185 protein-coding genes, 1 tRNA gene, 2 pseudogenes and 1 riboswitch (2 of these 189 running past the window's edge) are annotated in these 230,686 nt (G+C 71.3%); of the genes and pseudogenes, 121 read left to right on the top strand and 67 right to left on the bottom strand.

The window, feature by feature from the left end; translation table 11 throughout:
• Positions 1-751: the 3' portion of a non-homologous end joining protein Ku gene (gene ku / locus ACWCQM_RS02225; protein ID WP_450913473.1), read on the top strand. The gene continues 356 nt to the left of window position 1, outside the view; the window shows 751 of its 1,107 coding nt (coding positions 357-1,107); the start codon falls outside the window, past its left edge; it ends in the stop codon at positions 749-751.
• Between the two features lie 33 nt (positions 752-784).
• Here ku and ACWCQM_RS02220 read toward each other — a convergent pair whose 3' ends face one another.
• Entirely contained in the window at positions 785-2,443 is a 1,659-nt protein-coding gene (locus tag ACWCQM_RS02220) for a hypothetical protein (RefSeq protein ID WP_450913472.1), read from the bottom strand.
• Between the two features lie 297 nt (positions 2,444-2,740).
• Between ACWCQM_RS02220 and ACWCQM_RS02215 the strand changes: the two genes are divergently transcribed.
• The 7 genes from ACWCQM_RS02215 (at position 2,741) to ACWCQM_RS02185 (ending at position 10,914) form a co-directional block, all read left to right on the top strand.
• The gene (locus ACWCQM_RS02215) at positions 2,741-4,057 is read left to right on the top strand and encodes a serine hydroxymethyltransferase (protein ID WP_450913471.1); all 1,317 of its coding nucleotides are present in this window, start codon (positions 2,741-2,743) and stop codon (positions 4,055-4,057) included.
• A 175-nt stretch (positions 4,058-4,232) separates the two neighbouring features.
• Positions 4,233-5,441, top strand: a complete 1,209-nt coding sequence (locus ACWCQM_RS02210; RefSeq protein WP_450913470.1) for a nuclease-related domain-containing protein — start codon at positions 4,233-4,235, stop codon at positions 5,439-5,441.
• A gap of 82 nt (positions 5,442-5,523) precedes the next feature.
• On the top strand, positions 5,524-6,483 hold the full coding sequence (locus tag ACWCQM_RS02205; protein ID WP_450913469.1) for a D-2-hydroxyacid dehydrogenase family protein: 960 nt from the start codon (positions 5,524-5,526) through the stop codon (positions 6,481-6,483).
• 108 nt (positions 6,484-6,591) lie between these two features.
• Positions 6,592-7,299, top strand: coding sequence for a formylglycine-generating enzyme family protein (locus tag ACWCQM_RS02200; RefSeq protein WP_450913468.1), 708 nt, complete (start codon positions 6,592-6,594; stop codon positions 7,297-7,299).
• A 44-nt stretch (positions 7,300-7,343) separates the two neighbouring features.
• Positions 7,344-8,075 carry a DUF7873 family protein gene (locus ACWCQM_RS02195; RefSeq protein WP_267079716.1) on the top strand — a complete coding sequence of 244 codons (732 nt, stop codon included), beginning with the start codon at positions 7,344-7,346 and terminating at the stop codon, positions 8,073-8,075.
• 591 nt (positions 8,076-8,666) lie between these two features.
• Entirely contained in the window at positions 8,667-9,524 is an 858-nt protein-coding gene (locus ACWCQM_RS02190; RefSeq protein ID WP_450913467.1) for a hypothetical protein, read from the top strand.
• A 430-nt stretch (positions 9,525-9,954) separates the two neighbouring features.
• Positions 9,955-10,914 (top strand): MarR family transcriptional regulator, encoded by a 960-nt coding sequence (locus ACWCQM_RS02185; RefSeq protein ID WP_450913466.1) that lies wholly within the window; start codon positions 9,955-9,957, stop codon positions 10,912-10,914.
• Positions 10,915-11,469: 555 nt separating this feature from the next.
• On the opposite strand, the gene ACWCQM_RS02180 is transcribed toward ACWCQM_RS02185, so the two are convergent.
• A tRNA-Arg gene (locus tag ACWCQM_RS02180) sits at positions 11,470-11,541 on the bottom strand.
• 137 nt (positions 11,542-11,678) lie between these two features.
• Here ACWCQM_RS02180 and ACWCQM_RS02175 point away from each other — a divergent pair.
• From ACWCQM_RS02175 to ACWCQM_RS02050, 26 genes are all read left to right on the top strand, one after another.
• Entirely contained in the window at positions 11,679-12,161 is a 483-nt protein-coding gene (locus ACWCQM_RS02175; protein WP_267079720.1) for a response regulator, read from the top strand.
• 91 nt (positions 12,162-12,252) lie between these two features.
• A complete protein-coding gene (gene nrtL / locus ACWCQM_RS02170) occupies positions 12,253-13,308 on the top strand; it encodes an ArgS-related anticodon-binding protein NrtL (protein ID WP_450913465.1) in 1,056 nt (351 codons plus the stop codon).
• 25 nt (positions 13,309-13,333) lie between these two features.
• Positions 13,334-14,725, top strand: coding sequence for a diaminopimelate decarboxylase (gene lysA, locus ACWCQM_RS02165; protein WP_450913464.1), 1,392 nt, complete (start codon positions 13,334-13,336; stop codon positions 14,723-14,725).
• A 95-nt stretch (positions 14,726-14,820) separates the two neighbouring features.
• The gene (locus tag ACWCQM_RS02160) at positions 14,821-16,131 is read left to right on the top strand and encodes a homoserine dehydrogenase (RefSeq protein ID WP_267079723.1); all 1,311 of its coding nucleotides are present in this window, start codon (positions 14,821-14,823) and stop codon (positions 16,129-16,131) included.
• A gap of 6 nt (positions 16,132-16,137) precedes the next feature.
• Entirely contained in the window at positions 16,138-17,208 is a 1,071-nt protein-coding gene (thrC, locus tag ACWCQM_RS02155; protein ID WP_267079724.1) for a threonine synthase, read from the top strand.
• A 264-nt stretch (positions 17,209-17,472) separates the two neighbouring features.
• Complete coding sequence (gene thrB / locus ACWCQM_RS02150; protein WP_450913463.1) at positions 17,473-18,390, top strand: homoserine kinase; 918 nt, start codon at positions 17,473-17,475, stop codon at positions 18,388-18,390.
• Between the two features lie 388 nt (positions 18,391-18,778).
• A complete protein-coding gene (gene rho, locus ACWCQM_RS02145) occupies positions 18,779-20,836 on the top strand; it encodes a transcription termination factor Rho (protein ID WP_450913462.1) in 2,058 nt (685 codons plus the stop codon).
• Positions 20,837-21,090: 254 nt separating this feature from the next.
• A complete protein-coding gene (locus ACWCQM_RS02140; protein ID WP_450913461.1) occupies positions 21,091-22,917 on the top strand; it encodes a trypsin-like serine protease in 1,827 nt (608 codons plus the stop codon).
• A 181-nt stretch (positions 22,918-23,098) separates the two neighbouring features.
• Positions 23,099-24,202, top strand: coding sequence for an LCP family protein (locus ACWCQM_RS02135; RefSeq protein ID WP_450913460.1), 1,104 nt, complete (start codon positions 23,099-23,101; stop codon positions 24,200-24,202).
• Positions 24,203-24,382: 180 nt separating this feature from the next.
• On the top strand, positions 24,383-24,607 hold the full coding sequence (rpmE, locus tag ACWCQM_RS02130; RefSeq protein ID WP_450913459.1) for a 50S ribosomal protein L31: 225 nt from the start codon (positions 24,383-24,385) through the stop codon (positions 24,605-24,607).
• Positions 24,608-24,765: 158 nt separating this feature from the next.
• Positions 24,766-25,842 carry a peptide chain release factor 1 gene (prfA, locus tag ACWCQM_RS02125; RefSeq protein WP_450913458.1) on the top strand — a complete coding sequence of 359 codons (1,077 nt, stop codon included), beginning with the start codon at positions 24,766-24,768 and terminating at the stop codon, positions 25,840-25,842.
• A 45-nt stretch (positions 25,843-25,887) separates the two neighbouring features.
• Positions 25,888-26,733, top strand: coding sequence for a peptide chain release factor N(5)-glutamine methyltransferase (gene prmC / locus ACWCQM_RS02120; protein WP_450913457.1), 846 nt, complete (start codon positions 25,888-25,890; stop codon positions 26,731-26,733).
• A gap of 67 nt (positions 26,734-26,800) precedes the next feature.
• Entirely contained in the window at positions 26,801-27,448 is a 648-nt protein-coding gene (locus ACWCQM_RS02115) for an L-threonylcarbamoyladenylate synthase (RefSeq protein ID WP_450913456.1), read from the top strand.
• The gene (locus ACWCQM_RS02110) at positions 27,445-28,086 is read left to right on the top strand and encodes an arsenate reductase/protein-tyrosine-phosphatase family protein (RefSeq protein ID WP_073745241.1); all 642 of its coding nucleotides are present in this window, start codon (positions 27,445-27,447) and stop codon (positions 28,084-28,086) included. The genes ACWCQM_RS02115 and ACWCQM_RS02110 overlap by 4 nt, the downstream gene beginning before the upstream one ends.
• A 111-nt stretch (positions 28,087-28,197) precedes the next feature.
• Positions 28,198-29,484, top strand: a complete 1,287-nt coding sequence (locus tag ACWCQM_RS02105) for a serine hydroxymethyltransferase (RefSeq protein ID WP_450913455.1) — start codon at positions 28,198-28,200, stop codon at positions 29,482-29,484.
• A 94-nt stretch (positions 29,485-29,578) separates the two neighbouring features.
• The gene (locus ACWCQM_RS02100; protein ID WP_450913454.1) at positions 29,579-30,934 is read left to right on the top strand and encodes an MraY family glycosyltransferase; all 1,356 of its coding nucleotides are present in this window, start codon (positions 29,579-29,581) and stop codon (positions 30,932-30,934) included.
• A 263-nt stretch (positions 30,935-31,197) separates the two neighbouring features.
• Positions 31,198-31,635 carry a hypothetical protein gene (locus tag ACWCQM_RS02095; protein WP_450913453.1) on the top strand — a complete coding sequence of 146 codons (438 nt, stop codon included), beginning with the start codon at positions 31,198-31,200 and terminating at the stop codon, positions 31,633-31,635.
• Between the two features lie 222 nt (positions 31,636-31,857).
• Positions 31,858-32,673 carry a F0F1 ATP synthase subunit A gene (gene atpB, locus ACWCQM_RS02090; RefSeq protein ID WP_329232899.1) on the top strand — a complete coding sequence of 272 codons (816 nt, stop codon included), beginning with the start codon at positions 31,858-31,860 and terminating at the stop codon, positions 32,671-32,673.
• Positions 32,674-32,749: 76 nt separating this feature from the next.
• A complete protein-coding gene (gene atpE, locus ACWCQM_RS02085; RefSeq protein WP_014048348.1) occupies positions 32,750-32,995 on the top strand; it encodes an ATP synthase F0 subunit C in 246 nt (81 codons plus the stop codon).
• A 42-nt stretch (positions 32,996-33,037) separates the two neighbouring features.
• Positions 33,038-33,583: a F0F1 ATP synthase subunit B gene (locus ACWCQM_RS02080; RefSeq protein WP_450913452.1), complete on the top strand. Its 546-nt coding sequence runs from the start codon at positions 33,038-33,040 to the stop codon at positions 33,581-33,583.
• Positions 33,580-34,395 (top strand): F0F1 ATP synthase subunit delta, encoded by an 816-nt coding sequence (locus ACWCQM_RS02075; protein WP_450913451.1) that lies wholly within the window; start codon positions 33,580-33,582, stop codon positions 34,393-34,395. Before ACWCQM_RS02080 ends, ACWCQM_RS02075 begins: the two co-directional genes overlap by 4 nt.
• A gap of 147 nt (positions 34,396-34,542) precedes the next feature.
• Positions 34,543-36,114, top strand: a complete 1,572-nt coding sequence (gene atpA, locus ACWCQM_RS02070) for a F0F1 ATP synthase subunit alpha (protein ID WP_073745255.1) — start codon at positions 34,543-34,545, stop codon at positions 36,112-36,114.
• A 3-nt stretch (positions 36,115-36,117) separates the two neighbouring features.
• On the top strand, positions 36,118-37,035 hold the full coding sequence (locus tag ACWCQM_RS02065) for a F0F1 ATP synthase subunit gamma (RefSeq protein WP_450913450.1): 918 nt from the start codon (positions 36,118-36,120) through the stop codon (positions 37,033-37,035).
• Positions 37,035-38,477: a F0F1 ATP synthase subunit beta gene (gene atpD, locus ACWCQM_RS02060; protein WP_450913449.1), complete on the top strand. Its 1,443-nt coding sequence runs from the start codon at positions 37,035-37,037 to the stop codon at positions 38,475-38,477. Before ACWCQM_RS02065 ends, atpD begins: the two co-directional genes overlap by 1 nt.
• A 109-nt stretch (positions 38,478-38,586) precedes the next feature.
• Entirely contained in the window at positions 38,587-38,961 is a 375-nt protein-coding gene (locus tag ACWCQM_RS02055; RefSeq protein WP_069170672.1) for a F0F1 ATP synthase subunit epsilon, read from the top strand.
• 141 nt (positions 38,962-39,102) lie between these two features.
• Positions 39,103-39,549, top strand: coding sequence for a DUF2550 domain-containing protein (locus tag ACWCQM_RS02050; protein ID WP_073745261.1), 447 nt, complete (start codon positions 39,103-39,105; stop codon positions 39,547-39,549).
• A gap of 196 nt (positions 39,550-39,745) precedes the next feature.
• Here the strand turns inward: ACWCQM_RS02050 and ACWCQM_RS02045 are convergent, their stop codons facing one another.
• From ACWCQM_RS02045 to ACWCQM_RS02030, 4 genes are all read right to left on the bottom strand, one after another.
• On the bottom strand, positions 39,746-40,324 hold the full coding sequence (locus tag ACWCQM_RS02045) for a maltokinase N-terminal cap-like domain-containing protein (protein ID WP_450913448.1): 579 nt from the start codon (positions 40,322-40,324) through the stop codon (positions 39,746-39,748).
• Between the two features lie 190 nt (positions 40,325-40,514).
• The gene (locus tag ACWCQM_RS02040) at positions 40,515-42,401 is read right to left on the bottom strand and encodes a glycosyl hydrolase family 18 protein (RefSeq protein ID WP_450913447.1); all 1,887 of its coding nucleotides are present in this window, start codon (positions 42,399-42,401) and stop codon (positions 40,515-40,517) included.
• Between the two features lie 192 nt (positions 42,402-42,593).
• Positions 42,594-43,241, bottom strand: coding sequence for a response regulator (locus tag ACWCQM_RS02035; protein WP_450913446.1), 648 nt, complete (start codon positions 43,239-43,241; stop codon positions 42,594-42,596).
• Positions 43,238-44,434: a sensor histidine kinase gene (locus tag ACWCQM_RS02030; protein WP_450913445.1), complete on the bottom strand. Its 1,197-nt coding sequence runs from the start codon at positions 44,432-44,434 to the stop codon at positions 43,238-43,240. Before ACWCQM_RS02030 ends, ACWCQM_RS02035 begins: the two co-directional genes overlap by 4 nt.
• A 151-nt stretch (positions 44,435-44,585) precedes the next feature.
• Between ACWCQM_RS02030 and ACWCQM_RS02025 the strand changes: the two genes are divergently transcribed.
• The gene (locus ACWCQM_RS02025) at positions 44,586-45,143 is read left to right on the top strand and encodes a hypothetical protein (protein ID WP_450913444.1); all 558 of its coding nucleotides are present in this window, start codon (positions 44,586-44,588) and stop codon (positions 45,141-45,143) included.
• Between the two features lies 1 nt (position 45,144).
• On the opposite strand, the gene ACWCQM_RS02020 is transcribed toward ACWCQM_RS02025, so the two are convergent.
• Positions 45,145-45,717 (bottom strand): cob(I)yrinic acid a,c-diamide adenosyltransferase, encoded by a 573-nt coding sequence (locus tag ACWCQM_RS02020; protein WP_267079742.1) that lies wholly within the window; start codon positions 45,715-45,717, stop codon positions 45,145-45,147.
• A 214-nt stretch (positions 45,718-45,931) separates the two neighbouring features.
• Between ACWCQM_RS02020 and ACWCQM_RS02015 the strand changes: the two genes are divergently transcribed.
• From ACWCQM_RS02015 to ACWCQM_RS02005, 3 genes are all read left to right on the top strand, one after another.
• The gene (locus ACWCQM_RS02015) at positions 45,932-46,780 is read left to right on the top strand and encodes a 3-hydroxyacyl-CoA dehydrogenase family protein (RefSeq protein ID WP_450913443.1); all 849 of its coding nucleotides are present in this window, start codon (positions 45,932-45,934) and stop codon (positions 46,778-46,780) included.
• A gap of 243 nt (positions 46,781-47,023) precedes the next feature.
• Positions 47,024-47,347, top strand: coding sequence for an STAS domain-containing protein (locus tag ACWCQM_RS02010; RefSeq protein WP_073745281.1), 324 nt, complete (start codon positions 47,024-47,026; stop codon positions 47,345-47,347).
• A 291-nt stretch (positions 47,348-47,638) separates the two neighbouring features.
• Positions 47,639-50,101 (top strand): ATP-binding protein, encoded by a 2,463-nt coding sequence (locus ACWCQM_RS02005; RefSeq protein ID WP_450913442.1) that lies wholly within the window; start codon positions 47,639-47,641, stop codon positions 50,099-50,101.
• A gap of 66 nt (positions 50,102-50,167) precedes the next feature.
• Here ACWCQM_RS02005 and nucS read toward each other — a convergent pair whose 3' ends face one another.
• Positions 50,168-50,839, bottom strand: coding sequence for an endonuclease NucS (gene nucS / locus ACWCQM_RS02000; protein ID WP_073745283.1), 672 nt, complete (start codon positions 50,837-50,839; stop codon positions 50,168-50,170).
• 260 nt (positions 50,840-51,099) lie between these two features.
• Between nucS and ACWCQM_RS01995 the strand changes: the two genes are divergently transcribed.
• Complete coding sequence (locus ACWCQM_RS01995; RefSeq protein WP_073745285.1) at positions 51,100-51,492, top strand: SCO5389 family protein; 393 nt, start codon at positions 51,100-51,102, stop codon at positions 51,490-51,492.
• A gap of 97 nt (positions 51,493-51,589) precedes the next feature.
• On the opposite strand, the gene ACWCQM_RS01990 is transcribed toward ACWCQM_RS01995, so the two are convergent.
• A complete protein-coding gene (locus ACWCQM_RS01990) occupies positions 51,590-52,621 on the bottom strand; it encodes an LLM class flavin-dependent oxidoreductase (protein ID WP_450913441.1) in 1,032 nt (343 codons plus the stop codon).
• A gap of 213 nt (positions 52,622-52,834) precedes the next feature.
• Between ACWCQM_RS01990 and ACWCQM_RS01985 the strand changes: the two genes are divergently transcribed.
• Complete coding sequence (locus tag ACWCQM_RS01985; RefSeq protein ID WP_450913440.1) at positions 52,835-53,164, top strand: ATP/GTP-binding protein; 330 nt, start codon at positions 52,835-52,837, stop codon at positions 53,162-53,164.
• Positions 53,165-53,174: 10 nt separating this feature from the next.
• Here ACWCQM_RS01985 and ACWCQM_RS01980 read toward each other — a convergent pair whose 3' ends face one another.
• From ACWCQM_RS01980 to mce, 7 genes are all read right to left on the bottom strand, one after another.
• The gene (locus tag ACWCQM_RS01980; protein ID WP_450913439.1) at positions 53,175-54,053 is read right to left on the bottom strand and encodes an ABC transporter permease; all 879 of its coding nucleotides are present in this window, start codon (positions 54,051-54,053) and stop codon (positions 53,175-53,177) included.
• Positions 54,050-55,180, bottom strand: coding sequence for an ABC transporter ATP-binding protein (locus tag ACWCQM_RS01975; protein WP_450913438.1), 1,131 nt, complete (start codon positions 55,178-55,180; stop codon positions 54,050-54,052). Before ACWCQM_RS01975 ends, ACWCQM_RS01980 begins: the two co-directional genes overlap by 4 nt.
• A gap of 266 nt (positions 55,181-55,446) precedes the next feature.
• The gene (locus ACWCQM_RS01970) at positions 55,447-56,226 is read right to left on the bottom strand and encodes an ABC transporter permease subunit (RefSeq protein ID WP_450913437.1); all 780 of its coding nucleotides are present in this window, start codon (positions 56,224-56,226) and stop codon (positions 55,447-55,449) included.
• A 5-nt stretch (positions 56,227-56,231) separates the two neighbouring features.
• Positions 56,232-57,302 carry an ATP-binding cassette domain-containing protein gene (locus ACWCQM_RS01965; protein ID WP_450913436.1) on the bottom strand — a complete coding sequence of 357 codons (1,071 nt, stop codon included), beginning with the start codon at positions 57,300-57,302 and terminating at the stop codon, positions 56,232-56,234.
• A gap of 88 nt (positions 57,303-57,390) precedes the next feature.
• Positions 57,391-58,329 (bottom strand): coiled-coil domain-containing protein, encoded by a 939-nt coding sequence (locus ACWCQM_RS01960; RefSeq protein WP_073745298.1) that lies wholly within the window; start codon positions 58,327-58,329, stop codon positions 57,391-57,393.
• Between the two features lie 175 nt (positions 58,330-58,504).
• Complete coding sequence (gene scy / locus ACWCQM_RS01955; protein ID WP_450913435.1) at positions 58,505-62,299, bottom strand: polarized growth protein Scy; 3,795 nt, start codon at positions 62,297-62,299, stop codon at positions 58,505-58,507.
• Between the two features lie 243 nt (positions 62,300-62,542).
• The gene (mce, locus tag ACWCQM_RS01950) at positions 62,543-62,971 is read right to left on the bottom strand and encodes a methylmalonyl-CoA epimerase (protein WP_450913434.1); all 429 of its coding nucleotides are present in this window, start codon (positions 62,969-62,971) and stop codon (positions 62,543-62,545) included.
• 296 nt (positions 62,972-63,267) lie between these two features.
• On the opposite strand from mce, the gene ACWCQM_RS01945 reads away from it, so the two are divergent.
• The 4 genes from ACWCQM_RS01945 to ACWCQM_RS01930 all read left to right on the top strand — a co-directional run bounded on the left by ACWCQM_RS01945 (position 63,268) and on the right by ACWCQM_RS01930 (position 70,347).
• Positions 63,268-64,470 carry an acetyl-CoA C-acetyltransferase gene (locus ACWCQM_RS01945; protein WP_450913433.1) on the top strand — a complete coding sequence of 401 codons (1,203 nt, stop codon included), beginning with the start codon at positions 63,268-63,270 and terminating at the stop codon, positions 64,468-64,470.
• Between the two features lie 28 nt (positions 64,471-64,498).
• Complete coding sequence (gene meaB, locus ACWCQM_RS01940) at positions 64,499-65,461, top strand: methylmalonyl Co-A mutase-associated GTPase MeaB (RefSeq protein ID WP_450913432.1); 963 nt, start codon at positions 64,499-64,501, stop codon at positions 65,459-65,461.
• Between the two features lie 189 nt (positions 65,462-65,650).
• Entirely contained in the window at positions 65,651-68,089 is a 2,439-nt protein-coding gene (locus tag ACWCQM_RS01935) for a protein kinase domain-containing protein (protein WP_450913431.1), read from the top strand.
• Positions 68,086-70,347, top strand: coding sequence for a serine/threonine-protein kinase (locus ACWCQM_RS01930; protein ID WP_450913430.1), 2,262 nt, complete (start codon positions 68,086-68,088; stop codon positions 70,345-70,347). The genes ACWCQM_RS01935 and ACWCQM_RS01930 overlap by 4 nt, the downstream gene beginning before the upstream one ends.
• A 39-nt stretch (positions 70,348-70,386) precedes the next feature.
• Here ACWCQM_RS01930 and ACWCQM_RS01925 read toward each other — a convergent pair whose 3' ends face one another.
• Entirely contained in the window at positions 70,387-71,013 is a 627-nt protein-coding gene (locus tag ACWCQM_RS01925; RefSeq protein WP_450913429.1) for a PepSY domain-containing protein, read from the bottom strand.
• A 118-nt stretch (positions 71,014-71,131) separates the two neighbouring features.
• Here ACWCQM_RS01925 and ACWCQM_RS01920 point away from each other — a divergent pair, with 118 nt between their 5' ends.
• Positions 71,132-71,791: a response regulator transcription factor gene (locus ACWCQM_RS01920; protein ID WP_450913428.1), complete on the top strand. Its 660-nt coding sequence runs from the start codon at positions 71,132-71,134 to the stop codon at positions 71,789-71,791.
• On the top strand, positions 71,788-73,236 hold the full coding sequence (locus ACWCQM_RS01915; protein WP_450913427.1) for an ATP-binding protein: 1,449 nt from the start codon (positions 71,788-71,790) through the stop codon (positions 73,234-73,236). The genes ACWCQM_RS01920 and ACWCQM_RS01915 overlap by 4 nt, the downstream gene beginning before the upstream one ends.
• 12 nt (positions 73,237-73,248) lie before the next feature.
• Here the strand turns inward: ACWCQM_RS01915 and ACWCQM_RS01910 are convergent, their stop codons facing one another.
• The 4 genes from ACWCQM_RS01910 to ACWCQM_RS01895 all read right to left on the bottom strand — a co-directional run bounded on the left by ACWCQM_RS01910 (position 73,249) and on the right by ACWCQM_RS01895 (position 75,876).
• On the bottom strand, positions 73,249-73,725 hold the full coding sequence (locus tag ACWCQM_RS01910; RefSeq protein WP_073745311.1) for a MarR family winged helix-turn-helix transcriptional regulator: 477 nt from the start codon (positions 73,723-73,725) through the stop codon (positions 73,249-73,251).
• Positions 73,726-73,820: 95 nt separating this feature from the next.
• Positions 73,821-74,597 (bottom strand): AIM24 family protein, encoded by a 777-nt coding sequence (locus ACWCQM_RS01905; RefSeq protein ID WP_450913426.1) that lies wholly within the window; start codon positions 74,595-74,597, stop codon positions 73,821-73,823.
• A complete protein-coding gene (locus tag ACWCQM_RS01900; RefSeq protein WP_450913425.1) occupies positions 74,594-75,244 on the bottom strand; it encodes an AIM24 family protein in 651 nt (216 codons plus the stop codon). The genes ACWCQM_RS01905 and ACWCQM_RS01900 overlap by 4 nt, the downstream gene beginning before the upstream one ends.
• Positions 75,244-75,876 carry an AIM24 family protein gene (locus ACWCQM_RS01895; protein ID WP_450913634.1) on the bottom strand — a complete coding sequence of 211 codons (633 nt, stop codon included), beginning with the start codon at positions 75,874-75,876 and terminating at the stop codon, positions 75,244-75,246. Before ACWCQM_RS01895 ends, ACWCQM_RS01900 begins: the two co-directional genes overlap by 1 nt.
• A 209-nt stretch (positions 75,877-76,085) precedes the next feature.
• Here ACWCQM_RS01895 and ACWCQM_RS01890 point away from each other — a divergent pair, with 209 nt between their 5' ends.
• The 3 genes from ACWCQM_RS01890 (at position 76,086) to ACWCQM_RS01880 (ending at position 78,286) form a co-directional block, all read left to right on the top strand.
• On the top strand, positions 76,086-76,436 hold the full coding sequence (locus tag ACWCQM_RS01890) for a DUF3817 domain-containing protein (RefSeq protein WP_203182514.1): 351 nt from the start codon (positions 76,086-76,088) through the stop codon (positions 76,434-76,436).
• The gene (locus tag ACWCQM_RS01885; RefSeq protein ID WP_450913424.1) at positions 76,433-76,726 is read left to right on the top strand and encodes an MTH1187 family thiamine-binding protein; all 294 of its coding nucleotides are present in this window, start codon (positions 76,433-76,435) and stop codon (positions 76,724-76,726) included. The genes ACWCQM_RS01890 and ACWCQM_RS01885 overlap by 4 nt, the downstream gene beginning before the upstream one ends.
• 252 nt (positions 76,727-76,978) lie before the next feature.
• Positions 76,979-78,286 (top strand): glycosyl transferase, encoded by a 1,308-nt coding sequence (locus ACWCQM_RS01880; RefSeq protein ID WP_450913423.1) that lies wholly within the window; start codon positions 76,979-76,981, stop codon positions 78,284-78,286.
• 5 nt (positions 78,287-78,291) lie between these two features.
• Here the strand turns inward: ACWCQM_RS01880 and ACWCQM_RS01875 are convergent, their stop codons facing one another.
• A complete protein-coding gene (locus ACWCQM_RS01875; RefSeq protein ID WP_450913422.1) occupies positions 78,292-79,278 on the bottom strand; it encodes a DUF5937 family protein in 987 nt (328 codons plus the stop codon).
• A 68-nt stretch (positions 79,279-79,346) separates the two neighbouring features.
• On the opposite strand from ACWCQM_RS01875, the gene ACWCQM_RS01870 reads away from it, so the two are divergent.
• The 4 genes from ACWCQM_RS01870 to ACWCQM_RS01855 all read left to right on the top strand — a co-directional run bounded on the left by ACWCQM_RS01870 (position 79,347) and on the right by ACWCQM_RS01855 (position 83,471).
• On the top strand, positions 79,347-80,699 hold the full coding sequence (locus ACWCQM_RS01870; RefSeq protein WP_450913421.1) for an MFS transporter: 1,353 nt from the start codon (positions 79,347-79,349) through the stop codon (positions 80,697-80,699).
• Between the two features lie 31 nt (positions 80,700-80,730).
• A complete protein-coding gene (locus tag ACWCQM_RS01865) occupies positions 80,731-81,243 on the top strand; it encodes a MarR family winged helix-turn-helix transcriptional regulator (RefSeq protein ID WP_073745321.1) in 513 nt (170 codons plus the stop codon).
• Positions 81,244-81,332: 89 nt separating this feature from the next.
• Positions 81,333-81,665, top strand: a complete 333-nt coding sequence (locus tag ACWCQM_RS01860; protein WP_450913420.1) for a DUF3817 domain-containing protein — start codon at positions 81,333-81,335, stop codon at positions 81,663-81,665.
• Positions 81,666-81,770: 105 nt separating this feature from the next.
• Positions 81,771-83,471: an acyl-CoA mutase large subunit family protein gene (locus ACWCQM_RS01855; protein WP_450913419.1), complete on the top strand. Its 1,701-nt coding sequence runs from the start codon at positions 81,771-81,773 to the stop codon at positions 83,469-83,471.
• A 14-nt stretch (positions 83,472-83,485) separates the two neighbouring features.
• On the opposite strand, the gene ACWCQM_RS01850 is transcribed toward ACWCQM_RS01855, so the two are convergent.
• Positions 83,486-84,121: a TetR/AcrR family transcriptional regulator gene (locus tag ACWCQM_RS01850; protein ID WP_450913418.1), complete on the bottom strand. Its 636-nt coding sequence runs from the start codon at positions 84,119-84,121 to the stop codon at positions 83,486-83,488.
• Between the two features lie 317 nt (positions 84,122-84,438).
• Between ACWCQM_RS01850 and ACWCQM_RS01845 the strand changes: the two genes are divergently transcribed.
• From ACWCQM_RS01845 to ACWCQM_RS01820, 6 genes are all read left to right on the top strand, one after another.
• A complete protein-coding gene (locus ACWCQM_RS01845) occupies positions 84,439-85,407 on the top strand; it encodes a tetratricopeptide repeat protein (RefSeq protein ID WP_450913417.1) in 969 nt (322 codons plus the stop codon).
• A gap of 599 nt (positions 85,408-86,006) precedes the next feature.
• Positions 86,007-86,651, top strand: coding sequence for a DUF6230 family protein (locus ACWCQM_RS01840; protein WP_450913416.1), 645 nt, complete (start codon positions 86,007-86,009; stop codon positions 86,649-86,651).
• A gap of 97 nt (positions 86,652-86,748) precedes the next feature.
• Positions 86,749-87,306 carry a DUF6114 domain-containing protein gene (locus ACWCQM_RS01835; protein WP_450913415.1) on the top strand — a complete coding sequence of 186 codons (558 nt, stop codon included), beginning with the start codon at positions 86,749-86,751 and terminating at the stop codon, positions 87,304-87,306.
• On the top strand, positions 87,296-88,621 hold the full coding sequence (locus ACWCQM_RS01830) for a hypothetical protein (protein ID WP_450913414.1): 1,326 nt from the start codon (positions 87,296-87,298) through the stop codon (positions 88,619-88,621). The genes ACWCQM_RS01835 and ACWCQM_RS01830 overlap by 11 nt, the downstream gene beginning before the upstream one ends.
• A 310-nt stretch (positions 88,622-88,931) precedes the next feature.
• On the top strand, positions 88,932-95,984 hold the full coding sequence (locus tag ACWCQM_RS01825; protein ID WP_450913413.1) for a polymorphic toxin type 27 domain-containing protein: 7,053 nt from the start codon (positions 88,932-88,934) through the stop codon (positions 95,982-95,984).
• A gap of 24 nt (positions 95,985-96,008) precedes the next feature.
• Positions 96,009-96,299, top strand: a complete 291-nt coding sequence (locus tag ACWCQM_RS01820) for a hypothetical protein (RefSeq protein WP_450913412.1) — start codon at positions 96,009-96,011, stop codon at positions 96,297-96,299.
• Between the two features lie 66 nt (positions 96,300-96,365).
• On the opposite strand, the gene ACWCQM_RS01815 is transcribed toward ACWCQM_RS01820, so the two are convergent.
• The 4 genes from ACWCQM_RS01815 to pta form a co-directional block, all read right to left on the bottom strand.
• Complete coding sequence (locus ACWCQM_RS01815) at positions 96,366-97,091, bottom strand: hypothetical protein (RefSeq protein ID WP_450913411.1); 726 nt, start codon at positions 97,089-97,091, stop codon at positions 96,366-96,368.
• 209 nt (positions 97,092-97,300) lie between these two features.
• Positions 97,301-98,734, bottom strand: coding sequence for a pyruvate kinase (gene pyk / locus ACWCQM_RS01810; protein WP_450913410.1), 1,434 nt, complete (start codon positions 98,732-98,734; stop codon positions 97,301-97,303).
• A gap of 74 nt (positions 98,735-98,808) precedes the next feature.
• A complete protein-coding gene (locus ACWCQM_RS01805) occupies positions 98,809-100,059 on the bottom strand; it encodes an acetate kinase (protein WP_450913409.1) in 1,251 nt (416 codons plus the stop codon).
• Entirely contained in the window at positions 100,056-102,128 is a 2,073-nt protein-coding gene (gene pta / locus ACWCQM_RS01800) for a phosphate acetyltransferase (RefSeq protein WP_450913408.1), read from the bottom strand. The genes ACWCQM_RS01805 and pta overlap by 4 nt, the downstream gene beginning before the upstream one ends.
• 242 nt (positions 102,129-102,370) lie before the next feature.
• On the opposite strand from pta, the gene ACWCQM_RS01795 reads away from it, so the two are divergent.
• Positions 102,371-103,396, top strand: coding sequence for an ATP-dependent 6-phosphofructokinase (locus ACWCQM_RS01795; protein ID WP_073745343.1), 1,026 nt, complete (start codon positions 102,371-102,373; stop codon positions 103,394-103,396).
• A gap of 199 nt (positions 103,397-103,595) precedes the next feature.
• Positions 103,596-104,567, top strand: a complete 972-nt coding sequence (locus tag ACWCQM_RS01790; protein ID WP_450913407.1) for a helix-turn-helix domain-containing protein — start codon at positions 103,596-103,598, stop codon at positions 104,565-104,567.
• 172 nt (positions 104,568-104,739) lie between these two features.
• Here ACWCQM_RS01790 and ACWCQM_RS01785 read toward each other — a convergent pair whose 3' ends face one another.
• The 3 genes from ACWCQM_RS01785 to ACWCQM_RS01775 all read right to left on the bottom strand — a co-directional run bounded on the left by ACWCQM_RS01785 (position 104,740) and on the right by ACWCQM_RS01775 (position 107,993).
• Entirely contained in the window at positions 104,740-105,363 is a 624-nt protein-coding gene (locus tag ACWCQM_RS01785; RefSeq protein WP_450913633.1) for a helix-turn-helix domain-containing protein, read from the bottom strand.
• 165 nt (positions 105,364-105,528) lie between these two features.
• Positions 105,529-106,338, bottom strand: a complete 810-nt coding sequence (locus tag ACWCQM_RS01780) for a response regulator (RefSeq protein WP_450913406.1) — start codon at positions 106,336-106,338, stop codon at positions 105,529-105,531.
• Positions 106,335-107,993: a sensor histidine kinase gene (locus tag ACWCQM_RS01775; RefSeq protein ID WP_450913405.1), complete on the bottom strand. Its 1,659-nt coding sequence runs from the start codon at positions 107,991-107,993 to the stop codon at positions 106,335-106,337. Before ACWCQM_RS01775 ends, ACWCQM_RS01780 begins: the two co-directional genes overlap by 4 nt.
• 154 nt (positions 107,994-108,147) lie before the next feature.
• Between ACWCQM_RS01775 and ACWCQM_RS01770 the strand changes: the two genes are divergently transcribed.
• Positions 108,148-109,512 carry a cation:dicarboxylate symporter family transporter gene (locus ACWCQM_RS01770; RefSeq protein WP_450913404.1) on the top strand — a complete coding sequence of 455 codons (1,365 nt, stop codon included), beginning with the start codon at positions 108,148-108,150 and terminating at the stop codon, positions 109,510-109,512.
• A gap of 226 nt (positions 109,513-109,738) precedes the next feature.
• Here ACWCQM_RS01770 and ACWCQM_RS01765 read toward each other — a convergent pair.
• A pseudogene (locus ACWCQM_RS01765) lies at positions 109,739-111,198 on the bottom strand (glycoside hydrolase family 16 protein).
• Between the two features lie 179 nt (positions 111,199-111,377).
• Between ACWCQM_RS01765 and ACWCQM_RS01760 the strand changes: the two are divergent.
• Positions 111,378-111,797 (top strand): MerR family transcriptional regulator, encoded by a 420-nt coding sequence (locus ACWCQM_RS01760; RefSeq protein ID WP_450913403.1) that lies wholly within the window; start codon positions 111,378-111,380, stop codon positions 111,795-111,797.
• Positions 111,794-112,138, top strand: a complete 345-nt coding sequence (trxA, locus tag ACWCQM_RS01755; RefSeq protein WP_450913402.1) for a thioredoxin — start codon at positions 111,794-111,796, stop codon at positions 112,136-112,138. The genes ACWCQM_RS01760 and trxA overlap by 4 nt, the downstream gene beginning before the upstream one ends.
• Before the next feature lie 123 nt (positions 112,139-112,261).
• Here trxA and ACWCQM_RS01750 read toward each other — a convergent pair whose 3' ends face one another.
• The 9 genes from ACWCQM_RS01750 to ACWCQM_RS01710 all read right to left on the bottom strand — a co-directional run bounded on the left by ACWCQM_RS01750 (position 112,262) and on the right by ACWCQM_RS01710 (position 123,149).
• Positions 112,262-113,320, bottom strand: a complete 1,059-nt coding sequence (locus tag ACWCQM_RS01750) for an ABC transporter ATP-binding protein (protein WP_450913401.1) — start codon at positions 113,318-113,320, stop codon at positions 112,262-112,264.
• Positions 113,317-114,561: an ABC transporter ATP-binding protein gene (locus ACWCQM_RS01745; protein ID WP_450913400.1), complete on the bottom strand. Its 1,245-nt coding sequence runs from the start codon at positions 114,559-114,561 to the stop codon at positions 113,317-113,319. The genes ACWCQM_RS01750 and ACWCQM_RS01745 overlap by 4 nt, the downstream gene beginning before the upstream one ends.
• Positions 114,561-115,448: an ABC transporter permease gene (locus tag ACWCQM_RS01740; protein WP_450913399.1), complete on the bottom strand. Its 888-nt coding sequence runs from the start codon at positions 115,446-115,448 to the stop codon at positions 114,561-114,563. The genes ACWCQM_RS01745 and ACWCQM_RS01740 overlap by 1 nt, the downstream gene beginning before the upstream one ends.
• A complete protein-coding gene (locus ACWCQM_RS01735) occupies positions 115,445-116,542 on the bottom strand; it encodes an ABC transporter permease (RefSeq protein WP_450913398.1) in 1,098 nt (365 codons plus the stop codon). Before ACWCQM_RS01735 ends, ACWCQM_RS01740 begins: the two co-directional genes overlap by 4 nt.
• A 4-nt stretch (positions 116,543-116,546) precedes the next feature.
• Positions 116,547-118,175, bottom strand: a complete 1,629-nt coding sequence (locus ACWCQM_RS01730; RefSeq protein ID WP_450913397.1) for an ABC transporter substrate-binding protein — start codon at positions 118,173-118,175, stop codon at positions 116,547-116,549.
• A gap of 258 nt (positions 118,176-118,433) precedes the next feature.
• Entirely contained in the window at positions 118,434-119,453 is a 1,020-nt protein-coding gene (locus ACWCQM_RS01725; RefSeq protein ID WP_450913396.1) for a dipeptidase, read from the bottom strand.
• Complete coding sequence (locus ACWCQM_RS01720; RefSeq protein WP_450913395.1) at positions 119,453-120,304, bottom strand: hypothetical protein; 852 nt, start codon at positions 120,302-120,304, stop codon at positions 119,453-119,455. Before ACWCQM_RS01720 ends, ACWCQM_RS01725 begins: the two co-directional genes overlap by 1 nt.
• Positions 120,301-122,055, bottom strand: coding sequence for a hypothetical protein (locus ACWCQM_RS01715; protein WP_450913394.1), 1,755 nt, complete (start codon positions 122,053-122,055; stop codon positions 120,301-120,303). Before ACWCQM_RS01715 ends, ACWCQM_RS01720 begins: the two co-directional genes overlap by 4 nt.
• A 374-nt stretch (positions 122,056-122,429) precedes the next feature.
• A complete protein-coding gene (locus tag ACWCQM_RS01710; RefSeq protein WP_450913393.1) occupies positions 122,430-123,149 on the bottom strand; it encodes an IclR family transcriptional regulator in 720 nt (239 codons plus the stop codon).
• A gap of 528 nt (positions 123,150-123,677) precedes the next feature.
• On the opposite strand from ACWCQM_RS01710, the gene ACWCQM_RS01705 reads away from it, so the two are divergent.
• Positions 123,678-124,742, top strand: coding sequence for an RICIN domain-containing protein (locus tag ACWCQM_RS01705; RefSeq protein ID WP_450913392.1), 1,065 nt, complete (start codon positions 123,678-123,680; stop codon positions 124,740-124,742).
• Between the two features lie 58 nt (positions 124,743-124,800).
• Here the strand turns inward: ACWCQM_RS01705 and glgB are convergent, their stop codons facing one another.
• From glgB to ACWCQM_RS01685, 4 genes are all read right to left on the bottom strand, one after another.
• A complete protein-coding gene (glgB, locus tag ACWCQM_RS01700; protein ID WP_450913391.1) occupies positions 124,801-127,230 on the bottom strand; it encodes a 1,4-alpha-glucan branching enzyme in 2,430 nt (809 codons plus the stop codon).
• A gap of 47 nt (positions 127,231-127,277) precedes the next feature.
• Entirely contained in the window at positions 127,278-128,720 is a 1,443-nt protein-coding gene (locus ACWCQM_RS01695; protein ID WP_450913390.1) for a maltokinase N-terminal cap-like domain-containing protein, read from the bottom strand.
• A 271-nt stretch (positions 128,721-128,991) separates the two neighbouring features.
• Positions 128,992-130,698 carry a maltose alpha-D-glucosyltransferase gene (gene treS / locus ACWCQM_RS01690; RefSeq protein WP_450913389.1) on the bottom strand — a complete coding sequence of 569 codons (1,707 nt, stop codon included), beginning with the start codon at positions 130,696-130,698 and terminating at the stop codon, positions 128,992-128,994.
• Positions 130,695-132,800 carry an alpha-1,4-glucan--maltose-1-phosphate maltosyltransferase gene (locus ACWCQM_RS01685; protein ID WP_450913388.1) on the bottom strand — a complete coding sequence of 702 codons (2,106 nt, stop codon included), beginning with the start codon at positions 132,798-132,800 and terminating at the stop codon, positions 130,695-130,697. Before ACWCQM_RS01685 ends, treS begins: the two co-directional genes overlap by 4 nt.
• Positions 132,801-133,508: 708 nt before the next feature.
• Here ACWCQM_RS01685 and glgP point away from each other — a divergent pair.
• Together glgP and ACWCQM_RS01675 are read left to right on the top strand one after the other, a co-directional pair.
• A complete protein-coding gene (gene glgP / locus ACWCQM_RS01680; protein WP_450913387.1) occupies positions 133,509-136,187 on the top strand; it encodes an alpha-glucan family phosphorylase in 2,679 nt (892 codons plus the stop codon).
• A gap of 191 nt (positions 136,188-136,378) precedes the next feature.
• Positions 136,379-138,166 carry an ATP-binding SpoIIE family protein phosphatase gene (locus ACWCQM_RS01675; RefSeq protein WP_450913632.1) on the top strand — a complete coding sequence of 596 codons (1,788 nt, stop codon included), beginning with the start codon at positions 136,379-136,381 and terminating at the stop codon, positions 138,164-138,166.
• Between the two features lie 97 nt (positions 138,167-138,263).
• Here ACWCQM_RS01675 and ACWCQM_RS01670 read toward each other — a convergent pair whose 3' ends face one another.
• From ACWCQM_RS01670 to ACWCQM_RS01660, 3 genes are all read right to left on the bottom strand, one after another.
• On the bottom strand, positions 138,264-139,487 hold the full coding sequence (locus tag ACWCQM_RS01670; RefSeq protein ID WP_450913386.1) for an IS30 family transposase: 1,224 nt from the start codon (positions 139,485-139,487) through the stop codon (positions 138,264-138,266).
• A gap of 87 nt (positions 139,488-139,574) precedes the next feature.
• A complete protein-coding gene (locus tag ACWCQM_RS01665) occupies positions 139,575-141,623 on the bottom strand; it encodes a M4 family metallopeptidase (RefSeq protein WP_450913385.1) in 2,049 nt (682 codons plus the stop codon).
• Positions 141,624-142,015: 392 nt separating this feature from the next.
• The gene (locus ACWCQM_RS01660) at positions 142,016-142,423 is read right to left on the bottom strand and encodes a Dabb family protein (RefSeq protein ID WP_450913384.1); all 408 of its coding nucleotides are present in this window, start codon (positions 142,421-142,423) and stop codon (positions 142,016-142,018) included.
• Positions 142,424-142,529: 106 nt separating this feature from the next.
• Here ACWCQM_RS01660 and ACWCQM_RS01655 point away from each other — a divergent pair, with 106 nt between their 5' ends.
• The gene (locus ACWCQM_RS01655) at positions 142,530-143,180 is read left to right on the top strand and encodes a TetR/AcrR family transcriptional regulator (protein ID WP_450913383.1); all 651 of its coding nucleotides are present in this window, start codon (positions 142,530-142,532) and stop codon (positions 143,178-143,180) included.
• A 197-nt stretch (positions 143,181-143,377) separates the two neighbouring features.
• Here the strand turns inward: ACWCQM_RS01655 and ACWCQM_RS01650 are convergent, their stop codons facing one another.
• Together ACWCQM_RS01650 and ACWCQM_RS01645 are read right to left on the bottom strand one after the other, a co-directional pair.
• Positions 143,378-145,249, bottom strand: a complete 1,872-nt coding sequence (locus ACWCQM_RS01650) for an ABC transporter ATP-binding protein (RefSeq protein WP_450913382.1) — start codon at positions 145,247-145,249, stop codon at positions 143,378-143,380.
• The gene (locus ACWCQM_RS01645; RefSeq protein ID WP_450913381.1) at positions 145,246-147,048 is read right to left on the bottom strand and encodes an ABC transporter ATP-binding protein; all 1,803 of its coding nucleotides are present in this window, start codon (positions 147,046-147,048) and stop codon (positions 145,246-145,248) included. The genes ACWCQM_RS01650 and ACWCQM_RS01645 overlap by 4 nt, the downstream gene beginning before the upstream one ends.
• A gap of 153 nt (positions 147,049-147,201) precedes the next feature.
• Between ACWCQM_RS01645 and ACWCQM_RS01640 the strand changes: the two genes are divergently transcribed.
• Genes ACWCQM_RS01640 through ACWCQM_RS01625 form a run of 4 tightly spaced genes read left to right on the top strand, consistent with a single transcriptional unit; the run spans position 147,202 to position 150,876 of the window.
• Positions 147,202-148,113: an ABC transporter ATP-binding protein gene (locus ACWCQM_RS01640; protein WP_450913380.1), complete on the top strand. Its 912-nt coding sequence runs from the start codon at positions 147,202-147,204 to the stop codon at positions 148,111-148,113.
• Between the two features lies 1 nt (position 148,114).
• On the top strand, positions 148,115-148,897 hold the full coding sequence (locus tag ACWCQM_RS01635; RefSeq protein ID WP_450913379.1) for an ABC transporter permease: 783 nt from the start codon (positions 148,115-148,117) through the stop codon (positions 148,895-148,897).
• A gap of 49 nt (positions 148,898-148,946) precedes the next feature.
• Complete coding sequence (locus ACWCQM_RS01630; protein ID WP_450913378.1) at positions 148,947-150,200, top strand: sensor histidine kinase; 1,254 nt, start codon at positions 148,947-148,949, stop codon at positions 150,198-150,200.
• 22 nt (positions 150,201-150,222) lie between these two features.
• The gene (locus ACWCQM_RS01625; RefSeq protein WP_450913377.1) at positions 150,223-150,876 is read left to right on the top strand and encodes a response regulator; all 654 of its coding nucleotides are present in this window, start codon (positions 150,223-150,225) and stop codon (positions 150,874-150,876) included.
• A 16-nt stretch (positions 150,877-150,892) separates the two neighbouring features.
• Here the strand turns inward: ACWCQM_RS01625 and glgX are convergent, their stop codons facing one another.
• The gene (gene glgX / locus ACWCQM_RS01620) at positions 150,893-153,013 is read right to left on the bottom strand and encodes a glycogen debranching protein GlgX (protein ID WP_450913376.1); all 2,121 of its coding nucleotides are present in this window, start codon (positions 153,011-153,013) and stop codon (positions 150,893-150,895) included.
• A gap of 268 nt (positions 153,014-153,281) precedes the next feature.
• Here glgX and ACWCQM_RS01615 point away from each other — a divergent pair, with 268 nt between their 5' ends.
• The 5 genes from ACWCQM_RS01615 (at position 153,282) to ACWCQM_RS01595 (ending at position 158,328) form a co-directional block, all read left to right on the top strand.
• Positions 153,282-154,502, top strand: a complete 1,221-nt coding sequence (locus ACWCQM_RS01615; protein WP_450913375.1) for an Ig-like domain-containing protein — start codon at positions 153,282-153,284, stop codon at positions 154,500-154,502.
• 204 nt (positions 154,503-154,706) lie between these two features.
• Complete coding sequence (locus ACWCQM_RS01610) at positions 154,707-155,966, top strand: L,D-transpeptidase (RefSeq protein WP_450913374.1); 1,260 nt, start codon at positions 154,707-154,709, stop codon at positions 155,964-155,966.
• 87 nt (positions 155,967-156,053) lie between these two features.
• Positions 156,054-156,821, top strand: a complete 768-nt coding sequence (locus ACWCQM_RS01605; protein ID WP_450913373.1) for an enoyl-CoA hydratase/isomerase family protein — start codon at positions 156,054-156,056, stop codon at positions 156,819-156,821.
• A gap of 251 nt (positions 156,822-157,072) precedes the next feature.
• The gene (locus ACWCQM_RS01600) at positions 157,073-157,588 is read left to right on the top strand and encodes an ATP-binding protein (RefSeq protein WP_450913372.1); all 516 of its coding nucleotides are present in this window, start codon (positions 157,073-157,075) and stop codon (positions 157,586-157,588) included.
• Between the two features lie 524 nt (positions 157,589-158,112).
• Positions 158,113-158,328 (top strand): EF-hand domain-containing protein, encoded by a 216-nt coding sequence (locus tag ACWCQM_RS01595; RefSeq protein ID WP_329233029.1) that lies wholly within the window; start codon positions 158,113-158,115, stop codon positions 158,326-158,328.
• A 45-nt stretch (positions 158,329-158,373) separates the two neighbouring features.
• Here ACWCQM_RS01595 and ACWCQM_RS01590 read toward each other — a convergent pair whose 3' ends face one another.
• The 4 genes from ACWCQM_RS01590 to ACWCQM_RS01575 all read right to left on the bottom strand — a co-directional run bounded on the left by ACWCQM_RS01590 (position 158,374) and on the right by ACWCQM_RS01575 (position 163,438).
• The gene (locus tag ACWCQM_RS01590; protein ID WP_450913371.1) at positions 158,374-160,662 is read right to left on the bottom strand and encodes an N-acetylmuramoyl-L-alanine amidase; all 2,289 of its coding nucleotides are present in this window, start codon (positions 160,660-160,662) and stop codon (positions 158,374-158,376) included.
• Positions 160,663-160,843: 181 nt separating this feature from the next.
• Complete coding sequence (locus ACWCQM_RS01585) at positions 160,844-161,851, bottom strand: terpene synthase family protein (protein ID WP_450913370.1); 1,008 nt, start codon at positions 161,849-161,851, stop codon at positions 160,844-160,846.
• A 289-nt stretch (positions 161,852-162,140) separates the two neighbouring features.
• On the bottom strand, positions 162,141-162,614 hold the full coding sequence (locus ACWCQM_RS01580) for a carboxymuconolactone decarboxylase family protein (RefSeq protein ID WP_450913369.1): 474 nt from the start codon (positions 162,612-162,614) through the stop codon (positions 162,141-162,143).
• Between the two features lie 104 nt (positions 162,615-162,718).
• Entirely contained in the window at positions 162,719-163,438 is a 720-nt protein-coding gene (locus tag ACWCQM_RS01575; RefSeq protein ID WP_450913368.1) for a CPBP family intramembrane glutamic endopeptidase, read from the bottom strand.
• Positions 163,439-163,646: 208 nt separating this feature from the next.
• On the opposite strand from ACWCQM_RS01575, the gene ACWCQM_RS01570 reads away from it, so the two are divergent.
• The 4 genes and pseudogenes from ACWCQM_RS01570 to ACWCQM_RS01555 all read left to right on the top strand — a co-directional run bounded on the left by ACWCQM_RS01570 (position 163,647) and on the right by ACWCQM_RS01555 (position 169,481).
• A complete protein-coding gene (locus ACWCQM_RS01570) occupies positions 163,647-165,359 on the top strand; it encodes an alpha/beta hydrolase (protein ID WP_450913367.1) in 1,713 nt (570 codons plus the stop codon).
• 94 nt (positions 165,360-165,453) lie between these two features.
• Positions 165,454-166,977: an amino acid permease gene (locus ACWCQM_RS01565; RefSeq protein ID WP_450913366.1), complete on the top strand. Its 1,524-nt coding sequence runs from the start codon at positions 165,454-165,456 to the stop codon at positions 166,975-166,977.
• Positions 166,974-168,059, top strand: coding sequence for a succinyl-diaminopimelate desuccinylase (gene dapE, locus ACWCQM_RS01560; RefSeq protein WP_450913365.1), 1,086 nt, complete (start codon positions 166,974-166,976; stop codon positions 168,057-168,059). Before ACWCQM_RS01565 ends, dapE begins: the two co-directional genes overlap by 4 nt.
• Before the next feature lie 580 nt (positions 168,060-168,639).
• Positions 168,640-169,481, top strand: a pseudogene (locus ACWCQM_RS01555) (hypothetical protein).
• A gap of 49 nt (positions 169,482-169,530) precedes the next feature.
• Here the strand turns inward: ACWCQM_RS01555 and ACWCQM_RS01550 are convergent.
• The gene (locus ACWCQM_RS01550; protein ID WP_450913364.1) at positions 169,531-171,108 is read right to left on the bottom strand and encodes a PucR family transcriptional regulator; all 1,578 of its coding nucleotides are present in this window, start codon (positions 171,106-171,108) and stop codon (positions 169,531-169,533) included.
• A gap of 148 nt (positions 171,109-171,256) precedes the next feature.
• On the opposite strand from ACWCQM_RS01550, the gene ACWCQM_RS01545 reads away from it, so the two are divergent.
• The gene (locus ACWCQM_RS01545; RefSeq protein ID WP_450913363.1) at positions 171,257-172,102 is read left to right on the top strand and encodes a chorismate synthase; all 846 of its coding nucleotides are present in this window, start codon (positions 171,257-171,259) and stop codon (positions 172,100-172,102) included.
• Entirely contained in the window at positions 172,099-173,220 is a 1,122-nt protein-coding gene (menC, locus tag ACWCQM_RS01540; protein WP_450913362.1) for an o-succinylbenzoate synthase, read from the top strand. Before ACWCQM_RS01545 ends, menC begins: the two co-directional genes overlap by 4 nt.
• A gap of 84 nt (positions 173,221-173,304) precedes the next feature.
• On the opposite strand, the gene ACWCQM_RS01535 is transcribed toward menC, so the two are convergent.
• From ACWCQM_RS01535 to gcvT, 4 genes are all read right to left on the bottom strand, one after another.
• Positions 173,305-174,690, bottom strand: coding sequence for an L-serine ammonia-lyase (locus tag ACWCQM_RS01535; protein WP_450913361.1), 1,386 nt, complete (start codon positions 174,688-174,690; stop codon positions 173,305-173,307).
• A gap of 155 nt (positions 174,691-174,845) precedes the next feature.
• A complete protein-coding gene (gene glyA, locus ACWCQM_RS01530) occupies positions 174,846-176,105 on the bottom strand; it encodes a serine hydroxymethyltransferase (RefSeq protein WP_450913360.1) in 1,260 nt (419 codons plus the stop codon).
• 18 nt (positions 176,106-176,123) lie between these two features.
• Positions 176,124-176,501, bottom strand: a complete 378-nt coding sequence (gene gcvH, locus ACWCQM_RS01525; RefSeq protein ID WP_450913359.1) for a glycine cleavage system protein GcvH — start codon at positions 176,499-176,501, stop codon at positions 176,124-176,126.
• Positions 176,502-176,591: 90 nt separating this feature from the next.
• Positions 176,592-177,719, bottom strand: coding sequence for a glycine cleavage system aminomethyltransferase GcvT (gcvT, locus tag ACWCQM_RS01520; protein ID WP_450913358.1), 1,128 nt, complete (start codon positions 177,717-177,719; stop codon positions 176,592-176,594).
• A 167-nt stretch (positions 177,720-177,886) separates the two neighbouring features.
• A riboswitch (glycine riboswitch) is annotated at positions 177,887-177,984 on the bottom strand.
• Positions 177,985-178,156: 172 nt separating this feature from the next.
• Here gcvT and ACWCQM_RS01515 point away from each other — a divergent pair.
• The 11 genes from ACWCQM_RS01515 (at position 178,157) to ACWCQM_RS01465 (ending at position 190,162) form a co-directional block, all read left to right on the top strand.
• On the top strand, positions 178,157-178,846 hold the full coding sequence (locus tag ACWCQM_RS01515) for an AAA family ATPase (protein WP_450913357.1): 690 nt from the start codon (positions 178,157-178,159) through the stop codon (positions 178,844-178,846).
• A gap of 217 nt (positions 178,847-179,063) precedes the next feature.
• Positions 179,064-179,840 (top strand): enhanced serine sensitivity protein SseB, encoded by a 777-nt coding sequence (locus tag ACWCQM_RS01510; RefSeq protein WP_450913356.1) that lies wholly within the window; start codon positions 179,064-179,066, stop codon positions 179,838-179,840.
• 237 nt (positions 179,841-180,077) lie between these two features.
• On the top strand, positions 180,078-180,830 hold the full coding sequence (locus ACWCQM_RS01505; RefSeq protein ID WP_450913355.1) for an enhanced serine sensitivity protein SseB C-terminal domain-containing protein: 753 nt from the start codon (positions 180,078-180,080) through the stop codon (positions 180,828-180,830).
• A 430-nt stretch (positions 180,831-181,260) separates the two neighbouring features.
• Positions 181,261-182,253: an ABC transporter permease gene (locus ACWCQM_RS01500; RefSeq protein ID WP_267079834.1), complete on the top strand. Its 993-nt coding sequence runs from the start codon at positions 181,261-181,263 to the stop codon at positions 182,251-182,253.
• Positions 182,254-182,301: 48 nt separating this feature from the next.
• Entirely contained in the window at positions 182,302-184,062 is a 1,761-nt protein-coding gene (locus tag ACWCQM_RS01495; RefSeq protein WP_450913354.1) for an ABC transporter substrate-binding protein, read from the top strand.
• Positions 184,063-184,152: 90 nt separating this feature from the next.
• Positions 184,153-185,142 carry an ABC transporter permease gene (locus tag ACWCQM_RS01490; RefSeq protein WP_267079836.1) on the top strand — a complete coding sequence of 330 codons (990 nt, stop codon included), beginning with the start codon at positions 184,153-184,155 and terminating at the stop codon, positions 185,140-185,142.
• Positions 185,139-186,227 carry an ABC transporter ATP-binding protein gene (locus tag ACWCQM_RS01485; protein ID WP_450913353.1) on the top strand — a complete coding sequence of 363 codons (1,089 nt, stop codon included), beginning with the start codon at positions 185,139-185,141 and terminating at the stop codon, positions 186,225-186,227. Before ACWCQM_RS01490 ends, ACWCQM_RS01485 begins: the two co-directional genes overlap by 4 nt.
• Entirely contained in the window at positions 186,224-187,564 is a 1,341-nt protein-coding gene (locus ACWCQM_RS01480; RefSeq protein ID WP_450913352.1) for a dipeptide ABC transporter ATP-binding protein, read from the top strand. Before ACWCQM_RS01485 ends, ACWCQM_RS01480 begins: the two co-directional genes overlap by 4 nt.
• 18 nt (positions 187,565-187,582) lie before the next feature.
• Positions 187,583-188,254, top strand: a complete 672-nt coding sequence (locus tag ACWCQM_RS01475; RefSeq protein WP_450913351.1) for a trimeric intracellular cation channel family protein — start codon at positions 187,583-187,585, stop codon at positions 188,252-188,254.
• 51 nt (positions 188,255-188,305) lie between these two features.
• Positions 188,306-189,169 (top strand): thioesterase family protein, encoded by an 864-nt coding sequence (locus tag ACWCQM_RS01470; RefSeq protein WP_450913350.1) that lies wholly within the window; start codon positions 188,306-188,308, stop codon positions 189,167-189,169.
• A 21-nt stretch (positions 189,170-189,190) separates the two neighbouring features.
• A complete protein-coding gene (locus ACWCQM_RS01465) occupies positions 189,191-190,162 on the top strand; it encodes a helix-turn-helix transcriptional regulator (RefSeq protein ID WP_450913349.1) in 972 nt (323 codons plus the stop codon).
• On the opposite strand, the gene ACWCQM_RS01460 is transcribed toward ACWCQM_RS01465, so the two are convergent.
• Entirely contained in the window at positions 190,134-190,967 is an 834-nt protein-coding gene (locus ACWCQM_RS01460; protein WP_450913348.1) for an alpha/beta fold hydrolase, read from the bottom strand. The genes ACWCQM_RS01465 and ACWCQM_RS01460 overlap by 29 nt on opposite strands.
• A gap of 10 nt (positions 190,968-190,977) precedes the next feature.
• Positions 190,978-191,601, bottom strand: a complete 624-nt coding sequence (locus tag ACWCQM_RS01455; protein ID WP_450913347.1) for a TetR family transcriptional regulator — start codon at positions 191,599-191,601, stop codon at positions 190,978-190,980.
• Positions 191,602-191,665: 64 nt separating this feature from the next.
• Between ACWCQM_RS01455 and ACWCQM_RS01450 the strand changes: the two genes are divergently transcribed.
• Entirely contained in the window at positions 191,666-191,860 is a 195-nt protein-coding gene (locus tag ACWCQM_RS01450) for a hypothetical protein (RefSeq protein ID WP_450913641.1), read from the top strand.
• 111 nt (positions 191,861-191,971) lie between these two features.
• Positions 191,972-192,253 (top strand): DUF4190 domain-containing protein, encoded by a 282-nt coding sequence (locus ACWCQM_RS01445; RefSeq protein WP_267079844.1) that lies wholly within the window; start codon positions 191,972-191,974, stop codon positions 192,251-192,253.
• 27 nt (positions 192,254-192,280) lie between these two features.
• Here ACWCQM_RS01445 and ACWCQM_RS01440 read toward each other — a convergent pair whose 3' ends face one another.
• Positions 192,281-192,874 (bottom strand): TetR/AcrR family transcriptional regulator, encoded by a 594-nt coding sequence (locus ACWCQM_RS01440; protein WP_450913346.1) that lies wholly within the window; start codon positions 192,872-192,874, stop codon positions 192,281-192,283.
• Positions 192,875-193,038: 164 nt separating this feature from the next.
• Between ACWCQM_RS01440 and ACWCQM_RS01435 the strand changes: the two genes are divergently transcribed.
• Together ACWCQM_RS01435 and ACWCQM_RS01430 are read left to right on the top strand one after the other, a co-directional pair.
• Positions 193,039-194,796: a protein kinase domain-containing protein gene (locus tag ACWCQM_RS01435; protein ID WP_450913345.1), complete on the top strand. Its 1,758-nt coding sequence runs from the start codon at positions 193,039-193,041 to the stop codon at positions 194,794-194,796.
• 431 nt (positions 194,797-195,227) lie between these two features.
• The gene (locus ACWCQM_RS01430; protein ID WP_450913344.1) at positions 195,228-196,397 is read left to right on the top strand and encodes a cysteine desulfurase family protein; all 1,170 of its coding nucleotides are present in this window, start codon (positions 195,228-195,230) and stop codon (positions 196,395-196,397) included.
• Here the strand turns inward: ACWCQM_RS01430 and ACWCQM_RS01425 are convergent.
• The gene (locus ACWCQM_RS01425; protein ID WP_450913343.1) at positions 196,390-197,076 is read right to left on the bottom strand and encodes an N-acetylmuramoyl-L-alanine amidase; all 687 of its coding nucleotides are present in this window, start codon (positions 197,074-197,076) and stop codon (positions 196,390-196,392) included. The genes ACWCQM_RS01430 and ACWCQM_RS01425 overlap by 8 nt on opposite strands.
• A 61-nt stretch (positions 197,077-197,137) precedes the next feature.
• Here ACWCQM_RS01425 and mnmA point away from each other — a divergent pair, with 61 nt between their 5' ends.
• From mnmA to ACWCQM_RS01400, 5 genes are all read left to right on the top strand, one after another.
• Positions 197,138-198,268: a tRNA 2-thiouridine(34) synthase MnmA gene (gene mnmA / locus ACWCQM_RS01420; RefSeq protein WP_450913342.1), complete on the top strand. Its 1,131-nt coding sequence runs from the start codon at positions 197,138-197,140 to the stop codon at positions 198,266-198,268.
• A gap of 112 nt (positions 198,269-198,380) precedes the next feature.
• Positions 198,381-199,649, top strand: coding sequence for an AAA family ATPase (locus ACWCQM_RS01415; RefSeq protein WP_450913341.1), 1,269 nt, complete (start codon positions 198,381-198,383; stop codon positions 199,647-199,649).
• Positions 199,646-200,476 (top strand): RloB family protein, encoded by an 831-nt coding sequence (locus ACWCQM_RS01410; RefSeq protein WP_450913340.1) that lies wholly within the window; start codon positions 199,646-199,648, stop codon positions 200,474-200,476. Before ACWCQM_RS01415 ends, ACWCQM_RS01410 begins: the two co-directional genes overlap by 4 nt.
• A gap of 106 nt (positions 200,477-200,582) precedes the next feature.
• Complete coding sequence (locus tag ACWCQM_RS01405) at positions 200,583-203,174, top strand: N-6 DNA methylase (protein ID WP_450913339.1); 2,592 nt, start codon at positions 200,583-200,585, stop codon at positions 203,172-203,174.
• Positions 203,164-204,399, top strand: coding sequence for a restriction endonuclease subunit S (locus ACWCQM_RS01400; protein WP_450913338.1), 1,236 nt, complete (start codon positions 203,164-203,166; stop codon positions 204,397-204,399). Before ACWCQM_RS01405 ends, ACWCQM_RS01400 begins: the two co-directional genes overlap by 11 nt.
• A gap of 16 nt (positions 204,400-204,415) precedes the next feature.
• Here the strand turns inward: ACWCQM_RS01400 and ACWCQM_RS01395 are convergent, their stop codons facing one another.
• Positions 204,416-204,610: a DUF397 domain-containing protein gene (locus tag ACWCQM_RS01395; protein WP_450913337.1), complete on the bottom strand. Its 195-nt coding sequence runs from the start codon at positions 204,608-204,610 to the stop codon at positions 204,416-204,418.
• 12 nt (positions 204,611-204,622) lie between these two features.
• Positions 204,623-205,474, bottom strand: a complete 852-nt coding sequence (locus ACWCQM_RS01390) for a helix-turn-helix domain-containing protein (RefSeq protein WP_450913336.1) — start codon at positions 205,472-205,474, stop codon at positions 204,623-204,625.
• 278 nt (positions 205,475-205,752) lie between these two features.
• Between ACWCQM_RS01390 and ACWCQM_RS01385 the strand changes: the two genes are divergently transcribed.
• From ACWCQM_RS01385 to ACWCQM_RS01375, 3 genes are all read left to right on the top strand, one after another.
• Positions 205,753-206,229 (top strand): ATP-binding protein, encoded by a 477-nt coding sequence (locus tag ACWCQM_RS01385; protein ID WP_450913335.1) that lies wholly within the window; start codon positions 205,753-205,755, stop codon positions 206,227-206,229.
• A gap of 138 nt (positions 206,230-206,367) precedes the next feature.
• Entirely contained in the window at positions 206,368-209,931 is a 3,564-nt protein-coding gene (locus ACWCQM_RS01380; protein ID WP_450913334.1) for a type I restriction endonuclease subunit R, read from the top strand.
• A gap of 56 nt (positions 209,932-209,987) precedes the next feature.
• Positions 209,988-210,722, top strand: coding sequence for a M48 family metallopeptidase (locus ACWCQM_RS01375; protein WP_450913333.1), 735 nt, complete (start codon positions 209,988-209,990; stop codon positions 210,720-210,722).
• 78 nt (positions 210,723-210,800) lie between these two features.
• On the opposite strand, the gene ACWCQM_RS01370 is transcribed toward ACWCQM_RS01375, so the two are convergent.
• Both ACWCQM_RS01370 and ACWCQM_RS01365 read right to left on the bottom strand, forming a co-directional pair.
• Positions 210,801-211,604, bottom strand: coding sequence for an alpha/beta fold hydrolase (locus ACWCQM_RS01370; protein WP_450913332.1), 804 nt, complete (start codon positions 211,602-211,604; stop codon positions 210,801-210,803).
• A 62-nt stretch (positions 211,605-211,666) separates the two neighbouring features.
• Positions 211,667-212,002 carry a DUF427 domain-containing protein gene (locus ACWCQM_RS01365; RefSeq protein WP_450913331.1) on the bottom strand — a complete coding sequence of 112 codons (336 nt, stop codon included), beginning with the start codon at positions 212,000-212,002 and terminating at the stop codon, positions 211,667-211,669.
• A 65-nt stretch (positions 212,003-212,067) separates the two neighbouring features.
• On the opposite strand from ACWCQM_RS01365, the gene ACWCQM_RS01360 reads away from it, so the two are divergent.
• The 15 genes from ACWCQM_RS01360 to ACWCQM_RS01290 all read left to right on the top strand — a co-directional run.
• Positions 212,068-212,607, top strand: a complete 540-nt coding sequence (locus tag ACWCQM_RS01360) for an LOG family protein (RefSeq protein ID WP_450913330.1) — start codon at positions 212,068-212,070, stop codon at positions 212,605-212,607.
• A gap of 15 nt (positions 212,608-212,622) precedes the next feature.
• Positions 212,623-213,312, top strand: coding sequence for an SDR family oxidoreductase (locus tag ACWCQM_RS01355; RefSeq protein ID WP_450913329.1), 690 nt, complete (start codon positions 212,623-212,625; stop codon positions 213,310-213,312).
• Positions 213,313-213,345: 33 nt separating this feature from the next.
• The gene (locus ACWCQM_RS01350) at positions 213,346-214,371 is read left to right on the top strand and encodes a methionine synthase (protein ID WP_450913328.1); all 1,026 of its coding nucleotides are present in this window, start codon (positions 213,346-213,348) and stop codon (positions 214,369-214,371) included.
• Between the two features lie 40 nt (positions 214,372-214,411).
• Positions 214,412-216,607 carry an NAD-dependent DNA ligase LigA gene (gene ligA, locus ACWCQM_RS01345; protein ID WP_450913327.1) on the top strand — a complete coding sequence of 732 codons (2,196 nt, stop codon included), beginning with the start codon at positions 214,412-214,414 and terminating at the stop codon, positions 216,605-216,607.
• A gap of 314 nt (positions 216,608-216,921) precedes the next feature.
• Entirely contained in the window at positions 216,922-219,075 is a 2,154-nt protein-coding gene (locus tag ACWCQM_RS01340) for a putative bifunctional diguanylate cyclase/phosphodiesterase (RefSeq protein WP_450913326.1), read from the top strand.
• A gap of 229 nt (positions 219,076-219,304) precedes the next feature.
• Positions 219,305-219,601, top strand: coding sequence for an Asp-tRNA(Asn)/Glu-tRNA(Gln) amidotransferase subunit GatC (gene gatC / locus ACWCQM_RS01335; RefSeq protein WP_014153935.1), 297 nt, complete (start codon positions 219,305-219,307; stop codon positions 219,599-219,601).
• Positions 219,602-219,606: 5 nt separating this feature from the next.
• Entirely contained in the window at positions 219,607-221,109 is a 1,503-nt protein-coding gene (gatA, locus tag ACWCQM_RS01330) for an Asp-tRNA(Asn)/Glu-tRNA(Gln) amidotransferase subunit GatA (RefSeq protein ID WP_450913325.1), read from the top strand.
• Positions 221,106-221,348, top strand: a complete 243-nt coding sequence (locus ACWCQM_RS01325) for a hypothetical protein (protein WP_450913324.1) — start codon at positions 221,106-221,108, stop codon at positions 221,346-221,348. The genes gatA and ACWCQM_RS01325 overlap by 4 nt, the downstream gene beginning before the upstream one ends.
• 16 nt (positions 221,349-221,364) lie before the next feature.
• Positions 221,365-222,873 carry an Asp-tRNA(Asn)/Glu-tRNA(Gln) amidotransferase subunit GatB gene (gene gatB, locus ACWCQM_RS01320; protein WP_267079859.1) on the top strand — a complete coding sequence of 503 codons (1,509 nt, stop codon included), beginning with the start codon at positions 221,365-221,367 and terminating at the stop codon, positions 222,871-222,873.
• 301 nt (positions 222,874-223,174) lie between these two features.
• Complete coding sequence (locus tag ACWCQM_RS01315) at positions 223,175-225,286, top strand: phosphocholine-specific phospholipase C (RefSeq protein WP_450913323.1); 2,112 nt, start codon at positions 223,175-223,177, stop codon at positions 225,284-225,286.
• Between the two features lie 189 nt (positions 225,287-225,475).
• Complete coding sequence (locus ACWCQM_RS01310; protein ID WP_450913322.1) at positions 225,476-227,695, top strand: MMPL family transporter; 2,220 nt, start codon at positions 225,476-225,478, stop codon at positions 227,693-227,695.
• 48 nt (positions 227,696-227,743) lie between these two features.
• Positions 227,744-228,313, top strand: coding sequence for a GNAT family N-acetyltransferase (locus ACWCQM_RS01305; protein ID WP_450913321.1), 570 nt, complete (start codon positions 227,744-227,746; stop codon positions 228,311-228,313).
• A 35-nt stretch (positions 228,314-228,348) separates the two neighbouring features.
• Complete coding sequence (locus tag ACWCQM_RS01300; RefSeq protein ID WP_450913320.1) at positions 228,349-229,002, top strand: hypothetical protein; 654 nt, start codon at positions 228,349-228,351, stop codon at positions 229,000-229,002.
• A gap of 157 nt (positions 229,003-229,159) precedes the next feature.
• Positions 229,160-229,339 (top strand): hypothetical protein, encoded by a 180-nt coding sequence (locus tag ACWCQM_RS01295; RefSeq protein WP_450913319.1) that lies wholly within the window; start codon positions 229,160-229,162, stop codon positions 229,337-229,339.
• 50 nt (positions 229,340-229,389) lie between these two features.
• Positions 229,390-230,686, top strand: partial view of a helix-turn-helix transcriptional regulator gene (locus ACWCQM_RS01290; protein ID WP_450913631.1) — the 5' portion only. 1,754 nt of this gene lie beyond the right edge of the window; 1,297 of the gene's 3,051 nt are visible here — the first part of the coding sequence; the start codon lies at positions 229,390-229,392; the stop codon falls past the right edge of the window.

Raw genomic sequence — 230,686 nt, 5'->3', positions numbered from 1 at the left:
GGCGAAGCCGTACGCCCTGCTGCGTGAGGCCCTGAGGCGCAGCGGAAAGGTCGCCGTCGCCAAATACGCGCTGCGCGGGCGGGAACGGCTCGGCATGCTGCGGGTGGTCGACGACGTCATCGCCATGCACGGTCTGCTGTGGCCGGACGAGATCCGCGCCCCGGAAGGCGTCGCCCCCGATTCCGGCGTCAAGATCCGTGACGCCGAACTCGACCTGGCGGACGCACTCATGAACACCCTGGGCGACGCCGACCTGGGCGCGCTCCGCGACGACTACCGCGAGGCCGTCGAGGAACTCGTCACGGCGAAGGCTGCCGGCGAGCCTGTCGGTGAGGCGGAGGGCGAGGAGCCCGAGGGCAAGGTCATCGACCTGATGGCGGCGCTGGAGAGCAGCGTGCGGGCGGCGAAGGAGTCCCACGGGGAGGGCGAGGGGCGCGAGGGCGAGGTGGCGGACGTCCACCCCATCGGGTCCGGCCGGGGCGGCGGCGCGAAGAAGTCCGGGGGGTCGGCGCCGAGGAAGAAGACGGCGGCGAAGAAGGCGGCGGCGAAGAAGACGGCACCGAAGAAGACGACGGCGAAGAAGAGCGCGCCGAAGAAGTCAGCCGCGAAGAAGACCACCGCGAAGAAGGCCACGGCCAGGAAGACGGAGGCGAAGGGGACGGCGGGCAAGTCGGCGGACACGGGGGGCGCCGCGAAGAAGGGTGCCCCGAAGAAGACCACCGGGGGCGCGCGGAGGCGCACCTCGGCCTGACGCGCCGCGCCCGCGCCGGCCGAGGCGCGTGCCTCAGGAAGCGGACGCGGGCTTCAGCAGGTCCGGCAGCGTGGGCAGGTCCAGTCCGAACTCGTCCCGCTCCACGACATACGTGCAGCTCGTGTACGTGTAGCCGGGGGCGACCTTCGAGCCCGAGGTGTAGTTGTCCACAGCCGTCGTCGCGTCCGAACCGCGCTTGTACAGGAAGTGGTACTCGCCCGCCGGGAGCCGCAGCTTCGCCTTCGGGTACGACGTGCCGCTCGCCTTGCAGGCGCGTGCGGCGCCGGCGGCCTCGCTGCTGTACCGCTCGCAGCCGCCGCAGGCCTTCAGCCTCACCGTGCCCGTGACCGGGCCCGTGTAGAGCACCTCGACGTCGTTGGGCGCGTCGTTGCTGATGACGAGCTCCATGCGCGCCCCGCCCGGCCTGCCGCTCGGGGGCAGCCGCTTGCCCGCCGCGGGACGGTCCTCGGCTATCTCGGCCGCTATGGCGATGTTCCGCGCCTGCTGGCGGCGCCCGTCGTCCTTGTAGGTGTCCGCGAAGTCCGTCAGGGTCGTCCGCGCCTCGGTGAACTCCTTGTCCTTGAACTCGTCCACGCCACAGGCGAACACGCCGTCCCGCACCCCGGCCTCGGCCTGCCGCTCCAGGGTGGGCACGGAGGTCTCGGGGAGCTCCGCGACGAGCGTGCGCGTCCCGCGCAACTGCTCGGTCACGGCGCAGGGTTCCGCGCCCTTCAGGCCCGCGACCTGCCGCCGTATCGTCGCGCTGACGGCCGGGCCCACCTGCCCGGCCTGCGAGGACTCGGGGAACGTGCGCAGCAGTGTGCCCAGCTCCTCGCCGCCCGTGCCCGTGCCCGTACCGCCGAGACGGGAGACACCGCAGCCGTACAGCGACTCCGCGAGCGGGGTGTCCGGATAGCCGGCGAGATCACCGAGCAGCTTCCGGTCCACGGTGCGCGGCAGCGTCCGCAGATAGGTCAGGGGATCGATCGCCTCGCAGTGCCGCTTCGCGCTGTACGGCGTGGCCACGGCGGCGTAGTACGCCTCCAGGTGCTCGGGCACGAGCGCGGCGGCACGCGAGCCGGGATGGTCCTCGCCCAGCTCCCGGTAGAGCGTGAGCGCATGGCCGTAATCGGCCTTGGAGAGCGCGAACGGGCTCTTCGCCGCCTTCGCGACCAGATCGTCCCCCTCCTTCAGCCGGCCGAGCAGCTCCTGCTCCACCGCCTCGTCCCGCGCGGAACCGTAGGCGAAGGTGCCGGCGACGGGAACGGCCAGCAGCAGCAGTCCGAGCGCCCCCGCCAGGACCGGCCGGACCCACCGGAGGGTGTCCGCGCGCCAGGCGATACGGGCCGCGTCGGCGGCGGCGAGGACGAGCAGCAGGAGACAGACGGCGACCAGCGCGGCGGGCACGCCGTCCGGGTCGGCGGGCAGGGCGACGAACAGGAAGACCGCCGTGACCCCCCAGCTCACCGCGGCCCTGCGCCAGTTGCCCACCAGGACATGGCCGAGCCCCAGGCCCGAGAGGTTCAGCAGCCCGGCGGCGACGGCGCGCGTCGCGGCCCCGGGCGGCGGCGGGCCCGCTGCCGGAGGTGTGGCAGGGGGTGGCTGGAAACCACCCCAGGTGTACTCGACTCCGGGCTCCTGCCCGGACCCGGGTCCGGACTCGGGCATGCCCGGCTGATCACGCGATTCCATCACGGCCCCCCACCGCCGAACCTCGTCAGGTCGCCGGGAAACTGCCCACTTTCGTACGCCTTCACTCGTCCTTGCGGAAGTGCGGACGGATTGGCTGGAAAGATCCCCGGGATGCTCCGACCCGAACGGCCCACGGCACGCTGTCGGATCGGCCCGCCGCGCAGTAAAGTGCCGAATGCCGCGACTGGCGCGCACCCCGCGGGGTGCTCCGTGGAACCGACCACGAGGGAGCGGCACACTCCGGGCACGCCCGGGGCGTCATCGCCGGAGGGCCGTCCGCCTGGGCAATCCGGGTCCATGTCGCCCCCGTGCGACCGACCCGGGAGGAACCCCGTGGCCGTACAGCCGTCCGATGCCCGCCGCCCCGCTCTGAAGGCCGCCGATCCTGAGCTCGCCGCACTGGTGAACGCCGAGGAGAGGCTCCAGGCGGACACCCTGCGCCTGATCCCCAGCGAGAACTACGTCTCCGCCGCCGTGCTGGAGGCGTCCGGCACCGTCCTCCAGAACAAGTACTCCGAGGGCTACCCCGGGAAGCGCTACTACGAGGGCCAGCAGGTCATCGACCAGGTCGAGACCCTCGCCGTCGAGCGCGCGAAGGCGCTGTTCCGCATGGAACACGCCAATGTGCAGCCGTACTCGGGCTCCCCGGCCAACCTCGCCGTCTACATGGCGTTCCTGGAACCCGGCGACACCGTGCTCGGGATGTCCCTGCCGATGGGCGGCCACCTGACGCACGGCTGGGGTGTCTCGGCGACGGGCACCTGGTTCCGGGGCGTGCGGTACGGGGTGCGCCGGGACACCGGGCGCATCGACCTGGACGAGGTGCGCGACCTGGCGCGCGCCGAGCGGCCCAAGCTGATCTTCTGCGGCGGCACGGCCGTGCCCAGGGTCATCGACTTCGCCGGGTTCGCCGAGATCGCCCGTGAGGTGGGCGCCGTGCTGGTCGCCGACGTCGCCCACATCGCGGGGCTGATCGCCGGTGGCGCGCACCCCTCGCCCGCCCCGTACGCCGACGTGGTGTCCACCACCACCCACAAGACCCTGCGCGGGCCGCGTGGGGCGATGCTGCTGACCACCGCCGAGCACGCCAAGGCGGTCGACCGGGCCGTGTTCCCCGGGCTCCAGGGCGGCCCGCACAACCAGACGACGGCCGCCATCGCGGTCGCGCTGAAGGAGGCGGCGGGGGAGGACTTCGCGGGGTACGCCCACCAGGTCGTCGCCAACGCCCGTGCGCTGGGCGAGGAACTGTCGGCACGCGGCTTCGACCTCGTGTCCGGCGGCACGGACAACCACCTGCTGCTCGCCGACCTCACGGGCAAGGGCGTCTCCGGGAAGATCGCCGCCAAGGCGCTCGACCGGGCCGGGATCGTCGTCAACTACAACACCGTCCCCTACGACCCCCGTAAGCCCTTCGACCCGTCCGGCATCCGCATCGGCACCCCCGCCCTCACGTCCCGGGGCATCCCCGCCTCCGAGATGGGCGCGGTCGCACAGTGGATCGATCTTGTGGTCGATGCCGCTCGTACAGGTGACGAAGCGACCGTTTCCAAGGTGCGCGACGAAGTCAGGACGATGATGGACGCCTATCCGGCGCCGGGTCTCCCCCTCGTCTGACGGAGCGCGTCCGACGGGGGCGCCGGAGCAGTCCGGTCCGGGGCACACCGGGCCCGGACTGCTCCGGAACGCCGGGCTCCCGATTCCACGCGCCCGCTCTGCGCCCTGTGCGGCGGCCGGACCGCCGTACAGGCTGGGGGAGACGGACGCCGGAGCTGTGAACAGAGGGGGCACGATGCAGGATCTCAAGGTCACGTCATGGCAGCTCTTCGGGCACGACCGGCTCTATGTGAACCTGCCGGACGGCACCGCGATCGGATGGGCGGACCGGGGCAGCGGCACGATCACGGTGCTGCACCCGCGCTACCGCGACGCCGTGACCGACGCGCTGGCGCGCCAGGTCCCGGACCTGCCGGCACTCGTGGGCGAGGACGCGCCGCCCGGGCCGCCGGCACCGCGCACCCCGCCGTCGGCCCCGAGGATTCCGCCGCTGAGGGGGATGCGGAAGCGGGGCGCCACGGTGGACAAGGTGCCGACGCAGAAGCCGCCACCCGCGGCGGAGGCGATGCCGTCGCCGGTGCCTGCGGGGGAGGCGTCGCAGGCCGAGCGGGTGGCGGAGCCGGTGGGGGAGACCGCCCTCGCCCCTGGGCACACGACCGCGCCCTCGCACACGGCTGTCCCCGGGCCCGCGCCGGAACCCACGGCGGCTCCAGCGAACGGGCCCGAGCCCACGCGCGCCCCCACGCCCACGACCCTGCCCACGACCGCCCCCGAGCCCGGAACGCAGCCCACCGGCTCCCGCAGGCCGCCCGTCCTGCCCGCCCTGACACCCCGGAGCGACCTCGCGACGCGCCGGCCGGGCGCCGCGCTGCGTGAGCAGCTCGGCGAGTCCGCGACCGGGACGCTCGTACGGGCGGCCACCGGAGCCCTGCGACGGCACAAGGGCGAGGACCCGCGCCGGGGTGCCCTGGTGGGGGAGCGGCGGGTGGGTGCCGAGCTCAAGCGGCTCACCCGGCACGGCTGGCGGGTCCTGCACTCCGTGCCCCTGCCGGACGGAACCGAGATCGGGCATCTGCTCATCGGGCCCGGCGGGGTGTTCGCCGTCAGCACCGAGCACCACCCCGGTGCGTCGGTACTGATCGCCGACGGCACCCTGCGAACCGGCGACGGGACCCCACAGCCGTACGAGCTCGACGACCGGCCGGGGACGCGATGGGCGCGGACCGTGCTGGAGACGCACTGCGCCTTCGACGTCCCCGTCCAGACCGTGCTGGTCTTCACCGGCGTCACCGAGCTGGAGGTGGTCACGACCCCGGCGGGCGTCCGGGTCTGCCGCGAGCGCGAGGTGTCCGCCCTCGCCCCGCTGACCGGCGTACTCACCCCCACCCAGGTGGAGAGGGTCTACGACGTCGCGCGGAACGGGGAGGCCTGGCCGACGGCATGACCCCGGTAAACGGCCGGTAGATTTCCCGGTGCTGCCGCAAGGCGGACGCCGTGCCATCGCCGCCGCCGAAGGGGAAGACGTCATGAAACTCCGCTGTGCCGTGCTCGACGACTACCAGTCCGTGGCCCTCACCGCCGCCGACTGGTCTCCCGTCGCCGACGACGTGGAGGTGGTCTCCTTCGGTGGTCACTGCGTCACGGAGGACGAACTGGCCGCGCGCCTGGCGGAGTTCGACATCGTCGTCACGCTCAGGGAGCGTGTGCCGTTCCCCGCGACGCTGATCGAGCGGCTGCCGCGCCTGCGGCTGATCGTCGCCTCCGGCATGCGCAACACGTCCATCGACTACGCCGCCGCCGAGCGCCGGGGGATCACCGTCTGCGGCACGGCGAGCACGGCCACCCCGCCCGTCGAGCTCACCTGGGCCCTGCTCCTCGGGCTGGCGCGCGGGATCGTGACCGAGGCCAACGCGCTGCGGGACGGCGGCCCCTGGCAGTCCACCGTCGGTGCCGATCTGCACGGGCGCAGGCTCGGCATCCTCGGGCTGGGCAAGATCGGCACCAGGGTCGCGGCAGTCGGCCGCGCCTTCGGCATGGACGTCGTGGCCTGGAGCCAGAACCTCACCCCGGAGCGCGCCGAGGAAGCCGGGGCCGGCTTCGCCGCGTCCAAGGAAGAACTGCTGGAGACCAGCGACTTCGTCTCCGTACACCTGGTGCTGAGCGAGCGCACCAGGGGACTGCTGGGGACCAGGGAGCTCGGGCTGATGCGGCCGGGCAGCTATCTGGTCAACACCTCACGGGCGGCGATCGTCGACCAGGACGCCCTGCTCGACGTCCTGCGCAGGGGAGCCATCGCGGGCGCGGGCGTCGACGTGTTCGACGTCGAGCCCCTCCCCGCCGGCCACCCGATGCGCACCGCACCGCGCCTGCTGGCCACACCGCACCTGGGCTATGTCTCGCAGGCCAACTACGCGGCGTACTACGGGGACGCCGTCGAGGACATCCGCGCCTATCTCGACGGGAAGCCGGTCCGACTGCTCGGCTGAGGCGGTGCCGTGCCCCCTCCGAAGGGCCGGGTTCACCGGCGGTCGCACACCGGCCGAAGTAGCCTGTGCGCGGGGGTACTTCGGCCCTCCGGAGAGGGAGGACGCCGCGTGAGCCTGCTCGACGACGAGACGGCGGCAGGCATGGTCCGGATACCGGCCGGCACCGTCGACCTCCGCGACGACCGCCGCGGAGCACAGTGGCAGGAGACCGTCGAGCCCTTCCGGCTTGCCCGTCTCCCCGTCACCCTCGGACAGTACTGGGCCCTCACGGACACGACCCCCGATCCCGCCGTGTCCCATGCCCTGCCGGTGACGAACATCAGCTGGCTCGACGCCGTCGACCTGTGCAACCGCTTCTCGGCCCGCATCGGACTGGACCCGGTCTACTCCCGCGAGGAGGGGAGCGGCGAGGTCGTCCGCGACCCGGCCGCCGACGGCTACCGCCTGCCCACGGAGGCGGAGTGGCAGTACGCGTGCAAGGCGGGGACCACCGGCTACCGCTACGGCGAACTCGACAGCATCGCCTGGTACGAGGGCAACTCGGACGGCAGGCTCCACGACGTCGGCGGCAGGCACCCGAACGCCTGGGGTCTGTACGACATGCTGGGCAACGTCTGGGAGTGGTGCTGGGACCTCTACGACGAGGAGGTCTACGGCGCCTACCGCACTTTCCGCGGCGGTGGCTGGGCCGAGACGGAGCGCGGCTGCGGTGCCACGGTGCGCCGTCGCAGCCACCCCACGTTCGCGATCGACGACCTCGGCTTCCGGATGGCCCGTGGCCGCACGAGCGCACCCGACGGAAATTCGTGCGACTGATCGAAACGGGTGCGGTACGGTCCTGATCACTCGAAGGGGGCGAAGTGACGAAGCTCAACCAGATCATCGCCGTGGAGAAGGGTGTCAAGAGCAAGTCGCTCCAGGACATCACCGCGGCCCACCACAAGGTGCAGAAGCCGGCGCTGCTGGCAGGCATCTCGCGTACGTACCAGCCGAAGGACGAGGAGGGCGAGCAGCTTCCGCCCGAGTCCGCGCGGGTACAGGTCAAGGCCGAGGACGCGCTGCGCGACATGTCCGCCTCGCTGACCCGGCTGTTCGACGTGACCGCGACGAAGGACTGGGCGAACTGCTCGGCCCGCGCGGACGTCACCGTCGACGGACGCACCATCGTCCCCGAGGTCCCGGTCAGCTACCTGCTCTTCCTGGAGAAGCAGCTCACCGACCTGCACACCTTCGTGAAGAAGCTTCCGGTCCTGGACGCCTCGGAGTCCTGGTCGCTCGACCCGTCGACGGACTGGTGGAAGACCGACCCGGTCCGCACCATCCGGACGAAGAAGGTCCCGCGCAACCACGTCAAGGCCGAGGCGACCGAGAAGCACCCCGCCCAGGTCGACGTGTACTACGAGGACGTGCCGATCGGGTACTGGACGACCGTGAAGTTCTCCGGAGCGCTTCCGGCGCGACGGGTGAACGAACTGCTGGAGCGCGTCGAGAAGCTCCAGCACGCGGTGAAGTTCGCCCGCGAGGAGGCCAACGGCGCCGAGGTCACCGACCGGCGCGTCGGAGACGCGGTCTTCGGCTACCTGTTCGGCTGACGCCGGACGCGCCAGGCGGCACACCCCAAGAACGCCCCCGCGCCAATGCCGTGGGGGCTGCGCACCCTGCACGAGGCGGAATTGAGGTCCGCCCCGTGTGATGAGCGCAAGCTGAAACTGATCGTTCAGCCTGAAGACGCGGTAACGGTGGAGGTTCGAGTCCTCCCCCCGGCACCACTTGCCGGGGTGGCCCAACATGGCAGAGGCAGCCGCGATCAATCTCAGACTCTCGCTCCAGCTTCAGTATCGCCGCCGATTGCCAGATCGACCGAGTACGGACGAACACCGTTGAATGCTGGTTCGAATCCGGCCTGCGCCTCTACGCGGCGCGGTAGTTCAAAGGAAGAACGCGACGGTATGACGACTGATCCGCACTCTTAAACGGCGCTGGCAAGCGCAATTGGGTGGCAACCCCAGGGGCCCGGGAGCTGGATACGACTCCCGGGCTCCGCCACGTCCGGGGCGGTTGCGGGATGCGTCGGCCTCGCCGGGAGGGTCCGGTCGGCCAACTCCGGCGTCCAGGGCCCCAATCCGCGATCACAATGACTGATTCGAGCGATACGCGTCACCCGTCTGCTGTACGTTCCTGACATGGGCACGGGTGAAATGGGCGAGAACGCGGAGTCGCGCTTCTCCGCCCTTCTGGTGGGCGCGGCAAGGCTTCCGGGTGTGCGGGTCGACAGGGAGGCGTACCTTCGAGCGGCGCTGGCCCGTCATTGCTCGGAGGACCAACTGCGCCTGGTGATGGAAGAGAGTCCCGCAGCGGCGGGTATCCCTCTGGACGTTCTGGACCGGGCGGCCGACGCCTCCATTCGCTACGAGACCGCCAAGGTGAGCGCCGCCTCAGCGGCTGCCGGTCTTCCCGGAGTCCTCGCCCTCCCCGCCACGGTGCCGGCCGATCTGGCCCAGTACGTCGCCCACATGCTGCGTGTCGCGCAGAAGCTCGCCTACCTCTACAGCTGGCCCGAGCTCTTCTCCGCCGACAAGGACGACCTCGACGACGCCACCAAGGGAGTGCTCACGCTCTTCTTCGGGGTGATGTTCGGGACCCAGTCCGCGAACGCCGCCGTGGGCAAGGTGGCGGGGATGATGGCCGAGCAGATGGCCAAGAAGCTGCCTCGGCAGGCGCTGACCAAGGGTGTCGTCTACCCGATCGTGAAGAGGGTCGCCCAGCACCTCGGCGTCAGGATGACGACGGAGACCTTCGCCAAGTCCGTCTCGAAGGCGATTCCCGTGGTCGGGGCCGCAGTGTCCGGCGGGCTCACCTATGCGACCTTCCGCCCCATGTCCAAGAGGCTCAAGACGCATCTCTCCGGCCTGGAACTCGCCAAGCCGGTCGGTGGTCAGGTCATCCCGGGAGAGGTCATCCAGGACGAGGACCGTCCGGCCGCGGATGAGGCGAAGATCCCGAAGCCGGGTCGTGACTGGCGTGTCCTGAAGCGTCGATAGGTCGCGGCTCGGGTCTGCGCAAGGACGGTCGGGCGTCGTCGAATTCACCACCCTCCCGTCGTGGTGGTGTGGTGGCCGTTCCGGCGCTCGGGTCTCGGATCTCGGGGTTCGAGCGTCGTGGAGCCCTCCTTCACTCGTTCGGGGGCCCGGGGAGGGCGCCCAGGCCGACGCTTGAGCTTCGGGTTTCGAGGGCCGAGGTTCGAGCTCCGGGATTCGAGCGGTGTTGTTCATCCGGGGGGTAGGTAAGGGCTTTTGGGGAAACCTCCCCTCCCTCCCACCCCGTCACGGCCAGCAAGTATGACTAATCGTGATCGAGTTGCAGCGGAGAGTCGCTGCTGCTTACGGTGCCCACAACGAGACGACCCCGACACGGTGTTCACTGCACCGGCCGGGGTCTGACCCAAGATCGCTACCCAAGAAAGACGATCTCGTGGCTATCCAGCAGCCTAGCTCCGCCCCGCCCGCTCCCGCAGCCTCGCGCCCGTACACCAAGGCTCCCACCGGCTACGGAAAGCAGACCGTCCCGGCCCAAGGCCCCTCCAGCGCGGGCGCCTGCGCCCTCCTGCCCGAGCGGGAGCGTTATGTCGCCGGGTATGTCGACCACCTGCCCGACGGTGCCGCCATGGACATCAAGTCGCTGGCCAAGGACCTGCCCCTGTACGGCCAGATGGCCATCGGCACCGCTCTGCGCGCCCTCGCCGTGGCCGGGCATCTGCGCCGCGTTCGCTGCCGGGTGGAAGGCGCCGGTCAGTGCCGGTGGGTGACGCTCACCTACTGGTCCCGTACCGCCCATGACAACGAGTGGTGGACCGCCAGGCTCGCAGGCGAGGCGGCCACCGCCCCGGAGCAGGCACCCGTACCGGTGGTCGTGCCCCAGCAGCGCACAGTGGAACGACCCGCAGTGGACGTGCCGACCCCGGACGCAGGGGCGCCGTCCCCCGCCTACCTCGCCCTCGCCGAACTCGGCCGCAGGGAACCCCGCCTGGCGCTCTCCGCCGCCGACTGCGCAGCTCTGGAACCGCTCGCCGCCGCATGGTTCGCGCGAGGTGTGAGCGCCGACTACCTGACCTCGGCGCTCACCGCCGGACTGCCCGAGCCCATCGGATCACCCATCGGCCTGGTACGCCGCCGCCTCACCGACAAGATGCCGCCCCACCTGCCCACAGCACCCGCACCGGCCCAAAGCCCGCCCGGCACCCCCGTGCGCGCTCTCCTGGTCGAGTGCACCGAATGCGGCCGCCCCGGCCCGTCAGGAGCCCTCCCGGACGGCCTCTGCAAGCCGTGCCGCCATGCACCGGACCCGCAAGGCGCGGAGGAGGCCCCGGAGCAAGGTGAACGCGACGTGGCAGCCCTTGTCGGCAGCCTCCGTAACCTGATGCGCACCCCGTGAACGGGGGACGTGTCAAGGTCTGTGCTGCTTTACGCCTGGTCTGTCCCGGTACTTCCGAAGCCGGGCGAACCTGAGCGCTCCACCCCTTCGAGGAGCGGCGGGAGGTGCTCCAGGAGCACATTGCCGCGGCGATGGGCAAGCCTGACGTCGACGATCACATTCCGGGGCAGCGGCCCGGGGAGGCTATCCAGGCTGCGGAAGACGGCTTGCAAGCCGACGCTCCGGTTTCTGTGGAGTCGTGACACCCCCATCCGCGGCCGAACGCCAGGGAGTCGCACTGCCGTCCGTCATCACCAGAAGCGCCCTCCGGGGCGCGAGGTCGTCCGGGCACCGGCTGGTCCTCGCCAGGCCCGTGACGACGCTCCTGTTTCGGACAGTCCGAGGTGGCCCAAGGCCGTTGCGGGCAGTAGTCCTTCGCCATGGGATGCCGTTCCGGTCATCTCGGCGGTGCGGTGGGCCGGAGAGCCGACGCCCTCTGGACTCCGGGCACAAGAAAAAGACCCCCTGCTCAGTGTCTCCACTGACCAGAAGGTCTTTTCGGCACTTCCTGCGAAGTGCCCCCGGCAGGATTCGAACCTGCGCACCCGGCTCCGGAGGCCGATGCTCTATCCCCTGAGCTACGGGGGCGATGTCGCTGCGCTCGGCTGCGACAGGTGAAACCCTACCAGCTCCGACGGGGTGTCCGGGAACAGGTATTTCCGCGTCGCCGGCGTCCGCCGGACGGTGTCCCCGCAGAGGCGCCGGCCACCCCTCCGGGGGCGGAAGTGGGCAAAACCCGGACGCAGCCACTCCGCCCGACCTACCCTCGAAGGGTGTCAGGGGCGTACGGCCGCGTGCTTGTTGTGGACGACAACAAGGTCATCCGGCAGCTGATCAGGGTCAATCTCGAGCTGGAGGGCTTCGAGGTCGTGACCGCGGCCGACGGTGTCGAGTGCCTGGACCTGGTGCACGAGGTCTGCCCGGATGTGATCACCCTCGATGTCGTGATGCCCCGGCTCGACGGAATCCAGACCGCCGCCCGGCTGCGCGCCGATCCGCGGACCGGCCATCTGCCCGTCGCCGTCGTGAGCGCCTGCACGCCGTACGAGGTGGAGTCCGGGGTCGCCGCCGGGGTCGACGCCTTCCTGGCGAAGCCGTTCGAGCCGAGCGAGCTGGTGCGCATGGTGCGGCGGCTCGCGCACCGCGAGAGCGCCGTGCCGTTGGACGGCAGGCGCGGGGCGGGGACGGCCGGGAGCGCGGCAGGCTGACGGGGTGGCCGTGCGCACGGGCCGCGGGGTCGCTGCCCGTATGTCGAAACCGGTTGGCGAGGTGCCCCCCTTCCTCCCATACGCTTGTCCCGTGACCCCCGCAGATCTCTCCAGGACCGTGCTGCACGCTGTGCGCCGCGCGGTCGACGAGGATGCCCTGCGCGCGCCCGTGCCCGCGCGCGTGCGGGTGGAGAGGACGCGGCCCGGGGGGAGCGGGGACTACGCCTGCGCGGTGGCGCTGCAGCTGGCGGGGCCCGCGGGGCTCCCGGCGCGGGGCGTGGCCGAGATCCTGCGGGAGCGGGTCGTCGGCGCACCCGGGATCGGCCGGGTCGAGATCACCGGACCCGGCTTTCTGAACTTCACGATCGACGCCCCCGCAGACGGCGCCGCCCGCGTACGCGAGGTGCTCGCGCAGGGCATCCGGTACGGGTGGGGCGCCGAGTGCGCCGGGCAGGTCCACCAGCTCCACCACCGGCGCGAGGTCCGGGCCGCTGTCCTGGCGGGCGCCGTGGCGAAGCTGTTGCGCGCGCAGGGCGCCCTGGTGCGCGTCACCTGCGAGGAGGCGCCCGACCCCGACTGGGCGCGCCTCGGTGTCACCGTCGACGCGTACGGGCATCCCCCCACGCCGCTCACGGAGGTCCGGCCCGTTCCCGCCGGAGCCATGGCCGGTGAACTGCTGGAACGGCTCGGCGCCGACGCCACCCGCTGGGGCCTGCTGCGCGCCGCGGGGCACGACCGCGCGGCCCTCGGCGACGAACTCCTCGTACAGGGGGAGGGCAACGGGCTCTTCCACGTCCGCTACGCCCACGCCCGCGCCCGCGCGCTCACCCGCGAGGGCGCGCGCCTCGGTCTCACCGGCGCGTACGGGGCCGAGAGCGACGCGCCCGCCCTGCACGCCGCCCTCGCCGACCATCCCGGCGTTCTCGCCGCCGCCGCCCGCCACCGGGCGCCCGACCGGCTCGCCCGGCATCTCGAAACGGTGGCGAACGCCTTCTTCGACTTCCACGACACCTGCCCGCCGCTCCCCGTCGGCGACGAGAAACCCTCGGCCGCCCACCGTTCCCGGCTGGCCCTTGCCGAAGCCGCCGGGACGGTGCTGGCAGGCGGCCTGTCCCTGCTCGGCATCAGCGCGCCCGAACACCTCTGAGACCATAAGAGAGCAGAGCAGAACGATGAGCCGATCCGCACACCCCGCCGGGCCCCGTCACGCCGATGTCCTTCCGGAGGGCCACTACGCCGCCCCGGCCACCGACCTGAACGAGCTGGACGCCAAGGTCTGGTCCCGCACCGTCACCCGTGACGAGGACGGCGCGCTCACCGTCGGAGGGATCGAAGTCGCCCGGCTGGCCGAGGAGTTCGGCACCCCGGCGTACTTCCTGGACGAGGCCGACTTCCGGGCCCGCTGCCGCGCCTGGGCGGATGCCTTCGGTCAGGACGCCGATGTGTTCTACGCCGGGAAGGCCTTCCTCTCGCGCGCCGTGGTGCGCTGGCTCAAGGAGGAGGGGCTGAACCTGGACGTGTGCTCCGGCGGCGAGCTCGCCACCGCCCTGGACGCCGGGATGCCCGCCGAGCGGATCGCCTTCCACGGCAACAACAAGACGGTCGCCGAGATCGAGCGGGCCATCGAGGCGGGCGTCGGGCGGATCGTGCTCGACTCCTTCCAGGAGATCGTCCGTGTGGCCCACACCGCGCAGCGGCTCGGCAAGCGCCAGCGCGTGCAGATCAGGGTCACCGTCGGCGTCGAGGCCCACACCCACGAGTTCATCGCCACCGCCCACGAGGACCAGAAGTTCGGCATCGCACTCGCCGACGGACAGGCCGCCGAGGCGGTCCGCAGGGCGCTCAGCCTGGACGGCCTCGAACTGATCGGCATCCACTCGCACATCGGCTCGCAGATCTTCGACATGGCCGGCTTCGAGGTCTCCGCCCGGCGTGTCGTGCAGCTGCTCGCCGAGGTCCGTGACGAGCACGGCGTCGAGCTCCCCGAGATCGACCTCGGAGGCGGCCTCGGCATCGCGTACACCAGCGAGGACGACCCCCGCGAGCCGCACGAGATCGCCAAGGCACTCGGCGACATCGTGACCCGGGAGTGCGAGTCGGCCGGACTGCGGACCCCGCGCATCTCCGTCGAGCCCGGCCGCGCGATCGTCGGCCCGACGGCCTTCACGCTGTACGAGGTCGGCACCATCAAGCCCCTGGAGGGCCTGCGGACGTACGTGAGCGTCGACGGCGGGATGTCGGACAACATCCGCACCGCGCTGTACGACGCCGAGTACAGCGTCGCGCTCGTCTCGCGCAGCTCGGACGCCGAGCCCATGCTCGTACGCGTCGTCGGCAAGCACTGCGAGAGTGGTGACATCGTGGTCAAGGACGCGTTCCTGCCGGCCGATCTGGCCCCCGGTGACCTGATCGCGGTGCCCGCCACCGGCGCGTACTGCCGTTCCATGGCGAGCAACTACAACCATGCCCTGCGCCCGCCCGTCGTCGCTGTGCGTGACGGTGAGGCGCGGGTCATCGTCCGGCGCGAGACGGAGGAAGATCTCCTGCGTCTTGATGTCGGCTGATGAAATTCATATCTCAAAATCCGGACGGGTGGCAGAAACCCCCGTCCGGTGAGTGAGACTGGTCCACACATCAGAAGTATGAGAAACGAGGTCGGATGATGCGTACGCGTCCGCTGAAGGTGGCGCTGCTGGGCTGTGGAGTGGTCGGCTCAGAGGTGGCGCGCATCATGACGACGCACGCCGACGACCTCGCCGCGCGCATCGGCGCGCCGGTCGAGCTCGCCGGTGTCGCCGTCCGCCGGCCCTCCAGGGTGCGCGAGGGCATCGACCCCGCGCTGATCACCACCGACGCGACCGCCCTGGTCAAACGGGGCGACATCGACGTCGTCGTCGAGGTCATCGGGGGCATCGAGCCCGCCCGCACACTCATCACGACCGCCTTCGAGCACGGCGCGGGCGTCGTCTCGGCCAACAAGGCGCTGCTCGCCGAGGACGGCTCCGCGCTCCACGCCGCCGCCGAGCAGCACGGCAGGGACCTCTACTACGAGGCGGCCGTCGCCGGCGCCATCCCGCTCGTACGGCCGCTGCGCGAGTCCCTCGCGGGGGACAAGGTCAACCGGGTGCTCGGCATCGTCAACGGCACGACGAACTTCATCCTCGACAAGATGGACACCAGCGGAGCCGGATACTCCGAGGCGCTCGACGAGGCCACCGCCCTCGGGTACGCCGAGGCGGACCCGACCGCCGACGTCGAGGGCTTCGACGCCGCCGCGAAGGCCGCCATCCTCGCCGGGATCGCCTTCCACACCCGCGTGAAGATCGGCGAGGTGCACCGCGAGGGGATCACCGAGGTCACCGCCGCGGACATCGCCTCCGCCCGCCGCATGGGCTGTACGGTCAAGCTCCTCGCGATCTGCGAGCGCGCCGCCGACGGCAGGTCCGTCACCGCCCGCGTGCACCCCGCGATGATCCCGCTCAGCCACCCGCTGGCCTCGGTCCGCGAGGCGTACAACGCGGTCTTCGTCGAGGCGGAGGCCGCCGGGCAGCTGATGTTCTACGGCCCCGGCGCCGGCGGCGCCCCGACCGCGTCCGCGGTCCTCGGCGACCTGGTCGCCGTCTGCCGCAACATCATCGGGGCGACCACCGGCCCCGGTGAGTCCGCGTACACGCGCCTGCCCGTCAGCCCCATGGGCGATGTCGTCACGCGCTACCACATCAGTCTCGACGTGGCCGACAAGCCTGGCGTACTCGCCCAGGTCGCGACGGTCTTCGCCGAACAGGGCGTATCGATCGATACGGTCCGACAGCAGAGCCGGCCGGACAGTCAGGAAACCGGCGGCGAGGCATCTCTCGTCGTCGTCACCCACCGCGCGCCCGACGCAGCCCTCTCCGGGACCGTCGAAGCGCTGCGCAAGCTGGACACCGTGCGCGGTGTCGCCAGCATCATGCGTGTTGAAGGGGAGTAAGGACCCATGACCAGCAAGGGCACCCACCAGTGGCGCGGCATCATCGAGGAGTACCGGGACCGGCTTCCGGTCACGAGCACGACGCCGGTCGTCACACTCCGTGAGGGCGGTACGCCGCTCGTTCCGGCGCAGGTCCTCTCCGAGCGCACGGGCTGCGAGGTGCACCTCAAGGTCGAGGGCGCCAACCCCACCGGTTCGTTCAAGGACCGCGGCATGACCATGGCGATCACCCGTGCCAAGGAGGAGGGCGCGCAGGCCGTCATCTGCGCCTCCACGGGCAACACCTCCGCGTCCGCCGCCGCGTACGCCGTGCGCGCCGGCATGGTCTGCGCGGTCCTCGTTCCGCGCGGCAAGATCGCGCTCGGCAAGATGGGGCAGGCGCTCGTCCACGGCGCCAAGATCCTCCAGGTCGACGGCAACTTCGACGACTGCCTGACCCTGGCCCGCAGCCTCTCGGACAACTACCCGGTGGCGCTGGTCAATTCGGTCAACCCGGTCCGCATCGAGGGCCAGAAGACCGCCGCGTTCGAGATCGTCGACGCGCTCGGCGACGCCCCCGACATCCATGTGCTGCCGGTGGGCAACGCGGGCAACATCACGGCCTACTGGAAGGGCTACAAGGAGTACGCGGGCGACGCGCTCTCCACGCACACCCCGCGCATGTGGGGCTTCCAGGCATCGGGTTCCGCGCCCATCGTGCGCGGCGAGATCGTCAAGGACCCGGCGACCATCGCCACCGCGATCCGTATCGGCAACCCGGCCTCCTGGCAGTTCGCGCTGGACGCCCGGGACGAGTCGGGCGGCTTCATCGACGAGGTGACGGACCGTCAGATCCTGTCCGCCTACCGCCTGCTGGCCTCGCAGGAGGGTGTCTTCGTGGAGCCCGCGTCGGCCGCTTCGGTGGCCGGTCTGCTCAAGGCCGCCGAAGAGGGCAAGGTCGACCCCGGCCAGAAGATCGTCTGCACCGTCACGGGCAACGGCCTGAAGGACCCCGACTGGGCCGTCGCGGGCGCCCCGCAGCCGGTCACGGTCCCGGTCGACGCGGTCACCGCGGCCGAGAAGCTGGGCCTCGCGTAACCAGCCGTACGGGGGCTCCCCGCCCTTCCTGGGCGGAGAGCGCATAGGAGGCGTGCGACACGCATCGTGCGCCTCCTGTGCGCCCTATGTCGCCACAGAACCTTCCTTCGATAAGCTGTACTCAACCCGCCCCGCCGCAACCGCCGCGGTGCAGCAGCCGTCGTGACTGCCGGGTCCCCGATCCCCCGCACAACGGCGACCCACGCACGTCGAAGTACCCTGCTCCACACTCCCCGCCGCCGTACAGGAAGAGTCGTCCAACCGATGGCCGGTCCCGCGTTCCGAGCCGCCGCCGTCCGGGTGCGCGTCCCCGCAACCAGCGCCAACCTGGGCCCGGGTTTCGACGCCCTCGGCCTCTCGCTGGGGCTCTACGACGATGTCGTCGTCCGGGTCGCCGACTCCGGGCTGCACATCGACATCGCGGGTGAGGGCGCCGAAACGCTTCCCCGCGACGAGAGCCATCTGCTCGTACGCTCCCTGCGCACGGCCTTCGACCTGCTCGGCGGACAGCCCCGCGGCCTGGAGATCGTCTGCGCCAACCGCATCCCGCACGGCCGCGGCCTGGGTTCCTCCTCCGCCGCCATCTGCGCCGGGATCGTCGCCGCCCGCGCCGTGACGACGGGCGGCGAGGCCCGTCTCGACGACGCCGCGCTGCTGGAGCTGGCGACCGAGATCGAGGGGCACCCCGACAACGTCGCCGCCTGTCTCCTCGGCGGATTCACCCTCGCCTGGATGGACGGCGGAGCCGCCAGGGCGATCAGGATGGACCCCGCCGAGTCCGTCGTGCCCGTCGTCTTCGTCCCGGCCACGCCGGTGCTCACCGAGACCGCCCGCGGCCTGCTGCCGCGCACCGTCCCCCATGTGGACGCCGCGGCCAACGCCGGCCGTGCGGCCCTGCTCGTCGAGGCCCTGACCAGGCGCCCCGAGCTGCTGCTCGCCGCCACCGAGGACCGGATCCACCAGGAGTACCGGGGTCCGGCGATGCCGCAGAGCGTGGAGCTGGTGAACCGGCTGCGCGCCGACGGCGTCCCGGCTGTCATCTCCGGCGCGGGGCCCACGGTGCTCGCGCTGACGGAGAAAGGTTCGGCCGACAAGGTCGCCCGGCTGGCGGGCGAGGGATGGGCCGCGAACAGGCTCGCTCTCGACGCCTCCGGCGCGAGCGTGCTGCCGCTCGCCGCGTAATCGCACGTGATTGCCGGTGCACGAGAGGGGGAATGTTTGTTGGAGCCGGTAGTGTTAACCTCAAGTCAGCAATCGACGTCTTCGTGGCGCGTTGCTTCGTGTCCCCCTCCGGGACCACCACTCTTCCGGGAGCCTCCCCGACTGCCTGAGCATCCTGCCTGAGCTTTCGAGCACGCTCCGGAACCGGCACGACACCCTCTTGCTCGTCCAGGAGTGGGCCGAGCAGGGGGATCTCGCGCCGGAACCCCGCACATTCGTCTCTCCGCCGTACCCGGCGGACCACCGCCCCGGCAAGGTCCGCGATCGACACGATCAACAGACCGCAGTCGGACAGCACAACCGGTCGCCGAGCCAGAAGGCCGACGTCCGCTCCAGGGAAGGACCCTTCGTGAGCGACACCACCGATCTGATGGGCGTGACTGCCGACAAGAGCGTCGACAGCTCCGTGCCCGCCGAAGGTGCTGCCACTGGCACCACCGCACGGCGCCGCCGCTCCGGCACCGGCCTCGAGGGCATGGTCCTGGCCGAGCTGCAGCAGGTCGCGTCCGGCCTCGGCATCAGGGGAACTGCGCGGATGCGCAAGAGCCAGCTGATCGAGGTCATCAAGGAGGCGCAGGCCGGAGGCTCCTCCGCGCCCGCCCCCAAGGCCGCCGCGTCCGCAGGTGCGGACACCGCGAGCAAGCCGAAGCGGCGTGCCACGTCGAAGGCGCGCACCGGTGACGAGACCGCAGCCGCGTCGGCCGCCGACAAGGCCGCCGCCCAGCAGCAGATCGACATCCCCGGTCAGCCGGCCAGCGACGACCAGCCCACGGGCGAGCGCCGCCGCCGCCGTGCCACCGCGCAGGCGGGCAGCCCCGACACCAAGGCCGAGTCCAAGGCGGAGCCGCAGGCCGAGCCGAAGTCCGAGCCGAAGGGCGAGAGCCGCCAGGACCGCGCCGAGGAGCGCGGCGAGGCGAAGGCCGACACGAAGGCGGAGTCCGCCGCGGACACCGCCGAGGGACGCCGCGGAGACCGCCAGGACGGCCGTCGGGGCGACCGCCAGGAGCGCGGCGACCGCGGTGACCGCCGGGAGCGCCAGCGCGACCGCCGGGGCAAGGGCGACGACCAGGGCCAGCAGGGCGGCGGACGCCGTCAGGGCCAGCAGGGCGGCGGCCAGCAGCAGGGCCAGCAGGGTGGCGGCCAGCAGCAGGACGACGGTTACGACGACGAGGGCGGCCGGCGCGGACGCAGGGGCCGCTACCGCGACCGCCGCGGCCGTCGTGGCCGCGACGACTTCGCGACCGACGTGCAGGTGGCCGACGACGACGTCCTGATCCCCGTCGCGGGCATCCTCGACATCCTCGACAACTACGCGTTCATCCGGACCTCCGGCTACCTGCCGGGCCCGAACGACGTGTACGTCTCGCTCGCCCAGGTCCGCAAGAACGGCCTGCGCAAGGGTGACCACGTCACCGGTGCGGTGCGCCAGCCCAAGGACGGCGAGCGCCGCGAGAAGTTCAACGCGCTGGTCCGCCTCGACTCCGTCAACGGCATGGCGCCGGAGACCGGCCGCGGCCGTCCCGAGTTCCAGAAGCTGACCCCGCTGTACCCGCAGGACAGGCTCCGTCTGGAGACCGACTCCAACGTCCTGACCACCCGGATCATCGACCTGGTCGCACCGATCGGCAAGGGCCAGCGAGGCCTGATCGTGGCCCCGCCGAAGACCGGTAAGACCATGATCCTCCAGGCCATCGCCAACGCGATCACGGTCAACAGCCCCGAGTGCCACCTGATGGTCGTCCTGGTCGACGAGCGTCCGGAAGAGGTCACCGACATGCAGCGGTCGGTGAAGGGCGAGGTCATCTCCTCGACCTTCGACCGTCCCGCCGAGGACCACACCACGGTCGCCGAGCTCGCCATCGAGCGCGCGAAGCGCCTCGTGGAGCTGGGCCACGACGTCGTGGTCCTGCTGGACTCGATCACCCGCCTGGGCCGCGCCTACAACCTGGCGGCACCGGCCTCCGGCCGCATCCTGTCCGGTGGTGTCGACTCGACCGCGCTCTACCCGCCGAAGCGCTTCTTCGGTGCGGCGCGGAACATCGAGGACGGCGGCTCGCTGACCATCCTGGCCACCGCGCTCGTCGAGACCGGCTCGCGCATGGACGAGGTGATCTTCGAGGAGTTCAAGGGCACCGGCAACATGGAGCTCAAGCTCGACCGGAAGCTCTCCGACAAGCGCATCTTCCCGGCGGTGGACGTCGACGCGTCCAGCACCCGTAAGGAAGAAATCCTTCTCGGAAGCGACGAGTTGGCCATCGTCTGGAAGCTGCGCAGGGTGCTGCACGCACTCGACCAGCAGCAGGCCATCGAGCTGCTCCTGGACCGCATGAAGAAGACGCAGTCCAACGCGGAGTTCCTGCTCCAGATCCAGAAGACGACGCCGGCGCCGGGCAACGGCAACGACTGACGCCGCCGCTCCGCAGCCAGCCGGCAGATGCCCCGTTACGGAAGTGACGGGGCATCTGCCGTTTCTCAGCTCTGGTGAGTTGTGTTGTCACCTGAGTAACATGGGTCGGTCGAGGTGGGGGGTATCCACCGCAGCGCCGGCTACCAGGGGGGCCTTGTACCGCGCTGCCCGCATGTCCTCGTACCCCACCGGGACTCACATCTCACTTACGGCAGGGCTGTGTGCCCAGCCGTACACAAGCAGGGGGTTTTCGAGTGCAGATACGCACCCGAGGTGGTCGGTGCAGACGCCGTCTGAGCGTGATACTGCCGACCATGGCGGTGGTGGCCGGAATGATCGGGGCCGGGCTCACCGCCACAGGTGCGCAGGCCGCCGAACCCGGCGGCAAGCCGCACCTCGACAGGGCCGCCGACCGGGCAGGCGCCCCGTCGCAGTCCGAGCTCCGTACTCGGGCGTCCCGGTCGATGCAGACCGACCAGAAGGCCAAGGGCTCGCTCGCACCGTCCGCGCTCGCTGCGGGCACCACGGGCGCGATGAAGCCCGACGCGAAGATCATCGGCGGCTCCGAGACCACGATCTCGGCTGCCCCGTGGATGGCGCAGCTCCACTTCTTCGACGACAAGGACACGGACGACACCAGCGACGACGTCGGCTACTTCTGCGGCGGCTCCGTCGTCGCTCCGACGAAGGTCGTCACCGCGGCGCACTGCGTCAAGGGCCTCAAGTGGTACCTCGACAGCACGGTCATCGTGGGCACGGACCAACTGCCCACGGACACCGGCCAGATCGATGCCGACGGCTACCACGTCTACGACTTCCACGGGGGCCAGCTGCGCGGTGCCTACCGTCAGTGGAACCACCCCGCGTACGACGCCGTCACGATCGACAACGACGTCGCCGTCCTGACGCTGACGTCCCCCGTGAACGTCAAGCCGCTTCCGATCATGCGCAACACCGACACCGCGGTCTACAACCCGGGCACGGCCGCGAAGGTCTACGGGTGGGGGCGTACGAGCTCGACCGAGGAGGGGCTCGCCCAGACCCTCAAGGTCGCACAGGCCGACATCAACGCCAACGCCGACTGCCGAGCCGCGTGGGGCTCGTACTACGTTGTCGGGCACATGGTCTGCGCCGGAGCCCCGGCCACGGGCAGCGACACCGACACGACGACGGCCTGCAACGGCGACTCGGGTGGCCCGCTGGTCGCCAACGGGATGCTCGTCGGAGTGGTTTCCTGGGGTGCGGAGGACTGCTCCGCACAGGGCGCCTACTCGGTGTACGCGAAGATGAGCACGTACTCCGCACCGGTCAAGGCCAGGGTCTACGACACGAACCTCAGCAACGACCACACGGCCGACCTCTTCGCCCGGCTGACGTCCTCCGGCTCCCTGTACGAGTGGGACTCGTCGGTGACGAAGCTGACCCGCACGTACGACTGGGGCAACGTCGGTGGCATGAACCTACTGGTCCAGACGGACCTGGACCGGGACGACAACCAGGATCTGCTGTACCGGGTGGCCAACGGCGACGTCTACTGGGACCACTGGGTCCCCTCGACAGGGTCCTGGGGAAGCAAGCTGGTCGCCAAGGCGTGGAAGGCGCACAAGCAGATCCTGGCTCCCGGTGACCTCACCAACGACGGGCTGACCGACATGCTCGCCGTCAACTCGTCCGGCAACCTGTACCTCTATGCCGGAAAGGGCGACGGAGGGTTCCAGGCCCCGATCCTGATCGGCGGAGGCTGGGGGCAGTACACCATGGTCCGCGGTCACGGTGACTTCACCAACGACGGCAAGGCTGACGTGCTGGCGCGCGGCTCCGACGGTTCCACCTACCTGTACAAGGGCACGAGCAACGCTGCGAAGCCCTTCGAGCCCAGGGTGAAGGTGGCCACCTTCAGCGGCCTCAACATGCTCGCCACCACCGGCGACGTGAACAGCGACGGCCACGCCGACCTGCTGGGCCGGGACACCGCCGGGAAGCTCTGGCTGTACCCCGGCAACGGCAAGTCCTCGGGTGCGATCTTCGCCACACGGGTCGCGTTCGGCTCCGGCTGGAACAGCTACAACCTGTTCGGCTGAATTGCCTGGTGAGCGGCGGGTTGCCGGCCCGCTCACCCGCTCGTTCTGAGGCCCCCGTCCGCGGACGGGGGCCTCAGCTCGTTGTGCAACGCTTCTCGCTGCTCCGGCCGTCCCGCCCAGGGGCGCCGGACCACGCCCGTGCACCACGGCAGGGGGTCACGAGAAGCGGAAGAGGGAGCGCATGAGCGAGCAGAGCAGGAGCACCGGCCGAATACGCGGCACCGGCAGCCGCCGGAGGAAGCCCTCCCGGGGGCGCCGGATCAAGAGGATCGCCCTGTGGGGCGCCGCCGCCCTGGTGGTCGTCGGAGGGTCCGGGCTCGGCTACGCCTACGTCACGCTCAACGGGAACCTGAAGGGCGTCGACATCGACGCCGCCCTCGGGACCGAGCGTCCCGACGACGTGGACGACGGCTCGCAGGACATCCTCGTGCTCGGATCGGACTCCCGCTCCGGCGCCAACGCGAAGTACGGCGACGACCAGGGCTCCGCGCGGTCGGACACCGCGATGGTCGTCCACGTCAACAAGGGCCACACGTCCGCGAGCGTGGTCTCCGTCCCGAGAGACACCCTCGTCCAGCGGCCCGCCTGCACGAGCGACACGACCGGTGAACAGGTCGAAGGGGCCCGGCAGGCGATGTTCAACACGGCGTACGCCGTCGGCGGGCCCGCCTGTGCGGTGAAGACCGTCGAGGCCATGTCCGGCATCCGCATGGACCACTACGTCGAGGTCGACTTCACCGGCTTCAAGAAGCTCATCGACGAACTGGGCGGCGTGAGGATCACCACCTTGCAGGCGATCGACGACCCCAACAGCCATCTCGCCCTGAAGCCCGGCACCCACACCCTGAGCGGCGAGCAGTCGCTCGGCCTCGTCCGTACGCGTGAGAGCGTCGGCGACGGCAGTGACCTGGGCCGCATCCAGCTCCAGCAGGCGTTCGTGAAGGCGCTGATGGACCAGGCGAAGAGCGTCGGGGTGTTCTCCGAGCCGAAGACCCTCTTCGGCCTCGCCGACGCCGCGACCAAGGCCGTCACCACCGACTCCGAGCTGGCCTCCGTCAGCGAGCTCACCAGCTTCGCGAACGGGCTCAAGGGCCTCGGCTCCTCGCGCGTCGACATGGTCACCCTGCCCGTCCAGTACGACCCCCAGGACCCCAACCGCGTGCTGCCCCAGAAGAAGGCCGGCAACCAGGTGTGGGCGGCGCTCAAGCAGGACAAGGCCATCCCGGAGTCCGCCACCGCCGGCTCGGCGGGCGACAAGGGCGACGCGGGGAAGATCGTGCGGTAGCGGGGCACCTCGTGTGACCGGCCGGTCGCGGAGCGTTCCCCGGAACGCACGGGAATACGCGGGGCAGGGTCCTCGTTTTGGGAGATACGGCCGGTCCTGGCAGACTGGTACGTCGGCCCCGGTTCACGGACGCGCAATCCGCGCGAACGACCCGGAGCCCTCCCGAAACTAGGAGACACCTTGAAGCGCGACATCCACCCCCAGTACGTCGAGACGCAGGTCAGCTGCACCTGCGGTGCGTCGTTCACCACCCGGAGCACCCTCGAGGGCGGCACCATCCGCGCCGACGTCTGCTCCGAGTGCCACCCGTTCTACACGGGCAAGCAGAAGATCCTCGACACCGGCGGCCGCGTGGCCCGCTTCGAGGCCCGCTTCGGCAAGGCTGCCGGCTCCGCCAGCAAGTAGCGAGCCACTGCGCCGGTTCCCGGCGCCCTCCAGCGGGGGGCACCGGGGGCCGGCGTTTTTTCCGGCTGCGCTGCCGGTACGCGCCCCCTCGGCGCGTACCGGCAGCACACCGTCCAGCAGGCCCGCAGACGTATGACGCAGAAACCAGGAGCCCGAAGATGTTCGAGGCGGTCGAGGAACTGATCGGCGAACACGCCGAACTCGAGAAGAAGCTCGCCGACCCGTCGGTCCACGCCGACCAGGCCAACGCGCGCAAGCTCAACAAGCGCTACGCGGAGCTGACCCCGATCGTCTCCACGTACCGGACCTGGAAGCAGACCGGCGACGACATCGGGACGGCCCGCGAATTCGCCGCCGACGACCCGGACTTCGCCGCCGAGGTCAAGGTCCTGGAGAAGCAGCGCGAGGAGATCACCGAGAAGCTCCGCCTTCTCCTGGTCCCGCGCGACCCCAGCGACGACAAGGACGTGCTCCTGGAGATCAAGGCGGGCGCGGGCGGCGACGAGTCCGCCCTCTTCGCCGGCGACCTCCTGCGGATGTATCTGCGCTACGCCGAGCGCGTCGGCTGGAAGACCGAGATCATCGACTCCACCGAGTCCGAGCTCGGCGGCTACAAGGACGTCCAGGTCGCCGTGAAGACCAAGGGCGGCAACGGCGCCACCGAGCCCGGCCAGGGCGTCTGGGCGCGGATGAAGTACGAGGGCGGCGTGCACCGTGTGCAGCGCGTGCCCTCCACCGAGTCCCAGGGCCGCATCCACACCTCGGCCGCCGGTGTGCTCGTCACCCCCGAGGCGGAGGAGGTCGACGTCGAGATCCACGCCAACGATCTCCGTATCGACGTCTACCGCTCCTCGGGCCCCGGCGGGCAGTCCGTCAACACCACGGACTCCGCCGTCCGCATCACGCACCTGCCGACCGGCGTCGTCGCCTCCTGCCAGAACGAGAAGAGCCAGCTCCAGAACAAGGAGCAGGCCATGCGCATCCTGCGGTCCCGGCTGCTGGCCGCCGCCCAGGAAGCCGCCGAGCAGGAAGCCTCCGACGTGCGCCGCAGCCAGGTGCGCACCGTGGACCGCTCCGAGAAGATCCGGACGTACAACTTCCCGGAAAACCGGATCTCGGACCACCGGGTCGGCTTCAAGGCGTACAACTTGGACCAGGTGCTCGACGGTGACCTCGACGCCGTCATCCAGGCCTGCGTCGACGCCGACTCCGCCGCCAAGCTCGCCGCCGCATAGGCACAACCGCCCCGCCCCGCTCGTGAACCCGTACGGAGAACCGCGATGAACCTGCTGCTCGCCGAGGTGGCCCAGGCCACCCAGCGGCTGGCCGACGCCGGTGTCCCCTCACCGCGATTCGACGCCGAGGAACTCGCCGCGTTCGTGCACGACGTCAAGCGGGGCGAACTGCACCATGTGCCGGACGCCGACTTCGACGCCCGCTACTGGGAGACGATCGCCCGCCGCGAGAACCGCGAGCCGCTCCAGCACATCACCGGCCGCGCCTTCTTCCGCTATCTGGAACTCCAGGTGGGCCCCGGCGTCTTCGTGCCCAGGCCCGAGACCGAGTCGGTCGTCGGCTGGGCGATAGACGCCGTCCGCGCGATGGACGTCGTCGAACCGCTGATCGTCGACCTCTGCACCGGATCGGGCGCGATCGCGCTCGCCATGGCGCAGGAGGTGCCGCGCTCGCGCGTGCACGGCGTGGAGCTGTCCGAGGACGCCCTGAGGTGGACCCGGAAGAACGCCGAGGGGTCACGGGTCACCATCCACAAGGGAGACGCCCTGAGCGCCCTCCCCGAGCTCGACGGCCAGGTCGACCTGGTGATCTCCAACCCGCCGTACATCCCGCTCACCGAGTGGGAGTACGTAGCGCCCGAGGCCCGCGACCACGACCCGCAGATGGCGCTGTTCTCCGGCGAGGACGGCCTCGACACCATCCGCGGCATCGAGCGCACCGCGCACCGTCTGCTGCGCCCCGGCGGGCTCGTCGTCATCGAGCACGCCGACACCCAGGGCGGCCAGGTGCCGTGGATCTTCACCGAGGAGCGTGGCTGGGCCGACGCGGCCGACCACCCCGACCTGAACAAGCGGCCCCGGTTCGCGACGGCCCGCAAGGCCATGCCGTGACCACCGGCGCACCGGCACCGCGCGATTCCCACCCTTCCCACCCGTACACGTCCGAGGAGGCCGGCTGATGGCACGGCGATACGACTGCAACGACGCGACCGACCGTACGACCGGCCTGCGTGAAGCCGCGTCCGCCGTCCGCCGCGGCGAACTGGTCGTGCTGCCCACCGACACCGTCTACGGGATCGGCGCGGACGCCTTCAGCTCGGAGGGCGTCGCCGACCTCCTCGACGCCAAGGGCCGCGGCCGCAACATGCCGACCCCCGTGCTGATCGGCTCCCCGAACACCCTGCACGGCCTGGTCACCGACTTCTCCGAGCAGGCCTGGGAGCTCGTCGACGCGTTCTGGCCCGGCGCCCTCACGCTCGTCGCCCGGCACCAGCCGTCGCTCCAGTGGGACCTCGGCGACACCCGCGGCACCGTCGCCGTCCGGATGCCCCTGCACCCGGTCGCCATCGAGCTCCTCACGGAGACCGGCCCGATGGCCGTCTCCAGCGCCAACCTCACCGGACACCCCTCGCCCGAGGACTGCGACGCCGCGCAGGAGATGCTCGGCGACAGCGTCTCCGTCTACCTCGACGGCGGCCCGACCCCTGGGATCGTCCCGTCCTCGATCGTCGACGTCACCGGCAAGGTCCCGGTCCTGCTGCGGGCCGGCGCCCTCTCGGTCGAGGAACTCCGCAAGGTGGTACCCGACCTCGAGGTGGCCAATTGACCGCCCCTGAGGGGCGTGGCATAGCGGGGCAGCACGACACTTTCCGCATCCTCCACGTCAGCACCGGCAACGTCTGCCGCTCGCCCATCACCGAGCGGCTGACCCGCCATGCCCTGGTGGACCGCCTGGGCGATCCGCTCAGCGGCGGCCTGATCGTGGAGAGCGCGGGCACCTGGGGGCACGAGGGCGCGCCCATGGAGGCCAATGCCGAGGTCGTCCTCGCCGACTTCGGCGCCGACGCCACCGGCTTCGTGGGCCGCGAGCTCCTCGACGAGCACGTGATCCGCGCCGACCTCGTGCTCACCGCCACCCGCGATCACCGCGCCCAGGTGATCTCCATGGGCCACTCGGCGGGCCTGCGGACCTTCACGCTCAAGGAGTTCACCCGGCTGGTACGGGCCATAGACCCCGCCACCCTGCCGGACGCCCGCGAGGAGGGCGTCGTCGAACGCGCCCGCGCACTGGTGCGCGCCGCGGCAGCCCTGCGCGGGTGGCTGCTGGCCCCCACCGCGGAGGCGGACGAGGTCTACGACCCGTACGGCGCCCCGATCACGTTCTTCCGTTCCATCGGCGACGAGATCAGCCAGGCGCTCGATCCGGTCATGACCGCCCTGACCGGAGTACGCGCCCCGCACTGAGGTGCGCCGACCGGCGTAGAGGGCCGCACGGCAGCGGGCAGGCGGCCCGGGGCGGGCCTACATTGGATCTGACGCCACGCACCCCCCCACCCTCAGGTCCGGAGCCGTCAGATGCCGGTCACCACTCCCGCCGCACCCGCCGCCGCGCCGCTCTCCCCGTCCGGGACCGCCATGCCGCAGGGCTCCGGCGCCCTGCTCCGCCAGGACCCCGAGATCGGGGGCATCCTGCTGGCCGAGGCGGGCCGGCAGGCGAGCACCCTCCAGCTCATCGCCGCCGAGAACTTCACCTCGCCCGCCGTGCTCGCCGCCCTCGGCTCCCCGCTCGCCAACAAGTACGCCGAGGGCTACCCCGGCGCCCGTCACCACGGCGGCTGCGAGCAGGCGGACGCGGCCGAACGCGTCGCCGTCCGGCGGGCGACGGCACTCTTCGGCGCCGAGCACGCCAACGTCCAGCCGCACTCCGGCTCCTCCGCCGTGCTCGCCGCCTACGCGGCGCTGCTGCGGCCCGGCGACACCGTGCTGGCCATGGGCCTTCCGTACGGCGGGCATCTGACCCACGGCGCCCCGGGCAACTTCTCCGGACGCTGGTTCGAATTCGCCGGGTACGGCGTCGACCCCGACAGCGGACTCATCGACTACGCCCAGGTGCGCGCCCTCGCCAGGGCGCGGCGCCCCAAGGCGATCGTCTGCGGCTCCATCTCCTACCCGCGCCACCCCGACTACGAGCAGTTCAGGGCCATCGCCGACGAGGTGGGCGCCTACCTGATCGCGGACGCCGCCCATCCCATGGGACTGATCGCCGGGGGAGCGGCGCCCAGCCCGGTCCCGTACGCCGACGTGGTGTGCGCGACGACGCACAAGGTGCTGCGCGGGCCGCGCGGCGGCATGATCCTCTGCGGTGTCGAACTGGCGGAGCGCATCGACCGCGCGGTGTTCCCCTTCACCCAGGGCGGCGCCCAGATGCACACGGTCGCGGCGAAGGCGGTCGCCTTCGGGGAGGCCGCGTCGCCCTCGTACGCGGTCTACGCCCACCGCGTCGTCGCCCACGCCCGGGTCCTCGCCGCCGCACTGGAGTCCGAGGGCTTCGAGATCACCACGGGCGGCACCGACACCCACATCGTCGTCGCCGACCCCGCGCCCCTCGGCGTCGACGGCCGCGTCGCCCGCGAGCGGCTCATGGCCGCCGGAATGGTCCTGGACACCTGCGCCCTGCCGTACGGGGACGCGCGCGGCATCCGGCTCGGCACCGCCGCCGTCACCACCCAGGGCATGGACGAGGACGACATGCCGCGGATCGCCGGGCTGTTCGGCGCCGCCGTGCGCGCGGAGGGCGACACGGGCCGGCTGCGGGCGGAGGTACGGGAACTGGCCGAGCGGAATCCGCCGTATCCCGGGTAGGCGGTAGGCGCCAGGCATGTGCAACCAAACACCCGTGGCTCGATGTCCTTGCCCATGAGACTAGGGTGTGGGGCTGAGATGGCCGGCGAAATCTGTGGGGCAGCCCGTGCGTGATTACCTGCTGACGCTCTGTGTCACGGCCGCAGTTACCTATCTGCTGACCGGACCGGTGCGGAAGTTCGCCATCGTGATCGGGGCGATGCCCGCGATCCGGGCGCGTGACGTACACCGGGAACCGACACCTCGGCTCGGTGGCATCGCCATGTTCGGCGGACTGTGCGCGGGGCTGATCGTCGCGGACCATCTGTTCAACCTGAACGGGGTCTTCGAACTCTCCAACGAACCCAGGGCGCTGCTCTCCGGAGCCGCCCTGATCTGGCTGATCGGCGTCCTGGACGACAAGTTCGAGATCGACGCCCTGATCAAGCTCGGCGGGCAGATGATCGCCGCCGCCGTCATGGTCATCCAGGGTCTGACGATCCTGTGGCTGCCCATCCCCGGCATCGGCACGGTCGCGCTCACCCAGTGGCAGGGCACGCTCCTCACGGTCGCCCTCGTCGTGATCACCATCAACGCGGTCAACTTCGTCGACGGCCTGGACGGCCTCGCGGCCGGCATGGTCTGCATCGCCTCCGCGGCGTTCTTCCTGTACACCTACCGCCTCTGGTACGGGTACGGCATCGAGGCGGCGGCCCCCGCGACGCTCTTCGCCGCGATCCTCATGGGGATGTGCCTCGGCTTCCTGCCGCACAACATGCACCCGGCCCGGATCTTCATGGGGGACTCGGGCTCGATGCTCATCGGCCTAGTGCTGGCCGCCGGCGCCATCTCGATCACCGGCCAGGTCGACCCCGACACGATGAAGATCTTCGAGGGAGGCAGCGAGCGGGCGGCGACCCACGCGGCCCTGCCCGTCTTCATGCCGCTGCTGCTGCCGCTGACGATCATCGCTATCCCGGCCGCCGACCTCGTGCTGGCCATCGTGCGGCGCACCTGGAACGGCCAGTCGCCGTTCGCGGCCGACCGGGGTCACCTGCACCACAGGCTGCTGGAGATCGGGCACTCGCACAGCAGGTCCGTGCTGATCATGTACTTCTGGTCCGCGCTGATCGCCTTCGGCGCCGTGGGTTACTCCGTGCACTCCGCGTCCCTCTGGATCGTGCTGGTGATCGTGGGGCTCAGCGCCGTCGGCCTGGTCCTGCTGCTGATGCCGCGCTTCACCCCGCGCGCACCGCACTGGGCGGAGTCCTTCGTGCCGCCGCGCTACCGGCGCCGCCTGCCGGAGGAGGACGCCCCGGAGGCCCAACACGCGTCCGAGGGCGCGCAGATGACCTCCCCGGCTCCCGAACGGGCCTCTGTAGCCGTCGGCGTCTCCGGTGTCAACGGAGCGACAGCGATCGGCCCCCGTTCGCGGTTCACGGATCGGGATCACGCCGACTCGTCGCGTTAGCGGCGACCGTACAGAATCCCCCATACCAGACGGACGCCCGTGACGTTCTGCACACACGCGCGGATTAACTCTCATGTGTGACAGCTGGCACACGTTCTGAGTAAAGACCTCATCAAATAGTTTGTGATACCGTTCACGAAGCCCGGTGAGGAGCCGAAGGACCTGAGTAGCACGGTCCTTTGGCCCGAGGCATCGACTCGGACCGGGCCTACGCTCGTCCCTGACGACCACCGCCCCATCCCCTGCAACGCGGAGTAACCGCCATGCCGTCCAACGACGTCCGGACTCTCCTTCACACCGCCGTGCCCACTGCCGCCGTCGGTGTCATCACCGTTGCCGTCAGCGCCGCGCTCGCGGGCGGCAAGGGAGCGGTCGGCGCGACGGTCGGGACGCTGGTGGTGATTCTCTTCATGGGGATCGGACTCGGCGTCCTGCAGCGCACCGCGAAGTCCCTGCCGCATCTGTTCCAGTCCATGGGCCTGTTGCTCTACACGACCGAACTGCTGCTGCTGTTCGTCTTCGTCGCCGCGTTCAAGGACACGACGCTGTTCAATCCCAGGGCTTTCGCCGCAGGGGTGATGGTCGCGACGCTCTCCTGGGTCGCGGCCCAGATCCGCGTGCACATGAAAGCCAAGATCCTTTACGTCGAACCGGACTCGTCCGCGGGCAAGAAGCCCGAGAACATGGGGTCCACGACGTGAGGGGTAGGGCCGGGATAAGCGAGCGTTCGAGACCCTGCTATCGTCCGGTGCCAACTGCGGCACTGCGGGCGCGGGCATCAAAATCGGCGCCTGCTTCATCGCGAGGCGTAATGCCTGAGCCGCCCCCCATCCGTAAGACCAGTCCAGTGCCGACCAGCGGCTGCCTGCCGCGCCGACACAACGAGGTTGCCGTACCTATGCGCCACGCTGAAGGAGCCCGCGGTGAGTGCTGACCCGACGACGGTGCTCGCCTTCGAGACCGACTGCCACATCTTCGACGGATGCGGCTTCCCGGCTCCTGGCCTGCACTCCTTTGTTTTCGAGCCGATGTTCACGGTCGGCGGCATCGAGATCAACAAGCCGATGCTGCTGGCGGTCCTGAGCACCGTTGTCGTCGTCGGCTTCTTCTGGGCGGCTTTCAACAAGCCGAAGGTGGTGCCCGGAAAGCTCCAGATGGTCGCCGAGGCGGGTTACGACTTCATCCGCACCGGTGTGGTGTACGAGACGCTCGGCAAGCGCGAGGGCAAGAAGTACGTGCCCCTCATGGTCTCGCTGTTCTTCTTCATCTGGATCATGAACCTCTGGGCCATCATTCCGTTCGCCCAGTTCCCGGTGGTCTCGGTCATCGGTTTCCCGGTGGCGCTGGCCGCGATCGTCTACATCCTCTGGGTCAGCCTGACCTTCAAGCGGCACGGCTTCGTCGGCGGCTGGAAGAACATCTCCGGCTACGACCCGTCGATCGGCCCGGCTCTGCCCTTCGTCATGCTCATCGAGATCATGTCGAACCTGCTGATCCGGCCCTTCACGCACGCCGTGCGACTGTTCGCGAACATGTTCGCCGGCCACGTGCTGCTGCTGATCTTCACGATCGCCAGCTGGTACCTGCTGAACGGCATCGGTATCGCCTACGCCGGTGTGTCGTTCGTGATGACCATCCTGATGACCGCCTTCGAGCTGTTCATCCAGGCGCTGCAGGCCTATGTGTTCGTCCTTCTGGCCTGCAACTACATTCAGGGCGCTCTCGCAGAGAACCACTGAGCAGCACCCGGCACCACCCCCGATAGTCGTCCGGTGGCCAACCCCCACCGGTTCTGAAAGAGAAGGAAGAAACGGCATGTCCGCTCTTGAGACCCTCGCCGCCGTCAACATCACGGGCAACCTCGGTTCCATCGGCTACGGCCTCGCCGCGATCGGCCCCGGCGTCGGCGTCGGCATCATCTTCGGTAACGGCACGCAGGCGCTCGCCCGTCAGCCCGAAGCTGCCGGCCTGATCCGCTCGAACCAGATCCTCGGCTTCGTCCTCTGTGAGGCGCTCGCCCTGATCGGTCTCGTCATGCCCTTCGTCTACCCGGTCGACTAAGTCGCGGCATTCCGACTGCCCGATGCGACGAAAGGCATTGATGTGAACGCCCTACAGCTGGCGGCCGAGGAAGAGATCCAGAACCCGCTGCTTCCGGCGATCCCCGAGATCGTCATCGGCCTGATCGCCTTCGCCATCGTCTTCGGTTTCCTCGCCAAGAAGCTCCTCCCGAACATCAACAAGGTTCTGGAAGAGCGCCGCGAGGCCATCGAAGGCGGTATCGAGAAGGCCGACGCGGCCCAGACCGAGGCCCAGAGCGTTCTTGAGCAGTACAAGGCTCAGCTCGCCGAGGCCCGGCACGAGGCCGCCCGTCTGCGCCAGGAGGCGCAGGAGCAGGGTGCCGTCATCATCCAGGAGATGAGGGCGGAAGGTCAGCGGCAGCGCGAGGAGATCATCGCCGCAGGCCACGCCCAGATCGAGGCGGACCGCAAGGCCGCTGCCTCGGCGCTGCGCCAGGACGTGGGCTCCCTCGCCACCGCCCTGGCCGGCAAGCTCGTCGGCGAGTCCCTCGAGGACCACGTCCGGCAGAGCGGCACCGTCGACCGTTTCCTCGACGAGCTCGAGGCGAAGGCCGAGGCCGTCCGATGAACGGAGCGAGCCGCGAGGCGCTGGCCGCCGCACGCGAGCGTCTCGACGCACTGACCGACTCCACGTCGGTCGACGCGGCGAAGCTCGCCGAGGAGCTGGCAGCCGTCACCGCGCTGCTCCACCGCGAGGTGTCGCTGCGCCGGGTCCTCACCGACCCGTCGCAGGGCGGCGAGGCCAAGGCCGAGCTGGCCGGACGACTGCTGAGCGGACAGGTGGGCGGCGAAGCCGTGGACCTGGTCTCCGGCATGGTCCGGTCCCGCTGGTCGCAGTCGCGTGACCTGGTCGACGCGGCCGAGGAGCTGGCGAACACCGCCGACCTCACCGCTGCCCAGCGCGCGGGTGCCCTCGACGACGTCGAGGACGAGCTGTTCCGGTTCGGCCGGATCGTCGCCTCCGACGTGGCACTGCGGTCGGCCCTGACCAGCAAGTCGGCCACGGCCTCCGCCAAGAGCGAGCTGCTCCGCAGCCTGCTCGGCGGCAAGGTCCAGCCCGTCACGGAGCGTGTGATCACGCGCCTCGTGACGCAGCCCCGAGGACGTAGCCTGGAAGCGGGACTCGATTCCCTGTCCAGGCTCGCCGCGGAGCGCCGGGACCGCATGGTCGCCGTCGTCACCTCGGCGGTGCCGCTGTCCGATCGCCAGAAGCAGCGCCTCGGCGCAGCCCTGGCGAAGATCTACGGCCGGCAGATGCACCTGAACCTGGACGTGGACCCCGAGGTCCTCGGTGGGATCTCGGTGCGCGTCGGTGACGAGGTCATCAACGGCACGATCGCGGAGCGCCTCGAAGAGGTCACCCGCAGGATGGCCGGCTGACGGCGCGCAGCGCCCACACCGCACCAACTGAACGAGCAAGAATTGCGGCCCGGTTGGGCCGTGCAGAAATTGCGGAAGATTCCTGGGGGTCGCCCCCAGACCCCTTTGAGAAACTTCGGGCCCAACAAGGAGAGCAGGGAACCCCAGATGGCGGAGCTTACGATCCGGCCGGAGGAGATCCGGGACGCACTGGATAACTTTGTCCAGTCGTACCAGCCGGACGCGGCCTCGCGCGAGGAGGTCGGGACGGTCAGCGTTGCCGGCGACGGCATCGCGAAGGTGGAGGGCCTGCCCTCCGCCATGGCGAACGAGCTGCTGAAGTTCGAGGACGGCACCCTCGGTCTCGCCCTCAACCTCGAGGAGCGCGAGATCGGTGCGATCGTCCTCGGCGAGTTCAGCGGAATCGAGGAGGGCCAGCCGGTGCAGCGCACCGGTGAGGTGCTCTCCGTCGGCGTCGGCGAGGGCTACCTCGGCCGCGTCGTCGACCCGCTCGGCAACCCGATCGACGGTCTCGGCGAGATCGCGACCGAAGGCCGTCGCGCCCTCGAGCTGCAGGCCCCTGGCGTCATGGTCCGCAAGTCGGTGCACGAGCCGATGCAGACCGGCTACAAGGCCGTCGACGCCATGGTGCCGATCGGCCGCGGCCAGCGTCAGCTGATCATCGGCGACCGTCAGACGGGTAAGACCGCTCTGGCCGTCGACACGATCATCAACCAGCGCGACAACTGGCGCTCGGGCGACGTGAACAAGCAGGTGCGCTGCATCTACGTCGCCATCGGTCAGAAGGGCTCCACCATCGCCTCCGTGCGCGGTGCCCTCGAAGAGGCCGGCGCGCTCGAGTACACGACCATCGTCGCCGCCCCGGCGTCCGACCCGGCCGGCTTCAAGTACCTGGCGCCGTACACCGGTTCGGCCATCGGCCAGCACTGGATGTACGACGGCAAGCACGTCCTCATCATCTTCGACGACCTCTCGAAGCAGGCCGACGCCTACCGCGCCGTGTCGCTGCTGCTGCGCCGTCCGCCGGGCCGCGAGGCCTACCCGGGCGACGTCTTCTACCTGCACTCGCGTCTGCTGGAGCGCTGCGCCAAGCTCTCCGACGACATGGGCGCCGGTTCGATGACGGGCCTCCCGATCGTCGAGACCAAGGCGAACGACGTGTCGGCGTTCATCCCGACCAACGTCATCTCCATCACCGACGGCCAGTGCTTCCTGGAGTCCGACCTGTTCAACGCGGGTCAGCGTCCGGCGCTCAACGTCGGTATCTCGGTCTCCCGAGTCGGTGGCTCCGCCCAGCACAAGGCCATGAAGCAGGTCTCCGGCCGTCTTCGTGTGGACCTCGCCCAGTTCCGTGAGCTGGAGGCGTTCGCCGCCTTCGGTTCCGACCTGGACGCGGCCTCCAAGGCGTCGCTGGAGCGCGGTAAGCGCATGGTCGAGCTGCTGAAGCAGCCCCAGTACGCCCCGTTCCCGATGGAGGAGCAGGTCGTCTCCGTCTGGGCCGGCACCACGGGCAAGATGGACGACGTCCCGGTCGAGGACATCCGCCGCTTCGAGAGCGAGCTGCTCGAGTTCCTGCGCCGCGAGCGCAAGGACCTGCTGACCAGCATCGCCGAGGGCGGCAAGATGTCCGACGACACGCTGCAGTCGATCGCGGACGCGATCGCCGCCTTCAAGCAGCAGTTCGAGACCTCGGACGGCAAGCTCCTGGGCGAGGGCTGATCGATGGGCGCTCAGCTTCGCGTTTACAAGCGCCGCATCCAAGCCGTCACCGCGACCAAGAAGATCACCAAGGCGATGGAGATGATCGCCGCCTCGCGCATCGTCAAGGCGCAGCGCAAGGTGGCGGCGTCGATGCCGTACGCGACCGAGCTCACCCGTGCGGTGACCGCGGTGGCGACCGGCTCGAACACCAACCATCCGCTCACCACCGAGGCCGAGGCTCCGGCCCGGGCGGCGGTCCTGCTCCTCACGAGCGACCGCGGTCTGGCCGGCGGCTACTCCTCCAACGCCATCAAGGCGGCGGAGCGGCTTCGGGAGCGGCTGGCGGCCGAGGGCAAGGAGGTCGACACGTACATCGTCGGCCGCAAGGGTGTCGCGTACTACGGCTTCCGTGAGCGCAAGGTCTCGGAGTCCTGGACCGGCTTCACCGACAGCCCCGAGTACTCGGATGCCAAGAAGATCGCCGAGCCCCTCATCGAGGCCATCCAGAAGGACACGGCCGAGGGCGGGGTCGACGAGCTGCACATCGTCTTCACCGAGTTCGTGTCGATGATGACGCAGAACGCGGTCGACGGCCGGATGCTGCCGCTGTCGCTCGACAAGGGCGAGGAGGAGAGCACCGAGAAGGGCGAGATCCTTCCGCTGTTCGAGTTCGAGCCGTCGGCGGAGGACGTCCTCGACGCCCTTCTGCCGCGCTACGTCGAGAGCCGTATCTACAACGCACTGCTGCAGGCCGCCGCTTCCGAGCACGCCGCCCGCCGCCGTGCGATGAAGTCGGCGACCGACAACGCCGGGGATCTGATCAAGAGCCTTTCCCGGCTTGCCAACGCGGCCCGCCAGGCCGAAATCACCCAGGAAATCAGCGAGATCGTCGGCGGTGCAGGTGCGCTGGCCGACGCGTCCGCGGGGAGTGACAAGTAATGACGACGACAGTTGAGACGGCCGCTGCCACGGGCCGCGTCGCCCGGGTCATCGGCCCGGTCGTCGACGTGGAGTTCCCCGTCGACGCGATGCCGGAGATCTACAACGCCCTGCACATCGACGTCGACGACCCGGCCGAGGCCGGCGCTCGTAAGACGCTGACCCTCGAGGTCGCCCAGCACCTGGGTGACGGCATGGTCCGCGCGATCTCGATGCAGCCCACCGACGGCGTGGTCCGCCAGGCCCCGGTGACCGACACGGGCACGGGCATCACCGTCCCCGTCGGTGACATCACCAAGGGCAAGGTGTTCAACACCCTCGGCCAGATCCTGAACGAGCCGGAGGCCGAGGCGCAGATCACCGAGCGCTGGCCGATCCACCGCAAGGCCCCGGCCTTCGACCAGCTCGAGTCGAAGACCGAGATGTTCGAGACCGGCCTGAAGGTCGTCGACCTGCTGACCCCGTACGTCAAGGGCGGCAAGATCGGTCTGTTCGGTGGTGCGGGCGTCGGCAAGACGGTCCTCATCCAGGAAATGATCATGCGTGTGGCGAAGCTGCACGACGGTGTGTCGGTGTTCGCCGGTGTCGGCGAGCGCACCCGTGAGGGCAACGACCTCATCGACGAGATGACCGACTCGGGCGTCCTGGAGAAGACCGCGCTGGTCTTCGGCCAGATGGACGAGCCGCCGGGCACCCGTCTCCGGGTCGCGCTGTCCGCCCTGACCATGGCGGAGTACTTCCGCGATGTGCAGAAGCAGGACGTGCTGCTCTTCATCGACAACATCTTCCGCTTCACGCAGGCCGGTTCCGAGGTCTCCACGCTGCTCGGCCGCATGCCGTCCGCGGTGGGTTACCAGCCGACCCTGGCCGACGAGATGGGTGTGCTCCAGGAGCGCATCACCTCGACGCGTGGTCACTCGATCACCTCGATGCAGGCGATCTACGTCCCCGCGGACGACCTGACCGACCCGGCCCCGGCCACCACGTTCGCCCACCTCGACGCGACGACGGTTCTCTCCCGTCCGATCTCCGAGAAGGGCATCTACCCGGCCGTGGACCCGCTGGACTCCACGTCCCGCATCCTGGACCCGCGCTACATCGCGCAGGACCACTACGACACGGCCAGCCGCGTCAAGGGGATCCTGCAGAAGTACAAGGACCTCCAGGACATCATCGCGATCCTCGGTATCGACGAGCTGGGCGAGGAGGACAAGCTCGTTGTCCACCGTGCCCGTCGCGTCGAGCGCTTCCTGTCGCAGAACACCCACGCCGCCAAGCAGTTCACCGGCCTGGACGGTTCGGACGTTCCGCTCGACGAGTCGATCGCCGCGTTCAACGCGATCTGCGACGGGGAGTACGACCACTTCCCCGAGCAGGCGTTCTTCATGTGCGGTGGCATCGAGGACCTCAAGGCCAACGCCAAGGAGCTCGGCGTCTCCTGAGCCTCCGGCTCACCGAGGGGGGTGGGTGTGTCCCACCCCCCTCACCACGCCCCGTAGAATTGAACCGACACCCGGCACGACCGCCGGGTGGTGACCCGAGGAGCCACCCTTGGCTGCTGAGCTGCATGTCGAGCTGGTCGCCGCGGACCGCAGTGTCTGGTCCGGCGAGGCCACCCTCGTTGTCGCACGTACCACGTCCGGCGACATCGGCGTCATGCCCGGTCACCAGCCGCTTCTGGGTGTGCTGGAATCGGGCCCCGTGACGATCCGTACGAGCGACGGCGGGACTGTTGTCGCCGCTGTGCACGGCGGTTTCATCTCGTTCGCGGACAACAAGCTCTCGCTGCTGGCGGAGATCGCCGAGCTTGCTGACGAGATCGACGTCCAGCGCGCCGAGCGTGCGCTGGAGCGCGCGAAGTCGGACACGGACGCCGCCGCCGAGCGGCGCGCCGATGTGCGACTGCGTGCGGTGGCGGCGCACTGAGCGTCCCCACGAGCAGTTTTTACTCAGCCGCGGCCCGAGCTGGAGCGATCCAGACCGTGTCGCGGCTGAGGCGATGCAGGTGCAGTTCTGTTCGGCTCGGTTCGGTATCCGTAACTCGACGATGCGAGGAGGTCGGTGGAGATGGTCCTCGCTCTGTGGGTTGGCGGTCTGGTCGTCGTACTGGTCGCGGTGGGTCTGTTCGTCTTCGGCCTCCGCAGGCGGCTGATCCAGCGCTCGGGCGGAACGTTCGACTGCAGCCTGCGCTGGGACGTCTCCGAGGAACCGGACCCGTCGGGCAAGGGCTGGGTGTACGGCGTCGCCCGCTACAGCGGTGACCGCGTCGACTGGTTCCGGGTCTTCTCCTACTCGCCCCGTCCCCGCCGAGGGCTGGAGCGTGCCGCCATCGAGGTGGTCGCCCGCCGGCTGCCCGAGGGTGAGGAGGAGCTGGCGCTCCTGTCCGACTCCGTCGTGCTCGGCTGTCTCCATCGGGGGACACGCCTGGAGCTGGCGATGAGCGAGGACGCTCTGACGGGTTTCCTCGCCTGGCTGGAAGCGGCGCCGCCCGGCCAGCGAGTCAATGTGGCTTGAGTAGGGTCTCGCTGGTTGGGGGTCCCCCCGGACGGAGTCTGGGGGAGGGTCAATGTGGCTTGAGTAGGGTCTCGCTGGTTGGGGGTCCCCCCGGACGGAGTCTGGGGGAGGGTCAATGTGGCGTGAACAGAGGCTTGTCGCCGGTCGAGGCCCCTCGGACTGAGATCCGGGGGGCCTCTGCCGTCCGCGCGGTTGTCTACCGCGAGGCGGAGGTGGCGACCACGCCCCGGGCGGGCGTTCCGTCGGGCCAGGTCCACCCCGCGACGATGCCCGCGGACGAGGTCTCCGCCGCCCCGGCCGGTCGCAGGACGCGGTTGACCCGTACGTCCGCCCCGTCCTCGGGCCCGCCCGGGTGTACGACGACGGAGGGGTCGGGGGTGTCGCTCTCGCTCCGGTGCTGCGGAGTCGCCTCACCGCGCAGAAGCGCTCGCAGCTGTTCCACGGCCACGGGGTCCCGCACGCCGTCGTAGATCCACCGCGTCCCGAGCACACCGTGCTCGGAGGTGCCGATCAGGGCCGCGCCGGGGACGGCCTCCGCGGCGGCGCCCCGGTAGCTCAGGGGCACCAGGTACGCCACCGGCCGCTGCGCGGAGCTGTCCACCACGATCATGATCTCGATCCCGACCTCCCCCTCCGGATCGTCCAGACGGAAGCCGCCGGCCACGGCGAGCTCGGATGCCCTCCCGTCACCCGCGTACCAACTCTGCTGGGGGAGCCATCCGGCGAGCAGTTCCAGCTTGGTGGGTGCCATGGTCGTGCGGTGGATGGATGCCACATGAGCTCCTTCGACGGTCCGGGTCCGCCCTTCGGCAGGACATGATCGAACCTATCGGAACCCATCACGCCCTCCGGGGGGCGGGAACGCGAAAACCGGGGAGACAGGGGGCGGTCCTGTCTCCCCGGCGCTTTTCCGGGGGGTGGCGTCCGCCTCGTCGGGGCGGACCGGGGCGGCCGTCGTGGACGGGCTAGTTGAGGCCGCTGTCCATCGCGCTCACGAGCTCACCGTTCGCGGTGTCACCGCTGAACTCCCAGAAGAACGCACCGCCCAGACCCTGGCTGTTCGCCCAGGCCATCTTGGACGTGATCGTCGCCGGGGTGTCGTAGCTCCACCAGTTGGTGCCGCAGTGGGCGTAGGCGGTGCCGGCGATCGTGCCGGTGGCGGGGCAGCTGTTCTTCAGGACCTTGTAGTCCTCGATGCCCGCCTCGTACGTGCCCGGCGCGGCACCGGTCGCCGTACCGCCGGGGGCGGCCTGGGTGACACCGGTCCAGCCGCGGCCGTAGAAGCCGATACCGAGGAGCAGCTTCGAGGCCGGGACGCCCTGGGCCTTCAGCTTGGCGATCGCGGCCGCGGAGTTGAAGCCCTCCTGCGGGATGCCGCTGTACGAGTTCAGCGGGGAGTGCGGGGCCGTCGGGCCCTTGGCCGCCCAGGCGCCGAAGAAGTCGTACGTCATCACGTTGTACCAGTTCATGGACTGGGCCGCGCCGGCGTAGTCGGCCGCGTCGATCTTGCCACCGGTGGAGCCGTCCGCGGTGATGGCGGCGGTGACCAGGTTGCTCGATCCGAACTTCGACCGAAGGGCCGAGGCGACGTTCTTCAGTGCGGCCGGGCCGCTGGTGTCGCAGGTGAGACCACAGGCGTTCGGGTACTCCCAGTCGATGTCGATGCCGTCGAAGACATCGGCCCAGCGCGGGTCCTCGACCAGGTCGTAGCAGGACTGGGCGAAGGCCGCCGGGTTCTGGGCCGCCTGCGGGAAGCCGCCGGACCAGGTCCAGCCGCCGAAGGACCAGAGGACCTTGATGTGCGGGTACTTGGCCTTCAGCTTGCGCAGCTGGTTGAAGTTGCCGCGCAGCGGCTGGTCCCAAGTGTCGGCGACGCCGTCGACCGACTGGTCGGCGGTGTAGGCCTTGTCGTAGTCGGCGTACGCGTCACCGATGGTGCACTTGCCGTTCTGGACGTTGCCGAAGGCGTAGTTGATGTGCGTGATCTTCGCGGCGGAGCCCGAGGTCACGAGGTTCTTCACGTGGTAGTTGCGCCCGTAGACGCCCCACTCGGTGAAGTAGCCGAGGTTGATCTTGTCACCGGTGCCCGGGGTCCCCGGGTCGGTGGTGCCGGTGGTGCGCACCGCGACCGAGGCGCTGACCGGGCCGGTCTGGTCGGCGGTGTCACGGGCCTGCACCGTGTACGAGTAGTCGGTGCCCTTGGTGAGACCGGTGTCGGTGTACGTCGTCGTGGTGACCGTGGCGACCTTGGCGCCGTCGCGCAGGACGTCGTAGTTCTTGATGCCGTTGTCGTCCGTGGCGGCGCTCCAGCTGAGCTTCGCCGAGGTGTCCGTCACGTTGCTCGCGGTGGGGGTGCCGGGCTTGGACGGGGCGGAGTCACCGGGGACGGTGGGGCCGCCGTCACAGGAGGCGCCGTTCAGCTTGCAGCCGCTGGGCGAGCCGGAGCCGGTGCCGTTGAAGCCGAAACTGATGCTGGCGCCAGGGGCGACCGTGCCGTTCCAGCTGAGGTTCTTGGCCGTCCAGTGGGTCCCGGAGCTGGTCACGGAGGCGTCCCAGGCGGAGCCGACCGCGGTGCCGGAGGGGAAGTCCCACTCGATCGTCCAGGAGGAGAGCGAGGTGGTGCCGGTGTTCTTGACGGTCCACTGGCCCTCGAAGCCCGTGCCCCAGTCGGACTTCTTGACGTACGTGGCGGTCGCCGAGGTAGCGGCCTCGGCGGGGGAGGCGAGGCCGACCATCGCGGCCAGCGGCAGCAGCAGGGCCGTGAGGCCGGCGACCGTCCTCGATCTCGTGGCCGTGCCGGCTTCGCGTCTCCATCTGAGGCGGGAACGGCGTACGGGGTTGTCAGTGCTCAACGGTGCTCCTCGGGTGAGGTCCGGCAAACGGGGGGTGGTCCGTGGACTGCAAACCCTGCGTCGCCCTGAGCCCGCTTTGTCATGGCGTACTCACCGCAGTGTGTTCGGTGAGATTAGGAAGGTCTGGACCAATCGTCAAGAGGTCCAGACCAAAGATCCGCCGCCGGGCGCCCGCCCCGGACCCCTTCCGCGTCAGATCCCCAACTCCTTTATGCGCACCGCCGCTTGCACCCGGCTCCGCAGCCCGAGCTTCGCCAGCACCCTGCTGACGTGCGTCTTCACCGTCGCCTCGGCCATGGAGAGCCGCCCCGCGATCTCCGCGTTCGACAGCCCCTCGCCGAGACAGCCCAGGACCTCGCGCTCCCGGCGGGTCAGTGCGTCCAGCGCCTCACGGCCCGGCCCGTCCGCCCGGCGCGCGGACGACCCCGCGAACTCCGCGATGAGCCGCCGCGTCACCGCGGGGGCGATCAGCCCCTCCCCGCGCGCCACCGTCCGTACGGCGTCGAGCAGATCACCGGCGTCGGTGTTCTTCAGCAGGAAGCCCGAGGCGCCCGCGCGGAGCGCTCCGAAGACGTACTCGTCCAGGTCGAAGGTGGTCAGCACCAACACGTCCGCCAGCCGCTCCGCCACCACCTGGCGCGTCGCGGACACCCCGTCGAGCCGGGGCATCTGCACATCCATCAGCACCAGATCCGGGCGCAGTTCACGCGCCAGGCGCACAGCCTCCTCGCCGTCGCCGGCCTCGCCCACGACCTCGATGTCCGGCGCGCTGCGCAGGATCAGCACCAGCCCCGCGCGCACGGCCGACTGGTCCTCGGCCACCAGCACCCGAATCGTCATGTCCTCCACGCCCCTTCCTCGACGGGCAGTTCGGCCCGCACCCGCCAGATCTTCCCGCCGTCGTCACCGTCCGCCGGCCCCGCCTCGATCACCCCGCCCAGCAGCGCGACCCGCTCCCGCATCCCCACCAGGCCGGCCCCCGAACCGGGTGCGCGCGGCCCCGGCCGGTCGCCGGACACACTGCTCACCTCCACCGTCAGCAGCGCGCGCGAGCGCCGCAGCCGTACGGTCACGGGGCCCGGCGCCGCGTGCTTCAGCGCGTTCGTCAGCGACTCCTGGACGATGCGGTACGCCGCCAGCTCCACCGGTGCCGGCAGCGGCCCGGACTCCTCACGGCCGTCGTCCAGGGCGACGGTGAGCCCGCTGGACGCGGAGTTCGACCCCGCCTGTTCCACCAGCGCGTCCAGGGAGTCGAGAGCCGGCACCGGGCCCGGCGGGGTGGCCGCGCCGCTCTCCCGCAGCAGCCCGATCAGCCGTCGCATCTCCGCCAGGCCGTCCACGCTGTTCTGCCGGATCACCTTGAGGGCGTCCCGGGAGGTGTCCGGTTCGTCGATGGAGAGCGCGGCGGTGGAGTGGATGGCGATGGCGGAGAGGTGGTTGGCGACCATGTCGTGCAGTTCGCGGGCCATCCGGGACCGCTCGGCGGTCACCGCCTGGACGCGGTCCATCTCGGCGAGCAGGAGGGTCCGGTCGGCGCTCAGCCGGGCCGCCACGGCGGCCTCGCGGTGGTTGCGGACACTCGCGCCGGTGAGGGCGGGCCCGAAGGCGACCATGCCGACGACGATCCCGATGAGCACGGCGTCCGCCGACGGGGCCCAGGCGATGAAGCCGACCGTCGTGGCGACCGTGACGAGCAGCGTGATCACCGGAATGCGGCGCGAGGCCGCAGGTGCGCCGTACAGCACCGCGGCGTACACGAGGTCGGTGAACATCAGCAGGGTCGCCAGGCTGCCCACCGTGAACTGATCGGCCACCAGCGCGAGCGTGCCGGCCGTCAGGGCGGTGAGCGGCGCGGTGCGCCGCAGCAGTTCGAGGGCCGACATCACCACCAGCGGCAGCAGGGAGACCCAGGGGGCGTCGAAGAGCCGGCCGTTCTGGATGTGGATGCCGATCAGCCACAGGATCACACCGCCGGACAGGCCGGTGACCGCGAGCAGGACGTCGTCGCGATGCGGGCGCGCAGGGGAGAACACCCTTCCATCCAACACGGCTCCGGCCCGCGTCACGTCCGTACGCGGAGTGAGGCGTGGGTACATCGAAAGATGCAGTCACGTTTCGTCACTGCCGACGACGATCCGGCGCCGTGCGGGGGAGAGCCTGGAAGGGACCGGAAGGAGAAGTGCCGTGATCGTCACGCTGATCGTGCTCTGCGAAATCGGCTTCTGGGTGCTGCTGGCCGCCGGACTCGCGCTGCGCTACGCCGCCAGGAAGCCCCGGCTGGGCGCGGCCGTGCTGCTGTGCGAGCCCCTGCTGGAGGTCGTCCTGCTGGTGGTGACGGCCATCGACCTGAAGAACGGCGCCGAGCCGGACTGGAAGCACGGCCTGGCAGCGGTCTACATCGGCTTCACCGTGGGACTCGGCCACTCCACCGTCAAGTGGGTCGACGCCAGGGTCGCCCACCGCTTCGCGGGCGGCCCCCCGCCGGTGAGGCCCCCGAAGTACGGGACGGCGCGGGCCGTCCACGAGTGGCGCACCGCCGCCCGGTGGACCCTGGCCGCGGTGACGGCCATGGCCCTGCTCCAGGCGGCGGTCTGGTACGTCGGCGCGGACGGGGACACCGGCTCGCTGCGGATGTGGCAGCAGAAGATGCTCTGGGTGATCGGGATCAACCTGGTCATCGCCGGGTCCTACACACTCTTCCCCAAGCAGGAGCCGAAGAACCGCGTCGGCGCCGGGCGCTGACTCAGCGCTCGCCGCCCGGCACCCACAGCACGTCCCCGACCTCCTTGTTCGCCGTCCTCGCGAGGATGAACAGGAGGTCGGAGAGACGGTTGAGGTAGGTCGCCGTCAGCGCGTTCATGACCTCGCCGTGGACCTCCAGCGCCGCCCAGGTGGACCGCTCGGCGCGGCGGACGACCGTGCAGGCCTGGTGCAGCAGCGCCGCGCCCGGAGTACCGCCCGGAAGGATGAAGCTGCGCAGCTTCTCCAGCTCCTCCAGGAAGGTGTCGCAGTCCGCCTCCAGCTTGTCGACGTACGACTGCTCCACCCGCAGCGGCGGGTACTGCGGGTTCTCCACCACCGGCGTGGACAGGTCCGCGCCCACGTCGAACAGGTCGTTCTGCACACGGACGAGGACCTTCACGACGTCCTCGGAGAGGTTCCCCAGGGCGATGGCCGTGCCGATGACGGCATTGGCCTCGTTGGCGTCGGCGTAGGCCGAGATCCGCAGATCGGTCTTGGCGGTCCGGCTCATGTCGCCGAGGGCGGTGGTGCCCTTGTCGCCGGTACGGGTGTAGATGCGCGTCAGATTGACCATGGGCCCAGCGTAGTTACGCTCCGGCCCCGGGGAACACGCGCGTGCCGGTGGAGGCGCTCAACTACGCGCGGGGCGCCGCCGGGTGGCGCCGGCCGGTGTGATGTCCGTCATGTGAGACGTGACGCGCATCTCTTCGCGGCCTCAGGGCCCCTCACGGGTACTAATCTCCGCCGGAGAGCATGCGAACAACTGACAAGGCATTGGGGTGCGAATCGTGGCCAGGAAGCTCGCCGTCATCGGCGCCGGACTCATGGGGTCCGGTATCGCGCAGGTCTCCGCCCAGGCGGGCTGGGACGTGGTGCTGCGCGATGTGACCGACGAGGCCCTGGCCCGGGGACGCGCAGGCATCGAGTCCAGCTACGGCAAGTTCGTCGCCAAGGGCAAGCTGGAGGCCGCCGACGCCGAGGCCGCGCTCGCCCGGATCACCACGACCACCGATCTGGACGCCGTGGCGGACGCCGACGTCGTCGTCGAGGCCGTCTTCGAGAAGCTCGAGGTCAAGCACGAGATCTTCCGTACGCTCGACAAGGTCGTCCGGGAGGACACCGTCCTCGCCTCCAACACCTCCGCCATCCCGATCACCAAGATCGCGGCCGTGACGGAGCGCCCGGAGCGGGTCGTCGGTGTGCACTTCTTCTCGCCGGTCCCGATGATGCAGCTCTGCGAGCTGGTGCGCGGCTACAAGACGAGCGACGAAACCCTCGCCACCGCGAGGGAGTTCGCCGAGTCCGTCGGCAAGACCTGCATCGTCGTCAACCGCGACGTCGCGGGCTTCGTCACCACCCGGCTGATCTCGGCGCTCGTCGTCGAGGCCGCCAAGCTGTACGAGTCGGGCGTCGCCTCGGCCGAGGACATCGACACCGCGTGCAAGCTGGGCTTCGGCCACGCCATGGGCCCCCTCGCCACGGCCGACATGACCGGCGTCGACATCCTCCTGCACGCCACCGGCAACATCTACACCGAGTCCCAGGACGAGAAGTTCGCCGCTCCCGAGCTGATGCGCCGGATGGTCGACGCAGGTGACATCGGCCGCAAGAGCGGGCAGGGCTTCTACACCTACTGATCGCCACCGGGCCCCGGGCTGTCCGATGTGCCGTCAATCAGCCCCGGGGCACCGGGGATCCGGTGCCGCACGGCGCACGGTTCCTCACGCAAAGCGGTAGCCGCTTCACTCCTCGGGGTGAATTCGGTATCGGTTCGCTTACAGACGGCAACCTCCCTGTCGCTGCGGCAGTCAGTTGTGGCAGAGACGACAAGAGAATTCCAGACAGACGACCTATCTACGGGGTAAATCCGGGGAGCGCATATGCACATCAGGGGCGACCACGCCGAGCTGGTCGTCGGGGGCCGCCTCGACGTCCGTAGCGCGGCGGACGCCCGTACGGTTCTGCACTCCGCCGTCGACGACGGAGCCGGCGATCTCGTGCTGAACCTGACCGAGCTGGACTCGTGGGATGCCACCGGCCTCGGCGTGATCATGGGGGCGCACCGCAGAGCCGGCCGGGCGGGCCGGAGGCTGGTGCTGCGCGGAGTGCCTCCGCAGATGCAGCGCCTGCTGGTGGCGACGAGGCTGCACAGGATCCTGGCCATCGAGGGGGGAATCGCCGCGGACTCCCTGCCCAGGGTCTGAGGGCACTCCCGCGCCGGAGGCGCCGCGGGGGCGCTCCGGCACCGGAGGCGCCGCGGCGGCACTCCGGCACCGGAGGCGCCGCCGAGGGGCGATACGCGCACAATCCTCACGAGAATGTGACGTCGTGGGCGGCGCGGCCCCCCACTGGTTCGTAGATACTGTGCGAAGGTTTAGGGTTCGGCCGTCTGCCGATAGACAAGGACCCACTGGCGGACACCGGACCGGGAGCGACGACGGGCGTGCGAGGCCGGAGGGGGCGACCGCGCGCTGCGCGTCTGGGGGACTGTGACGATGGACCCGATCAACCCGGGACCGGAAGAGTACGGCCAGGGCAACGACCGGGCCGGTGACGACGCCGGACGGCGTCGGCAGTCCCGCGATCCCCTGACGCCCGACTTCGGGCACCAGACACCGCAGCAGGCCCGCACGGTGCAGCTGATATCGGGCGACTTCCTGCTCACCGTCAACCCGGTCGACGGCAGCGAGATCGAGCCCTGCAGACCGGGGGAGCAGCCCGGGACACCCGTGCGGCACACCGCCGCGCAGCGCGCGGACCGTGAGCGCGCCGGAGCGCCGCCCGTCCCGCCGGGGGCGCCCCCGGCTCCGCTGCCCCTGATGGAACGCCAGGAGGAGCGTGAGCGGCTGGTGCGGCTGCTCGCCCGCGGCCGCTCGGTCTGCCTCACCGGCCCCTCGGGGTCCGGCCGTACGGCCCTCCTGGACGCCGTCGCCGCCGACTGCGCGGACCTGGCGCCCGACGGGGTCGTACGCCTCTCCGGCTACAAGCGCAGCGTCACCGAGCTGCTGTACGGGCTCTTCGAGGCCGTCTTCAGCGCTCCGCTGCACCGCCCCGACCGTGAAGGGCTCCTCGCGCTCGTCCACGGCATCGGGGCCGTCGTCGTCGTCGACGACCTGGAGCTCGGCGGCGCCGCCCTCCAGGAACTCCTGGACGCGACGCCCGAGTGCGCGTTCCTCTTCGGGGCGACCGCCGACGTGCCCGCGCCCGCCGCCGAATCCGCCGTCGAGGAGGTCTTCCTCACCGGCCTCGGCCGCAGCGCCTCGATCGAGCTCCTGGAGCATGTCGTGGAGCGGGCGCTCACCGACGAGGAGGCGAACTGGGCGGGAGACCTCTGGTTCGAGTCCCAGGGGCTGCCCCTGCGCTTCGTCCAGGCGGGCGCCCTGCTGCGCCAGCGCGACGAACTGCGCGCCGGCCGGACCGTGTCCGACGACTACGACCAGGACCCCGACGACGCGCCCTTCGGCACGGCCGAGCCGCTGGAGCTGCCCCTGCCCAGCCTCGGCGACGGCGCGGCGCCCGCCGCCCTGCTCGCCTCCCGGCTGACCGAGGCCGCCCGCGAGACCCTGCGCTTCGCCGTCGCGCTCGGCGGCGAGGTGCCGCACCAGGCGCATCTGCCGGCCCTCGTGGGCGACACCCACGCCGACGCCGCGCTGGGGGAGCTCGCGCGCAGCGGGCTGCTCTCCCCGGCCGGCCCCCGCTACCGGCTGGCCGCCGGGGCGCTGGCCCAGCTGGAGGCGAGCGGATACGGCGAGAGCGCCGACGCGCACGCCCGCAGCGCCGCCCAGCACTACGCCTGGTGGGCCGGACACCCCTCCGTCACCCCGGAGCGGGCCGTCGCCGAGGCCGACGCCCTCCTCGCGTCCATGGCCCGCCTCGTCCCCGGCGACCAGGCGGGCCAGGCCAGCGCGGCCGTCCTGCTGGCCCGCAGCGCCGCCCCCGCCTTCGCGGCGGGCATGCAGTGGGGCGCCTGGGAGAAGGCGCTCAGGGCCGGCCAGGAGGCGGCCCGGATCGCCGGTGAGGTGGCGGAAGAGGCGTACTTCCACCATGAGCTGGGTGTCCTCGCGCTCTGCACCGGCCACCTGGACCGGGCCAGGGCCGAGCTGGAGGCGTCCGTCGGCATGCGCGGCGCGCTCGCCGACAAGCCCGGCGCGGTGGCGGGACGCAGGGCGCTGGCCCTCGTCGCCGACCGCTCCGGCGAGCCCGTGCTGAGCACCCCGGCGGGCGAGGAGGTGCCCGCACCCAGGCACGACGAGTCCGCCTCCCCGCCCGGCGGCGTACCGGCGGCCATGCCGCCCTTCCCGCGCGTGAGCGAGACGTCCGCCACCCTGATCACCCGTCAGAGCCCGATGCCCGCGGGCAAGCAGGGCGGGCGTACGGGCATCATCAGCGGAGCCCGTCGCAACATCGTCGCCGTGGGGGCCGGCGCGCTGCTGGCAGCCGTCCTCGGCACGGTGGTGACCCTGGGCGCCACCTCGGGGAGCGAGGAGCCGGAGGGGCAGAACGTCACCACCGAGCAGTCGGCGAACGAGGACGACAGCGAGAACGGCCTCTCCGCGGACGAGCCGGCCGAGGACACCGCCTCCGACGACGGCACACCCGGCAGCTCGCGGTCCCCCCGCCCTTCGGGTTCCGCCACTCCGTCCGCGAGCGGCTCCTCGTCGCCGGGCGCGTCCGCCACCTCGGCGGGCCCGGGCACAGGCAGCCCGTCGAGCGACGGGCCCAGCGGCCGTCCCACGTCCGGCAGCCCCACACCCACGAAGCGGCCGACGACGAAGCCACCCACGCCCAGCGAGTCCGAGACCCCGACCGAGACCCCGACCGACACCCCCACCCCGACGCCGACCCCGACGGAGACGGCGACGACGGACCCGGGCTCCTCCAACTCCGCGAGCGGACCGGCCGAGACCGTCACCGCGTCGGCCACCCAGGACGCCCCCGCCTCGCCCACGACGGCCTGAACACGAGAACGCCGTACCGGCCCGCTCTCCGGGCCGGTACGGCGTCACGGGGCGAGGGCCCCTGGGTCAGAACAGCCGCAGCTTGTCGTCCTCGATGCCGCGCATCGCGTCGTAGTCGAGGACCAGGCAGCCGATCCCGCGGTCCGTCGCGAGCACCCGGGCCTGCGGCTTGATCTCCTGCGCGGCGAACACGCCCCGCACCGGCGCGAGATGCGGGTCGCGGTTCAGCAGCTCCAGATAGCGGGTCAGCTGCTCCACGCCGTCGATGTCACCCCGCCGCTTCAGCTCCACGGCCACCGTCGCACCGTCCGCGTCCCTGCACAGGATGTCGACCGGGCCGATCGCGGTCGGGTACTCACGGCGGATCAGGGTGTAGCCCTCGCCCATCGTCTCGATGCGGTCGGCCAGCAGCTCCTGGAGGTGCGCCTCCACCCCGTCCTTGATGAGCCCCGGGTCCACACCCAGCTCGTGGGACGAGTCGTGGAGGATCTCCTCCATCGTGATGATCAGTTTCTCGCCCGCTTTGTTCACCACGGTCCAGATGCCCTCGTTCTCGTCGGCACCCTCCTTCAGGGTGCACGGCGGAGACATCCAGTTGAGCGGTTTGTACGCCCGGTCGTCGGCGTGGATCGAGACGCTGCCGTCCGCCTTCACCAGGATCAGACGGGGGGCGGAGGGCAGGTGGGCGGTGAGCCGGCCCGCGTAGTCGACGGAGCAACGGGCGATGACGAGACGCATGGTCGGCAACGCTACTCGACGACCACCGGTCCACGCGATTCCCGTCCCTGGCACCCCGTACGCCCCTTGACGTATGCCGATCGGGCTTGCCCCTCTTTGCGACCGTTCGTGATTGGCCGGTTGTGTTCCCAATCTCCTGGTGCGGCCCGGACTGCGCCCTTACCGTGGAAGCAGGAGGTCGCCGCCTGTGTACGCAGCGTCGCCGTCCTGCCCTGCCCGTAAGGCCCCGGCCACCCGTCGGGGTCGCGAGAGGAGAACCCATGTCGCTCGACGTCTCACCGGCGCTGTTGGAACAGGCCGAGCGAGGCGAGGTCGACGAAGCCGACTTCGTCGACTGCGTCCGGACCTCCCTGCCCTACGCATGGGAGATGATCAGCTCCCTGGTGGCCCAGCTGAAGGTGGACGGCGGAGAGTTCGCCGACAACCAGACGCCCCCGCCGGACGAGCAGGCACGTGGTCAGCTGCTGCGTGCGCTCGCGAGTGATGCGATACGCGGCGCGCTGCAGCGGCATTTCGGAGTGCGTCTGGCATTCCAGAACTGCCACCGCGTCGCGGTGTTCCCACTGGACGCCTCGGTAGACGACCGGCTGGCCCGCTTCACCTCGGTGAGAGGCCAGTTGCTCAACCAGTCGCCCGAACTGCGGGACTGCTGAACGCTTCTGCCGCCGCCCCGGGCCGCGGGAGGTGCAACTGGCCCCGGGGCGGCGGCGCCCGTACCACCGCACCACCAGGACGACCAGCGTGAACGCGTCACTCCAGCAACGGCAGCATTTCCGTGCCCAGCCGCTGAACATTCGTCTCCGTCGCCGCGAGATCGCCCGACCCCTCCACCATGAGGGCGAAGCGGGTGATGCCCGTGCGCTCCGCCGTGGCCGCCAGCCGGTCGGCGGCGAAACGCGGCGGGCCCACCGGATGCAGGCCGCAGAGGAACTCCGTGTACGCGACGGGATCGCGCATCACCCGGTGCCTGCCGTCGACCGTCACATGGGCGCCGAGCCCCTGCCGCAGCCAGCCCGGCATCGCCTTCACGAGCGTCTCCACGGCGTCGGCGGGACGGTCGGCGATCTGGGCCACCCCCGCGGACACATGTGCGACCCGCTCCACGACCTCCGCCGGCTGACCGGCCTCGCGGGCGGCCGAGCGCCAGAGCGCCACCATGCCGGCCTTCTCCTCGTCGCCGCAATGCATGCCGAGGAGCATCGGCAAACCCTTCTCAGCGGCGAGTTTCACGCTTTTCGGCGAGGTGCACGCGACGATCACCTCGGGGCCCGGCGGACCGTCCCCGAGGAGCTCGTCGGCCCGGGGCACGACGGCCACCTCGCGGAAGCCGAAACGCTCCCCGCGCCCCGCGACCCGGGGCTTGCCGAGCCAGTCGAGCAGCAGTTCCAGGGACTCGGGGAAGCCCTTCTCGTACGCGTCGAGGCCGGCTCCGAACACCTCCAGGTCGACCCAGGGGCCGCCCCGGCCCACGCCGAGCGTGAAGCGGCCTCCGCTGAGCAGATGCAGCAGGGCGGCCTGCTCGCCGAGCGCGACGGGGTGCTGGGTCGGCAGCACGCTCACCGCCGTGCCCACGCGGATTCTGCGGGTGCGGCCGAGCAGGAGCCCGGCCAGGGTCACGGCGGACGGACACACCCCGTACGGCACGAAATGATGTTCGGCCAGCCAGACGGAATCGAGTCCGGACTCCTCCGCGACCTCGGCGGAGCGGACGGCCCGGTGCAGGGCCTCACCCTGTCCCTGACCCGGAAACTGGGCTGCCAGTACGAACGTTCCTACGCGCATCGCCTCTTACCTCCTTGCAGCCGACGCGGCTGTCCCCCACTGGCAACAACGTCTGACACGTGCCAAAGGCACGGTCCATGAAGAAGTTGTTGCGATTTTCCGGTTACCCACCCGCCCCACCTGTGCACTCGCGCCACGCCCGGCACCTGCCGGCGGTCGATGCCTCTACGCTGGACGGGACGAACTGCCCGTACACACCCCGTGAGGTGTCCCGTGTCCCCGCGCCGCAACCGCCCCCGAGGCGGCGACAGCCCCACCGGAAACGCCCCGGATGCGGGGGACCGGTACGGCGGGGGAGGAGCCACGGAGAGCTGGCAGGGCGAGGAGTGGTCGGTGCGCCCGGTGAGCGGCGCGAGCGCGGTGGGCAAGCACTACCGATGCCCCGGCTGCGACCAGGAGATCCCGTCCGGGGTGCCGCACCTCGTCGCCTGGCCCGAATACGGCGGGGTCGACGACCGCAGGCACTGGCACAAGGCCTGCTGGAACGCGAAGGACCGCCGCACCACGAGGGTGCAGCGGTCCAGGAACGCTCCGCGCTACTGACGGACCGGGTTCAGACGTCCCGCCGGTCCAGCGAGACGAAGGCGCCGGCCATGGCCACGGCCGTCACACCGAGGATGACCCAGAGCGGCTCCCAGCCGGTCGGGCCCGAGCTGGTCACCGAGGCGTCGTACATCGCGCCCAGCTGGTTGGGGATCGAGTACTCGAAGAGGGCCTGCTGCACATCGGCCAGCGACGGCGAGAACATGAACATCGCGAGTACGAGCGGGAGCAGCACCAGCGCGATCATGATCGTGATGGCACCCGCCGAGTGCCGGATGAGCGTGCCGAGCGCGAGCGCGAGCAGCCCGAGCGTCGCGACGTAGAGGCCGACGCCCACCGTGGAGCGCACCCAGAAGGCGGTGTCGGGCGTGGCACCGTCCAGGATCGCGGTCTGGAGCACTCCGACGATCCCGGTGGTCACGGTGGTGATGGTGAAGGCCAGCAGGAAGAAGACCACCGACTTCGCGGTCAGCATCCGGCTGCGGCTCGGGCACGCGGTCAGCGTCGTACGGATCAGCCCGGTGCCGTACTCGGACGCGATGGTCAGCACGCCGAGGGTGATCACACAGATCGAGCCGAGCAGGACACCGAAGAAGCCGAGGCTGAGCACCGGGGTGCCGTCCAGATCGGAGTCCGACACGCTCACCGCGAGCGCGGTGAGCAGGCCGATGCCGATCAGCAGCACGACCATCACGCCGAGGGTCCACATGGTGGAGCGGACGGAGCGGATCTTCGTCCACTCGGACGCGATGGCGTCACCGAGACCGGGCGTGCGGACGGGGATCGGGGAGGCGTACGGGCCGGGCCGGCCGTCCCAGCCCTGCTGCGGCTGCTGGTACGGCTGGTGAACGGCCCCCGGCGTCTGCGGGAGCGGCGGAGGCGTCGTCATCGGGGGTCCTCGCTGGTGGTGCGCTCGGTCGGAAGCGGGGCGGGCGGGGCCGCCGGGGCGGCGTACGGGTTCTGTCCCGGAGGCGGCGGGGCGTACCAGCCCTGCTGCGGGACCTCCGGGGGCTGCCCGGCGCCCCCGAGACCGGGCTGCTGCCCGTATCCGGGCTGTCCGTAGCCGGGCGGCGGCACCTGGAGGCCCTCCTTGGCGTCCGCCGTCGAGCGGTAGTCCACGGCGCCCTGCGTCATCCGCATGTACGCCTCCTCCAGCGAGGCTTGGTGCGGGGAGAGCTCCCACAGCCGTACGTCCGACTCGTGCGCCAGATCGCTGATCCGGGGGAGGGCGAGCCCGGTGATGCGCAGGGCCCCGTCCGGCTCCGGCATGACCCGGCCGCCCGCCTCCGTCAGGGAGGCCGTCAGCTTCTCCCGCGCCTCAGGCCGGTCCGCCGGGACGCGCACCCTGGCGAAGTCGGCGGAGTTGGCCGAGATGAAGTCGGTGACGCTCATGTCGGAGAGCAGCTGCCCGCGGCCGATCACGATGAGATGGTCGGCGGTGAGCGCCATCTCGCTCATCAGGTGGCTGGAGACGAAGACCGTGCGCCCCTCGGAGGCCAGCTGCTTCATCAGGTTGCGGACCCAGAGGATGCCCTCGGGGTCGAGTCCGTTGACCGGCTCGTCGAAGAGCAGCACCTGCGGATCGCCCAGCAGGGCCGCCGCGATGCCGAGCCGCTGGCCCATGCCGAGGGAGAAGCCCTTGGACCGCCGCTTCGCCACCTCCTGGAGCCCCACGACACCGAGGACCTCGTCCACCCGGGCCGCCGGGATGCCGGCCAGCTGGGCCAGGGAGAGCAGGTGATTGCGGGCGCTGCGCCCGCCGTGCACGGCCTTGGCGTCGAGCAGTGCCCCCACCTGGCGCGGCGCGTTGGGAAGGCTGCGGAAGGCGTGGCCGCCGATCGTCACATGCCCCGACGTCGGCCGGTCGAGACCGAGCATCATCCGCATGGTGGTGGACTTGCCCGACCCGTTGGGACCGAGGAACCCGGTGACCGCACCGGGCCGCACCTGGAAGGAAAGGTTGTGCACGGCCGTCTTCGCGCCGTAGCGCTTGGTCAGGCCGACTGCCTCGATCATTCTCCAGCCCCATCGACTTATCTGTCGTCGGGGCCCAGGCCGCCGGCCGCACGCCCCCGTAAGAGTTAGGAGGATAACCAGGCGCCGGCGGTTCCGGCCAAAGCCGGACGCGGGGCGGGGACGTGACGGACGCCTCCCGGCGCTCCCCGGGGCAACGTGCTTCCCCGGGCATCGCGTCTCCCCGTGCGTCGCGTCTCCCCGTGCGTCGCGTCTCCGCGTGCGTGGCGCTTCCCCGTGCGTGGCGCTTCCCCGGGCGTCGCGCTTCTTCAGGCGTCGCGCTTCTTCAGTACGAGGAAGCCGCCGACGAGGGCCGCGACCACCCACAGCGCCATGATCCCGAGCCCCGCCCAGGGGCCGTAGGGGGCGGGGTCGCTGTTCATGGCGTCGGGGACCACCTGCATGATCTTCGACCCGGCCTGATCGGGGAAGTAGCGGGCCACGCTCTTGGCGCCCGGGACCGCGGAGAGGATCTGCGAGACGAGGAAGAAGAACGGCATCAGGATGCCGAGCGAGAGCATGGAGCTGCGCAGCATCGAGGCCACGCCCATGGAGAAGACCGCGATCAGGCCCATGTAGACGCCACCGCCGAAGACCGCGCGCAGCACGTTCTCCGCGCCGATGCCGGTGCTGTGGTCGCCCAGCAGGGACTGGCTGAGGAAGAAGGTCACGAAGCTGGTGGCGAGGCCGACCAGCAGGGCGAGGACGCCCGCCACCGCGATCTTGCTGAAGAGGAACGTCCCGCGCTGCGGCACCGCCGCGAGGGAGGTGCGGATCATGCCGGAGCTGTACTCCGTGCCCACCACCAGCACGCCGAAGACGACCATGGCCAGCTGTCCCAGGATCATCCCGGAGAAGCCGACGAACGTCGGGTCGAAGGTGGCCTGCTCGGCCTCGGAGAGGTCGTCGAACTGGCTGTTCAGCACGGCGCTGAGCACCGCGCCCATCGCGACGGTGACGGCGAACGCCGCGATCAGGGTCCAGGTGGTCGAGGAGACCGTACGGATCTTGGTCCACTCGGAGTTGAGGACCGCGGGTACCGATGCCATCGCCTTCACGCCCCCTTCGTGCCGTCGCCGGGAACGTCTGCCCCCGGAGTGCCCGCGCCGGGAACGTCTGCCCCCGTAGCGCCCGCGCCGGGAGCGCCCGCCCCGGACGACCGCTGGTTCCACTGGTCGCCCCAGTGCGGGCCCACCGCCGGTGGCGGGGCCGCGCCGCTGTCGGTGTGCGCGTGGTACTCCACCGAGGCCGCCGTCATCTGCATGAACGCCTCCTCCAGGGAGGCCCGCTGGGCGCTCAGCTCGTGCAGCACGATCCCGTGCCGGCCGGCGAGCTCACCGAGCCGCTCCGGGGTCTCGCCGTCGATCTCCAGCGTGCCGTTCCCCGACTCGACCGCGACGACGCCCTCCGCGTACAGCAGGTCGCGCAGACGCTCCTGCTCCGGGGAGCGCATCCGTACGAAGCTGCGCGAGTTCTCGCGGATGAAGTCGGCCATCGAGGTGTCGGCGAGCAGCTTGCCCTGCCCGATGACGATCAGGTGATCGGCGGTCAGGGCCATCTCACTCATCAGATGGGAGGAGACGAAGATCGTCCGGCCCTCCGCCGCGAGGGCCTTCATCAGATTGCGGATCCAGTGGATGCCCTCGGGGTCCAGACCGTTGACGGGTTCGTCGAACATCAGGATCTCGGGGTCACCGAGCAGGGCCGCCGCGATGCCGAGGCGCTGGCCCATGCCGAGGGAGAAGCCCTTGGACTTCTTCCTGGCCACCGCGGTCAGACCGACCGTGTCGAGCACGTGGGAGACCCGGCTCGCCGGGATGCGGTTGCTCTGGGCGAGGCACAGGAGGTTGTTGTACGCGGAGCGCCCGCCGTGCATCGACTTGGCGTCCAGCAGCGCACCGATGTGTTTGAGCGGCTCGTCGAGCTCCCGGTAGTGCCGGCCGTCGATGCGCACCGTGCCGCTGGTCGGGTTGTCGAGGTCGAGCATCATCCGCATGGTCGTGGACTTGCCCGCGCCGTTGGGGCCGAGGAAGCCCGTCACCATCCCCGGCCTGACCCGGCATGACAGATGGTCGACGGCAACCTTGTTGCCGAAGCGTTTGGTGAGACCGTCGAGCTCGATCATGCGTTCACGCTAGAACGGCCGCGCGCCCGGCGCCACCACTCAGGGCGGAACCGGGCGCGCAAGGGGTACAGCTGCTGTACGCGACCCGTCAGCGGGTCTGCTGGGCCGGGACCCCGCGGGTGGCGGGCTCGTCCTCCGCCGGGGAGCCGGCGGCGGCGACCGCGGCACCGGTCAGCGTGGCCAGCATCTCGCGGACGTTGGTCAGCTGGGCGTTGATCGAGTCGCGGCGGTTGGTGAGCGCCGCCAGCTCGCGCTCCGATTCGCTGCGGATCCGGTCGGCCTTGGCGTTCGCGTCGGCCACGATGTCCTCGGACTGCCGCTGGGCCGTCTCCACCGTCTGACGCGCGCGGCGCTCGGCGTCCGTACGGAGCTTCTCGGCCTCCAGGCGGAGCTGCTCCGCGCGGTGCTCGATCTCCGCGAGACGCTTCTCGGCCTTCGCCTGACGGGACGCGAGGTCGCGCTCCGACTGCTCGCGGCGCTTGGCGAGGTTCGTCTCGAAGTCCGCGGCGGCCTGGGCGGCCTTGGCGCGGGTCTCCTCGAAGAGGGCGTCGGCCTCCTCGCGCTTCTGCTGGGCGTCCTTCTGGGCCTCGGTGCGCAGCGTGCCCGCCTCGCCCTTGGCCTTCTCGACGATACGGACGCCCTCGTCCTCGGCCTTCGCCTTGCGCTCCGCGGCGAAGGTCTCCGCGTCGTTGCGCACCTGCTGGGCGGCCGACTCGGCCAGCTCGCGGTGCTGCTCGGCGGCGCGGCGGGCCTCCTCACGCAGGTCCTTCGCCTCCTCCTCGGCGAGGCGGAGGATCTTCTCGACGCGAGCGCCGAGCCCGGCGTACGACGGCTCGGCGTCGTTGACCTGGGCCTGGGCGTTCTGCGTTTCGAGGTGGAGCTCCTCGATGCGCTTTTCCAGAGAAGTGATACGTGCGAGAGCACTGTCACGGTCGGCGACGAGTTTGGTAATGCGGTCGTCCACCTGACCGCGGTCGTATCCACGTCGCACGAGCTCGAAGCCGAAGGGGGAGGAAGGGTCGCTCATGGGGTTCCTGTCGAATGAGACCGGTGAGGTGTTAGAGGGAATCCTAGGGGCCAGAGCGGCGTGTCAACGTGAAGATGCCGCTTTGGTATGGAGAATGACACCCCTTTTGAGTGGCTGACCCCCGCAGGGCTTGCGGCCCCACGGGTTGAATGTTCATGGCGAAATACGTGTCCGGCTATCCGTCCGACGCCTTGCCACCCGACCGGGTACCCGCCGACGCTCCCGCCTTGACGCCCCCGGCGCCGCCACCCGACGCCTTGCCCGTCCCGCCCGGAGCCTCGAAAGATTCCAACGCTTCGAGCACGTCCTGGACACGGGAGATCTCCGTATTGATGTCCTCGCGCCTGCGGACCAGCAGGTCCAGCTCGCGGCGGCCCTCGTCGACCATCTGCTTCGCCTCGGCCTCGGCGTCGGAACGCAGCTTCTCGGCCGCGCGGGTCAGTTCGGCCTTCTTGGTCTCGGCCTCCTTGAGCAGCGACTCGGCGCGCTTCACGGCGGCGATACGGACCTTGCTCGCCTCCGAATTGGCGTCCGAAATCAGCTCCTTGGCCTTCGCCTCGGCCTCCGCGCGCTGTTCGGTCGCCGCCTTCATCAGCTTGTCGACGCGCTCGCCCGCCGTCTTCATCTGCTCGGACGTCTCGCGCCGGGCGCGCTGGTGGAGTTCCTCGATCTCGCTCTCGATCCGTGCCCTGAGCTCCTCCGCGCGCTCCCGGGTGGCGGTGGCGTCCCGGCGGGCGCCGACGAGCAGCTCGTCCGCGTCCGTACGGGCCCGCTCCACCAGGGAGTTGCCCTCGACCGTGGCCTCCGAGGTGATCCGGACCGCCTCGTTGCGCGCGGCGCCGACCATCCTGTCGGCCTGCTCCTCGGCCTCGGTGGCGGCGCGCAGCGCCTCCTCCTGGGCCTTGTTGACGAGCTGGTCGGCCTGTTCGGCGGCGTCGGCACGGCGCTTGGCCGCCGCCTCGCGCGCCTCGTCCAGCACCCGGTCCGCCTCCTGGCGGGCCTCCGCGCGCAGTTGCTCCGCCTCGGCCTCGGCGTCGGAACGCAGCCGCGCCGCCTCCTCGCGGGTGCGGGCCGCGTGCTCCTGGGCCGAACCGACGGTCTGCGCCGCCTCCGCGCGCAGCCGCTCCGCCTCGTCGGTCGCCTCGCCGACGAAGCGCTCCGACTGCTCGGTGGCCTCGGCGCGGACGCGCTCGCTCTCGGTCGTCGCCTCCGCCATGAGCCGGTCGGCCTGCGCCGCCGCCTCGGAGCGGATCCTGTTGGCGTCCTCGCGGGCCTCGCCGCGGGCACGGGCCGCGTCCTGCTCCGCCGACGCGAGGGCGTCGGACGCCTCCGTACGGACCCGCTGGCTGTACTCGGAGGTGTCCGAGCGCAGCTTCTCCGACTCCGTGATCGCCTCGGACACGGTCCGCTCGGCGAGCGCCTTCGCCGCCTCCGCCTCCTCGTGCGCGACCTGGCGGACACGGTTGGCGTCCTCGGTGGCCCGCTCGCGCTCGGCGTAGGCGTCGGACCTGAGCCGGTCAGCCTCCTCCTGCGCCTCGGTCCTCGTCCGCTCCGCCGCGTGCTCGGCGGCGGAACGCAGCCCGGTGATCTCCTCCTCGGCCTGCTCGTGCAGCCCGGCGACAGCGTCCCGCACCTGCTGCGCGGTCTGCTCGGCGGCCGAGACCAGCTCGGAAGCCCGGCTCTCCGCCTCCTCGACCAGCCGCTGGGCCTCGGCCTGCGCCTCCTCGACCCGCTTGCGGGCGGACGCGAGGAGCTCCTCGCTCTGTTCGCGGGCGCGCTCGCGCTCCTGCTCCGCCTCGGCGCGCGCGGAACCGAGCGCCTCCTCGGCGGCCCGGCGGCGGCGGTTGGCCTCCTCCTGGGCGGCGGCCAGCGCCTCGGCCGCCTCGGCGCCGACCCGCTCGGCGGCGGCAGCCGCCTCGGCACGCACCCGGTCGGCGGTCTCCTGCGCCTCGGTCTTCAGCCGCTCCGCCTCGGCGGCGGCCTCGCTCCGCAGCCGTACGGCCACGGACTCGCCCTCGGCGCGGGACTGTGCGGCGTCGGCGGCGGCCTCGGTCCGCAGCCGCTCCGCCTCCGTCGTGGCCTGCTCCTGGAGCGTGCGCAGCCTTTCGGCGGCCTCCGCGCGGAGCCGCTCGGACTCCTCGCTCGTCTCGCGGCGGATCCGCTCCGCCTCCGTACGTGCCTCGCCGAGCGCCTCCTCCGCGGCGGCGACCCGCGACTGGGCCTCGGTATGCAGCCGGGCCAGCTCGTCGGCCGCCTCGGCCTTGCGGGCCTCTATGCCGCGCTCGGTCTCCTCGCGCAGGGCCGCGGCCGCGGTCTCCGCCGCCGCGGTCAGGGCGGTCGCCTGCTCCTCGGCCTCGGCGCGCAGCTTCTCCGCCTCGGCGCGGCTGCGTTCGAGCGCCTCCTCGGCCTGCTTGCGCAGGGCGGCGGCGCGCTCGGCGGCCTCGGTCCTGACCCGCTCGCTCTCGGCGCTCGCGGAGGTCCGCAGCTCCTCGGCGTCGGACTTCGCCTTGGTGAGCAGTTCCTCGGCGGTACGGGCGCCCTCCTCCAGCTGCTGGACGGCCTCCCTGCGGGCCTCGCCACGGATCCGCTCGCCCTCGGCGACCGCTTCGGAGCGCAACTGCTCGGCCTCGCCGCGGAGCCGGCGGGCCTCCTCCTGAAGCTCGACCGTCTTGGCCCGGTACTCCTTGGTGTCGTCCTTGGCCGCGCCCTTGAGCTGGTCGGCCTGCTCGGCTGCCTCGCCGCGCAGCTTCTCCGCCTCGGCCTCGGCCTCGCGGCGGATCCGGTCGGCCTCCTCGCCGGCGGCCCTGGTGGTGGACCTGGCGTCCTCGGAGGCCTTGGTCAGGACCTCCTCGGCACTGCGCGCCGCCTTCGCCAGCTGCGCCGCGGCGTCCTCGGCGGCCAGCGTGCGGGCCTTCTCGGCGGCCTCCGCGACCACCCGCTCGGCCTCGGCACGGGCGTCGGTGAGCGCCTGCTCGGCCTCTTCCTTCAGCGTCTCCGCCTGCTGGGTGGCCTCGCCGACCAGCCGGGCGATCTCGGACTTGGCCGTACGGGTGCGCTGCTCGTTCTGCGACTCGGCGCCGGCCAGCCGCTTGGCCGCGGCCTCCTTCGCCTCGGAGAGGACCTTCTCGGCCTCCAGACGGGCTTCGCGCAGCCGGGTCTCGGCCTCCTGCATGTGCTGCTCGGCGGCGCGGTTGAGCTCCGCCGTCTGCTGCCGGGTCTGATCGGTCTCGGCGGTGGCCGTCGAGCGCAGCTGCTCGGCGTGGCTGGTCGCCTCCTGGGCCTGCGAGGAGGCGGCCTCCAGCAGCCGTTCGGCGTCGCGGCGGGCCCGCAGCAGGGTCGCCTCGGCCTCGGCACGGGCCGACTCGGCCTCGGAGTTGAGGCGCCGGCGGGTCTCGTCGGCCAGCCTGGCGGCCTCGGCGCGGGCGGCGGAGAGCGACTGCTCGGCCTCGGTGCGCGACTCGTCCAGCAGACGGCGGGCCTGGGACTCGGTCCTGGCCCGCAGCTGTTCGGCCCAGGCGACGTTCTCGTTGACGTGGGACTCGACGGTCTGCCGGCGCTCCGCCAGCTCCTGGTCGAGCCGCTGGCGCCGCTGCACCGCCTCGGCGTGCAACTCGGCCTGCAGGCGCGCCTGGTGCTCCGCGTGCTCCTGGAGGATGCGCTGCGTCTGCGCCCTGGCCTCGCGCAGCTCGCGCTCCGCGTCGTTGCGCAGCTGGTCGGCCTGGATCTGGGCGTTCCGGAGCATCTGTTCGGCCTGGTAGCCGATGTCCGCGCTGTCGTGTGCGGGACGGGTCGCCAGATTGCGCCGCGCCTCGTGCAGCTTGGCGCGCAAGACCTCGACCTGGTAACCGAGGTCCTCGGCGTGCTGGACGGCCTTCTCCCGGTCGGTCTTCAGCCGGTCCATCTCGGCTTCGAACCGCGAGAGATGGTCGTCGTCAGCTCGGTGGCTCTGCTGGCTCTCGTAGCCCCGCACTGCGCGGTCCCATCCTTCCCCGAGCTCTCAACTTCTTCCCCAGCTCTCAACCTCGTGCGAGCTGGGGATGCCCCATTGAGCAGGGGGAGACCCCAACCCTGGTCGCAATTCTCCATGCGGGTACCGCTCGCCGGCGAACGGTCCCCCGGGGAATGGTGACAGATCAACGGCGAGGACGCGGCACGGCCCCGACCCGGCCCCGGCCCGGAACCGCCCACTCTACCGGGCCGGGTATCGGTCGGGTCAGTGCTCTGTCGCCGAGGTGACCAGTTCGGTCAGGACGCCGTGGCAGTCCTTGGGGTGCAGGAAGGTGATCCGCGAGCCCATGGACCCCGTCCTGGGCTCGTCGTACAGCACCCGGACGCCCTTCTCGCGGATGTCCGCGGCATCCGCGTCGACGTCCTCGGTCCCGAAGGCGATGTGGTGCACGCCCTCACCATTCTTTGCCAGCCACTTGCCGACGGCCGAGTCCTCACGGGTCGGTTCGAGCAGCTGGAGGTACGAAGCCCCGCCGTCCGAGGTGCCGTTGATCTTCAGCATGGCCTCCCGGACGCCCTGCTCCTCGTTGATCTCGGAGTGGTACACCTCGAAGCCGTAGGTCGCGCGATAGAACTCCACCGTCTTGTCGAGGTCGAAACAGGCGATTCCGATGTGGTCGATTCGCGTCAGCATGGAACCAGTGCAGCGCCCCGGCGATGGTTACGCAACGTGCGCGCGATCACACCGACAGCCGGATGACGGGTGCCGTACCGCTCAGTACATTCAGGCAGGAGGGACCGGCACATGAGGGGTGGAAGAAGGAGCAGGGCTGGGTGCGTGCAGCTGCAAGGCGGAGGAGGGAGGCATGGCGGAGCCATGCCGACTGACGACAACGCCGCAGATGGGCGTGGACAGCCCTGTGACGCCGCCCCTCATGTGCCGGTCCCTCCCTACCCTCGTTCACAACCGATCCCAAGGGGCTGCGCCTCATGTCAGGAACGACCGGAACCACCTCAGTGATCGTCGCGGGCGCCAGGACGCCCATGGGCCGGCTTCTCGGCTCGCTGAAGAGCTTCTCCGGAGCCGACCTCGGAGGCGTCGCCATCAAGGCGGCGCTGGACCGTGCCGGCATCGGCGGCGACCAGGTCGAGTACGTGATCATGGGCCAGGTGCTCCAGGCCGGGGCAGGGCAGATCCCGGCACGCCAGGCCGCCGTCAAGGCGGGAATCCCGCTGAACGTCCCGGCGCTCACCGTCAACAAGGTGTGCCTCTCGGGGCTCGACGCGATCGCGCTCGCGGACCAGCTGATCCGCGCCGGCGAGTTCGACGTCGTGGTGGCCGGCGGCCAGGAGTCCATGACGAACGCCCCGCACCTGCTGCCGAAGTCCCGTGAGGGATACAAGTACGGCGCGGTCGAGATGCTCGACTCCATGGCGTACGACGGCCTGACCGACGCCTACGAGAACATCCCGATGGGCGAGTCCACCGAGAAGCACAACACCCGCCTCGGCCTGGCCCGCGCCGAGCAGGACGAGATCGGCGCCCTCTCCCACCAGCGCGCCGCCGCCGCCCAGAAGAACGGGATCTTCGAGGCCGAGATCACCCCGGTCGAGATCCCGCAGCGCAAGGGCGACCCGGTCCTCTTCTCCAAGGACGAGGGCATCCGCCCCGAGACGACCGCCGAGTCGCTCGGGAAGCTGCGCCCGGCCTTCACCAAGGACGGCACGATCACGGCGGGGACCTCCTCGCAGATCTCCGACGGCGCCGCCGCCGTCGTCGTCATGAGCAGGGCCAAGGCCGAGGAGCTGGGCCTGGACTGGATCGCCGAGATCGGCGCCCACGGGAATGTGGCGGGCCCGGACAACTCGCTCCAGTCGCAGCCGTCCAACGCCATCCGGCACGCCCTGAAGAAGGAGGGCATCGGCGTCGAGGACCTCGACCTCATCGAGATCAACGAGGCCTTCGCGGCCGTCGCGGTCCAGTCCATGAAGGACCTCGGCGTCACCTCCGACAAGGTCAACGTCAACGGCGGCGCGATCGCCCTCGGCCACCCCATCGGCATGTCCGGCGCCCGTGTGGTGCTGCACCTGGCGCTGGAGCTGAAGCGGCGCGGCGGCGGCACCGGGGCGGCGGCGCTGTGCGGCGGCGGCGGTCAGGGCGACGCGTTGATCATCCGCGTACCGGGCAAGTAGTCGGTACGGGCGAGCGAGGAGGCCGAGCGTGAAGGTGGACGTCCCCACCCTGGTCGAGCAGGCACGAGAAGGCAGGCCACGTGCGGTGGCCCGGCTCATCTCCCTGGTGGAGGGTGCCTCGCCGCAGCTGCGCGAGGTGATGGCCGCCCTGGCACCGCTGGCGGGCCGCGCCTACGTCGTCGGCCTGACCGGATCGCCGGGTGTCGGCAAGTCCACCTCCACCTCGGCGCTGGTCTCCGCCTACCGCAAGGCCGGCAAGCGGGTCGGGGTGCTGGCCGTCGACCCGTCGTCGCCGTTCTCCGGGGGCGCGCTCCTCGGGGACCGGGTCCGGATGTCGGAGCACGCCTCCGACCCGGGCGTCTACATCCGCTCGATGGCCACCCGCGGCCATCTGGGCGGGCTCGCCTGGTCGGCACCGCAGGCCATCCGGGTGCTGGACGCGGCGGGCTGCGACGTGATCCTGGTGGAGACGGTCGGGGTCGGCCAGTCGGAGGTGGAGATCGCCTCCCAGGCCGACACCTCCGTCGTCCTCCTCGCCCCGGGCATGGGCGACGGCATCCAGGCGGCGAAGGCCGGAATCCTGGAGATCGGCGACGTCTACGTCGTGAACAAGGCCGACCGGGACGGCGCGGACGCCACCGCCCGCGAGCTCAACCACATGCTGGGCCTGGGCGAGTCCCGGGGGCCCGGCGACTGGCGGCCGCCGATCGTGAAGACGGTCGCCGCCCGGGGCGAGGGCATCGACGAGGTCGTCGAGGCCCTGGAGAAGCACCGGGCGTGGATGGAGGAGCACGGCGTCCTGGACGAGCGGCGCACGGCGCGTGCCGCCCGAGAGGTCGAGACGATCGCCGTCACCGCGCTCCGTGAGCGGATCGCCGATCTGCACGGCGACCGCCGGCTGGACTCTCTCGCCGAGCGGATCGTGGCCGGCGGCCTCGACCCGTACGCGGCGGCGGACGAGCTGGTCGCGGGTCTCACCAACGGGAGCTGACGGCTCCCGGGCGGCGTGCGGGCCGCCCGGGAGCCGTGCGGCGGCCTGCCCCGCCCCCTCCGGGCCGAGGGCGCGGGGTGCGCCGCTTCGTGCGGCCGTCTCCCCTTCCGGGGCTGACGGGGCGTGAGAACATGCGGCGGAAGGGTTGCGTGGGGTGCGCACCCGGAGCCGGGCACATCGGGGGGATACATGCTGGGGCCGCTGCGCGAGGACTCGCCGAGACACATCGGGCCCTACACGGTGCTGGCCAGGCTCGGTGCGGGCGGCATGGGAGAGGTCTTCCTCGGGCTCCGTGAGTACTCCGGGGATCCCGGCGGGCCCCCGGCTCCCGTCGCGGTCAAGACGGTCCGCCGCGACGTCGCCCAGGACCCCGGCTTCAGGCAGCGCTTCCGACGCGAGACCGAGGTCGCCCGGTCGGTGACCGGCCCCGCCCTCGCCCCGGTCCTGGACGCCGACGCCGACGCGGACGTGCCCTGGCTGGCCACCGGCTATGTCGCGGGCCCCACGCTCTCGGCCGCCGTACGCCGTTCGGGTGCGCTGGACGAGGAAGAGGTCCGGAAGCTCGGGGCGGAGCTCGCCCGCGCCCTGGAGACCGTCCACGCCGCCGGTGTGGTGCACCGGGACGTGAAGCCCGGCAACGTCCTGCTCGCCGCGGACGGGCCCCGTCTGATCGACTTCGGGATCGCGCGGGGCGCGGGCGCCACCCCGCTCACGACCACCAGCCGGATGATCGGCAGCCCCGCCTTCATGTCCCCGGAGCACGTGGCGGGCAGCGGACGCGTGGTGCCGGCGTCCGACGTCTTCTGCCTCGCGTCGGTCCTCTGTTTCGCCGCCACCGGCCGTGACCCGTTCGGCGACGGTCCGGTGGCCGCGGTGCTGTACCGCGTGAAGTACGTCGAGGCCGACCTCGACGGAGTGCCCGCCGCCCTGCGCGCGGTGCTCCAGGACTGCCTGGTGGCCGACCCCGCCGCCCGCCTCACACCCGCCCAGCTCGCCGCACGCCTCGCCCCGGAGGGCTCGGTGCGGTGGCCGGACCCGGTCGCCGCCCACATCGCCGAGTACGAGCGTGAACTGGCCTCCGTACGGGCGCTCGGCGGGCCGCTGCTGCCGGGGTACACCCCGACCGAGGCGGCGACCGGCAGCCGGGCGACGGTGGACCAACTGCCCACCCAGGGGCCCGGGCTGCCGCCGCCCGCCGTTCCCGCCCGTCCCGCCCGCCGCCGTCGCCTGCTCGGTGCGGCCCTGGCCGGGATCGTGCTGGTGGGGGCTGCCACGGGCGGTCTGCTGGCGCTGCGGGACGACGGGGGCGGGGGCGGGGGAGGAGAATCCGAGGGCGGGAAGACACCGGCCCGGATCGTGGCGGGCGTCGACACGGGCGGCGGCCCCGACGGATCCGGCACCCTGTCCTACGCCCGCGACGTCCTCCCGCCCGGGTGGAAGCCCTGGAAGGGCGCGTTCACCGGCACCCCGCTCGGCTGCGCGGCGGGCCGGGACGTGCTGGTGTGCCGTCGGACGGACGGCTCGTACGAGGCGGTGTCGGCGGCCGGCGGCAAGCGCTTGTGGGAGTACGCGACGGACGAGGAGCAGCCGGTGGGGGCCCGTTTCAGTCCCACCGGGCAGTTCTTCATGCCGGGCGGATCCACCCGCCCGGCGGTCCACGACGACTCCGTCTACTTCGCCACCGGGAACCGTCTCGTGGCGGTGGACGCCCTGACGGGGAAGCCCCGTTGGGACATCCGTTCCGGTGGGGCGTACATGCTGGAGAGTGCTCCGCTCATCGCCGACGGTCTGGTGTTCGCGAACATCGGCGATCGGCCCGAAAGCTCGGAGATCGCCGCCTTCGATCTGCGGACCGGCAAGGAGGTGTGGCGGAAGCCGCTCGTCGGAGGCGAGCTGGCCAAGGTGCAAGAAGGCAATTTCTGGCCGCTCGCGGTGAGGGACGGCGTGCTCCACATCCGCAACGAGGAGGGCTTGCGGGCCCTGCGGACGAAGACCGGAGCGGAGCTGGGCCGGATGGACGACGAGGACACCCTGTGCCAAGGGGCGATGGCGCGTCCCGACAGCGTGTACTGCGGCTCGTACTCCGCCGGAGGCGCCACGCTGAACCGGCTCGACACCCGCTCGTTGAAGGTCACCGGTCAGGTCTCCATCCCGTCCGCCGAGATCTACGAAGCGCCGCTTGTGGCGGTCGACGACCATGTGAGCGTCGTCGTACGCGGCAGCCTTCCCTGGGAGGACGACACCGGCAGCCCGGAGATCGTCCTGATGCGGAAGGACAGCGACAAGGTGCTGGGCCGCTACCCGCTGGACAAGAGGGTCGCGGGCGCCCCGACCAACCCGGCGTCCGTTCCCGTGATCATCGATGACACCCTCGTCTGGGCGGACACCACGACGCTGTACAGCGTTGCGCTGAACGGCGGAGCCGAGCCCGGCCCGGTCCGTCGGACCGCCCTGGCGGGTTCGCCCGGGCCCGTCGCCGAGCCGGATTACGACGTGCTCGAGTGGGGCGTGCTCATGGACAAGGAGATCCTGCCGCCCGAGGTCCTGCCCACGGGAGGAGCCGTCCACGTCGTGTACCACCAGGGCACCGTCCTCTCCGTCGCGCTGCCCCGCCCGGACGCCTCGTGATCGGGCCCCTGCCCCCCGGAAGCCGCACCCGCATCGGCCCGTACCGGCTCCTGGGGCTGCTCGGCGCGGGAGGCATGGGCGAGGTGTACCTGGCACGGGCGGACGACGCCCCGGTGGTTCCCGGTGCCCCGCTCGCCGGGCTGGTCGCGCTCAAGACCGTGCTCCCGGGACTCGACCTCGACGACGGCTTCCGGATCCGTTTCCGCCGGGAGATCACGGCGGCCGGAGCCGTGCGCAGCCCGCACTCGGCGGCCCTCGTGGCAGGGGACGCCACCGGGGCGACGCCCTGGCTCGCCACGGAGTACGTCCCCGGCCCGTCGCTCGCCGAAGCGGTCACCCGCACCGGCCCGCTGCCCGAGGCCGTGGTCCGGGCCGCCGGTTCGCGCCTCGCCCTGGCGCTCGCCGACATGCACGCCGTCCGGGTGCTGCACCGCGACCTCAAACCGGGCAACGTCCTGCTGGGCGCCGACGGGCCGAAGGTCATCGACTTCGGGATCGCCCAGGCCTTCGAGGCCACCCAGCTGACCCGGACCGGTGTGGTGGTCGGCAGCCCCGGCTACATCTCGCCCGAGCACGTCAACGGCTCACGGGCCCTGGTCCCGGCCTCCGACGTGTTCTGCCTGGGCGCGGTGCTCGCCTTCGCCGCCTGCGGGCGCGGGCCCTTCGACGACCCGGACATGGCGGCGGTCATCTTCAGGATCGCGCACGGGGAGCCCGAGCTGGACTCCGTACCGGCCGGTCTGCGAGGCGTGATCGAGCGGTGCCTCAGCAGTCGCCCCGAGGACCGGCCGGCCCCCGCCGAGCTGGCCCGGCTGCTGACGCCGGAGGACCTGCCCGAGCCGTTCCCGTGGAACGCCGGGGTGGAGCAGCAGCTCGTCGCCCACGCGGCGGCTGCCGCGGCCTGTGCCGAAGCGGCCACGGCGGCGGCTGTGCCCGGGCCGGTCCGCCCGGCCGCGTACGTGCCGACAGAGGTGCCCGCGGCCCCGGACCGAGGCCCGGGGCTACGGCCACGCCGGTGGTGGCCGGTGCTCGCGGCGGTGGTCGGCGCGGTCGGTGTGGTCCTCGGTGTCGTCCTGCTGCCGGGCCTCTTCGACGGAGAGGGCGGCAGCCCCCCGGCCGCGGGCGGCGGAGCCACGTCGCCGGGGCCCTCGGCGTCCCGGACCGGGGGGCCGGGTGTGGTGATCCCCGGCGCGGACGCAGGGCACACGGGCGACTTCGGGACCCGGGGTGCTGACGTGGCTTTCCGGCCGGAGGGCTGGCGGCCCTGGAAGCAGGAAAAGAAGGTCGCCGAGAACGGCTGCGTCCTGGCGGACGCCGTTCTCGTCTGCTCGGGCGGCCCGGGTGTCACCGGGCTGGACGCCTCCTCCGGCGAGCAGCTGTGGAACGTGCCGGAACCACGCGGCGCGGCGACCCTGGGCACCGCGGGCCATTCGATCGCCGCAGTCGAGGCGGGCACCGTCTACGCGTTCATGGGCGACGCGCTCGTCGGACTGAGCGTCGAGGCCGGCAAGGAGGTGTGGCGCAAGGCGCTGCCGGACGGGTACATCGGGATGGGGCCCGTGTACGCGGACGGAGTGCTCCACTACGTCGCACAGCGGGAGGGAGGCAGCGCCGGCACGCTCGTCGCCCAGCAGCTGACCGGCGCCCGACCCGAGAAGTGGCGGAGGCCGTACGCCGAGTTCGACTTCACGCTGATGACCGGAGGCGGCCGGCTGGTGGCCGTCGGCAGCGGCATCGACGTGTTCGACCCCGACACGGGCGAGCGGCAGGAATGGGATCCGGCCGGGTACACCGGTTGCGGATACCCGGTGCTGACGAAGAAGGAGCTGCTCTGCTCCGGTGAGGACGGGCTCACGGTGCTGGACCTGTCCGATCCGACGAAGCGCCGCACGATCGCGGAGGGGGTGCCGATCCGGGTCAGGCCCGCGCTCTCGGACGACGGCACCGTCGTGGTGTCGACCGGGGTGGAGGCGTATGCCTACGGGCTCGCCGACGGCAAGCAGCTCTGGAACACCGTGGAGAAGTACGACGTGGAGATCGAGATCGGCGATGTGCTGATCTCGGGCGACACCGTGCTGTTCGGCAGCGGGCCGAGCGTCGACGCCTATGACGTGGACGCGTCGGGGGAGGGCAGGCGGGAGACGGACTCGAAGTACTTCGACGGTCCCATGGACAGCGGGTCCGAGGTGCTCGCCACCGGTGACGTCCTCTTCCTGGCCTTCGACGACGGCACGGTCCTCTCCGGGTTCGCGCCCTGAGGCCGCGCCCGGCAGGACCGTGTCCGCCGGCCGGGGAGATCAGTCGTCGTCACCGTCGTTGTCGTCGTCGCGGTCCACGGTGACCTTGCCGCTCTTCGCGTCCACGCGCAGCTCGTGCTCCTTGCCGTCCTTGCCCGCGACATCGACGTCCCAGCGCAGCGCCCCGCGCCTGTCGTCGTCATCGTCGTCGTCGTCGTTCAGGTCCACCGACGTCACCGTGCCGGGCTGCTGGGCGAGTGCCGCCTTCACGGCCGCGTCCAGGGAGACGGTCGCGGAGCGGGGCGCGTGCCGGTCGCGGTCGTCGTTGTCGTCATCCTCGCGGTCGGACAGCACCGTGCCGTTCGAAGCGTTCACCGTCACGTCGTGCCAGACCTTGTCGGAGCCGTACACGTCGAGCTCCCAGACGGTACGGCCGCTGTCGTCGTCATCGCCCCGCTCGGCTTCGGTGACCGTTCCGGGGACGGCCTTGAGCGCGGCGGCGACGGCCTGGTCGACGGTGGTGCCTCCGGCGGACTGTTCCCCGGTGCCACCCGCCGGCTGTCCGGCCCCGGCCGTCCGGTCGTCCTTCGTTCCGCTGTCGGAGTCCGCGAACGCGGCCGTGGTGACGAGTCCGCCGCCGACGAGTACGGCCGCGGTGAGGGTGGCGATGGCGATGTTGCGCTTCATGGGTGTTCCTCCCCGATGGGATGTGCGGTGCGACGGGAACCACACTGGCCCGGCGATGCTGAACGCAGCCTGAAGGCGGCTGAAGGCTTCTTCAGGTTCGGTTTGGGAAGCTGTCCCCATGCGCCTGTTGATCGTGGAGGACGAGAAGCGTCTGGCGACGTCCCTGGCGAGGGGACTCACCGCCGAGGGCTTCGCCGTCGACGTCGTGCACGACGGTCTGGAGGGGCTGCACCTGGCGGGCCAGGGCGTCCACGACCTCGTGGTCCTCGACATCATGCTCCCCGGGATGAACGGCTACCGGATCTGCGCCGCCCTGCGCGCCGCCGGGCACGAGACGCCGATCCTGATGCTCACCGCGAAGGACGGGGAGTACGACGAGGCGGAGGGCCTCGACACCGGCGCCGACGACTATCTGACCAAACCGTTCTCGTACGTCGTGCTCGTCGCCAGGATCCGGGCGCTGCTGCGCCGGCGCGGTGGTTCCGCCTCCCCGGTACTGAGCGCGGGCACGCTGCGGATGGACACCGCCGCCCGCCGGGTGCACCGGGGCGAGGACGAGATCACGCTCACGGCCAAGGAGTTCGCCGTACTGGAACAGCTCGTGCGGCGCGCGGGCGAGGTGGTCAGCAAGGCGGACATCCTGGAGCACGTCTGGGACTTCGCGTACGACGGCGACCCGAACATCGTCGAGGTCTACATCAGCACCCTGCGCCGCAAGCTCGGTGCCGCGTCGATCCGTACGGTACGCGGCGCGGGCTACCGGCTGGAGGCGCTGTGAGGTCCGTACGCGCCAGGGCCTCGCTCGGCGCCACGCTGGTCGTCGCCGTCGCCCTGATCGCCGCGGGACTGGCCGTCCTGGCGGTGCTGCGCGGCAATCTGACGGACCGGGCGGGCCTGGAGGCGGAGGTCGCCGCCCGCGAGGTGGCGGGGCAGATCGCCCTGGGCGTGCCCTACGCGGACCTGGACCTGGGCGACGAGGACACCCATCCCGTCCAGGTGACCGACGAGGAGGGGCGCGTGGTGGCGGCGTCCGAGGACCTGGAGGCGGTCACGGGGACGGGTGCGGCCGGGGTCGTGCCGGCACCCTCCGCCCCCGTGCCGAGCCCGGGCGACGATGACGACGACCACGACGATGACGACGACCCGGCCCGCAGCCAGGTCTCCTCCGGGACACCGGACTTCGCGAACGGCACGGCCACCGTCGACGGGGAGCGCGGGGACTACCGCTTCGCCGCCGTCGAGGTCACCACGGCGCGCGACGTCACCCTGACCGTCCACGCGGGAGCCCCGCTCGCGGCCGAACAGGAGGCCGTGGACACCGTACGGACCGCCATGCTGACCGGGCTGCCCCTCATGCTGCTCGTCGTCGCCGGGGTGACCTGGCTGGTCACCAGGCGCGCGCTGCGCCCGGTGGAGGGCATCCGGCGGGAGCTGTCCGCGATCACCGCGTCCGAGGACCTCGGCCGCCGGGTCCCCGAACCGGACTCGCGCGACGAGATCGCCCGGCTGGCCCGGACGACCAACGAGACCCTGGCGGTGCTGGAGGCCTCGGTGGACCGGCAGCGGCGCTTCGTCGCCGACGCCTCGCACGAACTGCGCAGCCCCATCGCCTCGTTGCGGACCCAGCTGGAGGTCGGGGAGGCCCATCCCGAGCTGCTGGACGTGCCGGGCGCGGTCGCCGACACGGTACGGCTCCAGGTGCTGGCCGCCGATCTGCTGCTGCTGGCCCGGCTGGACGCGGGGGAGCGGCCGGGGAGTGCCGCGGTCGATCTGGGGGCGCTGGTGCGCGAGGAGGTCTCCCAGCGGGCCGGGGACCGGATCGTGCCGGAGGTGTCCGTCGCGGACACCGGAGCGCTCGAAGTGACGGGCTCGCGGGGGCAGTTGGCCCGGGTCGTCGGCAATCTGCTGGACAACGCCGAGCGCCACGCGGAGCGTTCGGTCGCCGTCTCGGTGAGGGCGGAGGGGGGCGGGGTCCTCGTGGAGGTCACCGACGACGGGGGCGGTGTGCCCGAGACCGAGCGGGAGCGCGTCTTCGAACGCTTCGTACGGCTGGACGACGCGCGCAGCCGGGACGACGGCGGAGCCGGCCTGGGACTGGCCATCGCCCGGGACGTCGCCACCCGGCACGGCGGCACGCTCACGGTGGCCGCGGCCCCGGGCGGCGGGGCACGCTTCACCCTGCGGCTGCCGGTGCCGCCCGGGACGGACTCCGGGCGGGGCTGAGGCCCTACCCCGCTACGGCTTGCCGCGCCGTCCGCGCAGATGGTCCGCGATCGGGGTCAGCGCCGAGTGCAGTGCGTCGAGCTGATCGGGGGAGAGCAGATCCATGAAGTGCCTGCGCACGGACTCGACATGGTGCGGAGCCACCTTGCGCATCGTCTCCGCACCGGTGTCCGTGAGCACGGCGAACAGTCCCCGCCGGTCCGACTCGCAGTGCTGGCGCCGTACGAACCCGGCGTTCTCCATGCGGGTGATCTGGTGCGAGAGCCTGCTCTTGGACTGAAGGGTGGCGGCGGCGAGATCGCTCATCCGCATCCGCTGGTCGTCCGACTCGGAGAGATTGACGAGGATCTCGTAGTCGTTCATGGTCAGGCCGAACGGCTGGAGGTCCTTCTCCAGCTGATGCGTCAGCAGCCTGCTGACGTCCAGGTGGGTGCGCCACGCGCACTGCTCGGCATCGGTAAGCCAGCGGGTGGCCGTCTCGGTCTCCATGTATGGATTCTACCTAAGAAGTTGAAAGACGGACGAAGTGGGGGAGTGTGACCCCCCGCACGTACGGCCGGGTGTCACACTCCGCAGACTACCGTTCACAGTCCGAAGCGTCGCTGGAGGTCCCCCAGCTGACCGGGCATGCGGGGTGTGGAGCCGTGTTGACCCCCGGTCCCGGGACCGCCCCCGGGCACCCCCGGCTGGTGCGGGACCGCGCCCGTCGCCTGCTCGGGCATCAGCACCTCGGTCGACTGGAGCAGCACCGTACCGGCCCCGACGAACTCGAACTGGTGCTCCTCGCCCGAGGTGCCCCCGATCCCGGTCAGCGAGCGCAGCCCGCCCATCACGCCTGTCATGTAGCCGTGGTCGTAGTGGTGGCACGGGGAGGGGCAGTCCGCCCAGCCCACCAGCGCCTGCGGGTCCACCCGCAGCGGCGGCTCCATGAAGACCACGGGGCCGTTGGAGGCGGCGACGAACTTCCCCGTGCCGATCAGGGTCAGGAAGCCCGGCACGATGGACTGCTTCAGCGCCAGCGTCGGCTGGTACGCCAGCAGGTTGCCGGACCGGATCGTGAGGTTGCCGTCCTCCAGGTCGAAGGAGTTCACGTCGAAGGCCCGGTCCGCGAGCAGCATCTTCCCGCTGCCCTCGGCCACCACCCAGTCGCTCGCGTGCAGCGGTGAGTGGAAGCTCGTACGGATCAGCCGCTCGAAGCGCCCGTGGCCGATGCCGTTGAAGTCGATCTGCCCGTAGTAGGCGATCATCTTGCCCTTCTGCAGGAACCACTGGCTCCCCTTGAGCTCCACGCAGAAGGTGTACGCGTTGACGTTGTCGTCCGACGGCAGCGTCATCGGGTCGAAAACCACCGGCGTGCTCACAGCTTCTCCTCCGACGCCTGGACGTACACCGCTCCGTTGCCGTTCAGCTCCAGCTGGAACGCCTCGCCGGAACCGCGCCCCACCATGTCGCGCCAGCCGAGCGCGGTGGACAGCTTGTTGGTCACCTCGCCGTGGTGGGCGACGTACGCCTGCGGGTCCACATGGACCGGCCGGCCCGGGGTGATCGGCAGCTCGATCACCCCGCCGTGGGCCATCACGGCCACCGCGCCGTGGCCCTTGAGCGTCGTCGTGAACAGGCCCTGCCCGGTCACCTGGCCGCGCACCATGCCCATCACCCCGCCCTGCGAGCCCATGAACATCGTGCCCTGGGTGAGCGTCCCGTCGAAGGCGAGCAGCCGGTCGGCCTCCACGTAGAGGGTGTCGCCGGCCAGGTTGATCACCTGGATGTGATGGCCCCCGTGGCCGAACATCACGGTGCCGCTGCCCTCGACCGTCATCAGCGGGGTCGCCTCGTTGGCCACCCGCCGCCCGATCATCGACCCCAGGCCGCCCTGTCCGCCCTGGATGTTCGGGGTGAACGAGACGTCGCCGCGGTACGCGAGCATCGCGCCGCGCTGGCTGTACATCTTCTGGCCGGGCCCCACGACGGCCTCGACCATCTTCGAGTTGATCTCACGGAACGGCATCAGACATCGCCCCCGACGGTGTTCCGCTCGCTGGGCTGCACATAGACGAGTCCGTCGCCCTCGAAGCGGATCTGGAAGGACTCGCCGGAGCCCTCGCCCATGAGGGTCCGGAAGTTCACCCCGGACTGGAAGTGCTGCTGAAGCCTGCCCTGGTGGGCTATGTAGGCACCGGGGTCGACGTTCAGCGGGTACTGGGGAGTCACCCGCAGCACCACGGCCGAGCCGTCCGACATGATCGCCGCCTGACCGGTGCCCTCGACGGTCGTGGTGAACAGGCCGTTGCCGCTCGCCCCGCCGCGCAGACCGGTGAAGGAGGTGCCGGTGCGCAGCCCGGCGTCGGTGGCCAGCAGATTGCTCGCCTCGACGTACAGCGTCTCGCCGTGCAGCGAGACGAGGTTGATCTCGCTCGCCCGGTCGGCGAAATAGCAGGTGCCCTGCCCCTTCACCTCCATCATCTCCATCTGCTCGCCGGTCAGCCGGCGGGTCACCATGCCGCGCAGGCCCTCACCGCCGCCGGACATCTTCTTGAAGGCCATCCGGCCGTCGTACGCGACCATCGAGCCGTTCTTCGCCTTGACGGCATCGCCTGTCAGGTCGACGGCGAGCGTCTTGCTGCCTTGGAGTCGGAACATCGCCACGGTGCGACGTTAGCCGCAGCGCCGCCCCGCGGACAGGGCCAGGCGGCCTGTCCCGGCCCTGAGAAGACCCTGATATGCGCCGTTACGTGCCTCGGGGGCCCGACGCGGACCCCCCGGCCGGAGGGGCCGGGCGCGATGCCACAATGGCTGTGCTTGTGCCTGCGTTCACAAGCCGACACGCCCCTCCCACCGAAGGTGCCCTCGTGGACATCAAGACCGCTTCCGCCCTGCACCGGCTGCGCCTCATCTCGCTTCCCGAGGCGCTCTCCTTCCCGGCGCTGCTCATCTTCGGCTCGCTGCTCATGCGGGTCTCGGACATCGACTTCCTGATGCCGCCGCTCGGCGCGCTGCACGGCCTCCTCTTCACGATCTACGTGGTGTTCCTGCTGGACGTCTGGGTCAAGGCCAAGTGGCCGCTCAAGCGTGTCGCCCTGTTCTTCCTCCTCGCGGTCGTCCCCTTCGGCGGGCTCTACGGCGAGAAGCTGCTCAAGAAGTACGAGGCCGACGGCGTCATCGCCGCCCGCGCCCGCGCGGAAGGCACGGTCAGCGCATGATCGTCGCCTTCTCCGTCAGCCCGCTGGGTGTCGGTGAGGACGTCGGCGAATACGTCGCCGACGCCGTCCGGGTCGTGCGCGAATCCGGGCTGCCCAACCGCACGGACGCGATGTTCACCTCCATCGAAGGTGAGTGGGACGAGGTCATGGCGGTCGTCAAGCGCGCCGTCGCCGCCGTCGAGGCCCGCGCCGGCCGGGTCTCCCTGGTGCTCAAGGCCGACATCCGGCCGGGCGTGACCGACGGTCTGACCTCCAAGGTCGAGACGGTGGAACGCCACCTGGCGGGCTGACGCCCCGTCCGGCCCCCGCCGCACGGACACAGGCCCCCGGAGCCGACCGGCGCCGGGGGTCTGCGCGTGACCGGGCCCTGTCTCCGGCGCCGGAGGTCTCTCGCGTACGCGGTCTCTCACGTCCGGGGCCTCACGGGCCCGCGTCCGTCGCGTTCGGGCGAAGAAATGCGCTCGCACGGACCTGCCAGGTCGACAACTTGCCGGATCTCCCCTTCTGTGGGCGTACCGGCATATTCGACCGTTGGAGGCGCGATGCCGTCGGACAGACTTGACCACGAGCCGCCCGCGGCCGGGTACCGGGTGCGCCACGGCGTCCCCCTCCGCACCGGATGGTGCCGAATACGAGCCGTCTCCCCGCTCGCGTTCGCCCCGGTGCCCGCGGGGCTGCTGCTGCTCCTGCTGGTGCTGCCCGCGCACCGGGCGGCCGGGCGTGAGGACGGCGGGGCCCTGCTCGTCGCCGACTCCGTGGCGCTGGTCTCCCTCGGCCTGACCGCGCTGCTCGCCCTGTCCTGGCTGGCCCTGACCGCGTACGCCGCGGCGGTCGCCCGGGACCCGGTCCCCGTGACGCCGGAGCCCGGCACCAGGGTCGCCTTCCTCGCCGCGTACGTCCCCGGCCGGGAGCCCCTCTCCGCCGTCCGGGCCACCCTGGAGGGCGCCGTACGCATGCGGCACCCCGGACCGCTGGACGTCTGGCTGCTCGACGAGGGCGACGACCCGGAGGCCCGGATGCTCTGTGCCGAACTGGGCGTGCACCACTTCACCCGCCTCGGGGTGCCCGAGTGGAACACGGAGGACGGCCCGCACCGGGCCGGGACGGAGCACGGCAACCTCAACGCCTGGATCGCCAAGCACGGTGACGGCTACGACTTCACCGCCTCCGTGGACACCGCGCACATCCCGCTGCCCGGCTTCCTGGAGCGGACGATGGGCTACTTCCGCGACCCGGACACCGCCTTCGTCGTCGGCCCGTCGGTCCGGGGCGACCAGGACTTCCACGCGCTGGTCCAGCACGCGGGCAACCGCTACGGGACGCCCGTGCTCGCGGGCCCCGGCAGCGTCGTACGCATCACCGCGCTGCGCCAGGCCGGGGGCTTCCAGGGTCCGGCCGCCCGGGAGCCGGCCACCGGCTTCGAGATCCACCGCCACCGCAACCCGCTGACCGGACGCCACTGGCGCTCCGTCCACACCCCGGACGTCCCGGCCGTCGGGCAGGACGCCGGACCCCTGGAGGACCGCTCCGGGGGAGCGCTGCTGCGGCGGTACGGGACGGCGCTGTTCCGGGTGCCGCCCGGCCGGCTCCTCAGCTACACGCTGGTGCTCGTCCACCGCCCCGTGGCGGCCCTCACCTGGCTGCTCGCCGTGCTGAGCTGTCTGTCGGCCGCCGTCCACCCGGCCGCCCGCCCCTGGGCGGTGACCGCGCTGGTGATCGTCCTCGCGCCGGCCGCCGCGCGTTCCTTCCCGCTGCCGCGTGTGCGCCGCGTCGCGAAGGGCCGGGCCCCCGCCGTCCGTCCCGTCCAGGAGACGGAGCACGCGCTCGCCGGACCCGCCGGCGGGAGCTGAGCAGCTCAGGTCTCCTGCGCCGCCAGCGCGATGCCCAGCGGTGTGCGCTCGTACAGCACCTGGTGCCCGTGACGCCGCGAGGTGAGCAGGCCCGCCCCGCGCAGCGCCGAGAGGTGCGCCGACACGGAGGACGGGGCGAGCGAGAGCAGATGCGCCAGCGTGCTCGTCCCGGCCGGTTCCGCGAGCGCGCACAGCACATCGGCACGGGCCCGCCCCAGCAGCCTGGCCAGCGCGTCCGGCGTACGGTCGGCGGACCGCGCCCAGAGGCCGCCGATGCCCCGCGCGGGGTAGATCACCGCGGGCTGCCAGGGAGCCTCGTAACCGCCCACGACATCCGGCCATACGAAGGCGCTGGGCATCAGCACGAGCCCCTGGCCGCCCAGCGCCCGGCTGTGGTTCCCCCGGGTGCCCACCACGGTCAGGGTCGAGCCGGCCCAGTGCAGCTGCGGGCTGATCTCGCCGAGCAGCCGCTCGAAGCCCACCTCGGCGAGGCGGCGCGAGTGGTACGCGACATCCGCCTCCAGCAGCGCGCGCAGCCGGGGCCAGTGCGGCTCGACCATCACCTCCCAGGCCCGCTCCAGCAGGTCCGCCAGCTCCTGGACCGTGCGTGCCGGGTCGGCCAGCATCCGCCGCCCGGCGGGGGAGTGCGGGCCGCCCGGGGTGTCGGCGAGGGCGAGCGCCATGTCGTCGCGGGCGGTCGCGGGGTCCGTCGCGCGCAGGGCCGCGATCTCCTCGGCGAAGGTGGCGAGCGGCCCCAGCGGAGGCGGGCAGATGAAGTCGGGGTTGTGGCCGCCGTCCGGCATCAGCGCCCACAGCGGCCGGAGGTCCAGCCCGGCGGCGTCCCGCGCGATGCGCCGCAGCCAGGGCAGGTGGTAGCCGTGCCGTCCGGGGCGGTTCAGGGTGCGCACCGCCTCCTGCGTCTCCCAGAGCGGCGAGAGGGCGAAGCGGCAGCGGAGCAGATCACGCTCCTCGAAGTGCAGATGGAACGGCATGGGCACTCAACTTTCGGCGTCAGCCGAAAGTCTACCGGCGGACCCGCCCTGGCCCCGAAGCTGCGTCCATGCCGAGCGACAGCACCACCACGGCGGGCACACCCCGCGACCGGTCCGCCGCCGAGGAGCCGTCCCCGGCCCTGCCTCCGGAGCCTGCCTCCTCCCGCGACCCGGGCCACGCTCCGGAGGCAGCCCCACGGCCCGGGGGCCCCGGGGGATACCGCGCGGTCTTCGCCGTACGGGAGTTCAGGGCCGTCTTCGCGGCCCATCTGCTCTCTCTCCTCGGCGTCGTGGTCAGCGAACTGGCCCTCACCGTGCTCGTCTACGACCTCACGGGCTCACCCCTGCTCTCCGCCCTCACCTTCGCGCTGGGCTTCCTCCCGTACATCGTCGGCGGCACGCTCTTCGCCGGGGTCGCCGACCGCTACCCCGCCCGTCGCGTCCTGGTCACCTGCGACCTGGTCTGCGCCGGCTGCGTCGCCGTGATGGTGGTTCCCGCGACACCCGTCTGGGGGCTCCTCGCGCTGCGCTGCGTGGTGGCCGCCGTGGCGCCCGTCTTCACCGGGACGCGGACGGCCGCCCTCGCGGACATCCTCGGCGAGGGCGATCTCTACGTCCTCGGGCGCTCGCTGCTGCGCCTCGTCTCGCAGAGCGCCCTGCTCGTCGGCTTCGGGGCCGGCGGGTTGCTGCTCGCCGCGCTGTCCCCGCGCGGGGCGATCACGGTCACCGTGCTCACCTTCCTCTGCTCGGCCGCGCTGCTGCGCCTGGGCACCCTGGACCGGCCCGCCCGCACCACCGAGGGCGGCGCGCTGCTCAAGGAGTCGCTCGCCGGGGCCCGCGCCGTCCTGGGGGACCGGCGCATCCGGGGACTGCTGCTCCTCTTCTGGGTGCCCGCCTTCTTCGTGGTCGCCCCGGAGGCGCTCGCCGCCCCGTACGCGGACGCGATCGGCGCGGGCCCGGCCGCGCTCGGGCTGCTGATGTGCGCGATGGCCGTCGGGCACATCGGCGCCGAACTGTACGTGGGCACGGCCCTCGGCCCCCGCGCCCGCTCCCGGATCGTCCTGCCGGTGGCCGCCCTCGGGCTGCTGCCGCTGGTGCTCTACGCCTTCCGCCCCGGCATGGCCCTGACCGTGGGCGCCCTCGCGCTGGCCGGGGCCGGTGCGGCGTACGTCATCGGGCTCGACCAGTGGTTCGTCGAGGCGGTGCCCGAGGAGCTGCGGGGCCGGGCCATGACCCTCCTCACCGCCGGTCTGATGACCGCCCAGGGCCTCGGCATGGCCCTCGCGGGCCTGGCCGCGGAATTCCTCCCGGTGCACCAGGTGGTCGCGTACTCCGGGGCGATCGGGACCGTCTGCACACTCCTGCTCGTCGTGGAGGTGCGTAGAACGCGTGTCCGGTACCGAAGTGCGAGACAGTGCTGACCGCCATGTGACCAGTGGGTAAGGTCGTCCCGTGCCGAAGCCGCTCAGCCTCCCCTTCGATCCCATCGCCCGCGCCGAGGAACTCTGGCACCGGCGCTGGGGGCCGGTGCCCTCCATGGGTGCGATCACCTCGATCATGCGTGCGCAGCAGATCCTGCTGGCCGAGGTGGACGCGGTGGTCAAACCGTACGGGCTGACCTTCGCCCGCTACGAGGCGCTCGTCCTGCTCACCTTCTCGCAGGCCGGTGAGCTGCCGATGTCCAAGATCGGCGAGCGCCTGATGGTGCACCCCACCTCCGTGACGAACACGGTGGACCGGCTCGTGCGCTCCGGGCTGGTAGACAAGCGCCCCAACCCCAACGACGGGCGCGGGACGCTCGCCTCCATCACGGACAAGGGCCGCGAGGTCGTCGAGGCGGCCAGCCAGGACCTCATGGCGATGGACTTCGGGCTCGGGGTGTACGACGACGAGGAGTGCGCCGAGATCTTCGCGATGCTCCGGCCGCTGCGGGTCGCGGCCCAGGACTTCGACGACAAGCCCTGACGGGCGGCTGGCGCGCTGCGGAAGCCGGCCGTCCGGCGGGAGCCGGGGCGCCGGAAGATCGCTCCGGCCCTGCGGTTACGCTCGATGCCATGAAACGCAGCGTGCTGACCCGCTATCGGGTGATGGCCTACGTCACCGCCGTCATGTTGATGATCCTGTGCGTGTGCATGGTCTTCAAGTACGGATTCGACACCGGTGAGGGCCTGACCCTCGTGGTCTCCCAGCTCCACGGTGTCCTCTTCATCATCTACCTGGTCTTCGCCTTCGACCTCGGCTCCAAGGCGAAGTGGCCGGTCGGCAAGCTGCTCTGGGTGCTGATCTCCGGCACGATCCCGACGGCCGCGTTCTTCGTCGAGCGCAAGGTCGTCCGCGAGGTCGAGCCGCTGATCGCCGAGGCCGGCCCGCAGGCCGTCAAGGTCTGATCCCCGGGCCTTCGAGGCCCGGTCCGCACGACCCGAACCGCCCCGCGCCTCGCGCCGGGCGGTTTGCCATCGACATGTACTAGGACGTCCTAGTAAATTTGATCCATGGACGCATCAGCGATCGAGGAAGGCCGCCGTCGCTGGCAGGCCCGTTACGACAAGGCCCGCAAGCGCGACGCGGACTTCACCACGCTCTCCGGTGACCCGGTGGAGCCGGCGTACGGGCCCCGCCCCGGCGACACGTACGAAGGCTTCGAACGGATCGGCTGGCCCGGCGAGTACCCCTTCACCCGGGGGCTCCACGCCACCGGCTACCGGGGCCGCACCTGGACCATCCGCCAGTTCGCCGGCTTCGGCAACGCCGAGCAGACCAACGAGCGGTACAAGACCATTCTGGCCAACGGTGGCGGCGGGCTCAGCGTCGCCTTCGACATGCCGACGCTCATGGGCCGGGACTCCGACGACGGCCGTGCGCTCGGCGAGGTCGGGCACTGCGGGGTCGCCATCGACTCCGCGGCCGACATGGAGGTCCTGTTCCGGGACATCCCGCTCGGCGACGTCACCACCTCGATGACGATCAGCGGGCCAGCCGTCCCCGTCTTCTGCATGTACCTGGTCGCCGCCGAGCGCCAGGGTGTCGATCCGGCGCTGCTCAACGGCACGCTCCAGACCGACATCTTCAAGGAGTACATCGCGCAGAAGGAGTGGCTCTTCCAGCCCGAGCCGCATCTGCGCCTCATCGGCGACCTGATGGAGCACTGCGCCCGCGACATCCCCGCCTACAAGCCGCTCTCCGTCTCCGGCTACCACATCCGTGAGGCCGGGGCCACGGCCGCGCAGGAGCTCGCGTACACCCTCGCCGACGGCTTCGGCTACGTGGAGCTCGGTCTCTCCCGGGGCCTGGACGTCGACACCTTCGCCCCCGGGCTCTCCTTCTTCTTCGACGCCCACCTCGACTTCTTCGAGGAGATCGCCAAATTCCGCGCGGCCCGGCGCATCTGGGCCCGCTGGATGAAGGAGACCTACGGGGCGAGGACCGACAAGGCGCAGTGGCTCCGCTTCCACACCCAGACCGCCGGGGTCTCGCTCACCGCCCAGCAGCCGTACAACAACGTCGTACGCACCGCCGTGGAGGCCCTGTCCGCCGTCCTCGGCGGGACCAACTCCCTGCACACCAACGCCCTGGACGAGACGCTCGCCCTGCCGTCCGAGCAGGCGGCCGAGATCGCCCTGCGCACCCAGCAGGTGCTGATGGAGGAGACCGGCGTCGCCAACGTCGCCGACCCGCTGGGTGGTTCGTGGTACGTCGAGCAGCTCACCGACCGCATCGAGGCCGACGCCGAGAAGATCTTCGAGCAGATCAGGGAGCGGGGCACCCGGGCGCATCCGGACGGCAGGCACCCCATCGGCCCGATGACCTCGGGCATCCTGCGCGGCATCGAGGACGGCTGGTTCACCGGGGAGATCGCCGAGTCCGCCTTCCGGTACCAGCAGGCGCTGGAGAAGGACGAGAAGCGGGTCGTCGGCGTCAACGTCCACCACGGCTCCGTCACCGGCGACCTGGAGATCCTGCGCGTCAGCCACGAGGTCGAGCGGGAGCAGGTGCGCGCGCTCGCCGAGCGCAAGCAGGGCAGGGACGACGCGAAGGTGCGCGGCGCGCTCGACGCGATGCTGGCCGCCGCGCGTGACGGCTCGAACATGATCGCCCCGATGCTCGACGCCGTACGGGCCGAGGCGACCCTCGGTGAGATCTGCGGGGTCCTGCGCGACGAGTGGGGCGTCTACACGGAGCCGCCCGGCTTCTGAGGGGCGGGCGGCGGTCAGTCCTCCGGAGGGGAGGCCGCCCCCAGCCCCGAGAGCAGCAGCAGGGTGAAGCGCTGGGCCCAGTCGGCGTCGACGGGCTCGGCGCTCACCAGCGCGCGGTGCACCACCGCGCCCGCGATCACGTCGAAGATCAGGTCGGCGGTGCGGGCCGCCATCTCGGGGTCCGGCTCGACGGGGAGCTCGCCGCGCTCCTGCGCGCGCTCCCGGCCCTGGAGCACGAGACGCTTCTGCCGGGCGACGATCGAATCGCGTATCCGGTCCCGCAGCGCCTCGTCGCGGGTGGACTCGGCGACGACCGCCATCAGCGCCGTCTTCGTCTCCGGCCGCTCCAGCAGCGCCGCGAACTGCAGCACCACGGCCTCCACATCGGCCCCCAGACTCCCCAGGTCGGGAAGCTCCAGCTCGTCGAAGAGCACCGCGACCGCGTCCACGACCAGCTCGTTCTTGCCCGCCCAGCGGCGGTAGAGCGTCGTCTTGGCGACCCCCGCCCGCGTCGCCACATCACCCATCGTCAGCTTCGACCAGCCGAGGTCGACCAGCGACGCACGGGTCGCCTCCAGGATCGCGGCATCGGCCTCGGCGCTGCGAGGACGTCCGGATCGGGCTGGTTCGGTAGGACTGCGGCTCAGCATGCGGCGACCATACCGGCCGGTAAGTACTGCTGACCGGGCCCGGAGCCCGTGAGACAGATCACCGGACGCTCTTGCCTCGCAGGGGGTGCGGACAGTTACGCTACGGGTCGTAGCGTAAGAAGCGACGGTCCGCCGTCGTGGCGCCACGACCGATCGACAGCCACAGGCGCCGGGTGGGGACCCGGTGCCGAACGCGGGGTATTTCAGGGCCCCGGGGCCGTTTCCGTCCACGCGCCGCGCACACCGGCGTGGCTGTGGGCGGAGGCGGTTCACGGATCGCTTTCCGGAACGGTGGGCTCAGGGGGGAGGATGTACGTATGCAGCCTAGGAACATGTCCATGAGCGGCGTCGTCGACCTCGCCGCTGTGAAGGCGGCCGGCGAGGCCAAGACGAAGGCGGAGCAGGCCCGAGCGGAGTCTGCCCGGCAGGGTGGCGGTGGCGCCGTGTCGCCCGCCTCCCTGGTGATCGACGTCGACGAGGCGGGCTTCGAGACCGACGTCCTCCAGCGCTCCACCGAAGTCCCCGTCGTCATCGACTTCTGGGCCGAGTGGTGCGAGCCGTGCAAGCAGCTCAGCCCCCTCCTGGAGCGCCTCGCCGTCGAGTACAACGGCCGCTTCGTGCTGGCCAAGGTCGATGTCGACGCCAACCAGATGCTGATGCAGCAGTTCGGTGTCCAGGGCATCCCGGCGGTCTTCGCCGTGGTGGCCGGGCAGGCGCTCCCGCTCTTCCAGGGCGCCGCCCCCGAGACCCAGATCCGCCAGACGCTGGACCAGCTGATCCAGGTCGGCGAGGAGCGCTTCGGGCTCACCGGGATCGTCGTGGACCAGGAGGCCGGAGCCGAGAGCGTCCCCGCCGAGGTGCCCGCCGGCCCGTACGACGCGCAGCTGGAGGCCGCCGCCCAGGCGCTGGACGCCAACGACTTCGACGGCGCGGTCGCCGCGTACAAGGGCGTCCTGTCCGACGACCCGGTCAACACCGAGGCGAAGCTCGGCCTCGCCCAGGCCGAACTGCTGGGCCGGGTGGCGGGCATGGACCCGCAGCAGGTCCGCAAGGAGGCCGCGGAGAACCCGGCCGAGCCGGTGGCGCAGATGGCCGCCGCCGACCTGGACCTCGTGGGCGGTCATGTGGAGGACGCCTTCGGCCGGCTCGTCGAGACGGTCCGCCGCAATTTCGGCGACGACCGTGACGCCGTGCGGGTGCGCCTGCTCGAACTCTTCGAGGTGATCGGCCCCGACGACCCGAGGGTCACGGCGGCCCGGACCGCGCTGGCACGCGTCTTGTTCTGATGTGACAACCCGGCCGTGGAGCCCGCCGGGCCCCACGGCCGTTTTCGCGGGTGAACGACAAGGCACGCCCTCGCTTTACCAAAACTTGATAAAAGTACGCCCTGTTACTCGCAGTAAATCGCCCTCTGGGGTCTGTCCTGTTTCGGGCAGCAATCTCCCCGTTCCGGTGTCCCTTTGATGCCACCCTGTGTGGCCGGACGGTACCCCCCTGTCGCGTCCCGGTTATCGGGTCGTTACTAGTCAGTAACGACCCCCCTTGTGTCACGGCCGCGAATGCACCACGATCGGCCACGCTCGGTCCAATACCCGCCAGCCCGACGGCCAGTCGGCGCATGCGGGTCCGTTGGGTCCCCACCGGGTGGTCGGCGGCAGTGGCGCCGATCGCGGACAGGGGGGTTCCTGCCCCTGGGCAGGGCCTGTCCGGACCGGCCGCGCAGACGCGCGGCCAGTGGTTGTCGCTCGGGGGTGATCGCCGGTGATTCGGATGCGGTACGCGCCTCCGGTCCGGGCGCTCTCCTTCCCGAGGACGTAGCACTTCTCCCATCCCAGGGCGGGCACATGCCCGTACCGGAGATGTACGTCCGAGAAGGAGGAAATTTATGAGTTCGCAGGTTCGCGGTGGTACCAGATGGAAGCGTTTCGCTCTGGTCATGGTGCCGAGCGTCGTCGCGACCGCGGCAGTCGGCGTCGGCCTGGCGCAGGGTGCGCTCGCGGCGTCGTTCAGCGTCTCCGGCCAGAGCTTCAAGGTCCGCACCGACAAGCTCGTCGGTGAGGACTTCATCCAGTACGGCAGCGTCGCTGTCGGTACGGACATCGAGGGCGAGAAGACCCAGGCCCACCCGGTGGCCGTGTCCGGGTTCAGCAAGGCCACGATCACGAACATGTGCCAGTCGGTCGTGACGCCGAACCTGCCCTTCGGCCTCGGCAGCGTCAGCCTCGAGCTGAACGCGGGTACCGACCCGGAGAAGCCGGTCGTGGCGACCAACCTCTACCTGGATGTCGCCCAGCTCGACGCGGACGCGTACTTCGAGCAGATCGACATCGGCGTCGGAGCCGGATCGGTCGGCACGCCCGGCATCCAGCCCGGCACCGAGAAGGCCGTCAAGAAGGGCGGCTTCGCGCAGCGCGCCAAGACGGCCACGCTCACCGACGTGAAGCAGACGGCGTGGGCGACCACCGCCGGCACGTTCAAGCTCAGCAACCTGAGCCTGAAGCTGCACAAGGGCGTCAAGGAGTGCTTCTAGCACTCGCCCGGGCGGCCGGAGCCCCGCGAGCGCGGGCCCTCCGGCCGCCCACCCCTTCTCTTCTCACAGCAGTACCGGTTCCAGGGAGCTGTTTTCCATGAGCCCCGAGTCCACAGGGCAGAACGAGCACTACCTCACCGTCTACCGGCGGGGATTCCGCACCTGGCGGGGTAACCGGCCGTTCTGGGCGGGCCTGTTCACCATCTTGGGTGGTCTACCCATCGCGTACTTCCCGTACGCGAACATGCACCTCGGCAACATGACGATCGCGATGTCCACCACTGCGGGTGCGGGGTCGCTGATCATCGGAATCCTGCTCATCACGCTGGGCATGACGATGTGGTTCCACCACATCGTGCGGGTGTTCGCCGGTGTCGCCGCGATCCTGCTCGCACTGATCTCCATACCTGTCGCCAACATCGGCGGCTTCATCATCGGCTTCCTGTTCTCCCTCCTCGGCGGAGCGCTCTCCATCGCCTGGGCACCGGGAGAGGCCAAGGGCACCCCGAAGTCCGAGGGGGCGCCCGCGCGGGCCCACGGGGACGAGGTGCCGGAGCAGAGCCTGGGTGACCACGACACCGCCCAGGCCCCGCGGAAGCCGCTGCTGTTCGACGTGGCGGCCGAGGGCGACGGCGGGAGGCATCGTGCGGGGTGACGAGACGCGGACGAACGACTTCGGCTCGGAGGACCTTCCGGAGCGAAGAGGGCCCCGCCACGCGGCGCCCAGGAAGTCGCTGCTGACGAAGCTGCACATGCCCGCGGGCAAGAAGGCGTTCGCGCTCGCCGCGATGCCGACGGCGGTCTTCGTGGGCATGGGACTCACCCCCAAGCTGGCCATGGCCGACGACAGCACGGACATCCCCTTCGCTCCCGGACCCTGTGTCACCCGCTCCGACGAGCCCGCCGAGTCGCAGGAGCCGGAGCCCACTCCGAGCGCCACCGCGTCCGAGGACGAGGACGCGGACAAGGGCGGGACCGACAAGGGCGGGACCGCCAAGGACGACGCCGGCAAGGACGACGCCGGCTCGGACGAGGAGACCGCGGCGCCGGAGCCCTCCGCGAGCCCGAGCGCCTCCGCGAAGGACTCGACGGCCCAGGCCACCGAGCAGAAGGCCGACGCCACCCCGACACCCACCAAGTCGACCAACCCCCTCGACCCGCTGGGTGTCGGCGACGCGCTCAAGGACCTCTTCGACGGCAAGGACGAGGAGACGGCCGAGCCGTCCGCGTCCGCGTCCGCCACCGCCGAGACCCCGGAGCCCTCCACGTCCGCCTCCGCCGGCGAGCCGGAGAAGGCGGCCGCGGACGAGGCGAAGGACACGGCGGGCGAGGCGAAGGACGCGGTCGACGAGACTACCGACGCCATCCGTGACGCGGCGGAGAAGGCCGGCGAGGACGTCGAGGAGCTCGACGAGGACATCAAGGGCCTCGACCCGGTGAAGGACGAGGACATCCCGGACGGCGCCAAGGAGCGCTTCCCCTGCCCGACCGCCGACCCCGAGGCGCTCGCCGCGGCCGACCTGGAGCAGGGCATCCCGCTGCTCCCGGACGCCCCGTGGACCCTGGAGACGTCGAAGCTCACGCTGACCGGGCTCGACTACAAGGGCATCGTCGAGGTGAAGACGGTCAACGGCACCGTCAAGAAGGCGCTGAAGTTCACCGCCGACACCGTCGACATCAAGGACCTGCACCAGCTGACGGAGGGTCCGACGGCCGGCACCACCGGCCACGTCAAGGCGGAGGCGGGCTCGACCTCCACCATCCGCAACGGCACGGTGACGATGTACACGGAGGAGCTGAAGGGCAACCTCTTCGGTATCATCCCCGTCACCTTCAGCCCGGAGACCCCGCCGCCGCTGAACGTGCCCTTCGCCTTCTTCACCGATGCCACGGTGAAGCAGGCGGGCCAGTTCGGAGGCTCGCTCAAGGTCCCCGGACTGCAGAACTATTTCACCGGCGGCAACAGCTAACCGCCACGGACCCGTTCGGGAGCCGCATGAAACGGCGGGCCGTGTCCCCCGAGGGACACGGCCCGCCGCCATGTGCGTGTTCTCGCTCGTCGCGGTGGCCTGCGAGGTCTCGCAGTCTGCCTGCTTCTGATCACTTCCCGCAGCACCCCCCTTATGTCATGATCATTTCGCCCTGGGGGGGTGCGCGAGGAACGCGTTAACAGACGGCCCGTCATGTCATGCCCGTGCAGGGCGACATGATCTTCGTGCGCTTCGCGCGTCCTTCTGCGGCTCTCCTGGACCATCCCCGATCCAGAAGTGAGTCGTAGACATGCCACAGAAGAGACCAAGGGGCGGTAAGCGCGGTACGCGCACCGCCCTGAGGAGAGGATTCGCCGGTACGGCGCTCCTCACCGCGACCGCCGTCCTCACCGGCCTGGTGTACGCGGTCCCGGCCACGGCCGACACAGCGCCGGAAGAGGACACCGGCCTCATCCGCAACAGCATCGGCGAAGACCCCCGCCTGGACCGTTGCGTAGCCGGTGTGGCACTCCACGTCGGTGGCGCCGCGATGAAGGCGAAGGCGATCGAGGGGCTCTCCGGTACCCGGGACGAGCTCAACGCGATCGTCGGCCAGGTCGGCTGGATCGGCCTGGAAGCGCTCGGCCAGGCGGGACGACTGGACGAGGAGGCCGGATTCGCGTACCGGGACCTCTCCCAGGAACGCAAGCTGGCGCTGGAGGCGTCCAACAAGGTCTACGCGCAGAGCTACTGGGGTGACGACGACGCGGTCACGCTCCACGCACCCGAGTTCGCCGCCGACGTACTCCAGTTCACCCTCTTCACGCAGGACGAGCTGGACGACAGCCTGGGCTCGGACGGCCACACCATGGCCAGTGCCGAGTCGATCGCGAGGGCCAGGGAACTGGCGGAGTCGCAGCGCGGCGAGGACAACTGGAACGACGCCGCTGTCGACATGATGCTGGACGACGCCGGCAACAAGTACTTCAACGGCACCTCCTCCAGTGATGTCGGCCGCTATCTGCGGCAGGGCGGGTTCCCCGCCGCCGCCCCGCCCGCCGGCTCGGCCGAGTTTCGGGTCGAGGTCGAGGACCTGAAGACCGCCTGGGCCGCGTGCGACCACCAGAACCCGGTGGACGCCCGCAAGGTCATGAACCCGGTCGTCCTCCAGGCGATGGCCGAGTGGGAGGGCGAGTACGCGGCCCAGTCGGCCCCCCGCAACGGGATCATCAAGGCTGAGGCGGACGCCGCGGCCCAGACCCGTATCGCCACGGACCACATGATCGTGGCGATCGGACAGGCGTGGCGCGCCGAGCAGATCCTGCTCTGGCAGAAGCACTGGGAGGGCGTCGAGGATTCGATCCTCCGCCCGGAGCCCGAGGTCTTCACGCAGGCCGTGACCGAGCTCGGCACCGCCCGGGCCAACGTCGCTGCCGAGGTGACCAAGGCCAAGGCCGCTTCGGCCGCCGCGGGAGAGGCCGCCCAGCGGGCCGCCACCGCGCAGGAGACCGCCTGGGAGATCGCGGACACCCAGAAGGTGCCGCGCGGCCGCGGTCTCATGTACGCCCAGCAGTCGGTGCAGGTGGCCCGAGCCTCGGCCGCGGCGGCCGAGGCCGCCTCCAAGGCCACAGAGACGGCCCTGCAGGCCGCCAACGCGACCGCCGCGGACTCGCAGGCGCTTCTCGCGCTGGCGCAGACCAAGGCGCACGCGATCGACACGGAGTTCCGCCGCATCGCCGCCCAGGAGGCCGCGTCGCAGGCGAAGGCCGCCGCGGACTCCGCCGAGGGGTACGCCACCGCCGCAGCCGAACAGGCCGCCCTGGCCGCCACCTCGCAGAAGAGGGCCGAGGCCGAGGAGAAGGCCGCGGGCACAGCCGCCGCCACCGCACAGGCGAAGAAGATCGAGGCCGGGACGGAGCGGGCCGCTGCCGCCGCCTCGCGCGCCACGGCCGCCGCCCAGCGTGGCAAGGCCGAGGAGGCCGAGGCCCGCGCGCAGACCGAGAAGACGGCCGCCGAGAGCGCGAAGTCCGCGGCGGCGGCCGCATCGGCGATCGCCGCGGCCAAGCGGACGTCGTCGGAGACCGCGGCGGAGAAGGCCCGTACGGCGCGTGAAGCCGCCGTCCTGGCCCTGCGCAAGAAGGAAGCGACGGCAGCCAGAGCAGCGGCCCTGAGGGCTGCCGCGGCAGCCGCCGAAGGAACGGCCGCAGCGGCCGAGACCCGCCAGGCCGCCGACGAGGCGGACACCGCCGCCTCGCAGGCGGCCACCGCGGCCACCAGCGCCCGCACGGCGGCCGACACCGCCACCGCGGCCTCGGTGACCGCGCGTGCGGCGGCGACACAGTCACACGGCGCCGCTCAGCGCGCACGCGCCGCGTCCGGCCAGGCATGGGCGGCCTACTGGGTGACCGCGGGATCCGCCGCGGCCTCCCGCGCGGCAGCGGCCGACGCCATCACCGCATCCGAGGACGCCGCACAGCGCGCCAAGGTCGCGGCCTGGAACTCGACCAAGGCCTCGGAGCAGGCCGCCCTGACCATCACGGAAGCGGAAGCCGCACGCAACGCCGCCCTGGCCACAGCGGCATCCGCCGCGGAGCCGGTGGGCCTGGCGTACGCGGCCGGCCAGGCCGCCGTGGCGGCCCGCGACACCGCGGACAAGGCCATCAACGCCGCCGACACCGCCATCGCGGTGGGCACCCCTTACCAGCAGACCGACGCGTCCGCGGCGTTCGCCGTACTGATCGGGCAGACGTCCAAGACGTACGCCGAGCAGCAGGCGGCGGCGGCGGGAGCCACGGCCGACGAGGCCGCGCAGTTCGCCGCGCTGGCACAGCAGCTCGCCGACCAGGCGAGCGGCGACGCGAAGATCGCCGCGCAGGCGGCGGCCGACGCGGCGGCTGACGCTTCCAGGGCGGTGGGCGCCGTGGAACGCGCCCAGGCATCCGCCAAGGCGGCGGACACCTCCGCGGGCGCCGCGGCCAAGGCGGCGGAAGGCGCCTCGGCCCATGCGTCGGACGCGGGCGAAGCCGCCGTGCACGCATCGGGGTCCGCCTCGGACGCGGAGAGCGACGCCGCGGCGGCCAACCTCGAAGCCACCGAGACGGAGCGGCAGGAGGAGGACGCACACAGCGCGGCCGACGACGCCGAGCGCGAAGCCGCCGCGGCCAAGGCGGCGGCGGCCGAGGCGGAACAGGACGCCGCAGCCGCCGAGTCCGACGTCGGCACGGCCCAGACCGATGCCGAGGCCGCCGAAGACGCCGCCGACGCGGCCGAGGAAGCGCGCAGGGACCAGAACGAGCAGGAGCGTGAGGAAGCCCTCGAGAACGGCGGTATGCCCGTCCTCGGCGGTGGCTCCAACTGGCCCGCCCTGGGCAGCGCCGAGGAGAAGATCCTCCTCGACGCATGCGGTCAGGACTGCGTCGACGACTACAGGGCGGCGCTGAAGGCCGCCTCGGTCGACATCCTCGAATGGACCTCCGCCAACGGGGGGCAGATCCTCCTCGACGAGTTCGGTACGGCCCAGGTGAAGAGCTGCCTGAGCCAGAACGACATCGAGAGCTGCCTCTGGGACCTGGCGGACGTTCCCAGCCTCGCCGTGATCGTCGGGAAGATCCCCGCGATCAACGCCGCGATCGTCAGGATCAGCGACGGTGTGGCGAAGCTGTACAGCGACGCCGACGAGGCGATGCGCACCCTTGAGCACCTCGTCAAGGTGGTCGACGGCGTACGCAGCGATCCGCGTCTGGACCGCTGCGTCGCGGGAGTCGCCCTGCACGCGGGCGGCGCCGAGATGAAGGCCAAGGCGATCGAGGGCCTGTCCGGCACCACGGCCACGCTCGACACGGTCGTCGGCCAGGTCGGCTGGATCGGCCTGGAGCCCCTGGGGCAGGCCGCACTGCGGGACGAGGAAGCCGCCCTGGCGTACCGGTCCCTGCTGAACGCCCGCGAAGAGGGTCTGGAGGACGCCAACCGGGTCTACGCGATGACGTCGTTCAGCGACGAAATCACCTTGCACGCACCGGAGTTCGGCAAGGACGTCCTGGGCTACACCCTCGCCACCCAGACTGAGCTCGCCAACCGGCTCGGCTCGGACGACCACAGCATGGCGGGACCCGAATCGGTCGCGCGCGCACGGGAGATAGCCGCCGCCAACAGCGGCAAGGACAGCTGGCACGACTTCGCCGCCGACGTGATGCTGGACGACGCCGGCAACAAGTACTTCAACGGCACGTCCTCCAGCGACGTCGCGCGCTATCTGCGGCACGGTGGTTTCCTCTCGAAGCCTCCGGCCGTCGACTCTCCCGAGTACCGCGTCGAGGTCGAGTCGCTCAAGGCATCGTGGGCGGCCTGCGACCACCGCAGTCCGGTGGACCCGCGCCACGCTCTGAACGCCGTCGTGGTCGACGCCTATGACGAGTGGGAGGCCGAGTACACCTCGCAGGCCGAGCCGCGCGGCCGGATCATCCGCGCCGAGGCGCAGGCCGCTGGTCTGGCCCGCACCGCCACCGACGACATGGTCGAGGCCATCGGACAGGCGTGGCTCGCCGAGCAGATCCTGCTCTGGCAGAAGTACTGGCAGGACCAGCCGAAGGACTCGATCCTGCGTCCCAAGGCGGCGGTTTTCACCAAGGCCGACTCCGACCTCGCCCGCGCCCGTACGAACGTCTCCGCCCTGGTGACCTCGTCGAAGGCCGCCGCCACCTCCGCCCAGGAGGCCGCGACCCGCGCGGTCACGGCGCAGCAGGACGCCTGGGCCATCGCCGACACCGGGCGCGTACCGCGCGGCCGGGGCCTGATGTACGCCCAGCAGTCGGTCCAGGTGGCCCGCGCGTCCGCGGCCGCCACGCTGGCCGCGAGTAAGGCGACCGAGACGGCGTTCCACGCCACGAACGCCACCGTCGAGGACGTCAAGGCCCTCCTGGCGCTGGCGAAGACCCGGACGCACGCGGTCAACACGGAGTTCCGCAGGATCGCCGCCCAGGAAGCCGCGTCGCAGGCCAAGGCCGCAGCGGACTCCGCCGACGCCTACGCCGCCGACGCGGCGAAGCAGGCGCTCATCGCGAAGGCGGCGCAGAAGACCGCCGAGGAAGAAAGGGAGGTGGCACGCAAGGCCGCCGAATCGGCAGCGGCCCAGCGCCTCACGGCGGAGGCCGAACGCGCCGTAGCCGCCGCCGAAGCGGCCACCGCGGCCGCTGAGCGCGGCAAGGCGGAGACCGCCGAGGCACGGGCGCAGCTGGAACTGACCAGTGCCAGCAGCTCACGGGCCGCCGCGGACACCGCGGGAGCCACCGCCTCCTCCAAGCGCACGGAAGCGGAGAACGCCGAGTCCCGGGCCAGGGTGGCGCGCAACCGCGCCGTCACCGCGGAGCAGGACGAGGACGCCGCTACCGCGAGGGCGGCGGCACTGGAAGCAGCGGCCGCCGCTGCCGAGGGCACGGACGCCGCCGAGGAGACCCGCGCGGCGGCGACCGAGGCCCGTACCGCGGCCAACGAGGCCACCGCAGCCGCGGGCAGAGCCCGTACGGCGGCCAACGAGGCGAGCACCGCGGCGATCGCCGCACGCGCCGCGGCCACCCGCGCGCACGGTGCGGCCACCCGTGCGCGGGCGTCGGCCGACTCGGCCTGGGCCTCGTACCTGACGGCGGCGGGCGCCGCGGCCTCGGCGCACGCCGCTGCCGCCGAGGCCATCGACGCCGCGGCAGTCGCCGCCCAGGACGTCAGGCTCGCGGAGGCCGAATCCAAGAAGGCATCCGCGGCGGCTCTCGTCGCAAAGCAGGAATCCGACGCGGCCAACAGCGAGGCGCTGCTGACAGCCGCCGCGGCGGCTGTCACGGCCGGTCATGCCTTCGCCGTGGCCCAAGCGGCTCTGGCGGCGCGGGACTCCGCGACGCAGACGGCGAACGCGGCGAACCAGGCGATCTCCATCGGCAGCCCGTACCAGGCGACCGATGCGGCGGCGGCGTTCGCCGTGCTGGCGGGGCAGAGCGCACTGACGCTGTCCGAGCAACTGGCGGCGGCCTCCGAGGCCATGGCAGTGGAGGCGGCCGCGTTCGCGGCCGAGGCCCAGGCCCTGGCGGGGCAGGCGGAAGGAGACGCCAAGCTCGCGGCGGAGGCAGCCGCGGCGGCAGCCGAGGACGCGCTCAGAGCCGCGGCGGCGGTGGAACGCGCACGCGTTTCCGCCAACGAGGCGGCCGCGGCGTCGAAGGCGGCGCAGAAGGCGGCCAAGGAGGCGTCCGGCTACGCCCAGCAGGCGGGCACCGACGCGGTGTACGCCTCCTTCGCGGCCAGTGACGCGGAGGGCTACGCAGCCGCCGCGGACCGGGACGCCACCGAAGCCGAACGCGACGCGTCCAGTGCGCGTGCGGCTGCGACCACGGCGGAGAGCGAGGCCAGCAGCGCCCGTAGCACGGCCACCCAGGCCGAGACGGACGCGACAGCGGCCGAGGCGTCCGCCGAGAACGCCCAGGGTCTCGCGGAGGAAGCGGACTCGGCGGCCACGCGGGCCGAAGAGGCCGAGCGCCAGCGCCTGCTGGAGGAGCGGGCGGCCCAGGTCGAGGCCGGTCACTACGACGGCCCGCAGCTCAGCACGGACGACGAGGATCTGCTTCGTCAGATGTGCGGACAGGTCTGTGTCGACGAGTACAACTCGCTCCGCGAGATGGCCACGCAGGACGTCATCGACTGGGTGATCGCCAACGGTGGACAGATCCTGCTCGACACCTTCGGGGTCACCGACATCCGCAACTGTCTCTCCACGTGGGACTTCGAGAGCTGCATGTGGGCGCTGGTGTCGATCGGATCGGTCGTCATCGCGGTCACGAAGATTCCGGCGGTGGCCAAGGCGCTCTACGTGATCGGCTCGGGAGCCAGGTCGTTCCTGACCGGGTCGAAGGTCGCGAAGCGCGTGATCGAGCGCTATCAGGACCTGCTGAGCAAGGCCAGGAAGTTCCCCCAGTGCCTGGTGGGACAGCAGCGGTCCGCGTTCACGCGCACCGCGTCGTCCGACGACGAGTTCAAGGGCGACGGCTGGAACATTCCCGGCCAGTGTCAGGCGGTCCAGCTCACCGCGGACTTCATCGACAACATCTTCGACTACCACTTCGACGACGGGTGGGCCTACAAGCCGAACAAGGGAGTGTTTGACGACGACGTCTCCGCGGCGAAGTTGATGCGCATCGCCGTGAAGGCGCAGAGCGCCTGCCAGGGCAAGTGGACCACCAGCCTGACGGAACCCAACTACCGTGTATGCAGGTTCTCGGCGGGCGAGGGGGTCATCGGAAAGAACAGGAGGGGCGGAGACCTGGTCACGCAGGTCGAGGTCGTGATCTCCGTCCACGGTGTTCCGATCACGATGTACCCGGTGTAGAGCGCGGAAGCGGAGAGGTACGGAATGGGAATCGGAGTCAACGTTCTCGATATCCGCCGTAAGGTGGAGTGGGAGATCACCGACGACGACGAGAATTCGATCCTGCGGTACTGCACGGAGGCCCCGGACACGACTGTGAGATGGGGAGTGATGGCCTATCAGCTCACTCTCTTCAACCACAGGCAACTTCGAAAGCTCGTGCAGGAGCTCGAAGAGACTCCTGATGAGCTGATGGTGCCCGTCCTGAAGCAACTGCTGGACGGGGCCAGGCACGCCTTCCGGCAGAGCGGTTACCTGCTCTTCATCGGAGACTGACACCGGAGCACGAGGAAGGGCCGGCCCCCGCCAGGGGCCGGCCCTTCGCCGTGCGCGCTCCGGAGGTCAGCCGGAGATCTTCTTCACCTGGGCCGTGACCACCGGCTCCGGGATCGAGCTCTTCTTCGGGGTCAGCATGTTGATGCCGTAGAAGGTGGCGACCACGGCACCCTCGCGTACCACCGTGTAGGAGGTGGTCATGTTCTGGTCCGCGATCTTGCCCGTGATCTGGAACGCGTACGACTCGTCCCCGAGCTCCGCGGTCTTCAGGGATTTCACCGAGGTGTACTTCAGGCCGACGGTCTCGAATCCCTTGGGGCAGTCGTCGACCGCCTTGCGCAGATTCTTCAGGACCAGCTTGGCGTCCGGCTCATCGAGGGCCGTCAGCCACATCGAGCCGATCGTCGCGTCGGTCTTCTCGACGGGCTTGAGCGACCGGTAGACCGCGACGGAGGAGGCCGGAAGCGTCTGTCCGCCCATCGCGGCGGTCAGCGGCTGGCACTCCTTCTTGTCTGCTTTCATTCCCTGGCCCGCGGCCACCTCGGCCTGGGGAATCGCTTTCGCAGTGAAACCTTCGACCTTGCCCGTGAGCGCGATCTTATCGAGCTCCTTCACCGTGAATCCGTTCTTCTCGCCCGACTTCTCATCGGCCGCAGGTGACTTCGAGTCGCTCGCCGCCGCATTGGAGTTCTTGTTCTCTTTTTCGGCCGTTCCGGAATCACTGGAACAGGCCGTGAGGATCAGGGCGAAAGGAAGGACGACAGCGGGCAGGGCAAGGCGTGCGAGTTTCATTTCTGTTCCCCATGGATATGGTCAGCCATTTGACGAGGGGATGAACGGAGTGTGATTCGTCATGCCCCGTACAACTTTTACACGCCATGATCAATAAGTCGATCGGCACCGGATCACAGCTTCATGACGGGGCGGGGGGTGCGGTGTGGCACGCCGAAGGGCCGGGCTGCGGCAGCCCGGCCCTTCGGTGAATTCCGTGCGACGGCGCGTCAGTCGCGCTCGACGACCTCGGCCAGGTGGTGCACCCGGACCATGTTGGTGGTGCCGGGGACGCCGGGGGGCGAACCGGCCGTGATGACCATCGTGTCGCCGTCGCTGTAGCGGTTCAGCTTCAGCAGCTCGGCGTCGACCAGGTCGACCATGGCGTCCGTGTTGTCCACGTGCGGCACGACGTAGGACTCGACGCCCCAGCTCAGCGCGAGCTGGTTGCGGGTCGACTCCTCCGTGGTGAAGGCCAGGATCGGCTGCGCGGTGCGGTAGCGGGACAGTCGGCGGGCGGTGTCACCGGACTTGGTGAAGGCCACCAGGGCCTTGCCGTCCAGGAAGTCCGCGATCTCGCAGGCCGCGCGGGCGACCGAACCGCCCTGAGTGCGGGGCTTCTTGCCCGGCACCAGCGGCTGGAGGCCCTTGGACAGGAGCTCCTCCTCGGCGGCGACGACGATCTTCGACATCGTCTTGACCGTCTCGATCGGGTACGCGCCGACGGAGGACTCCGCCGAGAGCATGACCGCGTCCGCGCCGTCCAGGATCGCGTTGGCGACGTCGGACGCCTCGGCGCGGGTCGGCCGCGAGTTGGTGATCATCGACTCCATCATCTGGGTCGCCACGATCACCGGCTTGGCGTTGCGGCGGCACAGCTCGATGAGGCGCTTCTGCACCATCGGGACCTTCTCGAGCGGATACTCGACGGCCAGGTCGCCGCGGGCGACCATCACGGCGTCGAAGGCGGCGACGACGCCCTCCATGTGCTCGACGGCCTGCGGCTTCTCGACCTTGGCGATGACGGGGACCCGGCGGCCCTCCTCGTCCATCACCTTGTGCACGTCCTTGATGTCCTCGGCGTCCCGGACGAAGGACAGCGCGACCATGTCGCAGCCCATCCGCAGGGCGAACCGCAGGTCCTCGACGTCCTTCTCGGACAGGGCCGGGACGTTGACCGCGGCACCCGGCAGGTTGATGCCCTTGTGGTCCGAGATGACACCGCCCTCGATGACGATGGTGGTGACCCGGGGGCCGTCGACCGAGACGACCTTCAGCTCGACGTTGCCGTCGTTGATCAGGATCGGGTCACCCTTGGCGACGTCGCCGGGCAGCCCCTTGTAGGTGGTGCCGCAGATGGACTTGTCGCCGGCGACGTCCTCGGAGGTGATGACGAACTCGTCCCCGCGGACCAGCTCGACAGGACCCTCGGCGAACTTCGCGAGGCGGATCTTGGGGCCCTGCAGGTCGGCGAGCACACCGACCGCGCGGCCGGTCTCGGCGGCGGCCTTGCGGACGCGGTCGTAACGGCCTTGGTGCTCCTCGTGGGAACCGTGACTGAAATTGAAACGGGCCACGCTCATGCCGGCCTCGATCAGAGCGACGAGCTGCTCATGGGAGTCGACGGCGGGACCGAGGGTGCAGACGATTTTGGAACGGCGCATGAGGCGGATCCTATCGGTTTGTTTCACTGCGGAATATTCCGTCTGGTGGAAGATACAAAGGGGCGCGGGTCCGCTCAGTTGTGGACCAGGGCGAAGGTCTGACCGGCGATCTCCAGCTCCTCGTCCGTCGGTACGACGGCGACCGCCACCCGCGCGCCGTCGGGCGAGATCAGCCGCGGTTCTCCGGACCGTACGGCGTTGCGGTCCGCGTCCACGGCCAGGCCGAAACCCTCCAGCCCCGCGAGCGCAGCCTCTCGCACCGGCGCCGAGTTCTCCCCGACCCCCGCCGTGAAGACGACGGCATCCACCCGGCCGAGGACGGCCGAATAGGCGCCGATGTACTTCTTCAGCCGGTGGATGTAGATGTCGAAGGCGAGCGCGGCACGCTCGTCGCCCTCGTCCACCCGGCGCCGGATCTCCCGCATGTCGTTGTCGCCGCACAGGCCGACCAGCCCGCTCTTCTTGTTCAGCAGGACGTCGATCTCGTCCGCCGACATTCCTGCCACCCGCTTCAGGTGGAAGGTGACGGCCGGGTCGATGTCTCCCGAACGCGTACCCATGACCAGCCCCTCCAAGGGGGTCAGTCCCATGGACGTCTCCACGCACCGGCCGCCCGCCACCGCGGAGGCCGACGCGCCGTTGCCCAGGTGCAGCACGATCACGTTCACATCGGCCACCGGCCGGCCCAGCAGCTCGGCCGTCCTGCGCGAGACGTACGCGTGCGAGGTGCCGTGGAAGCCGTAGCGGCGGATGCGGTGCGCGTCGGCGGTCTCCACGTCGATCGCGTACCGCGCTGCGGACTCCGGCATCGTCGTGTGGAACGCCGTGTCGAAGACGGCGACCTGCGGCAGGTCCGGGCGCAGTGCCTGTGCCGTACGGATGCCGGTGATGTTCGCCGGGTTGTGCAGGGGGGCCACCGGGACGAGCCGCTCGATCTCCTTCAGCACCTCGTCGGTGATCACGGTGGGCTCGCTGAACCTCAGCCCGCCGTGCACCACCCGGTGCCCGATCGCGGCCAGCTCGGGGGAGTCCAGGCCGAGCCCGTCGGCCGCCAGTTCGTCGGCCGCCGCCTTCAGGGCCTCCTCGTGGTCGGCGATCCTGCCGGTGCGCTCGCGGGGCTCCCCGCCCTTCAGCGGGGTGTGGACCAGCCGGGACGACGACTCGCCGATCCGCTCGACCAGGCCGGTGGCCAGCCGCGACCGGTCCCGCATGTCCAGCAGCTGGTACTTCACCGACGACGAGCCGGAGTTGAGTACGAGTACGCGGTGGGCGTCATTCATGGAGCGCGAACCTTCGCTGGTGGGGTCGGTGGTCATCGCGGTCATTCCTCGCCCTGCGCCTGGATCGCCGTGATGGCCACCGTGTTGACGATGTCCTGGACCAGCGCGCCGCGCGACAGGTCGTTGACGGGCTTCCGCAGCCCCTGGAGGACCGGGCCGACCGCGACCGCGCCCGCCGAGCGCTGGACCGCCTTGTAGGTGTTGTTGCCGGTGTTGAGGTCCGGGAAGATCAGCACCGTCGCCCGGCCCGCCACCTCCGAGGAGGGCAGCTTGGTCGCGGCGACGGACGGCTCGACCGCCGCGTCGTACTGGATCGGGCCTTCGATCCGCAGGTCGGGCCGTGAGGCGCGTACCCGCTCCGTGGCCTCCCGCACCTTGTCGACGTCCGCGCCCGTGCCGGAGGTTCCCGTCGAGTACGAGAGCATCGCGATCCGGGGGTCCACGCCGAAGCGGGCCGCGGTGACCGCCGACTGCACCGCGATGTCCGCGAGCTGCTCGGCGTCCGGGTCCGGGTTGACCGCGCAGTCGCCGTAGACCAGGACCTTGTCGGCGAGGCACATGAAGAAGACCGAGGAGACGATCGAGGCGTCCGGCTTGGTCTTGATGATCTCGAACGCCGGCCGGATCGTGGCCGCCGTGGAGTGCACCGAGCCCGAGACCATGCCGTCCGCCAGGCCCTCCTGGACCATCAGGGTGCCGAAGTAGTTCACGTCCGAGACGACGTCGTACGCCAGCTCCACCGTGACTCCGCGGTGCGCGCGCAGCGCCGCGTACCGTTCGGCGAAGCTCTGGCGCAGCTCCGAGGTCTGCGGGTCGACGAGCCGGGTCTCGCCGAGGTCGATGCCCAGGTCGGCGGCCTTCTTGCGGATGACGTCGGTGTCGCCGAGGAGGGTCAGGTCACAGACGTCGCGGCGCAGCAGCACGTCGGCGGCGCGCAGGACGCGCTCCTCGGTGCCCTCGGGCAGGACGACGCGGCGCCGGTCGGAGCGGGCCTGCTCCAGCAGTTCGTGCTCGAACATCATCGGGGTGACCCGGCCGCTGCGGGCCACCGAGACCCGCTCCAGCAGGGCGCCGGTGTCCACATGGCGCTCGAACAGGCCGAGGGCGGTCTCCGCCTTGCGGGGCGTCGCCGCATTCAGCTTGCCCTCCAGAGCGAAGAGTTCACCGGCCGTGGGGAAGGAGCCGCCGGAGACCGCGACGACCGGGGTGCCCGGCGCGAGGCGTGCCGCCAGCCGGAGTATCTCCTCGCCGGGGCGCTCGTCCAGGGTCAGCAGGACCCCCGCGATCGGCGGCGTGCCCGCGCTGTGTGCCGCGAGCGAACCGATGACCAGGTCCGCGCGGTCCCCGGGGGTGACGACCATGCAGCCGGGGGTCAGGGCCTTCAGGAGGTTCGGCAGCATCGCGCCGCCGAAGACGAAGTTCAGCGCGTCCCTGGCGAGACCGGAGTCGTCGCCGAGCAGAACCGTTCCGCCCAGTGCGGTGGTGATCTGGGCGACGGTCGGCGCGGAGAGCGCCGGGTCGTCGGGCAGGACGGAGCACGGGACCGGCAGCTGCGTCTTCAGCCGGTCCGCGATGTCCTCCCGGTCCTCGGAGGCCACCCGGTTCACGATCATCGCCAGGACGTCGCAGCCGAGGCCGGCGTACGCGCGGTAGGCGTTGCGCGTCTCGGCCCGTACGGACCCGGCGTCCTGGTCCTTGCCGCCGACCACCGCGATCACCGAGGCGCCGAACTCGTTGGCGAGCCGGGCGTTCAGGGCCAGCTCGTCGGGGAGCTGGGTGGCCGCGAAGTCGCTGCCCAGCACCAGCACGACCTCGTAGTCGCGGGCCACCCGGTGGAAGCGCTCGACGAGCAGGGAGACCAGCTCGTCGGTGCCCTTCTCCGCCTGGACCGCGGAGGCCTCCTGGTAGTCCAGGCCGAAGACGGTCTCCGGGCTCTGCGAGAGGCGGTAGCGCGCCCGCAGCAGTTCGAACAGGCGGTCGGGGCCGTCGTGGACCAGCGGCCGGAAGACGCCGACCCGGTCCACCTGACGCGTCAGTAGTTCCATGACTCCCAGATCGACGACCTGGCGGCCGTCCCCCCGGTCGATGCCGGTCACGTACACGCTGCGCGTCACGCGTGGTCTCCCGTCCTGTATGGCTGGCATTGTCCTTTTGACGATACCCACCGGGGCAGGTACGCCGCCCGCCGGGCCGAGCGCCCGCCCGGCAGCCGCCGGACCCCGAACGGTCCCGTACCGGCGAGGCCGGAAGCGCGGGGGTACGGCCCGGCGTGGGACAATCGTCGTGGCTCACGGTACGGGGGTTTCACGACGGGTCCCCGGAATGCATGGCACTAGCGAGCAGGAGACAGAGCAGGATGCGCATCGGAATTCTCACCGCAGGCGGCGACTGCCCAGGCCTGAATGCCGTGATCCGGTCGGTCGTGCACCGCGCCGTGGTGGGCCACGGCGATGAGGTCATCGGCTTCGAGGACGGCTTCAAAGGGCTGCTCGACGGCCACTTCCGGCCGCTCGACCTCAACGCCGTCAGCGGCATCCTGGCCCGCGGCGGCACGATCCTCGGCTCGGCACGACTGGAGCGGGACCGGCTGCGCGAGGCCGCGGAGAACTGCGCGGAGCTGTCCCTCCGTTACGGCATCGACGCGCTGATCCCGATCGGCGGAGAGGGCACCCTCACCGCGGCCCGCATGCTGTCCGACGCCGGTATGCCCGTCGTCGGCGTCCCGAAGACCATCGACAACGACATCTCCGCCACCGACCGGACCTTCGGCTTCGACACGGCCGTGGGCGTCGCGACCGAGGCCATAGACCGTCTCAAGACCACGGCCGAATCGCACCAGCGCGTCATGGTCGTGGAGGTCATGGGCCGCCACGCGGGCTGGATCGCCCTGGAGTCCGGCATGGCCGGCGGTGCCCACGGGATCTGCCTCCCCGAGCGCCCCTTCCAGGTCGACGACCTGGTCAAGATGGTCGAGGAGCGCTTCGCACGCGGCAAGAAGTTCGCCGTCATCTGCGTTGCCGAGGGCGCCCACCCGGCCGAGGGCTCCATGCCGTACGCCAAGGGCGAGATCGACCAGTTCGGCCACGAGCGCTTCAAGGGCATCGGCAACCGCCTCGCCGCCGAGCTCGAACTGCGCCTCGGCAAGGAGGCCAGGCCGGTCATTCTCGGCCATGTGCAGCGCGGTGGCACGCCGACGGCGTACGACCGGGTGCTCGCGACCCGCTTCGGGTGGAACGCCGTGGAGGCCGTGCACCGCGGCGACTTCGGCCGGATGACGGCCCTGCGCGGGACCGAGATCGTGATGGCCCCGCTGGCGGACGCCGTGACCCGGCTGAAGACCGTCCCCAGCGACCGGATGTACGAGGCGGAGTCGGTGTTCTGATCCCGCTGCCCCGATCCTCCCGCCGGTCCCGGGCCGGCGGTGCGCGCGGCCCCGGCCATCCCCCCGTGGATGGCCGGGGCCGCGCTGTTCCCCCGTGATGTTGCCGCAATCCACTCTTGAGCCGTCGGCCCGCGTCGACAAGGGTTGACCCTGTCCGGGACATGTCCCAGTCCCGGTCCGGACAGGGGGAGACGGTGAGATGGCGGACGGCGGCAGAGCTCCCGATCCTCAGGAGGCGCGGAGCCCGGAGGAGTTCGTCGAGCTGCTGCGGCGGCTCAAGGACGCCTCGGGGCTGACCTTCCGCGAACTGACCCAGCGGGCCGACGCGGTGGGTGACGTGCTGCCGCGCTCCACGATCGCCAACATGCTGTCCCGGACGACCGTCCCCCGCGAGGAGCTCCTCGCCGCCTTCGTACGCGCCTGCGGCTGCGGGCCCGCTGAGGTGGACGGCTGGCTCGCCGTGCGCAAGGAGATCGCGGTGCACGGGCGGCGCGCGGCCCCGGAGGGGGCGGGCCCGCCGGTGCGGGGGGAGCCGGGGCCGCGAACCGGCCCCGCGCCCGCGCCCGATTCCGGAAGGCCCGTGCCGCGCGTACGCCGCCTTCTGCTCGGGGCCCTGGTCGCGGTGGCCACGGGCGCGGTGGCCTTCGCCCTCTGGACGCCCGGCGGACCGGAGCGGCCCGGGGGCGGCGGGACGGCGTCCGCCGCCCCGGCCGTCACGGCGCCTGCCGAGGGGCCGGTGCGCATACGGTCGGTCCGCACGGGCCTGTGCCTGTCGGAGCGGCTCGGCTTCAAGAACGGCACCGTCTACCAGGCGCCCTGCGTCACCGCCGCCGTCCCCCGGTTCAGCCTGGTGCCCCTGGGCGAGGGCACCTGGCGCATCGCGACCGACCACCCCGACTACGGCGAGGGCTGCACAGGCGTCCTGCACGGAGGGACGGCCACCGGGGTGCCGCTGGAGGACACCGAATGCGGTCACCGGGGCCCCGCCGAGATCTTCCGCCTCGAAGCCGTCGGGGACCCCGTGCGCGGCTACCGGATCAGGCCGGCCCACACCGACCTCTGCCTGGGCGCCAGGGACCGCAGCACGAAGGAGCTGGCCAAGATCGTCCAGCTCGGGTGTGCGAAGGAGGGGACGGACCAGCTGTACTCCTTCGACCCGGTCAGGAGCTGAGACCGGCCGGGCGCCCACGGGGCCGGGACGCCGGGACCGGCCCAGGGCTCAGGGTCGGCCGGGGGCTCGGCTCCGTATGCTCGGATCCGCGCCGGCTCGGCTCCGTACGCTCGGATCCGCGCCGGCTCGGTTCCGTACGCTCGGATTCGCGCCGGCTCCGGTCCGCGCCGACTCAGATTCCCGCCGTCCGCCAGAATTCCTCGACCACCCGGTCCAGGAACTCCCGCCCCGCGTCGCCGCCGGTCCCCGCCCGGTCCCGGCCCGTGGTGTTCCAGCTCAGCGTCGACACCATCAGGGCCTGGTAATCGGCATGCAGTTGCTCCAGCACGTTCTGGAGGAGGATGCGGTCCAGCGGTACGAGCTTGTCCACCGGCCGCACGTACGCCTGCCAGCGCGTCGTCACCGCTCGCGTGAGCAGGTCGGCCAGCTCCTCGTTACGGCCGGTCGCCGTCAGGAACTGCGCCGCGGACATGTCCAGCGCGTCGCAGAGCGCCACCGCCTGGCGCTCGTTGCCCCGCCAGCGGCCGGACTCCTCGATCCGCTGGTACGCCGACGCCGTCATCCCGAGCGTCCGCGCCAGATCGTCCACCGCGATGTCCCTGGCCATCCGGTGCTCGCGCAACGTGCTGGCCGCGGAGAGCAGTTCGCCCGGGGCGCACCACAACACACCTGCCAGCGCCATCAGTTCGCGCTCGCCGGGCAGCGCCGTACCGCGCTCCCAGGCCATCACCGTCTCGGCCGTGATCTGAAGTCCGTACTGGGCGCCGAGACCGTACGCAACATGTCCGGGAGCCATTCCCAGAGCCTCGCGCAGGCGGCGCGCGGCGGGGGCGTTGAAGGGCGGGGTGGGGTGCACGGCCCCACCGTAGAAGCCCGGGAACCGCCTGGCTACAGGCTGTTCCTATCAGTTCACCCTTCGTATGATCCTCCTAGGGCACCCCTCGGCCGGCACCCCTGAGCATCAACGGGTTTCAGCCACCCAGTGGTAGTGCAGCTCAGGCCTGCCGACCTGACCGTAGCTGGGCCGCCGCACGGCCCGGCCGGCCGTCACCAGATGCTCCAGATAGCGGCGCGCGGTGATCCGGGAGATACCCAGCTCCTCCCCGGCCGCCGCCGCGGTGACCCCGTCGGGCGCCTTCCGGAGCGCCCCGGTGACCGCCTCCAGCGTCGGGCCGCTCAGCCCCTTGGGCAGCGTGGCGGGGTCCGGGACGCGCAGCGCGCCCAGCGCCCGGTCCACCTCGTCCTGACCGCTCGCCTCACCGGCCGCCGCCCGGAACTCGGCGTAGCGCACGAGCCGGTCCCGCAGGGTGGGGTAGGTGAACGGCTTCAGGACGTACTGCACGACGCCGAGGGACACGCCTTCCCGCACCACCGCCAGATCGCGGGCCGACGTCACGGCGATGACGTCGGCTCCGTGGCCCGCCGCCCGCAGCGAGCGCAGCAGCTGCAGACCGTGCCCGTCGGGCAGATACAGATCGAGCAGCAGCAGATCCACCTCCGTGCGCTCCAGCGCGCGCACGGCCTCCGCCCGGGAGTGGGCGACCGCGGCGACCTCGAAGCCCGGCACCCGGCCCACGTACAGCTGATGGGCGTCGGCGGCCACCGGGTCGTCCTCCACGACCAGTACGCGGATCGGGTCGCCGGGGCCGCCCGTGGCACCGGCGCCGGCCGTCCCGCCGGTGCTGCCTGTCCCGCCGGTGCTGCTCGTCCCGCCTGTGCTGCTCGTCCCGCCGGTGGCGGCCGTCCCGCCGGTGCTGCCCGTCCCGCTCATGCCGTGACCGCCCCGGTCTCCGCCACGCGGCCGCTGAGCGGCAGCCGCACCGTGAACTCCGCGCCGCCGTCCGGCGCCCGGCCGAGCGTCACCGTCCCGCCGTTGCGGTGGGCCGCCTGCCGCACGAGTGCCAGGCCCAGGCCGCGGCCCGCGCCGTGCGTGCTCCAGCCCCGGCGGAAGACCTCGTCCGCCTCGTCCGGGCCGATCCCGTCGCCGGTGTCCGCCACCTTCAGCAGCAGCTCGCCGGCCTCCGTGCGCGCGGTGACGGTGACCAGGGCGCGCGTCGCGGTGCGCTGCGCGGGGACCGGGCCGCCACCGTCGCCCCGCGCCGACTCCGACGCGGCGTCCACCGCGTTGTCGATCAGATTCCCGAGGATCGTGACCAGATCCCGCGCGGCCAGCGTCCGGGGCAGTGCCCCGTCGTCGATCAGGCTGTCCCGCGCGAGCACCAGCTCCACACCCCGCTCGTTGGCCTGCGCCGCCTTGCCGAGCAGCAGCGCCGCGAGCACCGGCTCGGCCACCGCTCCCACCACCCGGTCGGTGAGCTCCTGCGCGAGCTCCAGCTCGGCCGTCGCGAACTCCACCGCCTCGTCGACGCGGCCGAGCTCGATCAGCGACACCACGGTGTGCAGCCGGTTCGCCGCCTCATGGGCCTGCGAACGCAGCGCCTGGGTGAAGCCGCGCTCCGAGTCCAGCTCGCCCGACAGCGCCTGGAGCTCGGTGTGGTCCCGCAGGGTCACCACCGTGCCGCGCCGCTCGCCGCCGACCACCGGGCTGGTGTTGACGACGATCACCCGGTCCGCCGTCAGATGGACCTCGTCCACCCGCGGCTCGGAGTCCAGGAGCGCCCCGGTGAGCGGCGCGGGCAGCGCGAGTTCGTCGACCCCGCGCCCGACCGCCCCGGGCGCCAGGCCCAGGAGCTCCCGGCCCGCGTCGTTGATCAGGGCGACCCGGCGCTGTCCGTCCAGCATCAGCAGCCCCTCGCGCACCGCGTGCAGCGTCGCCTCGTGGTAGGTGTGCATCCGGCTCAGCTCCCGGGCGTTCATCCCGTGCGTATGCCTGCGCAGCCGGGCGTTGATGACGTACGTCCCGAGCGCGCCGATCAGCAGCGCGGCGCCCGCCGCCGTCCCCAGGGCGCCGAGCTGCTCCCGCACCTGGGTGGACACCCGCTCGACCGTGATGCCCGCGCTGACCAGGCCGACGATCCTGCCCTCGTCCCTGACCGGGGTGACGACCCGTATCGAGGGCCCCAGCGTGCCGGTGTAGGTCTCCTCGAAGGTCTCGCCGAGCAGCGCGCGCTCGGTGTGCCCGATGAAGCTCCTGCCGATCTCGCCGGGGTCGGGGTGGGTCCAGCGGACGCCCTGCGGATCCATGATCGTGACGAAGGCGATCCCGGTGTCCTCGCGGACCCGCTCCGCGTACGGCTGGAGCACGGCGGACGGGTCCGGCGTACGGATCGCCTCCCGCACGGACGGCGATCCGGCCATGGCGAGGGCGGCGGCCCGCACCTGGCGGGCAGCGGTCTCCTCCGCCTGGGACCGGCCGGAGGCGTACGCGAAGAAGGCGCACCCGGCCACCACCGCCGCCACGAGCAGGGCCTGCATCGCGAACAGCTGGCCGGCCAGGCTGCGGGGGAGGGTACGGGGCAGGCGCATGGCCACCAGTCTGCCTGCCGCCGACCTGCGGCCCAAGGTGGCTCGAAAACGTCCGTGAACGATATGAACGCAAGGGTGACGGCGGTCACAGGGAAGTGAATAGTCACCGGGGCCCCCAGGGACGGGGAGCCGTCGCATATCCGAGGAGACCCCCGTGGCAGAGAAAGCCGCTCGCCGGGACCGTACCCATTATCTCTACCTGGCCGTGATCGCCGCCGTGGTGCTGGGCATCACGGTGGGCCTCGTGGCTCCCGACTTCGCCGTCGAGCTCAAGCCGATCGGCACCGGCTTCGTCAACCTCATCAAGATGATGATCTCGCCGATCATCTTCTGCACGATCGTGCTGGGGGTCGGCTCCGTACGGAAGGCAGCCAAGGTCGGCGCCGTCGGCGGTCTCGCCCTCGGGTACTTCCTGGTCATGTCGACGGTCGCCCTGGCCATCGGCCTGGTCGTCGGCAACCTCCTGGAGCCCGGCTCCAGCCTCCACCTCACCGAGGCCGCCCGCGCCGCCGGTGAGGCGCAGGCGGGAGACAGCGAGTCCACCACGGACTTCCTGCTCGGTATCATCCCCACCACCATGGTGTCCGCCTTCACCGAGGGCGAGGTCCTCCAGACCCTGCTCATCGCCCTGCTCGCGGGCTTCGCGCTCCAGGCCATGGGCTCGGCCGGTGAACCGGTCCTGCGTGGCATCGGGCACATCCAGCGCCTCGTCTTCCGCATCCTCGCCATGATCATGTGGGCCGCCCCGGTCGGCGCGTTCGGCGCGATGGCGGCAGTGGTCGGCGAGACCGGCGTGGACGCGCTGAAGTCCCTCGCGATCATCATGATCGGCTTCTACGTCACCTGTGCGCTCTTCGTCTTCCTCATCCTGGGAGCGATCCTGCGCCTGGTGGCCGGGGTCAACATCCTCACGCTGCTGAAGTACCTGGGCCGTGAGTTCCTGCTGATCCTCTCCACCTCGTCGTCCGAGTCGGCCCTGCCGAGGCTTATCGCGAAGATGGAGCACATGGGCGTCAGCAAGCCCGTCGTCGGCATCACCGTGCCGACCGGCTACTCCTTCAACCTCGACGGCACCGCGATCTACCTCACGATGGCCTCGCTCTTCATCGCCAACGCGACGGGCGACCCGCTGACCATCGGGGAGCAGATCTCGCTGCTCGTCTTCATGGTGATCGCCTCCAAGGGCGCGGCGGGCGTCACCGGCGCCGGACTGGCCACCCTCGCCGGCGGCCTCCAGTCGCACCGGCCCGAACTGGTCGACGGCGTCGGCCTGATCGTCGGCATCGACCGCTTCATGAGCGAGGCCCGCGCTCTGACGAACTTCGCGGGCAACGCGGTCGCCACGGTGCTGGTCGGCACCTGGACCAAGGAGATCGACCGGGCCCGGGTGGACCAGGTCCTCTCCGGCGCTCTGCCCTTCGACGAGAAGACGATGACGGACGACGCCCACACCGGCGAGCCGCAGGTCCCCGACGCCAGGGACGGCGGCGAGGAGCAGCCCTCGCTGGTCAAGGTGTAGCGCGCGGGTACATCGGACGCGGCCGGTACGGGACCCCCGTACCGGCCGCGTCCGTGTTCGGGGTGACGGGGGTCCTTGGGTGTGAAGAGCCGGTACAGCGCCGGTACAGCGCGTTCGTGTCAGCGATCGGTACCGGCATGTCAGCCATCGATCGAGCCCACGCCGCGTAGCGCGGCGTCGGTCACGTCGTCGGTGAGCCCGGGGCCGCCCAGGCCGGGAAGGCTCCTCAGTCGAACGGGATGCGGACCACCGACTGGTTGCCGACTCCCACGGTGCTCGCCCCGTTGCCGATGGCGTTCCATATCTCCACCTTCACCGTGCCGTTCACGAGGTTCCCGTGGCTCCCGGTGGAGGCCTTGAGCCCCTTGGCCTGTGTGTAGTGCTCGTACCCGTTGACGGGGTCGGTGGCGAAGTAGTTGTACGTCTCCGTACGGTCCCAGGTCCCGTCGCCCGTACGGTCGTAACTCACCCTCACCTGCTGCCCGTTGGCAACTGTCGTACCCGAGTCCGTGAACAGGTCGAACTGGGTCGAGCCGCCGTCGTACGTCCGGGTGATGCCCGTGGCGGTGAAGGTCTGCGGGCTGTGCGGGGTGCCGTCGTAGTTGGCCCCGCCGGCCGACGCGACCGTCACCGACGAGGCGGCAGACTGGGCGGCCCCGAGGCCGCCGCCACTGCGCAGGACGAGGGTGGAGGAGCCGGTGGGCGGGTTCGTGGGCGGTTCGGTCGTCCCGCTGCCGCCCTTGGTCCAGACACCCACGTAGTCGACGAGCATGGGCCTGCCGGGGACGGTGTCGGCGGTCGGCGTCGAGCCGCCGAGCGCGTTCGGGAACGCCCGCCGATCGCGAGGTTCAGCAGGAGGAAGTACCCGGCGTGATCCGTCATGTCGGCCCACGTCGTGGCGTCCAGCTGGCTCTGCGTGACGTTGGGGAAGAGCTGGTCGTCGACGTACCAGCGCAGGGCGTTGGGGGTGACGGCGCGGTCCCACTCGAAGCGGTACGTGTGGAACGCCGACTGGCAGCTTGCGCCGGGGCAGGTGCGGCTGTTGCCGAGCCCGGTGGTCTCGTTGCAGGGGCCGCCCGGATTGACGCCGCAGTGGAGCACGCCCCAGACGGAGTTGATCCCGTTGACGTTCTCCATGATGTCGAACTCGCCGATGCCGGGCCAGTTCCAGTAGTTGCCCCGGTAGGGCGAGCCGAGGGCCCAGAACGCGGGCCAGTACCCCAGGGCCGCGTTGCCCGTGACGTTCGGCATCTGGACGCGGCCCTCGATGCGCAGGGTGCCGCCGACCGGGGCCTTGAAGTCGGCCCGCCTGGTCTCGATGCGGCCGGAGGTCCAGTTGCCCGCGCTGTCGCGGAGCGGGGTGATGCGGAGGTTGCCGCTGCCGTCGAGGCTGACGTTGTCGGGGCTGGCGGTGTAGTTCTGGATCTCTCCGGTGCCCCAGTTGCCCGGGCCGCCGGGATAGCCGTGGCCCGTGTCGATCTGCCAGTTCGCGGAGGACGGCAGGGAGCGGTACGCGCCGTTGAAGTCGTCGCTCCACTGGAGGTTCCAGCCGGGCGTGGAGGGCACGTCGCCTCGGGCGGGGCCGGAACCGGCGACGGTGACCACTCCGGCGAGGACCAGGGCCAGGGCGGTGAGGACCGCGAGGACGGTCGTACGTCTGTGGGGGATGGTGCGGCTCGTACGCAAGGGGACCTCCGGTGGGGACGGTGCCGGGAAGATACTTGTGAGAGCGCTCTCAGAGTTATGTAGGCGCACGCGGGGCGGCCGTCAATGGCCCCGGCCGTTCAACTTCCGGACGACGCGGGCACCTCGGCCCCTGCCGCACGGCTTGCCTTGACGCCGACGTCAAGGACTACGGTCGCGGTATGCGAATCGGGGAACTGGCCGAACGCGCCGGAACGACCACACGGACGCTGCGGTACTACGAGTCGCGCGGCCTGCTGCGGGCGCGCCGCGCGGAGAACGGCTACCGCACCTACGACGAGGGCGATCTGCGGCTGATCCAGCAGATCCGGACGCTCCAGGACTTCGGGTTCGACCTGGAGGAGACCCGCCCCTTCGTCGACTGCCTGCGCGCGGGCCACCCGGCGGGCGACTCCTGCCCGGCCTCACTGGCCGTCTACCGGCGCAAGATCGGCGAACTGGACGCGCTCATCGACCAGTTGCAGTCGGTCCGAGCCGAGGTGGGGGCCCAGCTGGCCCGCGCCGAACTGGAGGCGTCGGCCGAGGTGCCGGGCGGCCCCGAGCCACGATGCGAACTGAACTGGGAGGACGAGGACCGATGATCCACGCAGAGGGTGTAGCCGAGGTCACCGACACCACTTTCGACGAGGAGGTACGGGGGACGGGCCTCCCGGTCCTGGTCGAGTTCACCGCCGACTGGTGCGGCCCCTGCCGCCAGCTCGCCCCGGTGCTCAGCGCGATCGCCAGGGAGGAGGCCGGCCGGCTGAAGGTCGTCCAGATCGACGTGGACCACAACCCGGACATCACCAGCCGCTACGCGGTGCTGTCGATGCCGACGCTGATGGTCTTCCAGGACGGCGAACCGGTGAAGTCCATGGTCGGCGCCCGGCCGAAGCGGCGGTTGCTCCAGGAGCTGGAGGACGTGCTCCCGGCGGCGGTCTGACCCCTGACCGCGCTGAGCGCGCGGCCGCCGGGCACGGGGGCGTGTGGCCGCCGGGCACGGGGGTGTCCCCTCCGCGCCCGGCGGCCCGGCACACCGGCCCGTGGCCGGCGGCCCCACCGCACCTCAGTCCGTAGCCGTAACCGTAACTGGTGCCGTAACCGGTGCCGTGTGCGTGGCCGGACCGGACTCCTGCGCGACCCAGCAGGCCACCCCGGACTCCGCAGGTGCCCCCGGCGCCCGCAGCAGCACCGGTTCGTCGGTGCGGCAGCGGTCGACGGCGAGCGGGCAACGGGGGTGGAAGCGGCATCCGGGCGGCGGGCTGCTCGGGTCCGGGACCTCGCCGGTCAGCGCCCGGGGGCGGGTGCCGGAGCCGTCCGGCACCGGTACGGCCGCCAGCAGGGCCTGGGTGTAGGGGTGCTGTGGCGCGTTGAAGATCTGTTCGACGGTGCCCGTCTCGACGACACGGCCCAGATACATGACCACCACCCGGTCGGCGAGCGCGCCGACCACCGCCAGGTCGTGGGAGATGAACGCGAGGGCGATGCCCTCCTCGCGCGACAGGTCCCGCAGCAGATTCGCCACCGCGGCCTGCGCCGAGGCGTCCAGTGCGGACACCGGTTCGTCCGCGACGATCATCTTCGGACGGGAGGCGAGTGCCCGGGCGATCGCCGCCCGTTGCCGCTGGCCGCCGGAGAACTCGTGCGGATACTTCTCCGCCGCCCCGTCCGGAAGGCCGACGCGGCGCAGCGCCTCGACGGCCTCACGCGCGTTCTCCGGGTCGCCGCGGCGGCGCCCGGCGCCCCGCGCGCGCTCGCGCGCCACCACGACCTCCTGGATCTGCGCGCCGATGGTGCGCCGTGGGTTGAGCGAGGCGTTCGGATCCTGGAAGACCATCTGCAACGGCAGCAGACCGGGGGCGCGGCGACGCCGGCCCATCGCGCCGACCGGCGTGCCGTCGAAGGTGACCGACCCTGTGTGTGCCGGGGCGAGGCCGGTGACGGCGCGGGCCAGCGTGGACTTTCCGCAGCCCGACTCCCCGACGATGCCGACCACTTCTCCCGGCGCGATCTCCAGGCCGACGCCCGCCAGGGCGCGCATCGGAGGCAGTCCCTTGCGCGGGTACTCGACGACCACGTCCTCGACGCGGAGCAGGGGTGCCGGCCGGCTCGCGTTCACGCTCATGCCTTCCTCCTTACGGGGGCGCCGGCCGCGAGGACGGCGCCGGGGTTCGAGGGGACGCCTGCCCGGCGGGCGGTGCCGGGGCCCGGCGGGCCGTCGGCCGGACGGGCTGTGCCGGGCTCGGCCAGCAGGCAGGCGACCGTACGGGTGGGGCCGATGTGGACCGGCACCGGGCGCTCGCGGTCGCAGCCGTCGACGGCCGAGGAGCAGCGCGGCCGGAACGGGCAGCCGGGCCCGAGGGCGCCGGCGGCGGGCGCGGAGCCGGGGATGGGCCGCAGCGGCACGGCGTGCCCGACGGCGGAGCGCTCCCCGAGCGAGGCGTGCGGCAGCGCCTGCAACAGACCGCGTGTGTACGGATGCTGGGGCGCGCCGATGACCTCGCCGACGGTGCCGGTCTCGATGACACGGCCGGAGTAGAAGACGGCGATCCGGTCGGCGACCGAGGACAGCACGCCGAGGTCGTGGGTGACCATGAGGACGGCCATGCCCGTCTCGCGCCGTAGCTCGTCCAGGAGTTCCACGATCCCGGCCTGGACGGTGACGTCGAGGGCCGTGGTCGGCTCGTCGGCGATGAGCAGGCGTGGACCGCAGGCCAGGGCGGAGGCGATGGCGATGCGCTGGCGCATGCCACCGGAGAACTGGTGAGGGTAGCGGGCGGCGGCCGAGGCCCCACCGGGGATGCGCACCAGGTCCAGGAGCTCGACCGCGCGGGCCGCGGCCTGCTTGCGGCTGATGCCCTGGTGGCGGCGTACGTGGTCGGTGATCTGCCGTCCGACCGTGAGCATCGGGTGCAGGGCGGAGGAGGGGTCCTGGAAGACGACCGCGATGTCCCGGCCGCGCACCCGCGCCCACTCCCTGTCGGGCAGCCCGACCAGTTCCCGGCCGTCGAAGCGGACCGATCCGGTGACGGACGCCCGGTCGGGTCCGAGGCCGACCAGGGTCATGCCGGTCACCGTCTTGCCGCTGCCGGACTCCCCGGCGACACCGAGCACCTCCCCGGGGCGCACCTCCAGGTCCACGCCGTCCACCAGCGTGATGTCACGTCCGGCCCGGGGCAGCGTCACGGTCAGTCCACTGACGCGCAGCAGAGGTTCGGCCGTGTCCGCCGAGGCGGTCCCGGTGCGGGCGGTGCCGGTACCCGCACGGGATTCCAGTGGCAGGCCGGTGGCCGTACCGTCGACGACCGGGGCAGGGCCACCGGTGCCGCCGTCGTCGTGCGTGCCAAGGACGTTGTCCCCACTCATCACCGTTCTCCAGCCGTCGAGAGTTTGGGGTCGAGCCGGTCGCGCAGGGCGTCGCCCAGGACGTTGAAGGCGACCACGACCGAGACGATGGCGAGGCCGGGGACGACCGCGAGCCACCACTGGTTGAAGTACTGCGAGGCCTCGGAGATCATCGATCCCCATTCGGCGGCCGGTGGCCTGGCACCGAGCCCGAGGAAGGACAGCCCGGCGAGCAGCAGGATCGCGCCGCCGACGTCGAGCATGGCGAGGACGAGCAGCGAGCCGGCCACCCCGGGCACCAGGTCCACGAGGATCGAGCGGACCGAGCCGACCCCGGCGAGCCGGTTGGCGTGCACGAAGTCCGACTCGCGCAGCGAGAGCACGGTCGAGCGGACGGTGCGCGCGTAGCCCGGCCACCAGACCAGGGCACCCGCGAGGACGGAGTTGGGCAGGGACGGGCCGAGCGAGGCGGCCACGGCCATCGCCAGGATGATGACCGGGAAGGCGAACACGACGTCCGTGACGCGCATCAGGACCTCGTCGACCCAGCCGCCGAAGAAGCCCGCGACGAGACCGACCACCGTGCCGATCACGGCGGTCGCCGTGATGAGCAGCAGGCCGACGGGGACGGACAGCCGGGCTCCGTACAGGACGCGGGAGAGCACGTCGCGCCCGGCGGGGTCGGTCCCCAGCCAGTGCGCGGACGAGGCGCCCTCCAAGGGCACCGCGCTCTGGTCGAGCGGGTCGTACGGAGCGAGCAGCGGGGCGAGCGCGATGACGATCAGCCACAGGAGCAGCACACCTGCGGCGACGCCCTGTGCGGGGTTGCGGCGCGCCCAGCGCCAGGCGCCGGCCACCCGTCCCGTACGGCGGCCCGGTGCGGTGACCGGGGCGGGAGTGGCGGTCATGACAGTCGGATCCTCGGGTCGAAGGCGGCGTACAGCAGGTCGGCGACCAGGTTGACCACGACGAAGACCAGGGCGATGAGGATGGAGACACCCATCACGGCGGGAAGGTCGAGATTGGTCGAACTGCGGAAGGCGTACTGGCCGATGCCGTTCCAGGAGAACTGCTGCTCGATGTAGACGGTCGCGGCGAGCAGCAGGCTGAAGGAGAGGGTGGTGGCGGTGATCAGCTGGCCGGAGGCCGAGCGCACCGCGTAGCCCCACAGGACGCCACGGCCGCGAAGTCCCTTGGCGCGCCCCGCCTTGACGAAGTCGGACGACAGCGCCTCCAGCACGGCGCTGCGGGTGAAGCGCAGCACCATGCCGATGACCGACAGGGCGAGGACGGAGGCGGGGAGTACGAGATGGGCGGCGGCCGAGGCGAAGGCGCCCAGGTCGCCTCCCAGCAGGGCGTCGGCCGTGTAGAAGCCGGTGATCTGGTCCGGTGGGTCGAGGGCGGGGGAGAGCCGGCCGGAGCCCGGCAGGACACCGAGGTTCTTCACGAAGAGCACGGCGGCGACCATGCCGATCCAGAAGGTCGGCAGGGAGACCCCGGTGAGTGACAGGGTGCGGGCGATCCGGTCGAGCCGGCCGCCCCGCCCCTTCGCGGCGAGGACGCCGAACAGCACCCCGACGACGAGGGCCATCACGGTGGCGACCACGACGAGTTCGAGGGTGGCGGGCAGTTTCTCGGCGAGGTCGTCGAGGACCGGACGCTGGGTCTGCTGCGAGGTGCCCAGATCGCCGGTGACGAGATTGCCGAGGTAGGAGGCGTACTGCACCGGCAAGGAACGGTCCAGGCCCTGCTCGGCGCGGTAACGGGCGACGATCCCGGGGTCGTCCAGGGCACGCTGGCCGAGGTTGGCGGTGGCCGGGTCCGCCGGGACGACGGAGCTGAGCAGGAAGGTCACCAGGGTGACGCCGAAGACGATCAGCACCGAGGAGGCGACGCGGCGCAGGGCGTACGTCAGCAGGGGCGGCATCCTGCGGCGGACACGGGGAGTGACCTTCGCGGGGTCCGGTCCGGCGAGGACCGTGCCGGGGGCGGTGTCGGTCATGGATTCACCCCTCCGAGCGGCCGAGTGCGGCCAGATCGAGGTAGTAGAGAGGGTTACGGACCAGTCCGGTGACCTCGGACGAGGCCACGGTGACGAAGTTCGGCTCCAGCAGTGGGACGAAGGGGCTGTCCTCGTTCATCGCCCGGTTCCACGCCGTGTAGGCGGTGAGCCGGTCCCGCTCCTCGACCGACCCGTACGCCTTCGTCGTGAGGGCGGCGAGCCCGGGGGCGTCCTTCGCAGGCCAGTGCACCCGCTTGGAGAGGAAGTCGCCCGGCCCGAAACCGAGGATGTTCTGCGGGTCGAGGTAGTCCGGTGGGTAGGACCACAGGGCGAGCTCCGTCGCGCCGTCCACATAACGCTGGAGGGAGGTCGACGTGGGCGAGGGCCGGAGCGTGACGGTGATGCCGATCTTCCCCAGATCGCTCTGGAGGCGCTGGGCGAGGACGCCGTAGTCGAGGCCCGCCAGGCGGTGGTAGTCACTGGCGTAGTCGAGGGTCAGCTCGATCTTCTCCAGGCCCCGTTCCTTCTTCGCCTTCTCGACGAGGGCGCGGGCCGCGCGGGGGTCGTGTGCGGCGGCGTCCTCCTTGCCGAGACCCCCGGTGAAGACGGTCGGCAGGATGCCGGTCGCCTGGGTGGACCCCGGGCCCGCGATCTCGGTGAGGCCCTCGTAGTCGATGCCGAGACGGATGGCCCGCTGTATGTCGGCGGACGCGGTGGGCAGGCCCTTCCCGCGGCTGACCGCGAGGTAGAGCACCTCGGCGGCCCGGCTGTCGTCCACCACCAGTCCGTCGTCGTGCAGGCCCTTGGTCTGGAGCGCCGAGATGTCGAGGGCGATCTGCGAGTCGCCCGACTGCACCCCGAGCAACTGCTGCTGGGCGGACGGCACGTTCCTGATGATCACCCTGGGATACGCCGGTGCGTCACCGGCGTACTCCGGGTTGGCCTCCAGGACGATCTGCGAGGAGTTGCTGTAGCTCTTCAGCCGGTACGGCCCGGACCCCGCGGACTCCGTGTTCAGCCAGGCCTCGGCCGAGTCCTCGGTGGCCGCGTCCTTCGCGTCGGTGCCCCCGTGCGCACGCACGGCGTCGGCGTTGAGCACCCCGAACTGCGGGGTCGCGAGCATGGCGGGCACGTCGGCGCGCGGGGACTCGGTCGTCAGGACCACGGTCCGTGCGTCCTCTGCCTCGACGGACACCCCGGCCATCAGATAGGCCGGGCTCGCGTCGACGTGGCGCAGCCGGTCGAAGGAGAAGACCACGTCGCTCGCCTCCACGGGTGTGCCGTCGGAGAAGCGGGCGTTGCCACGGAGAGCGAACGTCCAGGACTGCCCGTCCTCGGAGTTGGACCACGAGGCGGCCAGCCCGGACACGGGGGTACGCAGGTCCTCGCCGCGGTAGGTGGTCAGCGTCTCGTACAGGGCGTGGTCGACGAGGTAGTCGGTGGGCTGGTAGACGCGCGCGGGGTCGATGGACTTGGCGTTGAACGCGGTGTCGACGACGAGGGTGTGGCGCGCCGCCTCGACGGAGACCCCCGCGGTCGCGCACGAGGTGAGCGAGGCCGTCAGGGCGGCGGCCGTGGCCAGGGTGGCGAGGGTGTGCCGCCGGGGCCGGGGCGGCAGGGGGCGGTGGGGCATCGGGGTCTCCCTCGGAGAGAAGGGCGGGGAGGAGGGGCGGAACAGCTCCCGGTGGCGTCCGGGAAGCGTCTGCCGGGGCGTACTTGGGCGTACTTGGGCGTACGGCTCTCGGGCGTCCGGGGCGTACGACCTCGTCCGGGCGTACGACTCGACCGGGCGTCCCGGGCGCGCACGCGAGTGCGTTCGGCGGGTGGGCCCGGACCCCGGACCCACGGCGGCGGCCCCGTGTGGTCCGGGCCCGCCGCCGTGACCGGGAGGTCAGGCCTGGACGGCGGAGGCCGGTACGGGTACGGCCGGCGGGCCGCCCTGGAGGTCGACGTCGATGGTCTGCCGGTACAGGCGCAGCCAGTTGCCGCCGCACAGCTTCTCGACCTCGGCGGCGGAGAAACCGGCCCTGGCCAGTCCTTCGGGGATGTTGCCGAACTGGGCCGCCGTCTCGAACCACTCCGGGTCCGGCACGACCGGCGACTGGCCGGGCTTGCCCGCGCCGTACTCGGGGCCGCGTGTCCAGTACCCCTTGCGCATCTCCACCATGTGCTCCTCGGTGAGGAAGCGCCCGAGGTCGGAGCCCACCCCGACGTGATCGACGCCGATCCGCTCCACGGTGCGGGCGACCAGCTCGCACCAGCTGTCGACGGTCTCGCACCACTCACCCGCGATGTTCGGATACATCGTCAGGCCGAGCACCCCGCCCCGCTCCGCGAGCGCGTCGAGGACCTCGGGCCGCTTGTTGCGGGCGTGGTCGAAGAACTCGCGCGGATTGGCGTGGTTGACCGCCACCGGCACGGCCGAGGCGTGGATGGCGTCGTACGAGGTGCGGTCGCCCACGTGCGAGCAGTCCACGAGGATGCCGCAGCGGTTCATCTCCTCGACGGCGTTGCGGCCGAAGCGGGTCAGACCGGCGTCCGTGGTCTCGTAACAGCTCGCACCCAGGGTGTTCTGGATGTTGTAGGTGAGCTGCATGACGCGCAGGCCCATGCGGGCGAACAGCTCGATGTTGTCGAGCCGGTCCTCGATCGGGGACGCGTTCTGGGTCCCCATGAGGACGGCGGTCCGGCCCTCGGCCGCCGCCGCCTCGATGTCGGCCGTGGAGTACGCGATCCGTATGAGATCGGCGTTGTCGCGCTCCATGCCGTACCAGCCGGCGAGGGCCCGCATGGTCTCCGCCGCGTTCTCCCAGAACGCGATGGTGTTGGTCACGCAGTCCACGCGCCCGGCCCGCAGTTCCTCGAAGACCGTCCGGTTGAAGATGCCGCACTCGAGTCCGTCGATGTTCATCACTGCTCCAAGTCGTCCGTCGCCGCGGGGCCGGCGAAGTCCACGTCGTCGGTGAGGTCGGGTTCGATCACGCCGTTCTCGTCCACGGCGGTCGCGCCCGCGTGCTTGAGGGAGGTCACCGACTCCGTGGACAGCGCGCGGGCGGACTCCTCGAACAACGGCCACCACAGGGCGGCCGGGGTCTCCACCCCGGTGCGCACCGCGCGGGCGGCGGGCAGCGAGCCGACGAGCGGCAGGAGACGCGACAGCTCGGGATCGTCCGGCGGTTCGGGTGCGCGGCGCTCCATGACGAGGAGCACGCCCTCGCCGGCCAGGGCCGCGGGTACCGGCGGCAGTCCGGCCTCCGGTGCGGTGTCCGAGGGGGCGGGCGTCACCGTGACGACCACACCCCGGTCGGCGCCCTGGTGCTCCAGTACGGCGGCGAGCCCGGCCCGCGTGATGCGCCCGGCCCACAGGACGACCCGCTCCCCGGACTCGGCCTGGAGCAGGTCGAGCAGCGCGGGGGCGACGACCAGGGCGCTCTGGCCGAGACAGTCGGCCACGAGCCTGTCCGGGGCCTCGGCGGCGATCTCCACCCGGCCCGAACCGGCGCGGTCGGCGTCGCTGAGCCCCTCGGCGAGGTATTCGAGAGCGGGCAGCCCGGCGGACTGGGCGTGCAGGACCAGGTCGCGTACGGCGGGTACGGCACCGAGCGCGAGCCCCTGGGCCTGGAGCAACCGCTCGGTGACGAGCCGCAGTTCGCGCAGCGAGAGCCGCAGGGTCTCGGCGTCGGAGGCGTTCTGCCAGGTGCGGCCGAGGCGGTCGGCCGCCCCGTCGCTTCCCTGGCCGCTGACGAGCGTGGCGGAGGTCATCGGGCGGCTCCGTTCGGGAGGGCGGGCGCGTCGAGGACGACGGTGTCCGCGGGGTGCGGTACGGCGGGCCAGAACCACGGTCCGGCGGCGTCGGCGTCCCCCAGGTCGGCCGCGGTGGGCGCGCCCTGGAAGATGACGCCGCGCAGATCACGGCCCAGGTAGTCCTTGGTGCGTTCGAGGCCGTAGAGGGCGGCGTTCGCCAGGCGGATGATCTGGGCGGGCACGAAGGCGGCGTCGCGGATGTTGGCGTGCGGGACGGCGTACGCGTGCCCGGCGAGGGACTGGAGGCGCTCCACGGCTCCCCGCAGTTCCGGGCGGCGCGCGAGGAGCCGTCCGACGGGCAGGGCCGGGTCCTCGGCCGCCAGTACGCCGTCGAGGTGCTGGACCATGCCGGGCACGTCGACGGTGAGATCGACGGTGCCCTCGGGCAGTTCGGCGGTGGCGCCGCACCGGGGTTCCTCGGCGGACCGCGACTTGTACCAGGTGTTGTCGACCGCGCCGGGCGCGGTGCGGTCGACGGCGAGTGCCCAGGCGTAACGGTCGGCGAGCAGGGCGCGCAGCTCACCGGCGGATGCCGACCCGTCCCGGCGGAACGTCTCCTCGACGGTGAGGCCCGCCGCGAGCCGGTCCGACTCCACGGGGTCCAGCTCGGTGAGGGCGGAGTTGACCACCTCGGCGGCCTCGGCGCAGACGCCCTCGACGCCGTCGACCAGCTCCGCCACCGTCGGCACCCGGCCGTCCGCCCCGGCGGAGGCGGCGCGTACGGGGATCGTGTCGAGCACACGGCGCAGGTCGGCGACGATCCGCGCGGCGGGGGTGAAGCAGGTGTACTCGTTGACGTCCTCGCTCTGGTGGACCACGGCCCGCTCCAGCAGGGCGACCAGCGTGTCCGCCACGCCGGAACCGGGGGCCGCCGCGAGGCCGCGTGCGTGGGCGAGGGCCTGCTCGCGCAGCGAGATCCAGCGGTCCACCAGCACCGGGTGGTTGCCCACCCACAGGACCAGGCCCAGCGCGGAGCTGTTGCCGACGCCGAGGAAGCGGCGCACCTCGGGGTCGAGTGCCACCGCCGTGTCCGAGCGGCGGGCGGCCAGCGCCTCGACGAGGTCCGCGCTGAGCTCCCGCATCATGTAGGCGGACAGCAACTGGGCGTGGTAGGGCACCGCGAGCGGATGGTCCTCGCCGTACGCGAGGAAGGTGCAGGTGCCGAAGGTGCCGTTGCCGTCGAGACCGATGTTGCGCATGAGATAGCCGACGCGGGCGAGTGCGACGGTGTCGGGCTGCCGCCCCTCGGCCAGGGCCCCGACGACGTGCTCGAAGACGCGCAGCGAACGGTTGGCGCGGCACCAGGTCAGCGTGTGCGCGGTCGCACGTCCGTGGTAGAGCCGGGGCATCTCGTTACGGGTGTGCTCGACGTCCTCCGGTGTGGCGGGGCCGTCGAGGAGGGCGCCCATCATGTCCCACCCGAGGTCGAAGATGCGCAGGGTGCGCTCCTGCGAGGAGGGCGGGAAGGCGAAGGCCACGAAGTCCATCACGCGGCCCGCGGCGTGGATGCGGTAGACGGCCTCGCCGCCGCCGTCCGCGTCGACGGTCAGGGAACGGCGCTCGACGCGCCACCGCTCGCGGAGCATCCGGTTGACCAGGGAGCGGGCCGACGACAGACGCCCGGCCTGCAAGGAGGAGAGGGCGGCCGGAGTCATGATCTCGTCGGCCGGCCGGCCGACGGGTCCGGCAGCGCTGGGCTGTGGTGCCACGGATGATTCCTTTCGTGCGGGTCGTGCGGTGCGGTGCCGCCATGGGGCGGCGGACGTCGCCGGGGCCGGTCGAACCGGCCCGCGCTGGCGACGAGTTGGGTAGTGGGCGGTGGCAGGGCAGGAGGCGGCCCGAAGCCACGCGTGTGCGGGGAGCGTGCTGCGAAGGCACGGCCGGAGACAGGGTGAGGACCGGTCGCGAAGCGGTGCGGGGGACGGCGACACGGCGGGGCACGCCCCGGTCGGGGACGGCGGCGCCGGGCCCGCGAGGGGCCGCGCCCGGGCGGGCGAGGAGCCGGTGGGGCCTGCGCGGATGTGGTGGGGTGGTGCGGACGGGGGTCCGGGTCAGGGCCCGGTCGGCGGTCGGACGGCGGCGGTCACCTGCTCCCGGAGACGATCTTGGTGACCCGGGCCGCGCAGGCCATGGCGTCGGCCGCCGCCGCCTCGGCGTCGAAGCGGACCATCGGGCCGACCACGGACAGAGCCGCCATCACCCGGCGCCTGGCGTCGAAGACCGGGGCCGCGACGGCGACCGTCGGCTCCAGCCGGTTCGGCAGCGAGATCGCGAAGCCGGTGTGCCGGATGTGCTCCAGCTCCGAGTCGGTGGCGGTGGACACGCCCGCCTCCCGCAGTGCCTCCAGGTCGTGCGGCAGAGCCCACGCGGTGAGCACCCGGCCGGAGGCGGTGTCCGAGATCGGCATCCGCGCCTCTATCCGGGCGTCCACACGCAGCAGCCGGTCGACCTCGACCCGCTGCACGATCCGGGCCGAGTCGCCGTCCAGGACGGCCAGTGAGACCGTCTCGTCGACCAGAGCGGCCAGTTCCTCCATCGCGGCGGTGGCCCGGTGACCGAGTCCGGCCTGGGCGAACGCCGCGTCGGAGAGCCGTGAGACACGCAGGCTGAGCCGGTAGGTCCCGTCCTCCGCCTGCTCGGCCCAGCCGCCCGCGCACAGGGTCACCAGCTGCCGGTGCACATAGCCCCGGCTGCCCCCCGTGCGACGGGCGAGATCGGAGACACCCACACCGTGCGGCTCGTCGGCGAGGGCGGCGAGAACCTCCAGCGTCTTGAGCGAGGAGGTGAGGATCTGGGTGGCCAATGCGCTGTCTCCTATAAGAGGACACTGTCTCCGATCGGGATGCGTCACTAAAACACCGCACTCGTCAGGCCATCAATGGTTGCCTGAAGAAAAACATCAGACACACCATCAGGCGCTGCGTTCACTTGCTCGTGCCTTGGATTTCACACTCAATAGGCCCTTCTGGCTTACGAATATGAGGCTCGGCTGGGCTTGGTGTGCTCCCTCGGTCCGTCTTTCATACGGGGACGGCGCCCATGCCGCCTGTCGGTACGGGCACGCGTCGGACGGGCGGTACGCGCTCGGTCAGGGGGGTGCTGGGGCGAGGGATACAGCCGTCTCGTCGATGCCGCGCAGCGTGCCTGCGGCCCGCGTCACCCGAGGGGTAGCCGCTGGCCGGCGGGACGTGCGCGGTGCGGGACGCCCCCCGCGGGCACCTCTCATGTCGGCCAAAGTCGCAGAGGCGCCCCCTTGCCGGAAGGTGGCCGAAGCTAGCGTGACAACGGCTCCCGCGCCTGCGGGACGACCGATCACATAGGGGGAACAGGCATGACATCACGCGTACACCGGTTCTTACCCAGGGCGTTCACGGTCCTCATGGCCGCTCTGGCGATCGTCCTGGGCCTGACCGCACACGCCGGTACGGCACGGGCGGACGAGGTGTCCGCCTCCGGCCTGGCCGGACTGACGTTCACCTCCGTCAACAGCGGCCGGAACCTGGACGTGCAGAACGGCAACACCGGCAACGGGGTCTTCGTCGTCACCAACGCGGCTCCGGGCTACCACCAGGCCTGGAGCGCCGACCCGCAGGCCGACGGCGCGGTCCGGATCGTCAACGACTACACCGGCAAGTGCCTGGCGACGGGTTTCCCGCTCGCGCAGCAGACCTGCGCCGGAACGGCCGCCCAGCGCTGGTACTTCCAGCCCGTCGCCGGTGCCGCGAACACCTTCATGATCCGCAACGCGGGTGACAACAAATGCGTCGACGTCGTCCTGGCCGCCCAGAACAACGACGCGTGGACCCAGACCTACGCCTGCAACGGCAGTAAGGCACAGCAGTGGTCCATCCCCTCCTCGGCGACCGGGGACGCGTTCCAGGCCGCCGTGGACTACGCCTCCAAGCGCTGCCAGAAGGACGCGACGACCTGCGCGTGGACGAAGGGCTCCCAGGCTCCGGCCGAACCGCTGCCCACGCAGTGCGTGTCCCCCGTCTGGTACAACGGCACCGGGGCGTCGGTGCCGTGGACGTTCTCGCTGACCACCACCCACGGCTGGTCGAGCGAGATCAGCGTCTCCTTCGAGTCCAGCATCACCGTGGGCGCACCGAGCCCCGTCCAGACCAAGATCGCCCTCACCACCTCGGGCAAGGTCACCTACAGCCTCAGCGAGACGCTCGGCAACAGCCTGGAGATCGCCGTGCCGTCGGGCCACTACGGCTGGGTGGCGCTGTCGGAGCTGGCGACGAAGGTGACCGGGGAGTGGACCTTCGACGCGAACGGCTACCCCTGGAAGGCGCACGACACCGTCACGGTGCCGCTGACCAGTGACGACCAGGGGCACGCGAGCGTCTACCTCGCCAAGACCTCGCCGGAGTTCACCAGCTGCGGCGGCTGATCCGGCGGGGCCCGCACCACACGGTCGTGATGCGGGCCCCGGGAACGGCGGCCGTGGATCAGGCCGGCCGCAGCCACACCGTCGCCAGTGGCGGGAGCGTCAGCGTGATGCTGGTGTCCCTGCCGTGCGCCGGCACCGCCTCCGGCTTCAGCGGCTCCTCGTTGCGCACGTCGCCGCCGCCGTAGCGCGCCGCGTCGGTGTTGATGACCTCCACCCAGGCCTCGGGGCCGTCCGGTACGCCGATGCGGTAGTCGGTGCGCACCACCGGTGAGAAGTGCGAGATCGCGATCAGCGGGGAGCCGTCCGCGTCGTAGCGGATGAACGAGAACGCGTTGTCCTCCGCCGCGCCGCCGTCGATCCAGGAGAAGCCGCCCGGGTCCGTGTCGCGCTGCCAGAGCGCGGGCAGCGCGTTGTAGACCGCGTTCAGGTCCGTGACCAGGCTGCGCACACCGCGGTGGTCGCCGGAGGCCTCGTATGTCTCGTCGAGCAGCCACCAGTCAGGGCCGTGGCCCTCGGACCACTCGGCGCCCTGGGCGAACTCCTGTCCCATGAAGAGGAGTTGCTTGCCCGGGTGGGCCCACATGAAGCCGAGGTACGCCCGGTGGTTCGCGCGCCGCTGCCACCAGTCGCCGGGCATCTTGGTGACCAGGGCCTGCTTGCCGTGCACCACCTCGTCGTGCGAGATCGGCAGCACGTAGTTCTCGCTGTAGGCGTACACCATCGAGAAGGTCATCTCGTTGTGGTGGTACTTGCGGTGGACCGGCTCCTTGGACATGTAGACCAGGGAGTCGTGCATCCAGCCCATGTTCCACTTCAGGCCGAAACCCAGCCCGCCGGAGTCCGTGGCGCGGGTGACGCCGTCCCAGGCGGTGGACTCCTCCGCGATCGTGACGACACCCGGATTGCGGCGGTAGACCGTCGCGTTCATCTCCTGGAGGAAGGCGACCGCGTCCAGGTTCTCCCGGCCGCCGAACTCGTTCGGCGACCACTGGCCGTCCTCGCGGGAGTAGTCGAGGTAGAGCATGGAGGCGACCGCGTCGACCCGCAGGCCGTCGATGTGGAACTCCTCGCACCAGTACGTCGCGTTGGAGACCAGGAAGTTGCGCACCTCCTTGCGCCCGTAGTCGAACTCCAGGGTGCCCCAGTCCGGGTGCGCGGCCCGGTTCGGGTCGGAATGCTCGTACAGCGGGCGGCCGTCGAACGCGGCGAGGGCCCAGTCGTCGCGCGGGAAGTGTGCCGGCACCCAGTCCATCAGGACGCCGATGCCCGCCGCGTGCAGTGCGTCGACCAGGAAGCGGAAGTCGTCCGGACCGCCCATCCGGGACGTCGGCGCGTAGAACCCGGTGACCTGGTAGCCCCAGGAGCCGCCGAAGGGGTGCTCGGCGATGGGCATCAGCTCGACATGGGTGAAGCCCAGCTCCCGTACGTACGCCGGGAGTTGTGCAGCCAATTGACGGTACGTCAGACCGGGTCGCCAGGAGGCTAGATGGACCTCGTAGACCGAGAAGGGCGCCTCGTGCACCGGGCGGTCGCCGCGATGCGCCATCCAGTCCGCGTCCTGCCACTCGTGGCGCGAGACCGTGACCACCGAGGCGTTCGACGGCGGCACCTCGGTGTGGCGGGCCATCGGGTCGGCCCGCTCGGTGTGCGAACCGTCGGGGCGGCAGATGTCGAACTTGTAGAGGGTGCCCTCGCCCACGGCCGGCACGAAGAGCTCCCACACGCCCGTGGAGCCCAGCGAGCGCATCGGGAAGCCCGTGCCGTCCCAGTAGTTGAAGTCGCCCGTGACGCGCACCCCGCGCGCGTTCGGTGCCCAGACGGTGAAACGGGTGCCCGCCACGCCCTGGTGCTCCATCGGCCGCGCACCGAGCGCCTTCCAGAGCTCCTCGTGCCTGCCCTCCCCGATCAGGTGCAGATCGAGCTCGCCGATGGCGGGCAGGAAGCGGTACGGGTCGTCCACCTCGATGGTGTTGTCCTCGTAGCCGACCTGGAGGCGGTACCCGTCGGGCACGGCGGGCATCGGCAGGACGCCGGAGAAGAAGCCGTCGCCGTCGCTCTGGAGTTCGGCACGCTTGCCCCCGGCCAGGACGGCCACCGAGCGCGCGAAGGGGCGCAGCGCCCGGAAGAGCACCCCGCCCGGGACCGGGTGGGCGCCGAGGACCCCGTGCGGATCGTGGTGGTCACCGGCGAGCAGCCGGCCCCGGTCCGCGCCGTCCAGTTCGGTGGCGGGCAGCACGTTCTTGCTCCCCCCGCCGCGCCGGGGGCGGGGCGGGGTGCCGGTGGCCGCCGTCTTCCTCGCCCGGGCGCGCTTGGCCGGGGGCGGCGGGGGCGCGTCGGCAGGCGCGTCCGCGGGGGCGGAAGCCGCGGCGGAGGCGGAGGCGGGTGCGGGGGCCGCCGCCGGGGCGGTGACCTCGGTGGTCACCGGCTGGGCCGTGGGCGGGACCTCGATGGGCTCGGGCGACTTGCGGGACGGCTTGCGGGCGGTCACAGAGACTGCCTCCTCGAAAGGCTCGAAGGGTGGAAGGGGAGCGCGGGTCACACGGGCGCGGCGGCCAGGCGCTGGATGGCGGCCATCGGCACCGGCAGCCAGTCGGGACGGTGCCGGGCCTCGTACAGCACCTCGTACACCGCCTTGTCGGTCTCATGGGCGCGCAGCAGCTCCGGCTCGGCGCGCGGATCGGAGCCGGCCGCGGCGGCGTAGCCCTCGCAGTAGGCGGCACGGCAGCGGGCCGCCCACTCCGGGTTCCACGGGTGGTGCGAGCGCGCCGCGTAGTCGAAGGACCGGAGCATCCCCGCGACGTCCCGCACCGTCGGCTGCGGGCTGCGGCGTTCGGGCAGTGGTCTGGCCGGCTCGCCCTCGAAGTCGATCAGTGACCAGAAACCGTCGTCCCCGCGCAGGGTCTGACCCAGGTGCAGATCGCCATGGACCCGCTGAGCCGCCCAGCCGCGCCCCGTCTCCCCGAGCGCCGCGACGGCGTCGAAGGCGTTGCGCAGGCCCGGGACGTACGGGACGAGCGCGGGGACGGCCTGGGCGGCTGCCTCCAGGCGCTCCACCATCCCGGCCACCAGGTGCCTGGTCCGGTCGTGGGCCAGCGGGGGCGTCGGCAGCGCCGCCGCGAGGGCGGTGTGCACCTCGGCCGTGGCCCGGCCGAGCGCGTGCGCCTCGGTGACGAAGTCCCGCCCGGCGGCCAGGGCGGCGAGCGCGAGCTGCCAGCCGTCCTGCGCACCGCGCAGGAACGGCTGGAGCACACCGAGCGTGAGCGGCTCGGGGCTCGTCGTCGCCTCGAACCAGGCCACCGGGGCGGGGACCCGGCCGCAGCCCTCACGGCCGAGCGCGAGGGGCAGTTCGAGATCGGGGTTGGTGCCGGGGAAGACCCGGCGGAAGATCTTCAGGATGAAGGCGTCCCCGAAGACCAGCGAGGAGTTGGACTGCTCGGTGTCCAGGACGCGCGGGGTGAGACCCGGGGGGATCGGCTCGGCGCGGTCGAAGCGGAGCGGGCCGAGCGAGCCGGGATGCCGGAAGCGCTCCAGCAGGAGGTCGGCGACGCGCGGGTCGTGCAGCCCCTCGTACAGGATGCGGCCGGCCAGCGGTCCGTCCGCGACCTGGCCGATACGGGCCTCGGCCAGACGCGTCGGCAGCGTGGCGCGCACACCGAGCAGCAGCTGGTAGCAGTCGCCCTGGGACTGCGCGGAACGCCCGTCGGGCTGGTGGACCCTGACCAGCAGATGCAGCAGTCCCGGGCCCGTGCTCGCGGAGTCCAGGGGCAGTATCTCGGTGGCCGCGACGAGGGAGAACCCGGTGACGGGCTTCCCCTTGCCCGCGAACCACCGCTGCCGGGGCACCCACTCGTGGAGCAGTGGGGCGAGCGACGCCAGCAGCGCCGTGGTGCCCGAGGCGCTCGTCGTATGTCTTCTGGTCGTCTTTCGTGATGTTGTGCTCTTCGCCAGGGCGACTCGAGTGGATGCAGCCTCCGACATGGCATCGCGTCCTTTCCCCGGGCACACCACAGGATGCGAAGAGTGTCCCGGATTGCGGCAATGGCTGTCCGGCTGTGCGGGACGTGTCGGGTGAGGAAAAGTCCGATGGACTCGATCATTGGGCCATGGAGAGCCCGAGGGAGCACGTGAGGCTCGACAGGGAGCCCGGAAGAGCTCGATATGGGGGAGAGTGCCCCGTGCGGGGCGGCGGAAACCGCCCCGCGGGTGGCGCCTCACGGGTGAGGCGCCGTCAGCCGGCCGTCACCGGCGGTCAGGTGACCGGAGCTTCCTTCCTCAGGCGGAACCAGTAGAAACCGTGGCCCGCGAGTGTCAGCAGGTAGGGCCACTGACCGACCGCCGGGAAGCGCACCCCGCCGATCAGCTCCACCGGATGACGCCCGTTGAAGGCCCGCAGATCGAGCTCCGTCGGCTGCGCGAACCGCGAGAAGTTGTGGACGCACAGCACGAGATCGTCCTTGTACTCACGGGTGAACGCGAGCACCGCCGGGTTCGACGACGGCAGTTCGTTGTACGAGCCGAGGCCGAACGCCGGGTTCTGCTTGCGGATCTCGATCATCCGCCGCGTCCAGTGCAGCAGCGACGAGGGAGAGGCCATCGACGCCTCCACGTTGGTGACCTGGTAGCCGTAGACCGGGTCCATGATCGTGGGGAGGTAGAGCCGCCCCGGATCGCTGGAGGAGAAACCGGCGTTGCGGTCCGGTGTCCACTGCATCGGGGTGCGTACGGCGTCCCGGTCGCCCAGCCAGATGTTGTCGCCCATCCCGATCTCGTCCCCGTAGTAGAGGATCGGGGAGCCGGGCAGCGACAGCAGCAGCGCCGTGAACAGCTCGATCTGGTTGCGGTCGTTGTCCAGCAGCGGCGCGAGGCGACGGCGGATGCCGATGTTGGCCCGCATCCGCGGGTCCTTGGCGTACTCCGCGTACATGTAGTCGCGCTCTTCGTCCGTGACCATCTCGAGCGTGAGCTCGTCGTGATTGCGCAGGAAGATGCCCCACTGGCAGCCGGACGGGATCTCCGGGGTCTTCGCCAGGATCTCCGAGACCGGGTAGCGGCTCTCGCGCCGTACGGCCATGAAGATCCGCGGCATCACGGGGAAGTGGAACGCCATGTGGCACTCGTCGCCGCCGGCCGTGTAGTCGCCGAAGTAGTCGACGACGTCCTCGGGCCACTGGTTGGCCTCGGCCAGCAGGACCGTGTCCGGATAGTTGGCGTCGATCTCCTTGCGGACCCGCTTGAGGAAGTCGTGGGTCTCGGGGAGGTTCTCGCAGTTGGTGCCCTCGCGCTGGTAGAGGTAGGGCACGGCGTCGACCCGGAAGCCGTCGATGCCGAGGTCCAGCCAGAAGCGCAGGGCCGAGATGATCTCCTCCTGCACCGCCGGGTTCTCGTAGTTGAGATCGGGCTGGTGCGAGAAGAACCGGTGCCAGTAGTACTGCTTGCGGACCGGGTCGAAGGTCCAGTTGGACGTCTCCGTGTCGACGAAGATGATCCGGGCGTCCGGGAACTGCTTGTCGTCGTCGGCCCAGACGTAGTAGTCGCCGTACGGCCCGTCCGGGTCGGTGCGGGACTGCTGGAACCAGTCGTGCTGATCGCTCGTGTGATTCATGACGAAGTCGATGATCACGCGCATGCCGCGCTGGTGCGCGGCGTCCACGAACTCCACGAAGTCGGCGAGATCGCCGAACTCGGGCAGCACCGCGGTGTAGTCGGAGACGTCGTAACCACCGTCGCGCAGCGGCGACTTGAAGAACGGCGGCAGCCAGAGGCAGTCGACGCCCAGCCACTGCAGGTAGTCCAGCTTGGCGGTGAGGCCTTTGAGGTCACCGACGCCGTCTCCGTTGGAGTCCTGGAAGGACCGGACGAGTACCTCGTAGAAGACGGCGCGCTTGAACCAGTCGGGATCGCGGTCCTTGGCGGGAGTGTCCTCGAACAGGTCGTGGACGGGCTCATTGACGATCATGGCGTGGGTGACCCTCCGGTCGGCGGGGACGGTCGCAGAACGACGATGTGCGCAGGCGTTACACCCGGCTCCAGACGCACATAGAAGGTTCTGCCCCAGTGATAGGTGTCGCCGGTGAGCTCGTCGCGCACCGGCACGCTCTCGTGCCAGTCGAGGCCGAGACGCGGCATGTCCAACGAGACCGTGGCCTCCTGGGTGTGGTGAGGGTCGAGGTTGACGACCACCAGAACGATGTTCGAACCGGAGCGCTTGCTGTATGCGATCAGCGCCTCGTTGTCGACCGAGTGGAAGTGGACGTCGCGCAGTTGCTGGAGCGCCGGATGGCGACGCCGGATCCGGTTGAGGGAGGTGATCAGGGGAGCGAGCGAGCGGCCCTCACGTTCCGCCGACTCCCAGTCCCTGGGCCTGAGTTGGTACTTCTCCGAGTCCTGGTACTCCTCGCTCCCGGGACGCACCGGGGTGTTCTCGTACAGCTCGAAGCCCGCGTACACGCCCCAGGAGGGGGAGAGTGTCGCGGCCAGCACGGCCCGGGCCTCGAAGGCGGGACGGCCGCCCTCCTGGAGGTAACCGGGAAGAATGTCGGGCGTGTTCACGAAGAAGTTGGGCCGCATGTACGAGGAACTCTCGCCCGAGAGCTCGGACACGTACTCGGTGAGTTCCTGCTTCGTGTTACGCCAGGTGAAGTAGGTGTAGGACTGCTGGAAGCCGACCGAGGCCAGCGTGCGCATCATCGCCGGGCGGGTGAAGGCCTCCGCCAGGAAGATCACGTCCGGGTCGTTGCGGTTGATGTCGGCGATCACCTTCTCCCAGAAGACCACCGGCTTGGTGTGCGGGTTGTCGACGCGGAAGATCCGTACGCCGTGGTCCATCCAGAACCGGAGGATGCGGACCGTCTCGGTGACGATCCCGCTCATGTCCGTGTCGAAGGCGATCGGGTAGATGTCCTGGTACTTCTTGGGCGGGTTCTCGGCGTAGGCGATGGACCCGTCGGACCTGTGGTGGAACCAGTCCGGGTGCTCGGTCACCCAGGGGTGGTCGGGGGAGCACTGGAGGGCGAAGTCCAGCGCGATCTCCATCCGCAGGGTGCGGGCCGTCGCGACGAAGTGGTCGAAGTCCTCGATCGTGCCGAGGTCGGGGTGGATCGCGTCGTGGCCGCCGTCGGCCGAGCCGATCGCCCAGGGCACACCCGGGTCGTCGGCGCCGGGGGTGAGGCTGTTGTTGGGACCCTTGCGGTGCGTGGTGCCGATGGGGTGCACCGGCGGGAGGTAGACGACGTCGAAGCCCATCGCGGCGACGGCGGGCAACCGCTCGGCGGCCGTCCGGAAGGTGCCGCTGACGAGCCTGGGGGCCTGAGGGGGGAGCTCCGCGGTGACCGCCGGGCTCTTCTTCCGCGCGGCGGCGGCGGTCTTGGCGGTCTTCGCCGTCTTCGTGGCGCGCGGCTTGCGGGCGGGCTTCGGGGGGGCCGGCTCCTCCAGGCGCGCGCCCTCGGAGCGGGGGAACAGCTCGTACCAGGAGCCGTAGAGGGCGCGCCGGCGCTCGACGGTCAGCGGCATCGGGCGGGACGCGGTGACCAGCTCCCGCAGCGGGTGGCGGCCGAGCGCCTCGTCCACCTCGGGGGCCAGGGCGGCGGCGAGCCGGGACTCCGCGGCGCGGTCCGTGTCGCGCAGGGCGTCCACGGCGGCCAGTACCGCCTCGCGCCCGTCCTTCTTGGGCACGCCCTCGGCGGCGCGGGCGTACAGCTCGGCGCCCTCCTCCAGGACCAGGGCGGTGTCGATGCCCGCCGGGATCTTGATCCGCGCGTGGGCGCGCCAGGTGGTGACCGGATCGCTCCACGCCTCGACGGTGTAGGTCCAGCGGCCTTCGGACTCCGGGGTGACATCGGCACCCCAGCGGTCCGTGCCGGGGGCGAGCTCGCGCATCGGCGTCCAGGGGCCGGGCCGTCCGCTCGGGTCGCACAGGACGACATTGGCGGCCACCGCGTCGTGTCCCTCGCGGAACACGGTGGCGCTGACCTCGAAGGTCTCGCCCGCGACGGCTTTGGCCGGCCGTCTGCCGCAGTCGACGAGCGGACGGACGTCCAGGACGGGAATGCGACCGATCATGGAATCACCTGGGGGTCGGAGCTCGGCATGCACGGCGCGCGACGTGGGCGTGAAGGGCTGACCGCGCGCGCCGCGATGGTGGGGTTGCGTCCTTTGTAGCTGCTCGGTCGTCGGCTGGCGGGCTGTGGGCATGGCCGCTCCTGTCCGCGTTCACTCGAATGGACTCGAATGGCAGGTGCACGGGGGTTCGACCTCGGACCGGGGCACCTGGGATGTGCAGCGCGGGGGGTGTGTACCGGGGGAGCCTTCCCACCGTTTTCGGGCGGCCAACCCGGCGGCGTGTTAACTCCTGGGTGCAACGGGTGCACGCGCTGTGGGCCGCGCGCCGTTCCCCCGGCCGGCACGTGGGCACCTCCGCAGCCTTCCCTGCGACGGGGGGTGCCACAAGTCCGAGCGAGGAGGGGAAATCAGCCATATCGCCCGTGACAGAAGGGGGCGTAACTGGCGCATCTGGCCCAGGGGGCGTCAGGGGCCTGAGGTACGCGTGCGGTTCACGTGGCCCGAGTGTTCCGGGAGGCGGATCGAGGAGAGCGCGCCCGGCGCCGTGGGGGAGCGGGGGCGGGCGGATCATGCCGGGGCGGGCCCACTGAGCCGGTCGTGCGCCGTGGTTGCGTACGGCGGCACACCGCTACCGTCGAGGGTGACGGAGAGGGCGCCCACCGTCGTGCGTCCCCTCGGATCCGTACGTCCCCTGTAAAGGTGGGATACGTGAAGGCCATTCGTCGATTCACCGTGCGTCCCGTCCTCCCCGAACCCCTGCGACCGCTCAGCGACCTCGCCCGCAATCTGCGCTGGTCCTGGCACACCGAGACCCAACAGCTCTTCCAGGCCGTCGACCCGGAGGGCTGGCGGCCCGCGGACGCCGACCCCGTGCGCCTGCTGGGTGCCGTCTCCGCCGCGCGCCTCGCCGAGCTGGCCGCGGACCAGCACTTCCTGCGCCGTCTCACCGAGGTGTCCGAGGACCTGCGGGCCTACCTCGACGGCCCGAGGTGGTATCAGAACCAGCTCTCCCAGGGCGCGGAGCTCCCCGCGGCCATCGCCTACTTCTCCCCGGAATTCGGGGTCACCGCCGCCCTGCCCCAGTACTCGGGCGGGCTCGGAATCCTGGCCGGCGACCATCTCAAGGCCGCCAGCGACCTGGGCGTGCCCCTGGTCGGCGTCGGGCTGCTCTACCGCCACGGCTACTTCCGCCAGACCCTCTCCAGGGACGGCTGGCAGCAGGAGCACTACCCCGTCCTGGACCCCAACGAGCTGCCGCTCACCCTCCTGCGGGAGGCCGACGGCACGCCCAGCAGGGTGGTGCTCGCCCTGCCCGGCGGGCGCTCCCTCTACGCCTCGGTCTGGCAGGCCCACGTCGGGCGTGTCCCCCTGCTGCTCCTCGACTCCGACGTCGAGGAGAACGCGCCGGGCGAGCGCGATGTCACCGACCGGCTCTACGGAGGAGGCAGCGACCACCGGCTCCTCCAGGAGATGCTGCTCGGCATCGGCGGGGTGCGCGCCGTGCGCACCTACTGCCGGCTGACCGGGCACGCGGCCCCCGAGGTGTTCCACACCAACGAGGGCCACGCCGGATTCCTCGGCCTGGAACGCATCCGGGAACTCGCCGAGACCGGCCTGGATTTCGACGCCGCCCTGGAGATCGTGCGGGCCGGCGCGGTCTTCACCACCCACACCCCGGTCCCCGCCGGGATAGACCGATTCGAACGCCAGCTCGTCTCCCGTCATTTCGGTGACGACGGCGAGCTGCCCGGCGTCGCCGTGGAGAAGATCCTGCGCCTCGGGATGGAGACCTACGACGGCGGCGAGCCCGATCTCTTCAACATGGCCGTGATGGGCCTGCGGCTCGCCCAGCGCGCCAACGGCGTCTCCACCCTGCACGGTTCCGTCAGCCGGGAGATGTTCTCCGGGCTGTGGCCGGGATTCGACCCCTCCGAGGTGCCGATCACCTCGGTGACCAACGGGGTGCACGCCCCGACCTGGGTCGCCCCCGAGGTTCTCCACCTCGGCGCCAGCAGATTCGGCACCGAACGGGCCGGGGACGCACTCGCCGGAGCCGAGGTCGGCGCGACCGACAGCACCGGAGGAGGGGCGGCCGGCACCCCCAGGCGCTGGGACGCGGTGACCGCCGTGCCCGACCGTGAGATCTGGGACCTGCGCAGGGGGCTGCGTGAGCAGCTCGTCACCGAGGTCCGCAAGCGGCTCTACGCCTCCTGGCGCAGGCGCGGCGCGGGCACCGCGGAGCTGGGCTGGATCGACGGGGTCCTCGACCCGGACGTGCTGACCATCGGCTTCGCCCGGCGGGTGCCCTCGTACAAGCGGCTGACGCTGATGCTCCACGACCGCGACCGGCTGCGGGAGCTGCTGCTCCACCCGACGCACCCCATCCAGATCGTCGTCGCGGGCAAGGCCCACCCCGCGGACGACGGCGGCAAGCGGCTGGTCCAGGAGCTGGTGCGCTTCTCGGACGACCCGAAGGTGCGCCACCGCATCGTCTTCCTGCCCGACTACGGCATGGGGATGGCGCAGAAGCTCTACCCGGGCTGCGACGTCTGGCTGAACAACCCGCTGCGCCCCCTGGAGGCGTGCGGCACCAGCGGGATGAAGGCCGCGCTCAACGGCTGCCTCAACCTCTCCGTGCGCGACGGCTGGTGGGACGAGTGGTTCGAGCCGGACTTCGGCTGGGCGATCCCCACCGCCGACGGCTCCGCCACCGACGAGGAGCGGCGCGACGAGCTGGAGGCCGGCGCGCTCTACTCGCTGATCGAGGACCGGGTCGCCCCGCGCTTCTACGACCGCAACGCCGAGGACCTGCCCGAGCGCTGGATCGAGATGGTCCGCCGCACCCTGGTCACCCTCGGCCCCAAGGTCCTCGCCGGCCGCATGGTCCGGGAGTACGTCGAACGGCTCTACGCCCCCGCCGCGCTGGCCCGCCGTGCCCTGGAGCCGGGGACGGCGCGTGAGCTCGCGGCCTGGAAGGCCAGGATCCGCGCGGCCTGGCCGCAGGTGGCCGTCGACCATGTGGAGGCCACGGCCGACACGGTCGTCGGGGGCTCGGCCGAGCTGGGGTCCACCCTGGCGCTCCGGGTCCGGATCGCCCTGGGCGGACTCGACCCGGACGACGTCGAGGTGCAGGTGGTCGCCGGACGCGTCGACTCCGGGGACGCGATCGCGGAGGCGCAGACGTTCCCGCTGAAGCCGGCCGGCGGACACGACCTGGAGGACCGCTGGCTGTACGAGGGCCCGCTCGCCCTGGACCGCACGGGCCCCTACGGCTACACCGTGCGCGTCCTGCCGTCCCATCCGCTGCTCGCCTCGGGCGCGGAACTCGGCCTGGTGGCGGTGCCGAACGCGGCCACGGTCGAGGGCGGCGGGGTGCTCCTGCGCTGACACCGCGGCCACCGGTGGGCCCGGCGCGTGAGCGGCGCCGGGCCCACCCCCGTGCCCGCAGCTCCCGCAGGGAGAACCGGCGGGGGTGTTTTCGCCGTGATCTCGCTAACATGACAGCCGTGCCGGTGCTGCCCAGCAGCCCCGATGTGACGGCGAGGCGTTCCCCGGGAACGCGAGTGGAGGTCAGCACGGTGAACGGCGGCGGTGGCCGAGCGAGACGCCTGACGCGTCGGCTGGCCGCGCGGAACGGCACCTCCCGCCCGCTGCACATCCGGCGGCCGGAAACCGACCCGCCGAAGCCCGACCGCTTCACCACCGCGGCCCGGATGCGCTGGCTCCACGCCGCGAGTACCCGGATCGGCACCACCCTCGACCTTGAGCGCACGGCCGAGGAACTGGCCGGGTTCAGCGTGCCGAGACTGGCCGACGGCGCCGCCGTCGACGTACTGGAGTCCGTGCTGCGCGGCGAGGAGGGCCAGCGCGTCACCGGCGCGGCCGTCCCCGTCACCCGCGCCATGGCCGTCCGGGCCATCGCCGCGCTCAACGGCCTCGAACCCGCTCCGGTCGGCGAGGTGGTCGACCGCAGGGAGCGCCGGGAGACGCTGCTGACCACCGAGTGCCTGCGCAACGGCAGGCCCGTGCTGGTCAGCCGGATGACCCTGGAGGACTACGAGCGCGTCACGCCCACCGACAGCGCGGCGCGGGCGATGCGGCGCCAGGGCGTGCACAGCTACATGGCGGTGCCGCTGATCGCCCGTGGTGTCCTGCTGGGCTCCGCCGACTTCGTACGCGCCGGGAACAGCCCGCCCTTCAACCGCGCCGATCTGGACCTCGCGGGGCAACTCGCCTCCATGGCGGCGGTGTTCATCGACAACGCCCGGCTCTACGGGCGCGAGCGCGAGCATGTCGTCTCGTTGCAGCGCTCCCTGCTCCCGCGCGCCACGCCCCACACCCCGGGCCTGCGGGTGCACGCCCACTACGCCCCCGCCGTCGACGCGCACGGGGTGGGCGGCGACTGGTACGACGTGGTGGCGCTGCCCGGCGGGCGCACGGCGCTGGTCGTCGGTGACGTCACGGGACACGGCCTGCCCGCCGCCGCCACGATGGGCCGGCTGCGGACCGTCGCCCGGACGCTCATGACCCTGGACATCGCGCCCGACCGGGTGCTCGCCCGGCTGGACCTGGCCACCCGCGACCTGGAGGACGACCAGGTCGCCACCTGCCTCTGCGCGGTCTACGACCCGGCGGACTCCAGCTACACCATCGCCAGTGCGGGCCATCCGCCGCCGCTGCTGGTCGAGGCCGACGGGACCGCCCGCTATCCGGACGTGCCGGTCGGGGCGCCGCTGGGCGCCGGGGTCATCCCGTACGACGCGCTGAGGCTGCGCGGCCCGGCGGGCGGACGGCTGGTGTTCTACACCGACGGGCTGATCAAGACCAGGGCCGACGACGTGGACGTACAGCTGGAGGGGCTGCGTGCCGCCGTGGCCGCGATGGAGCCCGAGCAGCTCGACGCCGGAGGTCCGCTCACCGCGCCGCGCCGGGACGACGGCCGCTTCGACGAGGCCGTCCTTCTGGTCGCGGGCGGCCACGAGCTGACGAACGACATGCGGCTGACGGAGTGGGACCTGCCCACGGAGGGCAACCCCGCCTCCACCGCGCGCAAGCTGGTCACCGAGCAGCTCACCCGGTGGGGCCTCGAAGAGCTCGCGGACGTGACGGAGCTGGTCGTCAGCGAGCTCGTCGGCAACGCCCTGCGCTACGGCGGCGGCCCCGGCCGGCTCCGGCTGCTGTACGACGAGCGGCTCCAAGTGGAGCTCGCCGACACCGGGCCCGACCTGCCGCAGATCCAGCACGCCGACGTCAGCGACGAGGGCGGCCGGGGGCTCCAGCTCATCAACCTGCTGTGCCGCAGGTGGGGTTCGTGCCGCACGGCGACCGGCAAGGTCGTCTGGGCCGAGCAGAACATCCCGGGCTGAGCGGCGCGCGCCGTGGGGCCCGCGTGCTGAAGCGCCGGAAAGGCCCGGGGGAGGGTTGGCGGTTTCTAGGGGTCGTTGCAACACGTGGTCGGTTTGATCAGGCTGCGAGGAGTTTATGCAGGCGCTCGGCTGGGGTTTCCCAGCCGAGCGTTTTGCGTGGGCGGCGGTTGAGCTGGTCGGCGACCGCGACAAGGTGTTCGGGGCTGTGGACCGAGAGGTCGGTGCCTTTGGGGAAGTACTGCCGCAGCAGGCCGTTGGTGTTTTCGTTCGAGCCGCGCTGCCAGGGACTGGCCGGGTCGCAAAAGTAGACCGGGATGTCGGTGGCGAGGGTGAACTCGCCGTGCCGGGCCATCTCGCTGCCCTGATCCCAGGTCAGTGACCGCTTCAGTTGAACGGGCAGCGTCTGGACGGTCGATGTCAGGGCGGTGAGGACGGCTTCGGCGCCGTGGTCACCCGGCAGGTGCAGGAGCATGACGTAGCGGGTGGCGCGTTCGACGAGGGTGCCGATCGCGGACTTCCCGTCCTTGCCGATGATCAGATCGCCCTCCCAGTGACCGGGCAGGGCCCGGTCCTCGATCTCAGCGGGCCGTTCGCTGATCATCACCATCGGGGTGGTGAAGCGGGGCTGGCGGCAGTTGGCCTGCCGCTGGGGCCGGCGACGGGCCCGCCCAGAGCGCAGGGCTCCGGCGAGTTCGCGCCGCAGCTGGCCCCGGCCCTGGATGTAGAGCGCCTGGTAGACGGTCTCATGGACCACGTGCATCTCCGGCCGGTCGGGAAACTTCTGCCGCAGAGCCTGGCATATCTGCTCCGGACTCCACTTCTCGTCCAGCATCACCTGGACAGCGTCCCTCAGCTCCGGGTTCTGGCTGATCTTGCGTGGCTTGGGGCGGGGCCGGCGGGCGTCCGCCCGGGCCTGGGCCGCGTGCGGGCGATAGTGCCACTGGCCGCGGGTGCCGTCGGTGCGGTTGCGGCGAATCTCGCGGCTGATCGTGGACGGGCTGCGGCCCAGCTCGGCGGCGATCACCCGGACGGTGGCCTTCTCCCGCAACCGGTCCGCGATGTGGATGCGTTCCTCCTGGCGCAGGTACCGCGAGGGAGCAGAAGGCGGCACCACCGTGGTGATCGGTGGTGCCGCCCCGCTCTTGCCGGACGGGTTGCGTCCGTTACTCCATCGCTGGCCGGTGCGTCGGTTGATCCCGAGGATCCGGCAAGCCTCCCGACCACTCACACCCTGCTGCATGAGCTGGAAGTATGCCGTCCGCTCCTTGGCGAGCTTCTTCGCTCCCTGCGGCTTCCGATCCTCGCGGATCTCGAAATCCATCGCATCCCCTGAGCTGGGGTGTTGCGACGACCACTAGAACGCAAGGTTGCTCCCCCGGGCCTTTCGCTCAGCGTCCGGGCACCGTTCTCAGAAGGTGAGCTTGACGCTGTTGAAGGTGCCCGTGTCGCCCGAGTAGGCGTCCTGGACCCTCAGGTTCCATGTGCCGTTGGCCACCTCGGACGAGGCGTTGACCGTGTAGGTCGCCACCACGTTGTCCGCGGAGTCGCTCGACGAGGAGTTCTTCAGCCGGTACGCCGTACCGTCCGGGGCCACCAGGTCGATGACGAGGTCACCGCGGTAGGTGTGGGTGATGTTGACGGCCACCGACAGGTCGCTGGGCGCGTTGCCGGTGACGCCGCTGACGACGACCGGGATGCTGGTGGTGCTGCGGTCGGCCAGTGCCTTGACGGTCGTGTTCTGGAAGACCGTGCCGCCCGGGTCCGGGTCGGTGCCGCCGCCGGGGCGGGAGCCCACGGCGATGCCCGCCCACGCGTTGGCCACCGCGGTGTACTCGGCGCTGGTCGTGCCGTACAGCTCACCGGCCACGGCGAGGGTGCCGGTGCGGGCAGCGGCGTAGTTCGTGGTGGAGGTGAACTTCGTGGTGAGCGCCTTGAACCAGATCTGCAGCGCCTTGTCCCGGCCGATGCCGGTCACCGGGAGCCCGTCGGAGGTCGGGGAGTTGTAGGACACCCCGTTGACGGTCTTGGCGCCACTGCCCTCGGAGAGCAGGTAGAAGAAGTGGTTCGCCGGGCCCGAGGAGTAGTGGACGTCGACCGAGCCGATGCCCGAGTACCAGTAGTCCTTGGACGCGCCGTCCTTGCTCGGCTGGTCCATGTAACGCAGCGGAGTGCCGTCGCCGTTGATGTCGATCTTCTCGCCGACGAGGTAGTCGCCCGGGTCCTGGGCGGTGTTGGAGTAGAACTCCACGCCCGCCGCGAAGATGTCCGAGGTCGCCTCGTTGAGGCCGCCGGACTCACCGCTGTATACCAGGCCGGCGGTGTTGGAGGTGACGCCGTGCGTCATCTCGTGGGCCGCCACGTCCAGCGAGGTCAGGGGCTTGAGGTTGCCGCTGCCGTCGCCGTAGGTCATGCAGAAGCAGCTGTCGGACCAGAAGGCGTTGACGTAGTTGTTGCCGTAGTGGACGCGGGAGTACGCGCCCACACCGTCGCCCCTGATGCCGGAGCGGCCCATGACGTTCTTGAAGAAGTCCCAGGTCTCCGCGGCGCCGTAGTGCGCGTCGGCCGCGGCGGTCTCCAGGTTCGACGCGCTGCCGTTGCCCCAGACGTCGTCGGTGCCGGAGAACAGCGTCCCCGTGCCGGACGTACCCCGGTTGAGGTTGTACGTCTTGTGGTTACCGCGGGCGGTGTCGGTCAGGTTGTACGAGCCCGTGGTGCCGGAAGTCCCCAGTGTCACCGTGCCGTTGTACTGGGTGTTGCCGGTGCCGTTCTCGATGGCCTGCCACTCGTAGAGCTTGGCACCCGACGAGGCGTCCGTGATGACGTGCAGCTCGTTCGGGGTGCCGTCGTGCTGGAGGCCGCCGACGACGGTCTCGTACGCGAGCTGCGGGGTGCCGCTCGCCGCCCAGACGACCTTGCGCGGGGCCTTGCTCGCCTCGGTGCTCTTCGAGCCCTCGGCGCGGGCCGCGGTGAGCGCCTGCTTCTCGGCGGTGGCCGCGGCGACGTCGGCCGAGGTGCCGACCGCCTTCAGCTGCGCGCCGGTCGCCCTGGACGCCTTGGTGACGGCCTCGGTCGTCCCCGCCTTCGACTCGGAGACGACCAGATCGCCGCCGAGGACCGGCAGGCCGCCCAGCGTGCGCTCGTAGCGGGTGTGGGTCGTGCCGTCGACGTCCTTGGTGACGTCACGGACGACGAGTGCCTCCGTGGCTCCGAGTCCGAGCTCCTCGGCGGTCGCCGCCTTGGTGGCGTTGGCCTCCTTGAGCAGCTCGGCGCGCTGCGCCGGGGAGAGCTTCGCGGGGAGGGCGCCGGGATCGGCTCCCTTCACCGCCGCGGCCGGTGCCGCGGTGGAGCCTTCGGGGGCGGCCGATGCGGCACCGCCCTGGAATCCGACGGCGAGGAGTGCTGCTGCGGCAATCAGAGCGCCGGTCGCGGTGGCACGACGGCTGGGCGTGGGTCTCACGCGGACTCCTTCTGCGAGGGGGGCGACGGCCGACTGGGTGAGCCGGCCGGGCAGAGCAGGCGGTGCGCGGAACGGGGGAAGAGTGCCAGCCGGAGCACGGATATGTCAGGACCGCGTCAACACATTGGCCGGAAGTCGTCCGTTGCCGGAAGAGCCGTGTTCGTTAAGCGGACGTTTCGCCGTGTGTCATCCGGGCGCCGTCCGGGGCGTGCCGAGGGGCCGTCGGGCCTTGCGTCGCAGGGTGCGTTGAGATTCCGATCGCATGCGCGGCGTTCGGAACCGGCAGGCGCGGGGCGGCGGTGGACCACGTGCTGAGACGGCGCGGAACTGTGGCCAGTTCCGCGCCGTCCCGTTCGCGCGCTCCGCGTGTGTCCGGTGCCCGGTACCCGGTGTCAGGCCTCGGTCGCGAGACGTACGTCGGGGATGGAGTCGAGGAGCAGGCCCCACTCCGGGTACGCGGCGACCTTCCGCAGGTGCATCGCCAGGATCTTCTCGCCCAGGCCGGGATCCATGTCGTCCGACAGGCGCACCGCGGAGAGCCTCGCGAGATGGGGCAGGATCGCATGATCGCCCTCCAGGTGGTCCGGCTCGTACATGTACCGCTCCAGTGCGGCCAGGTCCTCGACCCCGGCGCAGTAGGTGTGGGTGAACCCCTCGGCCGGGTCGCCGAGATCCTGGCCGACGACCCCGAAGGCGGCCGACCCGACGGCCGCCGTCCGCCTCATGGCCGCCAGCGCGTGCGCCTTCTCCTCCTCGGTCGTCCCGTCCTTGAAGCTGAAACGCAGGATGTTGACGATCACGCGATCTCCTTCTGGGCAGCGCTGTCCGAGCCGGCGTGGAATTGAACCAGCGGGTTCAATTTAATGGTCCAGATAGTCAGGGACAAGGCGGCGGTACGCTGCGGAGGTGACAGCAGCGGCCACATCGTCCGGGCGGACGGCGCCCCGGGGGCGTATCGACAAGCGGCAGGCGATCCTCGACGCCGCCTTCGTCGTCTTCGCGCGGCGGGGGTACGCGCAGGCGTGCGTACAGGAGATCGCCACCGAGGCGGGGGTCGCCAAACCGACCGTCTACAACCACCTCAAGGACAAGGAGACCCTCTTCCGTCACGCGGTCGAGGCCGCCGCCGACGTGGTGATGGCGGAGAACCTCGCCGTCGCCGAGCGGCTGCGGGTCCCGGGGGACGACCTGCGTGCCGTGTTGGAGGACACGGCCTACCGGATGCTCCAGGTCTGCTGCGGGGAACGCGCCCGCGCGCTGCGGTGGCTGACGTATGCCCAGGTCGCAGGCTTCCCCGACCTGATCGAGACCGTGCAGGCGCGCACGCAGGGCCGGCTCGGCGAGGCGCTGGCCGACCGGCTGGCACGGCTCTCGCTGGCGGGCCGGCTGCGGCCGTGCGACCCGGCCCTGGCCGCCGAGCAGTTCCTCGCCCTGCTCACCGGCCCGATGGAGGCGCGCTCCGGGCTGGGCACCCGCACGGTTACCACGCCCGAGATGCGCACGGTGGCGGAGGCCGCGGTGGACACCTTCCTGCGTGCCTACGGGTCGCCGGCCTGAACCGTTGGCGCCTGTCTGTGGGCCGCCGGCCCGAACCGGGGGCAGGCAGCTTCCCGTGGGCCGGGAGCCTGCCTGTGTGCCGCCGGAACCGCGCCGGGGCGGGCGCCTGCCTGTGGGCCGCCTTGCCCGAACCGCCCCGCATGACGAAGGCTCCCCGCACCGCGCGGGGAGCCTTCGCCGTACGGGGCCTGGCCCGCTCAGGCCAGGCTCTCCCGCCAGGCGCGGTGCAGACCCGCGAACCGGCCCTCGCCGCCGATGAGTTCGGCCGGGGTGCCGTCCTCCACGATCCGGCCGTGCTCCATCACCAGGACCCGGTCCGCGATCTCGACCGTGGACAGCCGGTGGGCGATGACCACCGCCGTGCGCCCGTGCAGGACGGTGTCCATGGCCCGCTGCACCGCCCGCTCGCCGGGGATGTCGAGCGAGCTGGTCGCCTCGTCGAGGATCAGCACGGCCGGGTCCGCGAGCAACGCCCGTGCGAACGCGACGAGCTGGCGCTGACCGGCGGAGATCCGGCCGCCCCGCTTGCGGACGTCCGTGCCGTACCCGTCGGGCAGCGCGCTGATGAAGTCGTGCGCCCCGATGGCCTTCGCGGCGTGCTCGATCTCCTCGGGTGTCGCCTCGGGCCGGCCGATCGCGATGTTCTCGGCGATCGTCCCGGAGAACAGGAACGCCTCCTGGGTCACCATCACCACACCCCGGCGCAGCTCGGGCGTCGCCAGATCGCGCAGATCGGTGCCGTCCAGCAGGACCCGGCCCTCCGTCGGGTCGTAGAAGCGCGCCAGGAGCTTGGCGAGCGTCGACTTCCCCGCGCCGGTCGAGCCGACCACGGCCACGGTCTGGCCCGCCGGGATCGTCAGGGCGAAGCGGGGGAGGACCTCGCCGCCCGTCCGGTACGCGAACCGGACCTTGTCGAAGGTGACCTCGCGGCCCGGGTGGTCACCGGCCCGGGCGGGCAGCTCCTTCGGCGCGGCCGGCTCGGGCACGGTCGGCGTCTGGGCCAGCAGACCGGCGATCTTCTCCAGCGAAGCGGCGGCTGACTGGTATGAGTTGAGGAACATCGCGAGCCGGTCGATCGGGTCGTACAGCCGCCGCAGATACAGCACCGCCGCGGCCAGCACGCCCAGCGCCAGCGTGTCCGACGCCACCCTGTGGGCGCCCCAGAGCACCATCGCGGCGACCGCCGTGTTGGCGACGAGGCGGGAGCCGACGACATAGCGGGCCATCTCCAGCAGGGCGTCGCCGTTCGTCCGCTCGTGGCGGTGGTTGAGCACCGCGAAGTCCCCGTCGTTGGCGCGCTCCCGGCGGAAGGCCTGAACGGGACGGATCCCGTTCATCGTCTCGGCGAACTTCACGATGACCGAGGCGATCGCCGAGGAACGCGCCGAATAGGCCGTCGCCGCCCGCCGCCGGTAGTTCCGCACCAGAAGGTAGAGCGGGACGAAGGAGGCCACGGCGATCGAGCCGATCCCGAGGTCGAGCCAGAGCAGCATCAGGGAGATCGACACGAAGGACAGGACCACGCCGATCAGTTCCTGGAGCCCCTCGCTCAGCAGCTCGCGCAGGGACTCCACATCCGTGGTCGAGCGGGAGATCAGCCGCCCCGAGGTGTAGCGCTCGTGGAAGTCCACGCTCAGCGCCTGCGCGTGCCGGAAGATCCGGCCGCGCAGATCCAGCAGCACGTCCTGGTTGATCCGCGCGGCGGCCCGGATGAAGGCGTACTGGAGGAGCCCCGCACCCACCGAGCACACCGCGTACCCGATGCCCACGGCGGCCAGCGGACCGTAGTCGTGGTCCCGGAACGCGGGCACACCGCTGTCGATGGCGTACGCGACGAGCAGCGGCCCCGCCTGCACGGCGGCCTGCTGGAGCAGCAGGACGAGGGAGGCCACGACCACCCTGGCCCGCATCGGGCCGAGCAGGGAGGTCAGCAGGGCCCAGGTCGCTCCGGGCGGGGTGGGCAGGTCGTCGTGGTCGAACGCGTCCCCGTCACCCGGCGCCCGCCCCGTCCCGCCTTCCGGCAGGCCGTCGTCGGCGACGGCGGGTCCGTCGGCAGTCGTACTGGTCATCGGGTGCTGCCCTCCTCGGGGACCAGGGCACCGGCGCCCCGGTCACCGGACATCAGCCAGGCGTACTCGGCGTCGGTGCGCAGGAGTTCCTGATGGGTTCCCACGGCGCTGATCCGGCCGCCGGACAGCAGAGCCACCCGGTCGGCCAGCATCACCGTGGACGGACGGTGGGCGACGACCAGGGCCGTCGTCCCCTCCAGCACGCGCCGCAGGGCCGCCTCCACCAGTGCCTCCGTGTGCACGTCCAGGGCGGAGAGCGGGTCGTCGAGCACCAGGAAGCGTGGCTCGCCCACGACGGCGCGGGCCAGCGCCAGGCGCTGCCGCTGACCGCCCGAGAGGCTCAGACCCTGCTCGCCCACCTGGGTGTCGACGCCCTGCGGAAGGTCGTGCACGAAGTCGGCCTGCGCGACCGACAGCGCCCGGCGCAGCTGCTGCGCGCTCGCGCCCTCCGCGCCCATCAGCACGTTCTCGCCGACGGTCGCCGAGAAGAGCGTCGGCTTCTCGAAGGCCACCGACACCAGCTCGCGCAGCCGGGGCCGCTCCATGGCCGCGATGTCCTCGCCGTCCAGCAGGATCCGCCCGCCGGTGAGCTCGTGCAGCCGGGGCAGGAGCGCCGTCAGCGTCGTCTTCCCGGAACCCGTGGCCCCCACCAGGGCCAGGGTCTCGCCCGGACGGATGTGCAGATCGATCCCGGCGAGCACCGGCGGGGAGCCGGGATCGGCGTCGGGATAGCGGAACTCCACCCCGTCGAGGAGGATGCCCCGGGCGCTCTCACGCCCCGCCTCTCCGGGCGCTTCGGGCTCCGGCTCCTCGGCGACGTCCATCACCTCGAAGTAGCGGTCGGCGGCCGTCGCGGACTCCTGGCTCATCGCCAGCAGGAAGCCGATCGACTCGACGGGCCAGCGCAGCGCCAGGGCCGTCGAGAGGAACGCGACGAGCGTCCCGGCCGACAGGGTTCCGTCCGCGACCTCGATCGTGCCGAGCACCAGCGCCGCGCCGATCGCCAGTTCAGGAATGGCGGTGATGAGCGCCCAGATCCCGGCGAGCAGCCGGGCCTTGCCGAGCTCCGTGGCCCGCAGCCGCTGGGCGAGCGCGCGGAACGCGAGCGCCTGGCTGCGGTGGCGGCCGAAGCCCTTGACGATACGGATGCCGAGCACGCTCTCCTCGACGACCGTCGTCAGATCACCGACCTGGTCCTGGGCCCGGCGCGCCACCAGCGAGTACTTCGTCTCGAAGAGGGAGCACAGGATCATCAGCGGGAGGGCCGGCGCCAGGAGCACCAGCCCGAGCGACCACTCCTGGGCGAACAGGATGACGAAACCGGCCAGGATCGTCGTCCCGTTGACCAGCAGGAACGTCAGCGGGAAGGCCAGGAACATCCGCAGCAGCATCAGATCGGTGGTCCCGCGCGACAGCAGCTGGCCCGAGGGCCAGCGGTCGTGGAACGCCACGGGCAGCCGCTGGAGATGGCGGTAGAGGTCGGCGCGCATCGACGCCTCCACCCCGGCAAGCGGCCGTGCCACCAGCCAGCGCCTGAGCCCGAAGAGCAGCGCCTCGGCGATTCCCAGGAGGAGCAGGTAGAGCGCACCCAGCCAGACCCCGCCCGGATCGCGGTCCGCGACCGGCCCGTCCACCATCCACTTCAGTACGAGGGGGATCACCAGGGCGAGACAGGAGGCGAGTATCGCCACGAGGGCTGCGCCGATCCAGCGCGCGCGCACCGGTCTGACATAGGGCCACAGTCGCAGAAGGGAGCGCACGGCGGACCGGTCCGTGGGCTCTGCAGGTTTTTCGGGCATCAGGACCGAGCCTAAGGTTCACCACTGACATCGCTCACGTGGTTTTCCGGCCGGGAGCCCTGGGTCGGAGTACGCCATCAACCGATCGGCTGATGCCGTTCCGAGCGTGACGGCGGATACCGGCGCCGCCCGCCCGCCGGAATCCTTGCGGGCATGGCAATCATCGAAGTACACGGGGTCCACAAGGCCTACGGCGGCCGCCCCGCGGTCGACGGGGTGAGCTTCACCGTCGACGAGGGGGAGATCTTCGGGATTCTCGGCCCCAACGGGGCGGGCAAGACCACCACCGTCGAATGCGTCGAAGGACTGCGGATCCCCGACTCGGGCACCGTCCGCGTCGCCGGACTGGACCCGGCCGCCGACCGCGACGAGGTCACCCAGCTGCTCGGCGCCCAGCTCCAGGAGAGCGAGCTCCAGCCCAAGCTGACCGTCCGCGAGGCGCTGGAGCTCTACAGCGCCTTCTACCCCCACCCCGCCGACCGGTACGCCCTCGCCGAACGGCTCGGCCTCGACGCGCACCTCGACCGCCGCTTCGCCAAGCTGTCGGGCGGCCAGAAGCAGCGGCTGTTCATCGCCCTCGCGCTCATCGGGAACCCACGGATCGTCGTGCTGGACGAACTCACCACCGGGCTCGACCCCCGGGCCCGCCGCGACACCTGGCGACTCATCGAGGAGATCCGGGACAGCGGAGTGACCGTCCTGCTCGTCACCCACTTCATGGAGGAGGCCCAGCGGCTCTGCGACCGGGTCGCCGTGATCGACAAGGGCCGCGTCGCCGCGCTCGACACCCCGGCGGGCCTGATCGACCGGTCCGCCGGCTCCACGGTCATCGCCTTCACCCCGTCGGAGCCACTCCCGGACCTGGGCGAACTCGCGCGGCTGCCAGGGGCCGTGTCCGTCTCGGCCGAGGAGGCGGACGGCCGGATCACCGTCCACGGCGACGACGACACCGCCGTGGCCGTGATCTCCCTGCTCGCCGGACTCAACATCACCGCCCGCCATCTGCGCGTCCTGGAGACCAGCCTGGACGACGCCTTCCTCGACCTCACGGAGCAGGACGCCTGAGATGACCACGACCACAGCGACCCCGGCCCCGTCCACCAGGGCGGCGGGCCCGCTCACCGCCGTACTCAGGGCCGAGGCCCGCCTCTTCCTCCGGGAACCGGGCAGCCTTTTCTGGATCCTGGGATTCCCCGCCGTCCTCCTGACGATCCTCGGCCTCATCCCCTCCTTCCGGGAGGACGACGAGGCCCTCGGCGGGCGCAGCGTCATCGACCTGTACGTGCCCGTCGCCGTGCTGCTCTCCATGATCATGGCCGGACTCCAGGCCATGCCGCCCGTCCTCACCGGCTACCGCGAACGCGGCATCCTGCGCAGGATGCCGGCGACCCCCGTACGCCCGTCCGCCCTGCTCGCCGCGCAGATCGTGCTGCATGGGGCCGCCTCCCTGGGCTCCGCCCTGCTCGTCGTCGCCGTGGGGAGGATCGCCTTCGGCGTACTGCTGCCGGAGCAGGCGCCCGGCTATCTGCTGGCCCTGGTCCTGTCGGTGGTCTGCGTCCTGGCCCTGGGCGCAACCATCTGCGCGCTGTCCAGGACCGCCAAGATCGCGACCGCCGTCGGCTCCGTGGTGTACCTGCTGATGATGTTCACCGCCGGGGTCTGGGTGCCCGTCCAGACCATGCCCGGCCTGCTGCGCACGATCGTGGAGTTCACCCCGCTCGGTGCGGCGTCCCAGGCGCTCGACCAGGCGGCGTCGGGCAGCTGGCCGGACTGGACGCACCTCGCGGTCATGGTGGTGTGGACGGCGGCGCTGGGTCTCGGATCGACCCGGCTCTTCCGCTGGGAGTGACCCCGGCGCCGCGGAGGGGGAGACTGGGGCCGGGACGGGGAGGGGCACGATGAGCGGTGGCATGACGGTCGAACAGCGCTGGCAGGCGTTCTTCAGGTACGGCCCGTTCACCCTGCTCGGCATCGCGGTCCTGATGGCCGTCCTCTCCGCCGATCTCATCGGGATGACCGGCGGAGAGAAGTACGCGGCGGCGGCCCTCGTCGCCGTGGCCTGCGCCCTCCAGCTGTGGTGGGACCGGACCGCTCCCGGGCTCGCCCCGCGGACGCCGGCCGGGCAGGTCTACTACCTGCTGCGGACCCTGACCGCCTTCGCCCTGTGCTGGGTCAACCCGTTCTTCTCCATCTACGCGATCATGGGCTACTTCGACGTCGGGGAGCTGCTGCCGAAACGCCTCTTCCGCGTGGGCCTGCTCTGCACCGCCGTCACGATGGCCGGTTCCCAGTCCGGCAGCGGCATGCCGCCCGCCTCACCCGCCAACTGGGCGGCCTTCGGCGCCCTGTTCGTCCTGCACTTCTCCCTCGCCCTCCTCTTCGGCAACATCAGCGCCCGGGAGGCGGAGCGGACCGAGCGGCAGACGGAGACCATCTCCGAGCTGGAACGCGCCAACACCCGGCTGGAGGAGGCCCTCGCCGAGAACGCCGCCCTCCAGGCCCAGCTCCTGCTCCAGGCGAGGGAGGCGGGGGTCGCCGACGAGCGCCGCCGCCTCGCCGCCGAGATCCACGACACCCTCGCCCAGGGCCTGACAGGGATCATCGCCCAGCTCCAGGCCCACACCTCCACCGCCGACCCCGTCCGGGCCCGCGACCACCTCGACCGGGCGGCGGCGCTCGCCCGGCACAGCCTCGGCGAGGCCCGCCGCTCGGTCCACAACCTGGTGCCCGCCGCCCTGGAGCACGACGACCTGCCCGGCGCGCTGAAGAAGACGGCCGCCGGCTGGGCCGAACGCACCGGAGTCCGGGCGGAGTTCACCGTCACCGGCACCGTCGAGCCGCTCCACGACGAGGTCGGCGCCACCCTGCTCCGTATCGCCGAGGAGGCCCTCGCCAACGCCGCGCGGCACGCGGACGCCGCCCGGGCGGGCGTCACCCTCTCGTACATGGGCGACGAGATCACCCTGGACATCCGCGACGACGGCCGCGGCTTCGACCCGGCCGCCCTTCCCCCGCACAGCGGCAGGGGCGGCTTCGGGCTCGGCGGGATGCGGGCCCGGGCCGAACGGATCGCGGGCACGGTCGAGGTGGAGTCGGAACCCGGCCTGGGCACGGCCGTCTCCGCCCGGGTGCCGCTGGTCCGGCGCGCCTGACGGGCAGTAACCTGGCCCGGACATGACTGAGGCCACCGGAAGCGCGCGCGTCATCACCCTGCTCCTCGTCGACGACCACCCGGTCGTACGGGACGGTCTGCGCGGGATGTTCGCGGCGGCGCCCGGGTTCGAGGTGCTGGGCGAGGCCGCGGACGGCGTCGCCGCCGTTGAGCTCACGACCCGGCTCGACCCCGACGTCGTCCTGATGGACCTGCGGATGCCGGGCGGCGGGGGAGTGGCCGCCATCGCCGAACTCGCCAGGCTCGGCGCTCGGTCCAGGGTGCTCGTCCTCACCACGTACGACACCGACTCCGACACCCTGCCCGCCATCGAGGCGGGCGCGACCGGATATCTGCTCAAGGACGCGCCCCGCGACGAGCTCTTCACCGCCGTACGCGCGGCGGCCGACGGCCGCACCGTGCTGTCGCCCGCCGTCGCCTCACGCCTCGTCTCGCGGGTGCGCACCCCGGTGCCGGGCCATGAGCCGCTGTCGGCGCGCGAGCGCGAGGTGCTCGGACTCGTCGCCCGGGGGACCTCCAACCGCGAGATCGCCGCCGAACTCTTCATCAGCGAGGCGACGGTGAAGACCCACCTCACCCATGTCTTCGCCAAGCTCGGCGCGAAGGACCGCGCGGCGGCCGTCGCCGTGGCCTACCAGCGCGGCATCCTCGGCTGAGCCCCCGGCCGCCCCGTCACCCCGTCACACGCAGCAGCAGCACCGACCTTCCGGGCACCGTGAGCGTCGTACCGCCCTGGTGGACGCTGCCCGGCGCCTGGGACTGGTCCTCGCGCGAGGTGTCCAGCACCAGCTCGTAGGACTGGGCCCAGGGCGGGCCCGGCAGCCGGAAGTCGCAGGGCCGGTGGTCCGCGTGCAGGACCGCCAGGAAGCTGTCGTCGGTGATCTGCCCGCCCCGGGCGTCACGCCCCGGGATGTCGCGCCCCGACAGATAGAGGCCGAGGGTCGCCGCGGGGGCGTACCAGTCGCCCTCGGTCATCTCCGCGCCCTGCGAGGTGAACCACGCCAGGTCCCGCAGACCGTCCGGGGCCTGCGGGGTCCCGGCGAAGAACGCGCGGCGCCGCAGCACCGGGTGGCGGTGGCGCAGCGCCAGCACCCGCGAGGTCAGCTCGGTCAGCTCCCGCCACCCGGGGTCCTCCAGGAGCGACCAGTCCAGCCAGCTGACCTCGTTGTCCTGGCAGTAGGCGTTGTTGTTGCCGCCCTGCGTACGGCCCATCTCGTCGCCCGCCACCAGCATCGGCACGCCGGTCGACAGGAGCAGTGTGGTCAGGAGGTTGCGCAGCTGCCTGCGGCGCAGGGCGTTGACGTCCGGGTCGTCGGTCTCGCCCTCGGCGCCACCGTTCCAGGAGCGGTTGTCGTCGGTGCCGTCGCGGTTGCCCTCGCCGTTGGCCTCGTTGTGCTTGTGCTCGTAACTGACCAGGTCGCGCAGGGTGAAACCGTCGTGCGCCGTGACGAAGTTGACGGAGGCGTACGGGCGCCTGCCGCCCCAGGCGTACAGATCGCTCGACCCCGTGAGCCGGTAGCCGATGTCGCGTACGTCCGGCAGCGCGCCGCGCCAGAAGTCGCGCACGGCGTCGCGGTAGCGGTCGTTCCACTCGGTCCACAGCGGCGGGAACGCGCCCACCTGGTAGCCGCCGTTGCCCACGTCCCACGGCTCGGCGATCAGCTTGACCCTGCGCAGCACCGGGTCCTGGGCGATCACCGCGAGGAAGGGGGAGAGCATGTCGACGTCGTGCATGGAGCGGGCGAGCGCCGCCGCCAGGTCGAAGCGGAAGCCGTCGACACCCATCTCCGTCACCCAGTAGCGCAGCGAGTCCGTGATCAGCCTCAGCACCTGCGGCTGCACCACGTGCAGGGTGTTGCCGCAGCCCGTGTAGTCCGCGTAGCGGCGGGCGTCCGGCTGGAGGCGGTAGTAGCCCCGGTTGTCGATGCCGCGCAGGGACAGCATCGGGCCGAGCTCGCCGGCCTCGGCGGTGTGGTTGTAGACCACGTCGAGGATCACCTCGATCCCGGCGTCGTGCAGGGCGCGCACCATCTGCTTGAACTCGCCGACCTGCGCCCCCGCCGTGCCGCTCGCGGCGTAGCCGGCGTGCGGGGCGAAGTAGCCGATGGAGTTGTAGCCCCAGTAGTTGCGCAGCCCGCGCCTGAGCAGATGGTCCTCGTGGGCGAACTGGTGGACCGGGAGCAGCTCGACGGCCGTCACCCCGAGGCGCCGGAGATGGCCGATGGCCGCGGGATGGGCGAGCCCGGCGTAGGTGCCCCGCAGCTCCGGGGGGATGTCCGGGTGGAGCTTGGTGAAGCCGCGCACATGCAGCTCGTAGATGACCGAGTCCGCCCACGGCGTCTTGGGCCTGCGGTCCTCGGCCCAGTCGTCGTCGTCATGGACGACGACCGCCTTGGGCACGAAGGGCGCCGAGTCGCGGTCGTCGCGCACGGTGTCCGCGACGTGCTGGTCGGGCCAGTCCCTCATATGGCCGTACACCTCGGGCGGCAGGGTGAACGACCCGTCCACCGCGCGGGCGTACGGGTCGAGGAGCAGCTTCGCCGCGTTCCAGCGGGCGCCGGTCCAGGGGTCCCAGCGGCCGTGCACGCGGTAGCCGTACCGCTGCCCCGGGCGTACGCCGGGGACGAAGCCGTGCCAGATCTCATGGGTGAGTTCGGTCAGCGGGAGCCGGGTCTCGGCACCGTGCTCGTCGAAGAGACAGAGCTCGACGGCCTCGGCCCCGCCCGCCCAGAGGGCGAAGTTGGTGCCGGCCACACCGTCCGGGCCGACCCGGAAGCGGGCACCCAGCGGCATCGGTGCACCCGGCCATACGGGTGGTCTGCCGGAATCGTTCCCGGGGGCCGGTCCGGACGCCCCCACCCGCCCCGCGGTGCGTGGCGCTTCCTCCTGCTCGGCTGTGCTCGACACCTCTCGGCCTCCTGCGGCTCTTCGGACCGGTACCCGGAGAGAGGGCGTACGGCGTCCCGGCCGCGGCCTTCCTGGTGTGGTCCTCCCCCTCTGTTCTGCCCACGGCGGGCCCCGCACTCACGTTTCCCCCGGGCGACGGCATCGTTGGGGGAGCGTGAACCACGTAGCGAAGAGAGCACGGGCGGGTTCGGCCGCCGTGCTGACATGGGCAGGACTGTTCACCGTGCTCGCCGTACTGACGGGCTGCACCGGGACGACGTCGTTCTTCGGGGACGACCGCGCACCCGGGGACGCGATCCGGATCGTCCCCGAGGACGGCGCCGAGAACGTGGGCGCCGGCACCCGGCTGGGCGTGACCGTTCCCGACGGACGGCTCGAACGGGTGAAGGTCACACGGATCGAGGACGCGGAACACCAGGAGGTGCCGGGCCGGATCGCACAGGACGGCCGGTCGTGGGCCCCCCGGGACGGCGGGTACCGGCTCGGGCTGGCCGGGAAGTACACCGTCGAGGCCGTCGCGGTCGACGGCGACGGCCACCGCACGGCCCGCAGCACCACCTTCACCACCCTGGTACCCAAGGACCGCTTCATCGGGTACTTCAAGCCGGAGAACCGCTCCACGGTGGGCACCGGCATGATCGTCTCCTTCGATTTCAACCGGCCGGTCACCAAGCGTGCCGCGGTGGAGAAGGCCATCAGGATCACCACGGAACCCGAGGTGGAGGTGGTCGGCCACTGGTTCGGCGCGGACCGGCTCGACTTCCGCCCCGCCACCTACTGGGAGCCGGGCACCGAGGTCACCGTCGAGGTGGGCCTGCGCGACGTGGAGGGCGCCCCCGGGGTCTACGGAAGCCAGCGCAAGAAGGTGACCTTCCGCGTCGGGCGCTCCCAGACGTCACTGGTGGACGCCGCCGCGCACACCATGGAGGTACGGCGCGACGGTGAGCTCGTCAGCACCGTGCCGATCTCGGCGGGAGCCGAGAAGAGGACCACGTACAACGGGAAGATGGTGGTCTCCGAGCTGCACGACGTGACCCGGATGAACGGTGACACCGTCGGCTTCGGCGGCGAGTACGACATCAAGGACGTGCCGCACGCCATCCGGCTGACCAAGTCCGGCACCTTCCTGCACGGCAACTACTGGGAGGACCCGGACGTCTTCGGGTCCGAGAACACCAGCCACGGCTGCATCGGGCTGCGTGACGTGAAGGGCGGAAGCTCCGGCACCCCGGCCGGATGGTTCTTCGAGCGGACGCTCATCGGCGACGTCGTCGAGGTGGTCAACTCCGCTGACAAGACCGTCGCCCCGGACAACGGCCTCGGCGGCTGGAACCTCGACTGGCCCCGGTGGAAGGCGGGTTCCGCCCTGCGCTGACCCCCGGTCCGACCTGCGCGGGTCCCGGAGGAACGCTCTCCGGGACCACCCGGGGTGCCCGTGGGACGACTTGGGACGGAACAGTGACATTCCGGGGAACTCTTCCTCACGCGCGGTGTGATTATCTTGCGCGGAGCGTGCATGTACAGCGCGCGGGGGTGCGGGCCATGGCGGGGCCAGGCCGTGCGAGGGGAGACGACCACATTGAACGGGCAGCCGATATCGGGGGAGCGGGCCGGCACGAGCGGGGGACGGCGCGGGCGGCGCGGCACCCCCGGACTCCTCGCACCGGTCGTGGGTGTGCTGCTGTTGCTGGTGACCGCCTGCGGCGGTAACGCGGCCGCCGGCGACGCGGACGGCAAGGGCGGGAAGGGGAGCGCGAAGCCCGCCGACACCAGCGCCTCGCAGGCGGTGGTGACCATCGCGCCGAAGGACGGCGCCGACGACGTGGCCACCAGCGGGGCGCTCAAGGTCACGGCGGCCAAGGGCAAGCTGAGCACGGTGAAGGTGGCCGACCCCAAGGGCAAGGCGGTCGAGGGCAAGATAGCCGAGGACGGCCTGAGCTGGGTGCCCGACCGCCACCTGGCCGCCGCGACCAAGTACACCGTGCACGCGGTCGCCAAGGACGACAAGGGCCGCCAGTCGGCCAAGGACACCAGCTTCACCACGCTGGTCCCGCAGAACACCTTCATCGGCCAGTACACGCCCGAGGACGGCTCGACCGTCGGTGTCGGCATGCCGGTCTCGATCCACTTCACCCGCGGCATCACCGACCCGGCCGCCGTGGAGAAGGCGATCAGCGTGACGGCGGAGCCCGCCGTGCGGATCGAGCCCCACTGGTTCGGCAACGACCGCCTCGACTTCCGCCCCGAGAAGTACTGGGCGGCCGGCACGAAGGTGACCCTGCGTCTGGACCTCGACGGCGTCGAGGGGCGCCCGGGGGTCTACGGCAAGCAGGCCAAGACGGTGAGCTTCACCATCGGCCGCAGCCAGGTCTCCACGGTCGACGCGAGCTCCCACCGCATGAAGGTGGTCCGCGACGGCAAGCAGATCAAGGACATCCCGATCTCCGCGGGTGCGCCGGCCACCACCACCTACAACGGCCAGATGGTCATCAGCGAGAAGCTCAAGGTGACCCGGATGAACGGTGACACCGTCGGCTTCGGCGGCGAGTACGACATCAAGGACGTGCCGCACGCGATGCGCCTGTCGACCTCGGGTACCTTCATCCACGGCAACTACTGGGGCGCGTCGGGCATCTTCGGCACGACCAACACCAGCCACGGCTGCGTCGGTCTGCGGGACGTGCGCGGCGGCTGGGACAGCAAGACGCCCGCCGCGTGGCTCTTCGACAACTCCCTGATCGGCGACGTCGTGATCGTCAAGAACTCCAAGGACAAGGTGATCCAGCCGGACAACGGCCTCAACGGCTGGAACATGGACTGGGCGGAGTGGATCAAGTAGATCCCCTCCCGTACGCGGGGGACGGGCCCGGGGCTGTGACCAACGGCACCGGGCCCGTCGCCGTTAGCGACGGTTAACCTGCTCACCATGACCGTAACCCTCGAAGTAAGCGACAACGTCGGCACGATCCGCCTGGACCGGCCTCCGATGAACGCCCTGGACGTCGCCGTCCAGGACCGGCTGCGCGAGCTCGCCGAGGAGGCGGGCCGGCGCGACGACGTGCGCGCGGTGATCCTCTACGGCGGCGAGAAGGTGTTCGCGGCGGGAGCGGACATCAAGGAGATGCAGGCGATGGACCACACGGCGATGGTCGTGCGCTCCAGGGCGCTCCAGGAGTCCTTCACCGCCGTGGCACGCATCCCGAAGCCGGTGGTCGCCGCGGTCACCGGCTACGCCCTGGGCGGCGGCTGCGAGCTCGCGCTCTGCGCCGACTTCAGGATCGCGGGGGACAACGCGAAGCTCGGCCAGCCGGAGATCCTGCTCGGGCTGATCCCCGGAGCCGGGGGCACCCAGCGCCTCGCCCGGCTCGTCGGCCCGTCCAGGGCCAAGGACCTCATCTTCACGGGCCGTCAGGTGAAGGCCGACGAGGCCCTGGCGATCGGCCTGGTCGACCGTGTGGTGCCCGCCGCCGAGGTCTACGAGCAGGCCCGCGCCTGGGCCGCCCGGCTGGCCGGGGGACCGGCGCTCGCGCTGCGGGCCGCCAAGGAGTCCGTGGACGCGGGCCTGGAGACGGACATCGACACCGGGCTGACGATCGAGCGCAACTGGTTCGCCGGCCTGTTCGCCACCGAGGACCGGGAGCGGGGCATGCGGAGCTTCGTGGAGGAGGGGCCGGGCAAGGCCACATTCCTCTGACCGAAAGTGAGTTACGTACAAGGGCGCGCAGGTTCATCCATGCGGGCGGATTAGCTGGACCTTAAGGAAACCTTAAGGCCCGGCGTCCGTTCCGCTGGTGCAATTACTCGATCCATTCATGTCGTCGCAGGTGGCAGTGGGTGCAAGGACCCTCTTTCTGCCCCCGGCATATGCCAGGGAACCAACCCGGAATGACTGGTTCCGGGTAGGGGATTCCGTCGGAACGGTCACGGAGAGCGTTCTGTACGGCCATGATGGTGAGCATGGCGGGCCTGGAGGGTGTGGAGCAGCCGCGACCGCGCAGCAGCGCGACGGCGGCACGCTGGATTACTGCCGGCGATGACGAACAGGCGTTCAAGGCGCTGGAGTTGTTCGGGAATCCGACGGAGGACGAAGTCCGTCTGCCGTCCCGCCCGGAGTCCGCCGCCACCGCGCGCCGGATCACCTCGTGCGTGATGCTGCGTCAGTGGCAGCTGCCCGCGCAGACGGCCGAGCACGGGGTGCTGCTGGTCTCCGAGCTCGTCGGCAACGCGGTGCGGCACACCGGGGCGCGGGTCTTCGGTCTGCGGATGCTGCGGCGCAGGGGCTGGGTCCGGATCGAGGTGCGCGACCCCTCGCGCGGGCTGCCCTGCCTGATGCCGGTCCGGGAGATGGACGTCAGCGGGCGGGGGCTCTTCCTCGTCGACAAGCTCTCCGACCGCTGGGGCGTGGATCTCTTACCGCGCGGCAAGACCACCTGGTTCGAGATGCGCACCTCCGACCGCTGACACGCAGAAGCCCCCGGGCCGGCCAGGGTGGGGGCCGCATCGGGGGCTTCTGAGGGGGCCGTGGAATGGGGGGTGTGTCCACGGCCGCACAGGGGACCTGGCTCGGGTCGGAGGAGGTCGTGCCACCGACTATGGCAGACAGGCGACCGAGGAGCCAAAGCCCCATAACGGGCAAAACCGGATAAATGCTCCCATTCGCCTTCGCAATCATAGGTGCGATGGGTCACTTACCTGGCATTCTTTGCACATTCATCACATTCGCTCGGTGATTCATCGATCACTGCGTGAGGTGTCCCCCACCCGGCCGCGGCCCCCGCCCCGCGCTGCCCCCGCTCCTGGCCGAGATCGGCCGGCGCCGCATGCGCGCGGTGACCGCCTCGGAGCTGCTGACCTGACGCCCGCGTCCCCGCGCACCGGCGCCGCCCCGGCGGGCGGGCTTCACGGAGGGCGGAGCGATGCCTTGGCCGTCCGGGCCGCCGGATAATCTGACCTCCGTCAACAACGCACAACGAAGGGGCGGAACAGTGGCGGACATCGAGTCGGCACGCAAGGCATTCGAGCGCTTCGACCAGAACAGCGACGGCAGCATAACCGCGGCCGAGTACAAGAGCGCCATGGCTCAGCTCGGTGACCCCTACGTCACCGAGACCGTGGCGCAGGCCGTCATCAACGCCCACGACGCCAACGGTGACGGCGAGCTCACCTTCGACGAGTTCTGGGCCTCGCAGAACAAGGCCTGACCCGCGCCCGGACCGGCAGGTGCCGGTCCGGGCGGGGAGGCCCGGCTACTTGATGTAGACCAGGCCGTCGGTGGTGACGGTGGGCCTGCCGCTCGTACCCACCACCACGATCTTGACGGTGTGCTTGGCGGATGCCGACCAGGACTTCGTCCAGATCGCCTGGCGGTACTTGGTGGTGGAGGACTTCAGGTCCACCGTCGCCGCCTTGACCCCGTCCACGTAGACGTACGCCTGACCGGACGTCGACGCCCTGGACACCACCCACGCCGCCGAGCGGCCGGTGAACGTCCACGTCAGGGCGGCGTTCCTGGTGCCGCTCGAATACGACTTGCCGCCGAGATAGCTGGACGAGGACCGCGAGGACCAGGTGCCGCTCTTCGTGGCCGAGGTCTCCTGGAGGATGACGGGCGTACCGGCGACGGAGGCGGCCAGGCTGTTGCCCGCCCGGTCGTAAGCGGTCATCTTCCAGGTCGTCGCGACGGCGGACTTCGCCGTGTGCGACGCGCTCGTGACCGTCGGACCGTAGGTCCTGGCGACCGGCGCGGTCAGGCGCACGTCCCGCAGCTGCACCGCGTCGGACGCCTTCCACTTCAGGGTCAGCGGGACGGCCGTCGTGCTGACCGTGCCGGTGCGCAGCGAGAGGTTGGGCTTCGTGGAGAAGGCCGGCGCGGTCCTGTCGGCCACGACGGTGGCCGCCGCGGACACGGAGGTCTTACCCGACTGGTGGGTCGCCCGCACCTGCACCTTGTGGGTGCCGACGGCCAGGGTGGCCTTGGCGGAGGTGGCGCTGCCCGGCGCGGTGGCGACCGGCTTTCCGTCCACCAGCAGCTCGTACTTCGTGACGAGCACGGCGGGTGTGGTCGCCGACCAGCCGACGGTGATGTCCGCCTTCGTGTAGTACGACGTGCCCGAAAGCACGGCCCCGGTCACCGACTTGACCGCGAGACCCGTGACGGGCCCGGCCGCGTAGCCGCGGATCGTGGGCAGCTGGGCGTACAGCTTGGTGCCGGGGCACTCGGTGTTGTAGCCGTCACGGTGCCCGGAGACGGCGGCGAACGGGTACGCCGTCCCCCCGGTGAACGCCTTCCCTGCGTGGTTGGTGCCGTTGGCGCCCGCCGTCAGCGTGGCCGTGCCCGAAGGGCTGACGCCGTACTGGCCGAGCTTCCACGCGGCGACCCTGGCCACCGCCGTCGTCGCGGCGGTCGCGGCCGCCGAGTCGGTGTACAGCCCGATGACGGCGATGCCCGCCGTCTCGCGGTTGAAGCCGTAGGTGTGCGCGCCGAGCACGGCGCGGTCCACGCCGCCCTTGCGGCCCTCGAAGACCGTGCCGCACTTGTCGACGATGAAGTTGTAGCCGAGGTCCTTCCAGCCGTTCGACTGCACGTGGTAGGCGTGCAGCCCCCGGACGATCGCCGCCGAGTCGGCGCAGGAGTAGGTGTTCGTCTGCGCGGTGTGGTGCACGAACACGGCCTTGACCGTGTCCATGTAGTCGGGGGACTCGTCGTTGAGCGACTCGTCCGCGTTCCAGCCGGCCCGGGAGACGATCGGGGGCTTCGGCGCCGTGGACGGCAGCGGCGGGGGCAGCGTCGCGGTCGGCTCGGCGGTCGCGGACGGCGACTCGGAGGGTGCCGGAGGCGAGGCGCTGCCGGGGTCCGTGGTCGGTGACGGGTCCACCGGGGCGCTGGTGCCCGGCTCCTCCGTCGCCGGCGGCGTGGTCTCCTCCGTGGGCGCTTCGGTGGGTTCGGCGGACGGGGAGGCGGACTCCGTCGTGGTGTCCGTCGGCTCGGCGGTCGGCTCGTCGGTGGCGTCCACGGCGTACGCGATGGGCGCGGAGCCCGCCCGGCCCGGGTCCACGGTGTCGAGCCGCAGGCCGGCGGGAAGCCCGGCGGAGGTGCCGCCCCCGGAAGTCACGCGCACCTCGACGCCGTCGGAGAGCCCGACCCAGCGGGGCTCGGTGGTGCCCCGGGTGCCGGGGCGCCCGGCTTCGGTACGCCCGTCCACCTCGGTGTCGATGGGCAGCCAGGCCGACCAGTCACCGCTCGGCACCGACCGCGTACGGGCCTCGACCGTGCCGGTGATCTTCGCCGACGGGTCGGTCCAGGTGACGCCGAGCATGCTGAACGGTTCGGAGTCGTCCTGTCGCAGGGTGGCGCTCGCCCCGTCCTTCGACACCTTCAGCGCGGACCGGTGCACTTCGGTCTGTGCCGGGCCCGACGAGGAGCCGAGGTCGTCGGGTACGTCGGAGGTGCCGGTGACCCCCTCGAACACCAGGACACCCGCCACGGCCGTCGTCGCGACGGCAGCCGTGGCCCATATTCTTCGCTTCACTCGCACGTGGTCCCCGAGGATGTATGACTGCCGTGGCGGCAGTGAGCAGGATGTGCCCGGCGGTGGGGGGCACCGGGGTTCCGTCCGATCTTCGCTCATGCGCCGCGCCCGTTGCCAGTTCCCAGGACTCGGACCGGTCACAATCGTCGACGCCCGAGGTCCCGCCCGGAGCCCGCGCCGGGCCGGGTCAGCCGGTGAACCAGCCGGACAGGGTCTCCCGCCGGTCGACCTCGACCAGGTCCGGACGCGTGTAGCGCTCCGCGCGCGCGTGGTAGTCGAAGTCGCCCCGCACCAGGCCCCGGTAGTCCCGGGCGCAGCGCTCCAGCGCCGCCCGTGCCGGGCCCTCGATCCCTGCGGCCCCGATCTGCGTGGCCAGCTCCTTCTCGGCGCGCTGGAGGCGTTCGGCGATGCGGGACAGCTGGATGCCGGCCTCGTTCACGGCCTGCTGGAGCGTGTAGCCGCGGTCCCGGTGGACCAGGCGGACGGCGTTGTGCGCGTACCCGACGACGGCCTCCTTCTCGACGGAGCAGATGTCGTTGCACAGCCCCGAGTGGTCGGTGACCGCGTCGCGCAGGGCGGCGTACGCGGGCAGGGCGCGCGCCGGCTGCGGGAGCTCCGGGCCGTCGGCGATCTCGTGCAGGTCCAGGAACGCCCGCATCGCTCCCGAGTCCCTGCGGTGCCTCACGAAGTCCGCCCGGCCCGGCAGCTGTCCGGCTGCCCGCTCGACGGCCTCGGCGTAGTGCGTCCATAGCCAGCGGACGGTGTGCCGCCCGAACCGCCCGGTCCACAGCGGCGACCGGCCTGGGAAGGTCCGCTCCCGCAGGTCGACGAGCGCGTGCTCCATGGGGCTGCGCGGCCCGGCCCCCTGGAAGACCTCGACCAGCCTGCCGATCGCCTTGCCGCACACGTCCGGATCATGGCCGGCCGGCCCGTCGTCGAACTCGTCGTCGACCAGGTACGCCCAGAAGAGCCACTGGCTGAAGAGGTCGAGACGGGCCTGCGGGGCCTCGGGGAACAGGAGCGAGGTCCGCAGCTCCGGGCGGGCCCTGAGCATGCGCGTACGGACGGACGGCGACAGGCCGAGAGCGTGCTCCCCGGCCCAGCGCCAGGCGGCCCTCCCCGCCTCCGCCATGCCCGGATTGCACCCCGCGCTCCGGAACGGCATGTGGAACACCGGCAGAACGATCTGGCCCATCGCCGCCCCTCGTCGAGATCACCACCCGTCAGGCCAGTGAACCCTTCGGACGGGGGAGAGGAAAGCGGCCTCCCGGTCAGCTCTCGGCCTCCGAGGGGTACGTGGCCTCGAAGGATGGCCGGAAAAGGGCCCGGACCTCCTCGCCGCCGAGCCCCTCGGTCCGCGCCCGGTGCGGCCATTCGGCCGGCGAACGCGGCGGCCGGCCGTCGCGGGGTGCGGCCGGCGGACGCGGCTCCCAGGGTCACGCGGTCCACGGACCGCACGCCCTGGGAGCCGGGCTGCCGTGTCCTCAGCCGAACTGGCCGGGCTGGTAGTCGCCCGCGGGCTGCTGGACGATGACGTTCATGCGGTTGTAGGCGTTGATCAGTGCGATGAGGCCGATCAGGGCGGCGAGCTGGTCCTCGTCGTAGTGCTCGGCGGCTTCGGCCCAGACCTCGTCCGTGACGCCACCGGCGGCGTCGGCGATCCGGGTGCCCTGCTCCGTCAGTTCGAGGGCCGCGCGCTCGGCGTCGGTGAACACGCTGGCCTCGCGCCAGACCGCGACCAGATTCAGGCGCGTCGGGGTCTCACCGGCCTTGGCGGCGTCCTTGGTGTGCATGTCGGTGCAGAATCCGCAGCCGTTGATCTGGCTCGCGCGGATCTTCACCAGCTCCTGCGTCGCGGCCGGCAGCCCCGAGTCCGAGAGCACCTTGCCCGCCGAGTTGATGTGCCTCAGGAACTGGCCGGAGAGAGGGCTGCCGAAGAGGTTCAAGCGAGCGTTCATGGTGCACTCCTGTGCCGTCGTCGTTGCTTGCACCACTGGGACGGAACGCCCGCCCCGGGATGTGACACTGCACGGATGTGACGTACGTCTCCCCGTACGGGCGGTCAGCGCAGGATGAACCCGGCGAGGTAGCCGAGCGCGTTGGTCGCCCAGTGCAGGCCCATCGGGGCGAGCAGGCTGCCGCTGCGGCGGCGCAGCTCGCAGAAGACGACGCCGGACGCCCCGGTGAAGAGCACCGCCCCGGCGGTGGCGGCGACCGTGGCGGCGAGGGTCCCGGCGTCCGAGGTGCCGAAGAGGCCCGAGAGCGCGGGCTTGTCCGTGGCCAGGTGCAGTGAGGGCAGGACGTGCCAGAGGCCGAAGAGGACGGAGGAGACGACGGTGGCGGTGACGGTGCCCCGGGCCCGTACGAGCAGACCGTAGAGCACCCCGCGGAACGCGACCTCCTCCAGCAGGACCGTGCCGACCGGGACCTGTACCAGCATGCGTTCGGCGACCTGGGCGCCGGACAGACCCTCGTTGCGCTGATCGGCGAAGAGGTCCCGGGTGGCGGGCAGGAGCCCGCCCACCAGATAGACCAGCCCCACCAGACCGATCAGGACGGCCGCCCAGCGCGCCCCCGCCGCCCAGGTGCCCCTGCCGAGCCCGGCGCCGGGCCAGGAGCCGCCGGACCACTTCCACACGCCCAGCAGGACCGCGGTGACGACCGGTGAGACGACCAGGCCCCAGCCCTGGAGGAGGCGGCGGTTCACGAGGTTGGTGGCGACCAGCACGGCGACGGTCAGCGTGATCGCGGCGTTCAGGGACAGTCGACGCCCTTCGCTCATGCCGTCTCCGTACCTCGTCCTCCGGCGCGGACGGCCGGAGCTCTCCTGGCGCCGGGGCCCGGAAGACCACCTTCGGCGCGGAGCACCGGCCGCACAACTCGTGGCGGGCGTCCAGGGTTCGTCGCAGGGTGTCGCCGGGTGCGCGCGCGTTCCTGCGCCTAGCGTGCCTCTGGAACGGCCGCGGCCGATGTCGAATCCGGGAGGCCCCATGACGGGAAGTGGCGGAGCCACCCGGCAGGACCCCGGCCGGGGCCGCCCCGGAGCCCGCCGGGGCGCGCGGCGCACGGAGCGGTCCGCCGTGGTGCGGCGCCCGCCGGGGGCGGCCGGCCTCCTGGTGGCGGTCCTGTTCTACATGGCCTCGTTCACGCCCTCGCTCATCCCTCGCTCCTGGTGGATCCAGTCGCTGGCGGCGGGGGTCACGGCGGCGGCCGGGTACGGGGCCGGGGCGTTCGTCGGCTGGGCGGCGCGGCGGTGCGGGCTGCGCCCGGGCGCGACGGCGCTCCGGTGGGCCCGGCTGGTGCTCGTGCCCCTCGGGGTGGCGGGCGTCGTGGTGGTGACGGCGCGCAGCGTCCACTGGCAGGCGGATGTGCGCCGCGCGGTCGGCATGGAGCCCGGCATCGTCTGGTGGCAGTGGCTCCTGGTCCCCTTCGCCGCGCTGCTGCTGTGCGCCCTGCTCGTCGGGGTGGCCCGGTCGGTCCGGCTGGGCACGCGCGCCCTGGCGCACGTGATGGGGCTGGTGGTCCCGCGCCCCTGGGCCGTGGCCGGCGCCGTCGCGCTGGCCACGGTCGTGGTGGTGGGCGTCCTCCAGGGCTTCCTGCTGCGCGGACTGCTGAACCTCGCGGAGAGCAGTGCCTCGCTGACGAACGGGTCGACCAGCGAGGGGATCGTCCGCCCCTCGCTGTCGACCCTCTCCGGCAGCCCGGCCTCGCTGGAGAGCTGGTCCTCCCTGGGCCGGAACGGGAGGGACTTCGTCGGCCAGGCCCCCACCCGGGCCGAGATCGCGGCGTTCACCGGTGGCGCGGCGGCGAACCCGATCCGGGTGTACGTGGGGCTGGAGGCGTCCTCCACCCTGCGGGGCCGTGCGGAGCTCGCCGTACGGGAGCTGGAGCGCACCGGCGCGTTCCGGCGCGAGGTGCTGGTGGTGTTCGGCACGACCGGCAGCGGATGGGTCAACGAGAGCCTCGCCAAGCCGCTGGAGTACATGTACGGCGGTGACAGCGCGCTGGTGAGCCTCCAGTACTCCTTCCTGCCGAGCTGGATCTCGTTCCTGACCGAGAGCGAGGCCGCCGAGGCGGGCGCCGCCCTGTTCGACGCCGTGCACGCGCACTGGGCGGCGCTGCCCGCAGGCAGCCGCCCGAAGCTGCTGGTGTCGGGGGAATCCCTCGGCTCGTACGCCACCGAAGGCGCCTTCGACGGCCGGCTCGCCGCCATGACCGCCCGCAGCCAGGGCGCCCTGCTGGTCGGGCCCACACTGCGCAACCCGATGTGGGAGCGGCTCGGGGAGGACCGCGACCCCGGCACTCCGCTCTGGCTGCCCGTCCACGAGCAGGGGCGGACCGTGCGCTTCGCCCGCCGGGCGGACGATCTGGAACGGCCCCCCACCGCGTGGACGACGCCCCGTGTCCTCTATCTGCAGAACGGTTCGGACCCGGTCTCCTGGTGGTCCCCGGGGCTGCTCACCTCCAGGCCCGGATGGCTCGTGGGGCCCAAGGCGCCGGACGTCTCCCCGGGGATGCGCTGGTACCCCCTGGTCACCTTCTGGCAGGTGACCTGCGATCTCGCGGTGGCCGACTCGGTTCCGGACGGGTACGGCCACCGCTTCGGCACCCTGCCGGTCGCGGCCTGGGCCGCCGTCGCCGGGCCCCCGGGCTGGACGCGCTCCGACACCGTCCGCCTGGAAGCGGTCCTCGCGCGGGAATGAGAGGGCCCGCGGCGAGGGCGCCCGGCACGGGCCTCCCCACGCCCGCCGAAGCCTTTTGGCCGAATGGCCAAAAGGCTTCGGTGCATTCTGGCGAATGTTCCCACCCTCGCGCGGGCGCCACTCAGCATCATCGGGGCGACAACCAGTGCGTGGCGAGGGGAGCGGTGCCGTGGAGACGGTCCAGAGGCGTCCGGGCGAAGGCCCGAAGGGCGGCCTGACGCAGAAGCTGACGAGACGGCAGGACGTCTCGGGCGCGGCACCGCCCGGCAGCGGGCTGCGGCGCACGATGGGCATGTGGCAGCTGACCCTGCTGTCCGTCGGCGCCACGCTCGGCACCGGCATCTTCGTCGTCCTCGGCGAGGCGGTGCCCGAGGCCGGGCCGGCGATCATCGTGTCGTTCGTCCTCGCCGGGGTCACGGCGCTCTTCTCGGCCCTGTCGTACGCCGAACTCGCGGGCATGATCCCCCGCTCCGGGTCCTCCTACAGCTACGCGTACGCCACGCTCGGCGAACTCGTCGCCTGGGTGTGCGGCTGGTGTCTCATCCTGGAGTACGGGGTCTCGGTCGCGGCCGTCGCCGTGGGCTGGGGACAGTACGTGAACGAACTGCTCGACCTGGTCCTCGGCGTCACCCTGCCCGACACCCTCAGCGCACCGCCCGGAGCCGGAGGCGTCCTCAACATCCCGGCCGCGGTCATCGTCCTCCTCTCCATGGTGGTCCTGCTGCGCGGTGCCAAGGAGAGCGCCCTTGCCAACGTCGTCATGGTCGGCGTGAAGGTGGCCGCCCTGGTGATGTTCTGCGCCGTCGCCTTCACCGCGTTCCGCGCGGGCAACTTCCAGCCGCTGTTCCCGCTCGGCGCCGCCGGGATGAGCGCGGGCGCGGCCTCGCTCTTCTTCTCGTACATCGGCTTCGACGCCGCGTCGACGGCGGGCGAGGAGGCGAAGAACCCGCAGCGTGACCTGCCGCGGGCGATCATCCTCTCCCTCGTCCTGGTCACCCTCCTGTACGTGCTGGTCGCCGTGGCCGCGCTCGGCGCGATGCCGTGGCGTGACTTCGAAGGGACCGAGGCCACGCTCAGCCAGGTCCTCGTGCAGGCCGTGGGCGGCGGCAGCCTCTGGCCGATCCTGCTGTCGATCGGTGCCGTCGTGGCGACCACGAGCGTCGTGCTCACCGTCCAGTACGGGCAGATCCGCATCCTGTTCGCCATGTCACGCGACGGCCTCGTGCCGCCCGTCTTCTCCCGGGTGCACCGCAAGAGCGGGGTGCCGCGCGCCAACACGGTGATCGTCTCCTCCTTCATCGCCGTGCTCGCCGCCCTCGTCCCCCTGGGAAGCCTCGCCGACGCCACCAGCATCGGCACCCTGTTCGCGTTCGCCCTGGTCAACGTCGCCGTCATCCTGCTGCGCCGCCGCAGCCCCGACGCGCCCCGCAGCTTCCGGGTGCCGCTGTCGCCGCTGGTCCCGGTGCTCGGTGTGATCTGCTGCGTGTACATGCTCTTCAGCCTCGGCACGGACACCTGGATCACGTTCGGTGTGTGGATGGCCGTCGGGCTCGCGGTGTACTGGCTGTACGGGATGAAGCACTCCGCGCTCGGCGCCCCGAAGGAGGAGCAGTCGTGACGCAGGCCCTCGATCTCACCGCCGATGCCGTCGGGCTGACCCGCGCACTCGTCGACATCCCTTCCGAGAGCGGGGAGGAGGGACCCCTCGCGGACGCCGTGGAGGCGGCCCTGCGGGCCCTGCCCCACCTGAGCGTCGAACGGATCGGCCACTCCGTCGTCGCCCGAACCGCACTCGGCCGCCCCGAGCGGGTGATCCTCGCCGGCCACCTGGACACCGTGCCCGCCGCGGACAACCTCCCCGCCCGCCTCGACGGCGAGCGGCTGTACGGCCTGGGCGCCTGCGACATGAAGGGCGGTGTCGCCGTGGCCCTGCGTCTGGCGGCGGCACTCACCGCACCCTCCCGTGACGTCACGTACGTCTTCTACGAGTGCGAGGAGGTCGCGGGCGACCGCAACGGGCTGCACCACATCGCCACGGAGCGGCCGGAACTGCTGCTCGACGCCGGCCTCGCGATCCTGATGGAGCCGTCCGACGCGGGCGTGGAGGCGGGCTGCCAGGGGGTCCTGTGCGCCGACATCACCGTACGGGGCGCCCGCGCCCACACGGCCCGGGCCTGGATGGGGGCCAATGCCGCGCACCGGGCCGCCGCCGTGCTCCAGCGCCTCGCCGACCACACGCCGGAGCGGGTCGTCATCGACGGGCTGGAGTACCGGGAAGGGCTGAGCGCCGTCTCCGTACGCGCGGGGGTGGCCGGGAACGTCGTCCCCGACGTCTGCGAGATCTCCCTCAACGCCCGCTTCGCACCCAGCCGTTCGCCGGAGGAGGCCGAGGAGTACGTGCGCGGGCTCTTCCCGGCGGACCAGTTCCCGCCCGAGGAGTACGAGTTCGTGGTCACCGAGGTCGTGCCGGGGGCCCTGCCGGGTCTGGACCGGCCGGCGGTCGCCTCGCTGGTCGGCCTCCTCGGCGCCGAGCCGCGCCCCAAGCTGGGCTGGACCGACGTGGCCCGGTTCACCGGACTCGGCGTCCCCGCCCTGAACTTCGGACCGGGCGACCCCTCCCTGGCGCACACCGCGGGGGAGTACGTTCCGGTGGCCCAGCTCGGCCGGTGCGAGGACGCGCTGTCGGCCTGGCTGAAGTGACCGGGGGAGCGGCCCGGGTGTCCGGCAGATGGTGCCGGTGGCCGCGGAGACCGGTCCGGCGCCGGTGCGAGCGGTCCGGTGGTACGAGTGGCAGGGAGAAGGGCCGGCGAGGCATCGCGCGGCCGATGGCCCGGCACCGACGCCCGGCCATCGGCTGATCGGGCCAACGCGGGCTCCGGCGCAGGGCCGGCTCCGAGCAGCTCTGGCAGAGTCGACGGGGTCAGGGGGCCGTGGTCGGCGGCGCCCGCACCTCAGCGATTCGGGGAGATGCCATGAGCGGAGAGGGAGGCGGCCCCCGCCCGTACGTGTGCGGAGCCCGTGAGCCCCGCCCGTACGTGTGCGGAGCGCGTGGGCCCAGTCCGCACGCGTGCGGAGCTTTCGTACCCCGCCCACCCATGGGCCCGGGAGGACCCGGAGCGGCAGGGGGCACCGGCCGGGGGCCCGAGCCGCCGCCGTCCTGGCGAGCGCCGGCCGGTCTGCCGGCCCGCACCCACGGCCGTCCGCCGTGGTGGCGCGAAGCCGAGGGGCGACGCTCCCCGGTCGGGCCCGGTCAGGGCGGCATCGCCGCCGCCCCGCCCGTATGAGACAGCCCGAACCGCGCGCCGAGGGTGCCGGGCCCTTCACGACACGGCTCACCTGGCAGCCACCCGGTGGCGGCAGCGCGCTCTGGGAATCCCGGCTCGCCCGGCGGCGCGGGCTCATCACCGTAACGTCACCCGGGGCGGCCACCGCCCATCACGCCCGCGCCGACCGCACCGCCGTCGCACGGCTGCGCAGGCTCAACGCGATCGCCGCCACCGCCTTCGTCCTCGGTGGACTGCTCTTCGCCGCCGGAGCCGCCGTCGCCCAGTTCGGCTCCGGTGACGCCACCACCTGCGCGTCGATCTACTTCGCCGGCGGCCTGTGCTTCAACACCGGCGGATACGTGTCCCTGCTCCAGGTGATCAACGCGCCTCGTCATGTGCCAGGGGGCGAAGGTGCCCTGGTCACCCGGCGCTGGCGCTGGTGGAGCTACGAGCCGGGGCGGGCCGACTGGCTGAGCACGTTCGTGCTGTTCGCCGGGACCCTGGTGTTCGGAATCAACCTGCTCGACTCCTTCCTGCAAGGGCTGAGCGTGCAACAGATCAACCGGCTGATCTGGACCCCCGACATGATCGGCTGCCTGCTCTTCCTGATCTCCGGGCACCTCGCCGTCGTCGAGATCTGCCACGGTCGGCCGCGCCTGCTGCCGCGCGAGCTGGGCTGGTGGATCGTCGCCGTGAACCAGCTCGCTCCGTCCTCTTCATGGTCTCGGCACTCGCCGCCTACACCCGCCCGGCCACCGGCAGCCTGAGCAACGCCGACATCGCCAACTGGGGCACCCTCACCGGCGCCCTCTGCTTCTCCGCGGCCGGGCTGCTGCAGTTCTACGAACGGCCGTGACCTTCAGGCCCTTGGGGTCCCGCCCCCGCGAACCCCCTCGGCCGGAGCGCTACCGGCCGGCCTCGGGCTCCGCCTGCCGGGTGCCGTCCGACAGCCGGGCCCGCAGCCAGAGCACCAGCCGCTCATCGGGGTCGTCCAGATCCAGGCCGACCTGCTCCCTGGCCTGGCGGAGCCGGTAGCGGCAGGTGTTCGGGTGCACGGCGAGCCGCTCCGCGGCCCCCGCCATGTCGCAGCCCGCCGCGAGCCAGGCGTTCACCGTGCGGGAGTAATCCGTGCCGTGCTCCGCGTCGTGCGCCAGCAGCCGCTCCCAGGCGCCGCCCTCGAACTCCCGCTTACCGCGCGTCAGTTCAGCCAGACGCAGCAGGGTCACCCGGGCCTGGACGTCGTCGACGAGCGCGACCGGGCGCTCCGCGTCGAGACAGCGCAGGACCAGGTCCGCGTCGTCACGGGAGTCCACCGCCCGCGCGAGCCCGGCCACCAGGGCCCCCAGCCCCGCCCGCACCGGCATCCGCAGGGCCTGCCCCGCCCGGTCCACGATGGCCTGCGCCAGCTGCCTGTGCCGGGCCGCTCCGCGCTCGCCGGCCGCCGGGAGCAGTGCGTAGACGACCCCGTCGGCGAGGACGCAGGCATGACGCCCGTAACGGGCTTCGCACTGGAGGCGTACGAGGTCGAGCAGGCGCAGCGCCGTCTGCTCGACGTCCGGCGCGGTGCTGACGCCCGCCGGGACGAACGCCGCCACCCGCACCGGATCGGTGCCCGCGCCCAGGCCGAGGCGGTGGGCCGCGGTGTCCGGGTCGACCGTGCCGTCCAGGACCCGGCGCAGCAGGTCACCGCCCAGATGCCGGGCCAGCTCCTGCCCGGCGCGGGCCCGCAGCAGCAGGAGGGCCGCCGTGGAGGCGCCCTGGGCGAGGGCTTCCACGGCGTCGGGGGCGAGAGTGCCGTCGTCGACGACCCAGAGGGAGCCGAGGGTCTCACCGCCCGCCCGCACGGTGACCGCGAGCCGGGGCAGGTTGTCGCCGTCGAGCGCGGGAAGGCGCAGGGGCGCCCCCGCGGCGAACAGGGCCCGGTACTGCGCGGCGTTCTCCGGGCTGTCGGGGACCTGGAGACCGAGGATGCCCTGGCGGCGGTCCTCGTCCACGGTCTGCCCGGGCACGGTCGAGTAGGCGAGGATGCGCTGGCGCGGGTCCTCGACGGCGGTGGCCCCGCCGACCGCCGCGGCGATGGCGTCCGCCAGGGCGAACAGGTCCCCGGAGGCGCTGGGCGCACCCCCGCCGCCCGCGCCGGCCGCCGAGGAGAGCAGCAGGTGGACCCGGTGCCAGGCCGCGTCCTCGTCGACCGCGAGCAGCGCGATCCCGGCCCGCTCGGCCGCTTCTACGGGGCCGTCCGCACCCCGTACGACCACGGCCGCCATCCGGGCGGCCGCCGCGGCGTGCAGCAGCGGGCCGGCCGCGGCGGCCCGTACCCCGACCGCGAGGAGCACGGCACCGGGTGTGTCCGGCAGGGCCGCGTCGGCGTCGTACAGCAGGACCTCGCCCACCGGCACGCCGAGCCCGGCCGGTGCCGCGACGGCCCGCACGGACGACCCGCCGAGCACATCGAGCAGATCACTGAGAGTGGGGACGTCCATGGGGCCTCTCGGTTCGTGGTCCGGGACCGGCCGGACCGAAGGCACGGGGGCGCTTGGGCATCATCTTTGGCCGATCGCAACATGACTTTAGGCGTCTCTTGTTCCGACGGACAACCAGGCCGGGGCCCGGCCCACGGAGACTCAAGGCATGACAGCAGCACCCGCAGTACGTGACCGCGCGACCGCCGCCGCGCGCACGGCCGGCGTCACGACCAGCACCGTCCACGACGTGTCCGGCATCGCGGCCGTCGCCGACTTCTTCAGCGACGTGTGGCAGACCCCGCGCAGCGTCCCGCCCTACCCGGCCGAGGTCCTGCACAGCCTCGTGCACGCCGGCGGCGCCGTGCACGCCGCTCACACCGGACAGGGCGACCTCTGCGGCGCGGCCGTCGCCGTGTTCGGCGAACCGCGCGCCCGCGACGTGTACTCCCTCGTGGCGGCGGCCCGCACCAGCGACCGGGGCGTGGGGCTCGCGGTGAAGCAGGCGCAGCGGGTGTGGGCCCTGGAGCGCGGGGCCGGCTCCATGCGCTGGACCTTCGACCCGCTGGTCGGCCGCAACGCCCGCTTCAACCTCGTCAAGCTGGGCGCGGAAGGCACCGAGTACCTCGTCGACTTCTACGGGCCGATGACCGACGGCCTCAACGACGGCGACGAGAGCGACCGCCTCACCGTCACCTGGGACCTGACACGGGACCGCCCCCTCACCGAGCGGCCCGAGGAATCGTCCGGGGCGGGGGGGAAGGCCGTCGCCACCGCCCCCGACGGCGCCCCGCTCGCCGTCCGCGCCGGGGACACCCTCCGCTGCCGCGTCCCCGACGACATCGTGAAGCTGCGTGCCGCCGACCCGGCGCTCGCGCTGCGCTGGCGCCACGCCGTCCGTGACGTCTTCACCCAGGCCTTCGCCGACGGGTACACCGCCACGTCGATGTCCCGCGACGGCTGGTACACCCTCACCCCCGCCGGCTCACGCATCCAGGAAGGCGGCCCGGCATGAAGCTGGAAAGCGTCGAACTCCTCCACGTCGCCATCCCCCTGGTGACCCCGTTCCGTACGTCGTTCGGCACGATGACCACCAAGGACACCTTCCTGCTCCGTGTCGTCACCGACGAGGCGGAGGGCTGGTCGGAGTTCGCCGCCGACCCCGAGCCGCTGTACTGCTCCGAGTACGTGGCGGGCGCGGAGACCGTGATCCGCGACTTCCTGCTGCCCCGCGTCACCGCCCGGCCGGACCTGACGACCGCCGCCCTGGCCCCCGCCATGGCGAAGGTCAAGGGCCACGAGCTGGCCAAGGCCGCGCTGGAGACGGCCGTGCTCGACGCCGAACTGCGGGCCCACGAGATGTCCCTCGCCACCTATCTCGGCGCCGTCCGCGACCGGGTGCCCGCCGGGGTGTCCGTCGGCATCAAGGACTCGGTCCCCGCCCTCCTGGACGACGTGGAGCGCTATCTCGCCGAGGGCTACGTCCGGATCAAGCTGAAGATCGAGCCCGGCTGGGACGTCGAGCCCGTCCGCGCCGTCCGCGAGCGCTTCGGGGACGGCCTGCCGCTCCAGGTGGACGCCAACACCGCCTACACCCTCGCCGACGCGGACCATCTGCGCCGTCTGGACGAGTTCGGCCTGCTGCTCATCGAGGAGCCGCTGGAGGAGAACAACCTCCACGCCCACGCCCTCCTCCAGCGCCGCATCGCCACCCCCGTCTGCCTCGACGAGTCGCTGCACAACGCCCGGGACACCGCGTCGGCCATCGCGATGGACGCCTGCCGCGTCGTCAACATCAAGCCCGCCCGGGTCGGCGGCTACCTGGAGGCCCGCCGCCTGCACGACGTCGCCTCCGCCCACGGAGTACCCGCCTGGTGCGGCGGCATGCTGGAGACCGGCATCGGCCGCGCCCCCAACCTGGCCCTCGCCGCCCTCCCCGGCTGCACCCTGCCCGGCGACACCTCGGCGTCCAGCCGCTACTTCGCCGAGGACATCACCGAGCCGTTCGTCCTCGAAAACGGCCACCTGCCGGTGCCGCGCACGCCCGGCATCGGCATCAGCCCGAGGCAGGACGCGCTGCGCCGCTTCACGACGGCGCGCCGGTACCTGTACGGGGGCGCCGCCGGACGGTGACACGAGCCGACGCGAGGCCGACCGGGCGCCGGCGCGGCCTCGCGTCCCATGCGGCACGCGAGCCCCGGTGCCGGGACCGTTCCCTCAGCACTCGATGATGTTCACCGCGAGCCCGCCCCGGGCCGTCTCCTTGTACTTCACGGACATGTCCGCGCCCGTCTCCTTCATGGTCTTGATGACCTTGTCCAGGGAGACCTTGTGGCTGCCGTCGCCGCGCAGCGCCATCTTCGCCGCCGTGACCGCCTTGACCGCGGCCATGCCGTTGCGCTCGATGCAGGGGATCTGGACGAGGCCGCCGACCGGGTCGCAGGTGAGGCCCAGGTTGTGCTCCATGCCGATCTCGGCGGCGTTCTCCACCTGCTCCGGGGAGCCGCCCAGGACCTCGGCGAGGGCGCCGGCGGCCATGGAGCAGGCGGAGCCGACCTCGCCCTGGCAGCCGACCTCGGCGCCCGAGATGGAGGCGTTCTCCTTGAAGAGCATGCCGATGGCTCCGGCGGCCAGCAGGAAGCGGACCACGCTGTCGTCCTTCTCGGCCTCGGTGCAGCCGCCCGCCGCGAAGTTCATCCAGTAGTGCAGGACCGCCGGGATGATGCCCGCCGCTCCGTTGGTCGGGGCGGTGACGACGCGGCCTCCCGCGGCGTTCTCCTCGTTGACCGCCATCGCGTAGAGGGTGATCCACTCCATGGCGTGCGTCTGGGGGTCGCCCTCCGCGCGCAGCTGCCTGGCGGAGTTCGCCGCGCGGCGGCGGACCTTCAGGCCACCGGGCAGGATGCCCTCCCGGGACATGCCACGGGCGATGCAGGCCTGCATGACGCGCCAGATCTCCAGGAGGCCCTCCCTGATCTCGGCCTCGGTGCGCCAGGCCTTCTCGTTCTCCAGCATCAGCGAGGAGATGGACAGGCCGGTCTCGCGGGCGAGCCGCAGCAGCTCGTCGCCGGTGCGGAAGGGGTGCTTCAGGACGGTGTCGTCCGGGACGATCGGGTTCTCCCCGGCCACCGCGTCCTCGTCCACGACGAAGCCGCCGCCGACCGAGTAGTACGTCTTCTCCAGGAGCGGGGCGCCGTCGCGGTCGTACGCGAGGATCGTCATCCCGTTCGCGTGGTACGGCAGGGCCTTGCGGCGGTGCAGGACCAGCTGCTCGTCGGCGTCGAAGGGGATCTCGTGCATGCCGAGCAGGCTGAGGCGCCCCGAGGCGCGGATCTCCTCGACGCGGGTGTCGGCGCCCTCGACGTCGACGGTGCGGGGCGACTCGCCCTCCAGGCCGAGCAGTACCGCCTTGGGGGTGCCGTGGCCGTGGCCGGTCGCACCGAGCGAGCCGTACAGCTCGGCCCTGACCGAGGCGGTGTGGGCCAGCAGGCCCTCGTTCTTGAGGCGGCGGGCGAACATGCGTGCCGCGCGCATCGGGCCGACCGTGTGGGAGCTGGAGGGGCCGATGCCGACCGAGAAGAGGTCGAAGACCGAGAGGGCCACGGGAGTACTCCTAAGGCGTTGGTGGACGTCGTTGTCCGCCGGGTGGTGCGGGGACGGGCCGGTGGGCCCGGGTGCGCGGGGCAAAGGGGTGGGGGCACCGCGCACACAGGTTCAGTGTGCGCGGTGCCCCCACCCGGCGTGCAAATCGCGGGTGACTACTTGACGCCGGGGTACAGCGGGAACTTCTCGGCCAGCGCGACGACGCGGGCCTTGAGGGCGTCGGCGTCGTACGCGGGCTTCAGCGCGGCCGCGATGATCTCGGCGACCTCGGTGAAGTCCTCGGCCTGGAAGCCACGGGTGGCCAGGGCCGGCGTGCCGATGCGCAGACCCGAGGTGACCATCGGGGGCCGCGGGTCGTTCGGGATGGCGTTCCGGTTGACCGTGATGCCCAGCTCGTGGAGCCGGTCCTCGGCCTGCTGGCCGTCCAGCTCGGAGTTGCGCAGGTCCACCAGGACCAGGTGGACGTCCGTACCGCCGGAGAGGACGGAGACGCCCGCCTCGGTGACGTCCGGCTGCACCAGGCGCTCGGCGAGGATGCGGGCGCCGTCCAGGGTGCGCTGCTGGCGCTCCTTGAACTCGTCGGTCGCCGCGACCTTGAAGGAGACGGCCTTGGCCGCGATGACGTGCTCCAGCGGGCCGCCCTGCTGGCCGGGGAAGACCGCCGAGTTGATCTTCTTGGCGAGCTCCTGCGTCGACAGGATGACGCCACCGCGCGGACCGCCCAGGGTCTTGTGCGTGGTGGTCGTGACGACGTGGGCGTGCGGCACCGGGTTGGGGTGCAGACCCGCGGCGACCAGGCCCGCGAAGTGCGCCATGTCGACCATCAGGTACGCGCCGACCTCGTCCGCGATGCGGCGGAAGGCGGCGAAGTCCAGCTGGCGGGGGTAGGCGGACCAGCCGGCGACGATCAGCTTCGGCTTGGACTCCTTGGCGAGGCGCTCCACCTCGGCCATGTCCACGACACCGGTGTCGTCGACGTGGTACGGGACCACGTTGTAGAGCTTGCCGGAGAAGTTGATCTTCATGCCGTGGGTCAGGTGACCGCCGTGGGCGAGGTTCAGGCCCATGATCGTGTCGCCCGGCTTGAGCAGCGCGAACATCGCGGCGGCGTTGGCCTGCGCACCCGAGTGGGGCTGGACGTTCGCGGCCTCGGCGCCGAAGAGCGCCTTGATGCGGTCGATCGCGATCTGCTCGACCACGTCGACGTGCTCACAGCCGCCGTAGTAGCGGCGGCCGGGGTAGCCCTCGGCGTACTTGTTGGTCAGGACGGAGCCCTGCGCCTCCATGACCGCGACCGGAGCGAAGTTCTCCGAGGCGATCATCTCGAGGGTGGACTGCTGACGGTGGAGCTCGGCGTCGACGGCGGCGGCGACGTCCGGGTCCAGCTCGTGGAGGGAGGAGTTGAGAAGCGACATCAGGTGGTCCCTTGGGTCTCAGTTGCCGGAGAACGCGGTGTACTCGTCCACGGAGAGAAGGTCCTGCGGCTCCTCCGTGACGCGCACCTTGAACAGCCAGCCGCCCTCGAAGGGGGCGGAGTTCACCAGCGACGGGTCGTCCACGACGTCCTGGTTCGCCGCGGTCACCTCGCCGGTCACCGGCGAGTACAGGTCGCTGACCGACTTGGTCGACTCCAGCTCGCCGCAGGTCTCGCCCGCGGTCACCGTGTCGCCGACCTCAGGGAGCTGGGCGAAGACGACGTCACCGAGCGCGTTGGCCGCGAACTCGGTGATCCCGACCGTCGCCACACCGTCCTCGGCGGCCGACAGCCACTCGTGCTCCTTGCTGTACCGCAGCTGCTGGGGGTTGCTCATGACCTGAATTCTCCTGTACGCGGGGGAGTGCTGATGAACGGTGGTCTTACGGTGTGAGACACGACTGCGTCACGTGTGCGGCGGTCCGTGTCACTTACGGCGCTTGTAGAAGGGCAGTGCCACGACCTCGTACGGCTCGTGCGTGCCCCGGATGTCCACCCCGACACCCTCGGTGCCGGGCGCGGCGTGCGCCGCGTCCACGTACGCCATGGCGATCGGCTTGCCCAGGGTGGGGGACGGCGCGCCCGAGGTGACCTCGCCGACGACCTCGCCGCCGACGACGACCGGGTAGCCGGCCCGCGGCACCCGGCGGCCCTCGGCGACCAGGCCGACGAGCTTGCGGGGCGGGGCGGTCTCCGCGCGCTCCGCGGCGGCGGCCAGCGCCTCACGCCCCACGAAGTCGCCCTCCTTCTCGAACTTCACGACCCTGCCCAGGCCCGCGTCGAACGGCGTCAGCGCGGTGGTCAGCTCGTGCCCGTACAGCGGCATGCCCGCCTCCAGGCGGAGCGTGTCCCGGCAGGAGAGCCCGCAGGGGATCAGGCCGTAGGGCGCGCCGGCCTCGGTGAGGGCCTTCCACAGCTGCTCGGCGTGGGCGGGAGCCACGAAGAGCTCGAAGCCGTCCTCGCCGGTGTAGCCGGTACGGGCGATGAGCGCGGGCACACCGGCGACCGTGCCGGGGAGGCCCGCGTAGTACTTCAGTCCGTCCAGGTCGGCGTCGGTGACCGACTTCAGTACGGCGGGGGAGTCGGGGCCCTGGACGGCGATCAGCGCGTACGCGTCGCGGTCGTCCCGCACCACGGCGTCGAAGCCCCCGGCGCGCTCGGTGAGGGTGTCCAGGACGAGCTGGGCGTTGCCCGCGTTGGCGACCACCATGTACTCGGTGCCGGCCAGGCGGTAGACGATCAGGTCGTCCAGGATCCCGCCGTCCTCCGCGACGATCATCGTGTAGCGGGCCCGGCCCTCGCCGACGGTGGCGATGTTGCCCACCAGCGCGTAGCTCAGGAAGGCCGCGGCCTGCGGTCCGGTGACGGTGATCTCACCCATGTGCGACAGGTCGAAGAGTCCGGCCCGGGTGCGTACGGCGTTGTGCTCGTCGCGCTCGCTGGCGTACCGCAGGGGCATGTCCCAGCCTGCGAAATCGGTCATGGTGGCGCCCAGGGAGCGATGCAGGGCATCGAGGGCGGTCTGACGGGGGGCGGCGCTCGGGGCAGTGCTCATGGACATGGCTCCAGGGCATGACGACAGGGGGTGGTTCCCTCCCCATCTGTCATCGGAACCTGAGAGGTTCGCCGAGAGCCCCTGAAGGGGTCCTGGAGGGGGCATCCCCTTCAGGGTCGGCTTGCACCTTGGGTGGGGCCGCGAGGCGGCCCGCTTTTCAGATCTGCCTCATCCACGCGGTACGGGGCCTGAGAGATTCAAGGGAGGAACTTGCTCCTTCGGCGCCCGGCGCACACGGTGACCGGGACTCTCCCGCGCGGATTCAAACGGCCGGTATGCAGTTGGCGGGGTCATCATCGCACGCATTGGGGGAGAGTGGGGCGTCCCGGTCGGGACCCGCCCCCACGGCGACGCCTGCGGCCGGAACCGCTTGTGCCGCATTACCCTTTCTTTACACTTCTTGGGCAGGTCAGTGGGTGACTCGGCAGGGGGAGGCGATGACGTTGCAGCGCTACGCGACGAGCGCGGGGGCCGCACACGGTGCGATGCCCCAGCAGGCGGGCGCGCCGGCCCGGGAGGCGCTCGGCGGGCAGGCACCGGTGGTGCGTGATCTCCGGGGCACGGCCGGAGAGGGCGCGCGCAGCCTCGACTTCGCTCCGGGCGACGTGGTCGTGGTCTCCGGGCTGCCGGGCAGCGGGAAGTCCACGCTGATCCGGCGGGCGGTCCAGGAGCACGCGATCGACTCCCAGGACACCCGGGACCGCTGGGCCGCCGCTCTGCCCGGCTTACTCCCGTACGCCCTCTACCGCCCGCTGGTGCGCGCCGCGCACTACGCCGGGCTCCGGCGGGCCCTGCGCTCGGGCGCGTCCGTCGTCGTCCACGACTGCGGCACGCAGGCCTGGGTGCGGCGCTGGCTGGCGCGCGAGGCCGGGCGCCGCGGCGCCACGCTGCACCTCGTCCTCCTCGACGTCACGCCCGAGGCGGCCAGGCAGGGGCAGCGGGAGCGCGGACGGGGTGTCTCCGGTTACGCCTTCGCCCGGCACCGCCGCGCGGTGGGCCGGCTGCTGCGCGAGACCGAGAGCGGTCTGCTGCCGCCCGGGTGCGCCTCGGCGGTACTGATCGACCGCGAGACGGCCGGCGCCATCACCCGTATCTCGTTCCCGGACGCGCGGCCGGGGCAGGAGTAGTACGGAGAACCGAAGAGCGCCCGTCCGGGGACCCGGAAGGGCGGGTTCCGAGGCGTCACCGTTCGCATACGCACAGTTCGCGACGGCCCGGCCGGCTGTCCGGAATCTGGACGGTACGGCCGAGCGGCGTGGGCCCCCGCCTGCGGCGCTGCCCCACGGCCGCGAGCCGGTCTAAGGTTTCTGCCGCACAGCATGGCGAGAAAGGGACACAGACACCGTGGACATTCCGGCCCAGGCACAGGCCCCGACGCATCCGTCGCACGGATGGCCGGCCAACGAGCTCGAAGAAGTGCTCACCGCCTCGCTCGGCGTCCCCGGGGCGGGCGGACGGCTGGTCGAGGTCCTCGGCCGCAGCCGGATCTGGGTGCCCCTGCCCAACGGCGGCGGCCCCGACAGCCCTGACCTCGATCTGCCGGCGATCGAGCTGGAGGGCGGCGCGTACGTCCCCGTGTTCAGCTCCGAGGGCCAGTTCCTCCAGTGCGTCGGCTCCCATGTCTCCTTCACCGTCGCGCCCGCACGCGAGTTCGCCCGCGGACTGCCCCCGCAGCTCGGCATGGCCGTCAACCCGGGCGGCGCCGTCGGCGTCCCCCTGCCCCCGCCCGCCGTCGCCGAGCTCTGCCGGGCCGGACGCACCCCGCTGGACGGCCCCGCGAGCGGCGGCCGGGTGCGGCTGTACGAGCCGGACTGGAAGGAGGACCCCGTCGACTTCCTCTCCGCCGTCGCCGCCGAGTTCCAGGCCACGGGCGTGGTGAGCACCGCCCGCAGGACGCTGGCCAGCATCGAGGGCGACAGCCCCGTCCTCTTCGTCGGCGTCGAGTTCGCCACCTGGGACGGCGCGGGGCAGAGCGCCCCGATGGAGGCGCTGGGCCGTGCGCTGGGCCGCGTCCAGGTGCCCTGGCCGGTCAATCTCGTCCTGCTGGACGTGGCACAGGACCCGGTCGGCGACTGGATGCTGGAAAAGGTACGCCCGTTCTACCGGCGCGAGGGTCACTGACAGCGGGAGTGCCCGCCGCCCCGTGGCGTCAAGACGGTGTCAGGGGCGGCGCATAAGCTGGTTGGATGACGAGGCCGCCCCCGTGTGCCCGGGAGCGGAACGGCAGCACCGCGAAGCACGCGTCAACAGCGGATCGAATGAGGGGCGGGACCCAGGGTGAGTGCGTCAGGCACGGGGGCGGCCGGCGGGGTGTCCCCCGCTCGGGCGGGGGCGGGAGCCGGGGGACAGGTCGAGCACATGCTGCGCCAGGTGGCCCCCGGACGCCTCGACGCGTACGAGGCGCTGCTGCGCTCCCTGGCGGACGGCCAGGTCTGGATGCTGCTCTGGCACGGCACGGCGGGTTCCCCCGACGCCCAGTACGGCAACATGGAGGTCGACGGCCTGGGTTACGCCCCGTGCGTGACCTCCCCGCAGGAGCTCTCGGCGAGCGGCTGGAACAGGGCGCACGAGGTGACCACCGGCCGCGACATCGCCCGCGCCCTCTTCCCCGACCGCTGGGGCATCTGGCTCAACCCGCACGCCCCCGGCGGCGGCGTCGGCATCCCCTGGCTGGACCTGCGGCGCATCGCCACCGGCCTCGACCGGATGCCCGCGGGCCCGCTGCGGCTCACCGAACCCGCCATCGAGATCCCGCAGTTCTACGCCCTGCTGTCGCAGAACGCCCACCGCACGCCCGCCGTCCGCGCGCTGCGCCGCGCCTGGGTGCAGCCCGCGCTCGGTGTCCCGTATCTCGCGATCGGGCTCGACCTCTACGACACCGGACGCCCGTCCGTCGACGCGGTCCGCGCGATGATGCAGCAGTCGATCGGCGTGGTCCCCGACGGGCTCCCCGTCTCCACGGTCTCGATGTCCGACGAGTACGACCCGGTCGCGATGTGGCTGCAGGCCAACTCCCGGCCCTTCTACGACCGCGAGGCGCACGCCCCGGCCCCCGCCGCCCAGGGCTACGGCTACCCGCCCGCCACCGGCCCCGCTCCGTACGCCTACTGACCGGCCGTCCGCCGTCCTCGGCGGGGTCCGGGACCGCCGCCGGACCTGTGCCGGACGTGTGGGGAAAGCGTGCCGATCGGCTGCCGACGGCCCCGGCCGGACAGCCAATTGGTCACTTGATCAACGCTGTTGGGCGTCATGTCCGTTATCGCGGAATAGTGACCGAGAGGTCCGCTCAGTGAGCACGGCTGTCCGGATAACGGAAGCCCCTTGGCAGCATCACGTTTGAGCAAACATTCACCGCCAGGTCTGGCGGGTGATCGCAAAGTGGTTGAAGACTCCACACAGCAGGTGGTCCATGCCCGGCACACCCCTCTTTCAAACAGGGTCTGTTCGGCTGCACATCACCACATGTGTCACATTTCGTAAGAGCCGCTACCGCGGCGGTCACAGGCCGGCCATCCGCCGGCCGAGAGGGGTCTCCAGCGCAATGACGGCACCGATCGAGACCACCGGGGCGGACGCGCGGCCCGAAACGGTGCTGGAAGGCGCCGGGCGCAAGGAGATCGAGGGCCGCTCGCTCGGCCGGATCGCCTGGACCCGCTTCAAGCGGGACAAGGCCGCGATGGCCGGTGGCATCGTTGTCGTGCTGCTGATCCTGACCGCCATCCTGTCCAAGCCGCTCCAGTCGCTGCTCGGGCTCGACCCCAACGCGTTCAACCAGAGCCTCGTCGACCCCGTCATGCTGGCCCCCAAGGGCGCCCTGGGCGGGATGAGCTGGGACCACCCGCTCGGTGTCGAACCGCAGACCGGACGCGACATCCTGGCGCGCATCCTCGAAGGCTCCTGGGTCTCCCTCGTCGTCGCCGTCGGCTCCACGCTGCTCTCGGTCGTCATCGGCGTCGTCATGGGTGTCGTGGCCGGGTTCTACGGCGGCTGGGTCGACAGCTTCATCAGCCGTCTGATGGACACCTTCCTTGCGTTCCCGCTGCTGCTCTTCGCGATCTCCATCTCCGCCTCCCTGCAGGGCAACGCCTTCGGGCTGGAAGGGCTCACGCTGCGGATCGCGGTCCTCATCTTCGTGATCGGCTTCTTCAGCTGGCCCTACATCGGCCGCATCGTCCGCGCCCAGACCCTGTCGTTGCGTGAGCGCGAGTTCGTCGAGGCCGCCAGGTCGCTCGGCGCCCGCGGCCCGTTCATCCTGTTCCGCGAGCTGCTGCCGAACCTGATCGCGCCGATCCTCGTCTACTCGACGCTTCTGATCCCCACGAACATCCTCTTCGAGGCCTCCCTGTCGTTCCTCGGCGTCGGCATCGCGCCGCCGCAGGCGTCCTGGGGCGGCATGCTCACCCAGGCGGTCGACCTCTACGAGGTGGACCCGATGTTCATGGTCATCCCCGGCATGGCGATCTTCATCACCGTGCTGGCCTTCAATCTGCTGGGGGACGGGCTGCGTGACGCACTCGACCCTCGTGGCAAGTAATCGCGGCAGGCAGTGCCGCACCGGACTAGCGAGGGGGCTTTCCTCAGCATGCAGAACAGAAAGACAGCGGCTGCCATAGCCATGGCCGTAGCGGTTTCGCTCGGCGCATCGGCGTGCAGCGGCAGTGACTCGGACAACGAGGGCAGTGGCGGCGGGGGCAACGCCAAGGCCGACGCGGCTCTGTCGAGCATCGTCAACGCGACCGACAAGAAGGGGGGGACGGTCACGTACGAGCACTCCAGTGGCCCGGACTCCCTCGACCCGGGCAACACGTACTACGGCTGGGTGCAGAACTTCTCCCGCCTGTACGCCCGTTCCCTGGTGACCTTCAAGCCGGCCGCCGGCAAGGAGAGCCTGGAGATCGTCCCGGACCTCGCCACCAGCCTCGGCAAGGCCAGTGACGACGCCAAGACCTGGACGTACACGCTCCGCGAGGGCGTGAAGTTCGAGGACGGCACGGAGATCACCTCGAAGGACGTCAAGTACGCCGTCGAGCGCTCCAACTTCGCGCCGGAGGCCCTGTCCAACGGTCCGACGTACTTCAAGGCCTACCTCGACGGCGGCGACACGTACAAGGGTCCCTACAAGGACAAGTCCCCCGAGGGCCTCAAGTCCATCGAGACCCCGGACGACCACACGATCGTCTTCAAGCTGAACAAGCCGTTCGCGGACATGGACTACCTCGCCGCCTTCTCGCAGACCGCCCCGGTCCCGCAGAAGGCCGACACGGGTGCCAGCTACGTCCAGAAGATGGTCTCCTCGGGCCCGTACAAGTTCTCGGCGTATGACGAGAGCAAGGGCGCGACCCTGGTCCGCAACCCGGAGTGGGACCCGAAGACGGACCCGATCCGCAAGGCGCTGCCGGACAAGATCGAGCTCAAGCTCAACGTCAACCCCACCACGGTCGACGACCACCTGCTCAACGACGTCACCACCGCGGACGTCGCGGGCACGGGTCTGCAGTCCAAGACCCAGCCCAAGGTCCTGGTGAAGGCCGCCGAGAAGGCGAAGACGGACAACCCGTACGCCGGCGTCCTGCAGTACCTGGCGCTGAACGTCAACGTGAAGCCGTTCGACAACGTCGAGTGCCGCAAGGCCGTCCAGTACGCCGTGGACAAGCAGAGCCTCATCGACTCCATCGGTGGCTCCGTCAAGGGCGACCCGGCCACCACGGTCATCCCGCCGACCGTCGCCGGCTACAAGAAGTTCGACCTGTACCCGACCGAGGGCAACAAGGGCGACGCCGCCAAGGCGAAGGAGCACCTGACCGCGTGCGGTCAGCCCAAGGGCTTCAAGACCACGCTGACGGCCCGTTCGGACCGTCCTGACGAGATCACCGCCGCCACGCAGCTCCAGGGCAGCCTGAAGGCGATCGGCATCACCGCCGAGATCAAGCAGTTCCCGTCGGACAAGTACTTCACCGACTTCGCCGGTGTTCCCGAGTGGGTCCACAAGAACAACGCGGGCATGATGATGATGCAGTGGGGCGCCGACTGGCCGACCGGCTTCGGCTTCCTCGACCAGATCGTCAACGGCTCCGCCATCAAGCCCTCCGGTGGCACGAACCTGATGGAGCTCAACGACAAGGGCGTCAACGAGGCCCTCGTCAAGGGCATCGGCACGGTGGACACCACCGCGCGTAACGCCGCGTGGGGCGAGGTCGACCAGAAGGTCATGGAGAACGCCTCCCTGGTCCCGCTCGTCTACCGCAAGAACCTGCTCTACCGCCCGGACTCCGCGGCGAACGTCACGGTCACGGACGCCTACCTCGGCATGTACGACTACGTGCTGATGACGTCCACCAAGTAACACCTGTTCATCGACAGCATCCCCTGAAAGGCAGGTGAAGGCGCCGGGCCGGCGGGCGTACCCCGTCCGCCCGCCCGGCGCCGCACGGCTGTGGCTGCGTACATCATCCGACGCGTATTCGCCGCGGTGTTGCTGCTGCTGGTGGTCAGCGCAGTCACGTTCGCGATCTTCTTCCTGGTGCCCCGCCTCGGTGGGCAGACCCTCGACTCGATGGCCGCCCAGTACGTCGGGAAGAGCCCCGACCCCGACGTCATCGCCGCGGTCAAGAAGAACCTGGGGCTCGACCAGCCCCTGTACCTCCAGTACTGGAACTTCATCAAGGGCATCGTCGTCGGCGCCGACTACCAGTTCGGCCCCGACCCGGTCACCTGCAACGCCCCCTGCTTCGGCTACTCCTTCAAGACCCACACCGAGATCTGGCCCCAGCTCGTCGACCGTGTTCCGGTCACGCTGTCGCTGGCCGTCGGTGCCGCGGTCATCTGGGTCGTCTCCGGTGTCGCGATCGGTGTCGTCTCCGCCCTGAAGCGGGGCTCGTTCTTCGACCGCCTCTCCATGGGTGTCGCTCTCGCCGGCGTCTCGCTGCCGATGTTCTTCACCGGTCTCGTCGTGCTCGCGCTGTTCGGCAACGGGGAGTACGTGCCCTTCGCCGACAACCCGGTCGAATGGGCGGGCAGCCTGGTCCTCCCCTGGTGCACGCTCGCCCTCCTGTACTCCGCGCTCTACGCCCGGCTCACCCGGGCCGGGATGCTGGAGACGATGGGCGAGGACTACATCAGAACCGCACGGGCCAAGGGCCTCAAGGAACGCAAGGTGGTCGTGAAGCACGGGCTGCGCTCGGCGCTCACCCCGCTCGTCACGATCTTCGGCATGGACTTCGCGCTGCTGCTCGGCGGCGCCGTCATCACCGAACGGGTCTTCTCCTTCCAGGGGCTGGGTGCCTTCGCCATCCAGGGCGTGACCACCGCCGACCTGCCCAAGGTGATGGGCGTGACCCTGGTCGCCGCCTTCTTCATCGTCATCTGCAACCTGCTGGTGGACCTCGTGTACGCCGCGATCGACCCCCGGGTGAGGCTCTCATGAGCGACGCAATCAAGAAGGACTCCCCGGCGGCGGACACCGTTCCCGCCCCGAGGTCCGGCGACGGCCACGAGTTCCTCTCCGTACGGAACCTCAGCGTCCACTTCGACACCGACGACGGCCTGGTCAAGTCCGTCGACGGCGTCAGCTTCGACCTGAAGGCCGGCCAGACCCTCGGCATCGTCGGCGAGTCCGGCTCCGGCAAGTCCGTGACCTCGCTGGGGATCATGGGCCTGCACACCTCGGAGCGGGCCCGGATCGGCGGTGAGATCTGGCTCGACGGCGAGGAGCTCATCGGCGCCGGCCCCGAGCGCGTACGGGAGCTGCGCGGCCAGAAGATGGCCATGATCTTCCAGGACCCGCTGTCGGCCCTGCACCCCTACTACAGCATCGGCGCGCAGATCGTCGAGGCCCACCGGGTCCACAACAAGGTCGACAAGAAGGCCGCGAAGAAGCGCGCGATCGAGATGCTCGACCGCGTCGGCATCCCCGAGCCGCACCGCCGTTACGAGGACTACCCGCACCAGTTCTCCGGCGGTATGCGCCAGCGCGCGATGATCGCGATGGCCCTGGTCAACAACCCGCAGCTGCTCATCGCGGACGAGCCGACGACCGCCCTCGACGTCACCGTCCAGGCGCAGATCCTCGACCTGATCCGCGATCTGCAGAAGGAGTTCGGCTCAGCGGTTGTCATGATCACCCACGACCTCGGTGTGGTCGCCGAGATCGCGGACCACTTGCTCGTGATGTACGCGGGACGCTGCATCGAGCGCGGCAGCGCCGAGAAGGTGTTCTACGAGCCCCAGCACCCCTACACCTGGGGCCTGCTCGGCTCGATGCCGCGCATCGACCGGGAGCAGACCGAGCGGCTCATCCCGGTCAAGGGCTCGCCGCCCAGCCTCATCAACGTCCCGTCCGGCTGCGCCTTCCACCCGCGCTGCCCGTACGCCGACGTCCCGCCGGACAACATCACCCGCACCGAGCGTCCTGAGCTGCAGCTGGTCAGCGACGGGCACTACTCCGCGTGCCACATGTCGCGCGAGCAGCGTGACCGGATCTGGACCGAAGAGATTGCGCCGAAGCTGTGACTGATCTGAACAAGAAGACTCCCGCGTCCGCGGCCGGGTCGGACGGGTCCGGGTCCGAGCCGCTCCTCAAGGTCGAAGGCCTGGTCAAGCACTTCCCGATCACCAAGGGCGTGCTGAAGCGCAAGGTCGGCGCGGTCCAGGCCGTGGACGGGCTCACCTTCGACGTGCGCCCCGGGGAGACCCTGGGCGTCGTCGGCGAGTCCGGCTGCGGCAAGTCGACCATGGGACGGCTGGTGACCCGGCTGCTGGAACCGACCGGCGGCAAGGTCGAGTTCCAGGGCCGCGACATCACGCACATGTCGGCGGGGCGGCTGCGGCCGATGCGCCGCGACATCCAGATGATCTTCCAGGACCCGTACGGCTCGCTGAACCCTCGCCACACGGTCGGCGGGATCGTCGGGACCCCCTTCCGGCTCCAGGGCGTCAAGCCCGAGGACGGCGTGAAGGCCGAGGTCCAGCGGCTGCTGGAGCTGGTCGGGCTCAACCCCGAGCACTACAACCGCTATCCGCACGAGTTCTCCGGCGGTCAGCGCCAGCGCATCGGCATCGCCCGCGCGCTCGCCCTGAAGCCGAAGCTGGTCGTCGCGGACGAGCCGGTCTCGGCGCTGGACGTGTCGATCCAGGCCCAGGTCGTGAACCTGCTGGACGACCTCCAGCAGGAGCTCGGCCTCACGTACATGATCATCGCGCACGACCTGTCGGTCATCCGCCATGTCTCGGACCGGATCGCGGTCATGTACCTCGGCAAGATCGTCGAGCTCGCGGACCGCAACTCGCTGTACGAGGCGCCTATGCACCCGTACACCAAGGCGCTGATGTCCGCGGTGCCGGTGCCGGACCCGCGCCGGCGTGGTGCCAAGAGCGAGCGCATTCTGCTCAAGGGCGATGTGCCGTCGCCGATCTCGCCGCCCAGCGGCTGCCGGTTCCACACCCGGTGCTGGAAGGCCACGCAGATCTGCGCGACGACCGAGCCGCCGCTGCTCCAGCTGAAGACCGGGCACCAGGTGGCGTGCCACCACCCGGAGAACGGCGAGGACCAGGCCCCGGGGGACGCTCCGCTGGTCGCGGACGTGATCACGGTGAAGTCGGCGGAGCCGGCCGCGGCGAAGCCGGAGGCGGAGAAGACCGTCGCGGCCGAGCCGGTCGCGGAGAAGACCGTCGCGGCCGAGCCGGTCGCGGAGGAGCCCGTCGCGTCCGGTAAGACGGAGGAGGCGGCCGAGCCCGCGTCCGACGAGGCGGCCGAGCCCGCTTCGGACGACGCCGAGCCCGCTTCGGACGACGCCGCCGAGGAGTCCGCCGCACCGTCCACCGGTACCAAGGCGGAGCCCAAGGAGTAGGACCGGCACAATTGCCCGGTGCTCAACGAACTCTTCACCCCCTCCGTCCAGCATGCGCTCGACATCGTCGGAATCTTCGTCTTCGCGATCTCGGGTGCCCTGCTCGCCGTACGCAAGAACTTCGATGTCTTCGGCATCGCGGTCCTGGCCGAGGTGACAGCGCTGGGCGGAGGGATTTTCCGTGACGTGATGATCGGCGCGATCCCCCCGGCCGCCTTCACCGATCTCGGCTACTTCACGACGCCGCTGCTCGCCGCGGGGCTGGTCTTCTTCCTGCACCCGCACGTCGAGCGGATCCAGGTCGGCGTCAACGTCTTCGACGCGGCGGGGCTGGGGCTCTTCTGCGTATCCGGCACGGTCAAGGCGTACGACTACGGCCTCGGCCTCACCGCGTCCGCCGCCCTCGGGCTCGCCACCGCCGTCGGCGGCGGTGTGCTGCGCGACGTGCTCGCCAACGAGGTGCCGTCACTACTGCGCTGGGACCGCGACCTGTACGCCGTGCCCGCGATCGTGGGCGCCACCATGGTGGTGCTCTGCATCCGCTTCGACGCCCTCAACGCCTACACCAGCGGCACCGCCGTCATCACCGCCTTCGTTCTGCGGCTGCTGTCCATGCGCTTCCACTGGCGGGCGCCCCGCGCCTACAACAGGCGCTCGGCCACGGCCGAGGAGACCCCGGCCGTCATCTGACCGCAACACAAAGCTACCGCTCAGTAATACGATCGGTGTACCGTGCATGCCATGGCACAGGCAGCAGCGCAGGAGTCGCGCACACAGGCGACCATCGGTGACAGCGAATTCGACCGCGACACCGCGGTCACCCTCCGGGAGGATGGCGTCTACGACGCGGAGCTCTCCGCGGGCTGGACGATCATCCACGCGGTCAACGGCGGATACCTCCTGGCCATGCTCGGCCGCGCGCTCGGCGAGGCACTCCCGCACTCCGACCCCTTCTCGGTCTCCGCGCACTACCTCACGGCGTCCGTGCCCGGCCCCGCCGTGATCCGTACGCAGGTCGTCCGCACCGGCCGCACGCTCTCCACCGGCGAGGCGTCGCTCTTCCAGTACGCCGAGGACGGCAGCGAGATCGAGCGCATCCGGGTGCTGGCCACCTACGGCGACCTCGACGGCCTGAGCGAGGAGATCCGCACCTCGGCCGAGCCGCCCGCCATGCCGCCCCTGGAGCAGTGCCTCGGAGCGAGCGACGGCACCGCCCCGATCCCCGGCAGCTCCGCCATCACCGAGCGGCTCGACATCAAGCTCGACCCGGCGACGGTCGGCTGGGCCATCGGCGCACCCTCGGGCAAGGGGGAGATGCGGGGCTGGTTCGGTCTCGCGGACGGCCGCGACGCCGACCCGCTCTCGCTGCTGCTCACCGTGGACGCGCTGCCGCCCACCTCCTTCGAGCTCGGGCTGAAGGGCTGGACGCCCACCATCGAGCTCACCGCCCACATCCGCTGCCGCCCCGCTCCCGGGCCGCTGCGCGTCTCCATCACCACCCGCAACCTCGCCGGCGGCTTCCTGGAGGAGGACGCGGACGTCTGGGACAGCGCGGGCCGCCTCGTCGCCCAGTCCCGTCAGCTGGCCCGCGCGCCCCGGGGCTGAGCCCCGCGCCATGATGGTGCGGTGAAGTCGGACCGGTTGCTCTCCATCCTGCTGCTGCTCCAGACCCGCGGCCTGGTGTCCGCCGGTGAGCTCGCCGAGCGCCTCGAAGTCTCCGTACGCACCATCTACCGGGACGTCGAGGCGCTCTCGGCCTCCGGGGTGCCCGTGTACGCGGAGCGGGGGCGCAACGGGGGGATCGCGCTGCTTCCGGGCTTCCGTACGGATGTCACCGGGCTCACCGCCGACGAGGCGCGTGCCCTGTTCGTCCTGGCCGCGCAGGGCGCCCACGCGGCGCTCGGGCTCGACGCCGCGCTCGGCTCCGCCCTGCGCAAGGTGATGGCAGCGCTCCCGGCGCCGCACAGGCCGGCCGCCGAGCAGACCAGCCGCCGCATCCTGGTGGACCCGGTCCGCTGGATGAGCGGCCCGCGCACCGCCGTCGACGTGGGCGAGCTCCACGACGCGGTCTTCGCCGACCGCAGACTGCTGCTCCACTACCGGCACAGCGGCACGGACTCCCCGCGCGTCTACACCGTCGACCCGTACGGCCTCGTGGTGAAGGCCGGGGTCTGGTACCTGATCGCCGACCTCGACGGCGCGCCCCGGCTCTTCCGCGCGGACCGGGTGAAGCACGCCGCGCTCACGGAGGAGCCCGTGGTGCGCAGGGAGGGCGTGGAGCCCGCGGGCATGTGGGAGGAACTGCGCAGGCAGGTCGAGGAGCGGCCGGGGGCCGTGCGGCTGCGGGTGCGGGTACACCGCTCCAGGGCGGACCTCTTCGTACGTCTCCACACGGCGGTGCTGGCCGGGCCGCCCGAGCCGGAAGCGGAGTCCGCGGGGGAGTGGCTGCGCGCCGAACTCGCCGTGCCCGAGCTCGGGTGGGCGCGTTCCCTGCTCTCCTTCGGTGCGCACCTCGAAGTGCTCTCGCCCTCCGAGGCGCGCCGCGTCCTCGCCGAAGCGGCGGCCTCCGTCACGGAGCTGTACGCAGAAAGCGGGTGAGGGCCGCCGTCAGCTCGGCCGGGGCGTCCTCCTGCACGAGGTGCCCGGCCCCCTCGATCAGTCTCAGCTCCGCCCCCGGGATCAGCCCGGCCAGCTCATGGCCGCGGGCCACCGGGATCCAGGTGTCGTCCGTCCCCCAGCAGATCAGCACGGGCAGGTCCAGCTCCCCGTAGCGGTGCTGGATCTCGTCCGTGAACCGCATGTCGTTCTGGGCGATCTGGCGGTAGAAGGCGGGCTGCCCCGACGCGGTGCACCAGGGCGCGACGAGCCGGTCCAGCACGGCGGGGCTCAGCCCGCGGTGGCTCGCCGAGCTCACGTACTCGGCCACCAGTGCCCGGTGCAGGGCGGGCGGCAGTTGTTCGAATACCTCGACCCTGCCGCCCAGCAGCCGGTAGGCGGGCGAACCCCACGGGGCCAGCGCCACCGGGTCGACGAGAGCCAGCCGCCGGTAGCGGGCGCCGTGCAGCAGACGGGCGCGCAGGGCGACGCAGCCGCCGAAGTCGTGGGCGGCCACGGCGGGTTCCGCCAGCTCCCAGTGGTCGAGGAGCTCGGTGAGCACCCAGGCCTGGGCGCGCAGGGTCACGTCCTGGCCGGCGTACTGCGCGGAGGCGCCGTAACCCGGCAGGTCCCACACGTACACCCGGTGGTCCTGGGCCAGGGCCCTGGCGACCCCGCGCCAGACGTACGAGGAGAAGGGCGTGCCGTGCACCAGGACGACGGGCGGAGCCTGCTCGGGGCCGAGCGCGGCCCAGCGCACCTCGCCGGAGGAACTGGTGAAGGTCCGGTCCAGGGTCCAGTCGCTCATGGGACCGACCCTACGGCTTGTCCAGCCAGTGGGCCCGGCCCACCGTGACGAGGCGCAGCCTGCGCCGCGCCTCCCGGACGACCTCCCGCTCGCCCTCCGGCCCCGCGTCCAGCAGCGCCGACGCCGTGAGCACCATGTGGTCGACGTAGAGCCCGCCCAGCATCAGCAGGTCCTCGGGCTCCCAGCCCGCCGACTCCGGCTCGGCGCCGAGGACGTGCGCGACCTCCTCGGCGAAGCCGCGCAGCTGGGCGGCGATGGCCTCGCGTACGCGCGTGACACCGCCGTGCTGCTCGCGGGCGATGAAGCGGAAGTGGGCGGGCTGCGCCGTCACATGACGGGCTATCAGGCCCACGCTCCGGTCGAGGCGCTCCTCGCTGTCCCCCGTGTCGGCGAGGATCGCGCCGATCATGCCGTGCAGGCTGCCGAGGGTCTCCTCGACGAGCGCGACGCCCAGCGCCGCCGTGTCGTCGAAGTGGCGGTAGAAGGCGGTCGGGGCCACACCCACGGCGCGCGTCACCTCGCGCAGGCCCAGGCTGCTCAGGCTCTGGTGCTCCAGCAGCCGGAGCGCCGCGTCGAGCAGCGCCTGACGCGTCTTCAGCTTCTGTGCCTGGCGGATGCCGATGGTGTGACTCATGCCATTCAGTAAACAACCGTTCTCCGAGTCTTGGAAGGGCGCAGGGGTTTAGACTCATCAGTCAGTGAACAGTCGTACTCTCAAGCTCGCAGAAAGGCCGGACATGTTCGTCCTCGTCGCCGCACTGCTCCTGCTGGGGGTGGTCCTCGGGGCGGTCGCGCACCTTCCGCTGCCCGTGGCCCTGACCGCCGCGGCCGTGATCGGTCTCTGGCTGGCGGTCTTCGGTGTCCGTGAACACCTCGCCCGTCGCACCCGCTGACGAACCCGTCACTTGCTGACGAACTCGTCGCACCGTGACGAACCCGTCACCCGCTGACGAACCCGTCACCCGCTGACGAACCCGTCGCCCTCTGACGAAGGAGCCCGCACCATGACACTCACCGCCGCACGCACCACCACTCCCGCCCGGACGGCCACGCGTGAGGCCGACGGGCTGGCCGTCGCCTCCTTCGTGCTGGGGCTGCTCGGCCTGCTGGTGATGAACATCCTGCTCGGGCCCGTTGCCATCGTCATGGCGCTCCTGGCGCTCGCCCGCTCCACCGCCCGCCGGGGCCGCGCCCTGCTCGGACTGGGACTCGGCATCGCCGACCTGGTCGTCCTCGCCGTCCTGGTCACGGGGAACGGAACCGTCTCCTGGAGCCTGACCGGCTGACCGGGGCGTCCTCATGCGCGTACCGGCCTATGCGCGGACCGACCGCCAGATCTGTTCCGGCAGGAGGCGCGCGGCCTCGTCGAGGTCGATGTCGTCGATGCCCGACAGCGTGCGCCGCGCGACGGCGACGACCGGGCCGAGCACGAGGGACTCGATCAGCGGGAGGGGGAGCGGGGCCAGCTCCCCGGAGTCCACGCGGAGCTGTATCCAGCCACCCAGCTCCGAGACCCTGGCCTCCTGCGCGTCGCGGAGTTCCCTGCCCCGCGCCATGCCCTTGCGGTCGGAGAGCGGGGAGTGCAGGAGGAGCGCGGGGCCGCTGTGTTCCCGTACGAAGGCCAGATACGCCTCCACGACGGCGGCGATGCCCTCCTCGGCCGTGCCGGAGTCCCCGAGCGCCTTGGCCAGTTCGCCCAGCAGCCGGTCCAGCCAGCGGTGGCTGAGGGCGGCGATGAGGCCGTCGATGCTGCCGAAGTGGTGGTAGAGGCTGCCCAGGCTCACGCCACTGGCCTCCACGACGGCGCTGACGGTGAGGCCCTGCTCGCCCGACGCGACGAACACACGCAGGGCGGCGTCCAGGAGCAGGTCCGAAGTGACCTCGCCGCGATGCTGCTTGGGGCTCATCCGGTGACCGTCCCTGGGTTCGTGAGGCGGGGTTCCTCCGCGGTGAACTTCTGGAGGCAGTGAACTTCTAGAGCAGTTTTCTAGAAAGTGCCTCCACGGCCAGTATCCACTGGTCAGACTTCGCCTCGTACGTAAATCGTGTGTCACGGGGAGACGGTGCGGGCGTGTCAGATCTGGCGGGCAGCGGAGCCAAGCCACTGGAAGCGGATGATCCACGGCAGATCGGTGGGATTCCGCTGGCGGGCCGGCTGGGCTCCGGCGGAATGGGGCGGGTGTTCCTCGGGGTCCACGAGGGGCGGTACGTCGCCGTCAAGCAGGTGCTGCCCTCGATCGCGGGTGAGGACCAGGACTTCGTACGCCGCTTCGGGCACGAGCTGGACAACCTCTCCCGCCTGCCCGCCGCGGCCACCGCGCCCCTGCTGGCCAGTGACCGCGACGCCCGGCCGCCGTGGCTGGCGACGGCGTACGTGCCCGGGCTCACGCTGAGCAAGGCCCTGGAGCTGCACGGGGGTCCGCTGCCCGCGAAGACCCTGTGGCTGCTCCTGCGCGAGGCCGCAGCGGGGCTGGTTCCCGTGCACGAACTGGGCATGGTGCACAGGGACCTCAAGCCGTCCAACGTCATGCTGACGGTCGAGGGGGCCACGGTCATCGACTTCGGCGTGGCCCGGGCGACCGAACAGAGCCAGCTGACCCGGAGCGGCATGGTGATCGGCACGCCCGCCTACATGGCTCCCGAACAGGCCACGACGAGGCGGGACCTGAGCGGTGCCGCCGATGTGTTCGCCCTCGGCTCGGTCCTCGCGTACGCGGCCAGCGGCACACCGCCCTTCGGCGACGAGTCCGGCCCCGCGGTGCTCTACCGCATCGTGCACGAGGAGCCCGACCTGGCGGCGCTGCGGGAGCTGGACCCCACCCTCGCCGATGTCGTCGCGGCCTGCCTCGACAAGGACGCCGGGGCCCGGCCAACGGCTGCGGAGCTGGTGCGTCGCGCGGAGGAGCACGGGCCGTTCACGGCCCCCCTGTGGCCGGACTCCATCAGCGGCGACCTCGCGGCGAAGGCCGCCTTCGCCGCGCACGTCCAGGAGATCGAACTGCCGGGGCCCGAGTCGGTGGAGACGCTCCGCCTGGGGCGGAAGGCCGGCCCCAGGACCCCGGAACGCCTGCGGCGCAGGCGGGGCTTCCTCGCCGTCATCCCCGTCGTCGTGACGGTGGGCGGAGCGACGCTCGCCGTCCAGTTCCTGCCCCATGTCTCCGCTCCGGACGACCGTTCGGCCTCCGCGGGCCCTTCCGTCTCCGTGACCGCCCCGGCGGTGCCCACGGCGTCCTCGGCGAGCCCGTCCCGCTCCGCCTCACCGGGGAAGTCGCCGACGGACAAGAAGAATGACGACGACAAGGCGGGGGAGAAGCAGGAGGACGGGACTCCTTCTCCCGCTCCGGGGGCCGGTGACACGGGTGGCGGCCCCCAGGACGGCTCCGGCGGGTCCGGCTCCTCGGGCGGCACCTCCGACAGCTCCTCGGGGGGCTCCAGCGCCTCCGGAGGCTCCGGCTCCGGCTCCGGGGGGACCGTGCCCTCCGGAAACCACCGCTATCGCAACGGCGGGAACGACAGGTGCCTCATCGCCCCGTACAACGGCTACCCGATGACCGGCGACTGCGACGTGCCGGGTTCCGTCTGGGGCGTCCGGGCCGTGTCCGGCGGAGCCTTCCAGCTCGTCCACGAGTCGGGCAGGACGTGCCTCAGCGCGGGCGCCGGAGGGATTCTGCTGCTCTCGTGCGAGGAGGAGGCGTCACGCCTCTGGCGCGCGGGGTCGGGCGGCACCTTCGTGAGCGTCGGTACGGGCGGCTGCCTCGGAGCGGGCAACGGCGGACTCGCGGCGAGCAACTGCTCGGGCGCGGCGTCCCAGCGCTGGACGGCCGTCTGAGCGCCGCCGGGGCTCTCGGAGGTGCCGGGCGGCCGTGCCGGTCGGCCTTTTGAGCGCGGCCGTACGCGGCGGGGCGGGCGGTGCCTCCGAGTGCGGCGCGGCGGTAGCCGCCGCGACGGTCTTCCCGGGCGCAGCCCTGCGCCGCAGCGCCGGACAGCCTCCCGGCGCGGTCCTGCGCCGCAGCGTCGTGACTGTCCTTCCGGGCGCGAGCCCGAGCCGCAGCGCCGGACGGCCCCCGGGCGCGGCCCTGCGCCGCAGCGCCGCGACGGTCCTCCCGGGCGTGAGCCCGAGCCGCAGCGCCGGACGGCCCCCTGGCGCGGCCCGAAGCGGGGCTGGCCGGCGGGCCGGGGCTGCCACGGGCCCGGGGCCCGGTGTGCTGGGTGCCGCCCTCGGCACGCTTCGCTCCCCGGGCTCGTAGAATCGTCTCCACCATGGCTTACCTCGACCACGCCGCGACCACGCCGATGCTTCCGGAGGCGATCGCGGCGATGACCGCGCAGCTCGCCGTCACCGGCAACGCGTCCTCTCTGCACGCTGCCGGGCGCCGGGCCCGCCGTACCGTCGAGGAGTCCAGAGAGACCCTCGCCGAGGCGCTCGGCGCACGCCCCAGTGAGGTGGTCCTGACCTCCGGGGGTACCGAAGCCGACAACCTCGCCGTGAAGGGCCTCTACTGGGCCCGCCGCGACGCCGACCCCCGGCGGACTAGGGTCCTCGCCAGCCCGGTGGAGCATCACGCCGTGCTCGACGCCGTGGACTGGCTCGCCGAGCACGAGGGCGCCAACGTCGAGTACCTCCCGGTCGACACGTACGGACGGGTGCACCCGGAGGCGCTGCGCGAGGCGCTCGTCCGCAACCCCGACGACGTCGCCCTGGTCACCGTGATGTGGGCCAACAACGAGATCGGCACCATCATGCCGATACGTGAACTCGCCGAGGTAGCACGCGAGTTCGGCGTGCCCATGCATGCCGACGCGGTGCAGGCCTTCGGGCAGCTCGAAGTCGACTTCGCCGGCTCGGGGCTGGCCGCGATGACCGTCAGCGCGCACAAGATCGGCGGGCCCTTCGGCATCGGCGCGCTGCTGCTCGGCCGCGACCAGACCCCGGTGCCCGTGCTGCACGGCGGCGGACAGGAGCGGCATGTGCGCTCCGGCACCCTCGATGTGCCCGCCGTCGCCGCGTTCGCCGTGGCCGGACGGCACGCCGCCGAGGGGCGCGAGGGCTTCGCCCGTGAGATCGGCGCCCTCCGCGACGAGCTGGCCGCCGCCGTGCACAAGGCGGTGCCCGACGCCGTTCTCGGCGGTGACCCGGCCCCAGGCGGCCGGCTGCCCGCCAACGCCCACTTCACCTTCCCCGGCTGCGAGGGCGACTCCCTCCTCCTGCTGCTCGACGCCCAGGGCATCGAATGCTCCACCGGGTCCGCCTGCACGGCGGGCATCGCCCAGCCCAGCCATGTGCTGCTGGCCACCGGCGCCGACCCGGGCCTGGCCCGCGGCACGCTGCGCTTCTCGCTCGGCCACACCTCCACCGCGCGGGACGTCGAGGAGCTCGCGCGGGCGATCGGCCCCGCGGTCGAGCGCGCCAGGACGGCAGGGCTCAGCTAGCCCGCGAGCCGCCGGTGGATGCCGCGCGCACCAGCTTCATGTAGCGGGGCCAGTCCCAGTGCGGTCCGGGATCGGTGTGGTCCGTGCCGGGCACCTCGACGTGCCCGATGATGTGCTCGCGGTCCACCGGAATCCCGTACCGCTCGCATATCGCTGCCGTCAGCCGGGCCGAGGATTCGTACATCTGTGTGGTGAAGTCCTGCGGGCGGTCGACGAAGCCCTCGTGCTCGATGCCGATGCTGCGTTCGTTGAAGGAGCGGTTGCCCGCGTGGTACGCCACGTCGAGCTCGCGGATCATCTGTGTCACCCGGCCGTTCTGGCGCACGATGTAGTGTGTCGCCGCCTGGTGCGCCGGGTCCTGGAAGACCTTGACCGCGCTCGCGTAGCTGCCCTGGGTGACATGGACGATCACACGGTCCACGCCGTAGTCGTCGGGCCGGTCGGCGCGTCGCCAGTTCGCCTCGGAGGCCGCGATCCAGCGCGCCGGGGTGTAGTCGAGCTCACCTGGCGTGCGCGGCTTCTCCACGCCCGGCACCCGCCACCAGACGCGCCTGATCTCCTCGGCCGCCAGCAGGGCCGTGCCCGCCGCCGCGACGCCGCCACCGATCAGCAGTGAGCGCCGGCTGATGCCGTGACCGGGGGCTTTACCCGATCCGCCGGCACTCCCGTTGTTTCCCATGTCGTCCTCAACGCTTATCCGCGAGCATTCGGTTCCCCGCGCCCCGTACTCTGGAGAAGCTATGACTCAGACCTCCCAGCGCCCCCTCCGTGTGCTCGCCGCCATGTCGGGCGGAGTCGACTCCGCCGTGGCGGCGGCCCGTGCCGCCGAGGCGGGCCACGACGTGACCGGTGTGCACCTCGCCCTCTCCGCGAACCCGCAGTCCTTCCGCACGGGTGCGCGTGGCTGTTGCACCATCGAGGACTCCCGTGACGCCCGCCGCGCGGCGGACGTCATCGGCATCCCGTTCTACGTCTGGGACCTCGCGGAACGCTTCCGCGAGGACGTCGTGGACGACTTCGTCGCGGAGTACGAGGCGGGGCGCACACCCAACCCCTGCCTGCGCTGCAACGAGAAGATCAAGTTCGCCGCGCTGCTCGACAAGGCGCTGGCCCTCGGCTTCGACGCGGTCTGCACCGGCCACTACGCCACCGTCGTGCTCAACGACGACGGCACCCGGGAGCTGCACCGCGCGTCGGACATGGCCAAGGACCAGAGCTACGTCCTCGGCGTACTGGACGAGAAGCAGCTCGCCCACGCCATGTTCCCGCTGGGCGACACCCTGACCACCAAGGACGAGATCCGGGCCGAGGCCGAGCGCCGGGGCCTCGCGGTCGCCAAGAAGCCCGACAGCCACGACATCTGCTTCATCGCCGACGGCGACACCCAGGGCTTCCTGGCCGGCCGTCTCGGCGGACCGGCACAGGGCGACATCCTCGACGAGGCCGGAGCGAAGGTCGGCACCCACGAGGGCGCCTTCGGCTTCACCATCGGCCAGCGCAAGGGCCTGCGCATCGGCCACCCCGCCCCCGACGGCAAGCCGCGCTACGTCCTGGACATCTCCCCGGTGAACAACACGGTCACGGTCGGCCCGGTGGAGGCCCTGGACGTCACGGCCCTCACCGCGATCAGGCCCCGCTGGTGCGGCCTGGCGCCCGAGGGCCCCGGCACGTACACCGCGCAGCTCCGCGCCCACGGCGGCGAGACCGAGGTGACGGCGGAACTGACCGACGGCACCCTGGCCGTCACCTTCACCGAGCCCGTCCGGGGCGTGGCCCCCGGCCAGGCGGTCGTGCTGTACGACGGCACACGGGTCGTCGGCTCGGCCACCATCGCGACGACGGTACGCCGCGAGAGGGCCGCGGCGGGCTGACGGGCCGGGGCTGGCACGCCCGGTGCCGGCGTCATAGGCTGCGCATGCGGATCGTCCGCATGCGGTGTACGTACGACGGGGCCAGCCTCCCCGTCCTGTCGGGAGGCCGAGGGTGCTACTGCGTTTCCGGGTGGCCAATCACCGCTCGATCCGCGACGAGTGCGAGCTGTCGCTCATCGGGTCGGCATCCGGTGACGGCAATGCCCGTGCGACAGGGCTCCGCCACGACCGGCAGGACGTGTCCGCCCTGCCCGTCCTGGGCGTGTTCGGCGCCAATGCCGCGGGCAAGAGCAACCTGCTCAGCGCGCTGCGGGACATGCGCCAAGCAGTCCGTACATCGTTCGCCGACTGGACGAAGTCGCCCGGCGTGCCCCGCAAGCCCTTCAAGCTTGACTCCGCGTGTGCGGACGAGACCAGCCTGTACGAGGTCGACCTCACCCTCGGCCGCAGCCGCACCCGGTTCACCTACGGCTTCGAGCTCTCCGACGACCGGGTAGAGGCGGAGTGGCTGCACGCCTATCCCCAAGGGAAGCGCGAGACGTGGTTCGACCGTGAGGCGGGACGCCCTGAATCCGAGGGTGGCGAGTTCGTCTTCGAAGGCGACGGCTTCACCGGCCGGCGCGAGGACTTGGTGGCCCTCACCCGTCCCGACGCCCTGTTCCTCTCCACCGGCGCCACGCTCAACGATCCCCAGCTCTCCGCCTTGCACCGCTGGTTCCTGGACAACCTGTGGCTCGTGACTCCGGGCGAGGACGTCGCGCACCGGACGAAGTGGACCCAGGAGCTGATCGAGCCCGGCGGCAAGTACGACTACCGTGAGCGAGTCCTGCACCTGCTCACCGTCGCCGACCTCGGGATCACCGGCATGGAGACCGACCCGGACACGGGCCGAGTCCGGTTGCGGCACCGCACCGCCGACGGCGGGGACACCCCCCTGGACTTCATCACAGAGGAGTCCTTCGGCACGCACGCCTGGTTCGCCTTCCTCGGCCCCATGCTCTCGGTGCTCGACAAGGGCGCCGTTCTACTCGTGGACGAGATCGACTCCAGCCTGCACCCGACCCTGGCCGCGGAAGTCGTACGCATCTTCCAGGACTCGCAGGCCAACCCGAACAACGCACAGCTGATCTTCACGACGCACGACGCCACTCTGCTCGGTGAAGAGGTGCTGGACCGCCCGCTCGGCCTTGACCAGGTCTGGATCGCCGCCAAGGACCGGTCCGGTGCCACCGAGCTGTACCCGCTGGCGGCCGCCCACCCGGCGGACGGTGAGAACCTCGAACGCGGCTACCTACGTGGCCGCTACGGCGGAGTGCCGCGCGTCAGTGCGGGGGAGATCGCCCGCGAAGTATCCTGGCAGGAGGCGAAGGCGACAGCGTGAGTACGTGGGGCGGGCAGCAGGGGAACACCGATGACGAGGGCCGGTGCGACGCGCCCAAACGGCCGAAGCGCAAGAGCCGCAAGGGCGAGGAGAGGCCCTTGGTGGCGCCTGCGCCACCGCCTCCCGCCGACACGCGGGCACAACGAGTGCTGTACGTCGGCTGCGAGGGCGAGTCGACCGAGCCCGACTACCTCAACTACCTCAACGAACGGTTCGGGGACGGTAGCGTCACCGGCGGACGACGGTTCCGAATCCAGCCGGTGTACGAGAAGAACGGCCTGACGCCGGCCAGAGTGGTGGCCAAAGTCCAGGCGACCGCCGGGGAGGACGAGGCCTGGGCCCTGTTCGACCGTGACCAGCACCACGACATTCCTGAGGCTCTGGAGAGGGCGGCCGAGAAGGCCACCCAGGTCTGTTTCTCTCACCCTTCGTTCGACCTGTGGCTGCTGCTTCACTTCCAGGCGTTCGGAGGCAGGCGCAGCGGCAGCAGCAAGGACGTGGTGGAAGCGTTGCGGCAGGCGGACCCGGCCTTCAAGGATTTCGACAAGAGGAACGACAAGAGCGTCAAGGGCGGGCGTCGCACGGCGCTGGACAAGAAGGAGTCCGACGCCGTCAACTGGGCCCGGAGCATGGTCCGCCAGTGCGAGTACGGCACGTGCAGGGCGAAGTCCACCAGGAAGGATCGCCACCAGTGGGAGGGCGCCCCCGAGCGGCCCGATCCGATGATCCCGCAGTCGGGCCACGCGGCCGACTGCCCGGTGCTGGACCGCGACCCGTCCACCGATGTCTGGCGGCTGCTGGTGAGCCTGGAGATCGTCGACGCCTGATCACGGAACGGTGCGCGATCCGGCCGTTGGTCATCGGTGCACCCATGCGGCGTCTAGGCTTTCCTGGCATCCGGACCTCCCCACCATATGTACGAAGGAATGGCGCGTGGCCAGAATCACCCTGCCCGAGCTCGAACGGCACCTCTTCTCGGCCGCCGACATCCTGCGCGGGCGGATGGACGCCTCCGAGTACCGCGACTACATCTTCGGGATGCTGTTCCTCAAGCGGGCCTCCGACGAGTTCCAGCCCGAGTGGGAGCGGGTGTACGACGAGGCCGTGAAGCGCACAGGTGATGCCGTGAAGGCGCTGCGGCGGGCAGACGACCCCGACGCCTACCCCAGCGTCTTCTACGTGCCGCCGCGCGCCCGCTGGTGGAGGGGCCCGCACACCGACCCCGAGTCCCCGGACAGGCCGTTGCCGGGGATCCAGGCACTCACGAGTCAGGTGGGTGAACGGCTAGACGAGGCGATGGTCGCGCTGGCCGAGGGTAACGACCGGCTGGCCGGGGTCACCTCGCACATCTCGTTCAACGAGATCGTCGGGACCAAGCCCCGCTTCAGCGACTCCGAACTCCGCACCTTGATCCGCCACTTCAGCCTCTACCGGCTGCGCAACGAGGACTTCGAGTTCCCCGACATGCTGGGAGCGGCCTACGAGTACCTCCTCGGCCGGTTCGCGGACTCGGCGGGGCAGAAGGGTGGCGAGTTCTACACCCCGCGCGCCGTCGTTCGGATGATGGTCCGGCTCGTCGACCCGAAGCCGATGGAATCCGTCTACGACCCCTGCGCCGGCTCCGGCGGCATGCTGATCGCGGCCCGCGAACACGTGGAGGAACACGGCGGCAACCCGTCCGAGCTCTCGGTCAACGGCCAGGACAAGAACGGTCCGTCCTGGTCGATGGCCAGCATGAACATGGTGCTGCACGGCATCCGCGAGTTCGACCTGCAACACGGCGACACCCTCACCGAACCGCTGCACTTCCAACCGGGCACGACGCGCCTGCGCCACTTCACCAAGGTCCTCTCGAACCCGCCGTTCTCGCTGAACTACGACGCCGAGCTGGTGGCCAAGGCCGACGCCATCCACGGAACGCGGATGAAGCACTGGGCACCGGAGGGCGGCAAGAAGGCCGACCTGATGTTCGTCCAGCACATGGTGGCCGTGCTGGAGGAACGAGGCGTCGCGGCGATCGTCATGCCGCACGGCGTGCTCTTCCGGGGCGGCAAGGAACGCGACATTCGCGAGCAACTGCTCAACGACGACTGCATCCAGGCGGTCATCGGTCTCGGCCCGAACCTGTTCTACGGCACGGGAATCCCCGCGTGCGTGCTGATCCTTCGCCGACCGCACCAGAAGCGGGGCAAGAGGGAGAAGCAAGTCCTGTTCATCAACGCGGACCGGGACTTCACGGCGGGCAAGAACCAGAACGAACTCCGCCCCGAGCACGTCGAGAAGATCGTCACCACCTACCAGGAGTGGCGCGAAATCCCGGGCTACTCGCGTGCCGTGACAACGGACGCGCTGCTCGCGGCCGAGGCCAACCTCAACATCCGCCGCTGGGTCGACAACTCACCGCCGGCCGAGCCCCAGGACGTACGGGCGCACCTGTACGGGGGAGTGCCGGTGACCGAGGTCGCGGCCCGGGCCGACCTCTTCCAGGCGTACGGCGTGGACGCCGCCCAGCTGTTCGCGGTGAGGGACGGGGACCCGGACTACTATGACTTCCTGACGGAGGGGCCGGACGTGACGGCGGCCCGTATCCCGCGGCTGGCGGCCGAGCGGGAAGGCGCGCTGCGGGAGGTCTACGAGACGTGGTGGACGCGGCACGCCCCGTTGTTCGCCCGTCTCGCGGCCGACCGTGAGCTGATGGTGTTGCGGAGCGGTCTGCTGGATTCGTTCAAGCAGGCGGTGGGAGACGTCGGGGTGATCGACGAGTTCACCACAGCGGGCATCATTGCCGACTGGTGGGCGACCAACCGGTACGACATGAAGGCACTGGCGGCCGGTGGCTTCGAGCGTGTGCTGGACGGCTGGGTCGACTCGGTCGAGGCGATCGTCGAGCCGGCGACCCCGGCCGGCGGTGCGGACTCGGGCAAGAAGGCCACGGTCTCCGCCGCCGACCGCCGCCGCGCGATGGACCACCCGGTGGTACGCGTGATGATCCCCGAGTTCCTGGACACGGTGGCTGCGGCCGACGCGGCGGTGGTGGACGCCGAGGTGGCGCACAGGGCGGCGCTGGAGAAGCTGGCCGAGGCGAAGGGGCCGGAGGAGCCGGACGAGGACGACACGGAGGCGGCGGAGGAGGCGGACACCGAGCCGCAGCCAGACGCCGAGGCGGCCTCCCCGGAAGAGATCGCGGTGCTGTCCGGTGTGGTCACGGCCCGTAAGAAGGACGTGACGGCGGCCAAGAGGAAGCGGAAGGCTCTGGACGACCTGTTCCTTCCCCAGCTACGGGCCGCACGCGATGCGGTGCAGGCGGAGGAGAGCGGCCCGGAACGGGTCGTGCTCGAGGTGCTGGACGGTGACCTGTCCGCCCGCCTGGAGGCCGCGATGGCTGCGGGCCGACGGGAGCTGGTGGCGGCGTTCCGGGGGTGGGCGAGCAAGTACGGGGTGTCGCTATCCGAGCTTGAGGCGGAGAGCGGGGCGGCTGCGGAGGAGCTGGGGACGTGGCTGGAGGAGCTGGGTTATGCGCGGTGACGAAGCCGTGACTGCAACGCGCCCCACGGTGCCGTTGAAGAGCCTGCTGAAGAAGGTAGAGACCGGATGGAGTCCGGTCTGTGACGCAGCACCTCCCGCACTGGATGAATGGGGTGTCTTGCGCCTCAGCGCGGTGACGTCTGGAACGTTTGTTCCGACGGAGGCAAAGCGGCTTCCGCCTGCGGTGGCTCCCCGCCCGACGTTCGAGGTGAAGACCGGAGACGTGTTGGTCTCCCGAGCCAATGGAGTGAAAGCTCTGGTAGGGGTGGCCTGTTTCGTCGGGGACGTACGGGCGAGGCTGCTCTTGCCGGACCTCGTTTTTCGGCTTACCGCTGACAACGGGAAGCTCGACTCGCGGTTTCTAGGCATCGCGTTGTCATCCGCTGGGCTGCGGCGGCAGATCGACGCTGTCATGAGGGGCACGAGCGGTCAGTACAAGATCTCCAAGGCCGATATTCAACGGCTGGAGTTGCCTAAGGTGCCGCTGGCTGAGCAGCGCCGCATCGTCACCGCGCACGCTGCCTTCGAGCGGCGGATCGGTGCGCTGGAGCGGTCGCTCGACAAACTGAGCCCGGTCGCCGAGGCGCTGGCGGCGGTGGCTCTCAATCAGAGCCAGACAGATTGGGACCGAGTCCCGCTCGCGGATATCGCAACCGTTGCCGCAGGCGTCACTCTCGGGTCCGAGCCAGTTGGCGACGGGACTGTTGAGCTGCCCTACCTACGCGTTGCAAACGTGCTGGATGGGCGTATCGACACGAAGGAAACCAAGACTGTCCGCATCCTGCGGTCGCAGTACGAGCGGTTCGCCCTCCGTAAGGGGGACCTGCTGCTCACCGAAGGCGGGGACCTGGACAAGCTCGGCCGAGGTGCGGTCTGGGACGGCCGTATTGACGCTTGTCTCCACCAGAATCACGTTTTCCGTGTCCGGTGTGGCGAGCGGATGACACCGGATTTCTTGGCCTTGTACACGTCTTCACCCGAGGGGCGCGCCTACTTCCAGAGCGTCGGCAAGCAGACGACCAACCTCGCGTCGATCAATTCAACGCAGGTGAAACAGATGCCTGTGCCTGTACCCCCAGTTGCGGAGCAGGTGCGTCTGCTTGGCCCTGTCCATGCCGTGCGTCTCCGAGCGGCTGCGCTTGAGCATCAGATCAGGAAGCTCCGCACAGTCCAGCAGGGTGTCGTAGAGGATTTGCTGAACGGACGAGTGGGTGCCTCCGCGTAGCAAGCTGAACTGCTGGTCAGCTGACCTCGGTCTGGTCAGCCTTCAGCCTCAGCACAAGCGCATGCAGTGCGGCTCGGTTTGTCGATATGACCGCTGCGGGGCTTTCGCTCTCGCGGAGGGCGATGCCGTTCGTCTCCACCGACGCGACCTCGACACAGTTGTTGCCCGAGGCCTCCGAGAACGACGACTTGAGCCACTTCAGTTCGGACAAGGCTGACACCTCTTACAGGTCTCTGGCGATGGTCAGGATGGCATCCCGCGACTGCGTCGGATTCAACGCCGCCTGTTCGACCGCGTCCAGTCGCCGCCGGAAATCGGCCAGTTGGGTGGGCGAGTCGAAGTAGACGGCCCCGATAGGGGAGTCCACCTGCACGGTGTCCAGGTGGGGGCTCTGGGCGGCGGCATACAACACCGAGTCGCCTGCCATCGGGAAGCCGCCGATCGAGAACGGGACCACCATGAGTATCACGTTGTCGCGCTCGCTCTCGTCGAGCAAGCGCGACAACTGGGCCTTGGCGACGCGGCGGCCACCCACCTGCATCCGAAGCGCCGATTCGTGAATTAGCCCCGTGTATGTGACGGCGGGTTCGTTCGTGAGCACTTGGTGACGAGCCAAGCGATGGGCGATGCGCAACTCGATCTCCAAACGGGCAAGAGCAGGGATGAACAGGTCGAAGAGAGCCCGTGTGTGATCCTCGATCTGGAACATGCCTGGCAGGTGCGCGGTCTGGAGCGTCCGGAGGCTCGATGCGTGGTGTTCGAGTTCGGACACCTCAAGGAAGTCCGGTGGGATCTTGCCCCGGTACTCGTCCCACCACCCTCGCTCACGGCCGCCCGTCATCGTGGCGAGAGCCTCGATCAGTGCCGGGTCGTCGCACTCGTAGATGCTGCCCAGCCGACGTAGGCGCTCCTCACTGATGCCGAAGCGGCCGGCCTCCACGTTGGAGATGGTCGTGCGATCGGTACCCAACAGCTCCGCCGCCTTCGGGGCGGACATCCCTGCTGCTTCGCGTAGTCGGCGAAGTTCCGTACCGAATCGACGTTGCCGAACAGTTGGTGCGTGCCGTGGTGCCATGCGTCCTCTCCTGGTCGTGCTCATTGTCTCGGTGTCGTGCGCGCCCGGCGACGTATCTCGAAATTCCAACCCGTTGAGGTGAAAGTGGTATCACGGGTTGGATATGTGTAGTTACCGTGTGTCTCGCACCGCTCACGTTGCCGTCACCACGGAAGCGCACCGATCCGCCCCGCCCGCCCGGGAAGGCGGCCACCGGACCGGCATTGCCACCACCCGACAGCAATCGCCCGTGGCGCTCGCCCACTTGTCACCGCTCGCACGCACCCCAGGAGGTGCCCGTGAGGACCGAACCCGCCCCCACTCCCGACGTCGAGGACCGCCCCCATCCCCTCCCCATTGCCTTCACCGACCCCTGGAGCTACGAACTCCGTTTCCCCTGCGATCCGCGCAGCCCCCGTATTGCCCGTACCACCCTCAAGGTCATCCTCGGAGCTCATGAGCTGACCGAACTCAGCTACCGGGCCGAGCTGCTGATGTCCGAACTGACCACCAACTCTGTCCGGCACACCAATGGGCCCGCCTCCGTACGGCTGCAATGGCGCCATCCGGTGCTCCGGATCAGCGTGTGGGACATGAGCCCGGACCTGCCCGAGCCGTACGCCCCGCACGCATCCCACGATGCCGAAGCCGGGCGGGGGATGGCCATCGTGCAACTGGTCGCGGACCGCTGGGGCGGATGTGCGATAGGGGAGGGAGAGTACGGACCGGGTGGCAAGACCGTCTGGTTCGAGCTCGGTCTCGCGCTCGGAGCCTGACGAGCTCGTGACGCCGTCCGGAAAGCATCGGCGCGACTGATCACGCCTCGGCCCGGCAGCCCCCGCAGGTACAGTTCCGCGTACACCCATACGGGTGCGGGTGGAACGTACGGTGACGGGCGCGCGGGGAGACCAGGGATGGGTCAGCCGGAGTACGACAAGACCGAGCAGCCGCTGATCAAGCAACTGGTCGCCATGGGATGGACGCATCTCCAGGGCGGGCCTCCTGGCGGGCCGGCCACCGATGCCGGGGCCTCCGGCCGACAGGACTTCGGGCAGGTCGTCCACGCGGACCGTTTCCGTGCGGCGGTGTCGAGGATCAACCCGGGAACCGACGGCAAGCCCTGGCTGTCGGCAGCCCAGCTGAACCACCTCTTCGCCCTCGTCCAGGGCACCGCGCCCGGTCAGGGGCCGACCGGGCGAGGGGTCGCGGGGAATCTCGAAGTGACCGCCCTTCTCCGGAAGGGGGTCAACTCCCGCACCGTGCCCGGGTGGACGAAAGGGAAGCCCGAGCACATCAGGCTCGTCGACTGGGACGCCGAGTTCACGCCCGGCAACGACCTCCTGGCCGTCTCGCAGTTCCGGGTGGAACGCAAGGACGCGGAACCTGTCACGCTGGACCTCGTGTTGTTCGTCAACGGACTGCCGTGGGTCGTCATTGAGTGCAAGGCCCCGCTGGTCTCCGGCAGGCAAGAGCAGCGCGCCGCCCTGGACGCCGCCGTGGAGCAGGTGGTCGATTACGCGGGTGTCGGCGCTCCGGCGCCCGTCACCGAGTTCGTACGGTTCGCACAGGTGCTGATCGGTACCGACCGTGACCACGCCGAACTTGGCACGGTCACCGCCGAGACGCGGCACTTCGCGCCCTGGCGGACGGTCGAGCCCGCCTCCGAGGACCTCGTACGTCAGGAGACCAGGAAGCGCGCCGGGCAAGCCCTGACCGCGCAGGACGTCCTGGTCGCCGGGGTGCTACGCCCGCAGCATCTCCTTAGCCTGGTCCGGGACTTCACGACCCAGGCGGGACGCGGGCCCCGGACGGTCAAGGTCTTCGGCCGGTACCCGCAGTTCAAGGCCGTATGCCGGTTGTCACGCAACCTGGAGGCCCGTCGCAGGAAGGTCGCGGCGGGGGAGCCGGTCGACCAGCGGGGCGGAATCATCTGGCACACCCAGGGTTCCGGCAAGAGCCTGACCATGGCGTTCCTCGTACGCCATCTGCGCAGCACACCCGGGCTCGCCGGGTACAAGGTGGTCGTCGTCACCGACCGGCTGGACCTGGAGAAGCAGATCCGGCAGAGCCTCGGCGCGAGTGACGAGAAGATCCACAGGGCGCCCAGTGTGGAACAGGCCCACGCCTATCTCGCGGTGGACGTGCCGGACCTCGTCCTCATCACCCTGCAGAAGGCGCGCAGGGACGACACCGCGTACGACGGGCGTGAGGAGAAGCTCGGCGAGGAGCCGGGCGAGGAGACGCATGTCCACAACCACGTCCAGAACGCGAGCGCCGACATCGTCGTCCTGATCGACGAGGCGCACCGGGGTAACGCCCGCTGGCAGCACGCAAGACTCCGCGCGATGCTGCCGAACGCCGCCGTGGTCGGCTTCACCGGAACCCCGGTGCTCAGCGGTGCGCAGAAGTCGACCGAGGAGATCTTCGGCGGCTACGTCGACACCTACACCCTGCGGGACGCCGAGCAGGACGGGGCCGTGGTCCCGGTGCGCTACGAGGCCTACAGCGTGCCGATGGAAGTGATCGAGAAGGCGGCGCTGGACGCCGGGTTCGACGAGGAGGCGCCGCGCGATCCCCAGCAGCGACAACGGGTCCTGGAGAGGTTCGCCCGCCGCAAGGAGATCCTCGAAGCACCCTCGGTGATCACCGCGAAGGCCGACTACATACTGCGGCACTGGGCGCGTCACGCGCTGCCCGACCGGTTCGGGGCACAGGTGGCCGCCGCCTCCCGGCTTGCCGCCGTCCGCTACCAGGAAGCCCTCATCGAGGCGCGGAACAGACTGGTGCGACGCATCGACGCGCTCGACCAGGACCTGATCCACGACCCGCTCGCCGCGCAGTCCGCCTCCGACGAGGAACGGGAGCTGCTGGACCTGGTCTCACACCGGGACCTGCTGGACTCCATCGACGCCGCTGTGGTGATCTCCAAGGCGCCGTCGAGCAGCGGACGCAGGGATCCGAAGGAGTGGCACGACTGGACGACGAAGTCCAAGCAGGACGCGCACATCGAGCGTTTCAAGAAGGGTATCGGCTCCTACCTCGCCGCTGCGGACGATCCCTCATGGGACGCGGTGACGCACGGGTCCGCGGCATCCGGCTGGGGCGTGCCCGGCGGGGGAACCGGCGAGATCTGGCATCCGGATGGACTCGCCCCGGCAGTGCCTGAAGTAGGCGTGAGCGCGTCCGACGAGAAGCCGATGGCCTTTCTGGTCGTGCAGTCGATGCTGCTCACGGGCTTCGACGCCCCTGTGGAACAGGTGCTCTACCTCGACAGCGCCCTGTCTGGCGTGGGGCTGCTACAGGCGGTGGCCCGGACGAACCGCCCGTACATGCCCAAGCAGTGGGGGCAGGTGGTCGACTTCATCGGGATCGGGCCCGAGCTCGCCCGCTCCCTCAGCCTGTACGAACAGGCCCACCTCCGTCAGGTCTACGGCTTCGCCGACGCCTCCGTGGACCACCTTGACGCCAGGACCTTCCGCGGACCCCAGCCCGTCGCGGATGGACTTCTCCTCCAGACCGACGCGGCAGCCGACGCGCTGCTCGCCGATCTGCGTACCCGTATCGACGGCTGCCTCGCCGGGCGGCACGTCACCTCGCTTTCCGACGAAGCGCAGCGCGAGGATCTGCTGGCCGCTCTGGAGGACCCTTTGCTGCGCGGCGAGTTCGACGAACTCGCGCGAGACTTCCTCGGCGCGCTCAACGCCGTACTGCCTCGCCCGGAGGCACTGAAGTACGAGGCCTTCGCGGGCAGACTTGGCGAGATCCAGTATCTGGTGCGCCGCCGCTACCTGGACGGGCGTGACGACTTCAGCCCGCGCCGCTACGGTGCCAAGATCCGGCAGCTGATGGCACGCCACCTGAAGGTCACGGCGATCGAACTGCGGGTGCCGCCCGTCGAACTGACCGCACCGGACTTCATGGAGCGGGTCAACGCCAACCGTGATCCGCGCGCCAGGATCTCGTACATGACCAGCTCGGCCCGGGTACACATCACGGCCAACATCGCCTCGGACCGTTCCCGCTACGCGCGCTTCAGCGAGCGGCTGGAGGAGATCGTGAGCCGGATGGGGCAGGACTTCGAAGAGGCCGCCGCCGCCCTCGCCAAGCTGATCGGCGAAATGAACACGGCGGAGGATCGGGAGCCGGGACCGGATGACGTGCTGGACCCGCAGACGGAGCGGCCGGTCCACGGCCTGCTCCAGCAGGAGCTGGCCGGCTATGCGGCCCATGCGTCGGATGTCGACCTCCACGAGGCGGCGCGTGCGCTCAGCATGGACATCGCGGACCTGGTGCGCCCTCCGGACATCGTGTACCTCGTGGATACGAGGAACCGGGTGCGTAAGACTCTGCGCGAACGTGTAGAACTTCATGTCCACATCGACTGGAGCGACACGGGCCACCTGGCCGGACTGCTGGTGGAACTGGGAGTCGAGCGCCGCGAGGAGTTCATTCGGTACGGGGAACAGAGGGGCCGCTGAGCCTGGCCGGGCGGGGCGCGCGGGCGTGTACCGGGACCGGCTGGTAGGAAGGGGCCGTGAGCACTCCCGTCCAGCAGGCGATCGCAGGCCTTCCCGTGCCTCGGGACTGGGTGTGGCACGTCGTTGTCCGACCCCGGCGGCGCACTCTGGGTATCGATGTCGCGGACGACGGTGAGGTTCTGTTCGCCGTCCCGCCGAACGCGGATCCCACAGCTGTCGCGGAGGCCGTCAGGTCGAGACTGCCGCGTCTCGCACTCGAAGTGCGGCGAAGACAGCTCCGCCCAGCGGAACCTGTCAAGGAACTGATCGGCGGCGCCAGCTTTTCTTACCTGGGCCGCCGGTACCGGCTGAAGACCGTGCCGCCGGCCCCCGAGCAGCGGGTGCGCATGCGGCGTGGCTGGCTGGAGGTGCCGCGGACCGACAGTGCGGAAGACGGGGCGCGCAGGATCGCTGAGTGGTACGAGGTCTGCGGTACTCGCTGGCTGTCCGCCCGCTTCCCGTCGTACGCGTCTCGCACAGGCGTCGTAGCCTCTGGGATTCAGGTAGGCGACCTCGGCCGCCGATGGGGCGCGCGGGATCAGGACGGACTCATCCGGGTGCATTGGGCAGTCATGCAACTGCCGTCGGCCTTGGTGGATCTTGTGCTCGTCCACGAGCTCTGCCATCTGCGGGTGGACGGGCACGGCGCGGCGTTCCGCCGTCAGGTCCGCCTCGTCCTGCCGGATGCCGACGCGCGCGAAGAGGTATTTGCACGGACCGAACCCGGGTTGTGGCGGGGAGCCGTCCGGTAGTGCCACCCCAGTGCCCGGTCCGACGTTCCTCCCGCGCGGGCCAGGTCCGACCCCTGTACGGACCTGGCCCGCGCGAAGTCATGGGGACACCCGGCCGGCGAACACGTCCCGGCCGAAGAAGTCCGCCAGCACCGGCGCGATCACATGGGGTGCGACCTCGCGGGTCTGGCCGGTCAGGGTGCGGTGCCTGGCCCTGGGGATCGCGGCGGCGAGGGCGCGGGTCGTCCCCCGGGCCTGCGCGGTGCTGAAGCCGCCCGTCACCACCAGGGTGCGTGCCGTGAGGGAGGCGAACCTCGCGGCGGGGACCGACCCGTCGCCCAGCAGCACGTCGTCGTAGGCGAGGGTGTGGGCCACCGCCTCCAGACCTCGCCACAGCGGGGCCACGCGCATACGGGCGATCACCGCCTCCGGCACCCCGGTGCGGGACAGATACAGCTCGACGGCGCCGCCCCGGTCACCGGCCGCCAGCAGCCGGTGCAGCCGCGCCGTGCCGCGCGACTTGGTGAGCAGACCGGCGGTGCCCGGGGTGTACGGCGGCTCGTAGACCGCGAGCAGCTCCACCGGCAGCCCCGCGGCGTGCGCCTCCAGGGCCAGCGCCCCGCCCGCCAGCATGCCGAACAGCGAGACGGGCCCGCCCACCCGCTCCGCGACCGCAGCCAGGTCCTCGATCTCGCGGCGGACCGTGTACGGCCCGCCGTCACCACTGGCGCCACGGCCCCGGCGGTCGTACGTGACGACCGTGAAGCGCGGAGCCAGCAGAGCGGCCAGAGCAGCCTCGTCGGCGGCGGTGCTCAGAGCCCCGCCGACCAGGATCACCGGCGGCCCGTCGCCGTGGCGGCGGTACGCGATCGACGTGCCGTCACGGGAGAGAGTCTTGTCCATGTGAGAGGGGACTGCCGGGCCGCCCGGAACTCATCGCCCGGGCGGAGAAATATTTCTGACGGTCAGCCGGGGACGACCTCGGTGACGTAGAAACAGAAGTGCCCCTTGATCGCCGCGACGTGCTCCTTGGGCTCCTGGTAGCTCCAGACGAGGTCCTGGGCCCCCGGCACGGACCAGTACGAGGCGTCTCCCTTGAACGGGCAGTGCGTCCGGGTGTCCGACGGCGTCAGCAGACCGGTGCGGACGTCCTCGGGCGGCAGGTAGTAGCGGTCGGGACAGCCCGTCTCGCGCAGCACCAGCGGGCGGCGGCTCTCGGCGAGCACCTGCCCGTCGTGCACGGCGCGCACCCGCACGTCCTCGGGCCCGACGGTGATGGTGTGTCCTGTGGCGGAGGTCATATCCGTTTCAGCCGTCCGGGAGCCCGGTTTCTTCCCGCCCCGGAGGACGGCCGTACGGTGTCCGTATGAACATCTGCGTCTTCCTCTCCGCCGCCGACCTCGACGACCGCTACACCGTGCCCGCCCGCGAATTCGCCGAGCTGCTGGGCCGCGGCGGGCACACCCTGGTGTGGGGCGGGTCGGAGAGCGGGCTGATGAAGGTCGTCGCCGACGGTGTGCAGGAGTCCGGCGGGCGGCTCGTCGGGGTGTCCGTGGACTTCCTGGCGGCGAAGGCCCGGACGAACGCCGACGAGATGGTGATCGCCAAGGACCTCGCCGAGCGCAAGGCGCTGCTCCTGGAGAAGTCCGACGCGATCGTGATCATGGTCGGCGGGACGGGCACGCTCGACGAGGCGACGGAGATCCTGGAGCTCAAGAAGCACGGCAAGCACACCAAGCCCGTCGTCCTGCTGAACACCGCCGGGTTCTACGACGGCCTGCGCCAGCAGTTCCAGCGCATGGAGGACGAGGGCTTCCTGCCGCTCCCGCTCACCGACCTGGTCTTCTTCGCCAAGGACGGCGTCGGGGCGCTGGCCTACCTGGAGGAGTCCGCCGGCCACCAGTGATGCGAGCATGAGGGCATGACTGCTCACCTCATCACCGGCGCGGGTTCCGGCATCGGCGCGGCCGTCGCGCGCCGCCTCCTGGAGCGCGGCGACGAGCTCGTGCTGCTGGCCCGGGACGCGGGACGCGCCAGGGAACTGGCCGCGCTGCACCCCGGGGCCACCACGCTCGTCGGCGACCTCGGCAACCCCGACCGCCTCTCCTGGGCGTTCGGCCAGCAGCCGATGCCCGAGCGCCTCGACTCCCTGCTGCACATCGCGGGCGTCGTCGAGCTCGGCGGCGTCGGCGAACTCACCCCCAAGGCCTGGCACTTCCAGCTCAACGCCAACCTGGTCTCCCCGGCCGAGCTGACCCGCCTGCTGCTGCCGCAGCTCCGCGTCGCCAAGGGGCACGTCGTCTTCGTGAACTCCGGCGCGGGGCTCGCGGCGCACGCGGGATGGGGCGCGTACGCCGCGAGCAAGCACGGCCTCAAGGCGCTCGCCGACTCGCTGCGCCACGAGGAGCACGGCAACGGGGTCCGGGTCACCTCCGTCTACCCGGGCCGCACCGCCAGCCCCATGCAGGCCAAGGTCCATCAGCAGGAGGGCAAGGAGTACGACGCCTCGCACTGGATCGACCCCGAGTCGGTGGCCACCACGATCCTGCTGGCGCTCGACCTGCCGAGGGACGCCGAGATCAACGACCTGACGGTGCGCCCCGGCCGCTGAGAACCCGTGGTCCCGGGCCCGTAGGCTTTGCGCGTGAGCGAGAAGAGCGGTTTCAGCGGGAGCGCGGCGACGGGGATCGGTTCCATGCCGGGGGGAGACGCCCGGGAGGCGGCCAAGACCGTCACCGGGTCCTTCGCCGACGGCCAGGGCATGCCGTACCTGGCGGAACTGCCCGCCCGGGGCCCCGGAGCGGACATGATCGGCCGGACCGTCGGCCTGCTCGTCGAGATGTACGGCCATGTCGAGCCCAGCGGCTGGCGGATCAGCGACCGGCCAGGACGTGACACCCGCAGGGCCCGCTCCTGGCTCGGCGAGGACCTCGACGCGCTGGAGGAGTTCACCCAGGGCTACGAGGGCCCGCTCAAGGTGCAGGCCGTCGGCCCCTGGACCCTGGCCGCCGCGCTGGAGCTGCGCGGCGGTGAGGCGATGCTCGCGGACGCCGGCGCCTGCCGTGACCTGGCGGGTTCGCTGGCCGAGGGACTGCGCGCCCACCTCGCCGAGGTGCGCCGCAGGGTCCCCGGCGCCGAGGTCGTGCTCCAGCTCGACGAACCCTCCCTGACCGCCGTGCTGCTGGGGCGGGTCAGGTCGGCCAGCGGCTACCGCACCTACCGCGCGGTGGACCGCCAGGTCGTCGAGGGCACGCTGCGCGAGCTGCTCGCAGTGAACGGCGACGGGCCGACAGCCGTCCACTCGTGCGCCCCCGAGGTGCCCTTCGCGCTGCTGCGCCGCGCCGGGGCGGGCGCGGTCTCCTTCGACTTCTCACTGCTCACCGAGCGTGAGGAGGACGCGATCGGGGAAGCCGTCGAGGGCGGCACCCAGCTCTTCCTCGGCGTCGTCCCCGGTCTCGACGGCGCCTCGACGGCATTGTCGGACCCGGGCGGTAGCGTCATGGGGGTCAGGACGTTGTGGAGCAGGCTGGGGCTGAATCCGGGGACTCTCGCCGAGTCCGTCGTGATCACCCCCTCGTGCGGGCTGGCGGGAGCATCCCCCGCCTACGCACGTGCCGCGCTCGCCCACTGCGCCCGGGCCGCGAGGTCGCTCGCAGACAACCCTGAGTGACGGGGTCGGGTTTTCGACGGGGCAACGGGAGGAACGGACGATGGCCGGCGAAGAGCAGCCGCAGCAGCTGACGGGTGTGCCGGCGGAGGTGCGGGAACAGCACGCACTCCTCGCCGAGCAGATCGAGGAGCACCGCTTCCGGTACTACGTGAAGGACCAGCCGGTCGTCGACGACGCTACGTTCGACCGGCTGATGCGCGAGCTGGAGGGCATCGAGGAGGCGCACCCCGAGCTGCGCACCCCGGACTCGCCCACCCAGAAGGTCGCGGGCCCGTACACCACGGAGTTCACCTCCGTCGAGCACCGCGAGCGCCTGCTCTCGCTGGACAACGCCTTCGACGACGAGGAGCTCGGCGCCTGGGCGGAGCGCGTCGCCAAGGACGTGGGCAGGGGCGGCTACCACTTCCTGTGCGAGCTCAAGGTGGACGGCCTCGCCGTCAACCTCACCTACGAGCACGGCCGGCTGACCCGCGCCGCGACCAGGGGTGACGGCCGCACGGGCGAGGACATCACCCCCAACGTCCGTACGATCGCCGAGATCCCGCACCGCCTGAAGGGCGACAGGATTCCCGCGCTCGTCGAGATCCGCGGCGAGGTCTTCTTCCCCATGGAGGCCTTCGAGGGACTCAACGCCCGGCTGGTCGAGGCCGGTGACAAGCCCTTCGCCAACCCGCGCAACGCTGCGGCGGGATCACTGCGCCAGAAGGACCCCAAGGTCACCGCCACCCGCCCGCTCCACATGGTGGTGCACGGCATCGGAGCCCGCGAGGGCTTCGACATCGACCGGCTCTCCCAGGCGTACGGCCTGCTCGGCGAGTGGGGCCTGCCGACCGCCCGGCACAACAAGGTGGTCGAAACCCTCGACGAGGTGCGGGAGTTCATCAGGTACTTCGGCGAGCACCGTGACTCCGTGGAGCACGAGATCGACGGCGTCGTCGTCAAGCTCGACGAGATCCCGCTCCAGGGCAGGCTGGGTTCCACCTCCCGCGCTCCCCGCTGGGCGATCGCCTGGAAGTACGCCCCGCAGGAGGTCAACACCAAGCTGGTCAACATCAGGGTGGGCGTCGGCCGCACCGGCCGGGTCACGCCCTACGCGCAGGTCGAGCCGGTCCTCGTGGCGGGATCGGAGGTCGAGTTCGCCACCCTGCACAACCAGAACGTCGTCAAGGCCAAGGGCGTCCTCATCGGCGACACGGTGGTACTCCGCAAGGCGGGCGACGTCATCCCGGAGATCCTCGGGCCGGTCGTCGACCTGCGGGACGGCGGCGAGCGGGAGTTCGTCATGCCGTCCCGGTGCCCCGAGTGCGAGACGCCGCTGCGCCCCATGAAGGAGGGCGACATCGACCTCCGCTGCCCCAACGCCCGCTCCTGTCCGGCCCAGTTGCGGGAGCGCGTGGCCTATCTGGCGGGCCGCAAGTGCCTCGACATCGACCACTTCGGCTATGTGGCCGCGGCGGCCCTGACCAAGCCGCTGGAGCCCGCCGAGCCGCCCCTGCTGGACGAGGGCGACCTCTTCGGGCTGACGGTCGAGCAGCTGCTGCCGATCCGGGCGTACGTCCTGGACCCCGACAGCGGGCTTCCCAGGCGCGACCCGAAGACCGGCGAGGAGAAGATCGCCACGGTCTTCGCCAACCAGCAGGGCGAGCCGAAGAAGAACGCCCTCGGCATGCTGGAGGGCATCGCGGCGGCCAAGCAGGCGCCCCTCGCCCGGATTCTGACGGGACTCTCGATCCGCCATGTCGGCCCGGTGGCAGCTGTGGAGCTGGCCCGTCAGTTCCGCTCCGTCGACCGGATCGACGAGGCGTCCGAGGAGGAGCTCGCGGCGGCGGACGGGGTGGGGCCCATCATCGCCGCGTCGGTCAAGCAGTGGTTCGCCGAGGACTGGCACCGCGAGATCCTGCGCAAGTGGCGCGAGGCCGGGGTCCGGATGGAGGACGAGGGCGCGGGCGAGGACGAGGGGCCGCGTCCGCTGGAGGGGCTGACCGTCGTCGTCACCGGCACGCTGACCGGCCACACCAGGGACGGCGCCAAGGACGCGCTCCAGAGCCGGGGCGCGAAGGTGACCGGGTCCGTCTCGAAGAAGACCTCCTTCGTCGTGGTCGGGGACAACCCGGGGTCGAAGTACGACAAGGCGATGCAGCTGAAGGTGCCCGTCCTGGACGAGGACGGATTCGCCGTGCTCCTCGAACAGGGCCCGGACGCCGCCCGGGAGGCCGCTGTTCCCGCCGAGGCCTGATCGAGGCGCGATCGAGACACCGGCGACGCGTGGCGGTGCGCGGGCGGGGAAGTAAGCGGACGAGGCGGGGCAACAGGGGGCCACGGCCCCCGTCCGGCCCGCCCGCACCACCCGTTCGGCGCATACCAGACAGTCAGGGAGGCGAGGTCCGCATTCGGGCAAGAGCTGCAGAGCGCTGCCCGCGCGGGCCCTCGGCGGCCTACTGTTGAACGAGCACCTGCCGTGCCCGGCCGCGTGGTGGGAATTGGGTCGTGGTGGCATGGGAGCGGGGGCCACCGTGTGACATCGGCACCGCCGGCTGTGAGAGGGACGGAATGAAACCGACCGAGAGCGCCGCAGTGGTGTCGCGGCTGCAGGGTTTCGCGGGCCTCACGTCAAAAGTGGGAGCCGTCGTCGTGGCGGTCGCCGCCGTGCAGCTCGCGACCGGGTTCTACCGAACGGTCCGCGACGGCCACGCACTCTTCCCGGACGGCACGGCGGGCTGGTCGCTCGCCCTGCTCACCGGGATCATCGTGGGCCATCTGGTCGCCCTCGGGCGTGACCGCTGGTGGGGTGGCACTGGTTCCGGCGCCGCCCTCACCCTCGCCGTACTGCTGCTCTACGGCTGGGTGGCCGCCGGCCTCGTCAGCCTCGTCGTCGTGGTGCTCGTCGGCACGGCCAGGCGGCACCGCTGGTGGCAGGGGCTGCTGCACGGCGCGGTCGACATACTCGGCATAGGGGCCGCCGCGCTCGTCCTGGCGGCCTTCGGTGACGTACCCACGGTCGAGACCCCCTGGCGGCCGCTCCACTGGGGCATCGACGCCGTGCCCGAGGTGGTGCTCGCCGCCGGCGTGTATCTCCTCGTCACCCGTGTACTCCTCTGGTACGCCAGGGCCTCCCAGACCGGAGGGCTCACGACGGTCGCGCGCACCGCGCTGCTGCGCCAGTGCCTCGTCGCGGTCGCCCTGCTCGGCATCGCCCCCCTGATCTGCGTGGTGGCCTCGGCGATGCCCGTCCTGCTGCCGCTCTTCGCCGTACCCCTGATCGCCCTGGACTCCACGCTCTGGATCGCCCGCGCGCGGGCCGAGGAGCAGCTGCGGGACCCGCTGACCGGTCTGCCCAACCGCCAGTGGCTCCTGGAGAGAACGTGGACGGCGCTGGAGGAGGCGGGGAGCACCGGCACCAGGTCCGCCCTCGTCCTCATCGACCTCGACCGCTTCCGCGCCGTCAACGACACCCTCGGCCATCTGGCGGGGGACCGGCTCCTGCTCCAGATAGCGGAGCGCCTCCGGCTGGCCCTGCCGCGCGGTGCGGAGGCCGCGCGGCTGGGCGGCGACGAGTTCGCCGTACTCCTGCCGACGGCCGACTCGACCACCAGCGCCCAGCGCGTCGCCCGCCATCTGGTCGCCGAGCTCTCCTCGCCCCTCGACCTCGACGGGCTCACCCTGGTCCTGGAGGCCAGCGCCGGGGTCGCCGTCCACCCCGACCACGCGCTCGACGCCGAAGGGCTGCTCAGGCGGGCCGACGTGGCGATGTACCAGGCCAAGCGCGACCGCACGGGCGTCGAGGTGTACGAGTCGAAGCGGGACAGCAACACCCCGGACCGGCTGGGCCTGCTGGGCGACCTGCGCCGCGCCCTGGACGCCAGGGAGGTCGAGCTCCACTACCAGCCGAAGGTCCGCTTCGACGGCCAGGTGGCCGGCCTCGAGGCGCTCGTGCGCTGGGTGCACCCCGAGCGCGGCAGGGTCCCCCCGGACGAGTTCATCGCGATCGCGGAGTCCTCCGGGCTGATGCCCCACCTCACCGAGTACGTGCTGGAGACCGCGCTCGCCCAGGTCGCCCGGTGGCGCGCGCAGGGGCTGTTCGTGCCCGTCGCCGTCAACGTCTCGCCGCGCGACGTCCACACCCCCGGTTTCGCGGGGAGCGTCGCCGCCCGGCTGGCCCGGCACGGCGTCCCGGCCGGGGCGCTCCAGCTGGAGATAACCGAGCACGTCCTGCTGGAGGACCCGCAGCGGGCCGCCGACACCCTCGCCGGGCTGACGGGGCACGGCGTGAAGATGTCCCTCGACGACTTCGGCACCGGCTACTCCTCACTGGTCCACCTGCGCAAGCTGCCGGTCAGCGAGCTCAAGATCGACCGTTCGTTCGTGGCGCGGCTGGCCGTGGACAACGAGGACGCGGAGATCGTCCGCTGCACCATCGACCTGGCCCACTCGCTCGGGCTGCTGGTGGTGGCCGAGGGCGTCGAGGACGACGAGACCTGGGAGCGGCTGCGGGACCTGCGCTGCGACGCGGTGCAGGGATGGCTCGTCGCCGCCGCGATGCCGCCGCAGGAGACGACCGCCTGGCTCCGGGCACGCGGCGAGCACGGCTGGCGCAGGCCGGCCGAGCTGGAGGCGGCGGCCAGGGCGGCCGTGGCGATGCAGCCCGAGACGGAGCAGCAGCAGCGGCCCGCCGGGCGCGCGGTCTCCGGTCCCGCGACGGCCTGACCGGGGCCGTTCCCGCGGCCGGCGGGAGGACGGGCGATGCCCGCGCGGGCGCTCCGCGACCGTTTTGTCCTCGATCGGCGGGCGGACCCGGCGCGGCAGGACCGGGATCGTGGGGCCGGGGGTGAGGGAGCAGGCGGGGCAGTGGGCCGCGACCCCATAGGATTGGGGGCCGGTGGCACACACCGGCCCCCGGCCAAGACCACACACACCGAACCCTGAGGATCGCTGCATGCCTGGCATCACGCGCGAGGAGGTCGCCCACCTCGCCCGGCTGGCGCGTCTGGAGCTGAAGGGCGAAGAGCTCGAACACTTCGCCGGTCAGCTCGACGACATCATCGGCGCGGTCGCCCGCGTCTCCGAGGTCGCCGACCAAGACGTACCGCCGACCTCCCACCCGCTGCCGCTGACCAACGTCATGCGCGCGGACGAGGTCCGTCCGTCGCTCACCCCCGAGCAGGCGCTCTCCGGCGCCCCGGCCCAGGAGCAGCAGCGTTTCAAGGTGCCGCAGATCCTGGGGGAGGACTAACAGCCATGACGGACATCAGCACCATCATCAAGCTCACCGCGGCCGAGATCGCCGCGAGGATCGCCTCCGGCGAGCTGACGGCCGTCGAGGTCACCGAGGCCCACCTGGCCCGGATCGACGCCATCGACGAGAAGGTCCACGCCTTCCTGCACATCGACCGCGAGGGCGCGCTCGCGCAGGCCCGCGCCGTCGACGCCAAGCGCGAGGCGGGCGAGAAGCTCGGCCCGCTGGCCGGAGTCCCGCTCGCGCTCAAGGACATCTTCACCACGCAGGACATGCCGACCACCGTCGGCTCGAAGATCCTCGAGGGCTGGGTCCCGCCGTACGACGCGACCCTCACCAAGAAGCTCAGGGCCGCCGACGTCGTCATCCTCGGCAAGACCAACATGGACGAGTTCGCCATGGGGTCCTCCACCGAGAACAGCGCCTACGGCCCGACCGGCAACCCCTGGGACCTCACCCGCATCCCGGGCGGCTCCGGCGGTGGCTCCGCTGCGGCGCTGGCGTCCTTCGAGGCCCCGCTCGCCATCGGCACGGACACCGGCGGCTCCATCCGCCAGCCCGCCGCCGTCACCGGCACGGTCGGTGTCAAGCCCACCTACGGCGGCGTCTCCCGCTTCGGCATGGTCGCCTTCTCGTCCTCCCTCGACCAGGGCGGCCCCTGCGCCCGTACGGTCCTGGACGCGGCGCTGCTCCACGAGGCCATCGGCGGGCACGACCCGATGGACTCGACGTCGATCGACGCCCCCGTCCCGCCGGTCGTCGAGGCCGCGCGCAACGGCTCCGTGCAGGGCATGCGCGTCGGTGTGGTCAAGCAGTTCGCGGGCGAGGGCTACCAGGCCGGCGTCGTCCAGCGGTTCAACGAGTCGGTCGAGCTGCTGAAGTCCCTCGGCGCCACCGTCGTCGAGCTGGACTGCCCGTCCTTCGACCTCGCCCTTTCGGCGTACTACCTGATCGCGCCGTCCGAGTGCTCCTCGAACCTCGCGCGGTTCGACGCCATGCGCTACGGCCTCCGGGTCGGCGACGACGGCACGCGCTCCGCCGAGGACGTCACCGCCCTCACCCGCGAGGCCGGCTTCGGCGACGAGGTCAAGCGCCGCGTCATCCTCGGCACGTACGCGCTCAGCTCCGGCTACTACGACGCGTACTACGGCTCGGCGCAGAAGGTCCGCACGCTCATCACGCGGGACTTCGAGAAGGCGTTCGAGCAGGTGGACGTCATCGTCTCGCCGACGACACCCACCACCGCCTTCCCGATCGGCGAGCGCGCCGACGACCCGATGGCGATGTACCTCGCGGACCTGTGCACCATTCCGACCAACCTCGCCGGCAACTCCGCCATGTCGCTGCCCTGCGGCCTGGCGCCGGAGGACGGGCTGCCGGTCGGGCTGCAGATCATCGCCCCCGCCATGAAGGACGACCGGCTGTACAAGGTCGGAGCCGCCGTCGAGGCCGCCTTCGTGGAAAGGTGGGGACACCCGCTGCTTGAGGAGGCTCCGTCGCTATGAGTGCAATGGCTAAGAAGGCCAAGAACTTCAAGAAGTCCAAGACCGGCGCGTACGTGTCCATGGGCACCACCGCCTTCGGCGCGCTCAGCGTCTACAAGCAGGTGAAGATGGCCCGCCAGGACGACGACACGCTGCGGCTGATCGACGCCGCCGTATCCGCCGCCGCGATCGTGACCGGACTCGCGATCCTCTACCGCGAACTCAAGCGTCTCGGCGACGACGACGTCCTGCTGGGCTGAGAGGGAAAGTTTCACCGTGACTGTCATTGACCTGGAGTCGTACGAGGACGCCCTCGCGACGTACGACCCCGTCATGGGCCTCGAGGTCCATGTCGAGCTCGGCACCAAGACCAAGATGTTCTGCGGGTGCTCCACCGAGCTCAAGCAGGACGCCAACTCGCAGACCTGCCCGGTCTGCCTCGGACTGCCGGGCGCGCTCCCGGTCGTCAACGAGATCGGCGTCGAGTCCGCCATCAAGATCGGGCTCGCGCTGAACTGCGAGATCGCCGAGTGGTGCCGCTTCGCCCGGAAGAACTACTTCTATCCGGACATGCCGAAGAACTTCCAGACCTCCCAGTACGACGAGCCGATCGCCTACAACGGCTATCTGGACGTCCAGCTGGAGGACGGCGAGATCTTCCGCGTGCAGATCGAGCGCGCGCACATGGAGGAGGACACCGGCAAGTCGACGCACGTCGGCGGTGCCACCGGCCGCATCCACGGCGCCTCCCACTCGCTGCTCGACTACAACCGCGCGGGCATCCCCCTCATCGAGATCGTCACCAAGCCGATCGAGGGAGCGGGCGCACGCGCCCCGGAGGTCGCCAAGGCGTACGTCGCCGAGCTCCGCGAGCTCATCAAGGCGCTCGGCGTCTCGGAGGCCCGCATGGAGATGGGCCAGATGCGCTGCGACGTCAACCTGTCGCTGCGCCCGAACGGCACCGAGACCTTCGGCACGCGTTCCGAGACGAAGAACGTGAACTCGCTGCGCTCCGTCGAGCGCGCCGCCCGCTTCGAGATCCAGCGCCACGCCGCGGTGCTGAACTCCGGCGGGACGATCGTGCAGGAGACCCGGCACTTCCACGAGGAGGACGGTTCCACCACGGCCGGCCGCATCAAGGACAACGCCGAGGACTACCGCTACTTCCCCGAGCCGGACCTGGTGCCGGTCGCCCCCGCGCGCGACTGGGTCGAGGAGCTCCGCAAGGGGCTTCCCGAGCTGCCCCGGCTGCGCCGCAAGCGGCTGAAGGAGGAGTGGGGTGTCAGCGAGCACGACATGCAGTCCATCCTCAACGCGGGCGCGGTCGACCTGATCGTCGCCACGACGGACGCGGGCGCCCCGTCCGACCAGGCCCGCAAGTGGTGGATGGGCGAGCTCGCCCGTAACGCCAACGAGACCGGCCGCAGCCTGGACGAGCTGCCCGTCACCCCGGCGCAGGTCGCCCGGGTGGCCGAGCTCGTCGCGGCCGGAGACCTCAACGACAAGCTGGCCCGTCAGGTCCTCGAGGGCGTCCTCGCGGGCGAGGGCGACCCGGACACCGTCGTCGAGAAGCGCGGCCTGAAGGTCGTCTCCGACGAGGGCGCGCTGGGCACGGCGGTCGACGAGGCGATCGCGGCCAACGCGGCGATCGCCGACAAGATCCGCGGCGGCAAGGTCGCCGCCGCGGGCGCGCTGGTCGGCGCCGTCATGAAGGCGACCCGGGGCCAGGCGGACGCGGCGCGCGTCCGTGAGCTGATCCTGGAGAAGCTCGGCGTCGAGGGCTGATCCCCGTACGCCTGAGGGGCGGTGCACCCGTGGCCGGGTGCACCGCCCCTTCGCGTCACCCGGCGGCCGTGCATCCGTGGCCGGGTGCACCGCCGCTCGCGTCACCCGGCGGCCGTGCGCCCGCGGCCGGGTGCACCGCCCCTTCGCGTCACCCGGCGGCCGTGCGCCCGTGGCTGGGTGCACCGCCCCTTCGCGTCACCTGGCGGCCGTCGTCACGTTCACCGGCAGGCCCCGCCGCCGTCTTCCGCGGGCCATCCGGGCTGACTAGTTTCCGCCGTAGATACGGAACCGGGAGGCTCACTTGACCACGGACATGTCACGGCGGCGGCTCTTCGCGCTCGGCGGCGGCGCACTCGGCGCCGCGGCGGCGGGATCGTTTCTTCCCCCGTCGCTCCAAGCGGCCATCGCCGCGGATGCCACCGGCGGGACGTCCGGTGGTGAAGGGCTGAAGGACATCCGGCACGTGGTGATCCTGATGCAGGAGAACCGTTCCTTCGACCACTACTTCGGGACCCTGCGCGGCGTCCGCGGCTTCGGGGACCGCAACGCGGTCGTACTCCCCTCCGGCACGTCCGTCTTCGAGCAGCCGGGCCCGTCGGGGACCACCGTGCTGCCGTTCCCCGTGCGCGAGGCGGCCGAGGCCCAGCAGAAGGACCTCCAGTACATCGGCGCCCTCGACCACTCCTGGAACGGGGGTGCCAAGGCCTGGGCGGGCGGCTGGATGAACGGCTGGATCACCGCGAAGTCCGCCGCGACCATGGCGTACTACGACCGCCGGGACATCCCGCTGCACTACGAGCTCGCCGACACCTTCACCGTCTGCGACGCCTACCACTCCTCGATCCACACCTCCACGAGCCCCAACCGCAACCACCTGTGGAGCGGGAGGACGGGCGACGAGCCGGACGGCCGGCGGGCCGTGGGCAACGACGCCTACGACGAGGGCTCCCATCCCGGATACGACTGGGGCACCTACGCGGAGCGGCTGGAGAAGGCCGGGCGGAGCTGGAAGACGTACACGGAGTGGGAGAACTTCACCGACAACCAGATCGAGTTCTTCACCACCTTCAAGGCGATAGCCCGCAAGGCGCTGGTGAGGACCGGCGGGCACACCTACATGGAGTCCTTCTACGCGGCGGTGCGCGAGACGGAGGACGCGGGTGAGCGCGAGCGGCTCCTCGGCCTGCTCGACGAGGGTGTGGCCACCCTGACGACGGCCGAGCGCAGCCTGTTCGAGCGGGGGCTGCGCCGGGTGGAAACGGGCGCCCTGGCCGACGCGTTCGCCGCGGACGTGGCGGCGGGGACGCTGCCCGAGGTCTCCTACCTCGTCCCGTCGGCCGTGGACTCGGAGCACCCGAGCGTCTCCTCGCCGGTGCACAGCGCGACGGTCGTCTACAAGATCCTGGACGCGCTCGGCAGGCACCCCGACGTCTGGCGGCACACCGTCGTCCTCGTCAACTACGACGAGAACGACGGCTTCTTCGACCATGTGCCGCCGCCGGTCGCCCCCGCCGAGGTGACCGAGGAGCAGTGGGAGGGCAGGCCGACGGGGCTGGGCGTCCGCGTCCCCCTGCTGGTCGTCTCGCCCTGGACCGTCGGCGGCCACGTCTGCTCCGAGGTCTTCGACCACACGTCAGTGATCCGCCTCCTGGAGCGCTGGACGGGCGTGGAGGAACCCAACATCGGGGCCTGGCGGCGCCAGGTCACCGGCGACCTCACCTCCGCCTTCGACTTCACCCGCGCCCGGCGGCAGCCCCAGGCGGAGCCGCCCGCCGCGATCCCGCCGTTCGGCGGGCGCTGGCAGCCGAGGCCCCCGGCCGTCCAGCACATGCCCGTCCAGGAGCCGGGCACCCGCCCCGCCAGGCCCCTGCCGTACCAGCCCGACGCACAGGCACGGTGCGTCGAGGGGGAGCTGCGGGTCGCCCTCAGCAACACAGGCCGGTCCTCCGCGCACTTCGCGCTCTACCCGTACGCGAACGAGTTCCCCGCTCCGCAGCACAAGGACGTCAGGCGCACCGGGCAGTGGACGGTGCCGCTGACCGGTGAGGGCTACCGCTTCACGGTGACCGGCCCGAACGGTTTCCGCCGGGAGTTCGAGGGAGCGGCCGACGGCGCGGCCGAGCTCGCCTCCCGTATCGACGCCCACGAGCGCGACCTGCACCTCACGCTGCGCAACAACGGCCGGAGGACGCTGACCTACACCGTCCGGCCGCTCGGTTACGTCGACGAGGACGACCTGCGGGACTGGAGCCGCACGGTGAAGGTCAAGCCGGGGCGCAGCCGCACGCTCGTGCACTCGGCGGCCGACGCCCACGGCTGGTACGACCTCCAGGTGACGGCAGACGGGGAGAGCTCCTTCAGGCGCCGGCTGATGGGACACATCGAGAACGGCAGGGCGAGCGTCACCGGCTGAGCGCACGACGTGGCCAGGGCGCCTCCAGGAGTTCGCGTACGCGAAGTCCGTACGTGTGACCCTGGCCACGAATGCGGCCGAGGACGGCGATCGGCTGTCAGAGTGATGGTTCTCAGGTCATGTGAGGTTTTCCATGAGTTGTCCCATCAACTCCTGACAAATCTCCACGAACCATCAGGAGCACCTCCGTTGGCAGCCCTCGCACGCTGGTGTCTCACGCACCGCCTCGCCACTGTCCTCATCTGGCTGATCGCCCTCGGGGGCGTGGCCGCCGCCGCGGTGTCCGCGGGTTCCTCGTACTCCAACGACTACGAGGTCCCGGGCACCGAGTCGGGCCGCGCGGGGGAGCTCCTGCAGTCCGGGTTCGAGGACCTCGGGGGCGACACCGGCACCGTCGTCTGGCACACCCCGGACTCCACCGTCCGGGACGCCGGCGTCGAGCGCACGATGACCAGGACGCTCCACGCGATCGGGGCGCTGCCCGGGGTCGGTGATGTCGCCGGGCCCTACGGCGCGACCGGCCAGGCGCAGATCAGCGAGGACGGACGCACCGCCTACGCCACGGTCACCTTCGACCACCGCTCCGGCGAGATCCCGCCGGAGCGGGCCGCGGCCGTCGTCGACACCGCGAAGGCGGCCGAGACCGACGGGCTCCGGATCGAGCTCGGCGGCACCGCCGTCGCGGGGACCGGGGCGCCGTCCCTCCATCTGGGCGAGGCCGTAGGTGTGGCCGTCGCCGCGGTCGTCCTCTTCCTCGCCTTCGGCTCGCTCGCCGCCAGCCTGCTGCCCATCGCCACCGCCCTCGTCTCCGTCGGCACGGCCTACGCGGGCACCGTGCTGCTCGGCCATGTCATGACCGTCGCCGACTTCGCGCCGATGCTGGGCATGCTCATCGGGCTCGGCGTCGGCATCGACTACGCCCTGTTCATCGTCACCCGGCACCGGCGTGGACTGAGACGCGGCATGTCCGTGCACGAGGCGGCGCGGAACGCCGTCGCGACGACCGGGCGCGCCGTCGTCTTCGCGGGAGCCACCGTCTGCGTCGCCCTGCTGGGCATGCTGATACTGCGGCTCGGCTTCCTCAACGGGGTAGCGATCGCCGCCTCGCTCACCGTCGTCCTCACCGTCCTCGCCTCGGTGACCCTGCTGCCCGCGCTCCTCTCCTTCATCGGCATGCGGGCGCTGGGCCGGCGCGAGCGCGTACGGCTCGCCGCGCACGGGCCGCGGCCCGAACGGCCCACCGGCTTCGCCGTCCGCTGGTCCGCCTTCGTCGAGCGGCACCCCAGGCTGCTCGGAGCGGTCGCCGCCGTCGTCATGGCGGTCCTCGCGATCCCCACCCTCGGGCTGCACCTGGGCACCTCCGACCAGGGCAACGACCCCGCCACCGCCACCACCCGGCAGGCGTACGACCTGCTGGCCGACGGGTTCGGCCCCGGCGTCAACGGCCCGCTGACGATCGCCGCCCGCCTCGACGGCGCCGACGACCGGCTCGCCCTGGACGGCCTCCCCGCCGTGCTGCGGGCCACCGACGGAGTCGCCTCGGTGAGTCCGGTGACCTACAACGCGGGAGGTGACACGGCGTTCGTCACCGTCGTCCCCGACTCCGCGCCCCAGTCGAAGCGGACCAGCGAACTCGTCGACCGGCTGCGCCACGACGTCCTGCCGCAGACCGAGGAGACCTCCTCGCTCCAGGCCCATGTGGGCGGGGTGACGGCGAGCTACGACGACTTCGCCGGCATCATCGTCGGCAAGCTCCCGCTCTTCGTCGGGGTCGTGATCACTCTCGGCTGCCTCCTGCTCCTGCTGGCGTTCCGCTCACTCGCCGTACCGCTGAAGGCGGCCGTGATGAACGTGGCCGCGGTGGCGGCCTCCTTCGGCGTCGTCGTCGCCGTCTTCCAGTGGGGCTGGGGCAGCGAGCTCCTCGGGCTCGGCAGCGCGGGCCCCATCGAGCCCTTCCTCCCGGTGATCATGGTCTCGGTGCTCTTCGGGCTCTCCATGGACTACCAGGTCTTCCTCGTCGGCCGGATGTACGAAGAATGGCTGGAGACGGGGGACAACCGCCGGTCGGTGCGGGTCGGCCTCGCCGAGACCGGCAGGGTCATCAACTCGGCCGCGGTGATCATGATCTCGGTCTTCCTCGCCTTCGTGCTGAGCGGCGACCGCGTCATCGCGATGTTCGGCATCGCCCTCGCCGCGGCCGTCGCCCTCGACGCCTTCGTCCTGCGCACCCTGCTCGTGCCCGCCCTGATGCACCTGCTCGGAGGCGCGAACTGGTGGCTGCCCGCCCGCCTCGACCGGCTGCTGCCGAGGATCAGCATCGAGCCGCCGGACAGCCCCGTACCGCATGCGAAAATCCCGGAGGAGCGCGCCGACGGCCTCGACCGGCAGGTCGCGCAGCGCGTCCACTGACCCGTCGCGGCACACCGGCACAGGACGTCGCGCAGACCGAGGAGAGCCATGTTCACGGTGTCACTGGGGAACGACGGCGCGGAGCTCCGGCCGCTGGAGCCCTGGCAGGCGGAGGAGTTCCTCGCCCACACGGACCGGGCGCGCGCCCTGGTCGACCCCTGGATCCCGTTCGCCGCCGCGGCCACGGACCTCACCTCCGCCCGTGCGCTGCTCCAGCGCTACGCCGACAAGCAGGCCGCCGACACCGGACGGATCTACGGGATCTGGTGGGAGGGCACGCTCGTCGGCGGCGTCCTCTTCCGGATATTCGAGGCCGAGGCCGGGAACTGCGAGATCGGCTGCTGGCTGGAGGCCGCCGGGGAGGGGCATGGCCTGGTGACCCGCGCCGCACGGAAGCTGATCGACTGGGCCGTCGACACGCGCGGCATGCACCGGGTGGAGTGGGTCGCCTCCTCCGCCAACACCCGCAGCATCGCGGTGGCCGAACGGCTCGGCATGACCCGCGAGGGCGTTCTGCGCGAGGCCTACGCCTACCGGGGCAAGCGCCACGACCAGGAGATCTGGGCCGTCCTCGCCCCGGAATGGCGCGCCGCGAAGGACCGTGACGCCCGGCGTTAAGGAGGTTCTCATACGGGACCCCTAGCGTGCGGCGCATGAACACCACCCCCTCGACCGCGACCACAGACGACACAGAGGAGAAGGAGACAGCGGGCGGGACCGCCGCCGTGCCGGACGTGACGAAGAAGGCCGCACCCGAGGAGGACGCCGTCCCGGAGGGCGTCGCACCGGGCGTGACCGCGTCGGACGTGACCGAGATGGTCGTCGCCGCGACGGACGCCGCGGCGGAGGACGGCATCGAGACGGAGCTGGAGCCCGACCCCTACGCCGAGGCCGAGGCGGCCGCCGCCGCCGGGGCCGGCACGGGTGCCGCGGCCGTGGTGGCCGCGGGGCTCGGCATCGTCTCCCTCACCGGAGCGTGGACCGGCCGGGTCGCCGCCGAGCGCGAGACCCTGATCGGCCAGATCAAGACCTCGGGCGGCGGCAGCGCGGCCCAGCAGATCTCCGAGATCTACGGCGACGCCTGGCACAGCACGGCCCTGGTCAACGGGCTCTTCGCGCTCCTCGCCCTCATCATCGGCGTCTTCGTCCTGGTCCGCCCCGCCTTCGGCGCCCCCTCCGCCCGCCCGCAGGCCGGATGGGTCCGCTCCGTCGCCCGCGCGGGCGTCGCACTGGGCGTGCTCGGCGTGCTGATCTCCGTGGCGATGTACTTCGACCTCATCGTCTCCCTGCCCTCCGCAGCCGGCTGAGGACCCGGCGGCAGCCGCCTAAGGCATCCGCCACCCGGGCCTAAGGCCCCTCGCACGCAGAGATGCGGCAGTCGCCCGATGTGGCGGCACCCCCTGGCGGACGAGAGTAGGGGCACGGCAACGAGCCGTGCCCCTACTCGCGTTCCACACCAGGGAGATGACCATGTACGCGTACGAACTCCACCAGCTCAACGTCGCCGAGCTGATCCGCCGGGCCGACCAGCAGCGCACCGTCCGCCAGGCCGTGCTGGCCCGTCGTGCCGCCCGCCGGGCACGCCGCCAAGACACCGAAGGGCAGGTGGGAGCGGAGCGGAGCGGCTTCGTCCACGCCGCGTAGCGGTGGACGCCCGGCAGAAAACCGGCGCCGGGGTGTCGTACACCTATGCGATGCTCAGCGGCGTGGAGACCAATACCGTCAGCCCCGTCTTCGTCGGCCGGGCCGCTGAGCTCGCCGCGCTCACCGAGACGCTCACCCGCGCCTGCGCGGGTGAGCCGCAGGCGCTGCTCATCGGCGGCGAGGCCGGGGTCGGCAAGACCCGGCTGGTCGAGGAGTTCCTCACGGCGGCCTGCCGCCGTGAGGCCGTGGTGGCCGTCGGCGGCTGTGTGGAGATCGGGGCCGACGGCCTGCCCTTCGCCCCGTTCGCCACCGCGCTGCGGGCCCTGCGCCGGGCGCTGCCGGAGGAACTGGCCGAGGCCGTGGCCGGCCAGGAGGGCGAGCTGGCCAGGCTGTTGCCCGAACTGGGTGAGGCCGAGCGGGCGTCGAACGACGAGCACGGCACCGCCCGCCTCTTCGAGCTCACCGCCCGGCTGCTGGAGCGCGTCTCCGCCACCCGTACGGTCGTCCTCGTCCTGGAGGACCTGCACTGGGCCGACGCCTCCACGCGTCATCTGCTCGCCTACCTCTTCCGCACCCTGCGCAGCGGCCGTCTCGTCGTGATCGCCACCTACCGCGCCGACGACGTCCACCGCCGCCACCCCCTGCGCCCGCTCCTGGCCGAGATGGACCGGCTCCGCACGGTTCGCCGCATCGAACTCGACCGCTTCAGCCGCGCCGAGGTCGGCCGGCAGCTCACCGGCATCCTCGCGGTGCTCCCCGACGCGGCCCTGGTCGACGACATCTTCGACCGCTCCGACGGCAACGCCTTCTTCGTCGAGGAACTCGCCCGGAGCGTGGAGTGCTGCGGCGGGGACAGCTCCGGCCTCTCCGACTCGCTGCGCGACCTCCTGCTCGTACGCGTGGAGGCCCTGCCCGAACACGCCCAGCGGATCGCCCGCGTCCTGGCCGAGGGCGGCTCCACGGTCGAGCACCCGCTCCTCGCCGCCGTCGCCGGACTCGCCGAGGACGAACTCGACGGGGCCCTGCGGGCCGCGGTCGGCGCCAACCTGCTGCTGCCCGCGCCCGACAGCGAGGGATACCGCTTCCGGCACTCCCTGGTCCGCGAGGCCGTCAGCGACGACCTGCTGCCGGGCGAACGCACCCGCCTCAACCGCCGGTACGCCGAGGCGCTGGAGGCCGACCCCTCCCTCGTGCGCGCCGACGAGCGCGCCGCCCGCCTCGCGAGCTACTGGTACGCCGCGCACGACCCGGTCAAGGCGCTGCCCGCCGTGCTCCAGGCGGCCGTCGAGGCCAGGCGCCGCTTCGCGTACTCCGAGCAACTCCGGCTGCTGGAACGGGCCATGGAGC

Source organism: Streptomyces sp. NPDC002125 (assembly GCF_053593715.1).
This window is presented reverse-complemented; position numbering and strand designations above follow the sequence as displayed.

What these genes read in the sequence shown, in the direction of transcription:
- ACWCQM_RS02220 (WP_450913472.1), bottom strand. Translation starts at nt 2,443, where the DNA reads ATGGAATCGCGTGATCAGCCGGGCATGCCCGAGTCCGGACCCGGGTCC.
- ACWCQM_RS02215 (WP_450913471.1), top strand. Translation starts at nt 2,741, where the DNA reads ATGTCGCCCCCGTGCGACCGACCCGGGAGGAACCCCGTGGCCGTACAG.
- ACWCQM_RS02210 (WP_450913470.1), top strand. Translation starts at nt 4,233, where the DNA reads ATGCAGGATCTCAAGGTCACGTCATGGCAGCTCTTCGGGCACGACCGG.
- ACWCQM_RS02205 (WP_450913469.1), top strand. Translation starts at nt 5,524, where the DNA reads ATGAAACTCCGCTGTGCCGTGCTCGACGACTACCAGTCCGTGGCCCTC.
- ACWCQM_RS02190 (WP_450913467.1), top strand. Translation starts at nt 8,667, where the DNA reads ATGGGCACGGGTGAAATGGGCGAGAACGCGGAGTCGCGCTTCTCCGCC.
- lysA (WP_450913464.1), top strand. Translation starts at nt 13,334, where the DNA reads ATGAGCCGATCCGCACACCCCGCCGGGCCCCGTCACGCCGATGTCCTT.
- ACWCQM_RS02160 (WP_267079723.1), top strand. Translation starts at nt 14,821, where the DNA reads ATGATGCGTACGCGTCCGCTGAAGGTGGCGCTGCTGGGCTGTGGAGTG.
- thrC (WP_267079724.1), top strand. Translation starts at nt 16,138, where the DNA reads ATGACCAGCAAGGGCACCCACCAGTGGCGCGGCATCATCGAGGAGTAC.
- thrB (WP_450913463.1), top strand. Translation starts at nt 17,473, where the DNA reads ATGGCCGGTCCCGCGTTCCGAGCCGCCGCCGTCCGGGTGCGCGTCCCC.
- ACWCQM_RS02135 (WP_450913460.1), top strand. Translation starts at nt 23,099, where the DNA reads ATGAGCGAGCAGAGCAGGAGCACCGGCCGAATACGCGGCACCGGCAGC.
- prfA (WP_450913458.1), top strand. Translation starts at nt 24,766, where the DNA reads ATGTTCGAGGCGGTCGAGGAACTGATCGGCGAACACGCCGAACTCGAG.
- prmC (WP_450913457.1), top strand. Translation starts at nt 25,888, where the DNA reads ATGAACCTGCTGCTCGCCGAGGTGGCCCAGGCCACCCAGCGGCTGGCC.
- ACWCQM_RS02115 (WP_450913456.1), top strand. Translation starts at nt 26,801, where the DNA reads ATGGCACGGCGATACGACTGCAACGACGCGACCGACCGTACGACCGGC.
- ACWCQM_RS02105 (WP_450913455.1), top strand. Translation starts at nt 28,198, where the DNA reads ATGCCGGTCACCACTCCCGCCGCACCCGCCGCCGCGCCGCTCTCCCCG.
- ACWCQM_RS02095 (WP_450913453.1), top strand. Translation starts at nt 31,198, where the DNA reads ATGCCGTCCAACGACGTCCGGACTCTCCTTCACACCGCCGTGCCCACT.
- atpE (WP_014048348.1), top strand. Translation starts at nt 32,750, where the DNA reads ATGTCCGCTCTTGAGACCCTCGCCGCCGTCAACATCACGGGCAACCTC.
- ACWCQM_RS02075 (WP_450913451.1), top strand. Translation starts at nt 33,580, where the DNA reads ATGAACGGAGCGAGCCGCGAGGCGCTGGCCGCCGCACGCGAGCGTCTC.
- atpA (WP_073745255.1), top strand. Translation starts at nt 34,543, where the DNA reads ATGGCGGAGCTTACGATCCGGCCGGAGGAGATCCGGGACGCACTGGAT.
- ACWCQM_RS02065 (WP_450913450.1), top strand. Translation starts at nt 36,118, where the DNA reads ATGGGCGCTCAGCTTCGCGTTTACAAGCGCCGCATCCAAGCCGTCACC.
- atpD (WP_450913449.1), top strand. Translation starts at nt 37,035, where the DNA reads ATGACGACGACAGTTGAGACGGCCGCTGCCACGGGCCGCGTCGCCCGG.
- ACWCQM_RS02050 (WP_073745261.1), top strand. Translation starts at nt 39,103, where the DNA reads ATGGTCCTCGCTCTGTGGGTTGGCGGTCTGGTCGTCGTACTGGTCGCG.
- ACWCQM_RS02035 (WP_450913446.1), bottom strand. Translation starts at nt 43,241, where the DNA reads ATGACGATTCGGGTGCTGGTGGCCGAGGACCAGTCGGCCGTGCGCGCG.
- ACWCQM_RS02020 (WP_267079742.1), bottom strand. Translation starts at nt 45,717, where the DNA reads ATGGTCAATCTGACGCGCATCTACACCCGTACCGGCGACAAGGGCACC.
- ACWCQM_RS02010 (WP_073745281.1), top strand. Translation starts at nt 47,024, where the DNA reads ATGCACATCAGGGGCGACCACGCCGAGCTGGTCGTCGGGGGCCGCCTC.
- ACWCQM_RS02005 (WP_450913442.1), top strand. Translation starts at nt 47,639, where the DNA reads ATGGACCCGATCAACCCGGGACCGGAAGAGTACGGCCAGGGCAACGAC.
- nucS (WP_073745283.1), bottom strand. Translation starts at nt 50,839, where the DNA reads ATGCGTCTCGTCATCGCCCGTTGCTCCGTCGACTACGCGGGCCGGCTC.
- ACWCQM_RS01995 (WP_073745285.1), top strand. Translation starts at nt 51,100, where the DNA reads ATGTCGCTCGACGTCTCACCGGCGCTGTTGGAACAGGCCGAGCGAGGC.
- ACWCQM_RS01990 (WP_450913441.1), bottom strand. Translation starts at nt 52,621, where the DNA reads ATGCGCGTAGGAACGTTCGTACTGGCAGCCCAGTTTCCGGGTCAGGGA.
- ACWCQM_RS01980 (WP_450913439.1), bottom strand. Translation starts at nt 54,053, where the DNA reads ATGACGACGCCTCCGCCGCTCCCGCAGACGCCGGGGGCCGTTCACCAG.
- ACWCQM_RS01975 (WP_450913438.1), bottom strand. Translation starts at nt 55,180, where the DNA reads ATGATCGAGGCAGTCGGCCTGACCAAGCGCTACGGCGCGAAGACGGCC.
- ACWCQM_RS01970 (WP_450913437.1), bottom strand. Translation starts at nt 56,226, where the DNA reads ATGGCATCGGTACCCGCGGTCCTCAACTCCGAGTGGACCAAGATCCGT.
- ACWCQM_RS01965 (WP_450913436.1), bottom strand. Translation starts at nt 57,302, where the DNA reads ATGATCGAGCTCGACGGTCTCACCAAACGCTTCGGCAACAAGGTTGCC.
- ACWCQM_RS01960 (WP_073745298.1), bottom strand. Translation starts at nt 58,329, where the DNA reads ATGAGCGACCCTTCCTCCCCCTTCGGCTTCGAGCTCGTGCGACGTGGA.
- mce (WP_450913434.1), bottom strand. Translation starts at nt 62,971, where the DNA reads ATGCTGACGCGAATCGACCACATCGGAATCGCCTGTTTCGACCTCGAC.
- ACWCQM_RS01945 (WP_450913433.1), top strand. Translation starts at nt 63,268, where the DNA reads ATGTCAGGAACGACCGGAACCACCTCAGTGATCGTCGCGGGCGCCAGG.
- ACWCQM_RS01935 (WP_450913431.1), top strand. Translation starts at nt 65,651, where the DNA reads ATGCTGGGGCCGCTGCGCGAGGACTCGCCGAGACACATCGGGCCCTAC.
- ACWCQM_RS01925 (WP_450913429.1), bottom strand. Translation starts at nt 71,013, where the DNA reads ATGAAGCGCAACATCGCCATCGCCACCCTCACCGCGGCCGTACTCGTC.
- ACWCQM_RS01920 (WP_450913428.1), top strand. Translation starts at nt 71,132, where the DNA reads ATGCGCCTGTTGATCGTGGAGGACGAGAAGCGTCTGGCGACGTCCCTG.
- ACWCQM_RS01910 (WP_073745311.1), bottom strand. Translation starts at nt 73,725, where the DNA reads ATGGAGACCGAGACGGCCACCCGCTGGCTTACCGATGCCGAGCAGTGC.
- ACWCQM_RS01900 (WP_450913425.1), bottom strand. Translation starts at nt 75,244, where the DNA reads ATGCCGTTCCGTGAGATCAACTCGAAGATGGTCGAGGCCGTCGTGGGG.
- ACWCQM_RS01895 (WP_450913634.1), bottom strand. Translation starts at nt 75,876, where the DNA reads ATGTTCCGACTCCAAGGCAGCAAGACGCTCGCCGTCGACCTGACAGGC.
- ACWCQM_RS01885 (WP_450913424.1), top strand. Translation starts at nt 76,433, where the DNA reads ATGATCGTCGCCTTCTCCGTCAGCCCGCTGGGTGTCGGTGAGGACGTC.
- ACWCQM_RS01880 (WP_450913423.1), top strand. Translation starts at nt 76,979, where the DNA reads ATGCCGTCGGACAGACTTGACCACGAGCCGCCCGCGGCCGGGTACCGG.
- ACWCQM_RS01875 (WP_450913422.1), bottom strand. Translation starts at nt 79,278, where the DNA reads ATGCCGTTCCATCTGCACTTCGAGGAGCGTGATCTGCTCCGCTGCCGC.
- ACWCQM_RS01870 (WP_450913421.1), top strand. Translation starts at nt 79,347, where the DNA reads ATGCCGAGCGACAGCACCACCACGGCGGGCACACCCCGCGACCGGTCC.
- ACWCQM_RS01860 (WP_450913420.1), top strand. Translation starts at nt 81,333, where the DNA reads ATGAAACGCAGCGTGCTGACCCGCTATCGGGTGATGGCCTACGTCACC.
- ACWCQM_RS01855 (WP_450913419.1), top strand. Translation starts at nt 81,771, where the DNA reads ATGGACGCATCAGCGATCGAGGAAGGCCGCCGTCGCTGGCAGGCCCGT.
- ACWCQM_RS01850 (WP_450913418.1), bottom strand. Translation starts at nt 84,121, where the DNA reads ATGCTGAGCCGCAGTCCTACCGAACCAGCCCGATCCGGACGTCCTCGC.
- ACWCQM_RS01845 (WP_450913417.1), top strand. Translation starts at nt 84,439, where the DNA reads ATGCAGCCTAGGAACATGTCCATGAGCGGCGTCGTCGACCTCGCCGCT.
- ACWCQM_RS01840 (WP_450913416.1), top strand. Translation starts at nt 86,007, where the DNA reads ATGAGTTCGCAGGTTCGCGGTGGTACCAGATGGAAGCGTTTCGCTCTG.
- ACWCQM_RS01835 (WP_450913415.1), top strand. Translation starts at nt 86,749, where the DNA reads ATGAGCCCCGAGTCCACAGGGCAGAACGAGCACTACCTCACCGTCTAC.
- ACWCQM_RS01825 (WP_450913413.1), top strand. Translation starts at nt 88,932, where the DNA reads ATGCCACAGAAGAGACCAAGGGGCGGTAAGCGCGGTACGCGCACCGCC.
- ACWCQM_RS01820 (WP_450913412.1), top strand. Translation starts at nt 96,009, where the DNA reads ATGGGAATCGGAGTCAACGTTCTCGATATCCGCCGTAAGGTGGAGTGG.
- ACWCQM_RS01815 (WP_450913411.1), bottom strand. Translation starts at nt 97,091, where the DNA reads ATGAAACTCGCACGCCTTGCCCTGCCCGCTGTCGTCCTTCCTTTCGCC.
- pyk (WP_450913410.1), bottom strand. Translation starts at nt 98,734, where the DNA reads ATGCGCCGTTCCAAAATCGTCTGCACCCTCGGTCCCGCCGTCGACTCC.
- ACWCQM_RS01805 (WP_450913409.1), bottom strand. Translation starts at nt 100,059, where the DNA reads ATGACCGCGATGACCACCGACCCCACCAGCGAAGGTTCGCGCTCCATG.
- ACWCQM_RS01795 (WP_073745343.1), top strand. Translation starts at nt 102,371, where the DNA reads ATGCGCATCGGAATTCTCACCGCAGGCGGCGACTGCCCAGGCCTGAAT.
- ACWCQM_RS01790 (WP_450913407.1), top strand. Translation starts at nt 103,596, where the DNA reads ATGGCGGACGGCGGCAGAGCTCCCGATCCTCAGGAGGCGCGGAGCCCG.
- ACWCQM_RS01785 (WP_450913633.1), bottom strand. Translation starts at nt 105,363, where the DNA reads ATGGCTCCCGGACATGTTGCGTACGGTCTCGGCGCCCAGTACGGACTT.
- ACWCQM_RS01780 (WP_450913406.1), bottom strand. Translation starts at nt 106,338, where the DNA reads ATGAGCGGGACGGGCAGCACCGGCGGGACGGCCGCCACCGGCGGGACG.
- ACWCQM_RS01775 (WP_450913405.1), bottom strand. Translation starts at nt 107,993, where the DNA reads ATGCGCCTGCCCCGTACCCTCCCCCGCAGCCTGGCCGGCCAGCTGTTC.
- ACWCQM_RS01760 (WP_450913403.1), top strand. Translation starts at nt 111,378, where the DNA reads ATGCGAATCGGGGAACTGGCCGAACGCGCCGGAACGACCACACGGACG.
- trxA (WP_450913402.1), top strand. Translation starts at nt 111,794, where the DNA reads ATGATCCACGCAGAGGGTGTAGCCGAGGTCACCGACACCACTTTCGAC.
- ACWCQM_RS01750 (WP_450913401.1), bottom strand. Translation starts at nt 113,320, where the DNA reads ATGAGCGTGAACGCGAGCCGGCCGGCACCCCTGCTCCGCGTCGAGGAC.
- ACWCQM_RS01745 (WP_450913400.1), bottom strand. Translation starts at nt 114,561, where the DNA reads ATGAGTGGGGACAACGTCCTTGGCACGCACGACGACGGCGGCACCGGT.
- ACWCQM_RS01740 (WP_450913399.1), bottom strand. Translation starts at nt 115,448, where the DNA reads ATGACCGCCACTCCCGCCCCGGTCACCGCACCGGGCCGCCGTACGGGA.
- ACWCQM_RS01735 (WP_450913398.1), bottom strand. Translation starts at nt 116,542, where the DNA reads ATGACCGACACCGCCCCCGGCACGGTCCTCGCCGGACCGGACCCCGCG.
- ACWCQM_RS01730 (WP_450913397.1), bottom strand. Translation starts at nt 118,175, where the DNA reads ATGCCCCACCGCCCCCTGCCGCCCCGGCCCCGGCGGCACACCCTCGCC.
- ACWCQM_RS01725 (WP_450913396.1), bottom strand. Translation starts at nt 119,453, where the DNA reads ATGAACATCGACGGACTCGAGTGCGGCATCTTCAACCGGACGGTCTTC.
- ACWCQM_RS01720 (WP_450913395.1), bottom strand. Translation starts at nt 120,304, where the DNA reads ATGACCTCCGCCACGCTCGTCAGCGGCCAGGGAAGCGACGGGGCGGCC.
- ACWCQM_RS01705 (WP_450913392.1), top strand. Translation starts at nt 123,678, where the DNA reads ATGACATCACGCGTACACCGGTTCTTACCCAGGGCGTTCACGGTCCTC.
- ACWCQM_RS01695 (WP_450913390.1), bottom strand. Translation starts at nt 128,720, where the DNA reads ATGTCGGAGGCTGCATCCACTCGAGTCGCCCTGGCGAAGAGCACAACA.
- treS (WP_450913389.1), bottom strand. Translation starts at nt 130,698, where the DNA reads ATGATCGTCAATGAGCCCGTCCACGACCTGTTCGAGGACACTCCCGCC.
- ACWCQM_RS01685 (WP_450913388.1), bottom strand. Translation starts at nt 132,800, where the DNA reads ATGATCGGTCGCATTCCCGTCCTGGACGTCCGTCCGCTCGTCGACTGC.
- ACWCQM_RS01670 (WP_450913386.1), bottom strand. Translation starts at nt 139,487, where the DNA reads ATGGATTTCGAGATCCGCGAGGATCGGAAGCCGCAGGGAGCGAAGAAG.
- ACWCQM_RS01650 (WP_450913382.1), bottom strand. Translation starts at nt 145,249, where the DNA reads ATGACCAGTACGACTGCCGACGGACCCGCCGTCGCCGACGACGGCCTG.
- ACWCQM_RS01645 (WP_450913381.1), bottom strand. Translation starts at nt 147,048, where the DNA reads ATGCCCGAAAAACCTGCAGAGCCCACGGACCGGTCCGCCGTGCGCTCC.
- ACWCQM_RS01640 (WP_450913380.1), top strand. Translation starts at nt 147,202, where the DNA reads ATGGCAATCATCGAAGTACACGGGGTCCACAAGGCCTACGGCGGCCGC.
- ACWCQM_RS01635 (WP_450913379.1), top strand. Translation starts at nt 148,115, where the DNA reads ATGACCACGACCACAGCGACCCCGGCCCCGTCCACCAGGGCGGCGGGC.
- ACWCQM_RS01630 (WP_450913378.1), top strand. Translation starts at nt 148,947, where the DNA reads ATGAGCGGTGGCATGACGGTCGAACAGCGCTGGCAGGCGTTCTTCAGG.
- ACWCQM_RS01625 (WP_450913377.1), top strand. Translation starts at nt 150,223, where the DNA reads ATGACTGAGGCCACCGGAAGCGCGCGCGTCATCACCCTGCTCCTCGTC.
- glgX (WP_450913376.1), bottom strand. Translation starts at nt 153,013, where the DNA reads ATGCCGCTGGGTGCCCGCTTCCGGGTCGGCCCGGACGGTGTGGCCGGC.
- ACWCQM_RS01605 (WP_450913373.1), top strand. Translation starts at nt 156,054, where the DNA reads ATGACCGTAACCCTCGAAGTAAGCGACAACGTCGGCACGATCCGCCTG.
- ACWCQM_RS01600 (WP_450913372.1), top strand. Translation starts at nt 157,073, where the DNA reads ATGATGGTGAGCATGGCGGGCCTGGAGGGTGTGGAGCAGCCGCGACCG.
- ACWCQM_RS01585 (WP_450913370.1), bottom strand. Translation starts at nt 161,851, where the DNA reads ATGGGCCAGATCGTTCTGCCGGTGTTCCACATGCCGTTCCGGAGCGCG.
- ACWCQM_RS01580 (WP_450913369.1), bottom strand. Translation starts at nt 162,614, where the DNA reads ATGAACGCTCGCTTGAACCTCTTCGGCAGCCCTCTCTCCGGCCAGTTC.
- ACWCQM_RS01575 (WP_450913368.1), bottom strand. Translation starts at nt 163,438, where the DNA reads ATGAGCGAAGGGCGTCGACTGTCCCTGAACGCCGCGATCACGCTGACC.
- ACWCQM_RS01570 (WP_450913367.1), top strand. Translation starts at nt 163,647, where the DNA reads ATGACGGGAAGTGGCGGAGCCACCCGGCAGGACCCCGGCCGGGGCCGC.
- ACWCQM_RS01565 (WP_450913366.1), top strand. Translation starts at nt 165,454, where the DNA reads ATGTTCCCACCCTCGCGCGGGCGCCACTCAGCATCATCGGGGCGACAA.
- ACWCQM_RS01550 (WP_450913364.1), bottom strand. Translation starts at nt 171,108, where the DNA reads ATGGACGTCCCCACTCTCAGTGATCTGCTCGATGTGCTCGGCGGGTCG.
- ACWCQM_RS01545 (WP_450913363.1), top strand. Translation starts at nt 171,257, where the DNA reads ATGACAGCAGCACCCGCAGTACGTGACCGCGCGACCGCCGCCGCGCGC.
- menC (WP_450913362.1), top strand. Translation starts at nt 172,099, where the DNA reads ATGAAGCTGGAAAGCGTCGAACTCCTCCACGTCGCCATCCCCCTGGTG.
- glyA (WP_450913360.1), bottom strand. Translation starts at nt 176,105, where the DNA reads ATGTCGCTTCTCAACTCCTCCCTCCACGAGCTGGACCCGGACGTCGCC.
- gcvH (WP_450913359.1), bottom strand. Translation starts at nt 176,501, where the DNA reads ATGAGCAACCCCCAGCAGCTGCGGTACAGCAAGGAGCACGAGTGGCTG.
- gcvT (WP_450913358.1), bottom strand. Translation starts at nt 177,719, where the DNA reads ATGAGCACTGCCCCGAGCGCCGCCCCCCGTCAGACCGCCCTCGATGCC.
- ACWCQM_RS01515 (WP_450913357.1), top strand. Translation starts at nt 178,157, where the DNA reads ATGACGTTGCAGCGCTACGCGACGAGCGCGGGGGCCGCACACGGTGCG.
- ACWCQM_RS01505 (WP_450913355.1), top strand. Translation starts at nt 180,078, where the DNA reads ATGCTGCGCCAGGTGGCCCCCGGACGCCTCGACGCGTACGAGGCGCTG.
- ACWCQM_RS01500 (WP_267079834.1), top strand. Translation starts at nt 181,261, where the DNA reads ATGACGGCACCGATCGAGACCACCGGGGCGGACGCGCGGCCCGAAACG.
- ACWCQM_RS01495 (WP_450913354.1), top strand. Translation starts at nt 182,302, where the DNA reads ATGCAGAACAGAAAGACAGCGGCTGCCATAGCCATGGCCGTAGCGGTT.
- ACWCQM_RS01485 (WP_450913353.1), top strand. Translation starts at nt 185,139, where the DNA reads ATGAGCGACGCAATCAAGAAGGACTCCCCGGCGGCGGACACCGTTCCC.
- ACWCQM_RS01470 (WP_450913350.1), top strand. Translation starts at nt 188,306, where the DNA reads ATGGCACAGGCAGCAGCGCAGGAGTCGCGCACACAGGCGACCATCGGT.
- ACWCQM_RS01460 (WP_450913348.1), bottom strand. Translation starts at nt 190,967, where the DNA reads ATGAGCGACTGGACCCTGGACCGGACCTTCACCAGTTCCTCCGGCGAG.
- ACWCQM_RS01455 (WP_450913347.1), bottom strand. Translation starts at nt 191,601, where the DNA reads ATGAGTCACACCATCGGCATCCGCCAGGCACAGAAGCTGAAGACGCGT.
- ACWCQM_RS01445 (WP_267079844.1), top strand. Translation starts at nt 191,972, where the DNA reads ATGACACTCACCGCCGCACGCACCACCACTCCCGCCCGGACGGCCACG.
- ACWCQM_RS01440 (WP_450913346.1), bottom strand. Translation starts at nt 192,874, where the DNA reads ATGAGCCCCAAGCAGCATCGCGGCGAGGTCACTTCGGACCTGCTCCTG.
- ACWCQM_RS01430 (WP_450913344.1), top strand. Translation starts at nt 195,228, where the DNA reads ATGGCTTACCTCGACCACGCCGCGACCACGCCGATGCTTCCGGAGGCG.
- ACWCQM_RS01425 (WP_450913343.1), bottom strand. Translation starts at nt 197,076, where the DNA reads ATGGGAAACAACGGGAGTGCCGGCGGATCGGGTAAAGCCCCCGGTCAC.
- mnmA (WP_450913342.1), top strand. Translation starts at nt 197,138, where the DNA reads ATGACTCAGACCTCCCAGCGCCCCCTCCGTGTGCTCGCCGCCATGTCG.
- ACWCQM_RS01400 (WP_450913338.1), top strand. Translation starts at nt 203,164, where the DNA reads ATGCGCGGTGACGAAGCCGTGACTGCAACGCGCCCCACGGTGCCGTTG.
- ACWCQM_RS01390 (WP_450913336.1), bottom strand. Translation starts at nt 205,474, where the DNA reads ATGGCACCACGGCACGCACCAACTGTTCGGCAACGTCGATTCGGTACG.
- ACWCQM_RS01380 (WP_450913334.1), top strand. Translation starts at nt 206,368, where the DNA reads ATGGGTCAGCCGGAGTACGACAAGACCGAGCAGCCGCTGATCAAGCAA.
- ACWCQM_RS01370 (WP_450913332.1), bottom strand. Translation starts at nt 211,604, where the DNA reads ATGGACAAGACTCTCTCCCGTGACGGCACGTCGATCGCGTACCGCCGC.
- ACWCQM_RS01365 (WP_450913331.1), bottom strand. Translation starts at nt 212,002, where the DNA reads ATGACCTCCGCCACAGGACACACCATCACCGTCGGGCCCGAGGACGTG.
- ACWCQM_RS01360 (WP_450913330.1), top strand. Translation starts at nt 212,068, where the DNA reads ATGAACATCTGCGTCTTCCTCTCCGCCGCCGACCTCGACGACCGCTAC.
- ACWCQM_RS01355 (WP_450913329.1), top strand. Translation starts at nt 212,623, where the DNA reads ATGACTGCTCACCTCATCACCGGCGCGGGTTCCGGCATCGGCGCGGCC.
- ligA (WP_450913327.1), top strand. Translation starts at nt 214,412, where the DNA reads ATGGCCGGCGAAGAGCAGCCGCAGCAGCTGACGGGTGTGCCGGCGGAG.
- ACWCQM_RS01340 (WP_450913326.1), top strand. Translation starts at nt 216,922, where the DNA reads ATGAAACCGACCGAGAGCGCCGCAGTGGTGTCGCGGCTGCAGGGTTTC.
- gatC (WP_014153935.1), top strand. Translation starts at nt 219,305, where the DNA reads ATGCCTGGCATCACGCGCGAGGAGGTCGCCCACCTCGCCCGGCTGGCG.
- gatA (WP_450913325.1), top strand. Translation starts at nt 219,607, where the DNA reads ATGACGGACATCAGCACCATCATCAAGCTCACCGCGGCCGAGATCGCC.
- ACWCQM_RS01325 (WP_450913324.1), top strand. Translation starts at nt 221,106, where the DNA reads ATGAGTGCAATGGCTAAGAAGGCCAAGAACTTCAAGAAGTCCAAGACC.
- ACWCQM_RS01305 (WP_450913321.1), top strand. Translation starts at nt 227,744, where the DNA reads ATGTTCACGGTGTCACTGGGGAACGACGGCGCGGAGCTCCGGCCGCTG.
- ACWCQM_RS01300 (WP_450913320.1), top strand. Translation starts at nt 228,349, where the DNA reads ATGAACACCACCCCCTCGACCGCGACCACAGACGACACAGAGGAGAAG.
- ACWCQM_RS01295 (WP_450913319.1), top strand. Translation starts at nt 229,160, where the DNA reads ATGACCATGTACGCGTACGAACTCCACCAGCTCAACGTCGCCGAGCTG.